Below are 207,285 nucleotides of genomic sequence, written 5' to 3'. Positions count from 1 at the left end.
GCTGCCCTGGAACATCGAGCTCGTCGAACCGTAGACCTCTGCGCGCGCATCGATTCCGGCGCCGCGCGCAAGGGCGTGGTTTATTGAGCGCTTACGAACGTTCGGCCGGTTTGGAGTATGCAGAGAAGAGCGACCATGCGATTTCAGCCTCATCGCGCAAGCGCCATCCGCCGCGGAACGCATTCGGAAAAAAGAAGCGGCTGTAGCAAATGCCGCTTCCGTGGGGAAACTGATGACGTTTGGGGTTGTCATACGCTTCGAATGAGTCCCTTAGTTCATCGAGATTAGACAGGCCTCTAAACGCATGGCGAGAGATGAGATAGCGACCGGTCAAATCAGATCGATTGCGCCGCAGAAATCCGACCTTTACACGATTCTCGAGATTGGGATGCGCGAAGACGATCGTCACGCACACGACATTTCGTTTGCGCCAGTCGTTGGTCAGGTCTCGCATCCACTCATACTCGCACTCGCCCCAGTTTTGACCTTCATCGACAAAGAGGATTGCGCGGTCGCTGAGCACCGTCCGGCAGTTCGCTATGACGTGGTTGAGCAACTGGTTGCGTCGCTCGGCCATCCTGACATTTGGACCCGGTGTTTGATCGAGATCCGTCAGGAGATCGCCGTAGAAAATTTTCTCGTTCTGACGTTGGTGTGTCTTAGCAATGAGATCGAAGACGGGAACACCGGGGAAAGTTTGAGGCATCACCGACTCGATCATCTCTATGGTCGTGGTCTTCCCCATCCGCGGCTCCCCGAGAAAATAGGTTCCGGGATCGCGGTGCAATACGGCGGCTCTCACAGCGCGTTCCGCCTCGACAACAGGCGCGGTGGCAATCTGAACGGCATTGCAGACCACGGGGTGTGCTGCGTACATCGAGTCTCGCTCGGGCCCCGGAAGTAGGAGGTTTTCGTGCATTTGATCTCCTCGGTGGTAGGTCGTCTCGAATTACTCGATTTCCCATGTCGGCGCTGGCATGCTGGGAGGTAGCGTTCTCACCGCCGGGCGAATCGACGATCGCCGGGACGTGGCAACTTGAGGATCCGCTAACTGCGCATCAGTCCGGTGCAGCGCGTCTGCTAGCTTCGTGGCGTCGCGAGAGATCTTCTTCGAGGATTTTTTCCTGCCACGGGTCGCCGCCTCGCGCAGACCGTCAACGTGCGCGTCCAAGGGGTTGAACAGGTTCTCGGCATCTCGAATGTTGGCGTTGATTGCCTTCACCAGATCGCGAGGAACCTTGTTCTGTCTGCGCCATTCGGAGTCTATGGGGCGAAGGGTTCCAAGCGGGAGGCCAGTTTCCAGGTACGCCTCGACGCTGCTCATATCCGTTTCGTTGATATGAACAATTACGCTGCCCCCCACTAAATCGAACTTGCCGGAGAGCGAGTCCCCGGTGTATCTGGCCTGATCTATCTCGATGTATGGCCGCCTTCCGAGCTTCAAATCTCCTCGTACGATTCGCGATTCGACTGTGACACCGAGTTGCGGAGTGAACGCAGTGATTGGGACGCTAGGACGCTCTACGAATGTTCGGCTCGCAGGGGAAAGGTGCTTGGCGAGCACGTCCAGTGGTTTCTGTCCGCCGAGAGCTGTGTGCGGCGTGGCGTTGTAGTTCGCGATACACACATCGATACGCTGCAGCACTTCTTCCCAGACGATGCATTTAGCAATCGCGTTTTCAGAGGCATTGCCTCGCAGTGGATCATGGATATTCGATCCAGTCGATGACGGAAGGCTTTGGATGCCACCTCCCTCAAATGTCTTAAGAAGCGTTCCACTTCCGAATTTCGCCACCATGCCCCCACTTGCCCCCAGCGGATCGTGCACCCCATCGCGCGACGCATACTGTCAACGATGCGGTTGGCGAAGTGTTGCGCGGCGTTGTCCATCGTGAGGCAAGCGAACCGACATGCGCTGAGCCCGGGGACGGTGCCGACAGGCAGTCCAGCGCCCACTTTGTAAGAGACGTCTTGTACTGTCAGCTTGAGAGGTGCCCATTCAGTGAGGCAGTTCTTGATGGCCAACTCCACATGCGCCGCGTTGATCTCGGTACAGATCCCGATTGAATAACCCACGACTGCCTTCGAGCACCCCGAATCCACTGCGACGCAAACCCAGATCCGCTCGATAGGAATTGTCTGCCTGCCTGCTGGCCCGGGGACGTCGATAGTCCCTACACAATGGATTTTGTGAGCATCAAAGCCGACGACGTCAAAGGGCGCCTCGCCGAGATGAAAGGACTTGTGGCCCGTCCCCAGGCGAAGTCGCTGCGCTGCATCGGCCCCGTACCATGTCTCAACACATGAAAGATGTCGTTCCCGGTACGCCTTGATGTAACGCTCAACTGAACGCCGCCCCTTGCTTCGGGAGTTCAACGGGTAGCAGTCCGGCCCCACATAGCACCGGCAGAGCTGTACGAATCCGTCAAAAATCTTGAAGGATTGCGGGTGTGCTGAGCCCCCTTTCTCTGAACCTCCGCGCTCGATACGCCGGTCGAGTTCCTGATGCAATTCAGGATGTTCCGCAAGAAACGCGTCAAATGCGCCGCTGCTCCCCGAGGCACCGATCGCGCGGCCTCGTGGCAGGGCCTTGTTCCTCACGTATTTTTTTGTTCTGAGGTGTGGAAGCAGCGCCCGAAAGCCAAAAATTCGGCCATCACCTGCGATTTTGAGGCATCTATTGAATGAATCAAGCAGTGTGGACCCAGAGCACCTAGCAATTCTGGCGGCCGATTTTAGGCTTCCATCCTCCAGATATCGGCGAATCCCTTTTGCTTTTCGATGAAAGATTTCACGTTCATTTTCTGTCAGCAGCGTGACGTCGCAAACTGGCCAGACATCTACATCTCGCGAGTGGAAAGGGCATGTGCGGAAGGTGATACGCGTTTTCATGTCTCTTCCTTCCGCTGAAAAAACAGGGAATGCGGAGATAACGGCGCTCGTTCTAAATCGCTCTCGACAGTTCCTTTTTGCACCTCCCTGAATAGCGCCGCAGCAAACAACCCCGCCCGATCTTTCTCGCCAATCGTCAACATCTCTTCAAACCGGACTTGCTTTCGCCTCCTGATTAATGCAAGCACTGCCTGTCCTTCTTTGCCCAAGCTCAACTCTCGCGCCTGCGCTATCCAGGCGACAATGCGATTCCAATTTCTTATTCTGACGGGGTTGAGATATATTTCCTTTTCTGTAAGAACTTGGAAATTGTCCGCCACCCCGTCTGCCATTTTTTTTAGGAATTGCCAAGTTTCACAAGCATATTCCCTTTCGTTTATCTCACGATGTTTTAAGTATTTGATTTCCCGCCAGGTCACAGTCCCATCGATGTCGACTACTTCCACATCCACAGCCGTCGCAATGCTCTCCCCACACAACCGTGCAACCCTCTCTGCGGGGGCGTAGTCGACCCGAGCCACGCGAGGGTCAGATTCCACTAGAAGAAAGTGTGCGTACTCGAGACTGCTCCGAAGCACAACGTCCGCGTCTGCTCGAGGGCTGTAGGTGTAAATCAGATCGTTCGCTTGATGCCTTCTGGCATGGAACTGGTCTGACAGGACACCGCGCAACTGCGTCCCAAGTCTTCCACTTGGCGCGCGAGGTCTTGGTTGTGGCATGGCAGCAAAAGAAGGCTGCTCGGCCGTTTCAAAAAGACATGAAAAAGGATCCCCACGCCTTGACTACGTGCTTTTCTGCGCGTATTGTCGAGGCTGAAATTTCTGCAAGGACTTTTCAGAGCTTCGGCTGCTAGAACAGCCGGAGCTCATTTTCTTTGAGCAACGGTGCGGGATGGCCTCCAAGAACAGTTGAACAAGCTTGCCATTCAAGCGAAGTTTGCTTGAGAAATCAACCTTTGCTCTCCTTCCGAGAGGACCTTGCCGCGTATGGCCCGGCGAAGAATCCCCTAAGATTGTCATTTAACTTGGCTTGGCAGTTGACATTAGAATTGGCAAATAAATTGCCAGTTGGGTTGTCGCTTGGGTTAAAATATCGCCGATAGTTGGGGCGTTTCGCCGCTGTTTTCATTTGTGCGATCTTTTCTTTTGAGTCTTTCGCACAGCGCAAACAAGCGAGAGATAAAACATCCGAATAGATGCGTTGCGCCTTGATTCGATCGATTCATCTGCGCTGCCGATCATTGCGGCAAAAAACAGAAATCGCGTCGCGCGCGGCAAATTTGAGACTCCTTGTCGCGATCGGAGCGACAGAACCGGCGAAGCGCGGCTCTAAGTCCTTGAATGAGCGTGTTCTTCGCTCTTGGCTGGCGGTGTGAGATGCTGTCGGCTGACTCGTTTGAATCCATGTGGTTCTAGTAATTCCTTTGACATCAACCCAACTCGCGCCCCTGCTTTCTGGGAGGTTCGCCTGCGGCGACGAAAAACTACCGACGTTTCCACAAAAACTGTGGACCGTCGGACCATAAACACAAGACGGGCACAGCTTTCACAACGGCCGTTCAGATGATAGAATTGATGCTACATTGCATCACAATGGATTCCGCCCTATCATGCGTACCACTGTCACCATCGAAGATTCTCTTTTCGAGAAAGCTCTGGAAATGGCCGATCCCGACATGGACAAAACGGAAATTTTTCGGGAAGCCTTCCGCACGTTCGTGCGTGTTCAGGCGGGCAAGCGCCTCATTGCGCTCGGAGGGGCGGCGCCCGACATCAAGGACGTGCCGCGTCGTCGGAGCGACCCTGTCTCGTCATGAGCGTGCTCGTAGACACGTCTGTTTGGGTCGACCATTTCCGCAGCGGCAACGCCGCACTCGCGCACCTGGTCGGCTCGGATCTCGCCTTGACCCATCCGCTGGTGATCGTTGAGCTGGCCTGTGGCACTCCACCTTCTCCGCGGGAGCACACCCTTGGCAGTCTGAGCCTGCTGAGGACATGCAATCAAGCAACGCTGGATGAGGTGCGGGAACTGATCGAGCGCGAAAAACTGTACGGGCTCGGGTGCGGATTCGTCGACATGGCGCTACTCGCATCGACCCTCATCACTCCTGGCGCACGGCTATGGACCCTGGATCGGCGCCTGTCGGAACTGGCGCAGCGCTTCAAGGTCGCTCATGGCATCCACTGAAGCCCCAGACATGGATCAGCTCCCTGAAAGGCTGTCGAATCGGTCCTTGATGCCTCTCAAGCGCGATCACGCGCTTCTAGACCCCGGCCAACTTTCACAGATGGCTGAGGAAGCTGCGCACGAATTAATGGCCGAAGGCGAGTCCAACAACACGCGCGCCTCGTACAAGGCGGCGATGCGCTACTGGGCTGCTAGGAGCGAACGGAACGCTTGTCCTTTGACCTATTGAGCCTTCACAACTAGCACCACGCCATCGCCGATCGATCCGTCAGGTGTTGCCCCTCATGCACGGCACCTCGGCCACGCCTAGACGTTGGAAGAATCGAGCCACAAGGGGGGCCTCTCGCGCTCAGCACTGCAGCACATCGCCGTTACTGAAGCTGAGGTGTAGCCGCCCCGACTTCTGCCGCAATGCCGTCCTTCCAGGGACCGTTGGCTTGGACAACGAGAAAACGGGGTCCCCAATGAAGCGCACGACAAGCTTCAGCTGTTTGGTACACATCACAATCGCAGGCGCATCTGCTGGTCGACAGCATGCAGAACCTGGCGCTCAGCCCGCCACCGATGCCGCCCGTCCGGGCAGCGGCAGGCGCAGCGTCAGGCCCAGCGTGCCGCCCGCGTGCGGCGCCGCATAGATGCGCCCGCCGTGGCGGCTGGCAATGCGCTCGCACACCCGCGCACTGGCATGGCCGACGGCCTGGGTCGCCTCGAGAAAGCGTGCCAGCGGCGGGCTCGGGTCGGAGGCATCGAGATCCCTCCAATGCACGACGGTCTGGCCGCTTTCCATCCGCGCCGAGACCTGCAGCGTGGCCCCGGGGGACATCACCCTTGCCGCATACCCTGCGACCTTGGAAATCAGTTCCTCCAGTTCGGCTTCGATGCCGAACACAGGCACCACCTCGTGCGGAACCCGGATGTCGAAGCGGATGGGCCAGCCGGACGCGCCTTCGGAGCCTTCGAGACTCCGCAGCGACGCAAGAAGCGGCCGGAGGTCCTGCATGCTGCTCTCGCGCATCTTCTGCTGCGCTTCGCGCCGGGCCTGCGCGGCCATTTCGCGCGCTTGCGCGCCGGCCTTGAGGTTGGAAACGAGCAGGGAGGCGATGAAGGCCAGTACCGCGGCCAGGCCGAGTGCAACGACGATGGCAATGGCCAGGCCCAGATGGCTTGAATACATGGCTCGTGCGCCTTCAACGCCCCTGCGACGGCCGGAACTCCAGCGCACCGCCGGGACCGCGTTCGCAAGTCCCCGACAAGCTGTCGGCGCGAGGACCCGGAAGCACCGGGCGCGCGCCTTCGGCCTGGCCGGCGCACACATCCCATGCGGCCATTGGCGGCCTTGGCGGCGCTTCGCCGCGAAAACCCGGATGCCCGCTCCAGCCAGGCGGCGGGCCATGGGGCGGCGGTGGCGCAAGCATGATGCAGCCGGACAGGCCGACAGCGGCGAGCAAGCCCGCCAGGTGATGGATTCTGGTCATTTGAAACTCATGAACAAGGTCACGGGCGCATGCAGCGGGGCTGCGCACTGCGCTGCCCCGCCGCACACGGCCTGTCGTCAGAACGCGTGCCGGATGCCGAAGTCGTAGCCCGTGGACGAGCGCGGCAGGCCCGTGTAGCTGACGCCGGCACTGCCGTAGCCCGTGGTGCTCGCGGCGCTCAGGCTGCCGGTGTAGGCCGCATCGTTGCGGTTGTTCACGCGCGCCACCGTCGCGTACAGGGCTGTGCGCTTCGACAGGTTGTGCACATAGCCGATGGCCAGCTTCTGCGCGCGCGGATCTTCGCCCGAGATGCCGACGGCGCCTTCGTTGTAGCGCACGGTGGAGTACGACGCGCGGATCAGGCCCGCGCCCACCGGCATGCTCGCGCCGATCAGGTAGCCGTTGTAGCTGTCGTGGCTGTTGCCGGCGGCGAGATCGAACTTGTTCTTCACGTTCGAGAGTTCGCCGAACAGCTTGACGGGACCGAAGTCGTACGACGCGCCGAGGTTGATGGTCTGCACCTTGCGGGTCAGCGAAGTGGTGTCCACGGCGACGTTCTCGCCCATCGACAGCGCCACGTCGAGCGGCCCGTTCGCATAGCCGAAGCGGCCGCCGACATAGCGGCCCGCGCTGCTGCTGGTTGCGGCCGTGGTGTCGGTGGCGCTGGTCTTGGTGTTCTCGTTCAGGCTGTACTGCAGCTGGCCGTAGAAGCCGCCGAGGTTCGGCGGCAGGAAATAGCCGACCATGTTGCTGGCACGCGCGTAATTGGCGTTGTTCAGGCCGGTGCTGCCGCTCACGGTGTTGATCACGCTGGAGCCCGAGCCGTTGGTGCCGAACGGATCGAAGACCGTGTCGTTCCAGAAGGTGGCGGTGTAGTCGCGGCCCAGCCGCAACTCGCCGAAGCCGCCCGAAAGGCTCACGGTGGAACGGCGGTTGAAGGTGGAGATGCCGGTGGCGCCGTCGTCGTTGGTGATCGGCGCTTCGAGCCAGAAGCTGGCGGCCAGCCCCCCGCCCAGGTCTTCCGTGCCACGGAAGCCGATGCGGCTGGAGTTGTAGCCGGAGTTGGCGAGGCTCCACTTGCTTTGCTTCGAGCTCAGGCCCGTGGCCGCGTCGCGCGAGGTGGCCGACTGGTAGGTCACGCCGGCATCGATGACGCCGAACAACGTGACGGACGATTGGGCAGAGGCCAGGCCGGCAACGGCCAGCGCGGCGAGTGCCGTGAGGGGTTTCTTCATTCAGGTTTCTCCGGTTTTCAGCAGCTCTTCATCGAGCAGCTGAACGGATGGTCCCGTTCAAATTTGGAGGAATCTGGTCGACGCGGCCTGCTTTGCATCGACTGTTGTTTGTGCGCACGCCCAAACCCCTCGGCCGTGCATGGCCTCGTACCAGAAATCTCCCAAATGGCACGCAATGCTCGGCACCCGAAGGAGCCCGACATGACCATTGCATTGCAGAACACCATCGCAGCCTCGCTGGGTGTGCAGCAGCTCGCCAGCGCATTCAGCCCGGCCTTTTCCCATTTGCGCATTCTTCGCAACCTGATCATCCCGATGCCTGAGGGGAGTGCGGTGCGCACTGCCCAGATCGATGCGGTGCTGGTGTGCGAAACCGGCGTCTACCTGTTCGAGATCAAGGCCTGGCGCAATGCCTTCGTCTACCGCAAGAAGTCGGAACAGGCACCGCCGCGCTGGTTCCTGCGCCTGCAGGGCTGCAGCCGGGCACGCGAAGTGAAGGACCCCGCATGGCAGGGCGGCCGCAAGACCACGCAGCTGCGAAGCCTGCTGAGCGACGACCTGCGGCTGCAGTATTTCGTGCTGCTGCCCTGCGAGGGCGTCGAGCTCGAAGGCGTGATGCCCGCCGCCGTGATCACGCAGCAGGACCTGCCCTACATTGCGCGCCTGGTACGCAACAACGGCCGCACCGCGCGCACCTATCCGCTGCTGGATGCCGACGCCATCGACCGCACCGCACAGCGGCTGCTCGACATCCAGGGCCGCCTCTCGCTCGACGACCACATGCAGAACTGCCGCGAGAGAAGCGCGCAGATCTCCACGCGCTGGAACGGCACGGGGGCCGCCGGCATCGGACTGCAGTAGCGGCGCTCGGGCACGCCCCCTCAGGACGCAGGGCGTCCCAGATTTCTCCGACTTTGGCAAGGACCATGCGGCGATGAGTCCTTCCAAGTCCGCCTCCGCCCTTGCCGCAATGTTCATCTCGATTGCATGCGCTCCCGCCTGGGCCACCGATCCGTTCACCGTCAGGGACATCCGGCTCGAGGGCCTGCAGCGCGTGGAGCCCGGGACGGTCTTTGCCACGCTCGGCATCAAGGCGGGCGACACCTACAGCGACGACCGCGGCAGCGCGGCCATCCGATCGCTGTTCGAGCTCGGCCTCTTCAAGGACGTGCGCATCGACGTTAACGCCAGCGTGCTGGTGGTGATCGTCGAGGAGCGCCCCTCGATTGCCGACGTGGACTTCGTCGGCACCAAGGAGTTCGACAAGGCCGCGCTGCAGAAGGCGCTGCGCGGCGTGGGCCTGGCCGAGGGCCAGCCCTACGACAAGGCACTGGCCGACCGCGCGGAGCAGGAGCTCAAGCGGCAGTACATCGGCCGCAGCCTCTACAGCGCCCAGGTCGTCACCACCGTGACGCCGCTGGAGCGCAACCGCGTCAACCTGACCTTCACCGTGACCGAGGGCGAGTCCGCGCGCATCAAGGAAGTGCGCGTGGACGGCAACCAGGCCTTCGGCGAAAGCACCCTGCTCGACCTGTTCGACCAGGACAGCGGCGGCTGGCTGAGCTGGTACACCAAGTCGAACCAGTATTCGCGCAGCAAGCTCGACGGCGACCTGGAGACGCTGCGCTCCTTCTACATCACGCGCGGCTATCTCGAGTTCCGCATCGATTCCACGCAGGTCGCCATTTCGCCGGACCGGGAGGCGCTCACGCTCACGGTCAACATCACCGAAGGGCAGAAGTTCGTGGTGGCCGGCGTCAAGCTCTCGGGCAATTACCTGGGCCGCGAAGACGAGTTCAAGTCGCTCGTGGCGATCCGCCCGGGCCAGCCCTACAACGGCGAAGACGTGAGCGCCACCACCAAGGCCTTCACCGACTATTTCGGCACCTTCGGCTATGCCTTCGCACGCGTCAAGGCAGAGCCCGAGATCGACCGCGACAACAACCGCGTCACGCTGGTGCTGCGGGCGGAGCCATCGCGGCGCGCCTACGTGCGGCGCCTGAACATCGGAGGCAACGCAAGAACGCGCGACGAAGTCATCCGCCGCGAGTTCCGGCAGTACGAGGGCGCCTGGTACGACGGCAACAAGATCAAGCTCTCGCGCGACCGCGTGGACCGCCTCGGCTTCTTCACCGACGTGAATGTCGAAACCACCGAGGTGCCGGGGTCCCCCGACCTGGTCGACCTGGCGGTCAACGTGACCGAGAAGCCCACTGGTTCGCTGCAGCTCGGTGCAGGGTACTCGTCGACCGACAAGGTCTCGCTGAGCTTCGGCATCACGCAGGAGAACGTATTCGGCACGGGCAACTACCTGGGCCTGCAGGTCAACACGAGCTCGTACAACCGCACCATCTCCCTCACCGCCACCGACCCGTACTTCACGCCAAGCGGCATCTCCCGCACCTTCAACGTGTTCCACAACACCACCCGTCCCTACTACGAGGCGGACGGCAACTACAAGCTCGCGAGCGACGGCGCCTCGGTGCGCTTCGGGTTGCCGCTCGGGGAGCTGGACACGGTCTACCTCGGCATCGGCGTGGAGCGCTACAGCTTCACGCCGGGCACCAACGGCGCCTACACGCTGGTCGACGGCTCCTACGTCTACACCGGCACGCCGCAGGCCTACCTCGACTACTTCCAGTGCACGGGCACTGCGCCGAGCGTGGTGTGCGCATCGAAGAACATGGTGGGCATTCCCGCGACCATCGGCTGGGCGCGCGACGACCGCGACAGCGCGCTGGTGCCCACCAAGGGACGGCTGCAGAGCGCCAACCTCGAGGTGGGCGTGGGCAGCGAGCTGCGCTACCTGAAGAGCACCTACCAGTACCAGCAGTACTTCGCGCTTTCCAAGCAGTACACGCTGGCGATCAACGGCCAGCTCGGGTATGCCAAGGCGCTGGGCGGCACCGCGTATCCCATCTTCAAGAACTTCTATGCGGGCGGGCTCGGTTCGATCCGCGGCTTCGAGCAGAACTCGCTCGGGCCGACCGATGCGGTCACGGGCGGTGCGCTCGGCGGCACGCGCAAGGCGATCTTCAACATGGAGTTCAGCACGCCCTTCCCGGGCGCGGGCAATGACCGGTCGCTGCGGCTCTACACCTTCCTGGATGCCGGCAACGTGTTCGCGGAGCGCGCCGCAAGCATGACCGATGCCCAGTGGAAGGCGCAGAACCGCCTGCGCGCCTCGGCAGGGGTGGGCATCAGCTGGATTTCTCCGCTCGGCCCGCTGCGCCTGGCCTATGCGGTGCCGCTCGTCTACCAGAAGCTCGACGAAGCCAACGGCATTGCGGCCGACCGGACGCAGCGCTTCCAGTTCCAGATCGGCACCTCGTTCTGAAGCGGGCATCGATCCATGAGCCGCATCCTGCTGGCCGAAAAAGGCCGCGAGATGGCCGCCGCGCTGCTCGAGGGGCTGCAGCGCGCCGGCCACCAGGTGGAGCACATCGCCGACGGTGCGGCTGCGCTCGACCGCATCCTCACGTCACCGCCGGCCCTCACGCTGCTCGACACCGCGCTGCCGCGCCTCGGCGGCCTCCGGGTGCTGGAGAAGGTGCGCTTGCACAGCGACCATCCGATCATCGTGCTGACGGCCCGCGCGCGCGAGGCCGACTGCCTGCGCGGCCTCGACCTGGGCGCCGACGACTACGTGTGCAAGCCCTTCTCGCCGCGCGAAGTGGTGGCGCGCGTGAACACGGTGCTGCGCCGGCATGCGCAGCGCCAGCGCAGCGCCATGCCCTCGCCCTCCGTGGCGTTCGGCGGCAGCGCCCACAGCGTGAGGATCGAGGGGCGGCCGCTCGCGCTCACGGGCCGCGAGCTGCACCTGCTGCAGGCGCTCTCGCGCGAGCCGGGCCGGGTGTTTTCACGCTCCGCGCTGCTCGAGGCCGCGTTCGCCGACGCGCTCGACGTCAACGAGCGCGCGGTCGACGGGCACATCAAGAACCTGCGCAGGAAGCTCGCCGCCGCATCCCCGTCGCACGGCTGGATCCGCTCGATCTACGGTGTCGGTTTCGCCTTCGAGGAACGGCCGGTCTGAGACGGCACACAGGCGGTGCGCGGCGGCCGGGCGGCCCGGCTGTCGGTGGCCATGATCGGCGCCAGCGTGGAAAGAGTCGAACTGCCTGCGCGGACCCGGGCGGCTGCGACGCATCCGCCGCTCGCCGCCACCACGACGCCGATCACCAGGCCGCAGCAAGCCAGCAAACCCAGGAGGCGCTGCGACAGCATGAGCCCGCCGTCTTCCGCAGCTTCGGCGCGGGCGTGCCAGACGGCGCTCAATTGCGCCGGGGCCCGAGGGCCCTTGTGCGTGCCTCGCTCCTGAGCGAGAGACCTTAGCATCCGGTGGCCTCGGCTTTGCTGCCCTGTGCCGTCATGGTTTCTCTTTTCCCGCCGCGACGCCGGTCGCGGCCGACCGCGTGGCGCGTGCCTCTGCCCACACGACCAGCAGCGCCCAGACATGCGCCACCGCCCAGAAAAGCGCGGCCAGCAGCAGCAACAGCGTGTCGATGCCGGGGTCGGACCAGAGCTCGGCCCAGGACCACGGCGAGGGGGGCACCGGCGCGCAGTACCCCGGACCCGCCCATGCGAGTGCGGGGACAACAAGGGCCTGCCAGGCCTTCTTCCTCAGGGAGCGTCGATGCGTGAGCGGATTCATGGCACGCATCGTGCGGGTCGATTCGGGAGAAATGTGGGAGAGGCGGCTCTCCCAATTTCCTCCTCGATTCACGGCCATGATCGGCCGCTTCCCATGACGCCTCCCCGCCCCGAACGCATGCCGCAGAATGCGGCCATGCATTTCCCGAGCCCATGCCGCGCCTGACACTGTCCAGGAAGATCTTCCTGGCGCTGGCCGCCTTGCTGATCGTGCTCCTGCTCAGCTTCGCCGGGCTTTCCATCGTGGCGCTGCAGCGCGGCCTCGGCTCCTACGTGGCCGAGATCGAGATCCGGCGCATGGACTGGCTCTCGCAGCTGCTGCTCAAGCACTATGCGGCCAACGGCGACTGGAAGAAGCTGCAGGGCAACGACGATGCCTGGCAGCGGCTGCAGATGGGCCGGCTCGCCGCGGTGCTCGACGGCGCCAGCAATGCCGACGAAAGAAGGCTCCCGCCCTGGTACGAGAACCGCGGGCCGGGCGGAGCCGGCAACGGCCCCGAAAGCGGCGCCGAGAATGGATCTCGGCCGCCTCCTCCGCCTTCTCCCCAGCTCGAGCTGCTGCCCAGGCGCTTTCCACCGCCGCCGCCGCTGGGCTTCTTTCCCGATCCGCGCGAAGCCGCCGATTCGATCTTCCAGCGCCTGGGCGTGGTCGATGCGCACGGCGCGCACGTGGTCGGCGCCAAGGTCGACCCGGAGAATGCCGCGCGCCTGCCGATCCGCCACGGCCGCTCGGTCGTCGGCTACCTGGTGCTCGCGCCGATGCAGGGCCTGGAGAGCGAGGCCGACCGCGCCTTTCTCGCACGCCAGTCCGGCGTGATCGCCCTCACCGGCCTGTGCGGGCTGGCCTTTGCGCTGATGCTGTCGTGGCTGCTGGCGCGCCGCTGGTTCCGGCCGATCGACGAACTCACGCAGGCAGCGCAGGACGTGGCGCGCGGGCGGCTGTCCACGCGCGTGGCCGTGCATGGCTCAGACGAACTCGCCCTGCTCGGCAAGACCTTCAACGACATGGCGCAGCGCCTGGACACGGTGGAGGCCTCGCGCCGCGCCTGGCTGGCCGATGCGGCGCACGAACTGCGCACGCCGCTGGCCGCCATGCGCGCGGAGATCGAGGCCCTGCAGGACGGCGTGCGCAGCTTCGACGAGCGCACCGCGCTGCGGCTGCACCGGCAAGTGATCCGGCTCGGCCAGCTGGTGGACGATCTGCGCAGCAGCATGCGCGAGCCGCAGAGCGACCTGCTCGCGACCACCGTGTTCCCGCTCTCGCTGCTGAAGGAAGCGCTCGACCATACGCGCGACCGCTTCGCCGCGCGCGGCATCACGGTGGACCGCAGCGCCATCGACCGTGTCTCGGCGCGCGCCCAGCCGATGATCGACGGCGACGCGCACCGGCTGCACCAGGTCTTCATGAACCTGCTGGAGAACACGCTCACCTACACCGATGCCGGCGGCCGGCTGTGCATCGGCGTCACGGTCGACGGGGCCTGGACGGGCAACAGCCTGACCCTGCAATTCGACGACAGCGCGCCGGGCGTTCCCGATGCGGAATTGCCGCGCCTGTTCGACCGGCTGTTCCGCGGCGAATCCTCGCGCAGCCGCGAACTCGGCGGCTCGGGGCTCGGCCTGTCGATCTGCCGCGCGGCCATCGAGGTCCATGGCGGCACCATCGATGCCCAGTCCTCCGAGCTCGGCGGGCTGCGCGTGACCATCACCCTTCCGCTTTCCCGGAGCGCAGCGCCATGACCCGCATCGTCATCGTCGAAGACGAGCTCGACATCGCATCGGTGGTGCAGGACTACCTGCGCCACGCCGGCTACGAGACCACGCATTTCGCCGATGGCCAGAGCGCGCTCGACCATCTCATCGCCTCGCCGCCCGAGCTCACGCTGCTCGACATCATGCTGCCGCGCCTCGACGGCATCGAGGTGCTGCGCCGCGCGCGCGCACACACCAGCCATCCGATCATCATGCTCACCGCGCGCATCGAGGAGGTCGACCGCCTGCTCGGGCTGGAGCTGGGTGCCGACGACTACGTCTGCAAGCCTTTTTCCCCGCGCGAACTGGTGGCGCGCGTGCGCGCCGTGCTGCGGCGCACCGAGCCGCCCGCGGCGCGCGGCCAGGCGCGCCAGGGCATGTCCGGCCTGGTACTGGACGACGTGCACTGGCGCGCGTCGCTCGAAGGCACGCCGCTCAATCTCACGCGCCGCGAGTTCGGGCTGCTGCAGGTGCTGTCGCGGCATCCGGGCCGCATCTTCTCGCGCGCCCGCCTGCTCGAGCTGGCCTACGACGACACCATGGACGTGACGGAGCGCGCCATCGACAGCCACGTCAAGAACCTGCGGCGCAAGCTCGGCGCCGTCACGCCCTCGCACGACTGGATCCGCTCGGTCTACGGCGTGGGGTTTGCGTGGGAGGCGCCGGGGCAGGGCTGAGCCTACATCGGGGTTCTGGCCTTAGCGCGGCCCTCTCGCATCTTCGCCATGTCGCTGGGTCGGCCCGCAATGTGCCATTGCACATCTCGCTTCACCCGGCTCTGCACTTCCCGATAGCCCGAATCTGCCCACACCGCGTCCTCTTTGCCGTGCAGCAGATCTCTCACCTGTTCCACGTCCGCCTCGTTGGCCGCCGTGGTCGTCACCGTGTGCACCAGCCCCGAGTCCGTATCCACACCGATGTGCGCCTTCATCCCGACGTGCCACTGGTTGCCTTTCTTCGTCTGGTGCATCTCCGGGTCTCGTTCGCCGCTCTCGTTCTTGGTCGAACTGGGCGCCGCGATGATCGTGGCGTCCACGATGGAGCCTCTCTTCAGAAGCAGCCCCTTCTTGGCCAAGTGGGCGTTGACCTGCTTGAAGATTTCCCCGGCCAGATCGCTGGCCTCCAGCGGGTGGCGGAAGTTCAGGATTGTCGTCTCGTCGGGTCGGGTTAGAAGTCGGTGGAACTCAACACCCGCTCATACCGAAACCAGCGGTAGTTCGATCGCAATGCAAAGCCCCCAGCTGCGATGCCGAGGCCGTGATGTGCCCTTCATGGGCCTCCACGATATTGCGGCAGATCGCCAGTCCCAGCCCACTGCCGCCCGTCGCCTGATTGCGTGAAGCCTCGACGCGACAGAAGCGTTCGAACAGTTTCTCCATCTTGTCGTCGGGAACACCGGGCGCACTGTCCTCGACGACAACGAGTGCATTCGTGCCGCGCTGGATGCAACGCACTTGAACAACGCCGCCACCGTCCGTGTAGCACAGCGAGTTCTCGAGCAGGTTACCGAACAGCTGGTGCAGGCGCGGCTCGTCGCCGCTGATCATCAGCGGCGCCTGCGTGGTCTCCAGTACCAGATGCAGCGACGCCTCTCCAAGCCGCTGCTGCATGCTGCTGGCCGCCGCCTGCAATACGGTTGCCGCGTCGATGGGGACCCGGCGGTACGCCATCGCACCGACATCGCTCAGCGACAGATCATGCAAGTCATTCACTAGCCTGCCTAGGCGATCGACCTGCACAGGTGCATGGTGTTGGTCGATTGGGCCGTTGGCGAGCGGATCCCGTCCTGGATGGCTTCGAGTTGCACGCGCAACACTGCGAGCGGCGTGCGCAGTTCATGGGAGATGTCCGCCATGAAGCCACGCCGTGCGCGCTCGGTATGTTTCAGCGTCTGCGCCATGCGGTTGAAATCCCTCGCCAGCGCGCCGAGTTCGTCGTTGGCGCCAACCGCGATGCGGGAGGCGTAGTCCCCCGCCGCGACCTGTTGTGTGGCCCGGGCCATCTCGCGAACGCGCCGCAGCAGCGTGCGGGCCAGCACGAAGGTGAGCAAAGCGGCCACCAAGAGCGAGCCCAGGCCGACCAGCGTCAAGGCGGTGAATTGGTGCTCGAGAAAGCACTTGTCATTCTTCGGAAGCACGGCTTCGAACGGCACCGCCGCGACCCAGCCCACAACTCGCCCGCCGACCATGATGGGAACGCGGATCGAATCCGCGTTGACGTCCAGATTGCCGACCACGCGGTGCATCTGCGCATCCAGCAGGCCCACGCGTGCAAGGGCGCCAGCCTGATCGGGAGCCACCACCCGGGACGCCGCATCACCCCCAGTTTCTGGGAGAAAGGGCAGCACCAGGTTCATCCACTCCCGGAGGTCGGAGCGCAGGAAGCCCCAGGTGCCGCGAGTGGCGTCGGCCTGCTCCATGCGAGGAACGATCTCTTCCATCCGCGTCCTGCTCTGCTGGTTGAGGTAGCCCAGGAAGCCACGCTCCATCACGAGCCGCATGGCGATGGCCTGCACCACGACCACGGCAGCGCAGGCCAGCAGAACGAACAGGAAGAGCTTGGCCCGGACGCCGACTTTCATGGGAGCGGGCCTGCTGATCGAGGTGCGCGCACGAGGAGCCTCGCCCCACTTTCATCCTGCCGTCGTGCTGGCCGATGCGTAGCCGCCCAGGAACACCTGCACCGCGCGGCGCGTCGCCTCTCGCAGTTCTCTGCGGGTCAGCGGCCCCTGCATGCCGAGAAGACTCGGCCTGACGGTTTCCGAGTCCAGCAGCGCCGTCAGATGGGCAGCCGCCACGCTGGGGTCGGCCTTGCGCAGCCGGCCCTTGCGCATCTGCTGTCCTCCGGGACGAAGCGCACGCCGATGAAGTTGTCGGCATAGGCACCGCTCGCGATCGCGCCTGTGCGTCGCCAGCCACTTCGCACAAGACCCCGCGGGCCCCCTCCCCTACGCTGGAACCTGTCCACCGCACGCAGGGTGCGGCGCAGGAAACCAGAGCAATGCCGCAGATCGAATCCACCATATCCGCCAGCAACGCGCCCTTCGCGGCGAACCGCGATCACATGCTGGGCCTGCTGAAACGCGTACGCGACTTCGAGCAGCGAACCCGAGCCAGGTCAGCCGCCTCGCGCGAGCGCTTCGAGAAGCGGCAGCAGTTGCTGCCGCGCGAGCGCCTGTCGCTTTTGCTTGATCCCGGCGCGCCGTTCCTCGAGCTGGCCTCCCTCGCAGGGCTCGGCCTGGACACCGCCGATCTCGAAAGGAGCGTGCCCGGCGGCGGCCTGATTGCCGGCATTGGTTTCGTGAGCGGCATCCGCTGCATGGTGCTCGCCTCCGACTCGGGTATCGATGCCGGCGCGTTGCAGCCGATGGGCCTGGACAAGCAACTGCGCATACAGGAGATCGCTCTGGAGAACAGGCTGCCCTACGTGCAGCTGGTGGAAAGTGCCGGCGCCAACCTGATGCAGTACCGTGTCGAGGATTTCGTACGCGGCGGCAACCTGTTCCGCAACCTGGCGCGCATGTCCGCCGACGGCCTTCCGGTGATCACGGTGACCCACGGCTCGTCCACCGCGGGTGGTGCCTACCAGACCGGGCTGTCGGACTACATCATCCTGGTGCGCGGGCGCTCCCGCGCCTTCCTGGCAGGACCGCCGCTGCTGAAGGCCGCCACCGGCGAGATCGCCACCGAGGAGGAGCTCGGCGGCGCCGTGATGCACACCTCGATCTCGGGACTGGGCGACTACCTGGCCGAGGACGACCGCGATGGCCTGCGCATCGCGCGCGACATCCTGGCTCAGATCGACTGGAACCGGGGCATGCCGGCCGAGCGGCCGCGCGCCTTCAAGCCGCCCCGCCATGACACCGAGGAACTGCTGGGCATCATGCCCGCCGACCACAAGCGGCCCGTCGACATGAAGCAGATCATCGCCCGGATCGCCGACGACTCCGACTTCCTCGAGTTCGGAGAGAACTACGGCAGCGCCACCGTCTGCGGGCACTTCAAGCTGGAAGGCTGGCCCGTCGGCGTGATCACCAACAATGGTCCGATCGACCCGGCCGGTGCCTCCAAGGCAACGCATTTCATCCAGGCCTGCTGCCAGTCGCGCACGCCGATCCTGTACCTGAACAACACCACCGGCTTCATGGTGGGCCGCTCCTACGAGGAAGCCGGGATCATCAAGCACGGGTCCAAGATGATCCAGGCGGTCACGAATGCCACCGTGCCGCAGGTCACGATCTACTGCGGTTCTTCCTACGGCGCCGGCAACTACGCGATGTGCGGACGCGGCTTCCACCCGCGGTTCTGCTTCAGCTGGCCCAACGCCAAGACCGCGGTGATGGGAGGCGAACAGGCGGCGCAGACCATGCGCATCGTCGCGGAAGCCGGCATGCGCCGCAAGGGCCAGGTGGACGAGGCCAGGCTGGACGAGATGGCGCAACGGATCGTCGACCGGTTCGACAGCCAGATGAGCGTCTTCACCACCAGCGCCCACCTGCTCGACGACGGTGTGATCGACCCGCGCGATACCCGTGCGGTCCTGGCGAAGGTTCTGGCCGTCTGCCGCGAGGCGGAGGCTCGCCGGCCGCAGAAGATGCAATTCTCGGTCGCGCGTCCCTGAAGGGAGCATCGAATCCCCATGAGCACCATGACGCCGTTCTCCAAGATCCTCGTTGCCAACCGAGGAGAGATTGCGCTGCGCGTCATGCGCAGCGCGAAGATCCTCGGATACCGCACCGTGGCCGTGTACTCTTCAGCTGACGCGCGGGCCGCCCACGTGGCTGCGGCGGACCAGGCCGTCTGCATCGGCGAGCCGCTTCCCGCGCAGTCTTATCTGCGCATCCCCGCCATCATCGATGCGGCGCGTGCGAGCGGTGCCGATGCGGTCCATCCGGGCTACGGATTCCTCGCGGAAAACGAAGACTTCGCCGCGACCTGCCGCGAGTCAGGACTGGTCTTCATCGGCCCGTCGCCGGAAGCGATCCGGGCGATGGGGGACAAGGCCGGCGCCAAGCGGTTGATGATGCAGGCCGGCGTGCCATGCATTCCCGGCTACCAGGGCGAGGACCAGAGCGAGCAGCGCCTGGCCGACGAAGCCGCGTGGCTGGGCTACCCCGTGATGATCAAGGCCACTGCCGGCGGCGGTGGTCGCGGCATGCGGCTGGTGAAGTCGCGTGGCGAATTCGTGGAGTTGCTGCGCAGCGCACAGTCGGAGGCGAAGAATGCCTTCGGCAATGCCACCGTGCTCCTGGAGCGCGCCATCGTGGAGCCGCGCCACATCGAGATCCAGGTGTTCGCCGACCGCCACGGCAACGCGCTGCACCTCGGAGAGCGCGACTGCTCGGTGCAGCGGCGCCACCAGAAGGTGATCGAGGAAGCGCCGTCGCCAGCGGTCGACGCGCAGCTGCGCGCGCGCATGGGGGCCACCGCAGTGGCTGCGGTCAAAGCGATCAGCTACGAGGGCGCGGGGACGCTGGAGTTCCTGCTGGACCGCGATGGCAACTACTATTTCATGGAGATGAACACCCGGCTGCAAGTGGAGCATCCGGTGACCGAGGCGATCACGGGGCTTGACCTCGTGGAGTGGCAACTTCGGGTGGCCGCCGGCGAGCCGCTGCCGCTGGCGCAGGAGGACATCCGATTTCAGGGCCATGCCATCGAGGTGCGCCTGTGCGCAGAGGACGTGCCCGCCGGGTTCATGCCGCAGAGTGGGACGATGCGGCGCTGGCAACCGCCGCATGGGTTGCGCGTCGAGCACGCCCTTGGCGATGGCGCCGTCATTCCGCCCTGCTACGACTCCATGATCGCGAAACTGATCGCCCACGGACGCAGCCGCGACGAAACCCGGCGCAAGCTGCTGCACGGGCTGCAGGACACCGTGGCGCTCGGCGTTCGCACCAACCAGGATTTCCTCGCCCGCTGCCTGGCACATCCCGTGTTCGCGGCCGGCGGTGCCACCACGGCCTTCATTGCGCAGCATGAAGGCGATCTCCTGCCGCCAGAGGAAGCCGCGGGCGCCAGCGCCGCACTCATCGGCGCCTGGCTGCTGTACGAAACCGCGGGCGAGGCCAGGCATGGGGCCGGCAGCCGCAGGCTTGCGCATGGGCTGCCGATCGGGATGCGCTTCTCGCTGGACGGGAGCGATTGCCAGGTCGGCGTGTCCCAGACCCGGGCGCAGGTCTTCACGCTCACGGCGAACGGAGTCGAGCACGTTCTGGAGGCCATCGCCCTCGGCGAGCATGACGCGCGATTCATCCTCGACGGCGTGATGGACAGCACCGTGTTCGACCGTGACGGCAACAGCCTCTGGCTGCGCTATGCAGGGCACCCCCACGCTTTGGAAGACCGCACTCGTTCCGCGCCGGCGCGGCGCGAAGACGGTGGCGGCGACGGCCGGGTGCGCGCATCCATGAACGGACGCGTGATCGCCTTGCATGCTGCACCGGGGGACAAGGTGACGGCGGGCCAGCCCCTGGTGACGCTCGAAGCCATGAAGATGGAGCACGTCCACAACGCCTGCGCCACGGGAACCCTGCTGGCCGTGCACGTGGCCGTTGGCGACCAGGTCGAGGCACAACGCGTCGTGGCTGAGATTCAGGCCGAGGCACAGCCTGGTGAAGGCGCAGCGAAATGAGCGAAGCACCCCATTCGCAGCCCGAGGTAATGCATGAAGTGCGCGGCCACAGCTTCTGGATCACCATCAACCGTCCCGAGAAGCGCCATGCGGCACCGGTGTCATCGCCGGTATGCGGGAAGGCATCCGCCAGGCCTGAGCCGAGGCGGGCATCCGCGCCATCGTGCTCACCGGGGCCGGCCACTTTGCCGCTGGTCGTGCGTATCAAGCCTGCTGCAAAAGGATGCCGCTGGGACAGGAGGCAAGTCGAGCCCCATCAAATCCTCAAAAGGCGCTTCATCAAGAGTGTTGGGTAATCTTGCCGATGTCCCGCTACGGCATATACGAAAGTGTCGTCGCCGATACGCCGATAGACCAGCTTGTGGTGTGAGGTAAAGACGTTTTGATATTCGAAGATGCCAACGGACGAAAGTTCTTGGACGGGCGCCCCAGTCAAGAACCCTGTGTCAACCAGCGCCAGTTTCTCGAAGATCGCGTCTTCGGCCTTGAGCCAGTCGGCTTCGCTCCACTTGTCGAGCATGTATTCCTGAAGCGAGAGCAAGTCCTCCTGGGCATCGGGAAGAATGTAAATGGCCATTACTTGCGGCGTTGGCGAGCCGCGGCCAGTTGCGCGCGGGACTCGGCAACGGAAATTCCTTTGCCCCGCATGCGCTCTTTCTCGCCCAAGGCCATGATTTTCAAGGCAGCGATCAGCGATTCCTTTTCCTGAAACTGCTTGACGCTTTCAATCACCATGCTTGCTTCTCCATTCTGGGTGATGAAGAAGGGTGTGCCATTCATCTCCAGATCTTCGGCGATTTGGGCCGCATGGCTTTTCAGGTAGGAGATGGACTTGATGTTGGAGATGGATGGCATGGCGGTCCTTGAGCGCGTATGGGACCAAATTTAGTACCGAATTTAGTTGGTGTCAAGCGGTGGCAATTCGTGAACTTGTTTGCAGAATTGGTTTTAAGTAATAAACACTGCGCGCGACAGGATGTACTTGAAGCTACATTTTGTAGACCAAGAACCGCCGGCATTTTTGGTCACCGCAAGAGCCGGCAATCGGGGAATCGAATGCCTCTCCTGTTCCTGATGAGGCTGCAGCATGTGCAGCTTCCGGTGCGAGTTGCCGATCCGGAGGAAATCCGGTGTGTCTCGGTGCTGCTGGCCACAGGCCTGATCGAAGCCGAGATCAGGGCGCTCAGGTCGAGCGCGCGATACGCCGCATCACAGGTGGCGACGGTGATCTGCATCACCGAGGACGGCCTGGCCGAGATCGCGAAGATGGGCGACGTCCCGGAACTCGTGAAGACCTCCATGCGGTTCGCCCGGGGATTGCGCCTGATGTGACCGCGGGCGCACCGGCCGCGCTGGGCGCGTCGGCGGCGGTCCGAGCCATAGACATCCCTCGTGCAGCAAGAGATGATGTACGCACAGATATTGGCGGACGTGCTGGGGATACCTCTGCGCGGGCAGGCCAAGTTCTCATAGGTCGGCACCTGCGGCAGAATTTTTCGGTCGCGCGGCACTTCGCGGCCTGCGAATCCGCTGCGCTTACTCGGTCAGTGCGCGCCGCACGTCGTCCTGCAAGCTGCGCAGGTGGCTGCGCATGGCCTCGCGGGCGCGCCCGGCATCGCGAGAGCGCAGGGCCGCGACGATCTCGCCATGCTCGTCGTGATTCTCGCGCTGGCGATGCAGCGGGCTGTGCAGGCGGAAAAGCCGGGCGTTGACCCGCAGTTCTTCCACCAGCCGCGGAAACACCACGTTGCCGCTGGCGCTTGCAATGACCAGATGGAAATGATCGTCAAAGTGAAAGTGCTCGATCTCGCTGTGCTCGCCGCTGTGCAACGCCTTGCCTTGGGCTTCCAGCTCGTCGATCTGCGCGTCGGTGATCTTGGCCACCGCGAGGGCAATGCATTCGCACTCGATCACCTCGCGGGCACGCATGCAGTCGAAGTACTCCTTGGTGCCGAGCGCCCGAACGGCATAGGAACGTGCATCGCGTCGCACCAGCAGGCCCTCGCCGGCCAGTCGTACCAGTGCCTCGCGCATCGGTGTGCGGGAGATGCGCAGTTCCTCCGCCAGGCGTGCCTCCTGCAGCGGGCTGCCCGCCGAGATCTGGCGGTCGAGGATGAGCGTGCGCAGTCGCGCGTAGGCCTGCTCGGCCAGGCTGGCGGAGCGAACCTCCAGCGGAGCGATCGTGATGGTGGCGGGTTGCGTAGGGCTGGGAAGGCTGGGCATGCGGAGAACGGCGAAGGCCACGGGCGGGCAAGCTTAGCAGGGCCTGGCGGCGCGCACCGATGGCCTCACAGCCACTTGGCGAGCGGATTGCCGTCGTTCGGCGCGCGCGGCCGCAGGCACGGCAGGAACTCGCCCGATCCGGGCTCGGCCTGGAACACGCCGTCCTGCCACACCACGCGGCCGCGCGACACCGTGAGGCCGGGCCAGGCGCGCAGCTTCATGCCCTCGTAGGGCGTGTAGTCGGCGGCGTGATGCAGCATCTCGTTGCTCAGCAGCTTCTCCTCGCCCTCGGCGAAGAGGTCCCACACGACGAAGTCGGCATCGCTGCCGACCGCGATCGTGCCCTTGCGCGGGTACAGGCCGTAGAGCCGCGCGGGATTGGTGGCCGTGAGCTCGACGAAGCGGTGGATGTCGATGCGCCCCTTCAGCACGCCCTCGCTCATGAGTAGCGGCAGGCGCGTCTCCACGCCCGGGATGCCGTTGGGGATGCGGTCGAAGGAGGCGTTGTCGCCGGCCACCCGCTTGCCGTCGGGGCCATTCATGTTGAAAGGTGCGTGGTCGGACGAGACGATCGTGAAGAGGCCGCTGGCGAGACCGTTCCAGATGAAGGGCTGGTTCGCCTTGTCGCGCGGCGGCGGGCTGCAGATGCAGCGCGCGCCGTGCATCGGGTCGTCCGGATCGATGCCGAGGTCCTCGGCGCTGAGAAACAGGTACTGCGGGCAGGTCTCGGCATGGATCGGCAGGCCGCGCCCGCGCGCCCAGTGGATCTGCTCGACCGCCTCGCGGCCCGAGACGTGGACGATCAGGATCGGCGTGTCGACCAGCTCCGCGAGCGCGATCGCGCGATGCGTCGCCTCGCGCTCCACCGCCATCGGCCGCGAGCTCGCGTGGTAGCGCGGCGCGGTCAGGCCCGCCTCGAGCAACTGCTCGGTGAGCCAGGCGATGCAGTCGCTGTTCTCGGCGTGGATCATCGTCATGGCCCCGTGGCGGCGCGCGGTGGCGAGCACCTCGAGGATCTGCCGGTCCTCGAGCTTGAGGTCGTCGTAGGTCATGTAGATCTTGAAGGAGGTGTACCCCTTCTCGATCAGCATCGGGAGCTCGCGCTGCGTCACGTCGCGCGTGGCGTCGGCGACGATCAGGTGGAAGGCGTAGTCGATCACCGCCTTGCCCTCGGCGCGGCGGTGGTAGTCGTCGACCGCCTCCTGGACGCTGCGGCCCTTCTGCTGCGCCGCGAAAGGAAGCACGGTGGTGGTGCCGCCGCAGGCCGCGGAACGCGTGCCCGAGAGGAAGTCGTCGGCGAAGCGCGAGCCGTCGCTGGTGGGCTGGTCGAAGTGGCAATGGCCGTCGACGCCGCCCGGCGTCACGAGCCGGCCGCGCGCATCGATCTCGCGCGCGGCGCCGGCCTCGAGCCCTTGGGCGATGGCGCAGATGCGCCCGTCCCGCACGCCGATGTCGGCGGTATAGCGGTCGCCGACGGTGGCGATGTCGGCGTTGCGCAGGATCAGGTCGTAGCGGGTGGTGTTCATGGCGCGGGGTGGCTTCAGCGCTGCTCGAGCGCGGGTTCGGCGGGGATCGGCGGCGCGCCGGCGTCGCCGTGGGCTCGGCCATAGTGGCGCTCGATGCGGCGCTGGATGAAGTCCCAGGCGGTGGTCATCAGCAGGTAGTAGATCGCCGCCACGATGAACAGCTCGAGCACCATGAACTTCTCCTGGATCAGCACCTGGGTGCGCCGCAGCAGCTCCTCCATCGAGATCACGGAAGTGATCGAGGTGGTCTTGAGCAGCCCGTTGATGCTGTTGCCGAGCGTCGGCACGATCAAGCGCATCGCCTGCGGCATCACGATGTAGCGCATGGTCTGCGCGCTGCTGAAGCCCACGGCGCGCGCGGCGTTGGTCTGGCCCGGGGGAACCGACTGGATGCCGCCGCGCACGATCTCCGCCAGGTAGGCAGCTTCGTTGAGGATCAGCCCGAGCAGCGCCGACTCGATGACCGAGAGCTTCAGCCCGAGCTGCGGCAGTCCCGTGTAGATGATGATCAGCTGCACCAGCAGCGGCGTACCGCGGAACACCCAGATGTAGAAGTGCGCCGGCGCGCACAGCCAGCGGCGGCTCGACAGCCGCGCCAGCGCCAGCGCGAAGCCCACGACGAGGCCGCCCGCGATGGCCGCGAGCGTGAGCCACAGCGTGGTCACCGCGCCGCTGAGGAGGTACGGATTGAACAGGTAGTCGACGAACCCCGACCAGCTCCAGCCTTGTCCCATGAGCGTTCCTTCGCGTGCCTGATGGCGTTGGCGCCGGGCCTCAGCCCGCCGGGCCCTTGACGGCCACCGCGCCGTCCACCGACTTGACGCCGTACTGGTCGAACAGCTTCTGGAAGCTGCCGTCGGCCTTCATGTCGTTCATGGCCTTCGCCATGGCGGCGGCGAGGTCCTTGTTGCGCGTGGCCAGCGCCACGGGCGTGGGGAACAGGCCGTGCAGCACGCGATCGAAATCGCCGCGCTTCTGGTATTCGGCGCCGGTCGAGTCGATCGACAGCGCCACCTCGACCTGGCCCGCGCGCAGCGCCTGGAACGCCATCGCGAAGTTCTCGAAGGTGCGGATGTTCATGCCCTTGAGCCCCTTGTCGGTGAGCTGCTTGTCGAGTTCGCGCGCCTTGCGCTCCTCGAAGCCGCCGAGTTCCACGCCGATGCTCTTGCCCGAGAGGTCGTCCACCTTGGCGATCTTCAGCGGGTTGGACTTGGCCGTGCTGATGCTGATCGCCTGGTCTTCGTAGACCAGCATCTGCATCAGCTTCGCGCGCTCGTCGGTGTAGAAGATGCCCGTGTTGATCACGTCCCAGCGCCCGGCCTGCAGGCCCGGGATCATGGCCGAGAACTCGATGCGCACGTACTCGGGCGTGAGGCACAGGCGCTTGGCGATCTGCTCGCCGAGCTCCACGCGCATGCCCTTGAGCGCGCCCGTCTGGTCGACGAACTGCATCGGCGGCAGCGTCGGGTTGACCGACATGACGAGCGTGCCCTTCTTGACCAGCGCGGAGTCCGGCACCGGCGACTTGCAGGCCTGGGCCTGCGCGGTGCCTGCGGCAAGCAGGGCCAGAAGCGACGCGGACACGAGTGTGGGGAGCAGTTTCATGGTGGATTCCTCCTGGAAGTGGACGGGTCGGCGAAAAGGTGTCTGGAGCCGGCGTTCAGGCCCGGATCGAATCGATCAGCGCCAGCCGCTCGAGCTCGCGGCGCAGGTCGGCCGCATCGGCGTCGGGCAGCGGCAACCGCGGCGCGCGGGGCTTGCCCACGGGCAGTCCCATCATCGCCAGGCCCTCCTTGGAGGCCGCGACGTAGCGGTGGCCGCCGACCCAGCGCACGATCGGCAGCATCTCCTTGTAGAGCGCGAGCGCCGCGGGCATGTCGCGCTCGTCGGCCACGAGCTCGAACAGGCGAGCCGACATCTTCGGGATCAGGTTCGAACACACGGCCACCCAGCCCTGCGCGCCGAGCCAGAACGACTCGTAGCCCAGGATGCCGGCGAACACCGTCATGCGGTCGCCGCAGAGCTCGATGATGTCGCGCACGCGGGTGACCTCCAGCGTCGACTCCTTGATGTAGCGGCAGTTGTCGATGCGCGAAAGCCGCGCCACCAGTTCGGGCCGGAGGTCGACGTTGGCCGTGGCCGGGTTGTTGTAGACCATGATCGGAATGCCGATCGACTCGCCCACCTTGCGGTAGTGCGCGAACAGCTCGTCATCGGTGGGCGTGCTGTAGAAGGGCGGAATGATCATCACGCCGTCGGCGCCCATGCTCTCGGCCTCGCGGCTCAGCCGCACGCACTCGTCCGTCCACTCGGCCCCAGTGCCGATCAGCACCGGCACGCGTTTTGCTGCGGTGCTCACACAGGTTTCGATCACCAATTGCCGCTCCTCGGGCGTGAGCGACAGAAATTCCCCGGTGCTTCCCAGAGGGATCAGCCCGTGGATGCCCTGCTCGATCTGCCAGTCGACCAGCCTGCGAAGCGCCGGCACGTCGACGTGCTTGCCGTCTGCGGTCATGGGGGTGATGAGCACTGTGTAGGTGCCGCGAAACGCTGTCATTGGTGCGGGTCCTGGCTGAAGAATGGGGATAGCGGGCGATTCGGTATACGTGTAGTATACGTATACATCCGATGTCGTCAACGAACTTTTTCGCCGTTTCGCCCTCGCCCATGAGCGCCGCCAGACTCACCCATCACTCGATCGCCGTCGCCGGGCGCCCCGTGCGCTTCTGGTACGACGGCCAACCGGTGGACGGCCTGGACGGCGAAACCATCGCCGCTTCGCTGGCCGCGGCGGGCATCAACAAGATGCGGCACACGCGCGGCGGCGGGCGCCGCGGGCTGTATTGCGGAATGGGCGCCTGCTTCGACTGCCTGGTCACGGTGGATGGCAGGGCCAGCCAGCGCGCCTGCCTGACCAAGGTGGCCGAGGGGCAGCAGGTGCGCTCGGCAATGCCAGCAGGCACCCCGGCCGATCCTCTTCAGCCGCTGACCCGCGAACCGGAGCAGGCGCCCGCGCGCCGCGAGGTGGATGTCCTGGTGGTTGGCGCAGGCCCGGCTGGCCTGTCGGCGGCACTGGCCGCGCAACGTGCCGGCGCGCAGGTATTGGTGCTGGACGAGCGGCTTCAGGCCGGCGGCCAGTTCTACAAACCCCTGGCACCTTCGCACCAGACGCCGGGCGCGGTCGACCGCCAGTTCGCCGACGGGCTGGCGTTGGAGCGCGAGGTGCGACGGGCCGGCGTGGCCATCGAGCAAGGCGCGCAGGTCTGGTCGGCGTTCTCGCCGCGCGAGATCGGCGCGCTCATCGATGGCCAGGCCCACGTGATCACCTGCCGCCAGCTGGTCATTGCGCCGGGCGCCTACGAACGCCCCGTGCCCTTCCCAGGCTGGACCCTGCCCGGCGTGATGACCACCGGCGCGGGCCAGACATTGGCGCGCGCCTACCGCGTATCGCCCGGCCGGCGTGTGCTGGTGGCCGGCAACGGTCCGCTCAACCTGCAGCTCGCCGCCGAACTGCTGGCCGGGGGCGCCCATGTCGCCGCCGTTCTGGAATCCGCGCCGCACCCTTCGCCCACGCAGTGGCGCCCGGTGTTGACGGCAGCCCGCACGGCGCCCGACCTGCTGCGCGACGGCTGGCGCTACCTGCGCCGCCTGCGTGCCCACAAGGTGCCCGTGCTCTGGGGCTGGACGGTGGCCGCTGCCGAGGGCCAAGGCTCGCTCGAACAGGTCCAGGCCTGCGAGCTTGCGCATCCAGGCAACACGCGCGCATTCGATGTCGACACCCTGTGCCTCGGCTACGGCTTCATCCCCTCCACCGAATTGGCACGCATGCTCGGCTGCGAGCACCGGTTGACGCCGCGCCATCTTGGCTACCTGGCCACCGTGACCGCCGAAGACGGCGCCACCAGCCTGCCGGGCGTCTATGTCGTGGGCGACGGCGCCGACATGGGCGGATCGCGCGTGGCCCTGGCCCGCGGCACGCTCGCCGGCACGGCGGCGGCACGCAACCTGGGCCGAGCGCCCTTGGAGCCGACCGAAGCAATCGCCCGGTTGCGCAAGGCCATGCGGTTCCAGCAGGCGCTGTGGACGATCTACCAGGCGCCGCCCGTCTCGCTCGCCGCGGTGCCCGACGACACGCTGCTGTGCCGCTGCGAGGAGATCAGCTTCGGCACGGTTCGCGAGCAGATCCGCGCCGGCCGCGACACGCTCGCCGCGCTCAAGCGCAACACCCGCCTGGGCATGGGCCGCTGCCAGGGCCGCTACTGCGCGGTGACCGCTGCACGGCTGGTCACCGAAATGACGGGGCAGGCGCCCGGCGTCGAGCAGTACCTCGCGCCGCGTCCGCCGGCCAAGCCGGTTCCCGCCGGCGCCTTGGGCTTCGAGAAACCCGAATGGGGCGGCCACAAGCCGGCCATCACGCCCAATCTCGCGCGGCCCGTTGCGGTCGAGCCCCTGCAGCCGCAGCCTCTGCAGACCGATGTGCTGGTGATCGGCGCGGGCGTGCTGGGCTCGTGCCTCGGCTACTACCTGGCGCAGGAAGGCGTTGACGTGACCGTGGTCGACCGCGACGACCTCAACCTCCAGGCTTCGGGTGCCAATGCCGGCAGCCTGCACGTACAGTTGCTCTCCTTCGACTTCGGCGACCGTGCGCAGGCCGGCGGCGGCCCGGCCGCGGCCACGCTGCCGTTGGGGCCGATGTCGGTGCGCCTGTGGCAGCAGATCGAGGCCGACTGCGGCGAGGACCTGGAAATCAAGATCACCGGCGGCCTGATGGTGGCCGACAGCGAAGCCGGGCTGCGCTTCCTCGAAGCCAAGGCTGCGCTCGAGCGCAGCCATGGCATCGACGCGCAGCTGATCGACGGCACCGAGCTGCGGCGCCTCTCGCCCCCCCTGTCCGGCACGCTGCTGGGCGCCGAGCTGTGCCCGATGGAAGGCAAGATCAATCCGCTACGCGCCACCTACGCAGTCGCCCGGCGCGCGCAGCAGCGTGGCGCGCGCTTCCTGCGCGGCTGCGACGTGCAGCACATGGAGCGGCTGCCCGGCGACAGCGCCGGCTTCGAGGTCCGCACCTCGCGCGGCACCATCCGCGCCGGCCGCGTGGTGAACGCAAGCGGTGCCTGGTCCAGTGCCATCGGCAACATGCTGGGCGTGCGCATTCCGGTGACGGGCGCGCCGCTGCAGATGATCGTGACCGAGCCCGCCCCGCCGTTGGTCGACCACCTCATCGCGCATGCCAACCGGCACCTCAGCCTGAAGCAGGCGGCCAGCGGCGCGCTGCTGGTCGGCGGCGGCTGGACTGCGGCCTTCGACGAAGACATGCGCCTGAACCGCGCCGAGCGCACCAGCATCGAGGGCAACCTCTGGGTGGCCCGGCATGTGCTGCCGGCCATCGCGGGACTGCACGTGCTGCGCTGCTGGGCCGGCATGAACGTGAACATCGACGGCGCGCCGATCATGGGCGAAGTGCCTGGCGTGCCAGGCTTCTTCAACGCCGTCACCTCCAACGGCTACACGCTCGCGCCGGTCACCGCGCGGGTGGTGGCCGATCTCATCACGCGCGCCCGCGCAGACATCGACATCACTCCCTTCCGCATTGAACGATTCCTCTGAGCTCCATGAACGACCACGCCGACACCCGGGCGCTGCTGCGCCAATTCATCGACACGCACTTCGACGAGCAGGTGCAGATGCTGGCCCGCCTCGTGCAGTGCCCCTCGGACAACCCGCCGGGCGACTGCGCGCCGCATGCCGAACTCACCGCCACCCTGCTCGAGGCAATTGACTTCGAGGTCGAGCGCCATCCGGTGCCCGCCGAGTTCGCCGCCGCCCATGGCATGCAGAGCGTGGTCAACCTCATCGTGCGCGAACGCTTCGGCGAGGGCGGGCCGGTGATCGCGCTCAACGCCCATGGCGACGTGGTGCCCCCCGGCGAAGGCTGGAGCAGCGACCCCTACGGCGGCGAGGTGCGCGACGGCTGGATGTACGGCCGCGGCGCGGCCGTCTCCAAATCGGACTTCACCACCTATGCCTTTGCCATGCGCGCGCTCAAGCAGGCCGCAGCATCGGGCGCGCCGCTGAACGGCAGCATCGAACTGCACCTGACCTACGACGAGGAAACCGGCGGCATGGCCGGACCGGGCTGGATCCTCTCGCAGGGGCTCAGCCGTCCGGACTACGTGCTGTCCGCCGCCTTCTCGCACCACGTGGTGGTGGCCCACAACGGCTGCCTCCACCTGGAGGTGACGCTGCGCGGCAAGTCCGCGCACGCCGCGCGGCCCGACACCGGCCACGATGCCATCGAGGCCGCGGCCACGCTGCTGCCCGCCCTCTACCGCTACCGCGACGGACTCGCGGACCGTCCCTCGCAGACGCCCGGCATCAGCCATCCCACGCTGGTGGTGGGCCTGATCGAAGGCGGCATCAACACCAATGTGGTGGCCGACCGGCTCAGCCTGCGCATCGACCGCCGCATCGTGCCCGAGGAATCGCCCGAGGCGGTCGAGGCCGAGCTGCACAGCGTGATCAAGGGCGCCTGCCGCGCGCTGCCTGGCATCACGGTGGAGATCCGCCGCATCCTCCTCGCGCGGCCGTTCGTGCCGGCACCGGGCGCGAAGGCGCTGTCCGAGCTGCTGTGCCGCGAGGCCGGCGAGGTGATGGGCAAGCCGGTCACGCCGATCGGCGTGCCGCTCTACACCGATGCGCGCCTGTACAGCGAGGCCGGCATTGCCACTGTGATGTACGGGGCCGGCCCCGAGTCCCTGCTCGAAGCCAACGGCCACCGTGCCGACGAGCGCGTGCCGCTCGCCGAGCTGCGCCAGGCGACCCAGGTCATCGCGAACACCCTCCTCCAACTCCTGCAACGCTGAAGGTGGAAAGCAAATGATCGAGATCCAGCAAGTCAGCAAGTGGTATGGCGCGTTCCAGGTGCTCACCGACTGCAGCACGAACGTGCGCAAGGGCGAGGTCGTGGTCGTCTGCGGGCCCTCGGGCTCGGGCAAGTCCACGCTCATCAAGTGCGTCAACGCGCTGGAACCCTTTCAGCAGGGTCGCATCCTGGTCGACGGCGTGTCGGTGGGCGATCCGAAGATCAACATCAACCAGCTGCGCGCACGGGTGGGCATGGTGTTCCAGCATTTCGACCTGTTCCCGCACCTGTCGATCGAGGAGAACCTCGCGATCGCGCAGCGCAAGGTGCTCAAGCGCTCGGCCGACGAGGCGCACGACACCGCCATGCGCCTGCTGCAGCGCGCGGGAATGCGCACCCATGCGCACAAGTTTCCCAGTCAGCTGTCGGGCGGTCAGCAGCAGCGCGTGGCCATCGCGCGTGCGCTGGCGATGAACCCCATCGCGATGCTGTTCGACGAGCCCACTTCGGCGCTCGACCCGGAGATGGTCAACGAGGTGCTGGACGTGATGGTGGAACTGGCCCGCGAAGGCATGACGATGATGTGCGTCACGCACGAGATGGGCTTCGCGCGCAAGGTCGCCCATCGCGTCATCTTCATGGACCAGGGCCGCATCGTGGAGGACTGCAGCAAGGACGAGTTCTTCGGCAACCCGTCCGCACGCTCCGACCGGGCGCAGCAGTTTCTTTCCAAGATTCTTCAGCACTGACGGCCGGCCTCGACGCCGGTGTGGCGCAGCCCGCAGTCGCATTGCGCATGCCACCGCTTCGGCTGACGTATGCCGAGTGCGTTCGCGGACGCGGTGCTCGACCTCGAAGCTGCGCTTGATTCGGCAGGTCGCTGGCTCTATACTTTCCAAAACAGGAAAGTATTGATTCCCTCATGAATGCCCGCACGCTGCACTACCACCCGCTCTCGTCGTACTGCCACAAGGTGCTGATCGCGATCGATGTGTTGGGCATCGAGGTGGAGAAGCGGCTGCTCGACCTGGGAGATCCCGAAGAGCGGGCGTCGCACCTCGCGCTGTGGCCCACGGGCAAGATGCCGCTGCTGGTGGACCGGCTCCGGCCCGTGCCCGAATCGAGCATCATCATCGAGTATCTCCAGCGGCACCATGCACGCCCGGGCTGCGCGCTCATCCCGGAGGATCCGGACGCCGCGCTCGACGTGCGCATGTGGGACCGGCTTTTCGACCTGCACGTGATGACGCCGATGCAGGCGCTGACCGCCGACCTTCTGCGGCCGACAGATGAACACGACGCGCGCGGGACGGCCAAGGCGCGAGAAGGCTTGTCATCGGCCTACGCTTTCATCGATCGTCATCTCGAAGGGCGGACCTGGGTTGCCGGCGATGCATTCAGCATGGCCGACTGCGCGGCGGCGCCAGCCTTGTTCTATGCCGTGACCTACGTGCCGCTGCCACCGCAGCACGATCACCTGGCCGCCTACTTCGAGCGCTTGATGGACCATCCCGCGGTGGCAGCCACCATTGACCAGGCGCGCCCCTGCTTCAAGTTCTATCCCGGGCGCGCCGGCCTGTCCCGGCGCTTCTTCGATCCGGCGAGCGCCTGAGATGCGGGCGATCGCCGATCCCGCCCACCTTGACCGCATGTTCTTTGCGCTGGCCGACGCGTACCGCCGCGGCATGCTCGACCGTCTGAGCCGCGGACCGGCCTCGGTGTCCGAACTGGCCGAATCGCTTGGCATTGCGCTGCCTTCGGCCGTCAAGCACCTGGCCGTATTGGTGGAGGGCGGGTTCGTTGCCTCCCGCAAGAGCGGCCGCGTGCGCACCTACACCGCCGAGCCCAAGGCGCTCGATGCCATGGAAGCATGGGTCGCGAAGCGCAAGACGCTGCTCAACGCGCAGTTCGACCAGCTCGGCGCCTACCTGGCCGAGCAGAAAGGCAAGGCCACCTCATGAAGCACATCCCCAGCACGCAAACCGACTTCGTCATCGAACGCGAGTTCGACGCCGCGCCCGAGGCGGTATTCCACGCCTGGTCCGACCCAGAGGCAAAGCGCCGCTGGTCCGACTGCCACACCGAGCACACCACCGAATACCGCCTGGATTTCCGGCCGTTCGGGCATGAAACGCATCGGGTCGCCTACCCTGACGGGCGCATCCAGCAGATCGAGAAGGTGTTCTTCGACATCGAGCCCGCACGGCGCATCGTCTTCGCCTACGACATCCAGCTCGATGCACGCCGCCTGTCGGTTTCGCTCGTGACCGTCGAGTTCTTTGCCCACAAGCGCGGCACCCGCATGGTCTACGCGGAGCAGCTCACCTACCTGGACGGGCATGAAGACCGTGCCGAGCGCATCCGCGGAACGCAAGAAGGCCTGGACCGGCTCGGGCGGGAAATAGCGCGGGGCTAGAACTTCCCGCAGGACATTCCGCAGCTCGGTCCGATGTCCGCCGGAGAAGGAAGCTGTGCCTGGCGAGAGCCAGCCGATGGCGCAATCGACGCGATGCAATCTGGTGCCACGCTGGAGAAGCGCGTAGCATGCGGCCGGCTTTGCGGGCTCGCGTTCTCCAACGCTTCTTCCATCGTTTTCATGGAGTGAGTCGTGGCACAAGAAAAAATCGACTCGATAGTGAACAGTTCGGCACTACGCCGCAAGCTTCTTCGCGGCGTGGGCGCCGTGGTAGGCGCCTCCATCGTCCTGCCGCGATGGGCGCATGCGCAGGCCGCCGCCGGCGGACCGGCTGCGCCGCCGAGCACCATCACCCGGCCGCCGCGATGCAGCCCGACGTCGACCTGCGGTCGTAGCAGACCTCGAGCCGGGCCGCCGCCCCTTTACTTTGCCGCAACGCTCTCGGGCATGGCCGACGAGTGATGGTGCGCAATCAGCCACTGCCCATTGAGCCATTTATACACGTAGGTGTAGCGGGCGTGCACCAACTTGCCGTCCTTGAACTTGAAGGTGTAGGTGCCGATGTCCTGCGCGACATTGCAGCCGACACGGATCGTGCGCGAGTCGATCTTCCCTTGCGGCGCACCCTTGAGGAACTTGACGAAGTAGTCGCGGATTTCAGCCGGACTGGTGCGCGGCTGATTCGACACCGTGGCCAGCAGCACGCCGTCGGGGGCGTAGTTGGCCACGACCTTGTCGGGATCCAGCGTGGCGAGGGAGGCATTCCAGCGATCGAACAACGCCGCGATCTCGCGTTCGCCGGTGGGAGCGCAACTTGCGCTCGAGGCCGTCTGCGCGGACACGGAGGTCGACACGCACAGCGCCAGCACGGCGGCGGCGGAAAGAAGCTTGGAAAAGCGCGGGATCATCGAAGAGTCCATTCATGCAGGTGGTTAAACACAGGACTCATTGTTCGAGGAGCGAATGAACATCCAGCGCGGCGGCGATGAACCTGCGCCGAATAGAAGATGAACGCTGAATGAACGGCCTGGCTAGCCTGCCGCCTCGCTGATGCGGTATCCGAGACCGCGCACGGTCTGCAGCAACTGCACCGCGTGGTCGTCATCGATCTTCATGCGCAGACGCCGCACGTAGACATCCACGATATTGGTGAGCGGGTCCTCGTGCGTGCCCCAGACATTGGCCAGGATGCGTTCACGGCTGTATACCCGCCCGGGCGCGCTCATGAGCAGCTCGAGAAAGGCCAGTTCCTTGGCGGTCAGGGTGATCGGCTGCCCCGCGCGCTCCACGCGCATGCGCTCGCGATCCAGCACCAGGTCGGCCACCTGCAAGGTCGTGACCCGCGGCCTGAGGTCCCGGCCGCGGCGCAGCAGTGCCTCGATGCGCGCGAGCAGTTCCTCGAAGTCGAATGGCTTGGTCAGATAGTCGTCGGCGCCGAGGCGCAGGCCGTTCACCTTGTCTTCGGTTGTGCTCATGGCGGTCAGCATCAGCACCGGCGTCTGGCCGCCCTCGGCGCGGAAGGTCTGGCACAGCTCCAGGCCGTTGATGCCCGGCAGCATCAGGTCCAGGATCAGGAGCGCGAGGTCTCCCCGGCGCGCCAGCTCCAGCCCTTGCGGACCGGTGCGGGCATGCTGCACCGCGAAGCCTTCCGCCTTCAGCCCGCGGACCAGGAAATCGGCGACACGGGGATCGTCTTCGACAATCAAGATGTTTCTGTTCATGGCTGCAGGGCGCTGGCCTCGCGTTCGTGGATCGGCAGGCGGGCAAGAACAACGCGAACTTCAGTCCCTTCCTCGGGCCGGCTCTGGATGTCGATGCGCCCGCGATGGGCCTTGACGATCGCCTGCGCGATGGAGAGGCCGATGCCGCTGCCATCCGCCCGATGCGCGCGTGCCCGCTGGCCGCGGACGAAGCGCTCGAACACCCGGGGCAACTCGGCTTCGTCGATGCCGATGCCGTGGTCGCGGACCACGATGGAGACTTCGTCTGCGGCAATGCTGCAGCCCAGGTGCACCTCGCCGTTCGGGCGGGAATAACGGATGGCGTTGTCCAGGACGATCATCACCGCCTGGCGCAGCCGGTCGCCGTCTGCGCGAACCATGACCGTTTCCGCCACCGGCTCGCAGGTCAGCACGGCCCCGTGCAGCGCCGCCAGGGCCTCTCCCTGCTCCGCGACCTCGCTCAGCAGCATCGAGAGATCCAGAGGAGAGGGCTGGATCACCAGCTGGTCGGCTTCCGCCCGCGCGATCAGAAGCAGATCGCCAATCACCTTGGTCAACTGCTGAACGGTGCCGACGATGCGTTTCAGCGCATGGCGGTACTCCTCGGGTGGCTTGTCGCCGCCGCGCAGCGTGATCTCCGCCTCCCCGCGAATCGCCGTCGCTGGTGTTCGCAGCTCGTGGCTGAGGTCGACGAAGAGCTGCCGCCGCCGATGATCCAGAAGCTGAAGCGTGTCGTGGGCCGATTGCAATTTCAGTGTCCGGTCGCGGACCGCGTCTTCCAGGCGCCGGCGCGCTTCGTCGGCTTGCTGGCGATGCTGCTGCAGTTCGGCAGCCATCTGGTTGAAATGGCGCGCCACCACCTCGAATTCGTCGCCCGATGCAAGTTCGATGCGGTGCTCCAGCGAACCGGACTGCAGGGCCCGCGTGCCTTGCAGCAGGAGCTCCAGGGGCCGCTTGAGGCGCCCGCGCAGATGCAGCGCCCACAGCACGGCCGCGACCAGGGCGATGATCGCCATGGCAATCGCCTGCTGCCGCAGCCGATCCAGACCGCGTTCGGTTGCGGCACGGGCAATGGGAACCGCCTTGCGCTGTCCATCGATGGCACCGTTGAGCAGTTCGCGAAGGTCCCGGCCCTGCGTCATGTCGAAGACCTGCGCCACCTGCCGCCAGACATTCGGGAATTCCGCGCCGGGCGACAGCGGCTGCAAGTCCTGCAGTTGCGCCTGCACCTCGAGGATGTTGCCGTCCAGCAGCTTGCTGATTTCGACCAGCTGGAAAACCTCTGGCGGCACCGCGATGTCCTCACGCGAGGACACCTTCCGCCACGAGTCCAGATGCAGGCGGGACATTGCATCCAGCCGTGCGGCGCCGGTCCGCATCCGCTCGAGCAGCTGATCCCGGACCGCGGAGGTTGCCTCTGCATTCATGAGGCGCTGCGAGGCCCACACGCGCAGTCTCTGCTTGTTGGCTGAAATCTCGAGGAGCTTGGAAAGAATGTCGCTCGTCAGCCGGCTGTGCGCGGCGTACTCGTTGACGCGATTGGAGCCCCAATAGACAAAGGCAGCCTGGCAACACACCAGCGCCACAAGCACCGCAAAGGCAAACGACAACCGTAGACGAAACATTGCGGCGAAGTCTACAGACCTCGACCTGCCCTCCATGTTTCCTCAGTGCGCGTTCGCGCCCTCTTCACAACGGGTCGCCGATGAAAGGAATCCTTCTTCGATTTGGCCATGCGGGACCGGGAAAGACTCAGCTGTTGATCGTGACCCCCGTCTCTTTCACGACCGATTTCCAGCGCGCGATTTCTTCGTTCAGGTAGTTGGAAAACGCCTGCGGCCCGCGCGGCATGGGATCCACGAAAGAGCCTTCCAGCCTGGCCTTGACATCGGGCAGATCCAGCACCTTGTCGATGGCTGCGTTCAGCTGCTGCAGCAGATCTGCGGGCATCCTGGCAGGCGCCATCACGCCATACCAGGCGCTTCCGACCATGCCCGGGACGCTTTCGGAGAAGGTCTGCACGTCCGGCAACTTCGGATGCCGCGTCACGCTGGCGATGGCAAGGACCTTGAGCCGCTTCGCTTCGATGTGCGGCATGCAGGCCGGCACGGAATTGATCACCATGGCCACCTGTCCGCCCACTGCGTCGGTCAAGGCGGCGCTGCCGCCTTTGTAGGGCACGTGCACCAGCTCCATGCCCGTCTTGCGCTTGAGCGTCTCGTACAGCAGGTGCGGAACGGACCCCTGCCCCGGGGTTCCTACGCCGTATTCGCGTACTCGGGCACGCGGCAGCGCCAGCAGTTCTCGCAGGGAGTTGGCCGGAAGCGACGGATGCGCCACCAGCAGCTGCGGCGAAGAGCCCACGAGCGTGAGTGGCGAGAAGTCCCGGAGCGGATCAAAAGGCATCTTGGGCTGCACTGCGGCATTGGTGGCGTGTGCGGCGTCCGCAAGGAACAAGGTGTAGCCGTCCGCGGCGCTCTTGGCCGCGGCATCGGTGCCGATCAGCCCCGAGGCCCCGGCCTTGTTGTCCACGACGACGTTCCACCCCGCCGTCTCGGTCAGCTTCTGGGCCATCAGGCGCGCAACAAAATCGGAACCGCCTCCGGGCCCGTACGGCACGATCAGGCGAATGGGACGGCTGGGAAAACTGCCGGCGAATGCGCGGCCGCTCCCCAGGCCGGCGGCCATCAGGAAGGCAGAGGCGACGAAATCCCGGCGGCAGATGGAAGGCATGGTCAAGGCTCCTGGTAGGTACTCGATGGGTCCGAAGGGAGGCGCGTTCTTGCGAGAACGCGTTCAAGCAGGCAGCGATTGCGCTACACGCCGGAACCCGGCGGCGGCGGCATCCACGCAGGCCGCGCCGATGTGGCGGTGCGTCACGAGCCGGATCCTGCGCGGACCCCACGGGCGGACCAGGACACCGCATTCCTTGAGTGCCTCCGCCCAGGCGAGGCTGTCGGGTGCGGCCTCGGGCAGGTCGACGAAGACGATGTTGGTGGGCGGCGTGCTGATGCCGACGGCGCCAGGCAGCACAGCCCGCAATGCCTCGCTCAGGCGCGACGCCGAAGCATGGTCCTGGGCGAGCCGTCCGGGCATGGTTTCCAGGGCGTCCAGTCCCGCTGCGGCAACCACGCCGATCTGGCGCTGCGTGCCCCCGAGCATCTTGCGCAACCGTCTGGCGCTGGCCATGGTGGCGGACGGTCCGGCGAGCACCGCGCCTGCAGGCGCACTCAGGCCCTTCGAAAGACAGAGGGTCACCGTGTCGGCGTAGCACGCGATCGCGGCCGGATCGGCGTTCAGCGCCACGGCGGCGTTGAAGAGCCGGGCGCCATCGACGTGGACGCGCACGCCGGCGTCACTGGATGCCTTCCAGACCGCCCGCATGTGGTCCAGCGGCAGCACCGCTCCTCCCGCGTTGCCGTGCGTCGTTTCCATGCAAACCAGATCCGTGCGCAACTCGCGCGACGGCTTCAGCACCAGCGCCAGGCTCTCGAGGTCCATCGCGCCAGCCACGCCCGGAATGCCGGTGTAGGTCACGCCGCTGAACACGGCGCCGCCGCGCTCGGAGACGAACATGTGTGCGGACTCCTCGAGCACGACCTGCGACCGGCGTTCCGCCTGCGACAGCACGGCCAGGAGGTTGCCCATCGTGGCGGTCGGCACGTACAGGCCGGACTCCTTGCCCAGTGTCCGGGCCGCCAGCGCCTCGAGCGCGCGCACGGTCGGATCGCCGTCCAGGCCGTCGTCCCCCAGTGCGGCGGTTTGCATGCGGTCGTACATCGACGGGGTCGGCAGCGTCACGGTGTCGCTGCGCAGGTCCACCACGCGGGCCACCGCGCATGGACTGCGCGGTGGCCCGGCGTCGGCAACGTGCAGGATCTTGTCGGGCATGGACGCAAGTATTCTTCCGGGCATTCGATACTGCAAATGCGTACTCAACAGTGAGCCATACAATATTGATATGAGCAGCCGACGCATGACCTTGAAGCACATCGAGGCCTTCCGGGTGGTCGTGCAGACGGGGTCGATGACCGAAGCCTCGCGGCGGCTTCACACCTCGCAGCCCCAGGTGAGCCGTCTCGTTTCGCAGTTGGAGGCGATCATCGGGTTTGCGCTTTTCGAACGCAGCGGCACGCGTCTGGCGCCTTCACTCGAAGGAAAACGCTTCTTCCAGGAAGTCGAGAAGGCATTCGCCGGGCTGCAGGGCCTGGAGTCCGCGGCATCCAACATCCGGACGTTCGGCGGCGACCGCCTGGCGGTGGCCGCCATGGCGCGAATTGCCGGAGGCGTCCTCAGCCAGGCGGTCGTCCGGTTCAAGCGCGACCACCCCGAGACGCTCGTCACGATTCACTCCGGTGCGGCCACGACCGTCGACACATGGGTGAGCTCGGGCTTGTGCGACCTGGGCCTCGCCATCCTCTATGGCGATGATCCGCCCGGCATGCGCGTCGAAACGCTGCTGGGCATGGATTGCGTTGCCCTGCTTCCCAGGGAACATCATCTGGCGCGGGCCAGGCAGGTTCGTGCAACGGACCTGGACGGCGAGGCGTTCATCTCGTTCCCGTTGGGCAGCGGCCCGAGAGAACGCATCGACCAGGTGTTGGCCGCCGCTGGCGTCAAGACCCGAACGGTGCTGGAGTCCGACCTGGGCGCCTCCGTCTGTTCGCTGGTCGCTGCAGGTCTGGGCGTGAGCGTGATCAATCCGCTGGCGGCGCTCGATGAGCAGCGCAATCTCGATTTCGAGGTGCGAACCTTCAAGCCTGCCATCACGGTGCGCCTTGCGCTCCTGCTCGCGCCCGATGCGCCTCATTCCCGGCTGGTGTCAGCCTTCAAGGACGTCGTGCGCGGCGTCATCGAATCTGAACTGGATCACATTCGCCCGTACTGCCACTGAGGGTGGCGCCCGTACGCGGCCGCGCCGCAGGCGCCGGGTCAAGCAAACACGGGCCCGCTAGCGGGACGCATCGACCAGGTACGGCGCAAGTTTCGCCCAGTCAAAGCTCACGCCGATTCCCGGCTCGTCCGGTGCAACTGCGCGATGGTTTTCGAGAACCAGCGGGCGCATCGTGTACTCGTCGATCGGGAAGCTGTGAATCTCCAGCCAGCCCGCGTTCGGCTGCGCCGCCAGCAAGCTCACATGCAGCTCCTGCATGCCATGCGAGCACACCGGGATCCCGTAGCGGCGGGAGCGCTCGGCCACCTTCAGCCAGCCCGTGATGCCGCCGCAGTTGGAGGCGTCCGGCTGGATGAAGGACAGTCGCGCCTGCTCGAACGCATGCTCGAACTCATGGATCGTGTGCAGGTTCTCGCCCATTGCCAATGGCACGCCGGTGGCGGCGGCGATGCGCGCATAGCCCTGGTAGTCGTCCGGGATGGTCGGCTCCTCGAACCACAGGACATTGAAGGGCTTGAAGCGCTTGGCCGCAGCGATGGCCTGGTCCACGCTCATCGCGTAGTTGGCGTCCACCATCAAGGCCATGCCGTCACCGATCAGCTGCCGCACCGCGCGGATGCGCTCGATGTCTTCCTCGAGATCCTGGCGGCCGATCTTGATCTTGACGCCGCCCGCACCTTTGGCGAGATAGCCACGCACGTTGTCCAGCAGCTTCGCGAGCGGGAACGCCAGGTCGATGCCACCGCAGTAGGCATCGCAGGTGTTCGCAGCGCCGCCCGCCAGTTGCCAGAGCGGCTGGCCTGCCGCCTTGCCGCGGATGTCCCAGAGCGCGATGTCGATCGCGGAGATCGCAAACGACGCGATGCCGCCGCGGCCGACATAGTGCACATGCCATTCGCTGAAATCGTGGACGCCCTCGACATCCTCCGCATCCATGCCGATCATCGCAGGCGCCAGGTCATGGTCGATCATGGCCAGGATCGCATGCCCGCCCTTGCCACCGGTGTAGGTGTAGCCCGTGCCCCGGCTGCCATCCGAAAGCACCACGGTCGCGGTCACCAATTCGAAATGGGTGTGTGCGCCGTGCTTGGCGTCCGTCAGGACTTCAGGGAGGGGAACCTTGAAGAGCTGGCTCGTGATTTTCGCGATGGAACGCATGGACCTTTCCTTGAAGCTGCCGCTCGAGACCGCGAAGCGATGGTAGCGCCGGACAAGTGCTTACCATGGAGGCGACGGCACCGGGCATCGGTTGGCCCTCGCGGGGCCGCCGATCTGGTTCGCATCAGGAGAATGGTGTGACACCCTCTGATTTCGACGACTTCGAGACCGGCACGATCCGGACAAGTGCCACGCGCATTTTCGCGCGCTGGGCAGGATCAGGACGCCCGGTGCTGCTGCTTCATGGATTCCCCGAATCGCACTTGATGTGGCGCTCCGTGGCGCCGATTCTTGCGCAGCATTGCTTTGTCGTTTGTGCCGACCTGCGAGGCTACGGTGCCAGCCACTGTCCGGTTTCCAACGACCGGCACGAGCCGTATGCGAAGCGCGCGATGGCACAGGACATGGTCGAGCTGATGGCCTCGCTGGGCCATGCCCGATTCGCGGTGGTGGGCCATGACAGGGTTGGCGCGTCGCATATCGCATGGCGCTGGACCATCCGCAAGCCTGCGCTTCGATCGCAGTACTGGATGTCCTGCCCACCGGCGAAACCTGGGATCGCGCCGACGCGCGCTTTGCACTGGCGTACTGGCCCTGGACATTCCTTGCCCAGGACGAACCGCTGCCCGAACTCGTGCTGCAGCGGCTTGCATCGGTCCTCGTGGATGCGGCGCTTGGCGGATGGGGCTCGCCGCCGGAGGTGTTTCCTGCCGCCGTGCGCGAAGCCTACGTCCGCGTCCTGCAGGATCCGTCGCACGCACATGCGATTTGCGAAGAGTACCGCGCGGCCGCATCGCGCGACCGCGAGCACGATGCACTCGACCGCGAGGCAGGCCGCCGGATGGCCTGTCCCCTCACCGTGTTGTGGAGTGCTCGCGGCGCGCTCGGCCAGTGGTACGCCGACGCGGGAGGACCTGTGGGGATATGGAGCCAATGGGCAACGCAGGTCTTCGGTCGCGGTTTCGACGCGGGGCACTTCTTTCCCGAGGAATGCCCGCAAGAAACGGCACAGGAACTGATCCTCAGCCTCGCGCCGTCGCATTGGTGAAAGCCGATGTCTGCCGCGCGGGTTCCTCGCCCTGCGCCCTACCCCAGCGCGTCGTTCACCTGCTCGCGGAACTCCGTCAGGCTGACCGCCGTGCCGAGCTCCCGCGGCAGCGCGTCACGTATCGAGAACACGCCAAGGATCTTCGCGCCCGACGTCAACGGCAGGTGGCGGAAGCCGCGTTCGAGCATCAGCACCACGGCGTCGGACACCGGCGTTTCGGGCGGCACGCAGATCGGGTTGGGCGTCATGACCTCGCGCACCGCCGTGCGGTCGGGATCGAGCCCCCGGGCCAGCACGCGGGTCATCAGGTCGCGCTCGGTCAGGATGCCCAGCAGCATGTCGGGCAGTTCCATGACGAGCACGCTGCCGCAGTTGGCGCGCGTCATCGCGCATGCGGCGTCGCGCGCACTGGCCTGCGGACCCAGGCTGATCACGTGCTTGCGCGAGATGGATTGGAAAACGGTGCGCTCGGCCATGGTGCGCCCTCCGGAAAGGAACGTAATGGTGCCGCCGGACGCCGCTCAGCGCAAGGCCGCGTTGAGCCGCGCGAGCGCCTCGGCGCCGGGGCACAGCTCGGCCGGGCCCAGCGCGTTGAGCGGCCGGTCGCTGGTGTTGAGCGCAGTGTGAAGGTCGCTGGCCAGCGGATCGACGTAGAGCAGGCCGGTCACCACCTCGCCCCTCTCCTGGTGCCGCTGCATGTAGGCCATGGCGGCATAACGGTCTCCGGGGTTGTAGTCGGGATGCAGGCTGCGCAGGCGCAGCAGCGTGCCGTCGTGCTGGCGCACGTCCACCACTTCGCCCGGCCCCATGTCGACAGTGATCTCTTCCCGCCCGCTGATGAAGTCGATGCGGCTCACCGCCTCGTTGTGCTCGCGCACGTAGTCGTAGCTCTTGGTGCTGCCCGGGTGGTTGTTGAAGGCGACGCAGGGACTGATCACGTCGATGAAGGCGGCGCCGCCGTGGCTGATCGCTCCCTTGATCAGCGGCACCAGCTGCGCCTTGTTGCCCGAGAAGCCCCGCCCCACGTAGCTGGCACCCAGCTGCAGCGCCATGGCCACCAGGTCCACCGGGCTGTCGCTGTTGACCAGGCCCTTCTTGCTCTTGGAGCCCTGGTCGGCCGTGGCCGAGAACTGGCCCTTGGTCAGGCCGTAGACGCCGTTGTTCTCCACGATGTAGGCCATGCGCACGCCGCGCCGCATGGCGTGGGCGAACTGGCCCAGGCCGATGGAGGCCGAATCGCCGTCGCCGGACACACCCAGGTACAGCAGGTCGCGGTTGGCCAGATTGGCGCCGGTCAGCACGCTGGGCATGCGGCCGTGCACCGTGTTGAAGCCGTGCGACGCGCCCAGGAAGTAGTCCGGCGTCTTGGAGCTGCAGCCAATGCCCGAGAGCTTGGCCACGCGGTGCGGCTCGATGTCCAGCTCCCAGCAGGCCTCGATGATGGCGGCGGAGATCGAGTCGTGGCCGCAGCCGGCGCACAGCGTCGAAATCTTGCCCTCGTAGTCGCGCCGCGTGTAGCCGACCTTGTTGGTGGCCAGCGTCGGATGGTGCAGCCGGGGCTTGGCGAGGTAGGTCATGCAGCTTCCTTCGTGCCGGCGGCGCCGGCAGCTTGCGTCTTCCGCACGTGCGCGCTGATGGCCTGGACGATGAAGCGCGCCGTGATGGGCGTGCCGTCGAAGTGCAGCACCCGCACCAGCCGGGCGGGATCGATGTCCAGCTCGTTGACCAGCAGGCTGCGCATCTGCGCATCGCGGTTCTGCTCGACCACGAACACCTGCCGGTGCTGCGCCAGGAACTGCACCACGCTGTCCGAGAAGGGAAAGGCGCGCAGCCGCAGCGCGTCGAGGTGGATGCCGCGCGCTTCCAGCGCCTGCAGCGCCTCGTGCATCGACGGGCTGGTCGAACCGAAATAGATCACGCCCAGTTCGGTCTTCCCGGCGGCGGGGCGCAGCACGGGCTGCGGCACCAGCGTGGCCGCGGTCGCGAACTTCTTGAGCAGCCGCTCCATGTTGTAGATGTAGTCCGGCCCGCGCTCCGAATACCGGGCATAGGCGTCGCGCGTGGTGCCGCGGGTGAAGTAGCTGCCCTTGGTCGGGTGCGTGCCCGGCAGCGTGCGCCAGGGAATGCCGTCGCCGTCCACGTCCTTGTAGCGGCCGAAGTCGCGGCCGGCCTCGAGCTCCTCGGCGCTCATGACCTTGCCGCGGTCGTAGGCCTTGCTGTCGTCCCAGGCGAAGGGGGCGCACAGGCGCTGGTTCATGCCGATGTCCAGGTCCGTCATCAGGAACACCGGCGTCTGCAGCCGGTCGGCCAGGTCCAGCGCCGCCGCCGCATGCTCGAAGCACTCGTGCGGATCCTCGGGAAACAGCAGCACGTGCTTGGTGTCGCCGTGCGAGGCGTAGGCGCAGGCCAGGATGTCGGCCTGCTGCGTGCGCGTCGGCATGCCGGTGGAAGGGCCGCCGCGCTGCACGTCGATGATGGTGACCGGAATCTCGGCGAAGTAGGCCAGGCCGATGAACTCGGCCATCAGCGAGATGCCGGGCCCCGAGGTGGCCGTGAAGGCCCGCGCGCCGTTCCAGCCGGCGCCGACCACCATGCCGATGGAGGCGAGTTCGTCCTCCGCCTGTACGATGGCGAAGCGCTGCTGGCCGGTGGCCGGGTCGACGCGGAACTTGGTGCAGTACTTCTGGAAGGCCTCGGCCACCGAGGACGACGGCGTGATCGGATACCAGGCCGCCACCGTGGCGCCGCCATACACGCAGCCCAGCGCTGCGGCGCTGTTGCCGTCCACGAAGATGCGGTCGCCCACGCGGTCGGCGCGCCGCACCCGGAGGCCCAGCGGCTCGAGGTTCTCGCGCGCGAAGTCGCAGCCCAGGTGCAGCGCCTGCACGTTGGAAGCGAGCAGCTTTTCCTTGCCCTTGTACTGCTCGCCGAACAGCTTCTCGACCACTTCCGGCTCGATGCCCAGCAGGATCGCGAGCGCGCCCACATAGACGATGTTCTTGAACAGCTGGCGCTGCCGCGGGTCCTGGTAGACGGCGTTGCAGATCTCGGTCAGCGGCATGCCGATCACACGGATGTCGTCGCGGAACTTCGAAGGCGGCAGCGGCCGCGTGCTGTCGTAGAACAGGTAGCCGCCGGGCTCCAGCTCGGCCAGGTCGGCGTCCCAGGTCTGCGGGTTCATCGCCACCATCATGTCGGTGCCGCCGCGCCGGCCCAGGTGGCCCTCTTCGGTCACGCGCACCTCGTACCAGGTCGGCAGACCCTGGATGTTGCTCGGGAAGATGTTGCGCGGGCTCACCGGCACGCCCATGCGCAGGATGGCCTTGGCGAACAGTTCGTTGGCCGAGGCCGATCCCGAGCCGTTGACGTTGGCGAACTTGATGACGAAGTCGTTGACCGCCTCGATGGGGGCGACCCCTGCGCCCGTCGCCTCGTGCGCCTTGCCGCCTTCCGAGGGCGCCGTCGCGCCGTCGGGTGGCCGGACGGCGCTCATCGGGCCACCTCCTGCCCCGCCGTCGCCATCTTCAGCAGGAACTTCTGCATGTCCCACGCGCCCGTGGGGCAGCGCTCGGCGCACAGGCCGCAGTGCAGGCAGACGTCCTCGTCCTTGACCATCACGCGGCCCGTCTTGAGCCCGCCCGACACGTACAGGTCCTGCGCCAGGTTGAGTGCCGGCGCCTTGAGCCGCTGGCGCAGATCCGCCTCGTCGCCGTTGGTGGTGAAGCTGATGCAGTCCATCGGGCAGATGTCCACGCAGGCATCGCATTCGATGCACGCGGACTCGGTGAACACCGTCTGCACGTCGCAGTTCAGGCAGCGCTCGGCCTCCTTGAAGGCGGTGGCGGCGTCGAAGCCCAGCTCCACCTCCACCCGGATGCTGGCCAGCGCCGCCTCGGCCTTGGCCCATGGCACCTTGTAGCGCAGGTCGTTGGAGGTGTCGTTGTCGTAGCTCCACTCGTGGATGCCCATCTTCTGCGAGATCAGATTGGTCATCGGCGCCGGGCGCACGTACACCGGCTCGGCGCGCAGCAGCCGGTCGATCGACACCGCCGCCTCATGGCCGTGGGCCACGGCCGTGATGATGTTCTTGGGGCCGAAGGCCGCATCGCCGCCGAAGAACACATGGGGCACCGTCGACTGGAAGGTGTTCTTGTCGAGCGCGGGCAGGCCCGAACTGTCGAAGGCGATGCCGCAATCGCGCTCGATCCACGGGAAGGCGTTCTCCTGGCCCACCGCCACCAGCACCTCGTCGCATTCGAACCAGGCATCGGGCTCGCCGGTGGGCACCAGCTTTCGGCGGCCCTGCGCGTCGTACTCGGCGCGGACCCGCTCGAAGGTCATGCCCTGCAGCCGGCCTTCCTCGTGGACAAAGGCCTTGGGCACGTGGAAGTCGATGATCGGAATGCCTTCGTGCTGGGCGTCCTCCTTCTCCCAGGGCGAGGCCTTCATCTCGTCGAAGCCGCTGCGCACGATCACCTTCACGTCGCTGCCGCCCAGGCGCCGGGCCGAGCGGCAGCAGTCCATGGCCGTGTTGCCGCCGCCCAGCACGATCACGCGCCGGCCGATGCGGCTCACATGCCCGAAGGACACGGAATTGAGCCAGTCGATGCCGATGTGGATGCCGGCCGCCGCTTCCCGGCGCCCGGGAATGTCCAGGTCGCGCCCGCGCGGCGCGCCGCAGCCGACGAAGATCGCGTCCCACTCCTCGGCCATCAGCGCCTTCATCGATCCGATGCGCTCGCCGCCGCGGAACTCGACGCCCAGGTCCAGGATGTAGCCGGTCTCCTCGTCGATCACCGACTCAGGCAGCCGAAAACGCGGGATCTGGGTGCGGATGAAGCCGCCGGCCTTGGCGTCCTCGTCAAACACGGTCACCTCGTAGCCCAGCGGCGCGAGGTCGCGCGCGACGGTGAGCGAGGCCGGCCCTGCGCCTATACAGGCGACACGCTTGCCGTTCATCGGCGCCGGCTTGGGCATGCGCGCACGCACGTCCTCCTTCATGTCGGCCGCCACGCGCTTGAGCCGGCAGATCGCCACCGGCTCGGGATCCTTCGCATTGCTTTGTTCGACCCGACCGCGCCGGCAGGCCGGCTCGCAAGGCCGGTCGCAGGTGCGTCCCAGGATGCCGGGAAACACGTTGGACACCCAGTTGACCATGTAGGCGTCGCCGTAGCGGCGCTGCGCGATCATGCGGATGTATTCGGGGACGGGGGTGTGCGCCGGGCAGGCGTACTGGCAATCGACGACCTTGTGGAAATAGGCCGGGTTGGCAATGTCGGTTCGCTGCAAGGCGTGCCTCCTGACAGTCGCCCGGAACCCCGGAGGGGCCGGCGAGCGGCGCTGCGGCAAGTATGCGCCGCGCCGGCCGCCGGCGGGCCTTGGTGAAATCCCGCAGGTGCCCCACTACCGGCGATACGTGTAGACCTGCCCCTCGACCCCGTGCCCGAGGTGCGTCGCACCGGACGAGACCGGATCGAGCCTGCAGCACGCCTCGACCGAATCGGCATGCGATTGCGGCACGACGATCATGACTTCGGGCACGCCCGATTGCAGGGTGTAGTCGACCAGGACATCGGCGACCTGCGTCAGCAGTTCCGCGGAGGCATGCGCCTCGCTCAGCGTCACGCAGACATGCCCGATGCCCGCCACGGCATCGGAACGCGGCTCGAGGATCGCATTGGCAATGCCGATGCGCTCGTCGTCTTCGGACAGGACGTCGAAGAAGACCACGGGCGCGCCGGTGGCGGCGTAGGTCTTCTGCGACCGGGCGGCAATCTGGAACCCCTCTCCCACCATCCTGTCCGGAAGAACGATCTCTTCCTCCGGCGCCGGAGCACGAAGCAACGAACGGGCTGGACTGGTCATGATGAGACCTCCATGGGCGAGCCATTTCCTGCGCGGGGCAAAAGCATAATCCCGCGGGCCGCGCATGTCATCTGGCAAACTGTCACGCGCAAGGCAGACCTGCAACCAAGCTCAACGCACTCAAGAACCATGAAGGCGCAAGAACGGGAAGAGCTGCTCCAGGCACTGAAGACCCGCTTCGAGAAGAACATGCACCGGCACAAGGCCATCGCCTGGGCCGACGTACGCAGCCGGCTCGAAGCCAGCCCCCGCGCAGTGCGCTCGTTGCGCGAAATGGAAGCCACGGGCGGAGAGCCCGACGTCATCGGCCAGGACCCGGCAACCGGCCATTACGTCTTCTGCGACTGCGCCGCGGAGACCCCAATCGGCCGCAGGAGCGTCTGCTACGACCGCGGAGCGCTCGACGCCCGCAAGGAACACAAGCCGCAGGACAGCGCGGTCGAGATGGCCGCCGCCATGGGCATCGACCTGCTGACCGAGGAACAGTACCGGCAACTGCAGGCGCTCGGCGAGTTCGACCTCAAGACCTCGAGCTGGATCGCGACCCCTCCCGACCTCCGGGCGCTTGGCGGCGCCCTCTTCGGCGATCGGCGCTACGGCCGCGTGTTCGTCTATCACAACGGCGCGCAGTCGTACTACGCAGCCAGGGGCTTCCGCGCGGCACTCCGGGTGTGAGTCCGCTCTCCTACCAACGAGCGCGGCATGCGCATCTCTCCGCAGCTCATCACCCACCGGATCCGGCCTAGGTACCTCGTCGCCGGACGACGGAGCCACCTGCCCTGCCCGTTGCGCGCAACCGTGTCAGCCGCCTTGATAACATCCAGTTTTGTCTCTTGAGGGAGTAATGCCGATGCTGGATGAGTCAGCCCTGAAGGCCATGCGTCCGACTGTCCTGACGCCCGCATACGGCGGCAATGTGTCGATAGGGTTCACCAAGAGTTTGCTGGCACTGACAAACGCGGCCTGGCGAGCGGAAACTTTGTTCAGCATCCGAGTCGAAGTTGGATCGAGCTTGGTCACGCGAGCCCGCAACGAAATGCTCGTGGATTTCTTGCTCGATCCAACCCTGACGCATGTCATCTGGATTGACGCCGACATCAGCTTCGATCCCAGCGACATCATGCGCTTGCTTCGATTGGACCTGGACGTCGTAGCTGGCGCCTATCCGATCAAGAACTTCATGTGGCCAATTGACATCCCTCCCGGCACCACAAGAATCGGGCGTGCGGATTTCGAGCGCCTGAGCACCAGGTTCCCCGTCAACTCGGGAGCCGGCCTGCCAGGCATTCCCGACGACAACGGTGTGATGGAGGTTGCCGAAGCGCCGACTGGCTTCATGGTCATCAAGCGCTCCGTCTTCGAAGCATTGATCCAGCACTACCCCCACCTGCGCTACGTACCTGACGGATTGTGGTCACCCGAGCGTGCGGCGCTGTGCTATCGCTTTTTCGATGTGATGGTGGACGAGTCCACCCAACGCTACCTGTCCGAAGACTATGCGTTCTGCCATCGTTGGCGCGCCATCGGCGGAAAAGTCTTTATCGACACCACGGTGCAACTGGGCCATACGGGGAATTACGAATTCCGCGGCAGGTTTTCCGACGCGCTGTCACGCCCTTATGCCATCGGTGGGCGTCAGTAGCAGAAGAACAGATCCCAGGTCGACGGACGCAGCGACACGTGCGCGGGGTCAATGCGCTTGGCAGCAACTCAAGGAAGATCGATGGAAGGCACGGCCGGTGAGATCGATCGCGATTTCGATGCGATATTGCAAATTCACCAGAACGGCCTTCTGGACCAGGCGGAAGCCGGTTATCTGGAAATTCTGAACCGTGCCCCTTACCATCATCCAAGCCTTGGGATGCTTGGGATCCTGGGCATTCAGAGAAAGCGTCTCGAAGAAGCGATGCGCTACGCCGATCTCGCGATTGCCATCGAACCGCGCATCTCGAACACGCATGCAACCCGCGGCAACGCCTTGCACGGACTGAAGCGCTACGAAGAAGCCGTGCAGGCCTATCAAGTGGCGCTGGCGCTGGATCCAGGCGGGCACGACGTTCTGACCAATCTTGCGAACGCATTGAAGCGGCTTGGCCACTTCGAGCGGGCATTGGAGTGCTACGACCGCGCATTGGCAATGTGCCCGGCCTCGATCGACACGCACTACAACCGGGGCGTGGCGTTGCTCGAGAAAGGACGGCATGCCGAAGCGCTGGATGATTTTGATGCGGTACTGGCCGGAGCGAGTGATGACCTCGACGCCTTGTGCAGACGCATCTACGCACTCTGCGGCCTGCAACGCCACCCGGACGCTTTGGCCGAAAGCGAAAGGACCATCGCCCGCCACCCGTCATCGGCAGACGCCTGGAGAGCCCACGGCCATGTGCGCCTTGGAATGGGCGACTCCATGCAGGCTGCGCAGGCATTCGAGCGCGCGATCGAACTCAGCGCTCCGTCATCGGGCGGGTGCGGGGACGAGCACTTCCTGGCCGCGCGCGCACTCGTCGGAGGAAACCGACATGAAGAAGCGTTCCTTCATCTCGAACAAGCCCTGAAATCCGATCCTGTGCCAGCTTACGCAGCAGGAGACCATTTCCTTGGCATGGCCCAAACGCTGCGCTGGCACGACTTCGATCACGTCAAGGCCCGCCTGTGGAGGCCGTCATGCGGGGCGAGTCGGCCGCCACGCCGTTTGTCATGGCGGTCGGGTGCGATGACCTCGACGTGATCCGACGTGCGGGCGCGAGGTTCATCGAGGACTTTGTTCCAGAAGCCGAGCCATTGCCCCTGCCCGAGCGCGCCAGTCACGAGAAAATCCGCCTGGGCTATTTTTCTGCGGACTTCCACGCGCATGCGACCACGCTGCTGATCGCCGAGCTTCTTGAGAAGCACGATCCCGCCAAGTTCGAGGTGTTTCTCTTTTCTTTCGGTCCCTCGACTTTCGACGACATGACGGGACGCCTGTCCCGAGGGGTGGACCACTTCTTCGATGTTTCCGAGGAGTCGGACAGCACGGTCTGCGCCTTGTCCCGCAAACTGGAAATCGACATAGCGATCGACCTGAAAGGCTATACGCAGAACTGCCGCCCGCGGATCTTCGCCGGTCGCGCCGCCCCGGTGCAAGTCAACTATCTGGGCTATCCCGCCAGCATGGGGGCGGCATTCATCGACTACATCGTGGGCGATGCGATCGTGACACCGCCGGAACATGCACCCTTCTACACCGAGCAGATCGTCACCCTGCCCCACTGCTACCAACCGAATGCGCCCGGCTTGCGTTCGATCGCACCGATGCGTACCGACAGGGCGAGCGCCAGGATTGCAGCCGGCCTTCCCGCGAACGGGTTCGTCTTCTGTTGTTTCAACAACACTTACAAGATCACTCCGACGGTCTTCGCCACGTGGATGCGAATCCTGCGCACCGTCCCCGACAGCGTGCTCTGGCTGTACGAAACAGACGGCCGTGTCGCGCCCAGACTGCGCGATGAGGCCGTGAAGAACGACGTTGAACCCGGACGGCTGGTCTTCGCGCCGCGTCAGCCCTTGGGCGAGCATCTCTGTCGGCATGCGCTGGCGGATCTGTTCCTGGACACCTTTCCATGCAATGCCCACACCACGGGGAGCGATGCGCTCTGGGCGGGCCTGCCCTTGCTCACCTGCCTCGGAACCACATTCGCCGGCCGCGTTGCCGCCAGCTTGCTCCATGCCGTGGGGCTGCCGGAAATGGTGATGCCCACGCTCGACGCGTATGAGTCAAGAGCCATCGAGCTGGCGAGCGATCCCGGCGAACTCCAACGCCAAAGAGAGCATCTGCGCTTGGCAGGAACGAATGCCCCATTGTTCGATATCGACCGGTATCGATGCAGCATCGAAGAGGCATATCGGATCATGCAGGAACGCAGCATGAGATGCGAAGCCCCCATGCCCATCATTGTCCCGGCGTGATCATGCGGCAACAGCGCGGCCGGACATGAATGCGCGGGACCATGCCTGCAAGACATGGTTGCTACAGCGTCATCCCGGCTCGCGAGATGGCGCCGATGTCCCCGATATGGTCGTAGTTGCCGCCATGGGTCATTCGAAACCACGGGACGCCCCACACCCGGCCGCCCGCCCGGCGCACCTTGTTGCAAAAGGAGATGTCTTCCGAGATGTGGAAGCCATCGACCACGGTGTCTTCAAAGAACACATTCAGCTCGATGTGCTGCGATCCCATCCTGACGCGCTGAACGCCATGCGCGATCAGGTGTTCAAGGACGCAGCGGCCGATCAACATGACGCCCGTCCCAATGGCCTCGACTTCCACGGGACGATCTTCGAACACCTCGTCCATGCGCCCCGAGATCGGCTTGAACATGCCTTCGAAGGATCCGGCCAGCGTGGCCATATCCCTGCCAGTCAATTGAGGCTGCGTGCGTGCAGCCGCCGTCACACGCTCCCAGTTCAGGCGTTTGCGTGGGCTGATGGCGGCAACGACGTCATGCGGCCCCAACGACTCGCTGGCCACCAGCATGCGCATCAGATCCTCCGGCGGAAAGGACATGTCCGCATCGACGAACAACAGATGAGAGAGGCGGTCATCGCGCAAGAACTCATCGGCAAGCAAATTGCGCGCGACCGCAATCACACTCGAACTCGACGACCACAGCAGCCGGCATCCGATCCCCGCGTTCATCGCCAGCGCTTGAATCCCGAACAGCGTGTTCGCGTAGCTCATGAGCACCGTGTTGTTGTATGCCGGCGTGGCAATCCCCAGATTGGCGACTTTTCTTGCATTCGGCATCGTGCCTGCCTTGGATGAATGAGCTACGGAACTTCGCCAGAGTATGCCAACAAGCAAGGCTCAAACCCCTGGTACGCAGCCAGGGGCTTCCGCGCGGCACTCCGAGTGTGAGTCCGCGCCCTACTTGCAGGCGAAGCTGGCCGCCGACTCCAGATCGCCGCCCACATAGCTCGCCACCTTCGGATACGGGCACAGGGGCCGCGTGCGTGCGGCCGACCAGCCGGCGGGCAGTTCCGTGTTGACCACGTTGGCGCCGGCGCCGCGCGCGGTGGCCACCACGGAATCCGGCGCCTTGCCCTTTTCCACCCAGGCCACCAGCGGCGTCAGCATGTCGAACTGGTCCGTGGCCGGGCCTCGTCCGCAATGGTTCATGCCGGGCACCGGGAAGAAGCGCGCAAAGCCGGAGGCATCGCCGCCATTGGCCGCACGCAGTTCGTCATACCAGCGCGTCGTGTCGTCCGACGAGAACACCGCGTCGCTGGTGCCGTGGTAGACCATGAGCTTGCTGCCGCGGTCGCGCAGCGCCGCGAGGTTGCCCGGGTTCGGCGGCGTCATGAAGGACATGGCCGATTCCGTGTAGAGCGCGGTGGTCGCGAAGATGCCCGGCGCATCGGCGTCCATGCTGAAGCCCAGCGCGAAGTCGATGCCTGAGGGGCGGCTCGTGCCCAGCGGCGGCGAACTGAACACGAACCCGACCGCGGCCGTGTCCAGGTTCTGCGAATTGGAGAACTCCCACTGCCGCCAATCGGCGCCGTTGATGCCCGCGTCGTAGGGAAAGCCGCTGTAGAGCGCGGCGCCCGCGGTGTTGCGCGCCCCGCCGAAGACGTTGTCGAGCACGGTCTTCTGCGCGGCCGTGAGGCAGCTGCCGTCGCGGGCGCCGCTGCAGGTGGGAACGTCCGTGGCCAGCTTGAAGGCAGCCTTGCATCCCTGCACATCCGCGACGATGCCGTCGGTTGCGCCGTCCAGTGCATCGCACTTCGAGCGCACCGCGGCGGCCACCGTGTTCATCTCGGCCTGCGTGAAGGCCGTCTGCAGGTCCGGCTTGCCCGCCGGCGTGTTGGCGGTCGTCACCTGGGCGTACTGCTGCACGCCGTAGAGCTGCGCGACCGCGGCCTTCGGCAGGTTGAAGCCGGGATTGCCCGCCAGGATGCCGTCGTACTCGTTGGCGGAGCGCGCGGCCGCGACCATCGCATGCCGGCCGCCGTTGGAGCAGCCGCCGAAATAGGAGCGGTCGGCCCCGCGGCCATAAGCCTTGGCGATCAGGTTCTTGGCCATCGGCGTGAGCTGCGCGACGGCGTTGTAGCCGTAGTCCAGGCGCGCCTGCGGATCGATGCCGAAGACCGGGTTCTGCGCGCCCGAGTGGCCCGCATCGGAGCTGATCACGGCAAAGCCCATGTGCAGCGCGGTGGTCGTGGGCGCCCCTCCCCCGACCCCGCCCGAGGCCGGGACCACGCTCCCGTCGAGCCCGCCGTTGGCCTGGTAGAAGAAGCGCCCGTTCCAGTCGACCGGCAGACGCATCTCGAAGCCGATCGCATAGGTGCGGCCGTCGATGCTGCTGGTGCGTTCGTTCATCTTTCCCTGCACCAGGCAGTGCGCGGGCGTGGGCGTGCTCACGCCGGCCACCGTGAGGGTGCCGGCCGCGACGGAAGTGATGCTGGTGTAGACCGTGCCGTTGAAGGCGGCCTTGCTCGCGAGGTCGGTGCACGACTGCAGCGTGCCGGGTCGTGCCTCCGGCGAAGCCGCGGGCGGCGGCGCAGCGGGCGCAGGCGGCGGTGCCGCCGGTGCGGCCGGAACGATCGGCAGGAACGCAAAGCCGCTCCCGCCGCCGCCTCCGCCACAGGCCGCGAGCAAGGCGGCCGCACCCACCGCGGCCCATGCCGGCCGCCAGGACGATGACACGATCTGATCCATGCTGGTCTCCTCGGCCGGCGGCGCTTCGTCGGCCACAAAGGTTATTGAAGATAACCAATGTAGTTTTGATTGATAACCAAATAACGAGGACAAACCCGGATGCCGCCGGACAGCGCTAGGCGCTCCCGTCACCCAGGTAGCTGCGCAGGCCTTCAAGATCGATCACCTCGACGCCGCCGTGCTCCACCCGCAGCAGGCCTGCGCGCTCGAGCGCATGCAGTGCCCGGTTGGCGCGCTGGCGCGAGACCGCAGACAAGAGCCCGATCTCATCCTGGGTCAGGCGGATGAAGCTGCTCGCCTGCGGATAGAGGATCGGGTCGAACAGGCTGGCCAGGCAGCGTGCAACGCGCGCGTCGGGACCCAGCAAGCGGTCGAACTCCATGAGGCCGATGAACAGGCTCAGGCGCGCATTGATGTGCGACAGGAGGAAGCGGTCGAAATCGAGGTTCGTCGACACGAGGCGTTCGAAGGTGTGGCGCGGCACGCAGGCCACGCGCGTCGGACGCATGGCCACGCCGTCGTAGCGCCACGGGCCGGGCTTCAGCAGCGACCCTTCGCCGGCCCAGCCGCCCGAAGTCACGCCGGTGAAAGTGGAAACGCGGCCATCGGCCAGGGACAGCGACATCTTCACCAGACCCTCGATGACGCCGAGCCAGAGATCCGCGGGCTCGCCGCGGCGCATCACGAAACCGCCGGCCGGCACCTCGCGCTCGTACGACTCGCGCACCACGCGGTCGAGTTCCTCGGCCGCCAGGGTCTTCGCCCACAAGCTCTCGCGGAGCATGGTCTCCATGGCCTTCGACGGCATCCGTGTTTCCTCCGCTCGCTGTCCCACTCGTCCGCCCGCGCCGGCCCTGCGTGGGGAGGCCTGTGGGGCGCGTAAGGAATGTCTTCAAAAAGACATTTTTGTCGCGGCGATCATGACATATTGACCACCGTTCGCCACAACACAACCATAAGACTGGAGACAAGGATGGAACATCCGGAATCGGGTGCTGGCCCCACGCCTGCGCCATCTCATGACGAACCGCCGGGCATGCGCCGGCGCGACCTGCTGGGATACGCGGCCTCCGCGCCGCTGATTTCAGCCGCCGCGGGACTCGGCGGCCTGGCGGCCCCTTCGTCGGCGCGGGCCGCGATACTGCCGATGACTCCACCTGACACGACCGACCTGATCGACATCGGCGATGCGGTGACGGTCACGGCGCTGCCGACCATGCCGCTGGTCAAGGTGAGCAACCTGGCGAACGGCCGCGTCCGGCTGGAGCTGCCGCGCTTCGAATCGGGCCAGGGCATCGCCACCGCCGCCGCGATGATGCTGGCCGACAAGCTGGGCCTGCCGCTGAACGCGATCGAGGTCGGCTCCGCCGACGCCAGTCCGGAGCTGATGTTCAACCAGCTCACCGGAGGCTCCTCGAGCGTGCGTTCGCTGCATGCGGGCATGCCGCTGATCGGCGGGCTGGCCACGGGCTCCGCCAACGCGGTGGTCGGCCAGCGCGTGACGCGGCTCGACGCGCTGGACATCGTGACCGGACGCAAGAAGTTCACGCTCGACCAGGCCGTGCCTGACGCCAAGCCGACCATGGTGTGCCGGCCGCCCACCATCAACGGCCAGTTCGTGCGCATCAACAACACGACCGCGGTGATGGGCATGCCCGGCGTCCTGGGCATCGCGCCGATTCCCGCCACGAACGGCATCGTGCCCACGCCGCCCGGTGTGGCGGTGATGGCCGAGACCTTCGGCCAGGCCTGGGCCGCGGTGAATGCGCTCGACGTCACCTGGACCGCGGGTGCGGTCGCCGGCGAGTCCAATGCCAGCATCCAGCAGCAGCTCAAATCCGCGCTGCTGCCCTTCCTGCTGCCGCCGCTGGGTGCTCTGACCGTCGAGGGGGAATTCGAGTTCGCCGCGGTCTCGCACTGCCCGATGGAAACGGAATGTGCCATTGCCGACGTGCGCGCCGACCGCGCCGAGATCTGGTCCGGCCTGCAGAGTCCGATCGTCACGCAGCAGGCGGTGGCAGCCGATCTGGGCCTGCCGCTGGACAAGGTCAAGGTGCATGCCGTGCCCTCAGGAGGCTCCTTCGGGCGCCGGCTGTTCTGGGACGCGACGCTGCAAGCGGTACAGATCTCCAAGGCGCTGGGCCGGCCCTGCCGCCTGATGTACCACCGCACCGACGACATGCGCCACGGCCGCGTGCGCCCGCCCATGTTCCATCGGGCGCGCGCCACGATGCTGCTGGGCCAGGTCATCTCTTTCGAGCAGCGCATCGCCGGCGTGCGGCTCGACACGCGCCACGGCTTCGGCGAGATGCTGGGCGCCGCGGCCATTGCACTGCCCAACGGCTTTCCGCAGACGGTGGGCAACTTCGCCATCGAGCAGGTCATGTTCAAGACCATGGTCGCTTCGCCGTACAACTTCGGCGTCACCACCAAGCTGCTGACGCCGGTCGCGATGGACATCAACACCTGCTCCTACCGCTCGGTGCACATCCAGCCCTCGCGCCTGGTGGAGGAGATCCTGGTCGACGAGATGGCCAGGGCGCTGCGCAAGGACCCGGTCGCCTTTCGCCTCGAATACCTGCGCCTGCCGCGCGCACGCGCGGTGCTGAAGGCCGTGGCCGAGGCGGCGCAATGGGGCAAGGCCATGCCGGCGGGGTTTGCACAGGGCGTGGGCGTGCACCAGGAGTCGAAGTCCTTCACCGCCTGCATCGTCGAGATCGACGCGCGCGTGCCGACCGACCTCAAGGTGACCCGCGCCACCATCGCGATCGACGTCGGCACCCCCATCAACCCCTCGGGCATCGAGGCGCAGATGCAGGGCGGCCTGTGCGAGTCGATCTCCATCGTGCTGACGGCCGGGCTGCACATCCAGAATGGCCTGCCGCTGGAGGGCAGCTACTCGCAGTACCACTTCGCGCGCATGAAGAACTACCCGAAGGACGTGAAGGTCATCATCATGCCGCCCAGCAGCGGCGAGGCGATCGGCGGCCTGGGCGAGGTGGGCCTGTCGGCCAGCTCGGGCGCGATCGCCAACGCCTATGCGCGCGCCACCGGCAAGAAGCCGCGAAGTTTTCCGCTGAACTTCCCCGTCGATTTCACCCCCATCCCCCCGGGCAAGCTGCCCACGCCGGTCGTCGTGCCGGTACCCGCCTGAGGAGTCCGCCATGCCTGTGCAATCTTTCAAGGTGAACGGCGGCCACGTCGACGTCGAGGCGCCCGACGACATGGCCCTGCTCTGGGTGCTGCGCGACAAGCTAGGCATCACCGGCCCGAAGTACGGCTGCGGCATCAACGTGTGCAAGGCCTGCACCTGCCACGTGGACGGCAAGGCGGTCACCGCCTGCTCGACGCGGGTGATGGATGTGCGCGGCCGGCAGGTGACAACCATCGAGGGGCTGGCCAACGGCAACACGCTGCATCCGGTGCAGCAGGCCTGGATGAACCTCGACGTGCCGCAATGCGGCTTCTGCCAACCGGGCCAGATCATGGCGGCGGTCGACCTGCTGCGACGCACCCGCAATCCCACCGACGCGGACATCGACGCCATCGAGAACGTGTGCCGCTGCGGCACCTACGGCCGCGTCCGCGAAGCGATCAAGGCAGCTGCGGCCATGATGGGTTAGCAGGTCGGCACGCGTCGGCGGACACAGCTGCGAACTCCATTTCGGGGGGCCGCACGCCAGCTGCGCTTCGAAGTGGACGGGGACGGCGCGAAGGCGGACCGTCTGAATGTTTCGAATGTTTCATTCGAAAACACCCCAAATGGTGATGGACGTCCATTCAGTAACGCCTAGCCTCTGATGCGTAAGCTAATAACGACAGGAGACGGCCATGATTCCCCAGCTGCGCAACCCCTCCGTCGGCCGGCACGGGGCGTCTGGTCTCATCCAGCAGGACGATGCGCAGGCCTGGGAGCAGCTCAACGAGCGGCCTTTCGCATTCCGGCATGGCCTGGCCGGCCATCCGCTGTTGTCGATCGAGCGCCTTGCGCGCCTGTCGGAGCGCGCGTTCGACCGCGACCACTACAAGCGCTACTTCAAGGCCGCCGAGCTGAAGCTGCCGCGCGACACGCTCAAGGCGCGGTTCCGCGAAAGCATCGAGCAGATCGGCGAGAACGGCAAATGGGTGGCGCTGCACTACATCGACGAGATGGATCCCGAGTACGGCGAGCTCTTCGATCTGCTGCTGGCCGACGTCGAGGAGATCACCCGCCGCCCGGTACGCAGCCAGATGACATGGGGCAGCCTCTCGGTGTTCCTGAGCGCGCCGTGGCTGCCGGTGGCCTACCACTTCGACCACGAGACCAACTTCCTCATGCAGGTGCAGGGGGAGAAGGACCTGCACCTTTATCCGCGCGAGTTCGGCACGCTGACGGCGCCGGAGATCGAGGACTTCTACCGCCACAACCCGGTGGCCGGCATCTACCGCGACGAACTCGCGGATGCCGGCAGCGCCTGGAGGCTCGTGCCCGGCATCGGCGTCCATCATCCGCCCCTTGCGCCGCACCGCATCCAGAACGGCAAGGACGTGTCGGTGAGCCTGGCGCTCTACTACGTGATGCCGGAGATGGAGGAGCGCGGGCACGTCTACCAGGTGAACTACTGCATGCGCAAGCTGGGCTTGCGTCCGCGCGCGCCGGGCGAATCGGTGCGTTCGGACCGGGTGAAGATCAACCTCATGCGCGCGCTTTCGACCTCGAACCCGCGCACGCACGATGAGCTGCTTTATTCGGGCGTTTCGCGGCTCGCCGCGCCGTTCCGATGGGCCAAGCACCTGCGCGAGGGCCGGGCGTAGCCAGCCTCGGTGGCGGGCACGCCGCAAGCGGCGCGAGTTCCCGGCATGTGCAGCGTCATCCCTGGCGATCGGATGCCCGGCTGAACTGCACGATGCGTCGTCTTCTTTGACGCAGTGGGCCTCTCGATCTAACGAATATCGGCCATGGGCGACCTTGCGCAGGCGTATTCAGTCCGAAGTTACCGGAGACGACCAGCGGCCGGCCCGCGTCGCGGGTCAGCGATTGGCTGCGCTCGGACCGCTTGCGGACCTTGTCCTCGGGCACGGCGTGCCCTGCCTTCGTCCCCCTGTCGTCGAGCCCCACGCCCGGCCATGCCCCGGCGCCGGTGCCGGTGCCGACGGTTGCGCCAAGAATCTTCTTCCCACGACGCTGGCGGGTGCATCGCTCAGCTTCTGGATGAAACGAAGTGTGCCGGTGTCCACTCGACGGCTGGTCCGGACTCAAGGCCCGCGAGGATGGCGGTTCGATTTGCGGGCGGAGATCGCCCGCGCCGAGGCATTGGGCGCCAGCACAGGGGAATGCTCGCGCTGAGCGCACGGCCAAGGCTGCGCCCGCCAAGGGGGTCAGCGGTCACCGCCAGCGTCCTGGATCAGCTGCGCGGCCGCTTCGCCACACGTGAAAAATCAAGCAAATCGAATTTGACTTCGACGTCGTTCCAGATCTGCGATGTCTCCTTCATTCATCCCGGGTGCCCCTATCGGCGAAGAACCTGTTCGCGGCTTGTCGAAGGTGAACGCGGCACGACGTCTTACGCACCGGGTTGCCTTTCGAAAAAGAAGCAGTCAGGCAGGATGGCCGGCGCGATGTAGTCGACGTCCTTGACCGACACCCCGCAGGCGAAGAAGCCGTCGCGCCAATGCCGGACAACATCGACGAGTCGATCGATTTCCCCGCGCGCTTCTTCCGCCGACAATCCGAAACGCCCCGCCTGCGACAGTAGGTTGTAGATGCTGGCGGTGCGACCGTAGTCGCCGACAGTCAACGCCAAGTCGCGCCTCTCCAGGCTGACCACAGGTGCGGGCACGAGGTCGTAGGCCGGAGACAGCCGCCAATCCTTCTGCCTGCGCAACAGGGCGTGATTGCGAGGATGATCATCGTTGTTGGTCACGGCAGCATTGAAGACCATCCGCCTGAAGAGTTCGGCACAGTCAGCTTCCGGCTTGTCAGACCATCGACGCAAGTTGTCGGCCAGCAGCGGGTAGGACCAGCGCTCGCGGTCCAGGTGGCTGTCACCACAGTCAAGCACGGTCAAACCGCTGACAAGACCGAAGCGAAGGTAACCCTTGTCGGTGTGGTCGCGATCGAAGCGCTGCAACATCAGCACATCGCTCTCGCCAACGGACTGGAGCCGCGCCTGTGTGACGTTCAGGCCGCACCTCCGAGCCAAGTCGAGCGTCGCAAATTCGACCCGCTGCAGATTGAAGCGGTCATCTCTGGCGGGAAACTTGCCGAGCCAGAGGCTTTGCGCGTCCTCGATCGTGGCCTTCGGCCGCGCACCACCCATGCTGGTGCCAGGATCGAGCTGCTCGAGCAGATGTGCAGCCACCGGGCGCCCCTCCTCGATCGCCTGCGTGGCCGCGATCAGCTCGGCCAGCTGGTGCGTGCGGTTGTACCGGCGCTTGGGTGCGGGCGGTTCGGCCTTCAGCCCGAAACTCAGGTACCCTGCCCCGTCTTGCGGTCCATGGAGCAAATAGTCGATTTCCTGGAGGTCAGCCGCGCTGCGCTCGAGCTTGTGCTCGATCACGCGTCGTCCCCAGGCGTCGGGGCCGGCGTCTCGAACGGCACCGGGAATCCCCTTGAGCTGGGTGAACTCGAAGACTTTCTTGGCAAGAGGCAGCTGGAACGGATCGAGTGCAACCGCCTCTTGGCGCTGAAGGTAACGGTCGCCGTAGCGAAACCGCCCAACCTGCGTGCCATCGGGCAGCGTCTGCACCCTGAGCAGCGCTGCCGGCACCGTTTCCAACGTGCCGGGCAGCTGAACGTAGACATAGGCCTCGCGCTCAGAAGTCATAGTCGTCGCTCGCCTTGCGGGCCTTGCCCGCCCGCGTCGGGCGACGCGACGCTTCGAGCGCCTTGCCGTGGAGATCGGTGTCGGGATCCGCAACAGCGTCCAGAGACTTGTCCAGGCCGAGTGCCCACAGTACCGTGAAGCACACGCCGACCGCCGTACCTGGCTTACCCAGCTCAAGCGCCGTGAGGGTGTTTCGGTTGATACCTGCCTTGCTGGCGAGATCGGCGACCGACCAGCCGCGCCGAATCCGCGCCACCCGGATGCGCTGACCCAGCTGCGCAATCCGCTGGGTGGCTTGCAGGGGAATTACAAATTTGCTCACTAAGTTAGGCATTCGATGGGTTCAATGCCCATTATGTTAGGCTTTTTTCCACATACAGTACAAGACGCGCATAAATAAAATGTCGCCAAATTAGGCAAACAGCTTAATAATGCCCTGTATATTAGGCATGCGAAAGGCCTACTCTCGCGCTTCCTGTCGCCATGAAGCGGGAGCGTGCCGGGTTGCACCCTCTTCGGGCGTGGGGCTGGCCGCCGGCATGAAACGCAGCCTTGGAAAATTACTTCCCGGACGCTGCAACGGCTCTCAGCCGGAGCGGCATGCCTTTCGCGGGGTTCTGGAGGTAGCGCGGATGGGACGAGGCCTTGCTTCTTTTGACCCATGGCAGCATGCCGTTCCCCTCACTCACCTTCCAGTTCTTCATGTTGAATCATTCGATTGCAGATGATTCGATATGAAACAAAACGGTGCGTCACCAGAAAGCCGGCGAGAGGGGGACACCCCTCGTCTCGCAGAGCCCGAAAACCTCATTGAAGCGATGAGCAGGTGGCAGATGTGGCAGCGCTGAAGCGAACTGGTAGCCGCCACCGCAACGAGGACCGACCCGAACTGAGGGCCGGGTGACCGGCTTCCTCTGTCTCTCAGCTGATGGTCACCCCCTCCAGCCCAAGACTGATCGTCGGCATGGTTCGTGTCCTTCGGCTCATCGGGACAGCACGCGCCCGGCCCTGAACTTCCGTGAGCCACTCGTTGCGGAAGCTCGGCCGCCCGTTTCTAATCGAAAACTTGACCAGGTTCCGAAATGTAATCAAGATCGCAAGCATCTAATCGTTTTCTGGGCTGCTGCCTAGGTTTCTAAATGCCTGACTGGATCGGTTATCGATGGCTGGCCGAACGGTACGGCGTCGTTGCCGTCCAGGCGTTTCGCATGGACAGTGCCATCGGCAAATCGCGTGCTACCGTACGCGAAAGCGGTTACGCCCATCAACAGTATCCCCCAGCTGCTCGCCCTGCGGAGTCGCTGGCGGGCCACCTGACCTTCGCCCTCAAGCATGAGGGCGTTCACCTGGAATTCCTCGCACGGCTGTTCGAGGCCGCGCCGGCCGGCGAGCTGGAAGCCTGGGTCGCTGCGGAACCCACGGGACAGTATGCCCGTCGTGCCGGCTTCTTCTACGAGTACCTCACGGGACGGTTGCTCGATTTCCCGGGCGTCACGGCCGGGAACTATGTGACCGCGCTCGATGAAGAGACCTATCTGACCTCCTCCCAATCGACCAACAACCAGCGGTGGCGGGTGCGTGACAACCTGCCCGGCTCGCGCGACTTCTGCCCAATGGTGCTGCGCACGCCCGCAGTCCGGCAGGCCGAGCTTTACACGTGTGCGGAGCATCTGGCTGCCCTCGAGGCGGAGTTCGGCGCCGACATCCTGCAGCGCAGCGCCGTTTGGCTCACCGTCAAGGAAAGCCGTGCCAGCTTCGCGATCGAGCACGAGGAGCAGCACGTCGACCGGGTGCGGCGCTTCGCCGCCGCGATGGAGCGCTGGTGCGGCCGGCACCAGGATCCCTTGTCGGAAGCGTCGTTGGGAGAGTTGCAGGCCGAGATCCTGGGGCCGCGCGCCACGCGTTACGGTGTGAGGCGCTCACCGGTGTTCGTCGGCGAAGTGGACGGCTTCCAAGAGGTCGTCCACTACATCGCCCCCCACTGGGACGATGCGCCGCAGTTGCTGTCCGGATTGCGCGACTGCGCCGAGCGGACCGCGGGCGGCTCCGCCCTGGTCCGCGCCGCCGTGCTGTCGTTCGGCTTCGTCTACATCCATCCGATGTCCGACGGCAACGGCCGCATCTCGCGCTTCCTGGTCAACGACGTGCTGCGGCGGGACGGCGCCGTGCCGGAGCCTTTCATCCTGCCCGTGTCGGCGACCATTACCAGTTCGGTGATCAAACGCCGCGGCTATGACCAGGTGCTCGAGCTGTTCTCGCAGCCTCTCATGCGCCGCTACATCGACGCCTGGCGCTTCGGACCGGAGCAGTTGGCCGAGGACGGCGTGCGCTACAACCTGCAGTTCGACGGCTACGCGGACGCGTTGAAAGCGTGGCGTTACCCCGACCTCACGGACCACGTCGAGTACATCGCTGACATTGTGCGCGTGACCATCGAGCAGGAGATGCGTAAGGAAGCCGGCTACCTGCGCAGCCTTCGGCTGGCGCGGGAGCGCGTGAAGCAGGTGATCGAAGGACCGGACACCGACATCGACCGCATCATCCGATCGGTGCGGGACAACGGAGGCAAGGTGTCGACCAAGTTGGCGAAAGAGTTCCCCGCGCTGGCCGACGACGCCACCGCCGCCGAACTCGTTGCCGCACTGCAGTCCGTCTTCCAGGGCACGCCCGCGGAAGGGACGCCATGACCATGGCGCGCCACCACACGCAATCCAGTGGTCCAGTTGCGGACACATTGCGCGAGGCTTTCCGCCCGGGCTGCGGACAGCAGCAGTCCCGGGGCTCCGACGTCATGGGTGTGGCCGTGCGCACGAAGGCGCAGCTCGACGGCACCGTGAGCGAGGTTCTCGGCGACGAGGTGGCCAAGGCCCTGAATCGCAACAATCGCGTGCAGCTCAAGGGCATCACGATCCAGTTGCTCCGACCACAGCAATCTCATGACCACCTTCGAGGGCCACTTGGACGAGGCCGAGCGGGAGCAGTTGCTGTCGCGCATCTACGTCGTGCTGACACAACCTGACGCCGCCGCGATCCTCGAACAGCTGCGGTCCGAGCTGTACCGCGTTTCCCTGCACCATCTGGACCTGTCGGTGCAGATGCCGGAAGGCTGGTGGTTCAAGCGCGTGCTGAATGAGCTGGTCCATCCCGACGGCGGCATCCCGCGTGCCGAGATTGATGCCAGATTTCGGAGATCCAGGAGTCGCTCAAGCCGGATTCGCTGCCGATCGACGAGGAACTCGACGCCCTCATGGTGGCGCTCGACCAGCCGGAGTTTTCGAACCGCCCGTTCTACAAGCAGGTTGAACTCGTCGGTGACAGGCAACTTCGCATCCGCAACGCGGTCACCAGTTACCTGTAGGCTTTCCGGCAGCGTTCGGCGTGGACGCGCCGTGACCTGCTGCTGCTCGACGCCGATCTTCGGAAATACGACGAGCGCCTGCACGCCGAGTGGGAGTTGCAGCACGCGCAGGTCTGCGATGAACTCGGACCCGATGCCACCGAGACGGCAATGGCCCAGGCCGGACGCGCCATCCTGAAGCGGAGCGAAGAACAGCGCACCGCCCGGACCTGCACTTCCAGCACTCCTCACACCACCGGCGGCAATCGATCCAGCAACTTGTCGAGCGTGATCGGATAGCTGCGCACCCGCACGCCCGTGGCGTTGTAGACCGCGTTGGCCACCGCGGCGGCCACGCCGCATATGCCCAGTTCCCCCACCCCCTTGGCCTTCATCGGCGAGGAGATCGGGTCGGTCTCGTCCAGGAAGATCACCTCCTGGTGGGGAATGTCGGCATGCACCGGCACCTCGTAGCCCGCCAGGTCGTGGTTGACGAAGAAGCCATGCCGCTTGTCGAGCGCCAGCTCTTCCATCAGCGCCCCGCCGACACCCATCGTCATGGCACCGATCACCTGGCTGCGCGCCGACTTGGGGTTCAGGATGCGCCCCGCCGCGCACACCGCGAGCATGCGCCGCACGCGGATCTCGCCGGTGGCGGCATCGACGCCCACCTCCACGAAATGCGCGCCGAAGGTCGATTGCTGGTACTGCTTGTCGAGGTCGCCGTATTCGATGCCGTCCTCGGCCATCAAACCTTCAGCGCCCGCTGCTTCGGCCAGCGGCACCGCACGCTCGCCGAAGCGCACCATGCCGTCCGCGAATTCCACGTCGACCGCGCCGAAACCCAGCTTGGTTGCCACGGCTTCGCGCAGCTTCATGCAGGCCGCATAGACGCCCGAGGTCGAGTTGTTGGCGCCCCACTGCCCGCCCGAGCCGGCCGACACGGGATAGGCCGAGTCGCCCAGCCGCACGAGCACCCGGTCCAGCGGCACGCCCATCGTCTCGGCCGCGGTCTGCGCGATGATGGTGTACGAGCCGGTGCCGATGTCGGTCATGTCGGTTTCCACCGTGACCATGCCCCGGTTGTCCAGTCGCACGCGCGCGGCCGACTTGGTCAGGAGGTTGTTGCGGAACGCCGCGGCAACGCCCATTCCCACGAGCCAGCGACCGTCGCGCTGCTGTCCCGGCGTGGCGTTGCGCCTGCTCCAGCCGAAGCGCTCGGCGCCCGTGCGCAGGCATTCGATCAGCCGGCGCTGGGAAAACGGACGCTGCGGCTTCTCCGGATCGACCTGCGTGTCGTTGCGCACGCGGAATTCGACCGGGTCGATCGCGAGCTTCTCCGCCATCTCGTCCATCGCGATCTCCAGCGCCATCATGCCCGGCGCCTCGCCCGGCGCGCGCATGGCGTTGCCCTCGGGCAGGTCCAGCACGGCCAGCCGCGTGGTCGTCAGGCGGTTGGCGCCGGCGTACAGCAGCCGGCTCTGGTTGACCGCGGTTTCCGGCTGCCCGCCCGGCAGGTCGCCGGACCAGCCTTCGTGCGCGATGGCGGTGATCTTGCCGTCCCTCGCCGCGCCGATGCGGATGCGCTGGATGGTCGCGGGCCGGTGCGTGGTGTTGTTCATCATCAGGGGCCGCTGCAAGGCCACCTTCACGGGCCGCTTGGCGGCCCGCGCGCCCAGCGCGGCCAGCAGCGCATCGGCGCGCACGAACAGCTTGCCGCCGAAGCCGCCGCCGATGAAGGGCGAGACCAGGCGCACGTTCTCCTTCGGGATGCCGAGCGTCTTGGCGACATCGCCGACGCCCCACGCAATCATCTGGTTCGATGTCCAGATGGTGAGCTTGTCGCCCTGCCACCGCGCAATGGAGGCGTGCGGTTCCATCATCGCGTGCGACTCGTCGGGCGTGGTGTAGGTGGCATCGAGCTGCACGGGGGCCGCGGCGAACGCGCCCGCGAAGTCGCCCGCCTTTGTCAGCGGCTCGCCGGAAAACGGATCGGCCTTGGGCATCTGCGCCGCATCCTTTTCGGCGGCCAGGTCGAAGCGCCCCGGCGCACGCGTGTACCCGATGCGCACCAGCTGCGCCGCGGCACGCGCCTGCTCGAAGGTGTTGGCCACGACGAGCGCGACGGCCTGGTGGTAGTGGTCGATCTCGGGGCCGCCCAGGAGCCTGGCCGTATTGAAGTCGCCCTTGCCGAGCTTGCCGGCATTGCGCGCGGTGATGATGGCCAGCACGCCCGGCGCGGCGCGCGCGGCGCCCAGGTCCATCGAGGCGATGCGGCCTTTCGCGATGCCGGCACCCACCACCCAGCCGTAGGCGGCGTTGGGCACCTCGGTGTGGCGTTCGTAGGCGTAGCGTGCGGTGCCGGTGGTCTTCATCGGGCCGTCGATGCGGTCGGTCGGCTTGCCGATGATCTTGAGCTGGTCGATCGGATTGGTGGTGGCGGGCGTGTCGAATTTCATGCTGCTCAGCTCCTTGCTTGCGCCAGTGCCGCGGCCAGCGCGCGCTCGGCCAACGGCAACTTGAATGCGTTCTCGTGCGTCGGCTGTGCGCCGGCCAGCAGCTGCGCGGTCACCGCCTTGGCGCCTTGGGGCATCGCCGCCTCCGCGGCCTCCACGCGCCACGGCTTGTGCGCCACGCCGCCCAGTGCGACGCGGCCCGAGCCGTCGCGCTGCACGACCGCCGCAACGGACACCAGCGCAAAGGCATAGGAGGCGCGGTCGCGCACCTTGCGGTAGATCTGCGTGCCGCCGATCGGCTTGGGAAGCGTGACGCCGGTGACCAGCTCGTCCCGCTCCAGCGCCGTCTCGATGTGCGGCGTGTTGCCGGGCAGGCGGTGGAAGTCCGCGATCGGGATCACGCGCGTGCGGCCGTCGGGGCGCACCGTCTCCACCGCCGCGTCGAGCACGCGCATCGCCACCGCCATGTCGCTCGGATTCGTCGCGATGCAGGCCGTGCTCGTGCCGACCACTGCATGCTGGCGCGTGATGCCGCCGATGGCGCTGCAGCCGCTGCCCGGCTGGCGCTTGTTGCAGGGCTGGTCGGTGTCGTAGAAGTAGGGGCAGCGCGTGCGCTGCAGCAGGTTGCCCGCCGTGGTGGCTTTGTTGCGCAACTGGCCGGAGGCGCCGGCCAGCAGCGCGCGCGACAGCACGCCGTAGTCGCGGCGCACGCGTTCGTCGGCAGCCAGGTCGGTGTTGCGCACCAGCGCGCCGATGCGCAAGCCGCCTTCGGGCGTGGGCTCGATCCTGTCCAGCGCCAAGCCGTTCACGTCGACCAGGTGCGTGGGCGCCTCGATCTGCAGCTTCATCAGGTCCAGCAGATTGGTGCCGCCCGCAATGAACTTGGCGCCGGGGTTGCGTGCGACCGCGGCCGCCGCCTGCGCCGGGGATTGCGCCTTCTCGTAGGTGAAAGGCTTCATGCGCGGCTCCCGGCCACCTCGCTGATGGCATCGACGATGTTGGAGTAGGCGCCGCAGCGGCAGAGGTTGCCGCTCATGCGCTCGCGCAGTTCCTCGGCCGACAGCAGCGGGCGCGCGGTGAGATCGGCGCTCACGTGGCTCGGCACGCCGCGCTTGATTTCGTCGAGCACGGCCACCGCCGAGCAGATCTGGCCGGGCGTGCAGTAGCCGCACTGGTAGCCGTCGTGCTTGACGAAGGCGGCCTGCAGCGGATGCATGTTCTGCGGTGTGCCGAGGCCCTCGATGGTGGTGACCTGCCCGCCGTCGTGCATGACGGCCAACGTCAGGCAGGAATTGATGCGCCGGCCGTCGGCAATGACCGTGCAGGCGCCGCACTGGCCGTGGTCGCAGCCCTTCTTGGTGCCAGGCAGGTGCAGGTGCTCGCGCAGTGCATCGAGCAAGGTGGTGCGCGTGTCGAGATCGAGCGAATGCGTTTGGCCGTTGACGTTCAGCGACAGCTTCGCACGCGGTCCCGCGGCTGCCGGGGGCGCGGGCTGCGCGGCCGCGGCCGGTGCGGAAGCGGACGAAACCGCCGCGGCGGTGACCGCGCCGGCAATGAGCGCGTCGCGCCGAGAGATCAAGGGCAAGGGAATCGTGGGACTGTCCATGTCGGCTCCTGTCGTTCGAAGTTCGGATGCATCGGCCATCGCTTTTTTTGATATCACGCGCCACCGGCGGTCGCAATAGGAGAACGGATGCCATGCACCTGCGAACAGTTTCATCGTGTCTTCGGCTCTCCATTTTTCTGGCGCCGCGCGGGGACGGACAGGGGCATTCCGCTTGTTTTCTTGCCCAATCCGCTGATGCCGCAAGCTATTGCTTACGGAAGTTCCTATGCCAGGCGCGGCAGTCCTTGCCTGGGCGCCTCGGCGCCCCGCGCGGCCCCTCGCAGCACCTCGATGTCCCGCTTGGGCGGCGCACCGAACAGGCGGCTGTACTCGCGGCTGAACTGCGAGGGACTTTCATAGCCGACCCTGAACGCCGCACCGGCCGCATCGAAGTGTTCGCTCAGCATCAGCCGCTTCGCCTCGTTCAGCCGCAGCCATTTCTGGTACTGCAGCGGGCTCATCGCGGTGAGCTGGCGGAAGTGGTGGTGAAAGGTGGGTGCACTCATCTGCACGCGCGCGGCGAGTTCGTCGATGCGAAGCGGCATGGCGTAGTTCAGCTTCAGCCAGTCGATGGCCCGGGCGATCCGATAGCCCTGTCCGTCCACCGATGCGATCTGCCGCAGCTTTGCAGCCTGGTCGCTCATCAGCAGCCGGTAGTGGATCTCGCGCTGGATCAGCGGTGCGAGCACCGGGATGGCGTGCGGCTCGTCCAGCAGTTCCAGCAGACGGCAGAACGGCGCCAGGATGGCGGGCGTTGCCGCACCGATGCCCACCCCCACGCCGATCGGCCGGTCGCGCGGCGGCGGCAGGCCGCCCTGCGCGATCAGCTCGGCCAGTATGCGCACATCGAGCTTCAGCATCAGCCCCAGGCAGGGCTGCCCGGGGCTTGCCACCCTCACCTCCGAATTGGCAGGCACGTCCAACGAGGTGACGAGGAACCGCGAGGTGTCATAGGCATAGGCCTCGCCGCCGATCCACATCTGCTTCGCGCCTTGTGCAACCAGCACGATGCTCGGCTCGACCATGCACACCGCAGGCGGCGCGGGAGCATCGCGCCGGAAGAAGCCGAGGCCGGCAATGGGTGTTTCGAAGTCGCCCGCTCCGGGCGTCCGCGCGCCGATGATCTGCGCCATCGCTTCCTGTGGCGGCCTGCATTGAGCTGCCGCGTCGTCGTGTCTGGATGCCATGCTGCTTGGAGCCTTCGAAAAAGACTCTAACCCGCCGGCCCGGACTCCATCTGCCAAGGAGCGCTGCCGCCATTGGATCAGGCAAGAAATCCAGCGAAGTGCGCAACCGATGGCTTGTGCACTCCTTCGCACGGGGCCCGTCGCGCCTGAGCCACAGACGAGCAGAGCGAATACTAAATCACGCTCTTTTTGTGATTTAGTTAATAAAAAGCAAACTCAAGTTAACAATAGTCAGCTTTTGTGTAGTTCCTGTTACATATCCTCGCGCGCTCACGCTCGGCGCTCCAGCACCGCGGGTTGACCGGCCCTGCCGCCCCCGCTCCTGGCTCGGACAGCGCCGCTCCCCCCGCGGCGGCGGAACCAACCAGGAACATCATGAACAGAGTTTTTCGCATTGTGTGGAACGACAGCCTCGCGGCATGGACCGTCGTGTCGGAGCTCAGTCGCGGCCATGCGAAGGCAAGCGCCGCTGCCAGCGCGGCAGGCGCTGCGGTGGTCGCCCTTGCCTTGGCAAGCGTGTCAATGCCGGCGGCTGCGGATTGCGCGGCCGCGGGCGCGGCCATCACCTGCGCAACGGCAGGCGGAACGCAGAGCACGACCGTGGGGGCGGGGCCGGCCACGGCCGACAACACTTCGGTGGATGTACAGCCGGGTGCGCTGGTCAGCACGGGCAACAGCTCCGCGATCAGCCTTGGCAACAATGCCGCCATCACGGTGCGCGGCGGGGCCACGGTACAGAACAGCTCCACCAACGGCAACAGCCAGTATCCCGGCGGCATCGGCGCCAACACGATCGAGTTCAACAGCAACAGCACCCTCGTCATCGAGCAAGGCGCCAATGTCTTCGCCGACGGAACCGCCGGCAACTCGGAGGCCGTCAATCCCGTCGGCAGCGGCAACACCATCATCAATCACGGCACGGTGCGGTCGACCCATGCGGCGATCTGGTTCCAGGCGAACTCGGGCAACAACACCATCGTGAACACCGGCAGGATGGAAGCAGGCTATGTGGCGGGCAACACCAACCCCGGCACCTCGACGGTGTTCGGCGCGAACGGCACCTCGGCCGTCGATTTCACCAACAAGGGCAGCGTCATCGGATCGCTCAGTTTCGCCAGCGGAAATGATGCCTTGCATGCCTACACAGGCTCTTCGATCACCGGCAACATCAGTGGCGGAGGCGGCGCCAATCTGCTCACGCTCGAAAGCGACGACGGCGCCGCCGCGGCGACCTTCGCGCCCCTCTCCTTGATCGGCTTCCAGACGCTGCAGAGCAATGGCGGCATCTGGACCTTCAATGTCGCGCTGCCCGCTTCGGGCATCACCAGCACGACCGTCAATGGCGGTACCCTGATTCTGGGCGCCGACGCCAGCATCTATACGGGCAGCATGAATGTCGCGGCGCAGGGCGTCCTGCAGAGCACGGCGCAGTTCGCGCCCCTGGCGATCGGAAATGCGGGGCTCGTGCGCTTCGCCCAGCCGTCCGATGCCACGTACACCGGCCTGGTGACTGGTTCCGGCGGCATCGAGAAGACCGGCGCGGGCGTGCTCACGCTGACCGCGGACCAGGCCTTCACCGGCCTCACCACCGTTTCCGCGGGCACGCTGCAGCTTGGCAACGGCGGCACCACCGGCTCGGTGCAGGGCAACATCGTCAACAACGCGACGCTCAGCGTGAATCGCTCGAACGCGCTGACGGTGTCGGGCACCATCAGCGGCAGCGGCGCGCTCGTGCAGGCCGGCGCAGGCACCACGATCCTCACGGCCGACAACAGCTACACCGGCGGCACCGCCATCGAAGCGGGCACGCTGCAGCTGGGCAACGGCGGTGCCACCGGCAGCATCGTGGGCAACATTGCGAACAACGCGACGCTGGTCCTCAACCGCTCGGATGCGCTGACGCTGCCGGGCACCATCAGCGGCACCGGCTCGGTCGTGAAGGAAGGCGCCGGCACCACGACGCTCACCGCAGCCAACAGCTACAGCGGCGGCACCGCGCTCAAGCAGGGACGGCTGAACGTCGGCCACAGCCTGGCACTGGGCACCGGCGCGCTGGCGATGGACGACGGCACCACGCTCGGCTTCGTGGCCGACGGCCTGAACCTCGCCAACGCCATCGTGTTGACCGGCAACAACGATCCCGTCATCGACACCGGCGCGTTCAGCGAGACGCTCAGCGGCAACATCAGCGGCGGCGGCTTCATCACCAAGCTGGGCAGCGGCACCCTCACGCTCTCGGGCGCCAACACCCATACCGGGGCGACCAATGTGGCCGAAGGCACACTGAAGGCCGGCGCCACCGGCACCTTCAGCGCGGCCTCGGCGCACACCGTGGCCAGCGGTGCCACGCTCGACCTGGCGGGCTTCAGCCAGACGGTCGCCTCGCTCGCCAACAGCGGCATGGTCTCCACGGTGGGCACCGCACCAGGGACCACGCTCACCGTCAACGGCGCCTATGTGGGCAACAACGGCGTGCTGCGTCTCGGCACCTTCCTGGGCGACAGCTCCAGCGTGAGCGACCGGCTGGTGCTCAACGGCGCGGGCGCCTCGGCCAGCGGCAGGACGAGTGTGCAGATCTTGCAGCTCGGCGGCCTGGGCGCGCTGACCACGGGCAACGGCATCGAGGTGGTCTCGGCGCTCAATGGCGCCACCACCACGGCGCAGACCACCCGGGACGCGTTCACGCTCGCGGGCGGCCACGTCGATGCGGGCGCCTTCGAATACCGCCTCTATGCCGCCGATGCCAGCGGCGCCGGCGAGAACTGGTACCTGCGGTCGACCACGACCGCGCCGGCAACCCCGCCGACATCGCCGACATCGCCAACCACCCCGCCCACCACCGGCACCGGCGGATCGCCCGGCGGCGCCGGTACGGGTGCCGTGCAGGTGCCCGCCTACCGCGCCGAAGTTCCGTTGCTCTCGGCGCTGCCCAGCCAGTTGCGCCAGATGGACCTGGCCATGATCGGCAACCTGCACCAGCGCATCGGCGACGACGATGTCCAGGCAGGCGGCACCGCATCGAGCGGCACCGAGCGCCGCGCCTGGGGCCGCGTGATCGCCACCGACATCGACATCCGCCAGCAAGGCACCGTCGATCCTCACAGCAAGGGCAACGCCAAGGGCTTCCAGGCCGGCACCGACCTGTTCGCCACATCGAACTGGCGCGCCGGCGTGTACGTCGGCCAGCTCGACGGCCGCGCGAGGGTCAGCGGCTTCGCGAGCGGCATTGCCCATCTGGCCGTCGGCTCCAACGACCTGCGCAGCCAGTACCTGGGCGCCTACGGCACCTGGACCGCCGATTCGGGCTTCTATGCGGACGCCGTGCTGCAGGCCGGGCGGCACCGCTACACCGTCGAGCCCCTGTCGACGCTGCGCAGCAGCGGCAAGGGCGACGGCCTGATGGCATCCATCGAAGTGGGGCAGTCCTTTGCGCTGGGCGCGAGCGGCTGGAAGATCGAGCCGCAGCTGCAGCTGATCCACCAGCACCTCAGCCTGGACAGGCTCGCGATCTCCGGCGCGAACGTGCGGCAGGACAGCGACGACGGCTGGATTGCGCGCGTCGGCGTGCGCTTGAAGGGCGAAATGTCCACGGGCCTCGGCACGCTGCAGCCGTACGCCCGCTTCAACCTCTACAAGGCCAGCGGCGGTGCCGACGTGGCCCGCTTCATCTCACCCGCCGCCACGACCGGCATCACGGGCCGCACCGGCTTCACCGTCAGCGAACTGGCCGGCGGCCTGACCTTGGCGCTGAGCCCGACGACCAGCGTCTATGGCGAAGTCGGCAAGCTGTGGGCCTCGGGCGGTGCGACGGACGTGAAGACTTCCGTGCAAGGCTCGATCGGCTTGCGCATGAAGTGGTGAGCGCCCGCCACGCCGACGATGGGGGCGATGCCGCCGCCGCTCAATCCAGCCGCAGCTTCGCAACCCTGGCCAGCGACTGCCAGGCCGCAAGGTCGCGGCGCACCGTGGCCGCGAACTGGTCGGCGTCCTTGATCGGCGGTCGCGGCATGTTCTGCGCGGCGAACTTCTGGACGATCTCGTCCGCCGAGAGGATGCGGTTGATCTCCTGGTTCAGCCGCAGCACCACCTCGCGCGGCGTGCCGGCCGGCGCGAAGACGCCGTACCAGCCGTCCGCATCGAAGCGGTAGCCCTGCTCGGTCAGCGTGGGCACGTCGGGCAGCGCCGGCCCGCGCGCCGAGCCCGTGCAGCCCACGGCCTGCAGCTTGCCGCTGCGGATGTGGGGCACCGGCGATGCGATGTCGACGAAGCCCACGCCGATGCTGTTGCCCAGCAGGTCGCTCAGCAGCGGCGAGACGCCCTTGTAGGGCACATGCACCATGTCCATGCCGTACTGCGCCTTGAGGCCTTCCATCACCAGGTGGCCAGTCGATCCGCTGCCCCAGGAGCCATAGGCCAGCTTGCCGGGGTCGGCCTTGGCATGGCGCACCAGATCCGCCAGCGTCCTGATGCCGGTGGCCGGGTTCGCCACCAGCAGGATGCCCGCGGCACCGACCTGGGCGACGGGCAGCAGGTCCTTCTGCGCGTCATAGGGCATCTTCGGCTGGATGACCGGGTTGATGGCGATGGCCGAGGATGGCGACAGCAGGATCGTGTAGCCGTCGTGCGGCGCCTTGGCGACCGCGTCGTTGCCGATCAGGCCGTTGGCGCCCGGCTTGTTGTCCACCACCACGGGCTGCCCGAGGGCCTGCTGCAGCGGTCCGGCCAGAAGTCGCGCGAAGATGTCCGAGCCCGCACCCGCGGGGCCGGACACGACCAGGCGGATCGGGCGTGCCGGCCAGCCGCCGGCTTCGCTGGCATGCAGCGGCGCTTGCAGCGCGAGCAGGCCCGCGCCGGCCAGCAGGCGGCGGCGGGAAACGGGGGTGTCGATCATGCGGTGTCTCCTTGTTCATGTTTCAGCGTTCGGCCGCGCCGGCACCGGGCCGCAGCACCTGCCCGGTCAGGAACTGCGCGCGTGCGCCGGCCAGGTAGCCGAGCAGCGGCAGGCAGGCCTCGGGCGCGAGGCCCGGCGGCAGCTCGAGTGCGTTGATGCGCAGTCCGTGCGCACCCCATTCGGCGGCCAGCGCGGCAACCAGCATGCGGGCCGCTTCGGCGTCGCCGGCCAGCGCCCAGGGCAGCTCCGGAGCTGGCCGCGGCAGCAGCAGCGTGAGGCTGGCCAACGCCGCATGGCGTGCGCGGAAGCCGCGGGCCGCATCGAGCACGGCCTCGAGCTGCGCGCCCGGCGGCCCATCGAGGGCGCGGCCGTCGACGACGGCGGGATAGCCCTGGCTGCCGGGGTGGTCCGCATGCGAGCGCGCCCACGCGTCCAGTGCGGCCTGCCAGGCTGGCTCGCGCACCGACTCGCCATGCGGCCGAAGCGGCGCCTCGAACGCAAGAGGCGGATGCTCGCACGGCGGCAAGGGCTGGCTGCCGCCGCAGACGGAGGAGCCGCCATCGAGCACCAGCAGCTGCCCGGTGAGCACGCGCGCGCCCGCGCTGGCCAGGAAGCACAGCGCCTCCGCCATGTCCTCGGGCTCGGCCATCCGGCCCAGGGGGATCTTCGAGACCGCCTGCGCCGGGTTCAGCCGGCCGCCATCGATCAGGCGCTGCACGAGCTCGGTCCGCACGAAGCCCGGCGCGAGCGTGGTCACCGTCCAGTCGAGCCGGGCCTGCGCGAGCGCCCTGCCCTGCGCGATCAGCCCGGCCTTGCTCGGGCTGTAGAGCCCGCGCCACGGAATGGCGCGCAGCCCTGCGCCGGAGGCCACGTTGACGATGCGCGCACCCGGCCGAAGCCGCGCCGCGCAGGCCTGCACCATGCGGGCCGGCGCCGCCAGGTTGAGCGCCAGCAGGCGCGCGGCCGTGCCGTCGTCGTGGCCGGACGTGGCCTCGGCGCCGCCGGCCGACAGGCCCGCGTTGTTGACGAGGGCATCGAGCGGCGGGATCTCCTGCCCCAGGCGCTCGATGCGGGCGGCATCCGTCAGGTCGGCCACCAGGCTCAGCGGCCGCTCGGCCCCGGCGGGCCAGAGGGCTTCGAGGCGCTGCAGCGCCTCTGCATCGGCGTCGACCAGCACGCAGCGCCAGCCGGCACGCGCGAGGCCCAGCGCCGCGGCGCGGCCGATGCCGGCGCCGGCGCCGGTGAGCAGCACCGTCGCCATCAGCCGCCCCGCACTTCGCGCAGCAGCGCATACACGGTGTCGTGCGGCGCCGTGGTGCCGACCGGCTGGCGCGCGCCGAACAGGACTGCATCGTCCTGCCTCAGCTCGGGCCGCGTGCGCTCCTCGATCCAGTCGTAGATCACCGTGCGCGCGGCCACGCGCCACTCGCCGCCGCGGCGCTCGAAGCGGTCCGCATAGCGGCCGCACAGGAAGGTTTCGCGATCGGGCTGCGCGGCCGTGGCCTGCAGCGCGAAGAAGCTGCTTTCCACCGCCGCGGCATCGCCATGCAGTTCGATCAGCACATTGCTGACCTGGTGGACGCGCCGGCCGCCCTGCCGCAGCTTTTCCAGCGCCTGCGCGATGAAGCCGGCGGCGCTGCCGTTCCAGGCGCCGTGGCAGTCCGTGGCGTCCTCCCAGTAGGCCGAGCGCAGGGCCGCCTCGTCGCAGCGGTCGATGCCCCGGCAGTAGCGCAGCAGGCAGTCGCGGATCGCCTCGCGGTCCAGCAGGGCCTGAAGGGCTGCCGGACCCGACACGGGGGCACTCATGCGGCTGCGGGCGCGGCGCGCCGGAACAGCTGCACCAGGTTGCCCTCGGGATCGCGCAGCGACAGCACGGCGCCGTGGCTGCCCATGTCGCGCAGGCCCAGCACCTGTCCGCCGGCGGCAGTGATGCGTTCCGCCGCGCCCTCGAAGTCGTCCACCTCCAGCACCATCACCAGCCCGCTGGTGGCAGGCGCCGCCTCCTCGGCGCAGGCCAGCGCCACGTTGGTGTGGCCCACGCCGTACTGGATCCAGCGGTCGCCGTCGCGGAACTTCATCGGCAGGCCCAGCGCGCCTTCGTAGAAGGCATGCAGGCGGGCCGGCTGCTTCGCCACGACGAACACGTTCTGCACCCGCTTGGGCGGTCGAAGCGCGCTGCTCACAGCGAGGTCTCCGAGGCGCCGCCGTCCAGCCGCAGCACATCCGCGTTGAAGAAGCGCGAGGCGTCGCCCGCCAGGAAGCAGATGGCGTCGGCGATGTCTTCCACCGTGCCCAGGCGCCCGAGCGGCGTGCGCGCGATGCGCCGGGCATCGAGCTCCGCATTGCGGTGCTTGGCCGTGCCCTCGGTGGGCACGGCACCGGGCGCGACCGCGTTCACGCGGATGTTGCGCGCGCCCAGGTCGGCCGCCGAGGCACGCGTGATGCCCAGCACGCCGGCCTTGATGCCGCTGTAGACCACCGAGCGCATCGGCGACTTGAAGGCCGCGATGGAGGCCACGTTGATGATCGAGCCGCCGCGTTGCGCATCCATCGCCTCCGCCGCGGCCTGGATGCCCCAGATCACCGACTTGAAGCCGATCTCCACCATGCGGTCCATGACCTCCGGCGTGATCTCGGCCAGCGGCTGGTAGCGCACCCAGGCGGCGTTGTTGACCATGACGTCCAGCCGGCCGGCCTCGCGCGCGAACTGCGCGACGGCCTCGCGCATGCCGTCGCGCGTCGACACGTCGCAGGGCAGCCCGATGGCCTGGCCGCCGCGTGCGCGGATCTCGGCCACGGCCTCCTCCACGAATTCCGGCTTCAGGTCGTTGATGCCGACGGTGGCGCCCTGGCGCGCCATGGCGCGCGCGGTGGCGCGGCCGATGCCGTGGCCCGCGCCGCTGATGAAGGCCGTGCGGCCTGAGAGAGACATGTTCATGGTTGAGCTTTCTTGGTGGGTTCCCCGGGCACCAGCAGCGCGTCGAGCGCATGCGCGCCGCGGCCCTGCTCCAGCACCACCAGGGGGTTGATGTCGATCTCGGACACGCTGTCGGCATGCCGCACGGCGAATCGCGACAGCGCTGCGACGGCCTTCGCAGCCGCCGGCACGTCGGCCTTGGGCCGGCCTCGCGCGCCGTCGAGCAAGGGGAAGGCCTTGAGCGAGCGCAGCATCGCGCCGGCCTGCGCCTCGTCGACCGGCGCGGGCTGCAGCGCCACGTCCTTGAAGATCTCGGCAAAGATGCCGCCCAGGCCGACCATCACCATCGGGCCGAACACCGGGTCCTTCCTGGTGCCCAGGATCAGCTCGACACCGCCCTGCACCATCTGCGCGACCAGCACGCCGGCGATGCGGGCGCCGGGCGCCTTCAACGCCACGCGCGCCAGCAGCTGGTCGTATTCCTCGCGCAGCTGCGCTTCGGAGCGCACGCCGACGAACACGCCGCCGACCTCGGTCTTGTGCGCGATGTCGGGCGAGACGATCTTGAGCACCAGCGGAAAGCCCATCTCGCGCGCGGCAGCCAGCGCCTCGCCAAAGCTGCGCGCGACCGCCTCCCGCGGCACCGGCAGCCCCGCCTCGGCCAGCACCGCCTTGGCACTGGCCTCGGTGGCGAAGGCCGCGGCGGCCAGCGGCGCGCGCGCGATGGCCGGCGCAGCTGCCCGTTCGGCACCGCGCGCACCGAAGCGCAGCAGCGCAGCCAGCGTCGCGCAGGCCGCATCGATGCCTTCGACCACCGGAAAGCCCATCGCGTTGAGCCCTGCGCGCACGTCGTCGGGGGCCCGCGCGCACAGCAGGATCAGGCGCGCGGGATGGTCCTTGCGCACCTGCGCGAGCGCCTCCAGGAACACGCCGCGCAGCCGCGGCACGTGGAAGGCGTTGGCCGACTGCAGGATCAGCGCGTCGCAGCTGTCGTCGCGCGCCACGGCATCGAGCATCCGTGCCAGCACCTCGGGCCGGCTCGACACCTGTGCCGTCATGTCCACGGGATTGGATGGCGCGGCAAAAGGCACGGCCGAGAGGATGCGCGCCTGCGTCTGCGCCGCCAGCCTGGGCAGCGCGAGGCCCTGCGCACTGGCCGCATCGGCCAGCAGCACGCCGAAGCCGCCGGAGGCCGTGAGCACCGCCACACGATGGCCGCCGGGCACGTGCGCCGGGCCAACCACCGACAGCGCATGGCCGACCTCGAGCAGCAGCTCGATGCTGGGCACGCGCAGCGCGCCGCCCTCGCGCAGCACGGCATCGAACACGGCGTCCGAGCCGGCCAGCGCGCCGGTGTGCGAGGCCGCAGCCGCGCTGCCGGCCTCGGAGACGCCGACCTTGAGCACGACCAGCGGCTTGCCGGCCTCGCGGGCCATCGCCATGGCCTGCCTCAGCTTGGCGCCGTCGCGGCAGGTTTCCATGCAGCACAGGATCACGGAGGTGCCGGGGTCGGCCGCCAGTGAGGCAATGGCATCGGCAATGTCCACGTCGCATTCGTTGCCCGTGGTCAGCATGCGGCTCACGCCCAGGCCGCGCTCGCCGGCCAGCCGCAGGGTGAAGCTGCCGAGGTTGCCGCTCTGCGAGACGATGCCCACCGAGCCCGCCGCGGGAAAGGACGATTCCAGCGCCACCGAGAAGGTAGCGATGCTCTTGTCCGGCACGCCGATCGCGCCCAGGCAATTGGGGCCGACGATGCGCATGCCGCTGGTCCGCGCCACCTCGCCGATGCGCGCCTGCAGCCGGCTGCCCTCCTCGCCCATCTCGGAGAAGCCGGCGGACAGGATGACCGCGGCCTTCACGCCGCGCTGCGCGCAGTCCTGCACCGCCTCGAGCACGCCTGCGGGCGGCACCGCGATCACGGCCAGTTCGGGCACCTCGGGCAGTTCCGCCAGGCTCGCATAAGCCTGCAGCGACTGCACCAGGCCGCCCTTGCGGTTGACCGGATAGATGCCGCCCGCATAGCCGTACTTCTGCAGGAACTGCAGCGGCCGGCCGCCGATCTTCGTGACGTCGTCGGAGGCGCCGAAGATCGCGATCGAGCGCGGCTTGAACAGCGCGTCCAGCCCGCGCCCCACTTTCACTGCCTGCATCTCAGCGCCCCTGATAGACGGGCTTGCGCTTTTCGAGGAAGGCCTTGCGGGCCTCCTGCGCATCCTCGGTCTTGGCCAGCGCCATGGTGATGTTCTGCTCGAAACGGTACCCGTCGCGCTGCGGCATCAGGTCCATCATGTTGGCCGCCTGCTTCGCATAGGCGACGGCGAGCGGCGCCTTGGACGCGATCTCCTGCGCGATCTCCATGGCCAGCGGCATCAGCCGATCGCCCGGCACCACCTCGTCGAGCACGCCGCGGCGATACAGCTCGGCGGCGGGCACCTTCATGCCGGTGAAGAACATGCGGCGCGTGAACGAGCGGCCGAACAGGGTGCGCAGCATCGAGACGCCGCCGGCCAGGCCGACGTTGATCTCGGGCATGGCGAAGGTGGCGTCCTCGCTCGCGAGGAAGATGTCGCAGGCCGCCATGAGGCCGAAGCCCGCGCCCAACGCGGGGCCGTTGACGGCCGCGATCACGGGCTTGGCGCATTCGCGGATCGCATTGCCGGTTTCGCGCGTCCAGCGGTTGTGGTCGAGGAAGTCGCCCGCCTTCTCGGCATCGGGCCGGTCCTTGAGGTCCGCGCCGGAGCAGAAGAACTTGCCGGTGCCCGTGAGGATCGCGACGCGCACGTCGGCGCGTTCGGAGACCTCGTCGAAGATCTCGATCAGGCGGCGGCGCGTGGCGCGGTCCAGCGCATTGACCGGCGGCTTGTCGAGCCGGACGACGGCGATGTATTCGGAAACTTCCAGTTCGATGCTCATCGCACACTCCCGGTCTGGTTGGAAAGAGAAACCTGCGGCGCGGGCTCGTGCGGCGCGAGCAGCCGCGCGGCATGCAGCAGCCGGTCGCCATAGCGGAACTCGGAGGCGATCAGGCGCTGCGCCGTGCGGGTGGCCAGCACCTCTTCGCTCACGCCCATGCCGCCGTGCATCTGGATGGCCGACTCGGCACAGGCGCGCGCCGACTCGGCCAGCGACACCTTGGCCAGGCGCAGCGTGCGGCGCAGGTCGGCCGCACTCTGCTCGTATTCGTGGAAGCAATGGATCACCAGGCCCTTGGCGCCCAGGTACTTCACGTACATGTCGGCCACGCGATGGCGCAGCACCTGGAAGCTCGCGAGCGCCACGCCGAACTGGCGCCGCTCCTTCAGGTGGAGCACGGTCTGGCGGATCAAGGTGGCCAGCGCCGCGACCGTGTCGGCGGCGGTCAGCAGCAGCGCGGCATCGGTCGCCTTGGTGCGCGCCTGGCGCACGGCATCGCCACGCGCCAGGCAGGCGCCCTCGGGCAGCGCGAGCCGCTCCAGCACGAAGTCGGCACCCGTGCGGCCTTCCATCGTCCGGTAGCGGGCCTTCGGCGCGCCGAGGCGTTCGGCATCGACCAGGAAGAGGGCGTCGTCGCCATCCATCTGCGCGGGCACGAGATAGTGCGTGGCGGGCAGGGTCAGGTCGACACCCTCCACCACGCCGCTCAGTTCGTAGCCGATGTCCAGGTGCCTGGCCGAGACGGCATCGTGGTCGGGCGTGGCGGACAGCGCGACCAGCGGCGCGATCCGCATGCTGCCGTCGCCCACCGCCTCCAGCCAGCGCCGGGCCGTGTCGGCGCCGGCCGCCTGCAGCAGCAGCGGCACCACGGCGCAGGTCTCGACCACCGGCAGCTGCAGGCCGTGCGTGGCCAGCCCCTCGACGATGGAGGCCAGGTCGCTCAGGGTTCCGCCGGCGCCGCCGGCCTCCTCGGGCACGAGGGTGGCGGTCCAGCCCAGTTCGCGCACGGGGTCGCCCTGGATCTGCTGCGCGATGTGGTCCTCGGCATAGCGGCTCGCCGCATCGAGCAGCATGCCGGGAAAGAGCGATGGAAAGGAAGTGGACATGGCTCAGGCTCCCAGCAGTTCGTTGGCGACCACGTTGCGCTGCACCTCGGAGGTGCCGCCGGCGATGGTGCGGGCGCGCGTGAACATGTAGTTCTGGATCCAGGTGGCGTCGGGCACGTCCTGCACCGTGTCGGCGAGGAAGCGGTGGGCCGCGTCAGGGCCGACCGCATCGAGCGCGATAGTCGTCAGGCGCTGCGCCACGTCGGCGCAGGTCATCTTGATGACCGAAGGCTGCACGCCGAGCGGGCGCTGGTGGATCAGGTCGTCGGTGGCCTCGGCCATCATCACGCGCGCGCCCTTCACGTCGGCTTCGCACAGCAGCAGCTTGTGGTGCAGACTGCTGAAGTCGCGCCGTCCCGCGGCAGCGCGGCTCGCCTGCTCGACCAGCTGCGTGACCTGCCGCCGCATGAGCTCCAGCCGCGCCACGTTGGCCGGCGGCAGGCGCTCGCGCTCGAGCAGGAACTTGGCACAGATCCAGCCCTTGCCGACCTCGCCCAGCAGGTTGTCGGCGCGCACGCGCACCTCGTCGAAGAAGACCTCGTTCAGGTGGTGCCAGCCGTCGATGGTCTTGATCGGGCGCACCGTGATGCCCGGCGTGTCCATCGGCACCAGCAGCAGCGAGATGCCCTCCTGCTTCTTCGCTTCCTTCGAGGTGCGCACCAGCATGTAGATCATGCTGGCCTCGTGGGCATGCGAGGTCCAGATCTTCTGGCCGTTGACGACCCACTCGCCGCCCTCCAGCCGCGCGCTGGTGGACAGCGAGGCCAGGTCGGAGCCCGAGCCGGGTTCCGAATAGCCCTGGCACCACCAGTCGGAGCCGTCGAGGATGCGCGGCAGGAAGCGCGCCTTCTGCTCCGGCGTGCCGAAGCGGATGATCACCGGGCCGATGTGGCCCAGGCCGTGGTGGTAGAGCGGCGGGCAGTCGTTCTCGGCCATCACCTCCTCGAAGATCAGGCGCTGGCGGATGTCCCACCCGGTGCCGCCCGCTTCGCGCGGCCAGCTCGGCGCGCCCCAGCCGCGGGCGTTCAGGATCTGCTGCCAGGCCTGGTATTCGCGCTTGGTGATCTTCTGGCCGGCCGCGACCACGGCGCGGATCTCGGGCGGGCAGGCTTCACGCGCGAACGCTTCGAGTTCGCGCCGGAAGCCGGCGTAGTCGATGGACATCTTGTCTCCTATTGAAAGTTGGAAAAGGGCTCAGCCCTTGCGCAGCTGCGTAATCAGTTCGTCCAGCGCAGCGGCGGCGCCTTCGGGGTCGCGCCGGCGCAGCGCGTGCGCCACCTTGCGGCGCAGCGGAAAGAGATCGGGGCGCGAACGCACCGAGAGCACGTGCGTCATGCGCTCGCGCAGCACGCTGGTCATGGTCTGCGCCATCAGCGTCAGCGCCTCGTTGTGGCCGGCGGCCGCGATCGAGGCGAAGAAGGCGCTGGCGGAGGCGATGCGCTCCTTCAACGGCGCGTCGTCGGGGTGCGCCTCGATGGCGTCGGCGGCCTCGCGCACCGCGTCCAGCTCGGCCTCGGTGGCGCGTTCGCTCGCCAGGCGCAGCAAGGTGCCGTAGAGCGTGCGGTAGGCCTCGTCGATGTCGGCGTCCCCGAGCCGGCCCTCCACGACCAGCTTGCGCAGCGACTCGGCCAGCATCATGTAGGCGCCCTTGTAGAACACCAGCGCCTGGTCGGGCACGCCGGCGCTCAGGTGCCGGACCTCGCCGATGAAGATGGTGTGGTCGCCGGCCTCGTGGACGGCATGCACGCGGCATTCGAAGCTGGCCAGGCAGTCGTCGATCAGCGGCATGCCGAGCCCGCCGGCGCGCCAGGCCACGCCCTCGAACTTGTCCTCGATCCTGCTGGATGCGAAGCGGCCCGACAGCGCGTCCTGCTGCTGCGAGAGGATGTTGATGGCGAAGCCGGTCGCGGCCTGGAAGGTCGGCAGCAGGCGGCTGGCGTTGCGCAGGCTGAACAGCACCAGCGGCGGATCGAGCGACACCGAGCTGAACGAATTGCAGGTGAGGCCGGCCGGCTGGCCTTCGGGCGTGCACGTGGTGATGACGGCCACGCCGGTCGGGAAGCATCCGAGCAGCTGGCGCAGCTGCGCGGGCTCGATGGCGCGGCGGAGGTCTTCGGCGACTTCAGGCATGGCGTCTCGCAGCGCGCGGCCTCAGGCCGCGGCGAGTTCGGGCTTGGCCGCAGGCCGGTGCGGCGGATCGTTGGCGATCTCCTGCTGCACCGCCGGAATGATGACCTTGCCCCAGGTCTCGAGCTGGCGCAGCATCGCCTTATGGTCGAAGTCGCCCATCTGCGTCTGGAAGCAGTAGTGCACCGGCTTGAGCGTGCGGATCTCGTTGACCACGCGCTCGATCACCGTGTCGACGCTGCCTACCGGCAGCAGCGCGCGCATCTCGTCCAGGCTCGGCTCGCCCTCGACGATGCCTTCCTCGACCTGGTAGTCGTCGGCGATCTGCGCCGTGCGGCGCTTCAGGCTCACGGCAATGCGGCGCTGGTAGCGCGCGCACTCCAGGTAGCGCTCCACCTCGTCCTTGTCGTTGCTGGCATAGGCCGCGCGCAGCAGGCCGACCTGCACGCCGGCGGGGTCCTTGCCCTCGGCCGCGGCGACCTTGTCGATCAGCGCGCGGGTACCGGCCAGCTTCTCCAGCCCGCCGTCGCCGCCCGAGACGAACACGTGGTGGCCGGACTTCACGGCGCGCGACAGGAAGGCGGGGTCGACGCTGGTGATCCACATCGGCGGCATGGGGCGCTGCACCGCGCGCTGGCTGATGGCGCTCATGGGCTGGCGGTAGTACTCGCCCTCGTAGCTGAACTTGGGCTGCGTCAGGCCGGCCTCGAGCATGTCGAGCATCTCGAAGGTGCGGCCCTTGGCGGATTCGAGCGAGACGCCGAAGCGCTCGAATTCGAAGTGCTGGTAGCCCGAGCCGATGCCCAGGTTCAGGCGGCCGTCGGACAGCTGGTCGACCATCGCCACGTCCGCGATCAGGCGCGCCGGCGTGTACAGCGGCGCGACCACGATGCCGGTGCCCAGCCGGATCTTGCGGGTGACCGCGGCGCAGTGCGCGATCATGGTCAGCGGCGAGGCGCACAGGCCGTAGTTGCTGAAGTGGTGCTCGGCGTACCATGCAGCACCAAAACCCAGTTCGTCCGCCAGGCGAGTCTGCTCGACCGCGTCGCGCAGGATCTGGTGGGAGGTTTTGTGCTTGTTCCGCTGCTGCATCAGAATGAAGATTCCGAAATCCATCGCTGTGACTCCTGGTTGGCTGGTTTTGATCGAGGTCCATCGTAGGAACTCGAACCGCCTGCGGATCACCAGCGAACGCACACCTTCTTTGCGTCTTTCGAAATGAAGGCCCTCGATTCGCTGCGCATCTTCGTGGCCACCCAGAAGAAGGGCAGCCTCTCGGCGGCGGCCCGCAGCCTCAGCCTGTCGCCGGCCACCATCTCGCGGCGCATCAGCGCGCTGGAGGAGGAACTGGGCGTGCAGCTGGTGGACCGCACCAGCCGCAACCTCAAGGTGACCGAGGCAGGCCAGGCCTTCCTGGAGCGGGCCGAGGCGGTGCTGGAACTCATGAGCGAGGCCGAGCAGGTCGTGCACAACGCGCGCCAGCGGCCGGAGGGCCGGCTGCGCGTGCATTCGCGCACCCACATCGGCCTGCGCGTGCTGGCGCCGCTGCTGCCGCGCTTCGCGGAGCTCTACCCGGACATCCGCGTGGAGCTCGAGCTTTCCGAGCATCCGGTCAACCTGGTCGAGCACGACTTCGACGTCGACATCCGCACCGGCGAGTCCACCGATTCGGGCTTCGTCATCAAGCGGCTGCTGTCGAGCGACGAGGTGCTGGTGGCCAGCCCGGCCTTCCTGAAGACCTACTCGCGCATCCGGCATCCGAACGACCTGCCGCAGGTGCGCTGCCTCACCTACCGGCGCGAGCGCGAGGTCATCACCTGGAAGTACATCGACGAAGCGGGCGAGCAGCAGGAGCTGATGATCCAGGGCGTGCTGAGCGCCAACAACGGGGAGCTGCTGCGCCTGGCCGCGATCGGCGGCATGGGCGTGGCGCTGCTGTCCGAGGCCACCGTGCGCGACGACCTGCAGAACGGCACGCTGGTGCGGCTCTTGCCCGACTACCGCTTTGCGGTGCGGGCCTTTTCCAACGGCGTCTTCGCCGTGTTCCGGCAAAGCCGCGTGCTGCCGCTGAAGGTGCGCGCCTTCGTGGACTACGTGGCCGATGCGCTCAAGAGCGAGAAGCGCTAGTTCATGGGCGGGCCGGAAGCGCCGCCGGCAGCGGAACGGCGTCAGGCGACGGATGCGATGGGCGATGCCGTCCAGTTTTTCATTACCACAGCCAAGGCTTTTCGTGGCAGGCTTGAGCAAGTGGAACTGAACCTGTTGTACAACCGAAAATCCAAGCTACGCATACCCTGAGCGAGGAACACATATGACTGCCATCGAGACTCGCTTGATCGAGCGCCTGAAACAACTGCCACCCGCTCGGGTGGCCGAAGTGGTGGACTTCGTCGAGTTCCTGGCCGCACGCGAGGAGCGCGCGGCGGCCGCAGCGCGCCTGGGTGAATCAATGTCCAAGCTCGATGCACTGAACTTGGCGCCGCTGTCGGAGGATGAGATCGAGGAAGAAGTGCAGGCGGCCCGCCAAGCACGCCGGCAAGGCACCTGAGGCCCGGGCACCGTGCGCTTCGTCATCGACACCAATCTGCTCGTCTCAGCCATCATCTCCACCGGTCTCCCACGCCAAGTGCTGGACGCTGCGCGTGCCGGCGAGTTCGAACTGTGCACCAGCGAAATCCTGCTGGCCGAGTTGCTCGACGTGCTCGGCCGCGGCAAGTTTGCTGTTCGCCTGGCCCAGGCCGGACTGAGCCCGAAGACCCTCGTCGACGATCTGCGCGGGCTCGCCATCGTGGTCACACCCGCGAAAGTGCCGCGTGTGGTGCCCACCGACCCGACGACGACCACGTGCTGGCGGCCGCACTGGCTGGGGCAGTCGACCTGATCGCCTCCGGCGACCGGCGCGACCTCCTGCCTTTGGGCAGCTATGCGGGCATTCCCATCGTCACCGCACGTGAAGCTATGGAGCACATCGCCGGATAATGCCGGTCGGCCCTCTCCGTTGGGCCACATGGGTCTGCGACATCCACGCGAACATCGAACGATTCGTCGATAGCTTCCAGCTCGGCGCGCTAGCAGCCGCCAAACAGATGAGGCAGGCGTCCCGGCGCGGGCAGCCCCTCGATCCGGAACGGCCCGTCATCCGTGGCACCGTCGGGGGGCCGGAATCGAATGCGTGCGTCTTCCCGAACACGCGCTTGTTGCGCAGCGGGCGGCCCGGGTCGTAGTCGTAGTCGTAGGCCCAGATGGTGCGCTCCAGGCTATCGGCCAGGTACAGCACACGGCCGTCGGGGCTGAAGCAGGGTCCGTTGGCAAAGCCGGACAGACAAGACCTGTCCGTTTTTTCACCACTGTGCGGTGCCTCGTTCAGTTCCTGGGCGACGCGAGGAGGCCTCGCACCTCCGAGGCCGGGAGCGGCCGCGCGAACAGATACCCCTGCACCTCGTCAAATCCTTCCTGTCGGATGATCTGCAACTGCGCCTCGGTCTCCACGCCCTCCACCGTCGTGGCGATGCCCAGGCTTCTGCCGATGCCGGCCACGGCCCGGATGATCGCGAGCGACCTGCTGTCGGGCAGGTCGGCGATGAAGCTGCGATCCACCTTGATCTTGTCGAACGGGAAGCTGCGCAGATAGCCCAGCGACGAGTACCCGGTCCCGAAATCGTCCATCGCGATCTTCACGCCCAGCTGCCGGATCTGCTGCAGGGTGCGCAGGTTCCTGTCGTCATTGCCGAGCAGCACCGACTCGGTGATCTCGAGTTGCAGGCGCGAAGGGGAGAGCCCCGAGGCATCCAGCGCGTTCCTGATCAGGTCGACCAGGTTGTCGTCGCGGAACTGGACGGGCGAGAGGTTCACCGCCACGCCGATCCCGTCGGGCCAGGCGGTGGCCTCGCGACAGGCTCCGCGAAGCACCCACTCGCCGATGTCGACGATCAGCCCGGTCTCCTCCGCGATCGGAATGAAGTCGGCCGGCGAGATCATGCCGCGGCCCGGGTGCCGCCAGCGCAGCAGCGCCTCGAAGGTGGTGTAGCGGTTGGACGCGAGACTCACGAGCGCCTGGTAGTGGACCTCGAAATCCCCGCGGGCGAGCGCCTCGCCCATCGAGAGCTTCAGGGTTTGGCGGATCTGCAGGTCGGCGTCCATGCTCTTTTCGTACCTGAAGAAGCTTCTTCCGCCCGCGGCCTTGGCGCGGTGGAGCGCCACGGTGGAGGCACGCTTGATCTCGTCGACCGTGCCGCCGTCGGCCGGCGCCACGGCGATGCCGACGCTGGCGCCGATGCTGACCTTGCTCCCGTCCAGGTCGAAGGGGCCGAGCAGGGTGGCCATGAGGCGTCGCGCAATCTCGACCGTCGCGTCGGGACGCAGAAGCCCGAAACAGCCGATCACGAACTCGTCCGCGCCGAGTCGCGCGAGCATGTGCTCGTCACCGGAGACGACAAGCCTCAGGCGCTGCGCAACCTCCTGCAGCAGGATGTCGCCCACGGGATGACCGTAAGCGTCGTTGACGGCCTTGAAGCCGTCCAGGTCCAGCGTCAGCACAGCCACCGAGGTCCCGCGTTTGCCGGCATCGGTCAAGTGCTGCTGCAGCGCCTCGCGGAATGCCTGGCGATTGGGCAGCCCGGTGAGAGCGTCGTGGCGGGCCATGTGGGAGACCTGGCTTTGGGCCTGGAAACGCTCCTGCTCGGCCTTGCGGCGGGCGGTGGTGTCGCGAAAGAAAATAGACAGGCCCTCCTCGGTGGGCGAGGCATGGATCTCGAGCCACACCTGGGTGATGGGTACGAATTCCTCGAACGACACGGCCTTGCCCGCCATCGCCTGACGGAAGTAGTCGCCGAACAGGCTTTCGACTTCGGCGGGGTAGAGGTCCCACAGCCTTGCGTTCACGGCCTCCACGCCGAGCTTCAGGAACCGCCGGGCGTTCTCGTTCATGTACGTGATCCGCCATGCATGATCGACGACCAGCACGCAATCCATCGTGTTCTCGAGCACCGCAGAGAGCCGCGTCGCCGCACGTTCGGCCTGCTGCTGCGCCGCCACCGCATCGTTGCGCGCCGCCTTGGCCTCCGTGATGTCGCGCCAGATGCTCACCATCCGGCTCGGCACGCCCGATGCGTCCAGGACCGGCGCCGCGATGACGTCGAGCCATCGGTGCACGCCCTGCGCGTCGACGGCATCTACCTCGAGTCTCGACGTGCCGCCGGCGCGCACCACGTCGAACATGGCGCTGAGTTTCCGAAGCCGGCCTTCAGGAAAGATTCGCTCGAGCGCCTCGCGGTCTGCGAGTTGCGAGACATCCAGACCGATCATCCGCCGCGCCGACCTGTTCATCAGCAGCGTCTTGCCCGACAGGTCGAGCATGCTGATGCAATCGGGGCTGCTGTCGAAGATGCTCCGGATCGAGGCTTCGCTCTCGCGCAGCGCGGATTCGGCCGCGCGGCGCTCGGTGACGTCGAGAATGGAGCCGGCATAGCCTAGGAACCCGCCATCAGGCGACAGCCGCGGCGTGCCGGTGTCGATGACCCAGGCCCAGCTGCCATCTGTCCGACGCAGCCTGTACTCGAGCTGGACCGGCTTGCGCTCTGCGCTCGCCGTCCTGAACAGTTCGAGCACCGACGCGCGGTCCTCGGGATGGACGGCACGGCTCCACCCCTCGCCCAGCGACTCGGTCTCGGTCTGGCCCGTCGCCTCGAGCCAGCGCCGGCTGTGGTAGGTGGCCTCGCCATGCTGGTCGGTGAGCCACATCATCACGGGCACGCTGTCCGCGATCAGGCGGAACAGCGACTCGCTCTCGCGCAGCGCTTCGATGGCGATGCGACGCTGATGAACGTCCTCGAGCAGTCCGTACCAGCGCACGATGTCGTGGTTGCCGTCGCGCCGGGGAGCCGCACGGGCCCTGAACCATCGATACCTTCCGTCAGCGGCGCTGCGCACCCTGTATTCGGTGTCGATGGGAACGCCGCGGGCCACCGAGTCCGCCCACAGCGTTCGGACGCGTTCGAGATCGTCGGCGTGCAATGCGCATTCCCAGCCCGATCCCAGCGTCTTCTCGACCGAATTGCCGGTCAGCGCCGACCACCCCGGTCCGACCTCGGTAATCGCGCCGGCAGGATCTGCAGTCCAGGTGATCTGCGGGTGGAGTTCGACGAACGAGCGGTAGTGCGCTTCGCTGGCCCGGAGCCCCCGCTCCGTCGTGCGCAGCTCGGTCACGTCAGAGATCACAACCACGAGCAGCTTGCCGCCGGAATCCGTGAGATCGACCGCTTGCTTGAGCGAGAGCAGGGCCCTGGTCGATCCGTCTGCCAGGGTGATCTCCTCCTCGAAATGGCGAGGCTTTCCGCTCGCGAGTATTTCGAGATCGATGGCCCTGATCCGGTCGGCCTCGGCCCGGGGCAGGATATCGCGGTCTGTCTTTCCGCGCACGCGGTCGAGCGACACGTTGAGGACCTCGCAGGCCCGCTGGTTGAGATGCACGAAACGCAAGGCCTCGTCCTTGACGATGACAACCTGGCCGATTGCATCGAGGAGCGCGACCGCCTGGAACGAAAGATGCAGCAGATCGTCGGGCTGCTGTGCGGCGCGGGACTCATCCATGTCGATGTCTCCTGTCTGGAATGTGCACCAAGCTTGCCATCGTAGCCCGCAGCGAACGTCGGCCGGCAGGTCGGATCAGGGCAACCGGCCAGGCGAATCTGGCGTGGGACGCGGCCCCGGCCCAAGGTCGAATCAGGCGGGAGCCAATTCGCGGCGCGCCGTGTCGAGCCGGAAGACACCCACCAATTGGGACAGGCTACCCGCCTGGTCCTGCAGCGAGGCGGCCGCGGCGGCCGCTTCCTCCACCAGCGCGGCATTCTGCTGGGTGACCTGGTCCATCTGCGTGATGGCCTGATTGATCTGCTCGATGCCGGTCGTCTGCTCCTGGCTGGCGGCGGTGATCTCGCCCATGATGTCGGTCACGCGGCGCACGCTCGCGACGATTTCATCCATCGTCTGGCCCGCCTCGGCCACTTTCTGGCTGCCGGCCTCGACCTTGCCGACGGAGTCGTCGATCAGGCCCTTGACTTCCTTGGCCGCTGCGGCCGAGCGCTGCGCAAGGTTGCGCACCTCTGCCGCAACCACCGCGAAGCCCCGCCCCTGCTCGCCGGCACGGGCGGCTTCCACTGCGGCGTTCAGCGCCAGGATGTTGGTCTGGAATGCGATGCCGTCGATGACCGCGATGATGTCCACGATCTTGCGCGAGGACGAGTTGATCGATCCCATGGTTTCGACCACCTGACTCACCACGCCGCCGCCGCGCACCGCCACCTCCGAAGCCGAGGCCGCCAGCTGGTTGGCCTGGCGCGCGTTGTCCGCGTTCTGCTTGACGGTGGAGGTCAGCTCCTCCATGGAGGCCGCGGTTTCCTGGAGCGAGCTCGCTTGCTGCTCGGTGCGCGACGACAGGTCCTGGTTCCCGGAGGCGATCTGGCCCGAGGCGGTGGCGATCGTCTCCGTGCCCTGACGCACCTCCCCGACCACTTTGGAGAGGTTGTCGTTCATCGACTTGAGCGCCGCCAGCAACTGGCCGACCTCGTCGCGCGAGTTGGAGACGATCCGGGTGGTCAGGTCTCCGGACGCCACCCGCTCAGCCAGGCGGAGGGCGTCGCGCATCGGATGCACGATGCCGACGGTCAACTGCCAGGCGCACAAGGCCCCCGCCGGCAGCGCAACGGCGGACAGGGCGATCACGACCCAGCGGCCGCTGCGGTGGATCTGCTGGATCTCGCGGGCCTTCGCGTCGATCTGCACCCGCTGGTTTTCCGCGATTTGCTGCACCGCCTTGCCGTAGATCTGAAGGGCGGCCTGATAGTCGGTGTCGGCCAGCTTGCCGGCGGCTTCGCTGTCGCCGGCCGCCTTTAGCTTGTTGATCGTCGCGAGATGGGCCAACACCGCCTTGCGCGCCGCCACCACTTCGGCGAACAGCTTCTTTTCCTCCGGCGCCGTGAGCAGCCTGCCCATCTCCTCCTGGACGGGGTTGATCGATGCCACCCCCTCGGTCAGGTTCTTCTTGAAGTAGGCTTCATTCGCACTGTCGGTGGCCTTGGCCATGCCGAAGGAATGAACGATGCTCGGGCCGAGAAGATTGGCCCACCGGTTCGCGACGCGCTCCTTGACAAGGGCCTCATCGACCATCACACGGGCCGAATGGGCCACGGCGTTCAACCGAATCAGGGCGACCCCGGAAACCAGCATCAAGAGCAACAAGATGGCAGCAAAGCCTCCGCCGAGGCGGAGGCCGATTTTCATATCTCGCAGGCGCATGGAACTCTTCTTTCGCAGTGTGGGGGACGTGTCCAGTTGGAGGACCGGAACTTCGCGGGCGGCGGGGCCCCGGGGTCCTGCCACATCCGGTTATCGGCAACTTCGCCCAAAGTTGAAGGCCAGGTCGTGCACTGCGATCACAAACCGAGGCCCAGTCCGGGCGCGCTAGCAGCCGCCGAACAGGTGGGGCAGGCGCCCCGGCGCGGGCAGCCCCTCGATCCGGAACAGCCCGCCATCCTCCGCCTTGTTCCCCGCCAGGCGCGCGCTGCGCGAAATCGTGGTCAGGTACATGTGCGCGAGGTCCGGCCCGCCGAAGCAGATGCTCGTGGGATAGCTCGCTGGCAGATCGACCAGGCGTTCCAGCCGGCCGTCGGGCGCGTAACGCGCGAGCCTGGCGGCGCGGGTCAGCACGGTCCAGAAGAAGCCCTGTGCATCGACCGTGGCACCGTCGGGACCGGAATCGAATGCGTGCGTCTTTGCGAACACGCGCTTGTGGCGCAGCGGGCCGTCCGGGTCGTAGTCGTAGGCCCAGACGGTGCGCTCCAGGCTGTCGGCCAGGTACAGCACACGGCCGTCGGGGCTGAAGCAGGGTCCGTTGGCAAAACCGATGTCGTCGGCCAGCTGCTCCACGCGGCGATCGGTGCGCAGCCGGTAGAGGCCGCCCATGACCGGCTCGCCGGGCTGGCGGTCGACGTGCATGGTGCCGGCCAGGAAGTGGCCCGCCGGATCGCACTTGCCGTCGTTGAAGCGCAGCTTCGGATGGTCCACGGGGATGCGGGCCAGGTGCTCCAGCCTGCGCGTGGGGAAGTCGTAGCGCGCGAAGCCGTTGCGCAGCGCCACCACCACGGCCGCGCCACCGCGGCAGGGCGCGATCGAGCCCACGGGTGCTGGCAGCTCGTGCCGCTCGGGCGCATCGGTTCCGGCATGGAGCCGCCACAGCGTGCCGCCGAGCGCATCGATCCAGTTCAGAGCCTGCGCATCGGCATCCCAGCAAGGGCTTTCGCCCAACAGGTCTTTCGTGGTTCCGGTTCTGATGATCTGCACGGCCATCGGCGAAGTGTGCAGGGCCGGGCTGTGCCCTGGCGGCGCATCCCGCAAAGCTGCTTTTCATTTCGTGCAGCGCTGCGCCAAGGGCGGCCACCTAGACTGGCTCCAGAGCCCGATTCCGGGCCGGAACAGGAGACAAGAATGAGCTACCGCAAACTCGTGATCGGGCTGGCGCTGGGTGCCTGCGCGCTGGTCGCCCCCGCATTCGCCCAGCAGGTGACCCGCATCGTCGTGCCCTTTGCCGCCGGCGGCGGCACCGACCAGTACTGCCGCATCCTGGCCCAGGAGCTCAACAAGCAGGGCCTGAACGTCATCATCGAGAACAAGCCCGGCGCGAGCGGCATCCTCGCGGCCGACTATGTTGCCCGCGCCAAGCCCGACGGACAGACGGTGCTCGTGTCCTCGCTGGGCACGCTCGCCAACAACAGCGTGCTGTACGACAAGCTGCCCTACGATCCCGCGAAGGACTTCGCCGCCGTCACGCAGATCGCCTACCAGCCGGCCATCGTCGTCGGGCGCACCGACCTGCCCTACAGGAACATCAAGGAAATGGTGGCCTATGCCAAACAGAACCCCGGCAAGATCAACCGCGGCTCGCCGGGCGCGGCCATCCTGACCAACCTCGCGCCCATCGCCTTCGAGAAGGAGCAGGGCTTCAGCACGCTGCACATCCCCTTCAACGGCGATGCACCCGCGCTGCAGGCCCTGCTGGGCAACCAGATCGACATCCACGGCACCTCCATCACGGGATCGCTGCCTTATGTGAAGGCCGGCAAGCTGCGCGTGCTGGGCGTGATGGATTCGAAGCGCCTGCCGCAGGTGCCCGAGGCGCCCACCTTCAAGGAGCAGGGCTTCGACATGGAAGCCACGCTCTGGTATTCGCTCTCGGTGCCCGCAGGCACGCCGCGGCCCGCGATCGAGCGCCTGAACAAGGCCGTCAACCAGGTGATCGCCGACCCCGACTTCGTCGCGCGCGCCCGCGCCATCGGCATGGAGCCGCGCGGCGGCACGCCCGAGGAACTGGACAAGTTCATCAAGGCCGAGGCGGACCGCTGGCTCCCCGTGCTGCGCGGCTTGAACCTGCCGAAGCAGTCGCACTGAAGGATGCCGGCCACGGGACGCCGTGAAATCCCTCATCCGTGCAGCCAGCTCTTTCCGGCTCGGGATTTCCAGGGGCTCCCGTCGTCCGGAAAACGGGGGCAAGCGTTATTCAAGCTGCGCCGTTCACGCGACGCGTCCTTCCGCCATTTGCTTCGAAAGAACATCATGAAGATCAAGCAGCTTGTCCTCTCCAGCGTCGTTGCCTTCGCCACCCTGGCCGCCTTCGCACCGACGATCGCCTCCGCCGCGCCCCACCACCGGGCGCACAAGGCGCACAAGGTTTGCAAGTGGAATGCGCACCATCACCACCGCGTCTGCCACTGGGTGCGCTGAACAGCACGCCTCCGCGCCTGTAGAAGCGCGCGTTATTTGATGACGCTCCTGCGCGCCAGCGATTCGAACCGGCCCTCGCCCATGTCCAGCAGTTCGCGCAGCACCTCGGCCGTGTGCTCCCCGAGGTGCGGCGGAGGGTGGCGCACGCCTGCGCGCGCGCCGTCGATGACGTAGGGCGGCGCATGGACGGCCTGCGCGCCGGCTTCCGCGTCCTCGAACCGATGCCAGACGCCGGCCTGCGCCGTCCGCTCGGACTGCAGCGCCTCGTACAGGCCCAGCACCTCGCCGCACGGAATGCCGGCGCGATCCATGCGCGCGAGCAGATCGGCGCGCGGGAACTGCGCGATGCGGCCGAGCAGGATCGGCAGCAGTTCATGCCGGTGCTTCGCGCGTTCGGTGTTGGTGGCGAACTTCGGATCGGCCGGCAGCTCGGGGCGGAGGATCACCTCGTCGCAGAACTTCCTGAACTGGCCGTTGTTGCCGACCGCGATCACCAGCGGTCCGTCCGCGGCCTCGAACACGCCGTAAGGCACGATCGACGGATGCGAGTTGCCGAACTTCGCGGGATCGCCCTTGTGGAGCCACGCGGTCAGCCCGTAGTAGGACGTGATCATCATGCCGCTGTCGTAGAGCGACATCTGGATGTGGCGGCCCTCGCCGGTTCGCGTGCGCTCGTACAGCACGGCGAGGATGGCCTGGGCCGAATACATGCCGGTGAACATGTCGACCGCGGCGATGCCAAACTTGAGCGGCCCCTGGCCCTCCTCGCCGTTCATGGCCATGAGGCCGGTCTCGCCCTGGATCACCAGGTCGTAGCCCGGGCGCGCCTTCTCGGGGCTCAGCACAGAGTAGCCCGAGATCGAGCAGTAGATGATCCTGGGGTTGAGCTCGCGCAGGTCCTCGTAGCCCAGGCCCATCTTCTGCGCGCCGCCGTACTTGAAGTTCTGGATCACCACGTCGCACTGCGCCGCGAGTTCGCGCACGAGCGCCTGGCCATCCTTGTCCTGCAGGTCGACGCAGATGGAGCGCTTGTTGCGGTTGCAGCTGTTGAAGTAGGAGGTGTTGTGGCGGCCGATGCGCACGCCCCAGTCGCGCGTGTCGTCGCCGCGCTCGGGATGCTCGACCTTGATCACGTCGGCGCTCAGGTCGGCCAGCGCCATGCCGCACAGCGGGCCGGCCATCACGCGCGACAGGTCGAGCACGCGCACGCCGGCCAGGGGTTGCATGGAAAGGTGGTTCTTCATTCAGGGGTCCTCGGGGCGCCCGCCCCGGACGCCAGAACACCCAGTCTAGGAGCGCACCCCTCCCGCCATGCACCGGCGCATGAAAAGGTGCTTTGTAGTTTCAGTCGAGCCCGTCGAAGTCCGCGTCGTCCGGCCCGATGTGCGCGGGCGAGCGCCAGCTGGCATCGCGCATCGAGCGCGCGACCTGCTGCTCCACGCCCATCAGCACCGCGAAGATCGCCATGCGCACCGGGATGCCGTTGTCGGTCTGCCTGAAGATCGCCAGCCGCGGGTCGTGGTTGAGGTCCACGCTCAGGTCGTTCGCGCCCGGGCGCCCGTCGCGCGGCAAGGGATGCATCAGGATGGTGTCGGGCTTGCAGGCCGCATCCACCAGGGCCTTGCACACCTGGAACTCGGGCGTGTAGCCCTCCAGCGTTTCTCCATTCGCGAACCGTTCCTTCTGAACGCGGGTCGCATAGACCACATCGGCGCCGCGCAGCCCCTGCGCCAGCGAGGAGGTCTGCTCGACGACGTGGCCGTTGCGCGCGACCAGCTCGACCAGGTAGGCCGGCATCTCCAGCGAGGGCGGCGCGATCAGCGTGAACTTCAGCCCGCGGTACAGCGACAGCAGGCGGATCAGCGAATGCACCGTGCGGCCGTACTTGAGGTCGCCGACCATCGCCACATGCGTGCCGTCGACCAGCTTGCCCATGCGCGAGAACTCGCGCTGGATGGTGTACAGGTCGAGGATGGCCTGGCTCGGGTGTTCGCCGGGACCGTCGCCGGCATTGATGACCGGAATGTTGGTGGCGCGCGCGAACTCGGCCACCGAGCCCTGCTCGGGATGGCGCACCACCAGCGCGTCGACATAGCCGCTCATCACGCGGCTGGTGTCGTAGATCGACTCGCCCTTGGCCATCGACGAGAAGGTGAAGCCCGTGGTGTCGCACACCGTGCCGCCGAGCCGGCAGAAGGCCGCGCCGAAGCTCACGCGCGTGCGCGTGCTGGCCTCGAAGAACAGGCTGCCGAGCACGGCGCCCTCGAGGATGCGCGTGACCTTCTGCCGGCGCGCGATCGGCTGCATCACGTCGGCGACATGGAACAGGTCCTCGAGGCTGCCGCGGTCGAACTGCGCGACCGACAGCAGCTGCGGCTTGCCTTCGGCCGCGATGCGCTGCGCGAGCGGGCGCTGCTGCCCCTTGCCCGCCGGACCGGCGCCGCTGTCGAGCGCCTCGCGCTGAAGAATCTCGGCAACGAACTTGCCGACCATCTCCGGCATCGCGCGCGACTCGCTCGAGTCGGACGGCAGCAGCCAGGTGTCGAGCGCACGGCGGCGCACGCCCAGCCGTTCGGAGAATGCGTCGCGCGTGAGATTGAGGCGGCGCATCGCGTCGCGCAGGAGGTCTTGCTGTTGGCTCATGCGTCAAATATACGCTATGCGCTGTTTCTCTGGAGAAAATATACTCAGTGCGTATATTCTTCTCCAACAACTGCATCGGCGACTAAGGCGCGCCGCCTCGCGCCTTCTTCTTCGGCGCATTCCGGACCTCCGCCCGCGATGCGCCCGGAAGGCCGAAGTCCGGCAGCGGCCGGCGTGCCATGGCCTCGGCGGCAGCAAAAGACATGCCCAGCCCGCGCAGCACCATGGCCGCCACAGTCACGTCGTGGTCCGACGGCGCCGTGCCGCCGGCCACCGTGCGCATCGCCTGGGTGCAGGTGCCCATGATCATGTCGAGGGCGGCCGCCTCGCTTTTCACCTTGAAGGCCCCTTGCGCCTGTCCCAGGCGCAGATCGGCCAGCGCATAGACCGCGACGTGCGACAGCAACTGCGGTGCCGCCGCCGCCACGTCCATCAGCAGCAGTGCCCAGGCGGGGCTCTGCCGGGCCAGCCAGAGGTAGCGGCGATTACCGATCGCCATGCGTCGGGCACCTTCGGCCACGCCGACCTGGCTGTCGGCAATGCGCTCGCACATCGTTTCCGCGAGCCAGACCGCCACCGCCTGCAACACCTCTTCCTTGGTGCTGAAGTGGTTGTAGACCGTGCTCGGCGTCATGCCGGCCAGCCGCGCGATCTCCTGCATTGTGGCGGCGGCCACGCCGCTTGCGGAGAACGCCTGCACGGCGGCGGCCAGCAACTGGCGGCGCGTGCGCTCGCGCTTGCCGAGGCCCTCGGGCTGGGCCACCAGGGCCTCGGCCAAAGGCATAGGCAATCCGGCCAATGCCATTCCCTGAAAATTTATCATATCGTTCAATTTTGGACAGGTTATCCAAATTTTTCCAGACCAATCATTTTATGGGGACCCTCATGTCGGCCATCCTGAACCTGGCATACCTTGTCGTCGAAAGCTCGAAGCCCGTCGCCTGGCGCGCGTTCTGCGATCAGGTCCTCGGCCTGCCACCGCCGCGCATGCATCCCGATGGAAGCCTCGGCTGGCAGGTGGACGAGCGCTCGCAGCGGCTGCTGGTGCAAGCCGGCCACCGCGAAGACCTGGCGGCACTGGGCTTCGAATGCACCGGCGACGCGGCGCTCGACACGCTCGTGGCGCGCCTGGCCCGGGCGGGCCATGCCGTCGAGGCGGCCACCGAAGCGCTGTGCGCCACGCGCTGCGTTCGCCGGCTCATGACCGTGCGAGACCCGGACGGCAATGCGGTGGAACTCTGCACAGGCCTTGCGAAAGCGCAGCGGCCCTTCGTGTCTTCCGCGTTTCCGCAGGGTTTCCAGACCGGCGAACTCGGACTCGGCCACGCGGTCTTGGTGTCGGGCGACACGCAGAAGCTCGAAGCCTTCTATGTCGACCTGCTGGGCTTCGGCGTCACCGAACGCCTGGGCACGCGCGTGGGGCCGATCGACGTGAGGGGTGTCTTCCTGCACTGCAACCGCCGCCATCACTCGCTCGCGATCTTCGACCTGCCCCTGGCCAGGCGCCTGCACCATTTCATGCTGCAGGCCCCGTCGATCCACGACATCGGTCTGGCCCATGAACGCGCGCGCAAGTTCAAGGTGCCGGTGAGCATGGGACTGGGACAGCATCCGGCGCCGGACGGCACTTTCTCGTTCTACGGCGAGACGCCTTCGGGCTTCGACTTCGAGATCGGTGCCGGCACGCACGAGATCGACCCACATGGCTGGCAGGTCCGGCATACGCAGCACGCGAGCGCATGGGGCCACAAGCCGGGACTGCGGCTGCAGCTGCGCATGGCTTCCGGGCTGGTGCGTCAGAAGCTGCTGCGCCGCCGCAATCGCCAGGCGGAGGCCGCGCGATGAATGCATCCACAGGACGTGCAGCCCGCTGGCTGCGTCGCGGCGCAGGGGTGCTGCTGGTGCTCGTGCTGCTGGCCGCAGCCGTGGTGTGGGGCGGCCTGCAATTGGCCGAGCGGAAGATGGCGCGCCGCGTCGATGTCGACGTGCAGCCGGTGGCCCTGCGCGCGCTCACCGACACGGCGGCCATCTCGCGCGGGCAGTATCTCTATGCCTCGCGCGGCTGCGTCGACTGCCACGGCGCGAACGGCGGCGGGCGCACTTTCATCAATGACCCGAACGGCCTGCGCGTGGCCGGGCCGCAGATCGCCCCCGGCGGCGCGAGCGTGACCGCCGCCTATCGGCCGGAGGACTGGGTGCGCGCGATCCGCCACGGCGTGCATCCGCGCGGCCGGCCGCTGATGATCATGCCGAGCGAAGACTACAACCGCTTCACCGACGACGATCTGGCGGCCCTCGTTGCCTACATCCGCAGCATGCCGCCCACGCAGGGCACGCCCGCGGTGGTCGAGCTGCCCGTGCCGGTGCGCGCGCTCTACGGTTTCGGCGTGATCCGGGATGCCGCCGCGAAGATCGACCACGCACGGCCGCCTGCCGCGCCGGTGCCCGAGGGCGTGAGCGTGGCGCACGGCGCCTACGTCGCGAACATGTGCCTCGGCTGCCACGGGGCAAAGCTGGAAGGCGGCAAGATCCCCGGCGGTCCGCCGGACTGGCCCCCGGCCTCGCGGCTCGCGCCCGGCGACGGCTCGGTGATGCCGCGCTACCCCGATGCGGAATCGATGATGCGCCTCTTCAAGACCGGCCACCGCCCCGACGGCACGCCGGTGCGCGTGATGCCCTTCGAGTCGCTGCGCGAGATCAGCGAAACGGACGTGCGCGCACTCCACCTGTTCCTGCAGCAGCAGCGTCCGTCGCCCCAGGGCTGAAGAGGATTTCGGCGAGGCGCCGTCACCGGGCTTGCAACACCATCGCCGCGCCCTTCTCCGCAATCATGATCGATGCGGCATTGGTGTTGGTCGACACCATGGCCGGCATCACCGCGGCGTCGATCACGCGCAGCTGCTCGATGCCGCGCACGCGCAGCTGCGGGTCCACCACCGAGAGTGCGTCACCGCCCATGCGGCAGGTGCCCGCGGGATGGAACACGGTGCCGCCCTTGTGGCGCGCGAAGGCCTCGAGCGCGGCGTCGTCGGTGGCCTCGCGCCCGGGCAGGTATTCCTCGTCCGTGACCAGGTCGCGGAAGGCCGGCTGGCGGTAGATCTCGCGCAGCATCTTGAGGCCCGCCACCAGCACCTTGGCGTCGTGCGGATCGCTCAGGTAGTTGGAGACGATGCGCGGCGGCGCCAGCGGATCGGCCGAGCGGATCTGCACCGTGCCGCGCGACAGCGGCCGGCACTGGGTGGCCGAGGCCGAAAAGCCCGAGAAGCGGTGCAGCGGATCACCCGGCTTGTCCACCGACAGCGGCATCACGTTGAACAGCACGTCGGGGCGGCCGCCCTGCGCCAGCGGGCTGCAGACCATGCCGCCGACCTGGCCCGCGCCCACCGTGAGCGGGCCGCGCCGGCGGAACAGCCACTGCGCGCCCATGGCGGCCAGCGCGAGCGGATTGCGCACCTGGTCGTTCAGCGACATGCGCTTCCTGAGCTTGACGATCACCCGCGCTTGGTAGTGGTCCTGCAGGTTCTCGCCGACCTGCGGTGCATCGGCATGCACCGCGATGTCATGGCCGCGCAGCAGGCCGGCCGGGCCCACGCCCGACAGCTGCAGCAGCTGGGGCGACTGCAGCGCGCCGGCGGCCAGCAGCACCTCGGCATCCGCGCGCGCGCTGCGCCGCTCGCCGTCCTGCAGCCATTCCACGCCGACCGCGCGGCCCTGCTCGATCAGCACCCGCGTCACGTGCACGCCGGTCAGCACCGTGAGATTCGGCCGTGCGCGCACCGGCGCCAGGAAGGCCGTGGCCGCATCGCAGCGCCAGTGGCCGCGCAGCGTCAGCTGGTAGGCGCCCAGGCCCTCGGTGCGCGCGCCGTTGAAGTCCGGGTTGCGGCCGTGGCCGGCCTGCACGCCCGCTTCGATCCAGGCGGCGCAGTAGGGGTGCTCGTTGCGCAGGTCCGAGACGCACAGCTCGCCCGAAGCGCCGTGGTATTCGCTCTCGCCGCCCTGGTAGCGCTCGGATTTCTTGAAGTACGGCAGCACCTCGCGAAAGCTCCAGCCCGTGGCGCCCGCCACGGCGGCCCAGTCGTCGAAGTCGGCATGCTGGCCGCGTATGTACAGGAGCCCGTTGATCGCGCTGGAGCCGCCCAGCACCTTGCCGCGCGGCCAGACGATGGCGCGGTGGCCCGTGGCCTCCTGCGGCTCCACCGCAAACTGCCACGAATAGCGCGGGTCGTAGATGGTGCGGAAGTAGCCGATCGGCATGCGCAGCCAGAAGGCGCCGCCCTCGCCGCCTGCCTCGAGCACCAGCACGCGGCAGCGCGCATCGGCGCTCAGTCGGTTGGCCAGCACGCAGCCGGCCGAACCGGCGCCGACGATGATGTAGTCGTAGCCGCCGGCGCCTGCCGTCATGCCTTGACGGTCTCCAGGAAGGGCTTGGCGTCGAAGTACTGCTCGGCCTTCAGCGCGCCCTGGATGTTGGCATTGGCCACGAAGAAGTCGGTCACCTGCTGCAGCCACTTGGCGACCGTGCCGTCCTGGTAGCGCGTGCGCCACTCGGCGTTGGTGTAGTACTTGGAGGCCTTGAACTGCTCCTTGAAGTCGGCCAGCGGCACTTCCTTGTATTGGGTCTTCTGCAGCATCTCGGCCGCGGCGTCGGGCTTGCCCGTGACCACGTCGTTGACCTCGGCCCATGCGGCGATCAGCCTGGCGATGACGGCGCGGTTCTTGTCGTAGTAGTCGTTGCGCGCGGCCCAGCCGCCCATGATGGCGGCCTCGGGGAAGAAGGCCGAGGCATCGATCAGCTTGCGCGCGCCCGGCAGCTTCTGCCGGATCACCGAATCGAAGGGCACCCACAGCGCCACCGCCGGCACAGCGCCGGAGATGAACGAGGTGACGGCCTCGGTCATGCGCTGGTTGACCAGCTTCACGTCCTTGGCCGGGTCCAGCCTGGCCGAGCGCAGCGCGCGGTCGAGGAACACGTGCGCCGTGGTGCCGGTGGTGGTGGAGATCTGCTTGCCCTTGAGATCGGCCACCGTCTGGATGCCGGCGTCCTCGCGCACCCACAGCTGGGCCGTCGCGTACTCGATGTTGTTCATCAGGAACACCTTGCCCTGGCCGCGCGCCGGAAAGTTGGACACCACGGCGCCGGTGGACAGCATGTCCAGGCTGCCGCCGATCATGGCCTGGAACAGCTCCAGGCCGGTGGTGAACTGGATCATCTCGAGCTCGAGCCCCTGCTTCGCAAAGGCGCCGCTCTCCTGCCCGATCCAGATGTGGCCGTCCACGGCCGGGGTGTGCAGGTAGCCCACCTTGACCTTGGTCCGCGCCTGGGCGAAGGCCGGCATGCCGCCGGCCAGTGCGGCCGCGCCGGCGGCGGTGGCCTGGATCAGTTGTCTGCGTCGAAGGGCCATGGTGTGTCTCCTGTGGCGGGTGGTGAAAGCGGCGAAGCGGCTAGTCCGACATGCGCACGGCCTGCCTGGCCTGCGCGGCGTATTCCTGCATGACGAGCTCGCGGATGTGGGCCCGCAGTTCGGCGAAGCGCGGATCCTCGTGCAGGTTCTCCGCGCGCGGGTAGCCGAAGGGAATGTCGATCACGGTGCGGATGCGCGCCGGCCGCGCGGTGACCACGACGATGCGCGACGACAGGTAGATCGCCTCTTCCACCGAGTGCGTGATCAGCATCACGGTCTTGCCGTCGCTCTGCAGCACCTGCAGCAGCAGGTCCTGCATGGCCGAGCGGGTCTGCGCATCGAGCGCGCCGAAGGGCTCGTCCATCAGCAGGAATTCCGGCCGCACCGCGTAGGCCCGCGCGATCGCCAGCCGCTGGCGCATGCCGCCCGACAGGTGCTTGGGAAAATGCCCCGCGAAGTCCGAGAGACCCATCAGCTGCATGTAGCGCTGCACGATCTCCTCGCGCTCGGCGGCGGGCACCCGGCTCGCGGAAAGCTTCAGGCCGAATTCGATGTTCTGCCGCACCGTGAGCCACGGGAACACGCCGTACTCCTGGAAGATCACGCCGCGGTCGGGCCCGGGCGCGGCCACCGGCTTGCCATCGAGCAGCACCTGGCCGCTGGTGGGTTGGACGAAGCCGCCGACGATGTTCATCATCGTCGTCTTGCCGCAGCCCGAGGGGCCGATGATGGAGACGAACTCGCCGTTGCGGATGTCGAACGACACGTCGTCGAGCACGCGCATGGCGCCATGCTCGGTGGGAAAGTCGACCGACACGTGGTCGAAGCTGATGCGGACGGGTGGCTGTGGCGTCATGGCGAAGCGGCCCTCCTTTAGGCGATGCGGTCCTGCCAGGCCACCAGCCGGCGCGTGGCCAGCCGCAGCAGCAGGTCCATGACCAGTGCGATCACGCCGATGCAGATGATGCCGACGTAGATGATGTCGAGCTGGAAGAACGAGGAGGCGTTCTGGATCAGCGCGCCCAGGCCCTGCTGCGCCGCGATGAGCTCGGACGCGACCAGCGTGGCCCACGCCACGCCGAGCGCCACGCGCACCGCCGTGAGGATGTGCGGAATGGTGAGCGGCACGATCACCTTGCCGAAGATCTCGACGTCGCTCGCGCCCAGCGTGCGCGCCACCTTGATGTAGATCGGGCTGATCTGCGCGATGCCCTCGTACATGACGATCACGCCCGCGAAGAACGAGGCATAGAAAAGGATCGCCGTCTTGGCCGCCTCGCCGATGCCGAAGTACACGATCACCAGCGGGATCAGCGCAATCGGCGGCAGCGCGCGAAAGAAGTTGATGACCGGGTCCATGAAGCTGCGCAGGCCCCGGTACCAGCCGAGGCAGAAGCCCACCGGCACCGCGAGCGACACGCCCAGCGCCACACCGACGAAGACGCGCTGCGTCGACATGTAGATGTCTTCCCACAGCCTGCCGCGCGACAGCTCGACGAACTTGGCCAGCACCATGTGCGGCGCCGGCACCAGCGCGGGACTGACCAGGCCGCTCGCGCGGATGGCGTACCAGAGCGCGAGGATCAGCAGCCACGGCGCCACGATCAGCAGCGCGCGCGTCAGCGGGGAAGAGGAGCTTCTCATCGGCGGTTTGTCTCTCGTTGGCGGACTTGGGCCCGTGGGCTTTCGTCTCTGTCAATCTGTCATACTATAGACCATACGTTTGATTGATAAAACATGTCCGCCAGGTTTCTCGACAGTCCGATGCCGCGCTACCACCAGCTGGCGGACCTGCTGCGCCAGCGCATCGCGCGCGGCATCTGGCCGCGCGAGCACCGGCTGCCCTCGCTCGAGGAACTGACGGCCGAGTTCGGCGTGGCGCGCGTCACGGTGCGCCAGGCGATCGACCTGCTCGCGCGCGAGGGCCTGGTGTCGCCGCAGCAGGGCCGCGGCACCTTCGTCACCGGAACACCCAACCGCGACCGCTTCATCAGCGTGGTCACCAGCCTGGACGAACTGGCGCGCGTCTACGAGGACACGCAGCCGAAGATCATGAACATCGACGAGGCCGCGACCTCGCCGCCGCTCGCGCCGGGCGAAGGCCGTCCCGCCGCGCGCTATGCCTTCATGCGCCGCGTGCACTTCCGCGACGGCCGCGCCTACTGCGTCATCAACATCTACCTGGACGAACGCATCTTCCGCAAGGCACCCGAGAAGTTCCGCACCCAAACCGTGATCCCGCTGCTCATCGCGATGAAGAGCGTGAAGATCGCCCAGGCGCACCAGGTGCTGACCATCGGCACGGCCGACATGGAGGTGGCCGCCCTGCTCGAGCTGCCGATGAATGCGCCCGTGGCCGAGGTGCGCCGCATCTTCAAGGACGCGGAGGACACCGTGATCTACCTGGCCGACGTCACCTACCGCGGCGATGCCATCCGCGTCGAAATGAACCTGAAACCATGAAGCCGCTGCCCTCTTCGCCTGTCCATGCCGCGCACATCGAGGCCTTCGTGTTCCGCTGCCCGATCGCCACGCCCGTGCGCACCTCGTTCGGCACCATGCACGACCGGCCGGCCGTCTTCGTGCGCGTGGAAGACCGTGACGGCGCCACCGGCTGGGGCGAGGTCTGGTGCAACTTTCCTTCCTGCGGCGCGGAGCACCGCGCGAGGCTCGTCGACACCGTGATGGCGCCACTGCTGGCGAGCCGCGCCTTCGACGGCCCCGCCGAAGCCTTCGAATGGCTGACCGAGCGCACCGCCGTGCTCGCGATCCAGTCGGGCGAGCCGGGCCCGATGGCACAGGTGATCGCGGGCATCGACCTGGCGCTGTGGGACCTGTGCGCGCGCCGCGCCGGCCAGCCGCTGTGGCGCTACCTGGGCGGCGCGCACGATGGCGTGGGCGTCTATGCCAGCGGCCTCAATCCCGACCGTCCGCAGGACCTCGCGGCGCAGCGGCTCGCTGAAGGCTACCGCGCGTTCAAGCTCAAGATCGGCTTCGGCCGCGAGCGCGACCTTGCAAACCTGGCGGCGATGCGCGAGGTGCTGGGCCCCGGCCTGCCGCTCATGACCGATGCCAACCAGGCCTGGAACCTGGACGAGGCCCGTGCGATGGCGCCGCAGCTGGAAGCCTTCAACCTCGGGTGGCTCGAGGAGCCGCTGCGCGCCGACCGGCCCTGGAACGAGTGGCAGCAGCTGTCGCAGGCCACAGGCATTCCGCTCGCGGCCGGCGAGAACATCGCGGGCCCGGCGGCCTTCGATGCCGCCATTGCGCAGGGCGTGCTCTCCGTGCTGCAGCCCGACAGCGCCAAGTGGGGCGGCATCTCGGGCTGCTGGCCCGTGATCGCGCGCACCCAGGCGGCGGGCCTGCGCTACTGTCCGCACTACCTGGGCGGCGGCATCGGCCTGCTGCATTCGGCCCACCTGCTGGCCGCGGTGGGCGGCGGCGGCATCCTCGAGATCGACGCCAACCCCAATCCGCTGCGCACCGCGCTCGCGCCGGCGCTGTCGCGCGTGATGGAAGGCCGCTGCAGCCTGGGCGAGCAGCCGGGCATCGGGGTGGCGCCCGACCTCGGCGCAGTGGCGCAGCTGGCTGCGGCGGGCTGCTGACTCAATCGGTGCGGCTGGCCGGCAGCACGACGGTCATCAGCAGCCTGGCATCTTCCAGCGCATGCAGGCCGTGCGGCACGTCGCCCGCCAGGTACATGACCTGATCGGCCTCGAGCACCCTCGCCTCGCCGCCCAGCTGCACCTCGACCTTGCCGCGCATGCACTGCAAGGTCATCGAGGTCGAGACGGCATGCGACGGAACCCGCTTGCCGACCGGCAGCACCAGCCACATCAGTTCGATGTCGCGGGCCTTCAGCAGCGCGCAGGTTTCCGTCGCCTGCCCGTCGAGCGCGCCGAGGTTCACGACCTGGCCGGAGGATGCGTGCGTGAGTGCCATGCGGGCAGTGTGGCAAGGCCTGCGGGCGCTGTCCAGAGGGCGGTCCTCCGGCGCAGCGCCTGCCGATTTCGCCGCAGAGACTGGTTGCATTGCCCACCGCGAACGTGAAGCCCACAGCGAACTCGGCGCCCGGACTGGACATCTGCATCCGGCGCGCTAAACTGTCCATGTTAGCTACTTTGCAGGATCGGGCAATGATCACCGTCACCTCCGTCGAGGCGCAAAACAAGTTTGGGCAGCTACTGGACACAGCGCAACGCGAGCCAGTCATCATCACGCGTCATGGGCGGCCCGCTGCCTACATGATCTCGCCTCAAGACATGAAGGAGTTTCAGGAGGCGCGTGCACGCAGCGGCGAAGGCAAATCTGCGCGCGACTGGGCCACGGCAAGCGCACAGGCCTGGAATGAATTCGACACCAAGTTCGGCTCGTTCGCGGACGAGCACTCGACTCTCTGAACCAGTGGCGCAATTCGACGTTCATCGCAACAAAGGGAGTCAGAAAGAAAGCATTCCCTTTGTGGTGGTCATCCAGTCTGCGCGATTCGATGCCTACCGCCGCAGAGTGGTTGTTCCCTTGGTCTTGCGCCAGTACGCCCCTGGCTCATCGGTTTCCGGCTCCCGGATGAATCCCATCTTCCGCATGGGTGGTGTCGAAGTCGTCCTCAATCCTTTGCAGGTGGTATCCGTGGCGACCGATCAACTCGGTGCCGTGGTCGACTCTCTTGCGGAGCATGGGCAACAGATCATTGATGCGATGGACGAGTTGACGACCAGAGCCTGGGGATAGGAGAACAAAGCGCGTACGAGGAGCTTCGGTCACAAGCGACCGACATCCACGGGGTTTCAACACAACTCGATGGTCTGGCGCAGCAACCCTGATGGCTCGGCACTCGGCCCGACGAGGATCTCGACTTCGCCCGCCTCGAACAGGGGCTGCAGGTCCGGCCCGAGGTAGCGCAGCTCGGCCGCCGGCAACTCCAGAGTCACCGAGCCGGCAACGCCCGGCTCCAATCGAAGTTTCGCGCAGCCCTTGAGCTCCAGCAGCGGCCGGGTGACGCGGCCCAGCTTGTGGCGAACGAACAGGAAGACCGTCTCTTCGGCCTCGCGCGCGCCGACGTTGCGCAGGCTGACGCTGATCGCAAGCAGGTCCTGCTCGCGCACGCGCCGCGGCTCGACCTGGAGCTCGCCGTAGTCGAACCGGCCGTAGGTCAGGCCGTGGCCGAAGTCGTACAGCGGCGTGTTGGCCACGTCCAGGTACTTGCTCGTGAAGTGGTCGGCGGGATTCATCGGCCGGCCGGTGGGACGCTGGCCGAAACAGATCGGCACCTGCCCGAGCGCGCGCGGCCAGCTCATCGGCGTGCGGCCGCCGGGGGATACCCGCCCCGTGACCACGTCGGCAATCGCATGGCCGGCCTCGGTGCCGAGGAACCACGCAGCCAGCAGCGCATCGGCGTGTTCGGCCAGCCAGGGCACGACCAGCGGGCGGCCGGAGAACAGGATGGCGACGACGGGGATGCCGAGCGCGCGTGCACGCGCCACCACCGCTTCGGCCAGCGCCTGCTGCCGCCCGGGCAGCGCGGGCGTGGCGCGGCTCGCCGCCTCCCCGCTCATCGTGGCGCGCTCGCCCAGGCACAGCACGACCGCGTCGGCGCCGTCGCACATCGCGATGGCCGCTTCGATGCCGCTGTCGTCGCCGCCCTCGATGGCGACGCCGGGCGCATGGCGCATGTCGGCCTGCGGCAGCGCGGCGCGCAGGCCGGCAAGCACGCTGACGGCCGGCTCGTGTTCGCCGGCACCCCACCACGGGCCTTTCATCTCGGTGCTCGCATCGGCCAGCGGGCCGATGACACACAGTGCCTTCGGCGCAACGGGCAAGGGCAGCGTGTCGCGCTCGTTCTTCAGCATCACGATGGCCTTGCGCGCGGCGTCGCGCGCCACTGCGCGCCGCTCGGCAACAACCGCCTCGGGTTCCGGTGCCGCGCCGCGGCGGTACGGGTCGTCGAACAGGCCGAGCTGCTCCTTGAGCCGCAGCACGCGGCGCACGCTCGCGTCGATCTCATCGATCGTCACCCGTCCTTGCGCGAGCGCGATCGGCAGGCCCTTGCGGTAGGCGTCGGCCATCATGTCGATGTCGACGCCGGCTTTCAGCGCCAGCACCGCGGCATCGGCGAGATCGGCCGCGACGCCGTGCTTGATCAATTCCGCGATCGCGTTGTAGTCGCTGACGATGACGCCGTCCCAGCCCATCTCGCCGCGCAGCCAGCCGCGCAGCAAGGGGATGTGCGCCGTCATCGGCACGCCGTTGAGATCGGTGAAAGCGGGCATCAGCGTCGCGACGCCGGCGCGCACCGCTGCCGCGAAGCCCGGCAGATGCACTTCGCGCAAGCTGCGCTCGGAGATGTCCACGGCGGCATACTCCCGCCCCGCGGTGACGGCGCCGTACGCGACGAAATGCTTCGCGCAGGCGGCCAGCGATTCGGCCGACGACAGATCGGCGCCCTGGAAGCCGCGCACCTTGGCCTGCGCGATGCGTGCGTTGAGCCAGGGGTCTTCGCCGGGGCCTTCCGCCGTGCGGCCCCAGCGCGGATCGCGCGACACGTCGAGCATCGGCGCGAAAGTCATCGCCAGGCCATCGGCGGCGCCTTCGCGCGCGGCCTCGCGCGCCGTGCGCTCCCAGAGCTCTTCGTCGAAGGTGCCGGCCTCCGCCAACGGAATCGGGAAGAGCGTGCGATGGCCGTGGATGATGTCCAGGCCGATCAGCAGCGGAATGCGAAGCCGCGACTTCTCGACCGCCAGCCGCTGCATCTCGTGCGTGGGACCGGCGCCGACCATGTTCAGCACATTGCCGACGGTGCCGTCGATGATCGACTGCGTGGAGTCCCCCGCGAGCACCGGTCCGGTGACCGTGTAGCTGGAGGCAGTCATCGTCAGCTGACCCAGTTTTTCGGCCAGCGTCATCCGGGCCATGAGGGTGTCGATGCGGCTCATCAGGGATTTCGAATAGAACCCAAGGGCCTTAATGATGGCATGCTGCGGGCAGCGAGTCCCCGGCCCCGTGGCGTCGCCGACGATTCGGTGAAACCAAACGTGACACCCCGGGACCCCAACGAAAGGAGCCGTGCGTGTTGATGAAGGATGACAGGAACCCGAAGGCATTGGCAGCCCTGCCCGATGAAGCCTTGATCGACGCCGTGCAGCGGCAGACCTTCCGCTATTTCTGGGACGGTGCGGATGCCGCCAGCGGCCTGGCGCTCGACCGCCGCACGCTGGTCGCGGCCACGGGCGAGGACCTGGCCGACGACCGGGTTGCGATCGGCGGCACGGGCTTCGGCATCATGGCCTTGATCGTCGCGGTGGAGCGCGGCTGGGTCACGCGCGACGCGGCGCTGGAGCGCCTGGGGCGCATGCGGGACGCCCTCTTTCGCGCCAGGCGCTACCACGGCGCCTTCCCCCACTTCATGGACGCAGCGAGCGGCGCGACGATCCCGATGAGCCCGAAGGACGACGCGGGCGACCTGGTCGAGACCTCGTTCCTCTGCATGGGCCTGCTCTGCGCGCGCCAGTATTTCAGCGAGGACACGGCCGCGGCGCGCCGGTTGCGCAGCGACATCGACACGCTGTGGCACGAGGTCGAATGGAACTGGTTCACCCAGGGCGGGCGCGACGTGCTGTATTGGCACTGGAGCCCGAAGCACGGCTGGGCGATGAACCATGAGGTGCGCGGCTGGAACGAGTGCCTCATCACCTATTTCCTGGCGGCGGCCGCGCCGCGCCATGCGATCGATCCGAGGGTCTACCACCGCGGCTTCGCGGCGGGGTCCGGTTTCCTCAACGGCCGGTCGTACTACGGCATCGAGATACCGCTGGGCATGCCGTACGGCGGCCCGCTGTTCTTCACACACTACTCGTTCTGCGGCCTCGATCCGCGCGGCCTCAAGGACCGCTACGCCGACTACTGGGATCTCAACACCCGCCACCTGCAGATCAACCGTGCCCACTGCGTCGCCAATCCCCGGGGCTTCCGGGGCTACGGCGAATCGTGCTGGGGCCTGACCGCGAGCGACGACCCCGACGGCTACCTCGCGCACGATCCGAGCAACGACAACGGCACCATCTCGCCGACGGCCGCGCTGGCCAGCCTGCCCTACGCGCCCGCCGAGGTGATGCAGGTGCTGCGGCACTTCCTCGCCGTGCATGGCGAGCGGGTGTGGAGGGACTACGGCTTCGTCGATGCGTTCTGCGAGCAGCGAGGCTGGTTCGCGGACACCTTCCTTGCCATCGACCAGGGCCCGATCGTCGTGATGATGGAGAACCATCGGACCGGCCTTCTGTGGAAACTGTTCATGAGCGTGCCCGAAGTGCAGGCCGGGCTGCGCGCCCTGGACTTCAGCAGCCCGCATCTCGGGTCGTCGGCCGCGTGAGCTTCAGCGTGGCGAGCCTGGAAGATCCGGCGTTCGAATCATGGCTCGAAACACAGCTGCGCCATTCGGCGGCGGCCATGCTGTCCAGCATCTCGCCGGTGTCGATCGTCAAGCACCGGCCGGGCTTCGGCCAGACCGTGCGGCCGATCCCCGGCGCCATCGTCGCCTCGCCCGCCCTCGCCGACTACAACCCGGACCCGGACTACTTCTTTCATTGGTTCCGAGATTCCGCCGTCGTCATCGATGCACTGCGCCTGCTCTATGCCGAAGGGCGCGTCGGCAGCGAAGCCCTGCAGCACCTGCGCGACTTCACCCGCTTCAGCCTGGACTTGAACCGCCTCGACGGCCGCGCGGCTGCCGCGGTGGAGGACCGCAGCGCATGCGTGGCCCCCGAGCTCCTGCAGTACCTGCGCGAGGACCACGACCTGGCGAAAGCCTTCGGCGACCTGGTGGCCGCCGAGACGCGGGTGAACCCCGACGGCACGCTCGACGTCTGCCGATGGAATCGCCCCCAGCACGACGGCGCACCGCTGCGCGCGCTGGCGCTGCTGCGCTGGGCGGCCGGCGGGCACCTCGACGCGCCGCTGCTGGCGGAGGTTTCCGAGCTGATCCGTTTCGATCTCGACTTCACGCTGCGCCGCTGGCGCGAGCCGTCCTACGACATCTGGGAGGAGGAGCTCGGCCAGCACTACTACACACTGCGCGTCGCGGCGGCAGCGCTGGCCGAAGGCGCGGCCTGGCTGGAGGGCCTGGGCGACACGGCGCAGGCGCAGCGCTGCCGGGACGAGTCGCGGGCCGTGCTGCACCTGCTCGACGGCTATTGGGTGGATGAACGGGGCGAACGCCCGGACGATCACCATGCGGCGCCCGGCTACTACCGCTCACGCGCGCTGGTGGACGGCCGGCCCGGTCCGAAGGCGCTGGACATCGCGGTGATCCTGTCGGCAATCCACAGCCTCGGAACCGGGGCCGCGCATGGACCGGCCGATCCGCGCATGCAGGCCACGCTGGCGCGCCTGGACGCGCTGTTCGATGCGGCCTATCCCATCAACCACGGCCGCGCCGCAGGCCGTGGTGCGGCCATGGGCCGGTATGCCGGCGACGTGTACTACTCGGGCGGCGCGTACTACTTCTCGACGCTCGGCGCCGCCGAGTTCTGCTTCCGTGCCGCCGCGGCGGCGGGCAGCGATGCACACCATTGGTTCGAACGCGGTGATGCCTACCTCGCCACCGTGCGCGCCCACACGCCGGCCGGCGGTGAGCTGTCGGAACAGTTCGACCAGCGCAGCGGCGCGCAGACCTCGGCGAAGCAACTGGCCTGGAGCCACGCCGCGTTCATTTCGTGTGTCTCGGCGCGCCGCATCGCGGCCGCCGCCTGCGAGGCGTCGCGGCGGGGATGAGCGCGCGGGCAGAGAACCGTGTCGAGCCGGCTGCAAGGACCGGTTTCTTCCGTCAGGTCCGCGAGCTGCTCGGCGCCTTGCGCGTGTCCCCGGTCGCGAAAACGCTTGTCGCGCTCATGGGTGCGATCGTCGTGGTCGTTGCGCTCACGGCGTATGGGCAGATCGAACTCAACAGCTGGAACAAGCCGTTCTACGATGCGATCTCGCGCCGCGACCTGGGCGAATTCGTCGTGCAGGTCGGCGTCTTCGCGGTCATTGCGGGTGCGCTGCTGGTCCTGAACGTGGCGCAGCGCTGGCTCGGCGAAACCTTGCAGCTGAAGCTGCGCGAGGCCGTGGTCAATGACCTCGTGGGGCTGTGGCTGCAGCCGCGCCGGGCATTCTGGCTCCAGGCCAGCAGCCCGATCGGCGCCCACCCCGACCAGCGCATGCACGACGACACGCTGAAGCTGTGCGATCTGTCGGTCACCCTTGGCGTGGGCCTGTTGCAGGCGGCGATGCTGTTCGGCAGCTTTGCGAGCGTGCTGTGGGTCCTCTCCAAGGACTTCAGCCTCTTCTTCGGCGGCAAGGACCATGTGCTGCCGGGCTTCATGCTGTGGGCGGCCATTGCCTATGCGGTCGCCGGCTCGCTGGTCACCTACTGGGTCGGCAACGGCCTGATCTCGCGCAACGCCGAGCGCTACGCGCGCGAAGGCGAATTGCGCTTCTCGCTGACGCGCATCAACGAGCATCTCGACGGCATCTCCCTGGCGGGTGGCGAGGCGGACGAAAAGCGCCGCGTCGCCATGCATTTCGGCGACGTCTTGCGCGCCACGTCGCGCGTGGTGCTCGGGCTGACCAACCTGACCTGGGTCACAGCGGGCTTCGGCTGGATCACCATCATCGCGCCAACGCTGGTGGCCGCGCCCCTCTACTTCTCGGGAAAGGTGTCGTTCGGCGGCCTGATGATGGCCGCCGCGGCCTTCACGCAGGCGCAGTCGTCGCTGCGCTGGTTCGTCGACAACTTCAGCATCATTGCCGACTGGCGCGCCACGCTGCTGCGCGTTGCCGACCTGCGCCGGATGCTGGCGTCCGACCTGGAAGCACGCGCAGGCGGCAGCCGCATCGCCTACGAGGAGGGCGACGCCGGGTCGCTCGCGATCGAAGCGCTCGAGGTCCGCTCCTGGACCGGCCATGATCGGCTGGACGCCCCGGGCCTTGTCTTGCACCGCGGCCAGCGCGTCCTGATCCTCGGCACGCCGGGCACCGAGAAGACCTTGCTGTTCCGCGCGCTCGCGGGCCTCTGGCCCTGGGGCTCCGGCACCGTGCGCCGGCCTGCCGGCGAGACCATCCACTACATGCCGCGCGGCACGCCCTATATTCCGCGCGGCACGCTGGCCGAAGTGCTGTCGTATGCGATGGAGCCGTCGAGCTACCCGAGGGAGGCCATGGTGGCCGCGCTGGCGAGCGTGGGCCTCCAGCGCCTGGAGCCATTGCTGAACAAGACGGGCCGCTGGGAGAGCGAGCTCAGCATGGACGAGCAGTTGCGGCTGGGCTTCGCCCGCGTGGTGCTGCAGGCACCGCCCTGGCTCGTGATGGACGAAGCCTTCGGCGCGTTCGACGACGACACCCTCGAACTCATCATCGACGTGCTGGGCAGGCTCAAGCACACCGGCATTGTCCACATCGGCTCGGCCGGAGAAGCGCGCGACCGGCTGTTCACGCAGGTGGTGCATCTGGTCAAGGCGCCGAACACCGTGCGCGAGGAGCAGCGGGCATGACATACCTGGGGTCCACCGTCGGTCGTGCGCGCCGCGCCCTCATGCGGCTGATTCTTGCGCTGCCCGCCGGGGCCTGGGCGGCGGATTTCGGCTTCCGGCCGCCGCGCGATCCCGAGGATGCCGCCGCAGCGGACCTGATGCGGGATCTGGCCGAGCGCATCCTGCCGGTGTACCAGGACGCGGACACCGATGTCTTCCTGGCCAACCTGACCGCCCTGCAGATCGTCAGCGGCGCCTACCGTGCAGCCTCCGACAGCAGCCGGTCGCTGCGCACCCGCCGCCAAGGCAAGCCGTTCGACGACCTGGTGCAGCGCGCGATTCTCGACGGCATGTATGCGCGTGCGCGCGCGCTCGAAGCGAACGAGCGCCTCGGCTTCGCCGAAGCCTACGCGCGCGCGTTCCGCGAACTGGTGTCGCCGCTCGACAATGCGCAGGCCCAGGCCATCATGGCGCGGCTCGAAATCCCGGCGGCGGTATATGCAGAGCCGCTGCGCCGGGCTTTCGATCTCTGGCGCGCGAAGGGCAGCCTTCCGCAGGCCGATGCCCTGGCGCTCGTGCGGACCTGGCATTCGTACGAGTCGCGCCGCAGCTTCGGTGCGCTGCTGCCCGAACTGTTCGCGGCGGAAAACCGCAACCGCTACGTGGCGGAGGCCGACGTCAGGATTCCCGTGCGCGGCGCTGTCATCCATGCGCGCCTGGTCCGGCCCGACCGCGCCGATGACGTACCGGGCACCCTGCCGGCGCTGCTGCGCTTCACGCTCGATCCGGCCGAGGACGACGCCCAGCGCAGCGCCGCCAGAGGCTACGTCGGCATCACGGCGTACGTGCGCGGACGCACGCCCGACGGCAAGGGCGCCGTGTGGCCGTTCGTTCGCGACGGCGAAGATGCCGCCGCCGTCATCGACTGGATTGCCCGGCAGGCGTGGAGCGACGGCCGCGTCTGCATGATCGGCGACGGCTACTCCGGCTACGCCGCCTGGGCCGCCGCCCGCAGGAGGCCGGCGGCGCTCAAGGCCATTGCCACGATCGCGCCGATGGCGCCGGGCATCGACTTCCCGATGGCCGGACAGATCTTCCGCAACGCCATGGTGCGCTGGGCGCAGGAGCACGCGGATGGCGAGCCCCTGCGCGCCGGCGCCGATGCCGACCCGGACGCGATGTGGCAGGCACTCGACGCGCGCTGGTATCGCGGCCATCGCCCCTACTGGGACGTGGACCGCGTCCTGGTGGGCAGGCGCAGCCGGCTGGTCCGAACCTGGCTGACGCACCCAAGCCATGATCGCTACTGGCAGAAATTCCTGCCGTCGGCGGAGCAGTTTGCGCGCATCGACATCCCGGTGCTCAGCTTCGCCGGCTACTACGGCGCGGACGCCGGCGCGCTCTACTTCCATCAGGAACATCGCCGCAACCGGCCAGAGGCCGACACGACGCTGCTGCTCGGCCCCTACGACGCGGCCTCGATCCGGCTCGGCACGGCGGCAACGCTGCGCGGCTACACGCTGGACCCCGCCGCACGCGTCGACCTGCCCGAGCTGCGCCTGCAGTGGCTCGACCACATCCTGAAGGGCGCGAGCAAGCCTTCCCTGCTGATGGACCGCATCAACTACCAGGTGATGGGCGCGGACCAGTGGCGCCATGTGCCGGCGCTGGACGCGCCGCAGCGCACGCGGCTGCGCTTCTATCTCGACACCCGCGAGCGCAACGAGCCGCACCGCCTGTTGCCGTCACCATCCGAGGAAGGCGGTGGCGGCACGCGGCTCTCGGTCGACCTTGCCGACCGGCGTGACGTGCGCATCCCGAGGCCGGACGCGCTGCGCTCGACGCAGCTGCCGGCGGGCCACGGCATCCGCTTTGTCAGTGATCCGCTCCCGCAGGACACCGAGATCGCCGGCAGCCTGCACGGCGTGTTCGACATCACGCCCTCGCGGCAGGACGTGGACTTCAGCATCTCGCTCTACGAGCAGACGGAAAGCGGCGAGTACCGGCTGCTGTTCGATCCCTACGACTTCCGCGCCAGCTACGCAGGCCATCGCGTGCGCCGCAGGCTTCTTCGGGCCGGCGAGCGCCAGCTGCTGGCGTTCACCGCCGAGCGCGTGACGGCTTGCAGGCTTGCGGCGGGCAGCCGCATCGTGCTGCTGGTCGGCCTCAACAAGCGACCCGACCGGCAGATCAACTACGGCAGCGGCAAGGACGTGAATTCGGAAACCATCGCCGACGCGAAGTGGCCCATTCGAGTGCGCTGGCACGCGCGCAGCTACGTGGAGATCCAGACCGGCAGGCCTTGATTGCTCAGCGTGTCGCCGGAGCTTTGTCGTTCACGGCGCCCAGAACGATGCCTTCGTGAGGGGCCACGACCAGCGGCCCCTCGATGGACCCGGTGCGCGCGGGATCGGTCGATGCCAGCACGATCGGCTGGCGCGGCATCAACGCCGGCGGGATCGGCGCCGGGGTGGCGCCGAAGTTCAGGAGCACCACCAGCCGCTGTCCTTCGAAGTTGCGCGCATAGGCGAGCACCTCACCCCCTGCATCGAGCGCTTCGTAATTGCCCCGGTTCAGCGCAGGCTGCGCGCGGCGCAGCGCGATGAGGCGCCGGTAGAGCGCCAGCATCGACCCTGCGTCCTGCGATTGCGCTTCCACGTTGCGCGTGGGCCAGTCGGCTGCCAGGCGCAGCCACGGCGTGCCGGTCGTGAAGCCCGCGTGCGCTGCGGCGCTCCACTGCATGGGTGTTCGCTCCGGGTCGCGGCCCAGGCCCATGCCGGGCTTGTTCTTCTCGAACGGGTCCTGGACTTCATCGGCGGGAATGGAGACGTCCGTCATGCCGATCTCGTCGCCGTAGTAGAGCGTCGGCGTACCGCGCAGCGTGAGCAGCAGCATGGCCGCGAGCCGCGCCATCTGCGGCCCGACGCGGCTCGCAATGCGGGATCTGTCGTGGTTGCCCAGCACCCAGTTCGGCTGCGCGCCCTCGGGCAAGGCGGCTTCGTAGTCGCGCACCAGGCGGTCGACGCACGCTGCCTGCCACTCGGTCGCAATCAGCTGGAAGTTGAAGGGCAGCTGCACGCCTTCGAGCACACCGTCGGTGTTGAGCCCGTAGTAGGCGACCAGGCGCGCGAGCGGCAGGTAGAGCTCGCCGATCAGCACGCGCGACGAGCGTGCGTCGCTGAACTCGTCGACCACGCGGCGCATCTCGGCCACGATCGGCTGCACCTCCGGCAGGTCCGTGTTGTAGAGCATCAGCCAGCGAAAAAAAGGGTCTTGGCCTTCGACGAAGTCGGGGTTCGGCGGGTTGTCGCGGAACTGCGCGTCCTTGATGATCTGCGAGAGCACGTCGACGCGGAATCCGTCGACGCCGCGCCGGAGCCAGAAGCGCAGCGCCTCGTACATCGCGGCCCGCACTTCGGGGTTGCGCCAGTTGAGGTCGGGCTGCTCCTTCAGGAACGAATGGCCGTAGTACTGGCCGGTGGCCGGATCGAAGGCCCAGGCCGGGCCGCCGAAATTGCTGAGCCAGTTGTTGGGCGGCCCGCCGCCCGGCGCCGGGTCGCGCCAGATGTACCAGTCGCGCCGCGGATCGCTGCGTGTGCTGCGGCTCTGCACGAACCACGGATGACGGTCCGAGGTGTGGTTGGGCACGAAGTCCAGGATGATCTTGAGCTCTCTCGCGTGGGCCTCACGTACCAGCGCATCGAAGCCCTCCAGCGTGCCGAAGCGCGGATCGATGCCGCAAAAATCGCAGATGTCGTAGCCGAAGTCGGCCATCGGCGAGGGATAGATCGGCGAGATCCAGACCGCATCGACACCGAGCGAGACCAGATGATCCAGCCGGGCGCGGATTCCATCGAGGTCTCCGATGCCATCGCCGTTGCTGTCCTGGAACGAACGCGGATAGACCTGATAGACGATTCCGCACTTCCACCAGTCATCGGCTGACATCTTGATCCCCTCATGGTCGGTTTCGAGCGGATCCATTGTCTCCAGAAAGTGTGCAGCGCATCCGCGCGCCGTGCGCGGCCGGCCGCCTCGGGCGGGCGATGCTAGTCCTCGTCGCGCACCTGGTACTGGCTCACCAGCGTCTGCTGGACCGCCGGCGGCACGGCCTCGTAGTGCGACAGCGCAATGGTGTAGCGGCCCTGGCCGCTGGTCATCGCATTGAGCCGCGACTGGTAGCTGGCCAGCTCGGCCTCGGGCACCTGCCCGCCGATGGCCACGGTGCCGCCTCCCAGGCCCGAGGTGCCGGTGACCAGGCCGCGGCGCGCCGACAGGTCGCTCGTGACGTCGCCCACGGCATGCTCGGGCACGGCGATCTCGATCTGCACGATCGGTTCGAGCACCACCGGGCGGGCCTCGCGGATCGCGGCCATGAAGGCCTTGCGGCCGGCGGTCGCGAAGGCGATGTCCTTGCTGTCGACGCTGTGGTGCTTGCCGTCGTACACCACGACGCGCACGTCGACCACCGGATAGCCCGCGATCGCGCCGTACGCCAGCACCTCGCGCACGCCCTTCTCCACCGCGGGAATGAACTGGCCCGGGATCGCCCCGCCCCGGACTTCGTCGGCAAACTGAAAACCCGCGCCGCGCGCGAGCGGCTCGATGCGCAGGAAGACCTCGGCGAACTGGCCGGCGCCGCCGGTCTGCTTCTTGTGGCGGTGGTGGCCCTCGGCCGGTGCGGTCACGCTCTCGCGGTAGGCGATGCGCGGCGGCCGCGTCTGGACCTCGAAGCGATACACCTCGCGCAGGCGATCGAGCACGATGCGCAGGTGCAGCTCGCCCAGGCCGTAGAGCACCGTCTCGTTGGTCGCGGCCACGTGCTCGATGCGCAGGCACGGGTCCTCGGCCGCGAGCTTGCCGAGGATCTCCCAGGCGCGCTGCTCGTCGCCATGGCGCTTGGGCTCCACGGCCAGGCCATGCACCGGCACCGGGAAAGGCAGCGGCGCGAGGTGCACGTGGGCGTCTTCCGCCGCATCGTGCAGCACGGCATCGAAATGGATCTCCTCGACCTTGGCCACCGCCACGATGTCGCCCGGCACCGCATGCGACACCTCGACATGGTCCTTGCCCTGGAGCATGAACAGGTGCCCCACCTTGAAGGGCTTGCGGCCGTCGCCGATGTAGAGCTGGCTGTCGCGCGTGATCGTGCCCTGGTGCACGCGCAGGATGCCCATCTTGCCGACATAGGGGTCGACCGTGACCTTGAACACATGCGCCAGCACGTGCAGCGACGGGTCGGGGCTGGCCTCCATCGGCTTGGCCTGCGCACCCTCGCCGATGATGAAGTCCGGCGGGTTGGCCTCGGTCGGGTCGGGCAGCAGCTTGACGATCACGTCCAGCAGCTCGGCCACGCCGGCGCCGCTGCGCGACGAGACGAAGCACACCGGGATCAGGTGGCCCTCGCGCAGCGCCTGCTCGAGCGGCGCGTGCAGCTCGACCGGATCCACGTCGCCCTCCTCGAGGTAGCGCTCGACGAAGGCCGCGTCGACCTCGACCACCTGTTCCACCAGCGCGCGGTGCGCCGCTTCGACGGGGCCGAAGTCGGACTGCCCGAAGCGGTTGAAGAAGCAGTCCACCACCTGCCTGCCGACCCCGTCGGGCAGGTTCAGCGGCAGGCATTCACGGCCGAAGGTGGCCTGGATGTCCGCCAGCAGGCCCGCCAGCGAGACGCCCTGCGAGTCGATCTTGTTGACGATGATCATGCGGGCCAGGTGGCGCGAGGCCGCGTACTCCATCATGCGCACCGTCATCGGCTCGATACCGGTGGCGGCATTGATGACCACCGCCGCCGTCTCGACCGCCTCCAGCGCCGGCAGGCTCTGGCCGAGAAAGTCGGGCCCGCCGGGCGTGTCGATGAAGTGGATGCGCGCGCCGGCATGCGTGAGGTGCATCACCGATGCGTTGAGCGAGTGCAGCATGCGGCGCTCCAGCGGGTCGTGGTCGCTGACGGTGGTGCCGCGCTCGATGCTGCCGCACGCCGCGATGGCGCCCGCCTTGTGCAGCAGGCTCTCTGCCAGCGAGCTCTTGCCGGCGGCCGCGGCGCCCACCAGCGCCAGCGTTCGCACGGCCTGCATTTCGGCCGCAAGGCCGTTCGATCGGCTTGGCATGGCATGCACTCCTTTGCGCGTCCGCAAGGGCGGCCCGGCGGCCCGCAAGGCTCGGGTGTTGCGCGTGGACGCCGGGCCAGCGTACGGGATTGGCCGCGCCGATGCAAGCTGGTTGCTGCCTACTTCGAACGCCCGTCGAAATGCTGCACCGGCACCGCATCGAGGTCGATGCCCTCGAGGCAGCGGATGTTGATGGCCGCCATCCTGTTGCCCTTGGGATCTGTGCCCTCGCCAAAGGTATGAATGCCGCAGGCCGCGCAGAAGCGGTGCGAGATGACGTGCTTGTTGAACATGTAGGTGCTCATGTCCTCGGGCGGCGTCTTCAGCCTGAGCCGCTCGTGCGGCACGAACCACAACAGCGATCCCCTGCGCTGGCACATCGAGCAGTTGCATGCCATCGCCCCCTGGATGTCGCCCTCGACTTCGAAGGCGATCCGGCCACAGTGGCAGCTGCCTTGGTAGTTCATCGGTCCTCCAGCAGAAAAGTTGCGCGGGGACAAATGATAGTTGCAATGATCGTTCGACCTCGGCCCCATTGGCTGCGCATGCTTTTTGTCCGGCGCGGCTCGGTGCTGCTCGGCATCACGCCGCAACTGCTGTGGACCACCGCGTTCGCCATGCTCGTGACGGTGCTCCACGGCCGCCTGTTCCAGTGGAAGGTGCCGCTCAACTTTGTCCCCTTCTCGCTGATCGGGCTCACGCTCACGATCTTCCTGGGATATGCGGCGATGGCCCCTCCGGCCCCAGCGTACGCCACACCACAGTTGCGCATCAATTAGGGCGGCAACCCGTCAGCTAGCGCGTGTCATGGTCAAAACCGGGTGATCACGAACCCATCACGTCCAAAGGCCTCGTTTTCCGCAAGGAAACTCTCAGCCCGCCCGTTCAAAATCCCGTATATCCGTTGGTACGAGTACCGTTGGCCGCGCAAGATGGGCTTGACCTCGTGCGGAAAATTCCTGTTCGAAGGAAAGACCACCAATGTTCCAGCGCTAGGCCGCAATTCGAGGTCTTGCTTGGGGAAGTGAATTTCCCCGCCATCGAACTCTGAGTTGAGATACAGAATGGCAGTGATACCGCGTTGAACATCCCGTTTGAGAACGCGCCCGTCGGCCCCCAGCGCGTGGTCGTCGGCATGCATCTTCAAACCGACGCCCGCCGAGTACGCAAAGAATTCGGTCTGCGCGAGAACCAGGCTGTCGCAAGGCTGTGCCGAAAAATTCTCCAGAAAGTACTGGTGAACGACCTCGTAGATATAAAACGCCAATTCCTCGTCGTGGCGTGGAACGATGGCCTTGCTGTCCCGGTATCTCGTATCGACGATCGATCCGCCATCGCGGCCATAGACCTCGTGTACGCGGTATTCGTTCGCAACCAGTTGCCTCTCGATATGGGAAACGCAGAGGTCGACAGACAAGCTGCACGCCCTTTGAAAGATTGCAGCATCCGGCTTCTGGATGGACTCGGCGTAGGTGATCACAGGTCGAATCTCCAGGTCGTCTGCAACAGACTTCGGGCTCCGGAACGAATCTCGGTCACGCCGTGCTTGTACTTGAAGTGCCCTGGGAAGGCCACCAGTTTTCCGACCACGCCGTCAATCTGCAGGTTTGCATTGGGAAAGTGGAGCTTGCCGCCTTCGAAGTCAACGCCTTCGGTGGAAAGATAGAGCAGCGCCACCAGTTGGTTCGCCCAGTTGAACATGACCGTGCCCAAGCCATAGTCCTTGTCGGCCGGGTCTTGATCGTCGCAATGCACGGGGCAGCCCGCACCCTCGAAGTACAGCAGTATCTGGCTGGATGCGAGGCTGATGTTTCGGCCCGCGTAGTTGTACTCGCCGGCCAAGGTTTCGACCTGCTGGCGAACGATCTCGACAAGCGCTTCCTTGCCCGGCATGTCGACATCAAAACTCATGCGGCCGCGCTCGCGGCCATGATCGGTGTTGTATGTCTTGGAAGGCTTCGGGTTGGCTTTCCAGGCATCCTGGATGACCTGCCGATAATCATCGATCGCAAGGTGCCTGATCCGGATGCCGTCGCGGCCGTCCGGCGTGGACACCGTGAAGCAGGGGTTAAACAGCGGCCGTATCTTTGACATAGTAGTGCCGTGCAATGGCAATTCGCTTTCCCCTTGTCACCGGCGTCACCAGATGCGGGAAAAGGTAGTTCGACGGAAAGGCAACTAGCGTTCCCGTCAGCGGTTTCACTGAAACGTCGTGCGTCGGAAACACCAGCTCCCCGCCTTCCAGGTCGTCAGAGCTGATGTACAGCAACCCCGCAAACTGGTTGAGCAGGTGCATGACGTACTTGTTGCGGCCGAACTGCTGCGGCGGCTTGAACTGATCGTCGACGTGCAGCCCGGCCCCTGCGCCTTCGGTATAGATCATGAATTGCTGCCGCGATACCGATCCCGAGTAGCCTTCGCCGCGCGTGTACAGCGATTGAAGAACGAACTCGTCCAGCATCTGGTACAGCGGCGCGAACCGTTCGGGCTGGTGGCTTTTGAGTTCCTTCGACCTGCGCAGCCTCTTGTCTTCCTCGCCGATATTCGAGTAGATGTCGAAGGACAGCTCGAGCTCCTCTGTCTCGAACGCAGAAAAGCAGCTCTCGATCAGCTCCGGCGGGACGACGGTTTTCGAAACTTCGATCCCGCCGCTGACCATGTGGACCGGATTCGGGAACAATTAATCCCCGCCCGCTCCGATGCTGCCCGTGGCGCCGGCGCTGTTGCAGGCGGCAATACCGTTCTGAAGCGCCATGAAGTTCGCGCTCGTCATCGAGTTGATGATGGCCGAGGTCAATGCCGGCACGTTGATCCGCAACGGGTTTTCCGGCGTTCCGTCGCCAATGAGGTAGATGCTTCCGACCACCACGGGTGCGTGGGCGCCCGCTGCAATCTCACGAACGGACGTAGCGGTTTCCCGCTTGAGCGGCAGTACGTTGCTCTCTGCCGTTGCATCCGTCGGTTGAATCTTTTGAAGTGTCTGCACGGTAAGCTCTCCTGAAGTGTGCTTCGACGGTTGCCGAAGCGGATGGCAGGCCATCAACGGCCTGGAAAATTCGATGTTTCGGCCTGAGTTCCGAACAATGTAGAAAAAATATGAGGATAGCCGCTGGGAGGCAGTGTGGGATTCGAATTCACTTCGAGCCACCATGCGTTGCCGCTGTCGTCCAGAATGCCGTCCAGCGAATACAAGACTGGCGCCGAGAAGCGGGCCTCCAGATCTCTCGCGAGCACCTCGACGGCCAAGCTGGCCTGCTCCAAGAGTGTGCCGGGCAAATTGGGCAGTGCGTTGTCTGCCGACTCCGTGGTGGGCGGAGACTCGTAGCTTCGCCCATAGCGAAAGTCGAGCCACACGGACTTTCCGGACGGCAGCACTTCGTCACGGGTGCATCCTTGATAGGCAAGCGACACCACCACCGCCTCGGCATCGCCCCGAGGCCGAGGCATCTGCGGCGATTGGGTGCGGGCGAGTTGGTCGATCAACTCATCGATGCTGCGGGTGCCATCGCCGGTCACCATCGAGTACGGATGGACGTGCACATGGAAAATGGTCCGCCCCCAGACCCACAGCTTGAGATTGACGCCTGGCACGAACTGCTCGGCATAACGGATTTCTTTCGAGGATGCGGAACTGCCCAGTTCATCCACCGCGGTAGCACCAGCGCGAAATGGGCCGGCAATATGCAAGCCGAAGGAGCCCATTGCGCCTTTGAAGATGAAATCCTGGTCCGGCTGCACGGGCGGGATCCACCACGCCGGCGTGCGAAGCGCGTGCTTTGCCATGTAGGCCTTGAACAGAAGCTTGTCGGTCGAAAGCGCCCACCGCACCGGCTGATAGGGAAGCCACCCCAAGAACCCGGTCGTTTCGTTCGAGAACTTGCTCACGTTGGCCAACTGTCCGTTGATGCGCGCCCGGAACTGGGGGTGCAGGGTGAAGAAGCGATTCCTTGCTTTCACCTCCATCTGAAACGAGTCGACGTCGATCGTGGACTGCGCGGCATGTTTCTCGCCCCAGCTCTTGACCGCACGGATATGGTTCGTGAGCATGGTCATATACATGGGGAAAGCCGTTGAGAACGGAGTGTGCAAATGAGGAAGTTACTGGCAACGCCGAGCCAGTCTAGGCCAGCCAGCCCGAGTGGATCGAGTTCCGCATATCCAGGGGAAACCTCGATTTGTTTAGCTGTTCCCGAGTAACCTGAGTGGTCTTTCAGTTGCTCCAGAGGCTTCGTGGAATTCCACCAGAACCTCAAAAGGCTGACTCCGATGGAAGCCTGGAACGGCAGGACGTTGGCCGATGTGCAGCAGGCTCATGCCCAGGATTACTGGGTACAGACGCTGAACGGATGCCTTACGGGCTATCACCTTCGATGTTCGTGACGAAGAAGCCAGAACAAACCGGTTAAAGGAGGCGGCGTCCGTGCGGGACGGAAGGCAGTTCGGCCCGATGGCAGAAGCTGCTCTATGAACAGTCAAGTCGCCCCGTCGAGCAGGACTCGTCGGCGTTGGCCGTGAGATAGCCCAGCACGTTGCCCGCGTCGTCGTAGGTGTAGCTCACGCCGCTGAAGCTCTGGCCGCTGGGGCTCACAAAGGGCGAGACATGGGCCAGCGTGCTCTGGAAGACGAGCCGGCCGTTGTCGTCGTACTGGCTCTGGCGCACCTGGAGCGGGTCGCTGCCGGTCACGCCCTGGTATTGCGTGTGCAGCGCGGTGTACTGCGCATCCAGGCCGCTCACGCCGCTGGCGAGCACGCGGCTGGCGCCGTCATAGGTGCGCAAGTCCACCACCGTGCCGTCGCGCGTGGTGCTCGTCAGCCGGTTCATGCCGTCGTAGCCGTAGACCTCCTCGGTCTCGCCGCCGGCTTGCGCGGTCCACTGCCCCTCAACCTGCACGATGCGGATGCCTTCGTGCTTGTCGCTGGTGCGCCGGCCGTTGTGGTCATAGGCCAGGCGATGGCCGTCCGGCCCCAGGGTCGAACCGTCGGCGGTGGCCGAATCCACCAGGGTCTGGCGGTTCATGGCGTCGTACTGGAAGTAGCGGTCGCTGTCCGGGGGCAGCATGCTCACGTCGGCATCGTTCACGTGGGTGTGGATGTGCGTACGGTTGCCCACCTTGTCGTACTCGATGGTGAGCACCGCGCGCGCATCGCTCACCCAGCGCATGCGCCCGAGCGCGTCGTAGGCGATGTGGTTGTCCTGGTAGGTGACGTTGCCCTTCACGGTGATCTCGCGCACGCGGCGGCCTGACAGGTCGTAGCGGTAGCTGCTGGTCCTTCCCACGCCGGCGTCGTCGATGCGCACGAGCTGGCCGACCTGAAAAGAGGCCTTTCATCCCGTAGGAGTTGGACGCTCAAGGACGCCCGTCCGATAGGCTGGCGCAGGCGACGGGTTCATGTGGACAGGACACAATCAAGCAGCAGCTGTTCGCGCGAGGCCATACAGTCGTTCACATCTATCAAGAGGTAAGAAGACCATGAGCAAAGTGCTCATCGAAACGAGCAAATTCCTGAGCTACGTGCTGCGCCACGAGCCGCAGTCGATCGGATTGTCATTAGACACAGAAGGATGGGCAAGCGTTGACGCGTTGATCGCGGCCGCAGTGCAGCACGGGCGCACGCTCGACCGCCCGTTGATCGAGCAGGTGGTGACCACCAGTGAGAAGAAGCGGTTTGCGCTTTCTGCCGATGGATCGAGTATCCGTGCGGTGCAAGGTCACTCGGCCGACAGCGTCGCGATCAGCTTCGAGGAGAAGGCGCCGCCAGCAGTTCTTTATCACGGCACGGCCACGCGCTTTCTGGAGTCGATCCGTGCGCAGGGCCTGCTGCCTGGGTCGCGGCATCACGTTCACTTGTCGGAGGATGTGCAGACCGCGACCAATGTCGGGCGGCGCTATGGCAAGCCGGTGGTGCTCGCCATCGCGGCCGGCGCCATGCATGACCAAGGGATCAAATTTTTCCAGGCGCAGAACGGCGTGTGGCTCACTACCCACGTTCCACCGTGTTTCTTGAGCTCAGACTCCTGAACTGAGTGCCCCGCGGTATCGCGATGACTCATTGGTCGTCCGCATCCTCTTTTTCTCTTGCCATAAAGCGCTCTGACGTTTCTTTTGCATACGTCAGCCACGCATCGTAGTTAGCAAGGGTGGCACGCGTCTGAGCCGCGCCTACTTCACTCCACGGATTGATCACGACAACGCTCGGTTCGGATGATGAATCTGTGAGGAAGCAAGCGATGAGGTCGTGACCAATTGCCTGTGCGAATGGAAGCACTGGGCGTCCCGCAACCGAACTGGCGTACTTCCCAGTCGCCTCGGGGTCAGGCAAGAACCACCACGGATAAAGACCCGGAATTCCTTCATTTGCCGGAACAGCCTTGAGCATTTCCATGTATTTTTCGGGACAAGGAATGCCAAGAGTGGCTAGCGCCCGCAGCGTGTGCTGTCGTGCAATGGGATCAACTGCTTTCACTTAACGACTCCAAGGTAGTTTCGCATACGGACTCCAAATGCTTCCTGCAGGAGCGCCCGACACCTTTGGTATACCACTCATGCCGAATGGGTACGTCGTGGAGAAGGTCTTGCTTTGCTCGCCAATGCGCAACTCGGCAGCTTGCCCCCACGTCGTTGGGACAACCGGATCTCCGCCTTTGGGGTAAATGGTGAATCGATCGGCTTGGGATGCAGTTAATAGATCGTCCGCGCCTTGAAGCCGCACGCGCATTTCAGCACCCCCACCCACGTTGACGACGGTCACACGAGAGTTGTCGACGCTCGTGTAGCCACCATCACGCATTTTGACCACGTCAACTACAAGTCGATCATCAGCAGGATTTTCTGCAAAGCCGCGCGCCACATCGTCGATGGTGTAGCGGACGTTCCCTAGCTCATCACGCTTTGCATAAGAAACTGATTGTTGCGTTTGTCGAATTTGAGAAGACGGGATCCAAGCCTCGCGCTCCATTGTGGTTAGGGTTGCACGCTCAATCTGACCTGCAGCCCACCCCTCAACTGCATTGCCAGCAGTCCTGGTCAAGCTGTAGAGATCACCCGTTGCAGAGATCGCCGAACCCGCCAATTGGAAGCCCTTGCCGTAAACCATCGGGCTGACAAGTTCACCCCCGATGCCGCCGAGTTGCTGATCTCTGTTGGCGTACGGCAGCACCGTGCCATCCGTCCAACCCGCCGTCGATTGTCTGGCTGCGGCGAGTGATTGCGTCGTGTCCAAGCCCATTTCGGTGGCACCCTGATAGGCAGCTGATTGCCAGAGCAAATCGACCCCGGCCATCACCATTTTCGGCACCCCATTGACCAAGCCCTTTAGCGCGCCGACACCAACTTGCCCGATGTGTGCCATCTGATCGCCGTAGCTCATCTCCGCGCGATTGCTCCCTGGCACCATCTCGGTCATGCCCGTGGGCATGCCGGTCATCGAGTCGTAAACGGGTTGCTCAACCATCGGTCTCCCACGGCGGCTGAGCCAGCTTATATCGTCGTAGGTGCTCGAAACAGATGGCGTTGAGTAACGCCCCTCGTTACCGTAGTTCTCATTGCGATAGGTCGCAGCCTGCGCTGCCCTGACATCCGCGATCGCCTTCAGTCGCGAGTTATCGACATTGAGCGCGTCCTGCCCCAGCACCGAGTTGTCGCCAAGGGCGTTCATGGCACCTGGAATAGCGTAATCCCGCCCAGCGTAGATCGTGCTGTTTGTCATGTTGTTGGCGCGCATGAAGTCGCCAATAGCCTGCGGATTGCTGGTTCCCAGGATTTTTGAGATGCTGTCCTTAGCTTGCGCCGTGTACGTGCTGGACTGCCCCATCTCCGCCACGATCTGCGTGATGCCTCGACCCGGAACCCCGTCTGTGCTGCCTGCCTCGCTTGATGTTCGCAACCCCATCGGGTTGTTGGCGGCCTGGCGTCCGGCCATGCTGTCCGCAAAGGTGTAGCTCGACCCCGAGAAGTTGTCGTTCAGCGCGAGGAAGGCATCCAGATCGTCATTGCGACTGCTCTGCCCGTTGGCGCTCGCCAGGGAGTCCCCCAACGCATTGCCAAAGGCATCAACAGCGACCTGAGTCGCGCTGACGCGCCCCCCGCGCAACGCCGCTGTCGTCAGCCCGCCAGCGAAGCCGGACACCGCCCGGTTGGCGAACTGACCGAACGTGTCTGTGCCGAAGCTGCTGCCGATCGCGCCGCTCACCGCAGCGCTCACACCGCCTCCTACAGCAGACGCCGCCACGCTCCTCCAGCTGAACTTGTCCTGCAGACCCGTGGCAACGGCAATGCCCTGCGTCAACGCGCTGCCGATCGCCGCACGCGCCATCGTGACGCCCATGCCATTGCCCGCCAGGCTTTGCAGCGCCGGCACCGCTCCGTTGGCCACCGCGCCCAGCCCTCCGGAGATTCCGCCACCGATCGCGCCCAAGGCCACCCCCTTCCAACTGAACTGATCCTGCGCGCCGATGGCGATGCCCACGCCTTGGCTGGCGATCGATCCCACGGCTCCGCCAATGGCGCCTGCACCCACAGCGATGCCCGCTCCATAGGTTCCTCCCAAGGCAGCCATGCCTGCACTCATGGTTCCGCCCGCGGCGCCCGTGGCGGCGCCCATCGCCCCTGCCGCCGCCCCAGCGGTCCAGATCGTCACCACCACGGCCACCACCACCATGATGATCTGCCCCACCACCCCGCAACCCCCATCCTGGCTCTGCGGCGTCGCCATCATGGTCGGGTTGGTGCCCTCCATGATCTTGCTCGGGTCGTAGGGCTTGAACGTGGCGCTGTTGTTCGCGTTGGACACATGCGCCGGTATCGTCAGCACCTGCCCCACGCGCATCTCGGCGTTGCCGCCCAGCCCGTTGGCGTCGGCGATCAGGTACCACAGGTTCGCATCGCCATACGCCCCCTTGGCGATGCTCTGCAGCGTGTCGCCCGCGCCCACCGCGTAGGTGCCGGGCGTGCCCGCCGGGTAGTTGCCGTTGATGGGCTGGTAGCCCAGGCTGAAGCTGGCCTTCTGCGTGTAGGGCGTGAACCCCGGCACCGGGAAGCTGACGCCCGCGTAGAGCTGGTCTGGCACCCAGCCGTAGCGCCCCAGCACCTCGCCGTTGACCACCAGCTGCCGCTGGCCCTGCATCGGGCTGGCCGGATCGCCGTAGTAGGCGTACAGCGCCGTGCCGTTCGCGTCGTTGACGAAGAAGTGGTTCTGCGTGACGCTCTGGTTGCCGGGGTCTCCGGTGTGGGTCAGGAAGCCGTTGGCGTCGTAGTTGTAGCCCACCAGGCCCTGGGCGGTCACGGTGCCGGCCGCAGGCCCCGTGGCCGGGCGGGTCTGGCTGAAGCTGGTGAGCTGCCTGTAGCCTTCGGCGCGCTGCAGCGTGTTGGTGGTGCTGACGAAGGTCGGGTTGGCCGGGTCGGCGTTGGCCGTGAGATAGCCCAGCACGTTGCCCGCGTCGTCGTAGGTGTAGCTCACGCCGCTGAAGCTCTGGCCGCTGGGGCTCACAAAGGGCGAGACATGGGCCAGCGTGCTCTGGAAGACGAGCCGGCCGTTGTCGTCGTACTGGCTCTGGCGCACCTGGAGCGGGTCGCTGCCGGTCACGCCCTGGTATTGCGTGTGCAGCGCGGTGTACTGCGCATCCAGGCCGCTCACGCCGCTGGCGAGCACGCGGCTGGCGCCGTCATAGGTGCGCAAGTCCACCACCGTGCCGTCGCGCGTGGTGCTCGTCAGCCGGTTCATGCCGTCGTAGCCGTAGACCTCCTCGGTCTCGCCGCCGGCTTGCGCGGTCCACTGCCCCTCAACCTGCACGATGCGGATGCCTTCGTGCTTGTCGCTGGTGCGCCGGCCGTTGTGGTCATAGGCCAGGCGATGGCCGTCCGGCCCCAGGGTCGAACCGTCGGCGGTGGCCGAATCCACCAGGGTCTGGCGGTTCATGGCGTCGTACTGGAAGTAGCGGTCGCTGTCCGGGGGCAGCATGCTCACGTCGGCATCGTTCACGTGGGTGTGGATGTGCGTACGGTTGCCCACCTTGTCGTACTCGATGGTGAGCACCGCGCGCGCATCGCTCACCCAGCGCATGCGCCCGAGCGCGTCGTAGGCGATGTGGTTGTCCTGGTAGGTGACGTTGCCCTTCACGGTGATCTCGCGCACGCGGCGGCCTGACAGGTCGTAGCGGTAGCTGCTGGTCTGGCCGATGGCAATGTCCTGGATGCGGGTCTGTTGCCCGGCCGCGTCATAGTTGTAGACGCGGTTCTGGCCCCAGCCGTTGCTTTGCGCGACCAGTTGGCGCGCGTTGTCATAGCTGTAGACATAGTTGACCCCGCCGATGTCGCTGTGCCGTCGCAGCTGGCCGAAGTAATCGTACTTCCAGGTGGCCAGCGCGCCGTTGCCATCCATCTCCACGACCTTGCGGTTGAACGCGTCGTAGCCGGCCCGGGTGCTCTGGCCCAGCGGCTGCGTGGTCGCGATCAGGTTGCCGCGCAGGTCGTAGTCGTAGCGGACGGTCTCACCCGCGCCGTTGGTCTGCGAGAGCAGACGACCGGCCTGGTCCCACCGCTGGCTTTGGCTGATGCCCACCGATTCGAAGGTGGTGCGCACCTGCCGGTCGAGCTTGTCGAATACGAAGGCCGTTGCGTTGTGCTCGGCATCGACGGTGCGTACCTTGTTCCCGAACGCGTCGTAGGCGTGAGTGACCACGCCGGTGTCGACGCCGTTGCCATCCGCGTGGAGTTCGCGCACGAGGTTGCCGCCCGCATCCCACTCCTGGCCGTTGACGTTGCCATTGGCATCACGAACCGCCACCTGCCGGCCCATGGCGTCGTAGTAGACCTGGGTGACCGGCGCGTTGGCATTGCCGATGTTGCCGTTGGCATCCAGGCCCGGGTTGCCGTCCGCGTCGGTCTGCACCTGGCGGACCATCTGGTTGTTGGCGTTGTAGCTGTAGTTCGTCACCCATGCGGTCGAACGCGGGTCGTTGATGCTCAGCACGTTGCCCCAACGGTCGATGGTCTGCTTGACCAATGGACGCTGGTAGCCGTCCAGGCCGTTCAGGCCGGGGCTCTGGCCGATGACGCGTCCGCCGAGCAACGGATCCTGGCTGATCGGGTACGGGCCACTGTCCGTTGCGCCCCAGCCGTACTGCGGCGGTGTCGGAGGCGTTCCGGGGGTGCCTGGTGTCCCGGGAACGTAAGGCGGAGTGGTGTCGGTGATGGAAACGCTGCCGGCGCTGTCGAGCGCCAGGTCACCGAGCGCGTGAGCCGTGGCCGCCGCACCAATGCCGGGGAAGAATCCGTAGGAGTATTCGTAGAGGCCCGCAGGCAAGTGCGCGTTGGTGATGTTGACTTCCCAGCCAAGGTCGCTGCGCTGCCGAATCTCAAGGGGCAGGAGGCCGCTGCCACTGCCCTTGATGCGCACACCAAAGCTGCTGATAGAGCCGGGGGGCGGACCGGGCACCCGCACCACAAAGATCGTTTGATAAATGGGTCCGGTCTGCTCGTCATCGCCGATCTTCTCTTGCCGGGATTCGACGTACAGGCCGTCGATGTGAGGCAGGCCCTGAGCAGGCGTGGGCGGCGTACCGGGTGTGCCCGGCGTGCCGTCGACCTTGTTGATCTGGCCGGTGGCGTGGGCATAGGGCCCGGCTTCGCCGGGGTGGGTCCAGAGAATCTCGTACTCATACTGGCCCGCTCCCAGGCCCGAGAGATCAATGGTGCTCCAGTCGCTGCCCGCGGCACGGTTGATGCCCCAGGGTGCGCTCCAGCTGCCGCCCACCGGGCGCACCCGGATCGTCTGCAGATCTCCCGCGCCCGGGCCCTGCCAGTCGAGCGTCTGCGCCGACCCGTTGACGCCGGCCACGCCGAAGGTGGCCAGAGGCCGCGGCGTGATTTCGAAGACGCCCATGGACGTGGTGCGGTCGCTTTGACCCGGCGCATGGGTGATGGCCTGGTATTCGTAGCGCCCCAACGCGAGCCCGGAGAGGTCGCCCCGGGCCGCATCGCCGAACCTCACCGTGCTGAGTTCGCTCCACGCGCCGTTGCTGCCGGCCAGCCGGTATTGCACCTGCACCCAGGCGTTCGGATCGTCCGGGCTCGCCACCTGCAGGCTCTGGCCGGTATAGCCGACCCCGTTTTGCGAGATGAGCGTCTGCCAGTTGGCCTGGAGGTCCTTCTTGGCCACCACGACACGCGAGATGCGGCCGATGCCGCCGTAGCCTTCGCCGGCAGCGGGGTTCCAGCTGAAGCTGGCGCCGCCGCTGCCTTGCGTGGCGTTGAGAATCTGGCTCCTGACCTGTTCGGGCCCCTCGTTGCCCTGCGCATCGACGGGGATGTAGTACAGATCGACGCGCACGTCGCCGCTGCCCAGCCCCCCCAAGGCATTCCAGCCGAGGTTGACGGTGTTGCTGCCGCTCCAGCCTTCGGCCCCGTGAACAGCGCGAGCGGCAATGCCTCCCACCAGCGCATCGGTGCGCACACTGACGCCGCCCTGCACCTCTTGGCGCTCCGGCAAGGCCTGGCTCAGGATGTGGCCGATCAGGTCATAGGTGGTGTCGGTGCGTCGCACGTCCGACAGCTGAGCGACCTGCTGGGCATCGGCAGCGCTGCGCAGGTTGATGTCGCCACGCCCCGAGCCGGCGCTTCGGATGTCGGCGGTCTGGCGGCCCTGCAGGTCGTACAGCGCGATCTTGTCCACGCCGTCGCCGGCGTTGGTGCGCCACAGGCGCCCGGCACGGTCGTAGTCGAAGTATTCGCCGAGCTGGCCGTTGACGCGCTTGGCGGTCAGTTCGCCGAAGGCGTTGTATTCCAGCGCCGTGTCCACTTTCGCGCCAGACACTCCTGCTCCGGCATTGAGCGTGTCCTGCCCGGTGGCTTCGGCCGGGCTGCCTTGCCACAGGGTGACCCAGGCCGCGCCGTTCCACTGCAGTATCCGGATGGCCGTGACGCTGGCGATGGGCTCGTTGTCCGGGGAGACCGTTACGCCATCGGGCCGCAGCACCTCGCCCGGGGTCAAGAAGGTGCGGGAGTAGCTGGCGGCGTGGCCGGGCACCGTGGATGGTTCGGTGTTTTCCGTGCCGGCGACGTCGTAGCTGGGCGTGATGAAGTCGAACTGAACCTGAACCGCACCGCCAGCAGCGTTGACCAGGTTCGCCAGGTGCGACAGCGCGACGCTGCCGTAGGAGGCTATCGGCGGCGCATTGCCGTCGGGCGACGGCACCGGGTTGCCGCCCTCGCCTTCGCCGCTGCCGTACGCGCCGGGCGTCACGACGGCACGGGGCCGGGTGGTGTAGATGCCGTTGGTGGCGGCCGCACCCTGGGTGTAGTCCGTGCTGTCGGTCGACGTGGCGGGATCGTAGATGTGCGTCTGGTGTCCCAAGGCATCGTATTCATACGCCCGGTACAGCGTGCGCACGGTGCCTGCGTTGTCGGTCACGCCCTGCCACTCTTTGGCGATCAGGCCCTGGCTGTTGTAGGAGCTGTAGTGGTTGACGCCCATGGCGTCGGTGCTTTGCACCGTGTGGCCCATTGCGTCGTACTGGGCATAGCTGGTGCGGTCCGTGCGGGCGAGCGTGTCGGCGTCGCTCCAGGCATCCACGGGCTTCCTGTCGGGCAGGTACAGGTGGTCGAAGCCGGTCATGAACGACAGCGATGGCCCCACGTACCGCGTCAGCTGCGCATCGAAGGGCCCTGTTGCACTGCCCCCAAGATAGACGGGTTGCCCTTCGTCCACGACGTACGGGTATTGGGGGTTGCTGGTGAGCGCCTGGACTTCCGCCAGGCTGGTGGTGTAGACGACATCGACGAAGCCCGGCTGCGCGGAGGTCAGGCGGTACAGCCTGACGCTGCCCGGCTGCTCGGCCGTGGCGACATAACCCTGGATGCCTTCGCCGACGTTGTTCGGCATCGCCAGCCAGGACTGGTACTCCGACAGGTTGGTGGTGTAGAGGTGCTTGCCGAAGTAGGTGTTGTTGATCCTGTACAGCGCCGTTCCGCCCTCGAAAGGAGCGCTTGCGATGTAGCCCACCACACCCTCCTTGGCCCAAAGGGGATTCCCCTCGATGAAGGCGACCTCCGGATTGGGCGCCAGTGCGTAGGGCGGCAGCGGACTGGGTGCCAATGGCGCGCCATTGGCATCGGCGCCATTGACGTACTCGGTCTTCATGACCACGTTGCCGTAGGCATCGCGGCGGAACACGGTCAACGGCGTGATGGCCGCGCCGGTCACGGTGCTGGTGCGCGTGGGCTCCGCCACGGCGGTGACGCGGCCCAGCGCGTCGTAGTAGCTGTAGGTGGAGGCGCCCGCGGCGTCCGTGGTGCGCGTGAGGTTGCCCACCGCGTCGTAGCCGTAGCTGGTGGTGAGGTCGCCGCGCGTGCTGGTGCCGTTGGACGCGATGCTGTACTCGACGTTCTTGCGCGTCTCGCTGGTCTTGCGGTTGTTGCGGTCGTAGGCGCTGTCCACGCGGCGGTCGTTGTTGGCGTCCGCCGAGTGCGCCGGCGGCGTGCCGCCTGCGTTGACGGTACCGGTCCAGCCCGCAAGGCTGCTCGTACCGGCCCAGCTCACCGCCTTCGCATATTCGATGCGCATGGTGGTGTTGCCTGCGGCATCGAACGCCTGGGTTGTGAGATAGCCCATCGCATCGACGTTGGCCACCTGCTGGCCGCGGCGGTCGTAGAAGTTGGTGCTCAGGGTCCAGGTGCCCGCGCTCTTGAGCTGCGCCACCTGCGTGAGTTCGCCGAAGGTGTTGTAGGTGTTGCGGGTGGTCTTGCCCGCGAAGGTATCTTGTGCGGTGTTGCTGCCGCCCTCGTGAACATAGACCGCGGCCTCGCGCACCTCGATGCCCCGGCCCAGGCGGTCGTAGGTGGTCGACAAGGTGCGGTCGGCATCGTGAACCAGCGCATCGACCGTGGCCTGGACCTGTGCGCGGCCCAGGCTCTCCGGATGCCCCGCCGCCAGGCCCGTAGCGACGGCGTAGCGGGTGAGCACGGTCGCATCGCCGAACGTGTTGCGGGTGTAACCCGTCACGAAGCCCAGCGCATCGACCTCATGGGCCACACGGCCGACGAGATCGTAGGTCTTGTAGCTGTAGTTGCCGCCGATGTCGCGGTTGGCCACCGCGTTGCCCAGCGCGTCGTAGGTGGTCTCGGTGTAGAGGGTCTGGATGGTGTCGTGGCGGCTGTCCAGGCCGTCGACAACGAAGGCGTCGCCCGAGGGGTTGTACACGCCCACGGGCGGATAGATGACCTTGACCTGTCGGCCGACCCGGTCGTACTCGTAGCTGGTGGTGCGCTGCTCGGGCCGTCCCGCCCCTTCCGTGCGGCTGCGCAGGTTGCCGAAGCTGTCGTAGACCAGCACGGTGATGACATTGCCGACCCCGCTCGAGCCGGCATCGACCTGCAGCCGGCCATCGCCGCCAGCCGTGACGGCAGTGAGCTCGACCTGCGGGGAGATCTCCAGCAGCATGCGGCCGCTGCGGTCGTACTCGTACTGCCACACCGAACCCTTGGCATTGGTGTAGCCGGTCTTGTTGTCCAGCGCGTCGTAGGTCCACGACTCGGTGAAGCCCATCGGGTCGACGCTGGAGAGCACGCGGCCGACGGCATCGTACTGAAAGCTCTTGCTGCGGTCTTCGGCGCTGGTGACGACAGCCGCGGCGATTGCGGCGGCGGTGCTGGCGGTGCCGGCGGGGATGGACAGCGCATATTGCAAGGTGCCACGCACCTGCCCGAGGCCGTCGTAGTCGGTCTTGCTGACGAAGCCCAGGGGATCGACGCTGTAGATTTCTTGTCCGCCGGCATTGAAGACGTGGGAGGACACACGGTCGTTGGCGGTGTCGACTGCCGTGCGGGCGCGAATATCGCTCACGCTGGCGGTGGTGCTCAGCCCGGCCACATTGATGGCTTGGGCAAAGCCGCGGCTCTGAACGACCTGCCCAAGGCCGTCGTAGATGGATTCGGTGACGGCACCCTGGGCGTTGACAGCGAAGACCTGGCGGTTGGACTGGTCGTAGGCGAAGCGCTGGATGCGGTCGGCACCCGCATTGAGCGAAACGACCCCCTGCAAGGCCGTATCGGTGTAGGTCGTGGCTGTGGTGGGCGCAGCGATGGGGTTGGCGTAACCGATCTGCTGGGTGACGTTGCCGAAGGCGTCGTAGATCGTTCTTGTGACGCCACCCAGGGCATCGACTGTGAAGGTGCGGCGGCCTGCGCCGTCGTGGGCGAACACGGAGACGCGGTCAGCGCCGGCGTCGAGCTGAACAGCCGTGAGCAATGCGCTTTCGCTCAGATGCGGCAGGTCGTAGCCGTTCGCGGCACCGCTGAAGCCCAGAACATCGATGGGCCTTGCATATTGGACAGTGCGCACAATGCGGCCGGTGCCGTCATAGGTATTGCGTGTCACGGCGCCCACGCCGTCGACGCGCCAAGTCAACCGGCCCGCGGCGTCATAGGCCATGTACTGCGACTGATCGATGTCCGGCGCAACCGTGAGATTGCCGAAGACGGCGTCGATGTCGTTGGGCACGTAGCTGAACAGCGGCCACGCATGCGCGGTCTGGCGCACCAGGCGTCCCACGCCGTCGTAGTCGTAGGAGGTGACCTGGCGCATCTCGCCCACGCCGGAAGCCAAGTCCGACGTGTTGGTGTAGCGCAGCTCGTACCGCAGCCGGTTGGCACCGTCATAGAGGTAGTCGGTGGCGCGGTCTTCGTCGCTGGCGACCACGCTGTCCGGCGCGCTCGCGTAGGCGATGGTGTTGACGTACTGGCGCCGGCTGGTGACATTGCCGTTGCCGTCGTATTCGGTGTGCTGCACCGCCCCGGTACCATCGGCACGCCAGCTCTGGCGATTGGCGGCGTCGTAGACGTTGCGCACGCGCGCATCGTGCGCGTCGTCGGCGACCGGCGCGGGCGCGCTGCGGCCATCCCAGGCGGCCAGCGCGGCAGCATCCAGCAGGGTGGCGTAGGCACGGGTTTCGAGGATGTTGCCGTTGGCATCGTAGGTGGTGCGGCTGACATTGCCCAGCGCGTCGACGCTCCAGCTCGCGCGGTTGGCGTTGTCGTAGACGGTGCGCACGCGCGTGTCCCGCGCGGGGTCGGCGGTGACGACAGGTGCGCCGGCGCCGTCCCAGGCGTTGAAGGCGGCGCTGCCCATGGCGTTGGCGTAGGCGAGGGCCTCGATGACGTTGCCATTGGCATCGCGGGTGTACTGCGTCACGCCGCCGGCGCCGTCGACGCGCCAGTTGGCGCGGTTCAGGCTGTCGTAGACGGTGCGCACGCGTTCGTCGCGCGCGGCATCGGCGACCACCGGCGGGTTGCTGGCCAGGTTCCAGCCCGCGAGGCTGATGCGGTTGGCGTAGGCCCGCGTCTCGATGACGTTGTTGGCGCCGTCGTAGATGTACTGGACCACGGCGCCGGTGCCGTCGACGCTGAAGGCGAGACGCCCGTCGCGATCGTAGCGGCGGCTCTCGGTGACGTCGGAGCCGGCGGTGACCACCACCTTCGCCTGGATCTGGGCGACGGTGGGGGCGTTGCCCAGGCCAGTGGTGTCGATGGGCGCCGCATACGAAGTCAGGCGGATCACCCGGCCTTCGGCGTCGTATTCCTGCCTGGAGAGATTGCCCAGTGCGTCGAGCGTGAAGACCCGGCGGTTGTTGGCGTCGTAGGCGTAGCGCGTGGCATTGCCGTTGGCGTCGATGGAGCGCGTGAGGTTGTCGGCCGCGTCGTATTCGTAGCTGCGCGTGAGGTTCAGGCCTTCGGGGTCGACCTGCTCCTTCACGCGGCGGCCGGCGCCGTCGTAGGTGTATTGGGTGACGCTGCCGTTGGGCGTGGTCACGCGCAGCACCTGGCCGGTGGTGTCGTAGGCGTAGGTGGTGACGAGGTTCAGGCCCGTGGGGTCCACGACCTGGCGCACGAGCTGGCCGTTGAGGTCGTACTCAGTGGCGGTAACCACCCCGCGCGGATCGGTGACGCTGACCGTCTGGCCCTTGGCGTCGTAGCCGTAGGCCGTGACGAGGTTCAGGCCCGTGGGGTCGACCGCGCGGGTGAGCAGGCGGTTGGCGGCGTCGTAGGCGTAGCTGGTGACGACGCCGTTGGCATCGGTGCTGGTGAGGACCAGGCCCGTCTTGTCGTAGGCGCTGCCGGTGGTCACCGTGGCTGCACCCAGCGGCACGCTGGTCTGCAGCAGGTTGCCGCTCTTGTCGTAGCTGTAGCTGGTGGTGTTGCCGCGCCCATCCGTCACGCTCTGGGTCTGGCCCTGGCGGGTGCGCACGGTGGTCATGGTCACGCCTTCGGGCGTGGTGACGGTGGTGCTGCGGTTGGCGGTGTTATAGCTGTAGCTGGTGGTGTTGAACAACGCGTCGCGCTGGGTGAGCACGCGGTCGAAGGCGTCGTAGCTGGTGGTATGGGAGCCGTTGAGCGCGTCGATGGTGGTGACAACGCGGCCGAGACGGTCGTAGGCCACCTGGCTGCGGTTGTTGTTGCCGTCGAAGCTTTCGATGACGCGGCCGAAGGCGTCGTAGGTCTGGCGCCGGGTGATGGCGAGGGTGGCCGCATCGCCCACGCTCCGGGTCTGCAGGCCGCGGCGGTCGTAGCTGACGGTGTCGGTGACGACGTAGCCGCTCTTGAGCGCGTAGCTGCTGGCGGTGGCCTCGCGGAAGGCGTTGTAGGAATAGCTGGTGGTACTGCCGAGGGCGTCGGTGGTCCTGGCCCGGGTGCCGGTGGCGTTGTAGCTGTGCAGGACGTGGGTGTCCTTGGTGGCATCGGCCACGGCGGCGAGCTGGCTGGCCAGGGTGGCGGTGTTCAAGCCACCGGGCGTGGTGGCTCCGAGGGTGGCGACATCGACGCGGGTGCCGTAGACGACCTCTTCGGCCAATTGGCCCTGGGCGCTGTAGCGGCTCTCGGTGACTTCGCCCACGGCGTTGACGGTGTAGCGCAGGCGCCCGATGGGGTCGTAGAAGAAGAGCGTGCGATGGCCGTTGGCGTCGGTGGTGCTGGTGCGCCGGCCGGCGGCGTCGTAGGCATGGGTGAGGCCGTTGGCGGCCCACAGAGCAAACGGATCGGTCAGTGCGACGACGTCGCTGCCGCGGCCGTCCAGCTGGCCGATGAGGCGGCCCTGGAGGTCGTAGAGCGCGCGGCTGGTGCGCTCGTCCGCCGTGCCCACGGCAGTGGTGGTCTGCACGAGCTGGCCGATGCTGTCGTAGGCGAACCGGGTGACGGTGCCTTCGGGATTGGTACGGGTGAGCAGCTGGTTGGCGGCGCTCCAGGTCTGGGTAACAGTCTGGTCCTGGGCGGCATCTGCGGACGGGCGGATGCTGTCCAGCGTGGACGCGGCGTTGACGGCGCCCGCCGGGTTGGCATAGCGCTTGGTCCCAGTGACGTTGCCGCGCAAGTCGTAGATGGTTTCGGTGAGGTAGCCTTCGCCGTCGACCTGCCCGACCAGTCGGCCTTGGGCATCGTAGAAGTTGTATGCGTTGATGTCGGCGCTGCTGCTGGTGTTGGGGCGCAGGCCGCTCAGGTTGTAGCTGGCGCGCGCGATCGCGATGGCGGCGATGCGCGCGGACACGCTGGCGAAGTCGGCTGCGCGGTTGGCGTAGCGGATGGTCTGCACCAGTTCACCGGCGGCGTCGTACTTGTATTCGGTGAGGTAGCCCTCGGCGTCCAGGGTGCCCTGCAAGCGCCCGTCGCGGTTGTACAGCTCGGTGACTGTGCGGTCTTGCTGGATGTCCAGCGCCGCATAGATGGTGGTGACGGGCGTGCCCTGGACGACCTGGGTGAAGCTCACCTCGCCGTCGAGATTGTGCACATCGCCGGCATAGGCGGCCGTGAAGGTATGCGTACCCGGTGGCAAGAACACGCCGGACAGAGTGGCCACGCCATTGGCGACCCGGGCGGTACCGAGCAGGCGGATGCCATCGTAGAAGCTGACCAGGCCGCCTGGGGCAACGCCGTTGACCTGCACGGACAGGGTGCCGTCCTTGGCGACCGAGGCGGCCGTGAGGTTGGTCAAGGTGGCGGGGGCCCTGGCTATCGTGACATTGGCCGTGGTTTGCGAGGTGGCGTTGTTGGCATCGCCGGAATAGACGGCCTGGATGAAGTGCGATCCCACCTCGAGGTTGCTCATGCTCAGGGTGGCCTTGCCGTTGACCAGGGCGACCGTACCCAGCAGCGTGGCGCCGTCGTAGAAGCTGACCGTGCCGCCTTCGGGGTTGCCTTGGCCGGAAGGGGTTGCAGTGAGGATGAGGGGAGCGCCATAGACAGGTGCGGCGGGGCTGGTCGTCAAGCCAACGAAACTCTCCACGGGAGCAGCCACGATCTGCTGGGACAGCGCTCGGTAAGAGGCGACGCTGACGGCCTGGTAGCTGGCATCGCCCGCGTAGCTGGCCGTGATGCTGGCCGTGCCCAACGGCAGGCTGCTTAGCGTCAGCGTGGCTACGCCGTTGATCACATCGGCAGTCCCGATTGCCGTGCCGTTGCTATAGAACGTGACCGGGCCGGTGACGGGAGGACCGTTGAACGCTCCGTCGTAATAGACATCCATCGGCGAGACCGCGATCTTGGCCGTTAAGGTCAGCGGCGAGCCAGCCGTAGCCTGGGACCTTGACGAAGTGACCTCAATAGCGGGCGGAGCCTTCTCGATGACGATCTGCAGCGTCTGGCTCACTCCGGCAGGACTGCTTGCATCGCCCGAGTACACCGCCGTGAGATTGTGCGTCCCCAAAGACAGCGGCGGAATCTGGAAAGAGCTGCCGCTGCCGACACCAAGCAGCGTTTGCCCCTCGAAGATGCTGAAGGTGCCTCCGCTGCTGCCGGAGCTGGGATACAAACTGACATACAAACCAACCGGTACGCCGAGGACTGGCCTCGGCGTGAAGCCTTGGGACAAAGTCACCGAATCGGCCACCACCGTCGGCCCAGGCACTGTCGTGGACCCCGCAGCCACCTGGACCGAAGGCCCCGCAGCCATGACGCTGCCCTGATTGTTGGCGTCACCGCCATAGCTCGCCTGCAGCACGCTGGCGCCCAGCGGCAGGTAGTTGGTCACAAGCGTCGCTACACCATTGACCACCGAAGCCCTGCCCAGGAATGTCGCGCCCGCGAAGAAGGTCACCAGACCACTGGGAGAAGCCCCGGCCACCTGTGCCGTCAGCGTCACAGGTTGGCCCTGGGTCACGCTAGTTGCTGAGACCGTCAGCGTCGTCTCCGACGAAGCCTTGACAACAGAAATGCCAAGAAGATCGGCCGCACTTGTGGTGTTGTCCGCACCGCCGCTATATACGGCGCGTAGCGCGGGTCTGCCTACAGGAAGATGGTCGACGCTGAGACTGGCTTGGCCGTTGACCAATACAACGGTCCCCAGCAACTCCAAGCCGTTGTAGAAACTGACAGTGCCAGCGGGTGCAATGAACGATCCCGCGCCTGCAGTGACTGCCGCGGTCAAAATCAGGGGCGAGCCATAGCTCCCGGTCGCCTGGGAAATCGTCAGCGTTGTGGTGGTGGAGACTGCTTGTGTCGAGGCCACGACCTGCTGATACAGACTCCGCTCGGTGGTGGCGGTTTTGAAGTTCGCATCGCCCGCGTAGCTGGCCGTGATGCTGGCCGTGCCCAACGGCAGGCTGCTTAGCGTCAGTGTGGCTACGCCATTGATCACATCGGCAGTCCCGATCGCCGTGCCGTTGCTATAGAACGTGACCGGGCCGGTGACGGGAGGACCGTTGAACGCTCCGTCGTAATAGACATCCATCGGCGAGACCGCGATCTTGGCCGTTAAGGTCAGCGGCGAGCCAGCCGTAGCCTGGGACCTTGACGAAGTGACCTCAATAGCGGGCGGAGCCTTCTCGATGACGATCTGCAGCGTCTGGCTCACTCCGGCAGGACTGCTTGCATCGCCCGAGTACACCGCCGTGAGATTGTGCGTCCCCAGAGACAACGGTGGAATCGTGAAGTAGTAATCACTCCCGACACCCACCAGCGTTTGTCCTTCGAAGATGCTAAAAGTGCCCCCGCTACCAGTGGATGCGGTTGCCCCGATTTGAACTGGTATACCGATGATCGGTCTTCTAAAGCCTTGATACAGCGTTACCGAATCGGCCACCACCGTCGGCCCAGGCACTGTCGTGGTCCCCGCAGCCACCTGGACCGAAGGCCCCGCAGCCATGACGCTGCCCTGATTGTTGGCGTCACCGCCATAGCTCGCCTGCAGCACGCTGGCGCCCAGCGGCAGGTAGTTGGTCACAAGCGTCGCTACACCATTGACCACCGAAGCCCTGCCCAGGAATGTCGCGCCCGCGAAGAAGGTCACCAGACCACTGGGAGAAGCCCCGGCCACCTGTGCCGTCAGCGTCACAGGTTGGCCCTGGGTCACGCTTGTTGCCGAGACAGTCAGCGTCGTCTGCGAAGGAGAAGGCACCACTGCGCCGGCTTGGCCCAATGTATTGCTGGTGGCATTGATCGCGTCGCCGCTGTACACCGCCTTGAAGGCCGCGGCACTCGCCGGACCTGCGATCTGAATCGATGCAACACCATTGACTAACGCCGCGGTGCCCACCACCGTGGCGCCGTTGTAGAAGGTCACCGTGCCGCTTGGCGAGAACGGAAAAAGGGATGCCGTGCCCACGGATGCGCTCAGATTCAATGCCGAATCGCTACCCGATACAACAAGCACCGTCTTGGTGGGGTTTGGACTGATCGTGAGGCTTTGCGGGCTGGAAGTTGCCGCCGCATGCATGGCATCCCCCACATATTCCGCCCGGATGCTCAGATTGCCCACCGGCAGGCTGTCGATCTCGAGCATCGCCAGCCCGCCGATGACTGTTGCGGTCCCGATGAATACCGTTCCGTTGTAGAACTTCACCTCGCCGGCGGCTGGTGCAAGTCCGGGCGGCTGCACGGTAGTCAGCGTGACCGACAGCGTCACCGCTTCTCCGTAGCTCGGGTGAATGCCGAAAGCCCCGCCGTATGCGTCGAATCTGCTGGAAAAACTCAGCGTAGCGCCGGTGGTCGCCCCCGAGATCGTCTTTAGGGCGATTGGCGAGACGCTCGCAGGCCGCTGTACATCGCCGGAGTAGGCGGCACGGACGCTGTTAACCCCCACCGGCAGCTCGTTCGTCACGAGCGTGGCCACGCCATTGACCACCATGGCGCTGCCGATGACGGTCTCGCCGTTGAAGAAAGTCACCATGCCCCCGGGGTTGGTCCCTTCGATGGTGGCCGTCAAGGTCACCGCCGAGCCCAGCGGGGCCGGTGCCGCATCCACGTTGAGCGTGATCCCCCCCACAGTGGCCGCATCCACCAGGATCTGCACATTGGCCCCATTGCCCAGCAGCGTCACATCGATCGGATTGGCCAGCTGCGTCACTGTCAGGATGCGTGACGCGCCGTCATAGGTCGTCTGCGTCACATAGCCCAGCGCATCCACCTGCCAGGCGAGGCGGTTGGCCGTGTCGTAGAAGCGCCAGACCTTCTGGTCCTGCGCCGTGGCGGCCGGCCGCAGCGCATTCAGGCTGGTGGTCGTGTTCGTCGCACTCCACGCCGTGGTCGGTTTGCCCGCACCGTCGACCAGATTGGCTGTGCCGATGCGGCTCGTGTACGCGATCGTCTCGCGCAGCTGCCCATTGGCGTTGTACACATACTCGATCACCGCGCCCGTGGCGTCGATCTCGGCGATCTTGCGGTCCACCTCGTCGTACAGCATCCACTTGCGCACGCCCGTCGGGTCCTGCGTCATGAGCAGGTTGCCATCCTTGTCGTAGGCATAGCTGGTGGTGCCCAGCACGCCTGTTCCCGCGCTCTGCTGGGTCACGCTGACGAGGCGCCCGGCCTTGTCATAGGCCGACACGGTGACCAGCCCGTTGGCCATGGTGACGCTGGTCTTGCCGCCCGCATCATCGTAGCTGGTGACGGTGGTGTTGGGCGTGGCGCCGCCGTCGAGCGACGGCGCACTGACGGCAAGCAGCCGGCCCAGGCCGTCGTAGGTATAGGTGGTGACGGCCGTGGCGCCACCGGTTGTGGCCGCAGGCTCGATCTTCTGCAGCAGCAACCCGCGCGGGTCGTAGATGTACTGAGTGGTGGCGGCGGTGCCGGCCACGCCGCTGCCGTTGGCTGCCGTCGAGGCATAGGTCGTGCTGCTGCTGAGCTGGCCGCGGGCGTCGTAGACCAGTTCGGTGAGCTCGGTGCGGGTGAGGTCCTGGGCGGCGGCCCAGCTGCTCAGCTGTGCCTCGGTCGGCACCTCGGTCAAGGCCAGGGCGGCCGTGTTGTACGCAGCACCGGCGTATGCGATGGCGCTGGTGCGCTGGCCGTAGGCGTCGTAGCGGTATTCGGTGACGTTACCCTGCGGGGTGATGGCAAAGCGCAGCCGGTTGGCACTGCCGGCGGCATAGACGTAGCGCGTGGTCTCGGGCAGCGCGGCATCCTTGTTGAACGCGCCGCGGTCGACCACGGCGGCATCGGCATAGATCGTGTCGGTGAGCAGCTGGTTGGCACTGTTGTAGGTGCGCACGCGGGTGTCGCCGGCCGAATCGACCTCCCGGATCAGGTTGCCGTGGTCGTCGTACTGCAGCGCGACCTTGTGGCCTTCGCCATCGGTGACGAGGGTGACGTTGCCGGCGGCATCGTAGGCGTAGCTGACCTGGCTCAGACCGGCGACGTTGGCCGCGGTGACGCCGCTGCGCACCTGGAGCAGCTGGCCCTGGGCGTCGTACAGATAGACCGACTGGGCACCCAGCGGGTCGGTGACGGTGGTGGTCTTCTGGGCGGTGTCGTAGCTGAAGCTGGTGGTTGCGCCAAGAGCGTCGGTGACGGTGGCGACCTTGTAGCTGCCGCCGGCCTGGACGTAGGTGAAGCTCAGCTGGGTGCCATCGCTCTGGGTGACGCTGGCCACGCGCTTGCTGGCGCCGTCATAGGTATAGGTGGTGACGTAGACGTTGTTGTCCGACACGGCGTTGTCGCCGGGCGAGAGGTCGACAGTGACCTTGGACAGGCGGTTGCTGGCGTCGTAGGCGTAGCGGACGGTGGTGGCGGTGACGCCGCCGGAGACGGTGCGGATCTGGGTGAGGTTGGTGCCGCTGTAGTCGTAGTGGCTGACGTCGCCGTTGGCATCGGTGACGGACTGCACGGTGCCGTTGGCGTTGTAGGCGTAGCTGACGGTGTTGCCGTCGGTGTCGGTGGCGGAGACCAGGCGGCCGGCGCCGTTCGATTGGTAGCGTTCGATGCGGCCGGTGTCGCCATCGGTCCAGATGAGCTGGGAGGCGCCGCTGTCGTAGGCGATGGTGTCGAAGGCGCCGGCGCCGGTGGGGCTGACGTAGCGGCTCTGGGCGGCGTCCCAGGTATAGACAGCCTGGGCGCCGTCGCGGTCGGTGCGCGTCAGGGTGCTGCCCGCAGCGCCCAGGGTGCCGGAGGTCAGCACGACCTTCTGGCCGAAGGCACCGACGTTCCAGTTGTCGCCGTTGTCGTCGCTGAGCAGGCCCTGGCTGTTGTAGGTGCGCACGGCCTGGACGTCGAGCCCCCGGCCCATGAGCACGTCGTCGCGGCCTTGCAGCACGAGGTTGCCGTTGGCGATGTTGACGAAGGACTGCTCGCCGCTGCGGCCTTGGCCGGCTGTTCCCAACTGGCCTCGCTGGCCCAGAGTGCTCAACGAGCTCAGGCTCAGACCCAGACTATTTCCGCTGACGATTGCAACCATTGACGGCCTCACCCATTGTTCCTGGAACCGCCGATCGGCAGCCGTGACAGGTGACGCTCCTGCGGCTGGGCCGACCCACTGCGGGCCGGCCTACGGTTCGGGACAACTCATCCGGGTGAGCGGCGATTTGTTTAGAAAATGGCACAAAGCCCTTCATCCTTGATGGGGCTTTAACTAAATTTCTTTGAATCGCAATGGACGAATTTGCTACCGACGCAACCGCGTTGATCCGGTGTGAGCGCTTGGGCATTTGGTCCGCAAATCCACTCGGTACGACAATGCGCTACAGCGTGCTCGTCCAGCGAGCATTGGCGCCGCCACCACCCAGTACAAAACCTATGAAACAACCCGAGCCGACCTCCTTCGATGCCCTGATGTCCCAAGGCATGGCCGCAAGCCTGGCCAACGATGGCGTTCAAGCCATCGAGTGGTTCCAGAGAGCCAGCGCCGCGGAGCCTGGTGCGGGGTTGCCTCAGTTCCTGCTGGGCGCCGAATTCGCCGCGCTCGGCGACATGGCGCAAGCCGAAGCCGCGTTTGCCAACGCGACACGGCTCTCACCTGGATTCCCGATGGCACGCTATCAACTGGGGCTGCTGCAATTCAGTTCGGGCCGCGCCGCAATCGCCCTGCTGACCTGGCAGCCGCTGCTCAGCCTGCCCGATACAGATCCGCTGCCGCATTTCGTGAACGGATTCGCGGCGCTGGCGCAAGACCACTTCGACGAGGCCCTGCACCACTACCAGCAGGGCTTGACGCTCAACACCACGAACGAAGCACTGTCTGGCGACATTGAAAAGGTCATCGCGGGCATCAAGGCGCTGCATCCGGATGCCTCGGCGGCTGACAACGAACGCTCATCCTCCGGAGACACCGCGGACAACCACGTGCTGCTGGCCAACTACCAGCAGCAGGGACGCGCTCATTGATTCTCGGACGGCGCCAGCGCGGCGCCTGCACGACCGGCACACCGTCTCATGATTGATCCATCCATACAACTGGCAGCGCTGATCCGTGCCCAGTTCGCCGCGCAGTTCAGGGCGCAGAACCGGAGTCGCTCAGAACATAACGCTGCGCCGCGCGAAGTTCAGGCACCGCCCGGTGAAAGCGAAGGCAAGGGCTCGACGCCTGCCGGTGGTCAGCGCCCAGTCCATGCGGACAGCAGCGAAGCAGCGCAGATCCGGCAGACGGTGGCGCTGCGCGTTCGTGCCCTGTCGCCGGACGACCCGCAGCGGCAAAGAAAGGCCTTCCGGCTTTTTCTGGAATCCGTTCTGATGCAGGAGTTCGGCCGCGAGCGGCTGGACGTCAAGGGTTTCGACCAGATGGTCGATGCGGTGCTTCAGCGCATGGAGAGCGACACCGAATTGAATGCGGCGTTGCAAGAAGCAGGAAATCTTCTGCTGGCCGAGGCGATGCCGGCCGAGCCACCTGCCAAGACTGACAGGACGAGCCGCTGACTGACTGGGGGCGTGCACACCCGCCCCTTTCTTCAACGCTCTTCGTCGGCTGGTGGCTTGGGGGCCGGCATGGCAGACGGCTGAAAAAGCTCGGCCATATCCTCCCCCAACGGCCCTGCCCTCCCCCCGAACAACCGCCGCGCGAAGCGCTGCAAGTCGTTGGCATCCTTCACTTCGCCGCTCAGCAGGGCTTGCGCATACCTGCCCGACAGATTGCTCTTGTCGAGCCGCAATGCAAGCTCGGCATGCTCCGCAGCTTCCTGCCGCAATGACTGTCCGGCCAGAACAACGGCCAGGCCTCCGTGGCTCTCTGCAAAGTTTCGATCCAGTGCAAGGGCCGTTTCGAAGCTCGCACGTGCGCCGGCCAGGTCGCCCTGCAAGATCTGGGTCCACCCTAGGCCATGCCAGGTCCCGATATGGCTCGCCATGGCCCACACCGCCTTGTCGAAGGCGGCACGGGCGGCAACCAAATCTCCCCCCAGCAGCGCCGCAAAGCCGCGCGTCGACCAAGCCCTCCCATCACCGGGCTGGCGTTGCAATGCCACATCCGCCAATTGGGCGGCAAGCTTGGCATCGCGGGCGGCCAGCGCCAGCGACGCCTGTGCCACCAGCGCCTCGACCGGATGATCGAAGGGGGAGTCGCTCGAAAGACTGGCGCTGGACCAGCGCTGCGCCGCGGCGAGGTCCGATGCATCGATGGCAATCAGGCTGGCTACGCCGGCCGCCTGCGCATCCAGCGCGCGGCGCTGCTCTGCTGCGCGCGTCCAGGCCATCGCGCGATCAAGCTGGCCGTCGTGATGCATCGCGCGCAACCAGAGTTGCTGCAGGGCACGCGTCGTGGCCAGCGGATGCGTCGCAGCGTCGGATGGAGCCTCGGCCAATGCTTCGAGCGTTGGCGCCAACCGGTCGATACATTCCGAAAAATGGCCTTGCCGAAACTCGATGAAGGCCAGGTTGTGAAGCAGCACTTGAGCGAACCCGGCAGGCGGCTGAGGCGTCTTCGCCAGGACATCGAGAACAGCGAGCGCCTCGTCGTATCGCTGCTGCGCGAGCCAGAAATCGCCCTCGCGCAGCCGCCACGCAAGCGGTTCGGCATCAAGCGCCTGGCCGTGCTGCAAATGAAGGCGAGCCCGCTCCCACTCGCCGCACGACAGCGCCGTCTCGAACGCATCGATCAACAGGGCGCCGTTCGACGGGTCGTCCCGGAGAAAACCCTCGAGCCGGCCCAGCCGCTGTCGCAGCGCAACAAGGCGAGCGTCCTCGGACGCTGCCGCTGCGGAATTGAAAGGTGCGTTCGAATCAGTCATGGGAAGAATATGGATTGATTTGCCTGACGAAAAAACATGTCACCACGACACGTCGCAGCGCGCATCCTTGCGGAGCAGTTCGCGCAACCGCAAAAGCGCTTCCCGATGCAATTGGGACACGCGCCCTCGCGTGAGATTCATGGAACTCGCGATCTCGTTGAACGGAGTGTCCTGCAGATAGTGGTAGCGGATCACGGCTCTCTGCCGGTCGTTCAACTGGTCCACCAGCCCGCGCAGCACCGTGCGCAGTTGATGAATTTCGGATTTACGGAAATAGCTGACTTCAGGAGAAGGGGATTGGCCATCGCTGCCGAAGGCCTCGGCATCTACCATGCCGGTGTCTTCGAGCAAGACCCCCAGCGCGATCCCGATGCCGACGTCCGCCAGGTACCGGAACAACTTGTCAGCATCGCGTGATGGCACAGGATCGCTGGCAGCGCTCTCGCTGTCATTGGCGACATCCGCGGAGGCGGCCTCCTTGACAGCCTCGAGCCGCTCCTGGCGCAGGCGCATCATGGTGCTGATCTGCTGGTTCTTTTCAGTGAGCCGCGGCAAGCCGTTGAGGATCGAACCCTGCACGCGCTTGGCCGCGAAGGTCTTGAACTGAGCCCCTTGCGCGGGATCGAAGCGATCCACTGCCTCGATCAGTCCGAGACGCGCCAGTTGAAGGTAGTCCGCAAACTCGACGTCGTTGTGGGTACGCCTTCGATAGGCCGTGGCTGCCATCATCTTTGCATAAGGCAGATGATGATCGATCAGCTGTGCGCGTGCGCTCTCGTCCCCTTCCTTGCGCCAACGGTGCCAAAGCAGGCTCGTGAATTCCGAGGCGTCCGGTGCCGCTCCATCGGCCTCGCCCTTCTCGGACTTCTCGATCTTCGGATCGAAGAACGGTTGGGGGGTCGGCGGCAGGGTGGAACTCAAGCGCTGCATGACTATGGGTGCTTCAGTGGAAGCTGCCGACCAGCGCCTTGAGCACCAGGCTCCAGCCGTCGACCAGGATGAACATCAGTATCTTGAGAGGCAACGCGATGGTGGTCGGCGGCATCATCATCATGCCGAGTGCCATGAGAATGCTCGACACGATCAGGTCGATCAGCAGGAACGGCAGAAAGATCACGAAGCCGATCTGGAACGCCGCGCGCAGCTCCGACAGCATGAACGAAGGGATGAGCTGCACGTTGCCGATGTCGTCCATCGACTTGGGCGTAGGCGCCTTCGACAGCTCCACCATCAGTGCGAGATCGGCCTCGCGCGTCTGACGAACCATGAAGTCGCGCAATGGAGCAATGCCCTTGCCGTAGCCCTCCTCCATCGACAGCTTGCCGGCCATGAAAGGTTCGAACGCGTCGTGGTTGACCTTTTGCAGCACCGGCGACATGGTGAACAGCGTCAGGAAAAGCGCCAACCCGATCAACACGGTATTGGGCGGCGTCTCGTTCATGCCGATGGCGTGGCGAAGCATGGAGAGCACCACGATGATCCGCAGGAAACTGGTGAGGCAGACCAGCAGCGCCGGAAGAATGGCCAGCACCGTGAGGCCGAGCACAACGCGCAGAGCCTGCGCGGTTTCGGTCGCGGGGGTGCCCTGTCGGGCCGGTGTCGCGGCTGCGACGGTCGATGCGGCTTTGGGGCGAACCGGGCTGGCGGCGGTCGCCACCGGCGCCTGCAGGACAGCGACCAGGGGTGTTGTCGCAGCCGGCGGAGCGACCACCTCCGGCACAACGGCGCCCGGCGTTGCGGAAGGCGTCGCGGCTGGCAACGCAGGTGGTGCTTCCAGCGTTGGGCTGCGGGGCATCTCCTCCGATGCAGCGTCCTCCTGCGACTGCGCCATCGCGTCGTTCATCGGCACGACGAACAACGCGATGGCCAGCAGCATGAGCGCGAGGGCCATGTGCCCGGGCCGCTTCATGCATGCCTCGAACGCGTTCACGCCACGCATCATCGCGGCTCCCCTGGCGCGCCCGGAGCCGGCTCCGCCCCCTCGGTGGCAGACGAGGTCTCGGCCAGCAGCTGGATGGACTGTTCCGTGCACCCCAGCAACAACCGCCGACCGTTCCACACCACGACGTGCAAGCTGTGGCGCTGCGACAGCGGCATGCTCGAAACCCTCTGGATCTCGTGCGAGGGGATCGTGTCCAGCAAGCCGCCAAATCGCGTCCGCCACGCGCCCGGGGGCTTGGCCACGCCCGCCCGCCGGCGGGCGATGACGACCACGAGCGCCAGCAGGCCGCCCGCCATGGCGATGGCCATCCACCAGCGATCGCTCGCGGGCCCGGTCATTTCATTTGGCTGTTCGCGTTTGACCGGAATGCTGTCGGGCAGGCTGCTGGCCGGCCGCGATTCGGCGCCGCCGGCCGGCGCCTCTTGCGCGGCACCCGGCGACGCCAGCAGCAGGCCCGCCACCATGGCAACGCCCATCACACCTCTTCGAACGACGGCTCCTGTCCGCATCCACCGCAACACTGCATGCATTCGTCAGGATCCCGATGCCAGGCCCAAGGCAACGGGTAGCTCGGTGATGCGAACCGCAAAGTGTCCGTCGACCGCCACCAGCTGACCGCGCGCCACGACCTTGCCTTCGATGGTGAGGTCGACCGGTTGATCGAACGTGCGGTCGAGTCGCAGCACCTGGTGCTCCTTGGCGCTCAGCAGTTCTCCGACCGAAATGGTGGCTTCGCCGACGCACACCTGCAGCTTGGCCTTGATCTGGTGCAACGGATTCCAGTCTTTCAGGATCGGCGCTTCAGCCGCATGGTTCGCGGCTCCTTCGGAGTCGGCATGAAGGTCGGGCAAGGCAATGATCTGCGCCGTGGGGAGGCCGCTGGCCTGCTGGGGGCGTGTTCGGAGTTCACCGCGTCCCTCGGCCGCGGTGTTGGCTGCGCCGGTACGGTTGTCGGCAACGATTCCTTCCAGGGCTTTCGTCATGGAGTTTTTTCCTTCGATGGGTGAGTGTTGGGGTTGAGGGCAACCGGCACGGCCAGTTCGACCGCGATGCGGCCGTCGCTTTGCCCCAGCCAGCCGTGGCACACGGGCGTGCCATCCGTGCCGATGACCAGCGCCGGCGAATCGAGCAAATGCTCCAGCGGAACCACGTCGTCGAGACGCAACTCCTGGAGCTGGCCCAGGTTCAGCTCCACGCCGTCAAGCATGACGCGCAAGGCCACGCGTTCCTCGGCCAGGGCCTGGTCCAGACGCGCCTTCGGCAGCATCGGCGCCAAGGCGGTTGGAGCGGATTTCGTCGGGGGCTGATTGCTCAGCAGTGCCGCCACCACGGCATGCGGCAAGCCAAGGCTCCAGACGCCGCCGCACCAAGTCCAGCGCACGCAGAGAACGCCGGACCAGCGGTCTGAAGGAGCGTTCGTTCCGTGCGCGACCCTTGACTGCTGGGGTTCGAGCGCGAAGCCCGCCAGCAGCACACCGAGGCGCTGCAGCCAGTCGGCCCACGCAGCGCGCACCACGGCAGGCGCAATCACCGGTGCGACAGGCGCCGTGCCAGAGGCGGCCAGGTCGAATGCAAACATGTGGTCTGCTAACGCCTGAAGGGCCGCCTGCGAGGCATCGCGGGCGCTGCTGCGCGACAGTGCATCCGGACCTCGCGCGCGGATCGCACCGGCATGCCGCGGTGCTTCGGCGAAGGACCAGCAGGCACGGCCGTCCGCCGCCAGCACCAGGGTGCCGTCAGGCTCGGTGACCTCGACATCGGCCTGCACCGACGCCGCTTCGCGCACGGGACTCCATTCGGCGCTCCAGTCGCGATGCAAGGCGACGAAAAGCGTGCGCAGGGCCTCTTTCTGCGCGGCTTTCCAGCTGCGCAAGGGACGGGCCTTGAGCATCGATTCAGCGGGATCGAGCAGCGCGGAGGCCGCCGCACTGCGAGAAGACACGGCGTTCATTTGCTCTTCATCGAGAACAGCTCCTGCAGCATGTCGTTGGCAGTGGAGATCACCTGCGAGCTGGCCTGATAGCCGCGCTGCATGATCACCAAGTCGCTGAACTCTTGCGAAAGATCGACGTTCGAGATTTCAATCTTGCCCGAGGCCAGCGAACCGAACGCGCCTTGGCCGGCAACGCCGATGTGCCAAGCCTCCTTGTTCAAGACCTCGAACTGGTTGTTGCCCCGTGCGGCCACTGCATCGGGCGAATCGAAGCGCGCCAGCGCCAGACGCGTTCCGTCGAGCGTTCGTCCGTTTGCATACGTCTTCTTCAGCGTGCCGGTGTCGTCGAACACCATGCCGCTCAATGCGCCGGCTCCCACCCCATCCTGCGACCGCATCTCGACCTGGTATTCGCCGGCCCAGTAGGCGACTTCCGTCAAGTCCAACGTCAAGGCCATCGGCGCCTGGCCCGCGGGCGTGTAGGTCATGGAAACCATGGCCGTCTCGGCTGTTGGCCTTCCATTGAGAAAAAGCAACTGCCCCGTGCTGACGACTGTGGTGCCGTCCAGAAGTTCGACCTTCACCGGAATGTTCCCGGAGGTGGTGTCGCCTTTCGTGAACCTGGGGGTCAACGTATGAGTGGCGCCCGCCGCATCGATCACCTGAAGGGTGTACTTGGTGTCCACGGGAATCTTCGGTTGTTGCTGGGTCGTCGTGTTCGGCAGGTTGCCGGCCAGCTTGAAACGAGAACTCGCCCTGCCCAGGTCCATCATCTGTCCTGCGAGCGTGATTGCCACGAAGTTGCCGCCTTCGTCCAGCCCCATGACCTTCTCGCCATTGAGCCGGCTCACCAGCACTCCGTCGGCGTCGAACTTGAACTGCCCGGCACGGGTATAGCTGATCTTGCCGTCTGCGTCCTGCAGGACGAACAGGCCCTGACCGTCGACCGCCATGTCGAGGTCATTGCCCGTCTGGCGCAGTTCACCTTGCTTGAATGACAGTGTCGTTCCGGCGGTATCAAGCCCAAAACCGGCCCGGCTGTAGTTCTGGCTCGCATAGCCGCCGCTCAGGTTGCCGCCTGAATAGAACATGTCGGCGAACTGCAAGCTCGAACTCTTGAAGCCCGGCGTGTTCATGTTGGCCGTATTGTTGGCGATCACACGCAAGCCGCGCGAATAGCCCAGCAAGCCGGTCATTCCAACGTAGATTGATTCAAGCATGAGAGATCTTTCGTAGATTCAAAACATCGGCTCCGCACCGTGAAGTTGCGCATATGCTCACCGCACTGCAACCAGTTGGCTGAGTGAGACATCGGTCAGAACGGCGCCGCTGGCCAACTTGACCGACAGCAACGGCGAATCACCGGATAGCGAAAGCGCGCTCACGGTGCCGGTGACAGACCCCGTCGATGTGGTCACATCGACGGTCTTTCCAATCAATCCGACCGACTGCAGCGCCGCCTGGTTGCTGATCAGCGTCGCGATCTTGGTATTGAGCTGCTGGGTCTGTTCCAGGCTGGTGAACTGGGCCATCTGCGCCATGAACTGTTGGTTGTCCATGGGCTTCAGGGGGTCCTGGTAGGTCAGCTGGGTCAAGAGAATCTTGAGGAAGTCCTCCATGCCCAGGCTGTTCGCCTGCAGGTTGGTAGTGCCTGTACTGCCTATTGCATCAATTGCCATCACGCCCCCTTGTTTGAATGAAATGAATCGACCACGACGGACGGGCTACAGCCGTCCGATATGGATGTGTTGCCGGCCAGGGATGCCTCGGGCTCGGCACGCCAGACCAGGCGTCCGTTGCACACGACCTGATAGAGGCGCTGACCGCGGTCCTGCAGCATCCCGCGTTGAAGATCGCCCACGATGCGGGGCAGCATCGCTGCCAGCGCCGCATCGTCCGCACGCATGGCGATCCACACGGCCTGGCCTTCAGGCATGGACTCTTCATGCAGGCGCAGCGGCGCCTCGGCATCAGGCGGCGGCGGCTGTTGCTCCCGCGATTCGGCAGTCGCCTCGACCTCTGCGTTCGGGTCGCTGCCGGCCGCGAATTCGTCGTTCAGCCGAAACAGGTTTCCGAGGCGGCGCATCTGCACATCCACCGATGCCCTGGCTTCCGGCAGCGCCTCGGTGATACCTGCAGGGCGCGCCTCCGTGAAAAACCGAACGGCTGCGCACCGTGTTTGCGCAGCGCCTTCGAACACATCGGCCTCGCCCATCCGCGGGCTTGCAGCGACGGGCTCCAGGGCCAAGGCCGGTTGTGATCCAACAGCCGGCGAATTGCCGCCCATGATCGCACCCGGACTTTGTGCCGCGGCGATCATCCCGTTGCGAGTCGGGGCTTCGGGCGGCTTCACTGACGGCGCCGCAGCGTTGCCGTTGGCAGCCACAACAGGCGGCTTGAACCAGGTCGCCATCTGTGCCCGCTCCATCTCCTTCTGCCAGGCGGCCTGCTGCTGCGCTGTATCGCCCTGGCCTGCAAGCGAGCCCTGCCGTGCAGGCAAGGCCGAGGTATTGAGCGCGGCCGCCGCTGCATGGCTGGTGCTCATTGCGATGGCTCCGCAGTACGGCCGCGCGCGGCAGCCGAACGCGCGAGCCAGTCGCGATCCTGCTCGTTGCTGTTGCGCTGGCGGACTTCATCGGCGTATTGGCTCAAGGCATCCTCCTTGTGCTGGGTCATTCCATCGAGACGCAGTTGCAGTGCCATGCATTCCTTGCGCAGCCGATCTCTTTCGGCCAGCTGTTCTTTCCGCTGCACGTCCAGTTCGCGCCATTGGTTGCGCAGATGGCTGAGAAAACCCAAGGCGACCCTGTGAGCGCCGGGATCCATGCGCTGCACCAGCGCCTGGCCGGCCTTGCGGGCTTGCTCGTCGTGCATGCCCAGCACTTCGCTCATGCGGGCTTCCGTTTCGACGAGCGCTTGTTGCGCGCGCGCCAGCGACGCCATGAGCTTGTCCATGCGCCACTGCTGCCGCTGGTGCACCGGCTCGAGCGCATAGACGAAGCCCCGTACATCGACGTCTCGCACGGGCGCAGGGGCCTTGAGGGACGCGGAGTTCATGGCTTGCGTCCGGTGGATGCGACCGCGACTGCGGATGCCGGTGCGAGAACGTCGCGCAGTCCCCGGATCGCCTCGGCGCGAGAGACACCGCCGGTGCTCTGCCGAAGCCAGGATTGCAGCCCGGGCTCGAGCTCGATCGCCCGGTCCAGTTCAGGGCTGGAACCTTTTTCATAGGCACCGATGTCGATCATCTGCCGATTGCGCCCCAGCACGGCCAACTGCTGCACCGCCGCTACCGCGAGCGCGCGCTCCTCCTTGTCGGCCAGTTCGGGCATCAGCCGGCTCACGCTCTTAAGCACGTCGATGGCCGGGTAGTGCCCCCGGTGCGCGAGATGCCGCGACAGCACGACGTGGCCGTCGAGGATGGCGCGCAATGCGTCAGACACGGGCTCGTTGAGGTCGTCGCCTTCCACCAGCACCGTGAGCAGCGCGGTGATCGAGCCGCCGCCCGGCGCCGTGCCGCAGCGCTCGCACAGCTCCGGCAGTTCCGCAAAGACCGACGGCGTATAGCCCCGCGCCGTCGGCGGCTCCCCCGCGGAGAGACCGACCTCGCGCCGGGCCATCGCAAAACGGGTGATCGAGTCCATGGTGAGCAGGACGTTGTGGCCGCCGTCGCGAAAGAACTCCGCGATGGCAAGCGCGGCATAGGCCGCACGCAACCGGGCCAGCGCGGGCTGGTCGGAGGTGGCAACCACCACGACGGAGCGCGCCAACCCCTCGGGCCCGAGCTGCTTCTCGATGAACTCGCGCACCTCGCGGCCTCGCTCGCCGATGAGCGCGATCACATTGATGTTGGCTTGCGTGCCGGTATCGGCATGCGTCTTGACATGCCGTGCCAGCAGGCCCAGCAAGGTGCTCTTCCCGACGCCGCTGCCCGCGAAAATGCCGATGCGCTGGCCCTGCCCGAGCGTGAGCAGGCCGTCGATCGCGCGGATGCCGGTTTCCAGAACACGCTCGATAGGCGGGCGCTGCATCGGATTGATGGGCGCGGCCTTCAGGGGCCTGCGCATCTGTGTCAGCGGCCTGGGTTGGCCATCCAGCGGATCGCCAAACCCGTCGACCACCCGGCCGAGCAGGCTGCTGCCCACGCCGATCTGCGACTCCGCACCGAGCGCCCGCACCTCGCAGCCGACGGCGATGCCATCGACCGATCCGTAGGGCATCAGGGTGACGCGGCCAGGCTTGAGGCCTACCACCTCGGCAAGCACGCCGGGCTGGGTTTTCATGTCGCCGTTCATCGCCGCGCCATCGGAGCGGCCATGTGCCCTGACCATGATGCGGCAGAGTTCGCCCACGGCGGCATCGGGGCCGAGCGCGTCGATCGCGAGGCCCTGCATTTCCTTCACCCAGCCGATGCGGCGGTGCAGTTCGGCGCCTTTCACAGCCTCGCGGTAGACGTCGAGCGCGCTCAACTCATGCCTCCGCGACGCGGGCCGCGGCCCGGGTTTGCAGCAACAGCTCGCGCAGCGCGGCCAGTTGGGATTCGAAACGGGCGTCGAGCCCGCCTTCGGGCGATTGCAGAATGCAGCCGCCCAGAGCCACGTCGGCGCTGGCGACCCATTGCACGTCGGCCCCACCCGGGAGTCCTTGCGACAAGTTCTGGCCCTGCTGGAGCATGGCCAAGTCGTCGGGGTGCATGTGAATCGCCACCAGCTTCCGGCTGCGCAGCCGGTCCATCGCCTGCATCAGTTGCGCTCGCACCGCCTCGGGTTGAGCGACGCTTCCGCCCAGCGTGCGGCAGACGACCTCGAAACACAACGCGAGCATGTCGTCTTCACTCGCCGCAAGCCGCGCTTCGATCTTCGGGGGCAATGCCGCTATCAGGCCATCCAATACCTGCACTTGCGCTTGGTAAGCGGCCTGGGCCTGCTGCCGCAACTCCCGCGTGATGCGCTCGGCGTGATCTTGCAGGTCGCGCGAAGCCTTCTCGGCAGCCTCCGCGGCGAGCAGCCTGGACTCTTCACCGCCTCGTTCGCGCCCTTCCGTGGCACCTTTGGCAAAGCCCTCTTCGTATCCTCGCTGACGGGCTTCTTCTTCCGCCCGGACAAGGTCGGCCCAAGCATCAGGCGCACTTCCCGGCGAGCCGGTCGGAACAGATTTTTCCGTACCTGCCGCCGAAACGCCGGTCTTCGGGGTCCGACCGGATTGCACCGACACCAGGCCCAGGGAGGAAGGCTGCGTCAGTGCCTGGCCGTTGCCGCCGCGCCGACGAGTCAACGCCACCTGCCCCAGCATGACGACATCACGCAGCACAACCACCTGCGCGTGCGATCCGGTCTCCGGCGCCGCGGCATCGCCCGGGTGCGGCAGTCCGGGATTCATCGGCTCCACCCCCGGCGCAACGATGCGCCACGGAACACCTGGTTGAAAGAGCGCTTCAGCTTGGCCCAAGGTGCCACCGCAGTTGCCTGGGCGACTGGCCGCTCCAGCAGCCGGGCCGCCACCGCTGCGATCAGGGCGGCGCGCATTCCGGGTGGCGTCTGGAATCCGGGCACCGTGGCAGTCAAGCCGGCTTCGATCCGCCGCCGCTGAGCGGGCTCCAGCGCAGCGAGCAGATCTTCGCGCCATGGCCAATCGGCCAGGCGCAGCCACTCGACAATGAAGCCCGCCGGCTCGGTCCGCAGGCATGCCACGAGCTCGCGCACCTGCTCGTCATCGAGCGCATGAAGCATGGCTTCGTCGGACACGGGAAACGGCTGCGGGGCCAAGGCCGCGAAATCCTGTTCCGGCAGTGCGGCATAGGGCACGCCAGCAGTCGCATCGCCGATCAGCGCAGGATCTCTTTCGATGCCGAGGGCTTCCAGCTCCTCCAGAAGCGGCACCAAATCCGCACGCTCCGACGCGGGCAGCGCCTCGAGCATCCATGACCGGTCTTCCGAGGACATCGCATGCAGCAACAGCGCCGCATGGCGGGCGCCGTGCGATTCGGGCCGGCTGGTGCCGGCGTTCGGGGCCAGCGCAGAACGAGGCGCAGAGGTCATCCGTTGTATCCCTTCGTGCCCGCGGCACCGGTAGCAGAGGCACCCGCGCCGGGTTCGCGCATCCAGTCGCGGACCCTTCGCAAGGCGGCCGCGCGCTCCGCCTCTGACAGCGGCGCCCGGCGGGGCTCATTGCCATTCAGGGCTGTGCCGCGACGACCCACCCTCGCGAGCAGCACGGCAAGGACAGCCACCAGGAGCCCACCGATCAGAAGCTGCAAGTAGGCGGGCTTGCCTTTGTCGGACAGCGCTACGCCGACAGGGCTGGCAGCAACGCCCTCCTCCGCCGTGCCCTCGGTATTGGCCGCAATGGCCGCCGGTGCGTCGGGCGCCTGGATGACGCCCCCTACCAGCGACTGGATGACCACCGCATCGCCGCGATCGGTCGAAGCTCCCACCGCGGCGGCGATGACCTTTCGCAATTGCTCCTCTTGCGCCGCGTCCAGCGCCCTGCGCACCACGGCCACCACCTGAATGCGCCGGATCGAACCAGGTTGGCTCACCACCTGCTCGACCCGGCGGCCCACGGCGTATTCGACGTCGCGCTGCGCACTTCCATTGCGCGAGCCGCCGGCCTCGCTCACCTTGGTGTCGAGCGAGGCGCCGCTGTCGCGAAGAACTTCGCGTTCGCGCACCACCACACCCGTGGCCTGCAGGCCCGAGCGCGTTGCGGCGGGCAGCACATCCTCCGTCGTGGTGCGGATCTGGTCCATGTTCAGCGTCACGTCGACGCTGGCCAAGGCCTGCCCGACGCCGAAGCTGCGGTCGAGCACAGCCGCCACCTTGCGCGACAGATACGCCTCGGTGTCGCGCTTGAGTTCGAGCCTTGCACCGTTGACCTCGGCCTCGCCGTTGGCGCCCTCAGCGCGGGTCAGCGCCACGCCGTGGCCATCGACGATCGTGACATCCTGCGTTGCCATGCCCGGCACGGCAGCGGCCACCAGGCGCTGAACGCCCACCACCTGCTCCGGGCGGAGGGCCTGGCCCTGCCGCATCATCAGGGTGATCGATGCCTTCGCCTTCGAGGTCGCCTGCTTGAACAGCCCCTGTTCGGGCAGCGCCAACAGCACGCGGACTTCACGCACTTCGGACAATGACTGGATCGTGCGGGTGAGCTCGCCTTGCAGCGCGCGCTGGTAGTTGATCTTCTGGGCGAACTCCGTCATGCCGAAGTCGGTGTTGTTGAACAGCTCGAGCCCGACCGCGCCCTGCAGGGGCAGTTCCTTGCCCATCAGCTTGATGCGGGTGGCGTGCACCGTTGCCTTGTCGACCAGGATCGAGGTGCCGCTGTCACCGAGACGGTAGGGAATCTTGAGGCGCTCCAGTTCCGTCGTCATCGCCTGCGCGTCCTGCGGCTTCAGGTCGGTGAACAGCGCCTGGTACTCCGTGTGGAATATCCACCAGGCCAGCCCGGCGGTCATCAACAGGATGGCGACTGCACCGCCGATGAGACCGATGCGCGCGCGCTGCGTGAGTCCTTGCCAGAAATTCATATCGGCATCTTCATGATGTCTTGGTAGGCCTCAAGCAGACGGCTGCGCACCTGCAGCATCAGCTGGAAGGAGACGCGGCTCTCCTCTAGGTTGATCATGACCTGGTGCAGGTTTTGCGCGTCGCCCATCGCGAGCTTCTGCAGATCGACCTGGCTGCCGATCAACTGGCTGTTGACCTGCGAAAGGCCATCAGCCACCAACTGGCCGAACGAGCCCGCGACCGGTGCGGCCGAAACATCCGAAGCCATGGGTGATGCGGGGGCCTGGAGCGACTGCGCGTTGGCCGCGGTCACCATCGACTGCGCCTGCTGGGAGAGCGCGGACAGCGCCTCGACCGCAAGGAAGGCCGTCATGCGCCACCCCCGATATCCAGCGCCCTGAGCGCCAGCGTGCGAGCCGTGTTCATGGCCGACACATTCGCCTCGTAGGCGCGGGTGGCGCTCATCATGCTGACCATCTCGGTCGCGGTGTCGACGGCCGCGTAGGCCACGAAGCCGCGTTCGTTGGCCAGAGGATGTCCCGGCTCGTAAACCAGCCGGGGGCCGACATTGGCGGGAACGATGCGCACCGTGGGCGCGGCCTGCGACGCGATATCGCCGCCCTCCAATCCCTGGTTCACCAGTGCGCCGAAGCCTCCGGTATCCGCACCCGACAAGGTGCCCGCCGACGACTGCGCTTCCGCCAGCACGCGGAGCGGCTGGTAGCTGCTGCCGCCCACGCCTTGCACCGTGTTGGCATTGGCCAGATTGAGCGCCGCGACGTCGACGCGCATGCGTTCGACGTTCATGCCGGCCGCACTGATGGCAAAAGACTGCATGTAGTCCATGGCTATTTCCTGCCGTCGCCGGCTGCCATTGAAAGAATTGCGAAATGACGCGAGAGGCCTTTGACAAGCGCCTGGTACTGCACTGCGTTGCGTGCCATGTCCGCGGCTTCCACGTCCAGCTGTACCTGCGCGGGAACACCTTGGCTGTCCACGACAGCCTCCATGCGGGGGCGAACATCGCTCAAAGCAAATGCATCGACGCGTCCCATCTGCGCCATGCTGCGGCGAGCGTCGGCGAGCTGATCTTCAAAGCTCACGCGCTGCGGCACGTAGCCGGTCGCATTGGCGTTCGCGATGTTGGCCGAGATGGCCTGCTGCCGCAGGCTGGCTGCGTCGAGTGCCAATGCCAGCACCGATCGGGTCACGGTTTCTATTCCGTCAGTCATGTCTTCTCCGGAGGCTTTCTTGGGTTGGAGGGTGTTGAAATCGCGTGCTGCGGCAAGGTCACTGGATGACCAGTTCCCCGTGCAGCGCGCCCGCGGCCTTGACGGCCCGCAGGATTGAAATCACATCACGGGTGCTTGTCTTGAGCCGCGCGAGCGACTGCACGAGATCAGACACGGTGTTCGACCCGGTCACGAAGCCGGTGCCGCCTTGCTCCTCGACGTCGACGCGCGTATTGGTCACGATCGCGGTGCGCACGTCCGGGCCACCGTTCCAGACGTTGAACGGCTGCGAGGCGGTGTTCTGGCTGGAGATCGCGATCTTGATGTCTCCGTGCGAGATGGCGACCTTCGATATGCGCACATCGCCGCCCGAGACCACCGTGCCGGTGCGCTCGTTGATGACCACCTTGGCACGGCGGTCGGGTTCGACCATCACGTTCTCGATGCGCGTGAAGAGACTCACCAGGTCGCCGCGCTGCGCCGGGGGCACGGCAATCTCGATGCCGGAGGCATCCTTTGCCTTCGCCAGGCCGCCGCCCAGTTGTCCGTTGATGGCCGCGGCAACCCGGCTGGCCGTGGTGTAGTCGGGCTCGGAGAGCACGAACGTCACGCTCTGCTGCTCATCCAGCATGGCCGCGTTGACGCCCACTTCGACCGTCGCGCCGTTCGGCACCGACCCGGACGTGGGATGGTTCTTCTGGACCACGTTGCCGTTGGCGTCGTAGCGATAGCCTCCGACCGACAGGCCGCCCTGGGCGAGCGCATAGACCCTGCCGTTCGCCCCCTTCAGCGGCGTGATCAGCAGCGTCCCGCCCACCAGGCTGCGCGCATCACCGGCCGAGCTTACGGTGACGTCGAGCGTGTCGCCTTCGCGCGCAAAGGTCGGCAGGCTCGCACTGACCATCACGACGGCGACGTTGCGGCTTTGCACAGCTTCCGGCGCGATCGTCAGGTTGAATTGCGACAGCACGTTGGCGAGCGACTGCCGCGTGGTGCGGTTCGCCGGCGAATCCCCGGTGCCGGCAAGGCCGGTGACGATGCCCGTGCCGAACAACGCGTTATCGCGCCAGCCCTTGAGCTTGCCGAGGTCCTTGACGCGTATGGCGTCGGCCGCATGTGCAACCGAGAGGCAGCCGACGCACAGCAGGGCGACGGACAGGGCGCAGCGCAGCGAAAAGGTTGAAATCATGCGGCGCATCAGAACCCCAGCCAATCAAGAACTTTTCGCCATCCGCCGCGGCGCGAGCGATCGGTCACGTCGCCTTCACCCACGTAGGTGATGCGGGCGTCAGCCAGGCGGGTCGAGAGAACAACGTTGCCGTCGGAGATGTCTTGGGGACGCACCCGCCCTTCCAGGTTGACCTTCTGCAGCTCCTCGTTGACGGTGAGCAGCTGCTCGCCGGCCACGCGCAATTCGCCGCTGGCGAGCACCTCCTGAACCGTCACGGTCAGCGTGGCGAGCAACTTGTTGGCGCGCTGGGTGCGGCCTCCGCCGTCGAACCCTCCGGCCACGCCGATGCCGAGCTGCCCCACCACCTTGTTGCCGGTGTGGGTGACCGAGCCGCTGATGTCGTTGTTGCGCCGCGTGCCGGTGTCGGCACTCGTCGATGCCGACGAGTTTTCGAAGACCTGGACGGTGAGCGAATCCCCGACGCGGAATGCCTTGTTGTCAGCGGTGAGCGGGCGGAAACTGCCTTCCTGGTAAAGGCTTTCGGCAGCCGCAGGCAGGGAGGCAGAAAGCAACAGGACGAGCACCAGGCTCAGGCCGGTGCACTTCTTCTTCAGCAGGGAAGCGATCATGGCTGCGCCTCGACCTGTCCCGGCCCTGTTACCCGGGCCAGCACTTCACCGCTCGAACCCGGCACCTTGACGCGCACGACCTGGCCTTCGCGGCCGTCCTGGAGCACCTCGACACGGCTCTCCACCGATACAACGCCGCTGCGCGCCTGCAGCTGCGCCCAGTTGCCGCGCATGACCGCGGGCGTGGCCTCGAGGTGCGAACTGGTGAGCACCTCTCCCGGCCGCAACGGACGCCGCAGGCGCTGGCGGCCGTCCGCCGATTCACCGCCGGCCTTGGCGGCCATGGCTGTTCCTTGCCTGACCGTGGTGAGGTCGACTTCTCGCGTTTGCATGGCACCGCGAAGCATGACGGGATCGACGGTTGCGCCACGACCGACATCGGTGGTTGCCACGGTAACCGGTGCCCATGCGCCGACTTCGAAGGTGACAGCCGTCGTGCGCACGAAACGGCCATCGACCCAGGCGTCGACCCATACCAACATGCGCCGCGTGGGCTGCGCCTGGCTCGGCAGGGGGCGCACTCGCAGTGTTGGCACCCCCGGCGGCAAAAACAGATCGCGTGCGGTGGACACGGGCTCGACCTCGGCGCGCACGCTGCGCTGGGAAAGCCAGCCCAGAAGCGCCGAACGGGCCGCCCCCACAACCGTTTCGCCAGGCAGCTGCTGTGCGGCACTTTCGATCTCGGTTTCGCTGGCGCCGGACCATCGGATGGCAGGCGACTGCACGCGCATGGCGCTGTCCACGGTCTGCAGGCCGCTGCGCGCCTCGACCCATCGCACGACGGTGTCGCGATCCAGCAAGGCCGGCGATCCGGGCCGGGGCGCCTGGCCGAGCGGAAGCGCCATCAATCGGCGCAGCGTCGGCAGATCGCGCGTGGTCAGGAACGCAATGTCGCCCAGGCGAACATTGGTCTGGTCGAGCTTGACATGAGAGCGCAGTTCGATCGAGACCAGCGGTTCAACCGGAGACTGCCCCGCCGCAAGAGCCGGCAGCGCCAACGCAGCCGCCATCAGGACGGCTGCGCACACGGTCCGCACGTCTGGCGCGCGATTATTTGCGTAGGCCATTGATCATGCCCAGCATTTCGTCCGACGCCTGCATGACCTTCACGTTGGCTTCATACACGCGCTGGGCCACCATGAGGCTCACCATCTCTTCGGTCAGCTTGACGTTCGAGCCTTCCAGAAAGCCCTGGGCCATGCTGCCCATGCCGTCCTCGGCAGCCTTGCCGGAAATTGCCTCGCCTGAACCAGGGCTGGATCGATAGAGGTTGTCGCCCTGTGACATCAGGCCGGAAGGGCTCGTGAACCGGACCAGTTCCAGCTGGCCCAGTTCGACTGGCGTCGCTTGTCCCGCAACCTGGATGCGCACGCGCCCGTCGCTGTCGATCTGCATGTTCTGGGCGTTGTCGGGGATGGCAAGGTTGGGCTTGAGCGGAAAGCCGCCCGAGGTCGCCAGCAGGCCATCGCGATTGATCTTGAAGGTTCCACCTCGCGTGTAGGCGCTCGAACCGTCGGGCATCGTCACTTCGAGGAAGCCCTCGCCCTGGATGGCAATATCGAAGGCCGACTCGGTTTTCTTGAAATCGCCCATGTCGAACAGCTTGGAGGTGGAAGTGACGCCGACGCCGGCACCCAGACGGTTTCCTCCCCCAACGATGCCCGCTTCTTCCTGCGAAGGCACAAGGCGATCGGCCTCGCGAACCATGAGGTCGGTAAAGCTGATCTTGCTTTTCTTGAACCCGGTGGTGTTGACGTTGGCGAGGTTGTTGGCAATGGTGTCGACATTGAGCTGTTGCGCTTGCATGCCGGTCGCGCTGATGTAAAGGGCATCGAACATGGTTTGTTTCCCTGTTGAAAAATAGGCGTGAGGAGGCAATCCGGACTACGACAGGTCGCCAAGCTTGCGCACCGCGCCACCGATCATTTCGTCGTAGCCGAACGCGACCCGCTGCATCGATTCAAAATGACGCATCGATTGGATGAGTTGCACCATCTCCTGCATCGAGCTCACGTTGGAGTTCTCGAGGAAACCTTGGCGCAGTTGCACATCGCCATCCGCAAGTTGCGCGGGAGTCTGTTCGGTACTCAGGAGACCGTCGCCCATGCGTCTGAAACCCATGGCGTTGTCGAACTGCACCACCTTCAGTTGGGCAACGGGCATTGCTTCGGCACCACCGCCGGGCTTGGACTCGAAGACCCGCCCCACGGCATCGATCACGGGGTTGGAACGCGTGAGCACAATCTCGCCGCCCTGCCCCATGACCGGATGCCCCTGCGCGGTGACCAGGCGACCGCGTGCGTCCAACTGCCAGCTGCCCTGGCGCGTATAGGCCGGGCCCGCCTCGGTGGAAATCTCGAAGAAGCCCGGCGTGGTCAACGCGACATCCAGGGTCTGGCCAGTCGACCTGAGGGTGCCGGGCCTGACATCGGTCTGAATGAGCAGCATCCCGGTAGCCGCGGCGCTACCCGGCACACCGGGCTGTGCACCAAGCCGCGACGCATCAACGTTGCGCATCGCGTCGGAGAAAGCATCGGCATGCATCGGCAGCGACGAGGCGACCTCCCGCTTGTAGCCTGGCGTGGTGGCGTTCGCCATGTTCATGCTGATGCGCTCGAGGCGCGCCATGTCCTGCTGCATGCTCTGCAGGCTGATGGCAAGTACGTCGGTCATGAAGGGGTTTCCTGGTATCTCAGAGCTGGACGACGCTAAAGGACTTCAGCTCGATGGTGTGCGGCACTTCGGACATGGACAGCACGCGCAGGTGAGGCATGACGCGCTCGGACAACGCGCGCACATGACGCCGCAATTCGGGCGCGCAGAGCAGCACCGGCAGCAGATTGCTTTTCATCATGCGTTCGGCCTGCTGCACGAGGCGCTTCATCAACTGCTCGGTCAGACGCGGATCGAGCACGAACGGCTGCGCTCCTCCGGCTTCGGTGGTCGCGTGAACGCTTTGCAGGAACTGGCTTTCGATCGCCGGATCGAGCGTCAGGACCTGCAACGAGGCCGCTTCGCCAAGAAGTCCCTGGCAGATGGCGTGTCCCAGCCGCTGGCGAACAATCTCGGTCAGCTGGCTGGCGTCGCGGGTCGTTCGCCCCGCATCGGCCAGAGTTTCGAGGATCGCTTCGACATGGCGGATCGACACCTTCTCTCTCAGTAGGTTCTGCAACACCTTCTGCACGTCGCTGGATGAAAGAACGGTCGGTATCAGTTCTTCGACCAGCCCGGGCTGGCTCTGCCGGACACGGGCGAGCAACCGGTCGACCTCGGCGCGCGTGAGCAGCGTCGCGGACTCCCGCCGGAGCATCTCGGTCAGGTGCGTCATGAAGACAGTGGGAGCGTCAACCAGCGTGTACTTTGCCTGGCTGGCCGCTTCACGCTGGCTCTCCTCGATCCAGAGGGCCGGCAAGCCATAGGTCGGGTCCCGCGTTGGCTCGCCCGGAACGGACTTGGTGTCGCCAGCGGGATGAATCGCGAGCAACCTGTCGGCCCGCGCCTCGCCCTTGCCGACCAGCACGCCGTCCAGATGAATCTCGTAGCGGTCCGCCGACAAGCGCGGCGAGTCCTTGAAGCGGACGCGCGGCAGCACAAGGCCGAACTCCTGCGCATGCTGCTTGCGGAAGGTGGCGATCCGCTCCATGAAAACACTGCCCGGGTGGTTGATTACCGTGACCCAGTTGCTCCCTAGGTGCACTTCGATGGGCTCGACCTGCAGCAGCGCGTAAGGATCGTCGTTGGCTGTCAGCGCAGCGCCGTCGCCCCCGGTCGTTGGCGTGTCGCCTGCGGTGTTGCTGACCGCTTGCTGGCCGGCTGCACCTTCCGCGGTCTTGCTCCTGGTGGCCCGGTACAGCATCGTTGCAGCCAGCAAGAAGCACAGCGTCAGTGCCAAGGTCGGCAATGCGGGAATGCCCGGCAGCAGCAGAAGGCCGCCGAGAGCCATTGCGACCAGGAGGAGCGTTTTAGGAAAGGAACTGATCTGCCGCAGCGCCTCGCGGCTCAGGTTGGCGTCGGAAGACGAGCGCGTCACGATGATGCCGGTACCAACGGCGATGACAAGTGCAGGCACCTGGGTGACGATGCCGTCGCCGATCGTCAGCAGCGTGTACGTTTGCAGCGCCTGACCCCATGGAAGGCCATGCTGCATCACGCCAATCACCAAGCCACCGACGATGTTGATCAGCAGGATGATGATGCCCGCGATCGCGTCGCCCTTGACGAACTTGCTGGCGCCGTCCATGGCGCCATAGAAGCCGGCTTCTTTCTCGAGATTCTTGCGTCGGCGCTGGGCTTCCGCCTGATCGATGAAACCCATGTTGAGATCGGCATCGATGCTCATCTGCTGGCCGGGCATGCTGTCGAGCGTGAAACGCGCCGCCACCTCGGACACCCGCTGCGCACCGCTGGTCACCACTACGTACTGCACGACGATGAGAATCAGGAAGACGATCAACCCGATCACGTAGTTGCCCCCAACGACGAAGGCGCCGATGGCCCCGATGACGCGCCCGGCATCGCCGTCCGAGAGAATCAGCCGGGTGGCTGCCACGTTGAGCGACAAACGGAACAGCGTTGCGATCAGGAGCAGCGACGGAAAGGTAGAAAACTCCACCGGCCGGGCCATATAGAAGGTCAACAGCAGCACGAGGAACGCGAAGCTGAAGTTGCTCAGGATCAGGAAATCGAGCAGCCCGCTGGGGATTGGCGCAAAAAGCACCACCAGCACGCCGAGCACGAGCAGCACCAACGCGATATCGCTGTGCTTGCCGACGACGCGTGCCAATGCGTTCATGAGCCCGCTCCGGCAGCCATGCGGCCTTGACGTTGCTCGCGCATGGCGAACACCCAGACGATGATGCGAGCGACCTGCGCATAAAGATGCGGAGGCACCGGATGATCGACCGGCAGTTCTCGATAAAGGCGCCGTGCCAGCGCGGGGTTCTGCACGACGGGAATGCGGTGGCGTGCGGCGATCTCGCGCATCGCGGCCGCCATGTGGCCTGCGCCTTTGGCCAACAGTTGCGGGGACGCCATTCGGCCGTGCTCGTACTTCAAGGCAATTGCAAGGTGGGTTGGATTGGTGATGATCACGTCCGCATTGCGGGTCTGGCGCAGTGCCAGGCTTCGCTTGAGCATTTCGCGGCGCAGCTCCCGCAATCTCGCTCTGATGCGCGGATCGCCCTCGCGGTGCTTGGCCTCGTCCTTGAGCTCACGCTGGCTCATGCGCATCTTCTTGGCGAATTCGCGCCGCGTGTACATGAGGTCGAGCAAGGCGATCAAACCGAGCACCAGCGCCAGCTTGAGGCCTACGCTCGCGAGGTCATCCAGAAGGGTTCCGAGATATCCGATGGCAGACAAAGATGCCAGCGCGTAGAACTGACTCGCCAGGGCCTTCAGGCTCAGGAAGGCAACCAGCGTCAACAGGGCAAGCTTCACGAGGGCACGCCCCGTATCGAACAGAACCCGCATCGAGAACAGTTTCTTGAGACCGTTGACGGGATTGATGCGATCGAAGTCGACCTTGACCGGCTCGAAGGAAAGGATCGGACCCGTCTGTATCATGTTGCCGACGATTGCCGCCAGCATGATCGTTGCAAAGAACGGCGCCGACAACGCCAGCGCAGAGCGCAGCGCTCTTTCAACCATGGGCCAGAGGCTCACTCCCGATGGCTCCATGCGGCCCGCGTGAATCAGCAGCGCGAGATCGAAGCGAAATTGGCTGGACACCGCTTCGAGCCCCCGCCACGTCAGATAGACCACCGCGACGGCAAACACGAGCGCCGCAACGACATCTGCGCTCTTGGCTGTTTGCCCGCGTTCGCGTGCGCGCTGCAGCTTGTAGGGCGTTGCAGCGGCGTTTCTGTCGAGATCCTGCTCAGCCATCAGCGAACCTGCTCACGCCGAAGCTGGTTAGCAGGCAGCGGGGTCGCCGCGATGAAGATGGCATCCCAGGTTGTGGCAATGCTTGCGTACACCCTCGTCATGACGCCGCCGATACCCGAAAACCAAAGTGACAGCGCCACCAGGCCCACCACGATCTTGACGGGAATGCCCATGGTGAACATGTTCATCTGAGGAAGATTCCGTCCCACCACCCCGAGGACGAATTCCACGAGCAAGATGCAGAACACAACCGGCGCGGCCAAAGCAAAACCCAGGCTCAATAAGCCTGTCGCTTGTTTCAGCAGCGGTTCCATCGCTTGCATCAGGGACCACGGCGCGCCTACGGGGAAGCGATCTACGCTATAGCGAATGCCGCGCAGCAACGCGTGGTGCCCATTGAGCAGGAAAAAAACAAGAACCGCGAGATACTGAAAGGCCGAGGTCAGGATCGGAGCAGGACGCGCCGTGACGGGATCGATGATTTGTGCGATGCCAAAGCCCAATTGGACGTCGAGCAACTGTCCCGCCACCGAAAAAGCTCCGAACGCGAGCAGAATGCCCAGGCCCAGCGTAGCGCCGAGTGCAAATTCCGCGACGGCGGCAAATATGAAGGAATCCCAGCCCGTCCAGATGCTCGCGGGAGCGGACAGCCCGGATGCCAAGGCGACCGACAGACACACAACGAGCAGCATGCGGACCGAAACTGGCAATGGCACCGCATAAAACACCGGTGTCAATGCAAAGGTTGCCGCGATCCGCAAGGCCAGGAGGCCGACGAAGGCCAGCCAAGCCGTTCCGATTTCCGGCACGCTGGCTCCCAGCAAGGTAGGCACAGAAGAAGGAAAGGCATTCAATTGAACTCTCGATTCAGAACATCGAGGGAATGCCGCTCCAGAGCTGAACGGTGAACTGCGTCAACTTACGCAACATCCAGGGGCCCGCCAGAATCATGACCGCACCGGCGGTGAAAAGCTTTGGAACGAATGTCAGAGACATTTCCTGCACCTGGGTCACGACCTGAAGCACGCTGATGACAACGCCCACGAGCATGGTGAGACCCAGGAGCGGCATGCACACCAGGAGTCCGGTCCAAAATAAATCGGACATCATCTTCAATGCCAAGTCCGGATGCATGCCAGCCAGCGGTAATTAGTTTGTATTAATCTGAAGAATCAGAGATAGATACATTTTAGTTGTTTAAAGTACCAAACTAGTAAACAAAGGATTCAATAAAACCGAAATCAATGATTTCCGTGAAATATGTCCAACATCAGCAATGAAGCTCAATCGTTTCTAATACTTAGATATTAAATAAAAAGGCCTAATTGTTTTGCAAAACTGCGCCGCATAGTGGTTGTTCACGAATTCCAGCCGCGTCTCTCGAAACCGAGCAGTGAGTTCGTTTAGGGCAATCGGGGGTTTCGATGAAGCAGCCCCCCGTTTTTCCGCGTCGAGCGGGCTGCACGTACAGCAGGCCAGGGCTCAAGCGCCGTTGTGCAGACCGACCACGTGGTAACCCAGACAGTCATGACGGACACGATCATGACAACACTTCCTGAATCCATCCTGCTGCACGCACAGTCCTTACCGGAGGGAGGCGTGCTGTCGCCCAAGAAATTCCTGCACCTCGGAAGCCGCGCCGCCATCGATCAGGCACTGTCTCGGCTCACCAAGGACGGCAAGCTGCTCGCGTTGCGCGCGGCACCTATGTCACGCCGGTGTCGAGACGGTTCGGGACGCGTGCGCCAGCACCTGAAAAAGTGGTCCATGCGCTGGCCGCCCAAAGTGGCGAGATCGTGACACTCATAGCGCGAACGCTGCCAATTCGCAGGGCCTGACTCAGCAGGTGCCGATTCGCGAGGTCTACCTGGCCTCGGGGCGCATGCGCAAGCTCAAGCTCGGGCGCGCCGAGGTCATGGTCAAGCACGCTCTGCGCTGGATGCTTACGTTGGGATCTGGGCCGGCCGGTGCGGCCGTGCGCACTCTGGCCTGGATGAGCCGGCGCATGCCGGCGAATCGCTGGCAGCTTTGCACCGCACGCTGCCACCCTCCGAGCGGCGCACCCTGACATCGGCGCGTGCTGCCTTGCCGTCCTGGACGGCCAGGGCCATCGGCGAGGAAGCAGTTCGTGACTGAATACTACTTCGCCCTCAGGCAGGGGCGCGCAGTACGCGGATGTAGGACGCAGGGCTACAAGTCCAGCGATCAATCCCGCGACCTGTATGCCGCCAGGAACGCGTCGGAAGACACCTGATCGGCCAGGGCCCGGAGGCTCGCCGCCGAGGCAGGGCCCAGCACGGCCTCCACGCGGTCGTTCGCAGCGGCCCAGCGCACCACCGCTTCCGACAGCCGAGCCTTGCCAAGCGGAGTGAGCACGCCGTGCTTGGTGCGCCGGTCCTTGGCGTCCGCACGCAACTCGACGAAGCCGTCGCGCACCAGCGGCCTGAGCGCGTGGGTCAGCGCCGACAGCTGGATGGCGAGCCGCGCCGCCAGGTCCTGCAGCGTCGGTCCTTGCGGGGCGGTCGCCGTGAGCTTGTCTATTTCCGCGATGAGCGCGAGCTGCGTGGCCTTGAGGTCCAACGGCGCCAACGCTTCGTCATACAGCTGGCCGAGCCGGCGGGCGGCAAGGCGCAGTGCCGTGTTCGTGCAGACACGCCCGCCCAGCACGCCCGGCTCGTCCGCGGGCGGCTTGGCCAAGCTGTTCTTTGCGTCGACGGCTTTGGTGTTTATTCCCATGTTCACAAAATGGTTGAGTGCTGCACCAACGGCAGCCGGGGTCGGACCGCTTCTACATTTGAGCCCTCAACTTTTTTGGTTGAGCCCTCAATTTTATTGGAAAGCCATCCATGACACATCCCAGCTCCAGGAAAGTCGCTCTTGTCACCGGGGCTTCCTCCGGCATCGGCGCCGTCTATGCGGACCGCCTCGCTGCGCGCGGCTACGACCTCATTCTTGTCGCCCGCCGCGCCGACCGCCTCGAAGCCCTCTGCGCACAGGTTTCGAAGGCGCACGGCATCCAGGCCGAGCCGGTCACCGCCGACCTGACCCGGGACGAGGACCTGGCGCGCATCGAGACGATCCTGTCCACCCGCGCCGACCTGCGCGTCCTGGTGAACAACGCCGGCATTGCGCGGCTGGGGCCGGTGGCCCAGAGGTCCGCAGGCGACGCACTGTCGCAGATCGCCCTCAACGTCACGGCGCTGACGCGCCTGACCCAGGCGGTGGTGCCGGCCTTCATCGCCAGAAACGACGGGGTGATCATCAACATCGCTTCGGTGCTGGGCATCCATGCGCTGCCCGTCAGCGCCGTCTACAGCGGCACCAAGGCCTTCGTACTGCAATACAGCCGGGGCCTGCAGGAAGAGCTGGCCGGCACCGGCGTGAAGGTCCAGCTGGTCCTGCCGGCCTCGACGGCCACCGAGATCTGGGACCTGTCGGGCATTCCGCTGGCGGCCCTCAACAAGGACGCCTTGATGACCACCGAGCACATGGTCGATGCGGCGCTCGCGGGATGGGACCAGGGCGAAGCGGTCACGTGGCCGTCGGTCGCCGATGCAACGCTGTGGGAGAAGTACGAAGCGGCGCGCTCCGCATTGTTCGCCGCCACCCAGGTGGGAACGCCGGCCCCGCGCTACCGGGTCGCCTGAGCCCCTGCGGGCCGAGGCCATTCCCTCTTCTTTTTTTCTCGTTCCCTTTTTCTTCTTCAGGACAGTCCATGCTTTTCGACGCCTTCTCCCTGCGCGCCACCCCGCTCAAGAACCGTGCCGTGATGTCGCCGCTCACCCGCAGCCGCGCGGCCGAGAACAACACGCCCAACAGCCTGATGGCCACGTACTACGCCCAGCGCGCGGGCGCCGGACTCATCATCACCGAAGGCACTTCGCCCTCGCCCAACGGCCTGGGCTACGCCCGGATCCCCGGCCTGTTCAATGACGCGCAGGTGCAAGGCTGGAAGCTCGTGACCGACGCAGTGCATGCCAAGGGCGGCAGGATCGTCGTGCAGCTCATGCACACCGGCCGCGTGGCCCACACGGACAACCTGCCGGCCGGTGCCGAAGTGCTGAGCTCGTCGTCGGAGACGTGCCCCGGCCAGATGTGGACGGATACACAAGGCAACCAGCCGCACACGCCGGCGCGCGCCATGACCGAGGCCGACATCCAGGCCGCGATCGGCGAATACGCCACAGCCGCGCGCCTTGCCATCGAGGCCGGCTTCGACGGCATCGAACTGCACGCGGCCAACGGCTACCTCCTCGAGCAGTTCCTGAACGCCAACGTCAACCGCCGCACCGACGGCTACGGCGGCACGGCCGAAGGGCGCAACCGGCTGGTGCTCGAGGTCGCGCGTGCGGCCGTGAAGGAGATCGGCGCCGAGCGCGTGGGCATCCGCCTGTCGCCGCACGGCGTGCTCAATGGCACCGGCGCGTTCGAAGGCGTGGACGAACAGTACCTGGCGCTGGTGAAGCAGCTCTCCGCACTCGGCCTTATGTACGTCCATGTGCTGGACCATTCGGCCATGGGCACCCCGCCCGTCCCCGCCCAGCTGAAGACCGATCTCAGGGCTGCGTTCGACGGCCCCTTCATCCTTGCCGGCGGACTCGACAAGGCCAGCGCACTGCAGGCCCTGAGCGAAGGCCGCGCGGACCTGACGGCCATGGGCAGGGCTTTCATCGCCAATCCCGACCTGGTCGACCGCATGCGCCAGGACGCGCCGCTGAACGCGCCTGCGCCGGATACCTTCTACACGCCCGGTGCCAAGGGCTACACGGACTATCCGACGCTCGCGGGCTAGGCACCGCCGGTTGCAAGCAAACACGCCGCCGGCGCGGCCGACGGCTCAGGCGCTCCGGCTGAACAGCCGGAACGGCGAGCTCAACAGACAGCCCAGCCAGAGAGGCACTCGATCCAATGGCGGGCGCCCTTGTGCATGGCCAAGGGCTTGTTGTCGGGCAGGGCCGTCGCGCCCGAGAACACCTCTGCGCCGGTCAGCCGCGATGTCTCGTAGCGCGTGAAGCTCTCCCAGTTGAGGCCCTTGCCCGTGTGCGCGTAGCGCTCGACGTCGGCGATGACGTCGAAGGATTGCACGATTGCATCGATGCGCTGCGACTCGACGGGGGTCAGTGGCGTGTCCCGCTTCGCGGTGTAGTAGATGCTGAAGCCCATGGGGCGATGCCTGCGTGCCGGGTGGGTCCGCGGCGAAGAGCGTTGGTCGGTGGATTCTGCCGCAGGGCCATGGCACGACTTCTACGGTGATCGAGCTCGGGCGCCGGATCCGCCCGACTTGTCGGGTGCCGGGCACGATGCAGACCAGTCAGGCCTCATACCCACCTGCGTACCCTGCTTTTGTAAGCCTCGTACTCTGCCCCAAACAGAGACGCCAACACACGTTCTTCCGGAATGATCTGGAACCGAGTGATGTAGAGCACGTACACGACAACCCACAGGACAGCGAGCGGATTCGCCAGAAACACTGCCCACGCCAACTGGGTCAGCAAGAGCCCGACATACATGGGGTTGCGCGTGTAGCGGTACACGCCTCGGATGACCAACGAGGACGCCAAGCTTGCCTTGACCGGGTTCACGGTGGTCTTGGCGCGCCGAAACGCAAGCATTCCGGCGATGCTGATGCCTTGGCCGACGCACACCAAAACGACGGCGCAGAGCACGCGGGCCGGATAGGGAATCTGCACAAGGCCCGCGAGGGCTGGTGTCAGCCACATAAGAAGCGCCAGGACAAGCGCCACGATCGGGGGAGGAACCTTCAGTTCAAGCACGCTCATATCACTCCATGAGGTCTAGCACCCGGCCGTGAACACAGCTGTGATTTCAGCCCAGTCCGAACGTCTTGCGCAGGCCCTTTTCGACCGGGCCAGCGGGTATGAAACGGCGCAACTTGGCCAGGAGGGACGCTTCGCCCTTGGGCGTGTGGCGCATCTTCCACGGACCAAGTGCCGCGCTGACCATCGTCGCCACAACGCCTTCAGGCGTGGGCGCCTTTTGCACGTTGTTCTGGAAGGCTTTGGTGACGATGGCAAGCTCTTTGCTGTAGTCCGGGATTCTGGCAGCAGTCTGAGGCGCGTTGAGATCAAGGTTGGTTTTGGTGAAGGAGGGTTCGACCAGCGACACGCGGATGCCGAATTGGCGTACTTCATGATCCAGTGACTCGGACAGCCCTTCAACAGCGTATTTGGAGGCCGCATACAAGGCCATGTACGGCGAACATAGAAAGCCCACCACCGAGCTGACATTGACGATACGACCGGAACGCTGCTGACGCATGTGCGGCAGCACGGCCTTGATCACGCGCAAGAGGCCGAAAAGGTTGGTTTCGAACAGCGTCTGGGCTTCGGCAATCGAGGTTTCTTCAGTCGCGCCCAGCAGGGTCACACCCGCATTGTTGACCAGCACATCGATGCGCTTGGCCTGCGCGATGATGGCCTGAATGCCTCGATCAACGGAAACATCGTCGCGGATGTCCATCTCAATGAGCGTGACGCCAGGTATGGCTTGGGCCTTTGCCGTGTTGCGCACGGTGCCGAAGACCCGGCAGCCTTGTTCGGCAAACTTTGTGGCGGCGGCGCACCCGATGCCTGACGACACGCCGGTGACGAGGACAACTTTGGAATTCGACATGGCAGTTCCGTTGTGTAGAGGCAGTGGAGTGAGGAGGATCAGTTGTGTAAGGAGGCAGGTCTGATCGGATTGCGTGCCATGACGATCCACGCTGCGCCGTCGATCATCACCGAACGCTCGCCGGGGAGGCCTGCGAAGACGGCACGAACCGCGGCCGAGGCGCGGGCGCGGATGTCGTCGGGCTGATCAGCGAGCGCGCGCGAAAGCGGGCCGACCTCGAGCGCCATCTTCACCGCGTCGTCGATCGCAGCGTCCCGCGTCCCGCCCTCGCCGAACGGGACGGAAGCATCGAAGGGCGCGATAGCGATATCGGTGAAGCCGGCTGCCGTCAGGATGCGCGCCACTCGTCCCTGGTCGCCGAACGAAAATGGGCCGGGCGCTTCGGGATCGGGCAGCGCGGTCAACGGGACGATGCTCTTGAGCGCGCCAATCGGCAGGCGCACCCAATCGTTCTCGGCCACGCCGCGCCAGCAGACGAAAGCGACCCGCCCGCCCGGCCGGAGCGCGCGTCGCAAGTGGGCGAACGCCCCTGTCGGATCGTCGAAGAACATCACCCCGAAACGCGAAAACAGGATGTCGAACGCGCCCTCGGGCAGCTCGGCGCTGCTGGCGTCGGCCACCCGGAACAGGGCCGGCGTATCCTGTGGCGCAAGCGCGCGCGCTCGGTCGATCAGCGCTTCGGATATGTCCACTCCCAGCACTTGGCCCCCCGGGCCAACGCGGGCGGCCAGAGCCAGACTCGACGCGCCCGCGCCGCAGCCGACGTCCAGCACGCGCTCGCCCGTCGCAGGCGCGACGGCTTCGATCGCGGCCTGGCCGAACACCGCCACCATGGCGTCGAGCCGGGCCTGGTTGGCGACCCAGCGCTCTCCGCTTTGGCCATTCCAGTCGGCGACCTGATAGGCATTTTTCTCTGTCATGCTATCTCCTAGTTCTGATTCGTTCTTAACTAGCTACCCTTTTATCGAGGCAGGGGGAAATGACGCTACTCGGCCCATGCCGCGATCCGTTTCGCGATCGCCTCGGGGGCCTCGATGTGCAGGAAGTGACCGACCCCGGGGATGACTTCCAGCGCGTGCGGAGCGGCGAACCGATGTCGGTCGTCGACCTGCTGGGGGAGGATGCAGCCGTCGTCGGCACCGTGAAGCTGCAACAGGGGCACCGCGATAGGCCGAGACAGGCGGCGCGTCGCTCCAAGCATGCCAGGGCGCAGCATCGCCCGGTAGTACTTGAGAGGCGCGGGCATGCTCGCCCGCAGGTGCTCGTGCAGCTCTGCCTGGAGAGCAGGAGCTAGCGAGAGGCCGGGCGACCACTGACGCCAGAGGTGGTCGATGAGGGCGAGATCGCGGGCGGCGGCCATCCAGCCGCTTCCCGGCAGTTGAAAGAGTCCCATGTACCAGCTCCGGCGTAGCTGAGCGGGGCGCGCAAGCTGGCGCATGAACGTGAGTGGATGAGGGATTGCGAGCGTGACCGCGCGTTCGATCCGCTCCGGCGCGGTGACGCAGGTATCGTAGGTGACCAGGGCGCCCCAGTCATGGCCAATCAACTCCACGGGCCGCCCCGGAGACCAGCGGTCGATCAGGGCGATCACGTCGCCGGTGAGGGCAGCGAAGTCGAACGGCCCCGCAGTCGGGGACGGGGCGTAACCGCGAAGCCAGGGGGAGACGACGTGACGCCCACGGCGACCGAGCTCGGCAAGGAAGGGCTTCGCCGTCGGCGGATGGTCCGGGAAGCCGTGCAAGACGATGGTCGGTTGGCCATCGGGATCACCCCCCTGCAACGCATGAAAGGTGCCGTGTGGCAGGTCGAAAGTGACGTGTTCGAACTCCATGTGTGGGGCTTCTCCAAGAGCGGTCGGACGAGAGATGCTGATGCTGGCTTCGGCGTTCCTGGTTTGGACAGGCGCGTGTCCTCAGGCGCCGGGTGTAATGCGGGGTCAGCCGGCCAGCCGGCTCTCCGTGACACCGGCCCGCAAGCTTTCAGAATCAAGCCCGCGGCAACCGGAGCAGGGAATCCATGCCCTCAAACCACCATCGATTGCTGGGCGAAGATTCCCGCCATCGCGCCCTGCGACGATGCCTGGGTGACCGAGGGCAAGAAGGGCGTGGTCAGGTCGCCGGCGGCGTAGATGCCGGGCATGCTGGTCTGGCGGCGCTCGTCGACCTTGAGGACGATACCGGTGGGCGTATCCACCGTGGCGAGGCCCAGTGATTCATGCAGGCTTGCGGACGGCTTGTTGCGCGGATGGGCGAACAGGACGTCGACCGCGACGTTGCGGCCGGTATCGAGATTGACTGTGGAGATATGGCCCTTGTGATGGGCGATCTCGACGATCCGGCCATCGATGACAGGCATGTTGCGGCGCGCCAGATCGGCCTGGATATCGGGCGGGATGTCGTGACCATCGGCGAAGACAGTCAACTTGTCGGTCCAATCGCGGAACAGCCTGGCCTGATTGTGCGATTGCGGGCCGGACCAGACGAGGCCCCAATGCCGGTCGGCGACTTCAAAGCCGTCGCAATAGGGGCAGGGCACGATGGACGTGCCCCAGCTTTCGGCAAAGCCTGGAACCTCAGGCATCTGGTCAGCAACGCCGTAGCTCAGGATCACGCGGCGCGCCCCGAGGCTTTCGTGATCGTCAGTGACGATGCAGAAATCGTCGATGGCGCCAGACACGCTCTCGGCCCGGGCATTGACCAGCCTGACCGTTGGATAGCGCGCCAGCTGCTGCCGCGCCTCGGCCAGGATGTTCAGCGGTGGCTTGTGATCGTGGCCGAGCAGGCCATGCGAGTGGCCGGCAAAGCGGTTGCGCGGCCGGCCGGTATCGAGAACGGTGACCTTGCGGCGGGCACGGCCGAGCTGCAGGGCGGCGGCGAGGCCGGCAAAGCTGCCGCCGATGATGATGACGTCATTCATGGTGATGGGCTCCGTGTGGGCTGGTTGATTATTGGACTATCTAGTACAGTAATGTAGATTCGATATAGTAAACTGTCAAGTCCACTAAATATGCCCATGGCCCGCTCCCCAGTTCCTGCTCCCAAGCCCCAACGCGGCCGGCCGCGCGATCCCGAGCGCGTGCGGCGTATCCTGGAAGCGGCGCAAAGGCACTTCAACGAGCATGGGCTGGAGCGTGCCAGCGTGGATGCCATTGCCGCGGAAGCCGGTGTGTCCAAGATGACCGTGTACAGCAACTTCGGCTCCAAGGAGGGGCTGTTCCAGGCGGTCGTGCGCGACAGGACGGCGCCGGTGGTGGATGGCGTCCCGGGCGCCGGGGCGCTGGACCCGAACCACCCTGAGGAGGCGCTGCTGGCGGTCGGCACCCGGTTTCTCGCACTGGCGCGCGGGGACGCCCTCGGCGCGTTGCGCGCTGTCTACGGCGTCGCGGGGGCGCAGCCGGAAGCCTGCCGTGCGTTCTACAAGGAAGGTCCGGAGCGTGCGAACGGCGAGCTGGCTGCATACCTGCGCCGTGCCGACGCGGCGGGCACGCTGAAGGTGCGGAACCCGCTTCAGGCAGCGGACCTGTTCCTGTCGATGTTCCTGGGCTCCGGGCACATCCGCGGGCTGCTGAAGCTCGATCTGCCGGATTCCCGGGAAAACAGGGCACTTCTACGCGAGGCCGTGCGGGTCTTCATGGCGGCCTACGGCGCGTAGGTACCCGATCTCTCGTGCGGCGCTTGGTTGGCTCGCACAACATGCCGATCCCGAATGTCGAGCCTGGTGTCATGACCTTCATCGTGTAGAAGCCGCCGAGGCAGATGCAGACAAAGGCGCCAGCCAGGCACAAGGCGAACGCGAGAACGATCAGTTAGTGGTTTGGCATCCGGAACCGAGTGGCGTCAATCGTCACGGTCCAGGGTATCGGCCGACGGCAAGTGGGAGACATGCAACTCTTCCCAGTGGCCTGTCGAATTTTCGATCAGCACGACCGAGGCGCAATCCGCCCGGATGCCGCCGAATGCATCCAGCCGCTTTTGCAACTCAGCAGCGGCTGCATCGGCCTCGGATGGGTTTCCATGGGCAACGGTCAGGTGCGGAACCACTCCTTGGTGCTCCCCGCCGTACGGCTGGAAATCTGGAAAGACATCCACGAGCGCCCTGGTCATCGCGATGAACGGCCCGGGCGGTTCCGGCGCGAGATACGCGGTCGCCGGGAAGCGCGCGACCCTGTCCAGCGAAAAGGAGAACGCAGCCACGCGATCCAACGCGCGTTGCGCCCGATCCAGTACGGCAGGCGTGATGTGCTGAGGGTCCATGAACGGCACAAGCACAGTGATGTGCGCTGGCACGCCCAGCTCCGTCGTCGCGTCGAAGCGCTGCCGAAGGTCGCCGACCCACGGCTCGGCCGAGGGCACTTTGACAGCAAACGCGGATATCGCCATGGGCCGCATGATATTCAACAGGCGGTGAGCCGAAAGGTCCGAGCGCGATGCGAATCAGCGCGGGATAGGCGGACCAGTACTGACGGCGGATGCCATGCATCGAGCAGCTCACTGTCGATTCGCAGGAGCCGCTTTCGATGATGAGTCATGAGCGCCACCAACTGGCCTCGTGTCCTGATGTTGAATCTTGCGAGTTCAGGCAAGAGTTCTTCAAATGAGGCCTCTGCATGGTCGTTTTTCCGCAAGCCAGTTCAGCTCCCCGCCCTCGACGCAAGGTCCTGGCCAATCATGAGTCGGTGTCCGTCAGGCGTCGCAACCGAGAACTCGCGCATGCCATGCGGCTTGTCTGCGGGCGCCTGCTTTATCAACGCGCCGCGCCGGACGAATTCTTCATGGAGCGCATCGACGTCATCCACATGCAGATAGCCGAAGTAGCTGTGGTCGCCCGTTGCAGACGGCAGCAGGGCGTCCGGACAATGGCCCATCATGATGCGCACATCTCCTCGCGAAAGAAGCTGCCATCCGGTCCCTTCCGGCCACTGCGTCTCGAAGCCCAGGGCGTCCCTGAAATAGGCGGTGTTTCGCTCGAGGTCCGGAACAGCGAGCACGAACGAAAACGGGCGCAGTTGGTTGGCATGTGACATCGGATTTCCTTTTGTGTAGCGGTCGACTCAGCAAATTGTGACGGGCTCGGAGCCCTCGGGGCACAATCGTCCCTGCCATGAGCACCATTGCCGAGCCGTCATCCTCTTCTTCGCATGCCGCGCAGAAAATCCGCGTGCTGATTGCCGACGACCAGGCACTGATCCGTCGCGGCATGGCCATGCTTTTGGACGCCGCGCCGGACATCGAGGTGCTCGGCCAGGCGGCCGATGGCGTGGAAGCCGTGGAGCTGGCACGCCGCCTGCTGCCAGACGTGGTGCTGATGGATCTGCACATGCCGCGCAAGGGCGGCGTGCTCGCGACGCGCGAGATCTCGGCTGCCTTACCGCACACGCGCGTGATGGTGCTGACCACCTTCGACCGCGACGACCTCGTCTTCGACGCGGTGCGCGCAGGCGCACAGGCCTACCTGCTCAAGGACGCTTCGGAAGAAGAGGTGCTGGACACCGTGCGGGCCGTGCATCGCGGCGAGTCGCGGCTGACACCGCAGATCGCGCGCAAGGTGATGGACCAGTTCCGGCTGCTGGCCGATCGCGTCGCGCAAGAGCCGCCCTCCCCGCCCGCGCCGGATCCGCGCGCCGCGGCACAGGCCGCCGCACCCGGCGATCCATCGCCGCCCGATTCGGCGACCGCGACCAAACCCCTGACCGAGCGCGAGGCCGCCGTGCTCGAACTGATTGCCAAGGGCTATGGCAATCGCCAGATCGCCACCGCGCTCAACCTGGCCGAGGGAACGGCAAAGAACCACGTGAGCCGGATCATGCAGAAGCTTCACGCGAACACCCGCACCGAACTGGCGGTGCTGGTGTTGAAGAAGTAAGCACCCGAAGCGCCTTCGGCGCCTCCCCCCAAGGGGGCACTGGAATGGGCAGCGGGGTGTCAGGCCGTGCGGCCTGCAGGCGACAGGCCGCCGGGCATCGCGAGATCAGGTGCTGCCGGCGAAGGCGCATGCGATGCGGCGGCATTGCTGGCGGTGTGCCGGGCCAGCATCGGCCGCAGCGCGACGATGGCCAGGAAGGCGGCGAACAGGTCGAGCGCTGCGACGGTGTAGAGCACGGTCGACCAGGTGCCGGTGGCTTCCATCATCAGGTTGCCGAGCGGCACGAACAGCGCGCCGACGCCCTTGGCGCAGTACAGCACGCCATAGATCTTGCCGATGTGCTTGGTGCCGAAAGCGTCGCCCGCGAGCGCCGAGAACAGCGAGTACACCTCGCCCCAGGCCAGGAAGACCACGCCCGACAGGATCAGGAAGGCCCACGGGTTGTGGCCGAAGTAGCCCAGCGCGATGATGCCGATGCCCTCCAGCGTGAAGGCGATCACCATCGTCTTCTCGCGGCCGATGTGGTCGGAGATCCAGCCGAACAGCGGGCGCGAGATGCCGTTCATCACACGGTCGAGCATCAGCGCGAGCGGCAGCGCGGCCATGGTGACGAAGTACAGGTCCACCTTGAAGTTCTTCACGCCCAGGTCCTGCGCGATCACACCCAGTTGCGCCACGGCCATCATGCCGCCGGTGACCACGCAGGAGAACATCAGGATCATCAGCCAGAACAGCGGCGTGCGAAGCGCCTCGCCCAGCGTGTAGTCGCGCCGGCTCTGCACGAGCTTGGTCGAGCCCCGCACTTCGTTGCCCTTGGGCGCGCGCAGGAACCAGGCCGCAATGAAAGCCAGCGAGCCCTGCAGCAGGCCGAAGAACAGGAAGGCCTGCTGAAAGCCGGAGCTCTCGATCATCGCGGCGATCGGCAGGATGGTGGCGGCCGAGCCGGCGCCGTAGCCGCCCGCCGTCAGGCCCACCGCCAGGCCGCGGCGGTCGGGGAACCACTTGAGCGCGTTGTTGATGCAGGTGGCGTAGATCGAACCCACGCCGATGCCGCCGATGGCCGCGCCGATGTAGAAGCCCATCAGCGTCGTGGCCTGCGAGTTGACGACCCAGGCCGCGCCGATGAACAGCGCACCGAAAGCCACGATCAGGCGCGGACCGAACTTGTCGATGAAATAGCCCTCGATCGGCGCGAGCCAGGTCTGCACCAGCACGAAGATGGTGAAGGCAATCTGGATCGATGCGCGCTCCCAGCCGAACTTGCCCTGGATCTCCGGCACGAACAAGGTCCATGCGTACTGGATGTTGGCCGTGGCAATCATGCAGACGATGCCGACGGCCAGTTGCAGCCAGCGGTTGTCGAACAGGCGCGGCGGCGCGCCGGATGCGGCCTGCGTCAGGGAAGCGGGGTTCATTCGTTGGGTCTCCATTCGTTGTCGCGCCGATCGCGTCGCGGCACGTTGAGGTTGGGATTCAGTCGCGCTGCGGGCACGGATCGCGATGGGTGCAACTGTTGCCGCAAACCGCCGCCGGCGCGCCTGCCGGAAGTCACGCGGCGGATCGAGACAAACCCCGAGGACTCCGGGGAAGTACCCATGCCGAAAGTCACGGCCACCGGCTGCGAGAATCCGCAGCCAATGAACCTCGCACGCCGCATCGACCCACGGCGCTCCATGGCTGCCGCGATCGGCTGGCTGCTGATTGCGCTCACCCTGTGCCTGGCGCTCGTGGCCAACCTGTGGCTGCGCAGCTTCGTGCGGGCGACGCTGCTCGAACAGCACGGCCAGCGCCTGGAAGCCGCGGCCGAGCACGTCAATGCCGAACTCGACACCGCGCTGCTGCTGCGGCTGCAGGCCGTCAGCGTGGTGGCGGCCATGCTGTCGGAGGATGTGCAGCACAGCGAGGGCGCGCGCCTGAAGCGCTCGCTCGAGGCGGTGCGCCGCGGCGTGCCCGACCTGATCTGGCTGGCGGTGACGGATGCCGACGGCTTCATCGTCGCCGCCACCGACGAGCAGGTGGTCGGCCAGAACGTCAATCAGCACGCGTGGATCTCGCAGGGCCTGGACGCCGCATGGATCGAGGAAGGCCGCTCGCCGCAGGAGCGCTTCCTGAAGCTCACTGCGCCGGTGCGCAACGCGGACGGCGCAATCATCGGTGTCGTCGCCGCGAACCTGCGCTGGAACTGGGTGCAGAAGATGATGGGCGAGATCCGCGCCTCGCCGGGCGAATGGCTGCTGATCGACCGCGACGGCATCGTGCGCCACGGGCCGGGCGCGCTTCTGGGGCAGCGCTGGCAGGATGCCGGCGATCCGATCACGCCCTTCGATCCCGTGGTCGCAGGCCTGGGGAACGACGGATCCGATCTGCCCACGCGCATCCGCACAAGGCGGCTGCTGGACAACCGGCCCTACCTGATCGCGACCCCGCCCAATGCGCGTGACGGCACGCTGCGCCGCCTCGGCTGGCAAGCCGTGGTGATCCAGCCGGTCGAATCGGTCGCGGCGTTTGCGACTGCCATCGAATGGCGCATCTCGATCGTGCTGAGCCTGCTGGGCCTGGCCGCCGCGGTGGCGGGCATCGTCATGGCGCGCCGCCTCACGCGCCGTGTGAGCGTGATCGCCCATTCCGCGGACGCGGTGCTGGCCGGCAGCGCCACGCGCATCGAGGTGCCGCAAGGCGTCGACGAAGCCGCGCGGCTGGGCAGCGCGCTCGACCGCCTGCTGGACACGCTGCGGCGCGAACGCGACGAGTTGCGCCGGCTCAATGCCGAGCTGGACGAACGCGTGCGCCAGCGCACCGAGGAGATCAATCGGCTCGCGCAGGAATCGCGCGATGCCGCGGTGGTGCGCGAGCGCCTTCGGCTGGCGCGCGGGCTGCACGACACGCTGGCGCATTCCATGATGGCGATGCTCACCGAGATCCGCGTGCTCAAGCACCTGGCATCGAACCGGCCCGATGCGCTGCCGGACGAGCTGGTCCGGGCCGAACGGGCGGCGCGCGACGGGCTGGACGAAGCGCGCCGCGCGATCGACCAGCTGCGCAGCAACCCGGTGCGCGACATCGGGCTGGGGGCCGCGCTGGCCGAGCTGGCCAAGAACCTGAGCGAACGCTCCGGCATCGAGCTCGACTGCCGGATCGACCCTGCGTTGTCCGCGCTCGCAGCCGAGCCGGCGGAAACCGTGTTCCACATGTGCGAGGAAGTGCTGCGCAACGTCGAACGGCACGCGGGCGCGGCACGGCTGCTGATCCGCCTGCAGCGCATGGCTGCGAGCGACAGCATCGAACTGGAGATCGCGGACGACGGCATCGGCTTCGAGCCGAGTGCAGGTGCCGCGGGGCACTACGGGCTCGTGGGACTGCGGGAGCAGGCTGAAGCGATCGGCGCCCATCTGCGCATCGACAGCCGCGGCGGCGAAGGCACCCGCGTGTCGCTGCGATGGACGCAGGCGGGCTCAGCGTAAGACCGCGATCCGCAACCGCTGCGCCGGGCACCGTCCACGCCCGCATCCAGATTCAATGCAGGCAACGCCTGGCAAGCGATTGCTGCTTCTTCATTTCTTTCAAGTGCCGCAGGCATCGAAGCGTGTTGCATGCACATTGAAGACTCGCGCTTCAATGGCAATGGAAAGATCGGCGCGATTCTTAATTGCCTATCAAGGTGCCATCGCGCGACGGCATCCGCATTCGCGCATCAATCCCGAGTGCTATAAACGTACGGCACCATGAAAGTGCCGCATGCGAATCGGTATATTTACATGTTGAAATTCATATCACTCCCGGACCTGACATGACCTCAAAAAGCAAACTGCTGCTCGGCGCCGCATTCCTGGCGGGTTGGATGAGCACGGCCTCGGCCCAGGACGCCGATCCGACGAACATGGTTCGCGGCGGCCTGCAAGCGATCCAATTGGTGGACCAGGGCAAGATCGGCGAACTCTGGGACGGCTCGGGCCCCGCCACCAAAAAGCGGGTCGCACGTCCCGAGTTCGTTCGCCAGGTCGAGGCATCGCGGTCGCCACTCGGCGCGGCGCAGCAGCGCACCTGGGTCTCGGTCAATCGCCAGTTGGTTGCAAACGACGATCCCGATGTGGCCGGCCAATACATCAACGTCGAATACGAAACCCGCTTTGCCAACGCGAGCAACCGGGTGGTGCGCGAGATGACGAGTTTTCGCCTCGACGCCAGCGGCACGTGGCGCCTGAGCGGCTACGTGCTGCGTTAAGCCGCTCCCGCCAAGCCGTTCCCTTCGATGCGCCGCGGTTCTCGCGGCGCATCTGCCTCGCGAACACCCCATGGCGGCAGGTGTTCGCAACAGCAATTTCCCCCTCCCCGCTCGACGGGCTGCGCACCGTCTCCTGAGCACGCGCCGCAGCCATCCGCAGCAGCTCGCGCCGCCGCGCCAATTCGGTGCCGGCCAATTTGGGGCACTCCAATTCGGTGCACTACCGTCGCAAAGCAATTGATATAAATTTTCAATTCGCCACTACGGAAATCCGTGGCAGTAAATCTAATTCTTAAGAACTTAGTGTTACTATTTTCATCGAAAAGGCAATAGAAATTTCTATCGATATCCACCGGAGATGCATGCTAGGTATTTTCAGAAATAATCAATTTACATTACTAATCATAGGTCAGGCTCGATAAAGATCCTTTATTGCTGCGGTGCCGCAATGACGTTAATGCACCACACGCCAGTTGCATTCCTCTGCAATCTCTTAAGATCCGCCCAAAAAATGTTTCCGTTTAATTGCAATTGAACAAAAAGTTTTGCAATTATTTCTAAAGGCTATGGCACCTGCCATCCGTGGATCTCGCTTGCCGTGGAGCAAGGCTTCTGGCGTCTTGAACAATCGAGGAGAAATGCATGAATAAGTCGTACCGCAGCATCTGGAATGAGGCATTGGGCGCCTGGGTGGCGGCCTCCGAGCTCGCATCGGCACGGGGCAAAAAGGGTTCTTCGCGGGCACTGGCGAGCGGCCCGGATGCCGAGCCGTCGCGGCCGGCGGGCACCTCGAAGGTCTACGGCAAGTTCGCCAGGATCGTGGCGGCGCTGGCGGCGATGGGCGGGATGGGGTGGGCCTCGTCGGTCCAGGCGCAGGCGCTCTGTACCGCGGCTCCGTACTACTCCTACAACCTCAGCTCGACCTGTGCAGGTCAGCAGTCCCAAGCGACTTTCGGCGGAGCCACTGCAATAGGCTTCAACGCGTTCAGCGGAGGCACAAATGCCACGAGTCTCGGCATCAACGCCATTGCCTCTGCGACCAATGCCATTTACGTGGGCGCGCGCACAGCCGCTGGGACAGGTGCATTGGCCGAGAGCGCCATTGCAATCGGCACAGACGTGAATTCCAGCGGGCTCCGGGCCACTGCGGTTGGATTCCAAGCCTTGGCCACCGGCGCATCAGCCACCGCCCTTGGGGCAACCGCTCAGGCGGTCGGGGACAGCACCGTTGCGATCGGCCAGGGGGCCGGCGCGGCCTCGTCGAGCGCCAATACGGGTTCGGTCGCAGTGGGTATTGCCTCGGGACAATTTGTCTCCGGCGCGCAGAACACCGCCATGGGCGGGGGCATTGCGAGCGTGATGCGGGGCGCGGGCTCGGGCGTCACGGGGACGCGCAACGTCGCCTTCGGTTCGGGCGATGGCACGGTCGCCTACGATGGCACCTTGAAGGCTTCGGCAGGCAGTCTGGTCAGCGGCAACGACAATATCGCCATCGGCACCAACGCAGGCATCGGCGTCGCGGCCAGCGCGACGACGTCAATCGGCTTGGACGCGAATGCGACTGCGACATCTGCAGTCGCGGTAGGTACCGGCACGGTCGCTAGCAACATCAATGCAGTCGCGCTGGGAGCTGCCGCCACTGCCACCGGAGCTGGCGCCAGCGCGTTGGGCACCTTCGCCAATGCCTCGGGAGGGAACTCCACAGCGGTCGGTGTCAGTTCCACGGCCGGCGCCGCTTTTGCGTTTGCCGGAGGATGGGGGAGCAAGGCGCTTGGACTGCGCACCGTCGCGCTAGGCAATGAGGCACAGGCGACCAGCGACGCAGCCACAGCCCTCGGGAACACCGCCCGGGCGGTAGGGAACAGTTCGCTTGCGCTCGGAGCGGAAGCGCTCGCTGCCGGTACCAGCACGGTTGCTGTCGGCCAGGGTGCCGGTGCGGGCTCGACGGTCGCCAATACGGGTTCGGTCGCAGTGGGCATTGCCGCCGGAACGCTGGTCAGCGGCGCGCAGAACACCGCCATGGGCGGGGGCATTGCGAGCGTGATGCGGGGCGCGGGTTCGGGCGTCACGGGAGCGCGCAACGTCGCCTTCGGTTCGGGCGACGGCACGGTTGCCTACGACGCCACCTTGGACGCCTCGGCAGGCAATCTGGTCAGCGGCAACGACAATGTCGCCATCGGCACCAACGCAGGTATCGGCGTCGCGGGCAATGCGACCACGTCGATCGGCTTGAGCGCGAATGCGGGCGCGGACAACGCAATCGCCCTCGGTTCGCGGGCAACGGCATCGGCAGCAAATACCCTTGCTCAGGGCACCGGCACCAGTGCTGGCGGTCCGAACGCCATCGCGATCGGCTTCCAGGCGATTGCATCCAAGATCAACTCCATCAATCTTGGCGCGCGCACGGCTCCAGGAGCGGGCGCGCTGGGAGAGAGTGCCATCGCGATTGGCACGGACGTGACGGCCTCACAGGATCGGGCTGTCGCACTGGGAATCGGAAGCCGGGCAACCGGCCTGGATGCGCTGGCGGCAGGTACCCGCACCAATGCGGCTGCCGACTACGCGACGGCGCTCGGTTCGGGCGGGACCACGGCAGCGACGGCCGTGCGCGCCACCGGCATCGGCGCGGTGGCGATGGGCGGCAATGCCACCGCGGGCGCCCTTGCGTCGGGCGCCAATGCCATCGCCATGGGCGGTGAATCCGTCGCTGATGCCGATGACGCGGTCGCGATCGGCCACGGCGCCAGGGCCACGGGCGGTCGCGCGGTTTCGATCGGCTCGGGCAACGTCGCCAACGGCAACGGCGCGGTCGCCATCGGCGACCCCAACACCGCCACCGGCAACGGTGCGATCGCCTCGGGCCTGGACAACACCGCCACCGGCGACGGTTCCGTGGCCATGGGCAATACCAACATGGTGGGCGGCGGCGGGCAGGCGGTCAGCACGCCGGGCACGGCAGCACAGGGCGCGGTCGGCATCGGCTACCGCAACACGGTGGTGGGCCAGGGCAGTGTCGCGATCGGCAGCACCAGCAGCGCGCTGGCGGCGGGTGCGGTGGCCTTCGGCGACACGGCAGTGGCCAACAATGCAGACGACGTGGCGCTGGGCTCGGGTTCGGTGACGGCGGCTGCGGTCGGCACGGCCAGCACCACCATCGGTGGCACGACCTACAACTTCCAGGGCACCACGCCGACGAGCACCGTGAGCGTGGGCAGCGTCGGCAACGAGCGCACCATCACCAACGTGGCCGCGGGGCGGATCTCGGCGACATCGACGGATGCCATCAACGGCTCGCAACTCTATGCCACCAACCAGGCGGTGCAAGCCATCGCGGCCAGCACGCCCACCCACTACTACAGCGTGAACGACGGCGGTGTGCAGCAGGCGAACTACACCAACAACGGTGCGACCGGCGCCAATTCGCTGGCGAGCGGCGTGGCAGCCTCTGCCTCGGGCGATCAGTCCGTTGCGCAGGGCTTCGGGGCGAGCGCGTCGGCCGGCGATGCGATTGCGATCGGCACCGGCACCAAGGCTTCGGCCGTCAGCAGCACCGCGATCGGCGTCAACGCCACGGCATCGGGGGCCAGCGGCTCCACGGCGCTGGGCGCCTTCTCCACCGCCAGCGCCACCAACAGCCTGGCAGTCGGCGAGTTCGCCAACGCGTCCGGCGAGGCTGCGGCGGCCATCGGCCCGGGCGCGACCGCCGCCGCGGTGCGCGCCACGGCGGTCGGCAACGGCGCGCAGGCGCTCGCAGCTTCGGCCCTGGCGCTCGGCGACACGGCCGTGGCCAACAATGCAGGCGACGTGGCACTGGGCTCGGGCTCGGTGACGGCCGCTGCCGTCGGCACGGCCAGCACCGTGATCAACGGCACGACCTACAACTTCCAGGGCACCACGCCGGCCTCGACGGTGAGCGTGGGCGCTCCAGGCGCCGAGCGCACCATCACCAACGTCGCGGCCGGCCGGATCTCCGGCACCTCGACCGATGCGATCAACGGCAGCCAGCTGTTCGCCACCAACTCGGCGATCGATGCCGTGGCCGTCACCGCCGGCAAGGGCTGGAACGTGACCACGGCCCAGACCGGCACCGGCACCGCGACCGGCACCAGCGTGCAGAACATCGCACCGGGCGCCACCGCCACCTACACGGCCGGCAACAACATCGCCATCACGCAGAACGGCGCCGAGGTGCAGATCGCCACCAGCGCAACGCCCAGCTTCACCAGCGTGACCACCGGCGGCACGGTGATGAACAACAACGGCCTCACGATCACGGGCGGCCCGAGCGTGACGATCACCGGCATCAATGCCGGCAACACGGTCATCACCAACGTGGCGACCGGCGTGGCACCCACCGATGCGGTCAACGTGGACCAGCTGAACGACACGGTGGCGGCCAACAAGACCAAGTACTACAGCGTGAACGACAACGGGGTGGCCGGCGGCAACGTCAACAACGACGGGGCGCAGGGCATCAACTCCATTGCCGCGGGCGTGGGCGCCAGCACCACCGCGGCGGCCACCGGCAGCGTGGCCATGGGCACCAACGCCGCGGTCAGCACGGTCAACGGGGTGGCACTGGGCTCTGGCGCGAACGCGAGCGCCAACGCGGGCGACGTGGCGCTGGGCGCGGGTTCCACCACGAGCAAGGTGGCCGGCACGGCCAGCACCGTGATCAACGGCACGACCTACAACTTCCAGGGCACCACGCCGGCCTCGACGGTGAGCGTGGGCGCTCCGGGTGCCGAGCGCACCATCACCAACGTGGCGGCGGGACGGATCTCCCAGACCTCGACCGACGCCATCAACGGCAGCCAGCTGTTCGCCACCAACTCGGCGATCGATGCCGTGGCCGTCACCGCCGGCAAGGGCTGGAACGTGACCACGGCGCAAACCGGCACCGGCACCGTGACCGGCACCAGCGTGCAGAACATCGCCCCGGGCGCCACCGCCACCTACACGGCGGGCAACAACATCGCCATCACGCAGAATGGCGCCGAGGTGCAGATCGCCACCAGCGCAACGCCCACCTTCACCAGCGTGACCACCGGCGGCACGGTGCTGAACAACAACGGCCTCACGATCACGGGCGGCCCGAGCGTGACGATCACCGGCATCAATGCCGGCAACACGGTCATCACCAACGTGGCCCCCGGCGTGGCACCCACCGACGCGGTGAACGTGAGCCAGCTGAACACCCAGATAGACGGAGCCAAGATCCGCTACTACAGCGTGAACGACGGCGGCACGAAGCAGGGGAACTATGCGAACGACGGCGCCACGGGCCTCAATGCCCTGGCGGCCGGCGTGAACGCTTCGGCGGCCGGTGCCAGCGGCGTGGCAATGGGCAACGGCTCGCGCGCCAGCGCCGCGGATACCGTGGCGATCGGCAGCGGCGCGACGGCCGATTCGGCAGAGGCGGTGGCCATCGGCAAGGGAGCGACGGCCACGGGCGGCAAGGCCATCTCGATCGGTTCGGGCAACACGGCCTACGGCAACGGCGCCGTGGTGATCGGCGATCCGAGCTACGCGAGCGGCACCGGTGCCTTTACCGGCGGTGCCAACAACACCGCCAACAGCGACGGTACGGCCTCGGCCACCGCAGCCAACCAGGCCAACGGTGCGGTCGCGATCGGCAATGCCAACAAGGCGATCGGCCAGGGCTCGGTGGCACTGGGCAATGGCTCCACCGCCGGTGCGGTGGGCAAGGCGGGCAGCGTGGCCATCGGCGATGCTGCTGCGGCGACGGCCAATGCGGGCGACGTGGCGCTGGGCTCCGGCTCGACCACGGCCACGGCCGTCGGCACGGCCAGCGCCGTGATCAACGGTACGACCTACAACTTCCAGGGCACCACGCCCGCGAGCACCGTGAGCGTGGGCAGCGTGGGCGCCGAGCGCACGATCACCAACGTCGCGGCCGGCCGGATCTCCGGCACCTCGACCGATGCGATCAACGGCTCGCAGCTGTTCGCCACCAACCAGTCGATCGAGGACCTCAGCAGCACGGTCACGACCAACAAGACCAAGTACTACAGCGTCAACTCCACCGGCGGCACCAACGAGGACAACACTGGCGCCAGCGGGGCCGACGCCATCGCGTCGGGCAAGAACGCGGCGGCGAGCGGCACGTCGGCCGTGGCCATCGGCCTCGGCGCCACGGCGTCGGACGCCAACAGCGTGGCGCTGGGTTCCGGCTCGACGACGGCCGCGGCCGTGGGCACGGCCAGCGCGGTGATCGGCGGCACCACCTACAACTTCGCGGGCACCACGCCGGCGAGCACGGTGAGCGTGGGCAGCGTGGGTGCGGAGCGCACCATCACCAACGTGGCGGCGGGCCGGCTTTCCAACACCTCGACCGATGCCATCAACGGTTCGCAGCTCTTTGCCACCAACCAGCAGGTGACGGCGAACACCACGCAGATCACCAACCTCGGCAACACGATCGGCGACATCAACAACGGCGGAGGCATCAAGTACTTCCACGCCACCTCGACGCTGCCCGACTCGCAGGCGCTGGGCACGGACTCGGTCGCGATCGGCCCGAATGCGGTCGCCAACAACGCGAACGACGTGGCGCTGGGCGCCGGCTCCACCACGGTGGCCGCGGTGGGCACGGCCAGCACGGTGATCAACGGCACGACCTACGGCTTCGCGGGCACCACGCCGGCAAGCACAGTCAGCGTCGGTGCGGTGGGCGCGGAGCGCACCATCACCAACGTGGCGGCGGGCCGGATCTCGGGCAGCTCGACCGATGCGATCAACGGCTCGCAGCTGTTCGCCACCAACCAGTCGATCGAGAACCTCAGCACCACGGTCACGGCCAACAAGACCCGGTACTACAGCGTCAACTCGACCGGTGGCGGCAACGAGGACAACCTGGGTGCCACGGGGGCCGATGCGATCGCATCGGGCAAGGATGCGAGCGCCACGGTCGCGGGCTCGGTGGCCATCGGCGCGGGCGCGGTCTCTGACCGCTTCGTGGCGCCCTCCACCGGCAGCATCCCGGCGGGCAGCTCGCTGATCAGCTACAACACCACCGACCGCACGCTGCTGGGCGCCCTGTCGGTCGGCAGCGCCACCAGCTACCGCCAGATCACCAACGTGGCCGACGGCACGCAGGCGCAGGACGCGGTCACGGTGCGCCAGCTCTCGGGTGCGCTGATGTCGTTCGCGGTCACGCCGACGCTGTACTTCCACGCCAACTCGAGCGCGGCGGACTCGCTGGCCATCGGCGCGGAGTCGGTGGCGGTGGGCCCGCAGACGGTGGTCAACGGCAACAACGGCATCGGCATCGGCAACGGCGCGGTGGTGCAGCAGACCGCGCCGGGCGGCGTGGCGATCGGCCAGGGCGCGACCTCGCACATGGCCGACTCCATCGCGCTGGGTACGCAGTCGTCGGCCGCGGCTGTGCAAGGCGTGGCGCTGGGCGCGGGCAGCAGCGTGACGCAGGCCGGCGGCGTGGCGCTGGGCGCGGGCTCGGTGGCCTCCACCGCCGCGGGCGTGGCCGGCTACGTGCCGCCCACGGCCACCGAGGCGCAGCGCATCGCCATCGGCGCCACCACCAGCACGCTGGCGGCGGTGTCGGTGGGCGATGCGGCCAACGGCCAGTTCCGCCAGATCACCGGCGTGGCCGCGGGCTCGGCCGACAGCGATGCGGTCAACGTCTCGCAGCTGCGCGGCGTGCAAGGCCAGGTGGCGGTGATCGACCAGTCGACGGTCAAGTACGACATCAACCCGGATGGCTCGATCAACTACAACAGCGTGTCGATGGGCGGCAGCAACGCGACCGGTCCGGTCACGGTGCACAACGTGGCGCCCGGCGTCGCGGGCACCGATGCGGTCAACGTGAACCAGCTCAACAGCGGCATCGCAGGGGCCAACGCCTACACCGATGCGCGCGTCAACGCGCTGGGCGGCGAGATCCGCAGCATCGCCAAGGATGCCAGCGCGGGCGCGGCCGGCGCGATGGCGATGGCCAACATGCCGCAGGCCTACATCCCGGGCAAGAGCATGGTGTCCGCGGGCGTGGCGGGCTTCGATGGCCAGGCCGCCCTCGCCATCGGCGTGTCGAAGCTCTCGGACAACGGCCGCTGGGTCGTGAAGTTCAGCGGCTCGGCCAACTCGCGCGGCAAGGTCGGCGTGGCAGCCGGTGCGGGCTTCCACTGGTAAGCCGGCCGCATCAAAAGAGGAACACAACATCATGACAACGCAATTCCATCGCTTCACGGCCATTGCAGCAAGCGCCGCGGCACTGCTGGTGCTGCAGGGCTGCAGCTCCTACGTGAGCCGGGGCATCACCGACGACGGCAAGGCCACGGAGGTGATCTTCCCGAACATCGACAACGATGCATGGCTCAAGGAAGGCACCTTCCCCAACCTGGACAACCTGCGCGCCGTGGCGCCCGGCGTCACGAAGGACCAGCTGTACGACCTGCTCGGCCGTCCGCACTTCAGCGAAGGCATGGCGGGCCCGCGCGAGTGGGACTACATCTTCCACTTCCGCAAGGCCGGCGGCGGCGTGACCACCTGCCAGTACAAGGCGATCTTCGACAAGGACTACAAGGCGCAGACCTTCCACTGGCTGCCGGCCGGCTGCGGCGACGTGCTGGCCGTGCGTGCGCTGCCGACGGCCGAACGCCCAGCCGCCGCGAGCCCGGCGGCACCGCGCCGGACCACGCTGGGTGCCGATGGCCTGTTCCGCTTCGACGGGAGCTCGCTGGCCGACCTGATGCCGGAGGGGCGCCGCAAGCTCGACGTCCTGGCCGCCGACATCAAGGCGACGGATGCCGTCAAGGTCATCGGCCACACCGACCGGCTCGGCAGCCAAGCCTACAACAATGCGCTCTCGCTGGCGCGCGCCAACACCGTGCGCAGCTACCTCGCACAGGCCGGCGTGCCGGCGCAGAGGATCCAGGTCGAGGGCCGGGGCGAATCGGAGCCGAAGGTGCAATGCGCCCAGGCCCGGCGTGCGGACCTGATCGCCTGCCTGGCGCCGAACCGCCGCGTCGAGATCGAGGTGTCGGGCGAGCGTTGAGCCCGGCAGCGCTGCGCCAGGCGCGCCCGCCCCTGTTGCCACAGGGGCCTTCCGTTTGATGAGCATCAACCTGCCCGGGTCTTGCCGCGCCTAGATTCTTGAAACCCAGGGACGGCCGGATCCGGGCAACAAGCAAAAACCGGCGATGGAGACTCGGATGCCCCTGCGGTTTTTGCTAAGGCTGCAATCCGCCCCTCTTCCCCCTTGCGTTCCACGGTGACGGCGGGCCTGCGCAGCGGCCGGGCGCCTGTGCCCGCGCGGACCGAAGCCATTTCGCCCCGGCGACGGTAGCCGCCGCCGGTGTCGCACGCGGGCCACTCACCACTTTGTGGGAGGACTGCGCAGGGCCCCTCGCCGCACAATCGCTCCGGCATCAATTGTGTCCAATTGTGATTCGGAACACATCCACGGCTCGAAACCCGGTGTCAAACGGCATGTGGCTCCGTAGCATTCCCTGAAGACCGCTTGCGAAGCGGCTCACAACAATGGTCCAACGATTCAGGGTTTTGCCAAATGCAGAGAACGTGGTGTCACGCAGGCGATGGAACGGTCGCACTGCCACGCATGGAAAACAGGCGCTTCGGGCCGCGATGGCGCGCAGCGCTCGCGCATTTCCTGCCTGCGCGGCCTCGCGATGCCGCGCCGGTGGCACCGGAGAGCCACCGCGGCGCCCTGCCCGACCGGGTCTGCGCGCTCTTCTTCATCGCCAACTTCGCGCAGCTGGTCGAGGCCGACGGGCCGGAGGTCGCCGCCAGCGTGAGCCGCGAGATCCAGCGCCGGATCCGCGCGAGCTCGCCGGCTTCGGCCGCGGCCGATCTGAGCTGCCTGCGCGACGACTGCTTCCTGCTGCGGACCCCGGGCATGCGCACCGGCGGCTCCGCAGCCGCCGAACCGTCCGATGCCGCACAGCTCGAGGCATTGCTGGCAAGGCTCGGCACCGAGCCGCTGAAGGTGCAGGGCATGACGGCGCTGCCGCGCCTGCATGCGGACTGGATCGCGATGCGCGCATCGAGGCGCATGGACGCCGCGGAGATCGAGCTCGCGCTGTGGGCCGCGCAGGAGCGGCTCGCGCCGGATGTGGTGGTCGATTGCGTCGATCGCGTGTACGACGTGCATGTCGAGAGAAAGGCCGGAAGGCTCTGGCTGCGGGGCCAGGCCCTGCACGAGACCGAAGAACGAAACCGCATCGAGGCGCTGTTCCGGCTGCTCCAGGCGGACTGCAAATGAGGTGACCGACATCACTTTCGCCATGTACCTCCACCCCCTCATCGCCAGCGTGCCGCCCGCCGACCGGGCCGCCTTGATCCGCAGCAGCGAACTGCGCTCCTACCGGCGCAACGAGACCGTGCTTCCGGCGGACACATGGACCGATCGCATCTACTGCGTGGCCACGGGCCTGCTGCGGGCCGTCGACCGGGACGTGACGACCGACTTCATCCGCCGGGGCGACTTCTTCCTCGGCCCCTCGCTGAGCGAGAACAGCTACCAGGCCACCTCGACGCTGGTCGCGGCACTGCCCTCCTCGGTCTACCTGATGCCGATCACCGCGATCCGCGGGTTGTGTTCGATCTATCCGGAAGTGACCATCGGCCTGCTCGAGATCGCGATGAAGCGCGTCACCATGATCCGCGGCCAGCTGCGCCGGATCTCGTCGCTGTCGGCCGAGAATCTCGTCGGCCGCGTGCTCCACGAGCTGACCCAGCTGGCGCCTGCGGGCAGCGGCGGCTACGACAAGCGCATCACCCAGGCGGTCATCGCATCGTATTCGGGGCTCTCGCGCGAGGTGGTCAACAAGACCATGCGCGACCTGGAAAGCCGCGGCCTGGTCCGCCGCGACGAGAACGGCATTCACATCCCGCCGAACTTCGCCTCGACGGACTTCGGCAGCCTGCTGCCGGATGCGCCGGCCACCGTGGGCCACGAGGCCCATCCGATGTTCGAGCCCGAACTGTTCACCACGCCGGAAGGCATGGGGGACGCCGAGCCGAAGGCGCCCTGACTCCGGCGGTCCGATCAAGGCGCGGGCACCTGGTCGCCCTCGCCTCCTGCGCTCCTGTGCGCCGTGATCGCGAAGCTGACCGCCCGCTTCGAAGCCAGTTGCGCCCGGCCGCACCGGCTACAGCGATAGAACCGCAGCCAGGGCAGCAACTTCATCCACCCGCGCCGATGGATGCGCTCCAGGTGCGCAAGCCCGCATCCGCAATTCAAGAGGAGCCCGCGGGCGGCATGCCCCGGATCGCCGTGTTGCAGTTGGCACTTGTCGTTCATGCGGGCCATCGTGCCGAGACGGCTGCATCTCGCGCGGCCGGCTGTGATCTCCCTCACCTGCCGCAGCAAAAAAAGAAGGCTCGCCGGCCTCCAGCGCACACCTCAGGTCTCGTCGCCACGCACGCCGAGCTGCTTCGCGAGCCGGGAAAGATAGGGCTGCGTCACGCGCAGCCGCTCCGCCGCCCGGGTCTGGTGGCCGCCGGATCTTTCAAGGGCGCGCTGGACGATCAGCCGCCTGGCCGCGGTGACCGCATCGCTGTAAGGCAGGGCGAACAGGTCCTCGATCTCCGTCACCGCCATGGCTGCCGGCGCCACCGGGCCGCCCATGAACTCCTCGGGCAAGTCGCACAGGTCCACCGTCTCGCCGGCCAGCAGCGCGCAGCGCTCCATCACGTTCGACAGCTCGCGCACGTTGCCGGGCCAGGGATAGCGCTCCAGGGCCTGCATGACGTCGTGTGCGAGCCGGGGCGGCGGGCGCGCCGACTCGGCGGCATGCTTGGCCAGCAGCCACTCGGCCAGCGGCAGCACGTCGCCCTGGCGCTCTCGCAACGGAGGAATCCTGATGCTGATCACCTTGAGCCGGTAGTAGAGGTCTTCGCGGAAGGCGCCGGCGCGGATGGCCGCGGCCAAGTCGATGTGCGTGGCGGCAATCACGCGGATGTCCGCGCGATGCGTCCGGTCGCTGCCCAGCCGCTCGTACTCCTTTTCCTGCAGCAGCCGCAGCAGCTTGGCCTGCAGCGCCGTCGGCAGCTCGCCGATTTCATCCAGGAACAGGGTGCCGCCGCGCGCGGCTTCGACGCGGCCCGGGCGCGACCGGTCGGCCCCGGTGAACGCGCCTTTCTCGTGTCCGAACAGCTCGCTCTCGAGCAGCTCGCCCTTCAGCACCGCGCAGTTCACCGCCACGAAAGGCTGTTCGCTGCGCGTGCTGCGAAGATGCAGGGCCCGCGCCACGACCTCCTTGCCGGTGCCGGTTTCCCCCAGCAGCAGCACCGTGGCATGGCTGGGCGCCACGCGGTCGACGGTATCCGCGACGCGGGCCATGCCGGGATCCGTGCCGCGTACCCACAGGTGCTTGTTGCCGAGCTCCCTGCGCAAGGTGTGGACGTGGCTCTTCAGCCGGCTGGTCTCGAGCGCGCGCCGCACGACGAGCTGGATGGTCGCCGCATCGAAGGGCTTGGCGATGAAGTCGTAGGCGCCGGCGCGCATGGCCCGCACCGCGTTCGTCAGTTCGCCATGCGCCGTGATCACGACGACCGGCGGCGGGGCCGCCAGCGACTGGAGGCTCTCGAGCACCGAGAAGCCGTCCATGCGCGGCATCTCCAGGTCCAGCAGCATCAGGTCCGCCCTGTCGGCGGCCCGCAGTGCTTCGGCCCCGTCCAGCACGTGCTCCACCTCGTGCCCGAGTTCGCGCAGCCGATCGCACAGGATGCGGCCGATGCCGGGGTCGTCGTCCGCGATGAGGATGTGGCTCGCCGGCGAACCCTTGGCGCCGCCGCTCATGCCGCACCCGCGAGCGGCAAGGTCAGGGCGAAGGTACTGCCCTGGCCCAGGGATGTCTGCAGCGCGATGTCCCCGCCGTGCAGCCGCGCGAGGTTCTTGGCGATCGCGAGCCCGAGGCCGGTGCCGGGCGCGCCGCCGCCCGACTGCCCGCGGTAGAAGCGCTCGAACAGGTGCGGCACGTCTTCCGCCGGCACGCCGGGCCCGTGGTCCTCGACCAGGACACGCCATCCGTCGGGCACGGATTCGGCATGCACGCGCACGCTGGAGTCCGGCCGGCTGAACTTGATGGCGTTGTCCAGCAGGTTGATCAGGATCTGCTTGAGCTTGTCGGGGTCGGCCGGCACGCACAGCGACGGCTCGGCACTCGCCATCTCGAGCCTGACGCCCTTCTGCTGCGCGGCCGGACGCAGCAGCATGAACACCTCGTCCAGCAGCGGGTACAGCGCGACCGGCGTGCGCTGCAACTGGATGTGGCCGGACTGCAGGCGCCCCCATTCGAGCAGCTCGTTCACCACCCGGATGAGCCGGCGGCTGTCGCCTTCGATCATCTGCACGTACTCCTGCTGCGCCTGCGTCAGGCCGCCCGCGAGCCCGTCGCGCAGGTTCTGCGCCGAGCCCAGGATGCCGGTCAGCGGCGTGCGCAGCTCGTGCGACACGTTGGACAGCACGGCCGAGCGCAGCTTGTCGAGTTCGAGCAGCTCGAGATTGGCCGCGGCCAGCCGGACGTTGGCGTCGCGCAGCTCCGCGGTGCGCGCATCGACCTGCGCCGCCAGGCTGTCGTTCTGCTGTTCGATCAGCAACTGCTTGCCGCGCAGTTCCTGGGTCAGGACCATCAGCCGGTGCTGCCCGTGGATCAGGTCGTCGGTGCGCTTGTGGTTGGCCAGGCCCTGCCAGACGACCACCCCCAGCACCATCGCCGCCAGCAGCTTCTGCGGCCAGCCGGAGGGCACCAGCACCAGCGACAGGACCAGCACCACCAGCGCGAAGCTCCAGCCGTTGGACTGCCACGCGTGGCACTGCCTCAGCTGCAGCGTGCACACGCTGCAGCGCCCGTAGGGCTGCGTCTGCACGTTGCGCCTAAGGACGCAGTTCTCGTTGATGGCTGGGGCTTTCGCCGTCGATGGTGAAGTCGGTGAACCCATTGGAGCCTCCCTTCAGCCAGCCCCGGCGGACCAGCCAGTCGCGTCCCAGCACATAGAACCAGCAGCCCGCACAGAAGCCCAGCGTCGGCGCGATCAGGAACGAGGCGGTGGGCACGGCCAGCACGGCGAACCCGACGGTCGGCCAGCCCGCTCCTGCAAGTCCGATCCCGGCGGCCTGCACCACGACCGAGAGCGCGCAGGCGCCGCGCGTCCCGCCCAGGTCGAAGTAGAGATCGCCGATGCGGTGCTCGCCACGGAAACGCACGAGCTGTGCCACCAGGCGCGCCACGGGCACCCAGCGCGGAGACAGCATCTGCAGGAAGGTCAGCACGAAGGTGACGCAGGCGAAGCGCAGGTCCTGCGTGAAGATGGCCGCCACCATGAAACCGGCCTCGGTCAGACGCTGCACCCGCATGCCGGGGCCGAACTGCAGTTCGCGGTCTGTGTCCATGGGGAACCTCCGGCAAAAGTCTAGCCACTACGGCGGGGCGGCGCCAGCGGGTTCGCCATATCCGAAAGGACATGCGCCATGCCTTCCCGTGCATGGGCCTCGCCGCCGCCGCGGCGGCGCGCCGCCCTGTTTCCCTGGGAAAACCGCGCGCGTTCGCGCTGGCATGGCTTTCGCGATAGCAGAAGGCCCCATACCAACCCAAGGAGAACGAAATGGCTGAAGAAAGCAGAGAACTGGTCGTGGTCATCACCCATGGCATCGACCACGAGTTGTCGTCGGTGGGCTTCACCATCGCCAACGGCGGCATCACGGCCGGGCTGAAGGTGGCCATCTTCCTCACCAGCGCCGGCGTCGACGTGGTGCGCAAAAAGGCCGCCGACACGACGCACGTTCGGCCGCTGGATCCGCTGGCGGAGCTGATGCGCGACTTCGTGGCCCGCGGCGGTGCGCTCTACGCCTGCACGCCGTGCGTCAAGTCCCGCGGCTATGAGCAGGCGGACTTCGTCGAGGGCGTGACCATCGCCGGCTCCAGCGTGATCCACGAGCGGCTGCTGCGCGGCGCGGCCACCCTGAGCTTCTGACCCGAGGAGCGGCGCCATGTCTGCCCCAGTCGATCGGGCCGAACTGGAAGGCAAGGTCCAGGCGATGTACCGCGAGGTTGCGGACAACCCCCACGGCGAATTCCATTTCGAGATGGGACGCGCCCTGGCCGAGCGGCTGGGCTACCGGCCGCGCGACCTGGACCGCATCCCGGCCGAAGCCATCCAGTCCTTCGCCGGCGTCGGCTACTACTTCCACCTGCTGGGCGACATGGAAGGGGCGCGCGTGCTCGACCTCGGCAGCGGCTCGGGCATGGACACCTTCATCGCCAGCCTGATCACGGGCCCGACCGGCACCGTGGTCGGCCTGGACATGACCGATTCGCAGCGCGCCAAGGCGGAGTCGCTGCGCCAGCGCGACGGCTTTCGCAATGTCACCTATGTCAAGGGCTACATCGACGCCGCACCGTTCGAGGACGGCAGCTTCGACGTGGTCATCAGCAACGGCGTGATCAATCTCGCCGTCGACAAGCCCCAGGTCTTCCGCGAGATCGCCCGCCTGCTGCGCCCGGGCGGCCGGCTGGCGATCGCCGACATCGTCACGGAGGTGCTGCTGCCCGAGAGCATCAGCTGCAACACCACGCTGTGGGCGGCCTGCATCGGCGGCGCGTGGCAGATCGGGCGCTACCGGCAGGCGATCGAGGACGCCGGCCTGCGCATCGCCGAGGAGCAGGTCAACGACCGATACCGCTTCCTCTCCGACAACGCCCAGGGCGCGACGAAGAAGTTCGGCGTCCGGAGCGTGTCGATCCGGGCCGACAAGGCGTAGCGGGGCCTTCGGGAAGCCCGCGGCCGCCGCAGGCTGCCTCGACCCATCCTTGCGCCATGTCAAGCCCGTGCACCCGCACGGGCTTGACACTGGCGTCGACATGAAAACCTCGACGTCCGTTGAACGAACCTGGCCGGTGCAGCGCACGCTGCACCGTCGATGATGGACGAATCGGCCGCCCTCACGCTGGCCTGGCGCGAAGCGTACCGGTTCGCCGTCGATTTCGGGCCGCCCGGCAGCGCCGCGCTCCTGACCGACGTGAAGCCGCCGCTCGGAACCGGCGCCGGCCCCGATTCGGAGCAGCTGCTGGTGGCGGCGGTGGCCAACTGCCTGTCGTCCAGCCTGCAGTTCTCGCTGCGGAAATTCAGCAACGATGCGGTCCCCATGCGAACGCAGGCCGATGCCACGCTGGCGCGCAATCCCCAGGGCCGCCTGCGCGTGGCGGGCATCCAGGTCGCCATCCACCTGGGCGTGACGGCATCCACGCTCAGGCAGCTCGACCGGGCGCTGGCCCAGTTCGAGGACTTCTGCGTCGTCACGCAAAGCGTGCGCACCGCCATTCCGGTCGAGGTGCGCGTGCTCGACGGCAGCGGCGCCCTGCTGACAGCCTGACGAGAGCGAACCCAGTTGCGGGAGTGCGCCATGACCCACGACAGCCTGAACATCATCCGCCATGAGCACCGCGCCCTCTCGGCCATGCTGCGCTCGATCATGCTGCTCCTGCACGGGCACCGGCGCTACGGCACCCTGCCCGACTTCGACGCCCTGCAGGCCATGCTGTTCTACGTCGACGAATTCCCGGAGAAGCTGCACCATCCCAAGGAGAGCCGGCTGCTGTTTCCGAAGCTGCGCGGACGCAGCGTGCAGACCGATGCGGTGCTCGACCAGCTCGACCGCGACCACGCGCACGGCGAGCGCGCCATCCGCGAACTCGAACACGCGCTGCTGGGATTCCGCACGATGAGCGGGACCGTCCAGTGCGAGATGCGGCGCGACAAATTCGAACAGCTGATGCGGCACTACGCCGACTTCTACCTGGCCCACATGCGCGTCGAGGAAACCGAGATCCTGCCGCTCGCCGAGTCGGTGCTCGACGCCGGCGAATGGGCCGAACTCGATGCCGCATTCCTTACGAACCGCGATCCGCTCGCGGGCCACGAAGCCGACGAAGCCTACAAGCCGCTGTTCCGCATGATCGTCGGCGCGCTGCAGGACCACGGCAACGTCGGCTCGGTGCTCGAGGCCTTCGCAGGCGCCGCGCTGCCGGTGTACCCGCCGAATCGCTGAGCGCCCCCTTCTCATCTTCACAGGAAACTCATGCCGCAAGATCTTGACGCACTCATCGTCGGTGCAGGACCGGCCGGGCTGGCCCTGGGCATTGCCCTGGCCGACGCCGGCTTCACCGCCACCGTGCTGGACGCGCAGCCGCGCGAGGCGCTGGCGGCCCCGGACGAGGACGGCCGGGACATCGCGCTGACCCACGCCAGCGTGGCCACCTTGCGCGCCCTGGGCCTGTGGCAGCGCCTGCGGCCCGAGGAAATCGGATGCATCCGCGAAGCGCGCGTCATCGACGGCGACCGGCAGGACTGCGCACTCAGCTTCTCGCCGCGCGGCCACGACACCGAAGTGCTGGGCTGGATCGTGCCGAACCATGCGCTGCGCCGTGTCAGCTTTGCAGCCGCCATGGAACGCCCGGCGCTGCGGCTGCTCGATCGTGCGCAGGTGCTTCGCGTCGCCACCGAGCCCGGCCACGTGCAGCTGGATGTCCAGGCCTCGCCGGGCCTGCCGCAGCAGCTGCAGGGCCGCCTGTTCGTCGCGGCCGACAGCCGCTTCTCCTGGTCGCGCAAGCAGCTCGGCATCGCGGCCGACATCCACGATTTCGGCCGCGTCATGATCGTCTGCCGGATGCAGCACGAGCTGCCGCATCACGACGTGGCCTACGAGTGCTTCGGCTACGAGCGCACGCTCGCGGTGCTGCCCGCCGTGGGCAATGTCTCGTCGGTCGTGGTGACCGCCGACACCGCGGCCGCCGAGCGGCTGATGCAATTGTCCGAAGCGAATTCGCGGCGCTCGTCGAACGCCAGTTCCGCAGCCGCCTGGGACGGATGCAGCTGCTCGGAAAGCGCTTCCCCTACCCCCTCGTTGCCGCCTATGCCCGGCGCTTCGTGGGCCAACGCAGCGCGCTGGTCGGCGATGCCGCCGTCGGCATGCATCCCGTCACGGCCCATGGCTACAACCTCGGTCTGCAGAGCATTGCCTCGCTCGTCCACGCGCTCTGCGAAGCCCGCGCGGCCCAGCGGGACATCGGTGCCGCCGAGGTGCTGGCGGGCTACGAGCGCGCACACCGCCGGGATGCGGCGCCGATCTACCACGGCACGAATGCGGTCGCGAGACTCTATGCCAGCACCGGGGCACCGCAGCGCCTCGTGCGGCAACTGCTGCTTCGGGGCGCGCAGCATCTGCCGCCGCTGAAGGCGGCGATCACCGCGCGGCTCACGGGCCGCGGCGGCCTGCAACTGCCTGGGGCCGCGGCCTAGGGTTCAGCGCGGCAAAGCGTGCTGTCCGGCGCGGCGCAGCGGTGGCCGCGCCGCAAAGTCATCGCGCGGCTGGGCACCAGCGCTCCTGCGGCCGGACCGCTGCGTGCGCAGATGGCGCGCCAGCGGTGCATCCATGGTGCGGACATGCCGTTCGTACCAGTCCCGCAACTGGCACGCCATTTCCCGAACCTGTGCAAGCCGCCCCTCGGTGGCGTGCACCGCGCCTTCGCGCATCACCTCCACCACCACGCGATGCTGGGCCGCGTGGTCCTTGCGCGACGCGAAGCCGGAGGCCCGCATCCAGATGTCTTCGCACGCGAAGTGCTCCGCCGCATACGCGAGCAGCTCGCGCCAGGCGCCCGGCAGCGCGGCGTCTGCCGCCTCGTCCACCTGCGCCAGGCGCCAGGCGAATCGCTCGCGTGCCCGGTCCATGAAAGGCAGGCCCAGCGGCATTCCATCGGATCGGTCCAGCATAGCCATGCGATTTCCTCTGAAGAAAGAGCCGGGTCGCGAGCCTATCGGGGGCCGGCGTCAGGTTCCTTGATCTCGCGCAACGATGGGGCACCCGGCCGGTGGTTCCACATCAGGACCAGGTTCACCATCACGGCCGAAACGATCGACCAGCCCACCCGGCTCGGTTCGACGAGGGCGAAGGCCGATGCAACGATTGCCGCGTCGCATGCCATCTGCACGGCGCCTGCGCTCCAGCCGTAGCGGCGCTGCAGGAACAGCGCGAGCACGCCGAAGCCGCCCAGGCTGGCGCCGTGGCGGAACAGCACGAGCAGGCCGACGCCGATCAGCAGGCCGCCGGCGACCGCCGCGAACAGCGGATGTGCCGGGTGCACGCCGAGCGCCTCTCCGATGCCCTCGACGCTGAGCGACAGCCCGGCAACGACAAGCAGGGTCTTCCAGGTGAACTGCAGCCCGAAGGCGCGCCAGCCGAGCGCGATGAAAGGCAGGTTCACGATGAGCAGGGTCCACCCCAGTGACCACCCCGAGGCGTAGTTCAGCAGGAACGCCAGGCCGGGAAGGCCGCCCGTCAGCAGATGAGCGCTGCGAAGCATGGCCAACCCGAGCCCGACCAGCAGGATGGCCGTGCCGAATCCCTGCGCATCGTCCAGCAGCGGATATCGCCGTGCGGCCTGGATGTGCGGGCTTTGATCCATATGGTTCTCAGTGTGGGCCCGCGCGGCGCTGCCGGCCTTGCGCCAGAACAAGGTTCTGCACGCCGCCGTGGCGCTTGATGTGGATCAAGCCGCCCGGAAAGCCCGCTTCTAAGCTCCGGGCAACCTTCCAGGAGTCCCATCGTGCAGCAGCGCGCCACCGCATCCAGCCAAGATTTTTCGCCCCCGTCGGTACGCCAGGCCGTGCCTGCGAAAGCCTGGCGCGTGCTGGCAGTGAGCACGCTGGCGTTCACCGTCTGCTTCATGGTCTGGATGATGTTCGGCGTGATCGGCATCCCGATCCGCAAGGCGCTCAACCTCAACGCGACCGAGTTCGGCCTGCTGACCGCGATGCCGGTGCTCACGGGCTCGCTGGTGCGCGTGCCGCTCGGCATCTGGACCGACCGCTTCGGCGGACGCATCGTCATGACGCTGCTGATGGCCGCCACCGTGCCGGCCATCTGGCTGATGTCCTACGCCACGCAGTACTGGCACTTCATCGTGCTGGGCATGTTCGTCGGACTCGCGGGCGGCTCGTTCTCGGTCGGCACGCCGTACGTGGCGCGCTGGTTTCCGCGCAGCCGGCAAGGCTTTGCGATGGGCATCTACGGCGCCGGCAACTCGGGCGCGGCGGTCAACAAGTTTGTGGCGCCGGCCATCGTGGTGGCCTTCGGCTGGGCCGTGGTGCCGCAGGTCTATGCGGCGATCATGCTGGGCACCACCGTCCTGTTCTGGATGCTGAGCGCCAGCGACCCCGCGCATCTGGTGGGCAAGAGCGTCGGTTTTTCCGAGCAGCTCAAGGCGCTGAAGGACCCGCGGGTGCTGCGCTACTGCCAGTACTACAGCATCGTGTTCGGCGGCTATGTCGCCATCTCGCTGTGGATGGTGCAGTACTACGTCGGCGAATACGGGCTGGACATCCGCATCGCCGCGCTGTTGGCCGCCTGCTTCTCGCTGCCGGGCGGCGTGCTGCGGGCCGTCGGCGGCTGGCTGTCCGACAAATATGGCGCGCACAGCGTCACTTGGTGGGTGATGTGGGTGTGCTGGATCTGCCTGTTCCTTCTGAGCTATCCGCAGACCGATCTCACCCTGAGCACGGTGAACGGCCCGCGCACCTTCCACATCGGGCTGAACGTCTACAGCTTCACCGCGCTGATGTTCGTGCTGGGCATCGCGATGGCCTTCGGCAAGGCCAGTGTCTTCAAGTACATCAGCGACGACTATCCCGCCAACATCGGCGCCATCAGCGGCGTCGTCGGACTCGCCGGCGGCCTGGGCGGCTTCGTGCTGCCCGTCATGTTCGGCGCGCTGATGGACCTCACCGGCATCCGCTCCAGCGCCTTCATGCTGATGTACGGCGTCGTGTGGGTCTCCCTCATCTGGATGTACTGGACCG

At 66.7% G+C, this 207,285-nt stretch carries 178 protein-coding genes and 3 pseudogenes (1 of these 181 only partly in view); 67 read left to right on the top strand and 114 right to left on the bottom strand.

Annotated features, from left to right (window positions below):
* Positions 1-91: 91 nt before the first annotated feature.
* The 3 genes from FB547_RS18060 to FB547_RS18050 all read right to left on the bottom strand — a co-directional run bounded on the left by FB547_RS18060 (position 92) and on the right by FB547_RS18050 (position 3,338).
* Entirely contained in the window at positions 92-919 is an 828-nt protein-coding gene (locus FB547_RS18060) for an ATP-binding protein (protein ID WP_145744541.1), read from the bottom strand.
* A gap of 30 nt (positions 920-949) precedes the next feature.
* Entirely contained in the window at positions 950-1,798 is an 849-nt protein-coding gene (locus FB547_RS18055) for a hypothetical protein (RefSeq protein WP_145744539.1), read from the bottom strand.
* Positions 1,799-2,888: 1,090 nt separating this feature from the next.
* The gene (locus FB547_RS18050; RefSeq protein ID WP_145744537.1) at positions 2,889-3,338 is read right to left on the bottom strand and encodes a hypothetical protein; all 450 of its coding nucleotides are present in this window, start codon (positions 3,336-3,338) and stop codon (positions 2,889-2,891) included.
* 1,163 nt (positions 3,339-4,501) lie between these two features.
* Between FB547_RS18050 and FB547_RS18045 the strand changes: the two genes are divergently transcribed.
* From FB547_RS18045 to FB547_RS18035, 3 genes are read left to right on the top strand one after another with little or no spacing between them, the layout of a single operon-like run.
* The gene (locus tag FB547_RS18045; protein ID WP_145744535.1) at positions 4,502-4,708 is read left to right on the top strand and encodes a type II toxin-antitoxin system VapB family antitoxin; all 207 of its coding nucleotides are present in this window, start codon (positions 4,502-4,504) and stop codon (positions 4,706-4,708) included.
* On the top strand, positions 4,705-5,079 hold the full coding sequence (locus FB547_RS18040; RefSeq protein WP_145744533.1) for a type II toxin-antitoxin system VapC family toxin: 375 nt from the start codon (positions 4,705-4,707) through the stop codon (positions 5,077-5,079). The genes FB547_RS18045 and FB547_RS18040 overlap by 4 nt, the downstream gene beginning before the upstream one ends.
* Before the next feature lie 10 nt (positions 5,080-5,089).
* Positions 5,090-5,308 (top strand): hypothetical protein, encoded by a 219-nt coding sequence (locus tag FB547_RS18035; protein ID WP_145744531.1) that lies wholly within the window; start codon positions 5,090-5,092, stop codon positions 5,306-5,308.
* Positions 5,309-5,629: 321 nt separating this feature from the next.
* Here FB547_RS18035 and FB547_RS18030 read toward each other — a convergent pair whose 3' ends face one another.
* Positions 5,630-6,253 carry an ATP-binding protein gene (locus FB547_RS18030; protein ID WP_145744529.1) on the bottom strand — a complete coding sequence of 208 codons (624 nt, stop codon included), beginning with the start codon at positions 6,251-6,253 and terminating at the stop codon, positions 5,630-5,632.
* Positions 6,254-6,631: 378 nt separating this feature from the next.
* A complete protein-coding gene (locus tag FB547_RS18020; RefSeq protein ID WP_145744526.1) occupies positions 6,632-7,789 on the bottom strand; it encodes a porin in 1,158 nt (385 codons plus the stop codon).
* 201 nt (positions 7,790-7,990) lie between these two features.
* Between FB547_RS18020 and FB547_RS18015 the strand changes: the two genes are divergently transcribed.
* The 3 genes from FB547_RS18015 to FB547_RS18005 all read left to right on the top strand — a co-directional run bounded on the left by FB547_RS18015 (position 7,991) and on the right by FB547_RS18005 (position 11,822).
* On the top strand, positions 7,991-8,650 hold the full coding sequence (locus FB547_RS18015; RefSeq protein ID WP_145744524.1) for a nuclease-related domain-containing protein: 660 nt from the start codon (positions 7,991-7,993) through the stop codon (positions 8,648-8,650).
* Positions 8,651-8,723: 73 nt separating this feature from the next.
* A complete protein-coding gene (bamA, locus tag FB547_RS18010; protein ID WP_145744522.1) occupies positions 8,724-11,126 on the top strand; it encodes an outer membrane protein assembly factor BamA in 2,403 nt (800 codons plus the stop codon).
* Positions 11,127-11,141: 15 nt separating this feature from the next.
* Positions 11,142-11,822 carry a response regulator gene (locus FB547_RS18005; RefSeq protein ID WP_145744520.1) on the top strand — a complete coding sequence of 227 codons (681 nt, stop codon included), beginning with the start codon at positions 11,142-11,144 and terminating at the stop codon, positions 11,820-11,822.
* A gap of 333 nt (positions 11,823-12,155) precedes the next feature.
* Here the strand turns inward: FB547_RS18005 and FB547_RS17995 are convergent, their stop codons facing one another.
* A complete protein-coding gene (locus FB547_RS17995) occupies positions 12,156-12,440 on the bottom strand; it encodes a hypothetical protein (RefSeq protein WP_261380329.1) in 285 nt (94 codons plus the stop codon).
* A gap of 152 nt (positions 12,441-12,592) precedes the next feature.
* Between FB547_RS17995 and FB547_RS17990 the strand changes: the two genes are divergently transcribed.
* On the top strand, positions 12,593-14,179 hold the full coding sequence (locus tag FB547_RS17990; protein WP_145744514.1) for an ATP-binding protein: 1,587 nt from the start codon (positions 12,593-12,595) through the stop codon (positions 14,177-14,179).
* Positions 14,176-14,868, top strand: a complete 693-nt coding sequence (locus tag FB547_RS17985) for a response regulator (RefSeq protein ID WP_145744511.1) — start codon at positions 14,176-14,178, stop codon at positions 14,866-14,868. The genes FB547_RS17990 and FB547_RS17985 overlap by 4 nt, the downstream gene beginning before the upstream one ends.
* Before the next feature lie 29 nt (positions 14,869-14,897).
* On the opposite strand, the pseudogene FB547_RS17980 reads toward FB547_RS17985, so the two are convergent.
* The 4 genes and pseudogenes from FB547_RS17980 to FB547_RS17970 all read right to left on the bottom strand — a co-directional run.
* Positions 14,898-15,353: pseudogene (locus FB547_RS17980) on the bottom strand (IS5 family transposase); the annotation flags it as partial.
* A 22-nt stretch (positions 15,354-15,375) separates the two neighbouring features.
* Positions 15,376-15,903 (bottom strand): ATP-binding protein, encoded by a 528-nt coding sequence (locus tag FB547_RS33485; protein WP_222431244.1) that lies wholly within the window; start codon positions 15,901-15,903, stop codon positions 15,376-15,378.
* Between the two features lie 8 nt (positions 15,904-15,911).
* The gene (locus tag FB547_RS33480; RefSeq protein ID WP_222431243.1) at positions 15,912-16,772 is read right to left on the bottom strand and encodes a HAMP domain-containing protein; all 861 of its coding nucleotides are present in this window, start codon (positions 16,770-16,772) and stop codon (positions 15,912-15,914) included.
* Positions 16,773-16,823: 51 nt separating this feature from the next.
* Positions 16,824-17,024: a TetR/AcrR family transcriptional regulator C-terminal domain-containing protein gene (locus FB547_RS17970; RefSeq protein ID WP_261380328.1), complete on the bottom strand. Its 201-nt coding sequence runs from the start codon at positions 17,022-17,024 to the stop codon at positions 16,824-16,826.
* 167 nt (positions 17,025-17,191) lie between these two features.
* Here FB547_RS17970 and FB547_RS17965 point away from each other — a divergent pair, with 167 nt between their 5' ends.
* Positions 17,192-18,811: an acyl-CoA carboxylase subunit beta gene (locus FB547_RS17965; protein ID WP_145744509.1), complete on the top strand. Its 1,620-nt coding sequence runs from the start codon at positions 17,192-17,194 to the stop codon at positions 18,809-18,811.
* Positions 18,812-18,829: 18 nt separating this feature from the next.
* Positions 18,830-20,824, top strand: coding sequence for an acetyl/propionyl/methylcrotonyl-CoA carboxylase subunit alpha (locus FB547_RS17960; RefSeq protein ID WP_145744507.1), 1,995 nt, complete (start codon positions 18,830-18,832; stop codon positions 20,822-20,824).
* A gap of 256 nt (positions 20,825-21,080) precedes the next feature.
* On the opposite strand, the gene FB547_RS17955 is transcribed toward FB547_RS17960, so the two are convergent.
* On the bottom strand, positions 21,081-21,401 hold the full coding sequence (locus tag FB547_RS17955) for a type II toxin-antitoxin system RelE/ParE family toxin (protein WP_145744505.1): 321 nt from the start codon (positions 21,399-21,401) through the stop codon (positions 21,081-21,083).
* Positions 21,401-21,679: a type II toxin-antitoxin system Phd/YefM family antitoxin gene (locus FB547_RS17950; RefSeq protein ID WP_145744503.1), complete on the bottom strand. Its 279-nt coding sequence runs from the start codon at positions 21,677-21,679 to the stop codon at positions 21,401-21,403. Before FB547_RS17950 ends, FB547_RS17955 begins: the two co-directional genes overlap by 1 nt.
* A 201-nt stretch (positions 21,680-21,880) precedes the next feature.
* On the opposite strand from FB547_RS17950, the gene FB547_RS17945 reads away from it, so the two are divergent.
* A complete protein-coding gene (locus tag FB547_RS17945; RefSeq protein WP_145744501.1) occupies positions 21,881-22,156 on the top strand; it encodes a hypothetical protein in 276 nt (91 codons plus the stop codon).
* 204 nt (positions 22,157-22,360) lie between these two features.
* Here FB547_RS17945 and FB547_RS17940 read toward each other — a convergent pair whose 3' ends face one another.
* Genes FB547_RS17940 through FB547_RS17920 form a run of 5 tightly spaced genes read right to left on the bottom strand, consistent with a single transcriptional unit; the run spans position 22,361 to position 27,130 of the window.
* Positions 22,361-23,068 (bottom strand): GntR family transcriptional regulator, encoded by a 708-nt coding sequence (locus FB547_RS17940; RefSeq protein ID WP_261380327.1) that lies wholly within the window; start codon positions 23,066-23,068, stop codon positions 22,361-22,363.
* 44 nt (positions 23,069-23,112) lie between these two features.
* Positions 23,113-24,573, bottom strand: a complete 1,461-nt coding sequence (hydA, locus tag FB547_RS17935) for a dihydropyrimidinase (RefSeq protein ID WP_145744499.1) — start codon at positions 24,571-24,573, stop codon at positions 23,113-23,115.
* 14 nt (positions 24,574-24,587) lie between these two features.
* The gene (locus FB547_RS17930) at positions 24,588-25,307 is read right to left on the bottom strand and encodes an amino acid ABC transporter permease (protein ID WP_145744497.1); all 720 of its coding nucleotides are present in this window, start codon (positions 25,305-25,307) and stop codon (positions 24,588-24,590) included.
* Positions 25,308-25,347: 40 nt separating this feature from the next.
* Positions 25,348-26,178, bottom strand: coding sequence for an ABC transporter substrate-binding protein (locus tag FB547_RS17925; protein ID WP_145744495.1), 831 nt, complete (start codon positions 26,176-26,178; stop codon positions 25,348-25,350).
* Between the two features lie 55 nt (positions 26,179-26,233).
* A complete protein-coding gene (locus FB547_RS17920; protein ID WP_145744493.1) occupies positions 26,234-27,130 on the bottom strand; it encodes a dihydrodipicolinate synthase family protein in 897 nt (298 codons plus the stop codon).
* Positions 27,131-27,240: 110 nt separating this feature from the next.
* On the opposite strand from FB547_RS17920, the gene FB547_RS17915 reads away from it, so the two are divergent.
* From FB547_RS17915 to FB547_RS17890, 6 genes are all read left to right on the top strand, one after another.
* Positions 27,241-30,180: an FAD-dependent oxidoreductase gene (locus tag FB547_RS17915; protein WP_145744491.1), complete on the top strand. Its 2,940-nt coding sequence runs from the start codon at positions 27,241-27,243 to the stop codon at positions 30,178-30,180.
* 5 nt (positions 30,181-30,185) lie between these two features.
* Positions 30,186-31,436: a M20/M25/M40 family metallo-hydrolase gene (locus tag FB547_RS17910; RefSeq protein ID WP_145744490.1), complete on the top strand. Its 1,251-nt coding sequence runs from the start codon at positions 30,186-30,188 to the stop codon at positions 31,434-31,436.
* Between the two features lie 13 nt (positions 31,437-31,449).
* Positions 31,450-32,184 carry an amino acid ABC transporter ATP-binding protein gene (locus tag FB547_RS17905; protein WP_145744487.1) on the top strand — a complete coding sequence of 245 codons (735 nt, stop codon included), beginning with the start codon at positions 31,450-31,452 and terminating at the stop codon, positions 32,182-32,184.
* A 173-nt stretch (positions 32,185-32,357) separates the two neighbouring features.
* Positions 32,358-33,047 (top strand): glutathione S-transferase family protein, encoded by a 690-nt coding sequence (locus tag FB547_RS17900; RefSeq protein ID WP_145744485.1) that lies wholly within the window; start codon positions 32,358-32,360, stop codon positions 33,045-33,047.
* Between the two features lies 1 nt (position 33,048).
* Positions 33,049-33,396 (top strand): ArsR/SmtB family transcription factor, encoded by a 348-nt coding sequence (locus FB547_RS17895; protein WP_145744483.1) that lies wholly within the window; start codon positions 33,049-33,051, stop codon positions 33,394-33,396.
* Entirely contained in the window at positions 33,393-33,851 is a 459-nt protein-coding gene (locus FB547_RS17890; protein ID WP_186454195.1) for an SRPBCC family protein, read from the top strand. The genes FB547_RS17895 and FB547_RS17890 overlap by 4 nt, the downstream gene beginning before the upstream one ends.
* 422 nt (positions 33,852-34,273) lie before the next feature.
* Here FB547_RS17890 and FB547_RS17880 read toward each other — a convergent pair whose 3' ends face one another.
* The 5 genes from FB547_RS17880 to FB547_RS17860 all read right to left on the bottom strand — a co-directional run bounded on the left by FB547_RS17880 (position 34,274) and on the right by FB547_RS17860 (position 39,463).
* On the bottom strand, positions 34,274-34,771 hold the full coding sequence (locus FB547_RS17880; RefSeq protein ID WP_261380326.1) for an SgcJ/EcaC family oxidoreductase: 498 nt from the start codon (positions 34,769-34,771) through the stop codon (positions 34,274-34,276).
* 111 nt (positions 34,772-34,882) lie between these two features.
* Complete coding sequence (locus tag FB547_RS17875; protein WP_145744477.1) at positions 34,883-35,572, bottom strand: response regulator transcription factor; 690 nt, start codon at positions 35,570-35,572, stop codon at positions 34,883-34,885.
* Positions 35,569-37,197, bottom strand: coding sequence for a sensor histidine kinase (locus tag FB547_RS17870; RefSeq protein WP_145744474.1), 1,629 nt, complete (start codon positions 37,195-37,197; stop codon positions 35,569-35,571). The genes FB547_RS17875 and FB547_RS17870 overlap by 4 nt, the downstream gene beginning before the upstream one ends.
* Before the next feature lie 127 nt (positions 37,198-37,324).
* Positions 37,325-38,305, bottom strand: a complete 981-nt coding sequence (locus FB547_RS17865) for a tripartite tricarboxylate transporter substrate binding protein (RefSeq protein ID WP_145744472.1) — start codon at positions 38,303-38,305, stop codon at positions 37,325-37,327.
* A gap of 63 nt (positions 38,306-38,368) precedes the next feature.
* Positions 38,369-39,463, bottom strand: a complete 1,095-nt coding sequence (locus FB547_RS17860; RefSeq protein WP_145744470.1) for a threonine aldolase family protein — start codon at positions 39,461-39,463, stop codon at positions 38,369-38,371.
* A gap of 85 nt (positions 39,464-39,548) precedes the next feature.
* On the opposite strand from FB547_RS17860, the gene FB547_RS17855 reads away from it, so the two are divergent.
* Positions 39,549-40,466, top strand: coding sequence for a LysR substrate-binding domain-containing protein (locus FB547_RS17855; protein ID WP_145744468.1), 918 nt, complete (start codon positions 39,549-39,551; stop codon positions 40,464-40,466).
* A gap of 57 nt (positions 40,467-40,523) precedes the next feature.
* On the opposite strand, the gene FB547_RS17850 is transcribed toward FB547_RS17855, so the two are convergent.
* Positions 40,524-41,624, bottom strand: coding sequence for a mandelate racemase/muconate lactonizing enzyme family protein (locus tag FB547_RS17850; RefSeq protein WP_145744466.1), 1,101 nt, complete (start codon positions 41,622-41,624; stop codon positions 40,524-40,526).
* Between the two features lie 65 nt (positions 41,625-41,689).
* Here FB547_RS17850 and FB547_RS33870 point away from each other — a divergent pair, with 65 nt between their 5' ends.
* On the top strand, positions 41,690-42,643 hold the full coding sequence (locus FB547_RS33870; RefSeq protein ID WP_410000805.1) for an alpha/beta fold hydrolase: 954 nt from the start codon (positions 41,690-41,692) through the stop codon (positions 42,641-42,643).
* A 67-nt stretch (positions 42,644-42,710) separates the two neighbouring features.
* Here the strand turns inward: FB547_RS33870 and FB547_RS17840 are convergent, their stop codons facing one another.
* From FB547_RS17840 to FB547_RS17820, 5 genes are all read right to left on the bottom strand, one after another.
* Entirely contained in the window at positions 42,711-43,148 is a 438-nt protein-coding gene (locus tag FB547_RS17840) for a CBS domain-containing protein (protein ID WP_145744464.1), read from the bottom strand.
* A 45-nt stretch (positions 43,149-43,193) separates the two neighbouring features.
* Entirely contained in the window at positions 43,194-44,249 is a 1,056-nt protein-coding gene (locus FB547_RS17835) for a 2-oxoacid:ferredoxin oxidoreductase subunit beta (protein WP_145744463.1), read from the bottom strand.
* On the bottom strand, positions 44,246-46,165 hold the full coding sequence (locus tag FB547_RS17830) for a 2-oxoacid:acceptor oxidoreductase subunit alpha (RefSeq protein WP_261380324.1): 1,920 nt from the start codon (positions 46,163-46,165) through the stop codon (positions 44,246-44,248). Before FB547_RS17830 ends, FB547_RS17835 begins: the two co-directional genes overlap by 4 nt.
* A complete protein-coding gene (locus FB547_RS17825) occupies positions 46,162-47,961 on the bottom strand; it encodes an FAD-dependent oxidoreductase (RefSeq protein ID WP_145744461.1) in 1,800 nt (599 codons plus the stop codon). Before FB547_RS17825 ends, FB547_RS17830 begins: the two co-directional genes overlap by 4 nt.
* Positions 47,962-48,075: 114 nt before the next feature.
* Positions 48,076-48,537 (bottom strand): hypothetical protein, encoded by a 462-nt coding sequence (locus FB547_RS17820; protein WP_145744459.1) that lies wholly within the window; start codon positions 48,535-48,537, stop codon positions 48,076-48,078.
* Between the two features lie 129 nt (positions 48,538-48,666).
* Between FB547_RS17820 and FB547_RS17815 the strand changes: the two genes are divergently transcribed.
* The 4 genes from FB547_RS17815 to FB547_RS17800 all read left to right on the top strand — a co-directional run bounded on the left by FB547_RS17815 (position 48,667) and on the right by FB547_RS17800 (position 52,482).
* Entirely contained in the window at positions 48,667-49,212 is a 546-nt protein-coding gene (locus FB547_RS17815; RefSeq protein WP_145744457.1) for a DUF4256 domain-containing protein, read from the top strand.
* Between the two features lie 169 nt (positions 49,213-49,381).
* Entirely contained in the window at positions 49,382-50,179 is a 798-nt protein-coding gene (locus FB547_RS17810) for a hypothetical protein (protein WP_261380323.1), read from the top strand.
* Positions 50,180-50,260: 81 nt separating this feature from the next.
* Positions 50,261-51,265 (top strand): tetratricopeptide repeat protein, encoded by a 1,005-nt coding sequence (locus FB547_RS17805; RefSeq protein ID WP_186454194.1) that lies wholly within the window; start codon positions 50,261-50,263, stop codon positions 51,263-51,265.
* The gene (locus FB547_RS17800) at positions 51,202-52,482 is read left to right on the top strand and encodes a hypothetical protein (RefSeq protein WP_145744454.1); all 1,281 of its coding nucleotides are present in this window, start codon (positions 51,202-51,204) and stop codon (positions 52,480-52,482) included. Before FB547_RS17805 ends, FB547_RS17800 begins: the two co-directional genes overlap by 64 nt.
* A gap of 61 nt (positions 52,483-52,543) precedes the next feature.
* On the opposite strand, the gene FB547_RS17795 is transcribed toward FB547_RS17800, so the two are convergent.
* The 3 genes from FB547_RS17795 to FB547_RS17785 form a co-directional block, all read right to left on the bottom strand.
* Complete coding sequence (locus FB547_RS17795) at positions 52,544-53,320, bottom strand: hypothetical protein (protein ID WP_145744452.1); 777 nt, start codon at positions 53,318-53,320, stop codon at positions 52,544-52,546.
* A 120-nt stretch (positions 53,321-53,440) separates the two neighbouring features.
* Positions 53,441-55,231: a tannase/feruloyl esterase family alpha/beta hydrolase gene (locus FB547_RS17790; protein ID WP_145744451.1), complete on the bottom strand. Its 1,791-nt coding sequence runs from the start codon at positions 55,229-55,231 to the stop codon at positions 53,441-53,443.
* 115 nt (positions 55,232-55,346) lie between these two features.
* Positions 55,347-56,039, bottom strand: a complete 693-nt coding sequence (locus FB547_RS17785; RefSeq protein WP_145744449.1) for a Crp/Fnr family transcriptional regulator — start codon at positions 56,037-56,039, stop codon at positions 55,347-55,349.
* A gap of 165 nt (positions 56,040-56,204) precedes the next feature.
* On the opposite strand from FB547_RS17785, the gene FB547_RS17780 reads away from it, so the two are divergent.
* From FB547_RS17780 to FB547_RS17770, 3 genes are all read left to right on the top strand, one after another.
* Positions 56,205-58,385 (top strand): xanthine dehydrogenase family protein molybdopterin-binding subunit, encoded by a 2,181-nt coding sequence (locus FB547_RS17780; RefSeq protein WP_145744447.1) that lies wholly within the window; start codon positions 56,205-56,207, stop codon positions 58,383-58,385.
* 10 nt (positions 58,386-58,395) lie between these two features.
* A complete protein-coding gene (locus FB547_RS17775) occupies positions 58,396-58,854 on the top strand; it encodes a (2Fe-2S)-binding protein (protein ID WP_145744445.1) in 459 nt (152 codons plus the stop codon).
* A gap of 208 nt (positions 58,855-59,062) precedes the next feature.
* The gene (locus tag FB547_RS17770; protein ID WP_145744443.1) at positions 59,063-60,025 is read left to right on the top strand and encodes a hypothetical protein; all 963 of its coding nucleotides are present in this window, start codon (positions 59,063-59,065) and stop codon (positions 60,023-60,025) included.
* Positions 60,026-60,774: 749 nt separating this feature from the next.
* On the opposite strand, the gene FB547_RS17765 is transcribed toward FB547_RS17770, so the two are convergent.
* Entirely contained in the window at positions 60,775-62,037 is a 1,263-nt protein-coding gene (locus FB547_RS17765) for a type II toxin-antitoxin system HipA family toxin (RefSeq protein ID WP_145744441.1), read from the bottom strand.
* Positions 62,027-62,359 carry a helix-turn-helix transcriptional regulator gene (locus FB547_RS17760; protein WP_261380322.1) on the bottom strand — a complete coding sequence of 111 codons (333 nt, stop codon included), beginning with the start codon at positions 62,357-62,359 and terminating at the stop codon, positions 62,027-62,029. Before FB547_RS17760 ends, FB547_RS17765 begins: the two co-directional genes overlap by 11 nt.
* A gap of 817 nt (positions 62,360-63,176) precedes the next feature.
* Between FB547_RS17760 and FB547_RS17755 the strand changes: the two genes are divergently transcribed.
* Both FB547_RS17755 and FB547_RS17750 read left to right on the top strand, forming a co-directional pair.
* Positions 63,177-64,724: a Fic family protein gene (locus FB547_RS17755; RefSeq protein WP_145744439.1), complete on the top strand. Its 1,548-nt coding sequence runs from the start codon at positions 63,177-63,179 to the stop codon at positions 64,722-64,724.
* Positions 64,721-65,056, top strand: a complete 336-nt coding sequence (locus FB547_RS17750) for a hypothetical protein (protein WP_145744437.1) — start codon at positions 64,721-64,723, stop codon at positions 65,054-65,056. The genes FB547_RS17755 and FB547_RS17750 overlap by 4 nt, the downstream gene beginning before the upstream one ends.
* Here FB547_RS17750 and FB547_RS17745 read toward each other — a convergent pair.
* Complete coding sequence (locus FB547_RS17745; protein ID WP_145744435.1) at positions 65,033-65,500, bottom strand: hypothetical protein; 468 nt, start codon at positions 65,498-65,500, stop codon at positions 65,033-65,035. The genes FB547_RS17750 and FB547_RS17745 overlap by 24 nt on opposite strands.
* Between FB547_RS17745 and FB547_RS33865 the strand changes: the two genes are divergently transcribed.
* Positions 65,432-65,674: an ABC-three component system protein gene (locus FB547_RS33865; protein WP_410000806.1), complete on the top strand. Its 243-nt coding sequence runs from the start codon at positions 65,432-65,434 to the stop codon at positions 65,672-65,674. The genes FB547_RS17745 and FB547_RS33865 overlap by 69 nt on opposite strands.
* On the opposite strand, the gene paoC is transcribed toward FB547_RS33865, so the two are convergent.
* The 4 genes from paoC to FB547_RS17725 form a co-directional block, all read right to left on the bottom strand.
* Complete coding sequence (paoC, locus tag FB547_RS17740; RefSeq protein WP_145744433.1) at positions 65,623-67,833, bottom strand: aldehyde oxidoreductase molybdenum-binding subunit PaoC; 2,211 nt, start codon at positions 67,831-67,833, stop codon at positions 65,623-65,625. The two genes, FB547_RS33865 and paoC, sit on opposite strands and share 52 nt — an antisense overlap.
* A 5-nt stretch (positions 67,834-67,838) precedes the next feature.
* Positions 67,839-68,789, bottom strand: a complete 951-nt coding sequence (locus FB547_RS17735; protein WP_145744431.1) for an FAD binding domain-containing protein — start codon at positions 68,787-68,789, stop codon at positions 67,839-67,841.
* Positions 68,786-69,436, bottom strand: a complete 651-nt coding sequence (paoA, locus tag FB547_RS17730) for an aldehyde dehydrogenase iron-sulfur subunit PaoA (protein WP_145744429.1) — start codon at positions 69,434-69,436, stop codon at positions 68,786-68,788. Before paoA ends, FB547_RS17735 begins: the two co-directional genes overlap by 4 nt.
* Before the next feature lie 224 nt (positions 69,437-69,660).
* Positions 69,661-70,623 (bottom strand): AraC family transcriptional regulator, encoded by a 963-nt coding sequence (locus FB547_RS17725; protein ID WP_145744428.1) that lies wholly within the window; start codon positions 70,621-70,623, stop codon positions 69,661-69,663.
* 375 nt (positions 70,624-70,998) lie between these two features.
* Between FB547_RS17725 and FB547_RS17720 the strand changes: the two genes are divergently transcribed.
* Positions 70,999-74,484, top strand: a complete 3,486-nt coding sequence (locus FB547_RS17720) for an autotransporter outer membrane beta-barrel domain-containing protein (RefSeq protein ID WP_145744426.1) — start codon at positions 70,999-71,001, stop codon at positions 74,482-74,484.
* A gap of 40 nt (positions 74,485-74,524) precedes the next feature.
* On the opposite strand, the gene FB547_RS17715 is transcribed toward FB547_RS17720, so the two are convergent.
* From FB547_RS17715 to FB547_RS17665, 11 genes are read right to left on the bottom strand one after another with little or no spacing between them, the layout of a single operon-like run.
* Positions 74,525-75,514: a Bug family tripartite tricarboxylate transporter substrate binding protein gene (locus FB547_RS17715; protein ID WP_145744424.1), complete on the bottom strand. Its 990-nt coding sequence runs from the start codon at positions 75,512-75,514 to the stop codon at positions 74,525-74,527.
* 22 nt (positions 75,515-75,536) lie between these two features.
* Positions 75,537-76,775, bottom strand: a complete 1,239-nt coding sequence (locus FB547_RS17710) for an SDR family oxidoreductase (RefSeq protein WP_145744422.1) — start codon at positions 76,773-76,775, stop codon at positions 75,537-75,539.
* A complete protein-coding gene (locus FB547_RS17705) occupies positions 76,775-77,320 on the bottom strand; it encodes a nuclear transport factor 2 family protein (protein WP_145744420.1) in 546 nt (181 codons plus the stop codon). The genes FB547_RS17710 and FB547_RS17705 overlap by 1 nt, the downstream gene beginning before the upstream one ends.
* Positions 77,317-77,697 carry a VOC family protein gene (locus tag FB547_RS17700; protein WP_145744418.1) on the bottom strand — a complete coding sequence of 127 codons (381 nt, stop codon included), beginning with the start codon at positions 77,695-77,697 and terminating at the stop codon, positions 77,317-77,319. The genes FB547_RS17705 and FB547_RS17700 overlap by 4 nt, the downstream gene beginning before the upstream one ends.
* The gene (locus FB547_RS17695; RefSeq protein ID WP_145744416.1) at positions 77,694-78,452 is read right to left on the bottom strand and encodes an SDR family NAD(P)-dependent oxidoreductase; all 759 of its coding nucleotides are present in this window, start codon (positions 78,450-78,452) and stop codon (positions 77,694-77,696) included. The genes FB547_RS17700 and FB547_RS17695 overlap by 4 nt, the downstream gene beginning before the upstream one ends.
* On the bottom strand, positions 78,449-80,581 hold the full coding sequence (locus FB547_RS17690; protein ID WP_145744414.1) for an acetate--CoA ligase family protein: 2,133 nt from the start codon (positions 80,579-80,581) through the stop codon (positions 78,449-78,451). Before FB547_RS17690 ends, FB547_RS17695 begins: the two co-directional genes overlap by 4 nt.
* A 1-nt stretch (position 80,582) precedes the next feature.
* Positions 80,583-81,344, bottom strand: coding sequence for an enoyl-CoA hydratase/isomerase family protein (locus FB547_RS17685; RefSeq protein ID WP_145744412.1), 762 nt, complete (start codon positions 81,342-81,344; stop codon positions 80,583-80,585).
* Complete coding sequence (locus FB547_RS17680; protein WP_145744410.1) at positions 81,341-82,450, bottom strand: acyl-CoA dehydrogenase family protein; 1,110 nt, start codon at positions 82,448-82,450, stop codon at positions 81,341-81,343. The genes FB547_RS17685 and FB547_RS17680 overlap by 4 nt, the downstream gene beginning before the upstream one ends.
* Positions 82,451-82,453: 3 nt before the next feature.
* On the bottom strand, positions 82,454-83,614 hold the full coding sequence (locus FB547_RS17675; RefSeq protein WP_145744407.1) for an acyl-CoA dehydrogenase family protein: 1,161 nt from the start codon (positions 83,612-83,614) through the stop codon (positions 82,454-82,456).
* A gap of 30 nt (positions 83,615-83,644) precedes the next feature.
* Positions 83,645-84,580, bottom strand: coding sequence for a flavin reductase (locus tag FB547_RS17670; RefSeq protein ID WP_145744405.1), 936 nt, complete (start codon positions 84,578-84,580; stop codon positions 83,645-83,647).
* A 21-nt stretch (positions 84,581-84,601) separates the two neighbouring features.
* The gene (locus FB547_RS17665; protein ID WP_145744403.1) at positions 84,602-85,693 is read right to left on the bottom strand and encodes an LLM class flavin-dependent oxidoreductase; all 1,092 of its coding nucleotides are present in this window, start codon (positions 85,691-85,693) and stop codon (positions 84,602-84,604) included.
* Positions 85,694-85,795: 102 nt separating this feature from the next.
* On the opposite strand from FB547_RS17665, the gene FB547_RS17660 reads away from it, so the two are divergent.
* From FB547_RS17660 to FB547_RS17650, 4 genes are read left to right on the top strand one after another with little or no spacing between them, the layout of a single operon-like run.
* Entirely contained in the window at positions 85,796-86,704 is a 909-nt protein-coding gene (locus FB547_RS17660) for a LysR family transcriptional regulator (protein WP_145744401.1), read from the top strand.
* 3 nt (positions 86,705-86,707) lie between these two features.
* The gene (locus tag FB547_RS33355) at positions 86,708-86,875 is read left to right on the top strand and encodes a hypothetical protein (RefSeq protein WP_186454193.1); all 168 of its coding nucleotides are present in this window, start codon (positions 86,708-86,710) and stop codon (positions 86,873-86,875) included.
* Positions 86,876-86,888: 13 nt separating this feature from the next.
* On the top strand, positions 86,889-87,125 hold the full coding sequence (locus tag FB547_RS17655) for a DUF2281 domain-containing protein (protein ID WP_145744399.1): 237 nt from the start codon (positions 86,889-86,891) through the stop codon (positions 87,123-87,125).
* A 12-nt stretch (positions 87,126-87,137) separates the two neighbouring features.
* A complete protein-coding gene (locus FB547_RS17650; RefSeq protein WP_145744397.1) occupies positions 87,138-87,458 on the top strand; it encodes a putative toxin-antitoxin system toxin component, PIN family in 321 nt (106 codons plus the stop codon).
* A gap of 75 nt (positions 87,459-87,533) precedes the next feature.
* Here the strand turns inward: FB547_RS17650 and FB547_RS17645 are convergent, their stop codons facing one another.
* From FB547_RS17645 to FB547_RS17630, 4 genes are all read right to left on the bottom strand, one after another.
* Positions 87,534-87,854, bottom strand: coding sequence for a hypothetical protein (locus FB547_RS17645; protein ID WP_410000804.1), 321 nt, complete (start codon positions 87,852-87,854; stop codon positions 87,534-87,536).
* Positions 87,855-87,940: 86 nt separating this feature from the next.
* Entirely contained in the window at positions 87,941-91,165 is a 3,225-nt protein-coding gene (locus tag FB547_RS17640; RefSeq protein ID WP_145744395.1) for a PAS domain S-box protein, read from the bottom strand.
* A gap of 132 nt (positions 91,166-91,297) precedes the next feature.
* Entirely contained in the window at positions 91,298-92,869 is a 1,572-nt protein-coding gene (locus tag FB547_RS17635) for a methyl-accepting chemotaxis protein (RefSeq protein ID WP_145744393.1), read from the bottom strand.
* 165 nt (positions 92,870-93,034) lie between these two features.
* On the bottom strand, positions 93,035-93,919 hold the full coding sequence (locus tag FB547_RS17630) for an SMP-30/gluconolactonase/LRE family protein (protein ID WP_145744391.1): 885 nt from the start codon (positions 93,917-93,919) through the stop codon (positions 93,035-93,037).
* Positions 93,920-94,057: 138 nt separating this feature from the next.
* Between FB547_RS17630 and FB547_RS17625 the strand changes: the two genes are divergently transcribed.
* A complete protein-coding gene (locus FB547_RS17625; RefSeq protein ID WP_145744390.1) occupies positions 94,058-95,017 on the top strand; it encodes a Bug family tripartite tricarboxylate transporter substrate binding protein in 960 nt (319 codons plus the stop codon).
* A 165-nt stretch (positions 95,018-95,182) separates the two neighbouring features.
* The gene (locus FB547_RS33350) at positions 95,183-95,350 is read left to right on the top strand and encodes an HHHH-motif protein (RefSeq protein WP_186454192.1); all 168 of its coding nucleotides are present in this window, start codon (positions 95,183-95,185) and stop codon (positions 95,348-95,350) included.
* 32 nt (positions 95,351-95,382) lie between these two features.
* Here the strand turns inward: FB547_RS33350 and FB547_RS17620 are convergent, their stop codons facing one another.
* The 3 genes from FB547_RS17620 to FB547_RS17610 form a co-directional block, all read right to left on the bottom strand.
* Positions 95,383-96,594: a CaiB/BaiF CoA transferase family protein gene (locus tag FB547_RS17620; protein WP_145744388.1), complete on the bottom strand. Its 1,212-nt coding sequence runs from the start codon at positions 96,592-96,594 to the stop codon at positions 95,383-95,385.
* A gap of 100 nt (positions 96,595-96,694) precedes the next feature.
* Positions 96,695-97,993, bottom strand: coding sequence for an aspartate carbamoyltransferase (locus tag FB547_RS17615; RefSeq protein WP_145744386.1), 1,299 nt, complete (start codon positions 97,991-97,993; stop codon positions 96,695-96,697).
* An 82-nt stretch (positions 97,994-98,075) separates the two neighbouring features.
* A complete protein-coding gene (locus FB547_RS17610; protein ID WP_186454191.1) occupies positions 98,076-98,777 on the bottom strand; it encodes a TetR/AcrR family transcriptional regulator in 702 nt (233 codons plus the stop codon).
* Between the two features lie 101 nt (positions 98,778-98,878).
* Here FB547_RS17610 and FB547_RS17605 point away from each other — a divergent pair, with 101 nt between their 5' ends.
* Both FB547_RS17605 and FB547_RS17600 read left to right on the top strand, forming a co-directional pair.
* Complete coding sequence (locus tag FB547_RS17605) at positions 98,879-99,838, top strand: VOC family protein (protein WP_145744381.1); 960 nt, start codon at positions 98,879-98,881, stop codon at positions 99,836-99,838.
* Positions 99,835-100,758, top strand: coding sequence for a c-type cytochrome (locus FB547_RS17600; RefSeq protein ID WP_145744379.1), 924 nt, complete (start codon positions 99,835-99,837; stop codon positions 100,756-100,758). Before FB547_RS17605 ends, FB547_RS17600 begins: the two co-directional genes overlap by 4 nt.
* A 22-nt stretch (positions 100,759-100,780) precedes the next feature.
* Here the strand turns inward: FB547_RS17600 and FB547_RS17595 are convergent, their stop codons facing one another.
* The 4 genes from FB547_RS17595 to FB547_RS17580 are packed head-to-tail and all read right to left on the bottom strand — an operon-like array spanning position 100,781 to position 105,039.
* Positions 100,781-102,394, bottom strand: a complete 1,614-nt coding sequence (locus tag FB547_RS17595; protein ID WP_145744377.1) for a GMC family oxidoreductase — start codon at positions 102,392-102,394, stop codon at positions 100,781-100,783.
* A complete protein-coding gene (locus FB547_RS17590) occupies positions 102,391-103,395 on the bottom strand; it encodes an ABC transporter substrate-binding protein (protein ID WP_145744375.1) in 1,005 nt (334 codons plus the stop codon). Before FB547_RS17590 ends, FB547_RS17595 begins: the two co-directional genes overlap by 4 nt.
* A 40-nt stretch (positions 103,396-103,435) precedes the next feature.
* Positions 103,436-104,251, bottom strand: coding sequence for an ABC transporter ATP-binding protein (locus tag FB547_RS17585; RefSeq protein WP_145744373.1), 816 nt, complete (start codon positions 104,249-104,251; stop codon positions 103,436-103,438).
* Positions 104,252-104,268: 17 nt separating this feature from the next.
* Positions 104,269-105,039, bottom strand: coding sequence for an ABC transporter permease (locus FB547_RS17580; RefSeq protein ID WP_145744371.1), 771 nt, complete (start codon positions 105,037-105,039; stop codon positions 104,269-104,271).
* Positions 105,040-105,132: 93 nt separating this feature from the next.
* On the opposite strand from FB547_RS17580, the gene FB547_RS17575 reads away from it, so the two are divergent.
* Both FB547_RS17575 and FB547_RS17570 read left to right on the top strand, forming a co-directional pair.
* Positions 105,133-105,858, top strand: a complete 726-nt coding sequence (locus FB547_RS17575) for a GntR family transcriptional regulator (protein ID WP_145744370.1) — start codon at positions 105,133-105,135, stop codon at positions 105,856-105,858.
* Complete coding sequence (locus FB547_RS17570) at positions 105,855-107,000, top strand: mandelate racemase/muconate lactonizing enzyme family protein (RefSeq protein WP_145744368.1); 1,146 nt, start codon at positions 105,855-105,857, stop codon at positions 106,998-107,000. The genes FB547_RS17575 and FB547_RS17570 overlap by 4 nt, the downstream gene beginning before the upstream one ends.
* A gap of 1 nt (position 107,001) precedes the next feature.
* Here the strand turns inward: FB547_RS17570 and FB547_RS17565 are convergent, their stop codons facing one another.
* Positions 107,002-107,337, bottom strand: coding sequence for a cupin domain-containing protein (locus FB547_RS17565; RefSeq protein ID WP_145744367.1), 336 nt, complete (start codon positions 107,335-107,337; stop codon positions 107,002-107,004).
* 194 nt (positions 107,338-107,531) lie between these two features.
* Here FB547_RS17565 and FB547_RS17560 point away from each other — a divergent pair, with 194 nt between their 5' ends.
* Positions 107,532-107,795: a type II toxin-antitoxin system Phd/YefM family antitoxin gene (locus tag FB547_RS17560; RefSeq protein WP_145744365.1), complete on the top strand. Its 264-nt coding sequence runs from the start codon at positions 107,532-107,534 to the stop codon at positions 107,793-107,795.
* Between the two features lie 4 nt (positions 107,796-107,799).
* Positions 107,800-108,126, top strand: coding sequence for a CcdB family protein (locus FB547_RS17555; protein ID WP_145744364.1), 327 nt, complete (start codon positions 107,800-107,802; stop codon positions 108,124-108,126).
* 56 nt (positions 108,127-108,182) lie between these two features.
* Here the strand turns inward: FB547_RS17555 and FB547_RS17550 are convergent, their stop codons facing one another.
* A complete protein-coding gene (locus FB547_RS17550; RefSeq protein ID WP_145744362.1) occupies positions 108,183-110,327 on the bottom strand; it encodes a glycoside hydrolase family 3 N-terminal domain-containing protein in 2,145 nt (714 codons plus the stop codon).
* Between the two features lie 140 nt (positions 110,328-110,467).
* Between FB547_RS17550 and FB547_RS17545 the strand changes: the two genes are divergently transcribed.
* From FB547_RS17545 to FB547_RS17530, 4 genes are read left to right on the top strand one after another with little or no spacing between them, the layout of a single operon-like run.
* A complete protein-coding gene (locus tag FB547_RS17545) occupies positions 110,468-111,760 on the top strand; it encodes a glucoamylase family protein (RefSeq protein ID WP_145744577.1) in 1,293 nt (430 codons plus the stop codon).
* A complete protein-coding gene (locus tag FB547_RS17540; protein WP_145744360.1) occupies positions 111,757-113,160 on the top strand; it encodes a glycoside hydrolase family 15 protein in 1,404 nt (467 codons plus the stop codon). Before FB547_RS17545 ends, FB547_RS17540 begins: the two co-directional genes overlap by 4 nt.
* Entirely contained in the window at positions 113,157-114,917 is a 1,761-nt protein-coding gene (locus FB547_RS17535) for an ABC transporter ATP-binding protein/permease (RefSeq protein WP_145744358.1), read from the top strand. Before FB547_RS17540 ends, FB547_RS17535 begins: the two co-directional genes overlap by 4 nt.
* Positions 114,914-117,202 (top strand): CocE/NonD family hydrolase, encoded by a 2,289-nt coding sequence (locus FB547_RS17530; protein ID WP_145744356.1) that lies wholly within the window; start codon positions 114,914-114,916, stop codon positions 117,200-117,202. The genes FB547_RS17535 and FB547_RS17530 overlap by 4 nt, the downstream gene beginning before the upstream one ends.
* Before the next feature lie 4 nt (positions 117,203-117,206).
* Here FB547_RS17530 and FB547_RS17525 read toward each other — a convergent pair whose 3' ends face one another.
* The 3 genes from FB547_RS17525 to FB547_RS17515 all read right to left on the bottom strand — a co-directional run bounded on the left by FB547_RS17525 (position 117,207) and on the right by FB547_RS17515 (position 121,473).
* The gene (locus FB547_RS17525; RefSeq protein WP_145744355.1) at positions 117,207-118,844 is read right to left on the bottom strand and encodes an alpha-amylase family glycosyl hydrolase; all 1,638 of its coding nucleotides are present in this window, start codon (positions 118,842-118,844) and stop codon (positions 117,207-117,209) included.
* A 101-nt stretch (positions 118,845-118,945) separates the two neighbouring features.
* On the bottom strand, positions 118,946-121,006 hold the full coding sequence (gene fusA, locus FB547_RS17520) for an elongation factor G (protein WP_145744353.1): 2,061 nt from the start codon (positions 121,004-121,006) through the stop codon (positions 118,946-118,948).
* A 119-nt stretch (positions 121,007-121,125) separates the two neighbouring features.
* Positions 121,126-121,473 carry a GFA family protein gene (locus FB547_RS17515; RefSeq protein WP_145744352.1) on the bottom strand — a complete coding sequence of 116 codons (348 nt, stop codon included), beginning with the start codon at positions 121,471-121,473 and terminating at the stop codon, positions 121,126-121,128.
* A gap of 45 nt (positions 121,474-121,518) precedes the next feature.
* Between FB547_RS17515 and FB547_RS17510 the strand changes: the two genes are divergently transcribed.
* On the top strand, positions 121,519-121,785 hold the full coding sequence (locus FB547_RS17510; RefSeq protein WP_261380321.1) for a bestrophin family ion channel: 267 nt from the start codon (positions 121,519-121,521) through the stop codon (positions 121,783-121,785).
* A 32-nt stretch (positions 121,786-121,817) separates the two neighbouring features.
* On the opposite strand, the gene FB547_RS17505 is transcribed toward FB547_RS17510, so the two are convergent.
* From FB547_RS17505 to FB547_RS17480, 6 genes are all read right to left on the bottom strand, one after another.
* Positions 121,818-122,486 carry a 2OG-Fe(II) oxygenase gene (locus tag FB547_RS17505; RefSeq protein ID WP_145744350.1) on the bottom strand — a complete coding sequence of 223 codons (669 nt, stop codon included), beginning with the start codon at positions 122,484-122,486 and terminating at the stop codon, positions 121,818-121,820.
* The gene (locus tag FB547_RS17500) at positions 122,483-123,061 is read right to left on the bottom strand and encodes a hypothetical protein (RefSeq protein WP_145744348.1); all 579 of its coding nucleotides are present in this window, start codon (positions 123,059-123,061) and stop codon (positions 122,483-122,485) included. The genes FB547_RS17505 and FB547_RS17500 overlap by 4 nt, the downstream gene beginning before the upstream one ends.
* A gap of 13 nt (positions 123,062-123,074) precedes the next feature.
* Entirely contained in the window at positions 123,075-123,686 is a 612-nt protein-coding gene (locus FB547_RS17495; RefSeq protein WP_145744346.1) for a 2OG-Fe(II) oxygenase, read from the bottom strand.
* Entirely contained in the window at positions 123,687-123,992 is a 306-nt protein-coding gene (locus FB547_RS17490; protein ID WP_145744344.1) for a hypothetical protein, read from the bottom strand. It lies immediately after the preceding gene.
* A gap of 53 nt (positions 123,993-124,045) precedes the next feature.
* Positions 124,046-125,053 (bottom strand): hypothetical protein, encoded by a 1,008-nt coding sequence (locus tag FB547_RS17485; RefSeq protein WP_145744343.1) that lies wholly within the window; start codon positions 125,051-125,053, stop codon positions 124,046-124,048.
* A gap of 415 nt (positions 125,054-125,468) precedes the next feature.
* A complete protein-coding gene (locus FB547_RS17480) occupies positions 125,469-126,305 on the bottom strand; it encodes a hypothetical protein (protein ID WP_145744341.1) in 837 nt (278 codons plus the stop codon).
* Positions 126,306-126,477: 172 nt separating this feature from the next.
* Here FB547_RS17480 and FB547_RS17475 point away from each other — a divergent pair, with 172 nt between their 5' ends.
* Positions 126,478-127,026 (top strand): RNA 2'-phosphotransferase, encoded by a 549-nt coding sequence (locus FB547_RS17475; RefSeq protein ID WP_145744339.1) that lies wholly within the window; start codon positions 126,478-126,480, stop codon positions 127,024-127,026.
* Positions 127,027-127,054: 28 nt separating this feature from the next.
* Here the strand turns inward: FB547_RS17475 and FB547_RS17470 are convergent, their stop codons facing one another.
* Both FB547_RS17470 and FB547_RS17465 read right to left on the bottom strand, forming a co-directional pair.
* Positions 127,055-127,471, bottom strand: a complete 417-nt coding sequence (locus tag FB547_RS17470) for a hypothetical protein (protein WP_145744337.1) — start codon at positions 127,469-127,471, stop codon at positions 127,055-127,057.
* The gene (locus FB547_RS17465) at positions 127,472-146,650 is read right to left on the bottom strand and encodes an Ig-like domain repeat protein (RefSeq protein ID WP_145744335.1); all 19,179 of its coding nucleotides are present in this window, start codon (positions 146,648-146,650) and stop codon (positions 127,472-127,474) included.
* Positions 146,651-146,928: 278 nt separating this feature from the next.
* On the opposite strand from FB547_RS17465, the gene FB547_RS17460 reads away from it, so the two are divergent.
* Together FB547_RS17460 and FB547_RS17455 are read left to right on the top strand one after the other, a co-directional pair.
* On the top strand, positions 146,929-147,576 hold the full coding sequence (locus tag FB547_RS17460) for a tetratricopeptide repeat protein (RefSeq protein WP_261380320.1): 648 nt from the start codon (positions 146,929-146,931) through the stop codon (positions 147,574-147,576).
* 48 nt (positions 147,577-147,624) lie between these two features.
* Positions 147,625-148,104 (top strand): hypothetical protein, encoded by a 480-nt coding sequence (locus tag FB547_RS17455; RefSeq protein WP_145744333.1) that lies wholly within the window; start codon positions 147,625-147,627, stop codon positions 148,102-148,104.
* 32 nt (positions 148,105-148,136) lie between these two features.
* On the opposite strand, the gene FB547_RS17450 is transcribed toward FB547_RS17455, so the two are convergent.
* The 26 genes from FB547_RS17450 to FB547_RS17330 form a co-directional block, all read right to left on the bottom strand.
* Positions 148,137-149,411, bottom strand: coding sequence for a tetratricopeptide repeat protein (locus FB547_RS17450; protein WP_145744332.1), 1,275 nt, complete (start codon positions 149,409-149,411; stop codon positions 148,137-148,139).
* Between the two features lie 39 nt (positions 149,412-149,450).
* Positions 149,451-150,341 (bottom strand): sigma-70 family RNA polymerase sigma factor, encoded by an 891-nt coding sequence (locus tag FB547_RS17445; RefSeq protein WP_145744330.1) that lies wholly within the window; start codon positions 150,339-150,341, stop codon positions 149,451-149,453.
* Positions 150,342-150,354: 13 nt separating this feature from the next.
* Entirely contained in the window at positions 150,355-151,287 is a 933-nt protein-coding gene (gene fliP / locus FB547_RS17440) for a flagellar type III secretion system pore protein FliP (RefSeq protein WP_261380319.1), read from the bottom strand.
* 62 nt (positions 151,288-151,349) lie between these two features.
* Entirely contained in the window at positions 151,350-151,829 is a 480-nt protein-coding gene (locus tag FB547_RS17435; RefSeq protein WP_186454190.1) for a flagellar biosynthetic protein FliO, read from the bottom strand.
* A gap of 57 nt (positions 151,830-151,886) precedes the next feature.
* Positions 151,887-152,336, bottom strand: coding sequence for a FliM/FliN family flagellar motor switch protein (locus tag FB547_RS17430; protein ID WP_145744326.1), 450 nt, complete (start codon positions 152,334-152,336; stop codon positions 151,887-151,889).
* Positions 152,333-153,295 (bottom strand): FliM/FliN family flagellar motor C-terminal domain-containing protein, encoded by a 963-nt coding sequence (locus tag FB547_RS17425; protein ID WP_186454189.1) that lies wholly within the window; start codon positions 153,293-153,295, stop codon positions 152,333-152,335. The genes FB547_RS17430 and FB547_RS17425 overlap by 4 nt, the downstream gene beginning before the upstream one ends.
* A 5-nt stretch (positions 153,296-153,300) precedes the next feature.
* Positions 153,301-154,506, bottom strand: coding sequence for a flagellar hook protein FlgE (locus FB547_RS17420; protein WP_145744323.1), 1,206 nt, complete (start codon positions 154,504-154,506; stop codon positions 153,301-153,303).
* Positions 154,507-154,563: 57 nt separating this feature from the next.
* Positions 154,564-154,965: a flagellar hook assembly protein FlgD gene (locus FB547_RS17415; RefSeq protein WP_145744321.1), complete on the bottom strand. Its 402-nt coding sequence runs from the start codon at positions 154,963-154,965 to the stop codon at positions 154,564-154,566.
* Positions 154,965-155,831: a hypothetical protein gene (locus FB547_RS17410; RefSeq protein ID WP_145744319.1), complete on the bottom strand. Its 867-nt coding sequence runs from the start codon at positions 155,829-155,831 to the stop codon at positions 154,965-154,967. Before FB547_RS17410 ends, FB547_RS17415 begins: the two co-directional genes overlap by 1 nt.
* Positions 155,828-156,310, bottom strand: coding sequence for a hypothetical protein (locus tag FB547_RS17405; protein WP_145744317.1), 483 nt, complete (start codon positions 156,308-156,310; stop codon positions 155,828-155,830). The genes FB547_RS17410 and FB547_RS17405 overlap by 4 nt, the downstream gene beginning before the upstream one ends.
* A 29-nt stretch (positions 156,311-156,339) precedes the next feature.
* The gene (locus FB547_RS17400) at positions 156,340-157,755 is read right to left on the bottom strand and encodes a FliI/YscN family ATPase (RefSeq protein ID WP_145744316.1); all 1,416 of its coding nucleotides are present in this window, start codon (positions 157,753-157,755) and stop codon (positions 156,340-156,342) included.
* 1 nt (position 157,756) lies between these two features.
* Positions 157,757-158,665, bottom strand: coding sequence for a FliH/SctL family protein (locus FB547_RS17395; RefSeq protein WP_186454188.1), 909 nt, complete (start codon positions 158,663-158,665; stop codon positions 157,757-157,759).
* A complete protein-coding gene (locus FB547_RS33345; protein ID WP_186454187.1) occupies positions 158,662-159,324 on the bottom strand; it encodes a hypothetical protein in 663 nt (220 codons plus the stop codon). Before FB547_RS33345 ends, FB547_RS17395 begins: the two co-directional genes overlap by 4 nt.
* Positions 159,321-160,814 carry a flagellar basal-body MS-ring/collar protein FliF gene (gene fliF, locus FB547_RS17390; protein WP_145744312.1) on the bottom strand — a complete coding sequence of 498 codons (1,494 nt, stop codon included), beginning with the start codon at positions 160,812-160,814 and terminating at the stop codon, positions 159,321-159,323. The genes FB547_RS33345 and fliF overlap by 4 nt, the downstream gene beginning before the upstream one ends.
* Positions 160,811-161,167, bottom strand: a complete 357-nt coding sequence (gene fliE, locus FB547_RS17385) for a flagellar hook-basal body complex protein FliE (protein WP_145744310.1) — start codon at positions 161,165-161,167, stop codon at positions 160,811-160,813. The genes fliF and fliE overlap by 4 nt, the downstream gene beginning before the upstream one ends.
* The gene (gene flgC, locus FB547_RS17380; RefSeq protein WP_145744308.1) at positions 161,164-161,640 is read right to left on the bottom strand and encodes a flagellar basal body rod protein FlgC; all 477 of its coding nucleotides are present in this window, start codon (positions 161,638-161,640) and stop codon (positions 161,164-161,166) included. Before flgC ends, fliE begins: the two co-directional genes overlap by 4 nt.
* Positions 161,641-161,642: 2 nt before the next feature.
* Entirely contained in the window at positions 161,643-162,026 is a 384-nt protein-coding gene (locus FB547_RS17375) for a flagellar basal body rod protein FlgB (RefSeq protein ID WP_145744307.1), read from the bottom strand.
* Positions 162,027-162,084: 58 nt separating this feature from the next.
* A complete protein-coding gene (locus tag FB547_RS17370; protein WP_261380318.1) occupies positions 162,085-163,224 on the bottom strand; it encodes a flagellar basal body P-ring protein FlgI in 1,140 nt (379 codons plus the stop codon).
* A complete protein-coding gene (locus FB547_RS17365) occupies positions 163,224-163,826 on the bottom strand; it encodes a flagellar basal body L-ring protein FlgH (protein WP_145744305.1) in 603 nt (200 codons plus the stop codon). Before FB547_RS17365 ends, FB547_RS17370 begins: the two co-directional genes overlap by 1 nt.
* Positions 163,823-164,893: a flagellar basal body P-ring formation chaperone FlgA gene (gene flgA / locus FB547_RS17360; protein WP_145744303.1), complete on the bottom strand. Its 1,071-nt coding sequence runs from the start codon at positions 164,891-164,893 to the stop codon at positions 163,823-163,825. Before flgA ends, FB547_RS17365 begins: the two co-directional genes overlap by 4 nt.
* The gene (flgG, locus tag FB547_RS17355) at positions 164,877-165,665 is read right to left on the bottom strand and encodes a flagellar basal-body rod protein FlgG (protein ID WP_145744301.1); all 789 of its coding nucleotides are present in this window, start codon (positions 165,663-165,665) and stop codon (positions 164,877-164,879) included. Before flgG ends, flgA begins: the two co-directional genes overlap by 17 nt.
* A 45-nt stretch (positions 165,666-165,710) precedes the next feature.
* A complete protein-coding gene (locus FB547_RS17350) occupies positions 165,711-166,499 on the bottom strand; it encodes a flagellar hook-basal body protein (protein WP_145744299.1) in 789 nt (262 codons plus the stop codon).
* 19 nt (positions 166,500-166,518) lie between these two features.
* Positions 166,519-168,618, bottom strand: a complete 2,100-nt coding sequence (flhA, locus tag FB547_RS17345) for a flagellar biosynthesis protein FlhA (protein ID WP_145744297.1) — start codon at positions 168,616-168,618, stop codon at positions 166,519-166,521.
* Complete coding sequence (locus tag FB547_RS17340; RefSeq protein WP_145744295.1) at positions 168,615-169,709, bottom strand: flagellar biosynthesis protein FlhB; 1,095 nt, start codon at positions 169,707-169,709, stop codon at positions 168,615-168,617. The genes flhA and FB547_RS17340 overlap by 4 nt, the downstream gene beginning before the upstream one ends.
* Positions 169,709-170,563 (bottom strand): flagellar biosynthetic protein FliR, encoded by an 855-nt coding sequence (locus FB547_RS17335; protein ID WP_261380317.1) that lies wholly within the window; start codon positions 170,561-170,563, stop codon positions 169,709-169,711. Before FB547_RS17335 ends, FB547_RS17340 begins: the two co-directional genes overlap by 1 nt.
* 13 nt (positions 170,564-170,576) lie before the next feature.
* Entirely contained in the window at positions 170,577-170,843 is a 267-nt protein-coding gene (locus FB547_RS17330; RefSeq protein ID WP_145744294.1) for a flagellar biosynthetic protein FliQ, read from the bottom strand.
* Between the two features lie 408 nt (positions 170,844-171,251).
* Here FB547_RS17330 and FB547_RS17325 point away from each other — a divergent pair.
* Positions 171,252-171,845 (top strand): annotated as a pseudogene (locus FB547_RS17325) (DUF6088 family protein).
* A gap of 69 nt (positions 171,846-171,914) precedes the next feature.
* Here the strand turns inward: FB547_RS17325 and FB547_RS17320 are convergent.
* The gene (locus FB547_RS17320; RefSeq protein ID WP_145744292.1) at positions 171,915-172,445 is read right to left on the bottom strand and encodes a MarR family winged helix-turn-helix transcriptional regulator; all 531 of its coding nucleotides are present in this window, start codon (positions 172,443-172,445) and stop codon (positions 171,915-171,917) included.
* Between the two features lie 110 nt (positions 172,446-172,555).
* Between FB547_RS17320 and FB547_RS17315 the strand changes: the two genes are divergently transcribed.
* Positions 172,556-173,356: an SDR family NAD(P)-dependent oxidoreductase gene (locus FB547_RS17315; protein ID WP_145744290.1), complete on the top strand. Its 801-nt coding sequence runs from the start codon at positions 172,556-172,558 to the stop codon at positions 173,354-173,356.
* Positions 173,357-173,424: 68 nt separating this feature from the next.
* A complete protein-coding gene (locus tag FB547_RS17310) occupies positions 173,425-174,501 on the top strand; it encodes an alkene reductase (RefSeq protein WP_145744288.1) in 1,077 nt (358 codons plus the stop codon).
* Positions 174,502-174,581: 80 nt separating this feature from the next.
* Here FB547_RS17310 and FB547_RS17305 read toward each other — a convergent pair whose 3' ends face one another.
* From FB547_RS17305 to FB547_RS17280, 6 genes are all read right to left on the bottom strand, one after another.
* Entirely contained in the window at positions 174,582-174,872 is a 291-nt protein-coding gene (locus tag FB547_RS17305) for a hypothetical protein (RefSeq protein ID WP_145744286.1), read from the bottom strand.
* Positions 174,873-175,027: 155 nt separating this feature from the next.
* Positions 175,028-175,489 carry a methyltransferase family protein gene (locus FB547_RS17300; protein ID WP_145744284.1) on the bottom strand — a complete coding sequence of 154 codons (462 nt, stop codon included), beginning with the start codon at positions 175,487-175,489 and terminating at the stop codon, positions 175,028-175,030.
* A gap of 46 nt (positions 175,490-175,535) precedes the next feature.
* The gene (locus FB547_RS17295; protein WP_145744282.1) at positions 175,536-176,342 is read right to left on the bottom strand and encodes an oxidoreductase; all 807 of its coding nucleotides are present in this window, start codon (positions 176,340-176,342) and stop codon (positions 175,536-175,538) included.
* Between the two features lie 38 nt (positions 176,343-176,380).
* A complete protein-coding gene (locus FB547_RS17290) occupies positions 176,381-177,262 on the bottom strand; it encodes a class I SAM-dependent methyltransferase (protein ID WP_007830951.1) in 882 nt (293 codons plus the stop codon).
* 65 nt (positions 177,263-177,327) lie between these two features.
* Positions 177,328-178,173: an alpha/beta fold hydrolase gene (locus FB547_RS17285; protein WP_145744280.1), complete on the bottom strand. Its 846-nt coding sequence runs from the start codon at positions 178,171-178,173 to the stop codon at positions 177,328-177,330.
* A 191-nt stretch (positions 178,174-178,364) separates the two neighbouring features.
* Entirely contained in the window at positions 178,365-179,258 is an 894-nt protein-coding gene (locus tag FB547_RS17280; protein WP_145744278.1) for an NAD(P)/FAD-dependent oxidoreductase, read from the bottom strand.
* 96 nt (positions 179,259-179,354) lie between these two features.
* Here FB547_RS17280 and FB547_RS17275 point away from each other — a divergent pair, with 96 nt between their 5' ends.
* Positions 179,355-179,993 carry a TetR/AcrR family transcriptional regulator gene (locus FB547_RS17275; RefSeq protein WP_145744276.1) on the top strand — a complete coding sequence of 213 codons (639 nt, stop codon included), beginning with the start codon at positions 179,355-179,357 and terminating at the stop codon, positions 179,991-179,993.
* Positions 179,994-180,178: 185 nt separating this feature from the next.
* Here FB547_RS17275 and FB547_RS17270 read toward each other — a convergent pair whose 3' ends face one another.
* Positions 180,179-180,721, bottom strand: coding sequence for a 2'-5' RNA ligase family protein (locus tag FB547_RS17270; RefSeq protein ID WP_145744273.1), 543 nt, complete (start codon positions 180,719-180,721; stop codon positions 180,179-180,181).
* Positions 180,722-180,972: 251 nt separating this feature from the next.
* On the bottom strand, positions 180,973-181,365 hold the full coding sequence (locus FB547_RS17265) for a VOC family protein (protein ID WP_145744271.1): 393 nt from the start codon (positions 181,363-181,365) through the stop codon (positions 180,973-180,975).
* Between the two features lie 77 nt (positions 181,366-181,442).
* On the opposite strand from FB547_RS17265, the gene FB547_RS17260 reads away from it, so the two are divergent.
* On the top strand, positions 181,443-182,204 hold the full coding sequence (locus tag FB547_RS17260) for a response regulator transcription factor (protein WP_145744269.1): 762 nt from the start codon (positions 181,443-181,445) through the stop codon (positions 182,202-182,204).
* Between the two features lie 59 nt (positions 182,205-182,263).
* Here the strand turns inward: FB547_RS17260 and oxlT are convergent, their stop codons facing one another.
* Positions 182,264-183,619, bottom strand: a complete 1,356-nt coding sequence (oxlT, locus tag FB547_RS17255; protein WP_145744266.1) for an oxalate/formate MFS antiporter — start codon at positions 183,617-183,619, stop codon at positions 182,264-182,266.
* Between the two features lie 180 nt (positions 183,620-183,799).
* Between oxlT and FB547_RS17250 the strand changes: the two genes are divergently transcribed.
* From FB547_RS17250 to FB547_RS17225, 6 genes are all read left to right on the top strand, one after another.
* Positions 183,800-185,665 carry a histidine kinase gene (locus FB547_RS17250; protein WP_145744264.1) on the top strand — a complete coding sequence of 622 codons (1,866 nt, stop codon included), beginning with the start codon at positions 183,800-183,802 and terminating at the stop codon, positions 185,663-185,665.
* A gap of 326 nt (positions 185,666-185,991) precedes the next feature.
* Entirely contained in the window at positions 185,992-186,426 is a 435-nt protein-coding gene (locus FB547_RS17245; RefSeq protein WP_145744262.1) for a DUF4019 domain-containing protein, read from the top strand.
* 642 nt (positions 186,427-187,068) lie between these two features.
* Positions 187,069-194,595, top strand: coding sequence for an ESPR-type extended signal peptide-containing protein (locus tag FB547_RS17240; RefSeq protein ID WP_145744260.1), 7,527 nt, complete (start codon positions 187,069-187,071; stop codon positions 194,593-194,595).
* Between the two features lie 31 nt (positions 194,596-194,626).
* Entirely contained in the window at positions 194,627-195,460 is an 834-nt protein-coding gene (locus FB547_RS17235; protein WP_145744258.1) for an OmpA family protein, read from the top strand.
* A 564-nt stretch (positions 195,461-196,024) separates the two neighbouring features.
* Positions 196,025-196,687, top strand: coding sequence for a hypothetical protein (locus tag FB547_RS17230; protein ID WP_145744256.1), 663 nt, complete (start codon positions 196,025-196,027; stop codon positions 196,685-196,687).
* Positions 196,688-196,709: 22 nt separating this feature from the next.
* Positions 196,710-197,459, top strand: coding sequence for a Crp/Fnr family transcriptional regulator (locus FB547_RS17225; RefSeq protein ID WP_145744569.1), 750 nt, complete (start codon positions 196,710-196,712; stop codon positions 197,457-197,459).
* Positions 197,460-197,830: 371 nt separating this feature from the next.
* Here the strand turns inward: FB547_RS17225 and FB547_RS17220 are convergent, their stop codons facing one another.
* Genes FB547_RS17220 through FB547_RS17210 form a run of 3 tightly spaced genes read right to left on the bottom strand, consistent with a single transcriptional unit; the run spans position 197,831 to position 200,821 of the window.
* Positions 197,831-199,228, bottom strand: coding sequence for a sigma-54-dependent transcriptional regulator (locus tag FB547_RS17220; protein ID WP_145744254.1), 1,398 nt, complete (start codon positions 199,226-199,228; stop codon positions 197,831-197,833).
* Positions 199,225-200,298 carry a sensor histidine kinase gene (locus tag FB547_RS17215; RefSeq protein WP_145744252.1) on the bottom strand — a complete coding sequence of 358 codons (1,074 nt, stop codon included), beginning with the start codon at positions 200,296-200,298 and terminating at the stop codon, positions 199,225-199,227. The genes FB547_RS17220 and FB547_RS17215 overlap by 4 nt, the downstream gene beginning before the upstream one ends.
* A 7-nt stretch (positions 200,299-200,305) precedes the next feature.
* Positions 200,306-200,821 (bottom strand): DUF4395 family protein, encoded by a 516-nt coding sequence (locus FB547_RS17210; RefSeq protein WP_145744249.1) that lies wholly within the window; start codon positions 200,819-200,821, stop codon positions 200,306-200,308.
* 212 nt (positions 200,822-201,033) lie between these two features.
* Between FB547_RS17210 and FB547_RS17205 the strand changes: the two genes are divergently transcribed.
* The 5 genes and pseudogenes from FB547_RS17205 (at position 201,034) to ubiM (ending at position 204,726) form a co-directional block, all read left to right on the top strand.
* The gene (locus FB547_RS17205; protein WP_145744247.1) at positions 201,034-201,402 is read left to right on the top strand and encodes a DsrE family protein; all 369 of its coding nucleotides are present in this window, start codon (positions 201,034-201,036) and stop codon (positions 201,400-201,402) included.
* 16 nt (positions 201,403-201,418) lie between these two features.
* Positions 201,419-202,189 carry a methyltransferase domain-containing protein gene (locus FB547_RS17200; protein WP_145744245.1) on the top strand — a complete coding sequence of 257 codons (771 nt, stop codon included), beginning with the start codon at positions 201,419-201,421 and terminating at the stop codon, positions 202,187-202,189.
* 159 nt (positions 202,190-202,348) lie between these two features.
* Positions 202,349-202,801, top strand: a complete 453-nt coding sequence (locus FB547_RS17195) for an OsmC family protein (RefSeq protein WP_145744243.1) — start codon at positions 202,349-202,351, stop codon at positions 202,799-202,801.
* 30 nt (positions 202,802-202,831) lie between these two features.
* Positions 202,832-203,476, top strand: coding sequence for a hemerythrin domain-containing protein (locus FB547_RS17190; protein WP_145744241.1), 645 nt, complete (start codon positions 202,832-202,834; stop codon positions 203,474-203,476).
* A 30-nt stretch (positions 203,477-203,506) separates the two neighbouring features.
* Positions 203,507-204,726, top strand: a pseudogene (gene ubiM / locus FB547_RS33860) (5-demethoxyubiquinol-8 5-hydroxylase UbiM).
* Positions 204,727-204,729: 3 nt separating this feature from the next.
* Here ubiM and FB547_RS17180 read toward each other — a convergent pair.
* Both FB547_RS17180 and FB547_RS17175 read right to left on the bottom strand, forming a co-directional pair.
* The gene (locus FB547_RS17180; RefSeq protein ID WP_145744239.1) at positions 204,730-205,206 is read right to left on the bottom strand and encodes a bacteriohemerythrin; all 477 of its coding nucleotides are present in this window, start codon (positions 205,204-205,206) and stop codon (positions 204,730-204,732) included.
* Positions 205,207-205,241: 35 nt separating this feature from the next.
* Positions 205,242-205,892: a YitT family protein gene (locus FB547_RS17175; RefSeq protein ID WP_261380316.1), complete on the bottom strand. Its 651-nt coding sequence runs from the start codon at positions 205,890-205,892 to the stop codon at positions 205,242-205,244.
* Between the two features lie 201 nt (positions 205,893-206,093).
* Between FB547_RS17175 and FB547_RS17170 the strand changes: the two genes are divergently transcribed.
* Positions 206,094-207,285 carry the 5' portion of an MFS transporter gene (locus tag FB547_RS17170; protein WP_145744565.1) on the top strand. It continues 74 nt past the right edge of the window, so only the first 1,192 of its 1,266 coding nucleotides appear in the window; it begins with the start codon at positions 206,094-206,096; the stop codon falls past the right edge of the window.

The sequence above is a fragment of the Variovorax beijingensis genome, assembly GCF_007828835.1.
Classification (GTDB): Bacteria; Pseudomonadota; Gammaproteobacteria; order Burkholderiales; family Burkholderiaceae_C; genus Variovorax; species Variovorax beijingensis_A.
The sequence above is the reverse complement of the archived record's forward strand: the minus strand, read 5'-3'. Positions and strand labels throughout refer to the sequence as shown.

Excerpts from the sequence above, each read along its gene's own strand:
- FB547_RS18060 (WP_145744541.1), bottom strand. The coding sequence starts at position 919 with ATGCACGAAAACCTCCTACTTCCGGGGCCCGAGCGAGACTCGATGTAC.
- FB547_RS18055 (WP_145744539.1), bottom strand. The coding sequence starts at position 1,798 with ATGGTGGCGAAATTCGGAAGTGGAACGCTTCTTAAGACATTTGAGGGA.
- FB547_RS18045 (WP_145744535.1), top strand. The coding sequence starts at position 4,502 with ATGCGTACCACTGTCACCATCGAAGATTCTCTTTTCGAGAAAGCTCTG.
- FB547_RS18040 (WP_145744533.1), top strand. The coding sequence starts at position 4,705 with ATGAGCGTGCTCGTAGACACGTCTGTTTGGGTCGACCATTTCCGCAGC.
- FB547_RS18035 (WP_145744531.1), top strand. The coding sequence starts at position 5,090 with ATGGATCAGCTCCCTGAAAGGCTGTCGAATCGGTCCTTGATGCCTCTC.
- FB547_RS18030 (WP_145744529.1), bottom strand. The coding sequence starts at position 6,253 with ATGTATTCAAGCCATCTGGGCCTGGCCATTGCCATCGTCGTTGCACTC.
- FB547_RS18020 (WP_145744526.1), bottom strand. The coding sequence starts at position 7,789 with ATGAAGAAACCCCTCACGGCACTCGCCGCGCTGGCCGTTGCCGGCCTG.
- FB547_RS18015 (WP_145744524.1), top strand. The coding sequence starts at position 7,991 with ATGACCATTGCATTGCAGAACACCATCGCAGCCTCGCTGGGTGTGCAG.
- bamA (WP_145744522.1), top strand. The coding sequence starts at position 8,724 with ATGAGTCCTTCCAAGTCCGCCTCCGCCCTTGCCGCAATGTTCATCTCG.
- FB547_RS18005 (WP_145744520.1), top strand. The coding sequence starts at position 11,142 with ATGAGCCGCATCCTGCTGGCCGAAAAAGGCCGCGAGATGGCCGCCGCG.
- FB547_RS17995 (WP_261380329.1), bottom strand. The coding sequence starts at position 12,440 with ATGAATCCGCTCACGCATCGACGCTCCCTGAGGAAGAAGGCCTGGCAG.
- FB547_RS17990 (WP_145744514.1), top strand. The coding sequence starts at position 12,593 with ATGCCGCGCCTGACACTGTCCAGGAAGATCTTCCTGGCGCTGGCCGCC.
- FB547_RS17985 (WP_145744511.1), top strand. The coding sequence starts at position 14,176 with ATGACCCGCATCGTCATCGTCGAAGACGAGCTCGACATCGCATCGGTG.
- FB547_RS33480 (WP_222431243.1), bottom strand. The coding sequence starts at position 16,772 with ATGAAAGTCGGCGTCCGGGCCAAGCTCTTCCTGTTCGTTCTGCTGGCC.
- FB547_RS17970 (WP_261380328.1), bottom strand. The coding sequence starts at position 17,024 with ATGCGCAAGGGCCGGCTGCGCAAGGCCGACCCCAGCGTGGCGGCTGCC.
- FB547_RS17965 (WP_145744509.1), top strand. The coding sequence starts at position 17,192 with ATGCCGCAGATCGAATCCACCATATCCGCCAGCAACGCGCCCTTCGCG.
- FB547_RS17960 (WP_145744507.1), top strand. The coding sequence starts at position 18,830 with ATGAGCACCATGACGCCGTTCTCCAAGATCCTCGTTGCCAACCGAGGA.
- FB547_RS17955 (WP_145744505.1), bottom strand. The coding sequence starts at position 21,401 with ATGGCCATTTACATTCTTCCCGATGCCCAGGAGGACTTGCTCTCGCTT.
- FB547_RS17950 (WP_145744503.1), bottom strand. The coding sequence starts at position 21,679 with ATGCCATCCATCTCCAACATCAAGTCCATCTCCTACCTGAAAAGCCAT.
- FB547_RS17945 (WP_145744501.1), top strand. The coding sequence starts at position 21,881 with ATGCCTCTCCTGTTCCTGATGAGGCTGCAGCATGTGCAGCTTCCGGTG.
- hydA (WP_145744499.1), bottom strand. The coding sequence starts at position 24,573 with ATGAACACCACCCGCTACGACCTGATCCTGCGCAACGCCGACATCGCC.
- FB547_RS17930 (WP_145744497.1), bottom strand. The coding sequence starts at position 25,307 with ATGGGACAAGGCTGGAGCTGGTCGGGGTTCGTCGACTACCTGTTCAAT.
- FB547_RS17925 (WP_145744495.1), bottom strand. The coding sequence starts at position 26,178 with ATGAAACTGCTCCCCACACTCGTGTCCGCGTCGCTTCTGGCCCTGCTT.
- FB547_RS17920 (WP_145744493.1), bottom strand. The coding sequence starts at position 27,130 with ATGACAGCGTTTCGCGGCACCTACACAGTGCTCATCACCCCCATGACC.
- FB547_RS17915 (WP_145744491.1), top strand. The coding sequence starts at position 27,241 with ATGAGCGCCGCCAGACTCACCCATCACTCGATCGCCGTCGCCGGGCGC.
- FB547_RS17910 (WP_145744490.1), top strand. The coding sequence starts at position 30,186 with ATGAACGACCACGCCGACACCCGGGCGCTGCTGCGCCAATTCATCGAC.
- FB547_RS17905 (WP_145744487.1), top strand. The coding sequence starts at position 31,450 with ATGATCGAGATCCAGCAAGTCAGCAAGTGGTATGGCGCGTTCCAGGTG.
- FB547_RS17900 (WP_145744485.1), top strand. The coding sequence starts at position 32,358 with ATGAATGCCCGCACGCTGCACTACCACCCGCTCTCGTCGTACTGCCAC.
- FB547_RS17895 (WP_145744483.1), top strand. The coding sequence starts at position 33,049 with ATGCGGGCGATCGCCGATCCCGCCCACCTTGACCGCATGTTCTTTGCG.
- FB547_RS17890 (WP_186454195.1), top strand. The coding sequence starts at position 33,393 with ATGAAGCACATCCCCAGCACGCAAACCGACTTCGTCATCGAACGCGAG.
- FB547_RS17880 (WP_261380326.1), bottom strand. The coding sequence starts at position 34,771 with ATGGACTCTTCGATGATCCCGCGCTTTTCCAAGCTTCTTTCCGCCGCC.
- FB547_RS17875 (WP_145744477.1), bottom strand. The coding sequence starts at position 35,572 with ATGAACAGAAACATCTTGATTGTCGAAGACGATCCCCGTGTCGCCGAT.
- FB547_RS17870 (WP_145744474.1), bottom strand. The coding sequence starts at position 37,197 with ATGTTTCGTCTACGGTTGTCGTTTGCCTTTGCGGTGCTTGTGGCGCTG.
- FB547_RS17865 (WP_145744472.1), bottom strand. The coding sequence starts at position 38,305 with ATGCCTTCCATCTGCCGCCGGGATTTCGTCGCCTCTGCCTTCCTGATG.
- FB547_RS17860 (WP_145744470.1), bottom strand. The coding sequence starts at position 39,463 with ATGCCCGACAAGATCCTGCACGTTGCCGACGCCGGGCCACCGCGCAGT.
- FB547_RS17855 (WP_145744468.1), top strand. The coding sequence starts at position 39,549 with ATGACCTTGAAGCACATCGAGGCCTTCCGGGTGGTCGTGCAGACGGGG.
- FB547_RS17850 (WP_145744466.1), bottom strand. The coding sequence starts at position 41,624 with ATGCGTTCCATCGCGAAAATCACGAGCCAGCTCTTCAAGGTTCCCCTC.
- FB547_RS33870 (WP_410000805.1), top strand. The coding sequence starts at position 41,690 with ATGGAGGCGACGGCACCGGGCATCGGTTGGCCCTCGCGGGGCCGCCGA.
- FB547_RS17840 (WP_145744464.1), bottom strand. The coding sequence starts at position 43,148 with ATGGCCGAGCGCACCGTTTTCCAATCCATCTCGCGCAAGCACGTGATC.
- FB547_RS17835 (WP_145744463.1), bottom strand. The coding sequence starts at position 44,249 with ATGACCTACCTCGCCAAGCCCCGGCTGCACCATCCGACGCTGGCCACC.
- FB547_RS17830 (WP_261380324.1), bottom strand. The coding sequence starts at position 46,165 with ATGAGCGCCGTCCGGCCACCCGACGGCGCGACGGCGCCCTCGGAAGGC.
- FB547_RS17820 (WP_145744459.1), bottom strand. The coding sequence starts at position 48,537 with ATGACCAGTCCAGCCCGTTCGTTGCTTCGTGCTCCGGCGCCGGAGGAA.
- FB547_RS17815 (WP_145744457.1), top strand. The coding sequence starts at position 48,667 with ATGAAGGCGCAAGAACGGGAAGAGCTGCTCCAGGCACTGAAGACCCGC.
- FB547_RS17810 (WP_261380323.1), top strand. The coding sequence starts at position 49,382 with ATGCCGATGCTGGATGAGTCAGCCCTGAAGGCCATGCGTCCGACTGTC.
- FB547_RS17805 (WP_186454194.1), top strand. The coding sequence starts at position 50,261 with ATGGAAGGCACGGCCGGTGAGATCGATCGCGATTTCGATGCGATATTG.
- FB547_RS17800 (WP_145744454.1), top strand. The coding sequence starts at position 51,202 with ATGCGGGGCGAGTCGGCCGCCACGCCGTTTGTCATGGCGGTCGGGTGC.
- FB547_RS17795 (WP_145744452.1), bottom strand. The coding sequence starts at position 53,320 with ATGCCGAATGCAAGAAAAGTCGCCAATCTGGGGATTGCCACGCCGGCA.
- FB547_RS17790 (WP_145744451.1), bottom strand. The coding sequence starts at position 55,231 with ATGGATCAGATCGTGTCATCGTCCTGGCGGCCGGCATGGGCCGCGGTG.
- FB547_RS17785 (WP_145744449.1), bottom strand. The coding sequence starts at position 56,039 with ATGCCGTCGAAGGCCATGGAGACCATGCTCCGCGAGAGCTTGTGGGCG.
- FB547_RS17780 (WP_145744447.1), top strand. The coding sequence starts at position 56,205 with ATGGAACATCCGGAATCGGGTGCTGGCCCCACGCCTGCGCCATCTCAT.
- FB547_RS17775 (WP_145744445.1), top strand. The coding sequence starts at position 58,396 with ATGCCTGTGCAATCTTTCAAGGTGAACGGCGGCCACGTCGACGTCGAG.
- FB547_RS17770 (WP_145744443.1), top strand. The coding sequence starts at position 59,063 with ATGATTCCCCAGCTGCGCAACCCCTCCGTCGGCCGGCACGGGGCGTCT.
- FB547_RS17765 (WP_145744441.1), bottom strand. The coding sequence starts at position 62,037 with ATGACTTCTGAGCGCGAGGCCTATGTCTACGTTCAGCTGCCCGGCACG.
- FB547_RS17755 (WP_145744439.1), top strand. The coding sequence starts at position 63,177 with ATGCCTGACTGGATCGGTTATCGATGGCTGGCCGAACGGTACGGCGTC.
- FB547_RS17750 (WP_145744437.1), top strand. The coding sequence starts at position 64,721 with ATGACCATGGCGCGCCACCACACGCAATCCAGTGGTCCAGTTGCGGAC.
- paoC (WP_145744433.1), bottom strand. The coding sequence starts at position 67,833 with ATGAAATTCGACACGCCCGCCACCACCAATCCGATCGACCAGCTCAAG.
- FB547_RS17735 (WP_145744431.1), bottom strand. The coding sequence starts at position 68,789 with ATGAAGCCTTTCACCTACGAGAAGGCGCAATCCCCGGCGCAGGCGGCG.
- paoA (WP_145744429.1), bottom strand. The coding sequence starts at position 69,436 with ATGGACAGTCCCACGATTCCCTTGCCCTTGATCTCTCGGCGCGACGCG.
- FB547_RS17725 (WP_145744428.1), bottom strand. The coding sequence starts at position 70,623 with ATGGCATCCAGACACGACGACGCGGCAGCTCAATGCAGGCCGCCACAG.
- FB547_RS17720 (WP_145744426.1), top strand. The coding sequence starts at position 70,999 with ATGAACAGAGTTTTTCGCATTGTGTGGAACGACAGCCTCGCGGCATGG.
- FB547_RS17715 (WP_145744424.1), bottom strand. The coding sequence starts at position 75,514 with ATGATCGACACCCCCGTTTCCCGCCGCCGCCTGCTGGCCGGCGCGGGC.
- FB547_RS17710 (WP_145744422.1), bottom strand. The coding sequence starts at position 76,775 with ATGGCGACGGTGCTGCTCACCGGCGCCGGCGCCGGCATCGGCCGCGCC.
- FB547_RS17705 (WP_145744420.1), bottom strand. The coding sequence starts at position 77,320 with ATGAGTGCCCCCGTGTCGGGTCCGGCAGCCCTTCAGGCCCTGCTGGAC.
- FB547_RS17695 (WP_145744416.1), bottom strand. The coding sequence starts at position 78,452 with ATGAACATGTCTCTCTCAGGCCGCACGGCCTTCATCAGCGGCGCGGGC.
- FB547_RS17690 (WP_145744414.1), bottom strand. The coding sequence starts at position 80,581 with ATGCAGGCAGTGAAAGTGGGGCGCGGGCTGGACGCGCTGTTCAAGCCG.
- FB547_RS17685 (WP_145744412.1), bottom strand. The coding sequence starts at position 81,344 with ATGAGCATCGAACTGGAAGTTTCCGAATACATCGCCGTCGTCCGGCTC.
- FB547_RS17680 (WP_145744410.1), bottom strand. The coding sequence starts at position 82,450 with ATGTCCACTTCCTTTCCATCGCTCTTTCCCGGCATGCTGCTCGATGCG.
- FB547_RS17675 (WP_145744407.1), bottom strand. The coding sequence starts at position 83,614 with ATGTCCATCGACTACGCCGGCTTCCGGCGCGAACTCGAAGCGTTCGCG.
- FB547_RS17670 (WP_145744405.1), bottom strand. The coding sequence starts at position 84,580 with ATGCCTGAAGTCGCCGAAGACCTCCGCCGCGCCATCGAGCCCGCGCAG.
- FB547_RS17665 (WP_145744403.1), bottom strand. The coding sequence starts at position 85,693 with ATGGATTTCGGAATCTTCATTCTGATGCAGCAGCGGAACAAGCACAAA.
- FB547_RS17660 (WP_145744401.1), top strand. The coding sequence starts at position 85,796 with ATGAAGGCCCTCGATTCGCTGCGCATCTTCGTGGCCACCCAGAAGAAG.
- FB547_RS33355 (WP_186454193.1), top strand. The coding sequence starts at position 86,708 with ATGGGCGGGCCGGAAGCGCCGCCGGCAGCGGAACGGCGTCAGGCGACG.
- FB547_RS17655 (WP_145744399.1), top strand. The coding sequence starts at position 86,889 with ATGACTGCCATCGAGACTCGCTTGATCGAGCGCCTGAAACAACTGCCA.
- FB547_RS17640 (WP_145744395.1), bottom strand. The coding sequence starts at position 91,165 with ATGGATGAGTCCCGCGCCGCACAGCAGCCCGACGATCTGCTGCATCTT.
- FB547_RS17635 (WP_145744393.1), bottom strand. The coding sequence starts at position 92,869 with ATGCGCCTGCGAGATATGAAAATCGGCCTCCGCCTCGGCGGAGGCTTT.
- FB547_RS17630 (WP_145744391.1), bottom strand. The coding sequence starts at position 93,919 with ATGGCCGTGCAGATCATCAGAACCGGAACCACGAAAGACCTGTTGGGC.
- FB547_RS17625 (WP_145744390.1), top strand. The coding sequence starts at position 94,058 with ATGAGCTACCGCAAACTCGTGATCGGGCTGGCGCTGGGTGCCTGCGCG.
- FB547_RS33350 (WP_186454192.1), top strand. The coding sequence starts at position 95,183 with ATGAAGATCAAGCAGCTTGTCCTCTCCAGCGTCGTTGCCTTCGCCACC.
- FB547_RS17620 (WP_145744388.1), bottom strand. The coding sequence starts at position 96,594 with ATGAAGAACCACCTTTCCATGCAACCCCTGGCCGGCGTGCGCGTGCTC.
- FB547_RS17615 (WP_145744386.1), bottom strand. The coding sequence starts at position 97,993 with ATGAGCCAACAGCAAGACCTCCTGCGCGACGCGATGCGCCGCCTCAAT.
- FB547_RS17610 (WP_186454191.1), bottom strand. The coding sequence starts at position 98,777 with ATGCCTTTGGCCGAGGCCCTGGTGGCCCAGCCCGAGGGCCTCGGCAAG.
- FB547_RS17605 (WP_145744381.1), top strand. The coding sequence starts at position 98,879 with ATGTCGGCCATCCTGAACCTGGCATACCTTGTCGTCGAAAGCTCGAAG.
- FB547_RS17600 (WP_145744379.1), top strand. The coding sequence starts at position 99,835 with ATGAATGCATCCACAGGACGTGCAGCCCGCTGGCTGCGTCGCGGCGCA.
- FB547_RS17595 (WP_145744377.1), bottom strand. The coding sequence starts at position 102,394 with ATGACGGCAGGCGCCGGCGGCTACGACTACATCATCGTCGGCGCCGGT.
- FB547_RS17590 (WP_145744375.1), bottom strand. The coding sequence starts at position 103,395 with ATGGCCCTTCGACGCAGACAACTGATCCAGGCCACCGCCGCCGGCGCG.
- FB547_RS17585 (WP_145744373.1), bottom strand. The coding sequence starts at position 104,251 with ATGACGCCACAGCCACCCGTCCGCATCAGCTTCGACCACGTGTCGGTC.
- FB547_RS17580 (WP_145744371.1), bottom strand. The coding sequence starts at position 105,039 with ATGAGAAGCTCCTCTTCCCCGCTGACGCGCGCGCTGCTGATCGTGGCG.
- FB547_RS17575 (WP_145744370.1), top strand. The coding sequence starts at position 105,133 with ATGTCCGCCAGGTTTCTCGACAGTCCGATGCCGCGCTACCACCAGCTG.
- FB547_RS17570 (WP_145744368.1), top strand. The coding sequence starts at position 105,855 with ATGAAGCCGCTGCCCTCTTCGCCTGTCCATGCCGCGCACATCGAGGCC.
- FB547_RS17565 (WP_145744367.1), bottom strand. The coding sequence starts at position 107,337 with ATGGCACTCACGCACGCATCCTCCGGCCAGGTCGTGAACCTCGGCGCG.
- FB547_RS17560 (WP_145744365.1), top strand. The coding sequence starts at position 107,532 with ATGATCACCGTCACCTCCGTCGAGGCGCAAAACAAGTTTGGGCAGCTA.
- FB547_RS17550 (WP_145744362.1), bottom strand. The coding sequence starts at position 110,327 with ATGAGCCGCATCGACACCCTCATGGCCCGGATGACGCTGGCCGAAAAA.
- FB547_RS17545 (WP_145744577.1), top strand. The coding sequence starts at position 110,468 with ATGAAGGATGACAGGAACCCGAAGGCATTGGCAGCCCTGCCCGATGAA.
- FB547_RS17535 (WP_145744358.1), top strand. The coding sequence starts at position 113,157 with ATGAGCGCGCGGGCAGAGAACCGTGTCGAGCCGGCTGCAAGGACCGGT.
- FB547_RS17530 (WP_145744356.1), top strand. The coding sequence starts at position 114,914 with ATGACATACCTGGGGTCCACCGTCGGTCGTGCGCGCCGCGCCCTCATG.
- FB547_RS17525 (WP_145744355.1), bottom strand. The coding sequence starts at position 118,844 with ATGTCAGCCGATGACTGGTGGAAGTGCGGAATCGTCTATCAGGTCTAT.
- fusA (WP_145744353.1), bottom strand. The coding sequence starts at position 121,006 with ATGCCAAGCCGATCGAACGGCCTTGCGGCCGAAATGCAGGCCGTGCGA.
- FB547_RS17515 (WP_145744352.1), bottom strand. The coding sequence starts at position 121,473 with ATGAACTACCAAGGCAGCTGCCACTGTGGCCGGATCGCCTTCGAAGTC.
- FB547_RS17510 (WP_261380321.1), top strand. The coding sequence starts at position 121,519 with ATGATCGTTCGACCTCGGCCCCATTGGCTGCGCATGCTTTTTGTCCGG.
- FB547_RS17485 (WP_145744343.1), bottom strand. The coding sequence starts at position 125,053 with ATGCTCACGAACCATATCCGTGCGGTCAAGAGCTGGGGCGAGAAACAT.
- FB547_RS17475 (WP_145744339.1), top strand. The coding sequence starts at position 126,478 with ATGAGCAAAGTGCTCATCGAAACGAGCAAATTCCTGAGCTACGTGCTG.
- FB547_RS17465 (WP_145744335.1), bottom strand. The coding sequence starts at position 146,650 with ATGGTTGCAATCGTCAGCGGAAATAGTCTGGGTCTGAGCCTGAGCTCG.
- FB547_RS17460 (WP_261380320.1), top strand. The coding sequence starts at position 146,929 with ATGCGCTACAGCGTGCTCGTCCAGCGAGCATTGGCGCCGCCACCACCC.
- FB547_RS17455 (WP_145744333.1), top strand. The coding sequence starts at position 147,625 with ATGATTGATCCATCCATACAACTGGCAGCGCTGATCCGTGCCCAGTTC.
- FB547_RS17450 (WP_145744332.1), bottom strand. The coding sequence starts at position 149,411 with ATGACTGATTCGAACGCACCTTTCAATTCCGCAGCGGCAGCGTCCGAG.
- FB547_RS17445 (WP_145744330.1), bottom strand. The coding sequence starts at position 150,341 with ATGCAGCGCTTGAGTTCCACCCTGCCGCCGACCCCCCAACCGTTCTTC.
- fliP (WP_261380319.1), bottom strand. The coding sequence starts at position 151,287 with ATGCTGCTGGCCATCGCGTTGTTCGTCGTGCCGATGAACGACGCGATG.
- FB547_RS17435 (WP_186454190.1), bottom strand. The coding sequence starts at position 151,829 with ATGGGCGTTGCCATGGTGGCGGGCCTGCTGCTGGCGTCGCCGGGTGCC.
- FB547_RS17430 (WP_145744326.1), bottom strand. The coding sequence starts at position 152,336 with ATGACGAAAGCCCTGGAAGGAATCGTTGCCGACAACCGTACCGGCGCA.
- FB547_RS17420 (WP_145744323.1), bottom strand. The coding sequence starts at position 154,506 with ATGCTTGAATCAATCTACGTTGGAATGACCGGCTTGCTGGGCTATTCG.
- FB547_RS17415 (WP_145744321.1), bottom strand. The coding sequence starts at position 154,965 with ATGGCAATTGATGCAATAGGCAGTACAGGCACTACCAACCTGCAGGCG.
- FB547_RS17410 (WP_145744319.1), bottom strand. The coding sequence starts at position 155,831 with ATGAGCACCAGCCATGCAGCGGCGGCCGCGCTCAATACCTCGGCCTTG.
- FB547_RS17395 (WP_186454188.1), bottom strand. The coding sequence starts at position 158,665 with ATGAATCCCGGACTGCCGCACCCGGGCGATGCCGCGGCGCCGGAGACC.
- FB547_RS33345 (WP_186454187.1), bottom strand. The coding sequence starts at position 159,324 with ATGACCTCTGCGCCTCGTTCTGCGCTGGCCCCGAACGCCGGCACCAGC.
- fliF (WP_145744312.1), bottom strand. The coding sequence starts at position 160,814 with ATGAATTTCTGGCAAGGACTCACGCAGCGCGCGCGCATCGGTCTCATC.
- fliE (WP_145744310.1), bottom strand. The coding sequence starts at position 161,167 with ATGACGGCCTTCCTTGCGGTCGAGGCGCTGTCCGCGCTCTCCCAGCAG.
- flgC (WP_145744308.1), bottom strand. The coding sequence starts at position 161,640 with ATGGACTACATGCAGTCTTTTGCCATCAGTGCGGCCGGCATGAACGTC.
- FB547_RS17375 (WP_145744307.1), bottom strand. The coding sequence starts at position 162,026 with ATGACTGACGGAATAGAAACCGTGACCCGATCGGTGCTGGCATTGGCA.
- FB547_RS17370 (WP_261380318.1), bottom strand. The coding sequence starts at position 163,224 with ATGCGCCGCATGATTTCAACCTTTTCGCTGCGCTGCGCCCTGTCCGTC.
- FB547_RS17365 (WP_145744305.1), bottom strand. The coding sequence starts at position 163,826 with ATGATCGCTTCCCTGCTGAAGAAGAAGTGCACCGGCCTGAGCCTGGTG.
- flgA (WP_145744303.1), bottom strand. The coding sequence starts at position 164,893 with ATGGCCTACGCAAATAATCGCGCGCCAGACGTGCGGACCGTGTGCGCA.
- flgG (WP_145744301.1), bottom strand. The coding sequence starts at position 165,665 with ATGTTCGATGCCCTTTACATCAGCGCGACCGGCATGCAAGCGCAACAG.
- FB547_RS17350 (WP_145744299.1), bottom strand. The coding sequence starts at position 166,499 with ATGACCGACGTACTTGCCATCAGCCTGCAGAGCATGCAGCAGGACATG.
- flhA (WP_145744297.1), bottom strand. The coding sequence starts at position 168,618 with ATGAACGCATTGGCACGCGTCGTCGGCAAGCACAGCGATATCGCGTTG.
- FB547_RS17340 (WP_145744295.1), bottom strand. The coding sequence starts at position 169,709 with ATGGCTGAGCAGGATCTCGACAGAAACGCCGCTGCAACGCCCTACAAG.
- FB547_RS17330 (WP_145744294.1), bottom strand. The coding sequence starts at position 170,843 with ATGCATCCGGACTTGGCATTGAAGATGATGTCCGATTTATTTTGGACC.
- FB547_RS17320 (WP_145744292.1), bottom strand. The coding sequence starts at position 172,445 with ATGGGAATAAACACCAAAGCCGTCGACGCAAAGAACAGCTTGGCCAAG.
- FB547_RS17315 (WP_145744290.1), top strand. The coding sequence starts at position 172,556 with ATGACACATCCCAGCTCCAGGAAAGTCGCTCTTGTCACCGGGGCTTCC.
- FB547_RS17310 (WP_145744288.1), top strand. The coding sequence starts at position 173,425 with ATGCTTTTCGACGCCTTCTCCCTGCGCGCCACCCCGCTCAAGAACCGT.
- FB547_RS17305 (WP_145744286.1), bottom strand. The coding sequence starts at position 174,872 with ATGGGCTTCAGCATCTACTACACCGCGAAGCGGGACACGCCACTGACC.
- FB547_RS17300 (WP_145744284.1), bottom strand. The coding sequence starts at position 175,489 with ATGAGCGTGCTTGAACTGAAGGTTCCTCCCCCGATCGTGGCGCTTGTC.
- FB547_RS17295 (WP_145744282.1), bottom strand. The coding sequence starts at position 176,342 with ATGTCGAATTCCAAAGTTGTCCTCGTCACCGGCGTGTCGTCAGGCATC.
- FB547_RS17290 (WP_007830951.1), bottom strand. The coding sequence starts at position 177,262 with ATGACAGAGAAAAATGCCTATCAGGTCGCCGACTGGAATGGCCAAAGC.
- FB547_RS17285 (WP_145744280.1), bottom strand. The coding sequence starts at position 178,173 with ATGGAGTTCGAACACGTCACTTTCGACCTGCCACACGGCACCTTTCAT.
- FB547_RS17280 (WP_145744278.1), bottom strand. The coding sequence starts at position 179,258 with ATGAATGACGTCATCATCATCGGCGGCAGCTTTGCCGGCCTCGCCGCC.
- FB547_RS17275 (WP_145744276.1), top strand. The coding sequence starts at position 179,355 with ATGGCCCGCTCCCCAGTTCCTGCTCCCAAGCCCCAACGCGGCCGGCCG.
- FB547_RS17270 (WP_145744273.1), bottom strand. The coding sequence starts at position 180,721 with ATGGCGATATCCGCGTTTGCTGTCAAAGTGCCCTCGGCCGAGCCGTGG.
- FB547_RS17265 (WP_145744271.1), bottom strand. The coding sequence starts at position 181,365 with ATGTCACATGCCAACCAACTGCGCCCGTTTTCGTTCGTGCTCGCTGTT.
- FB547_RS17260 (WP_145744269.1), top strand. The coding sequence starts at position 181,443 with ATGAGCACCATTGCCGAGCCGTCATCCTCTTCTTCGCATGCCGCGCAG.
- oxlT (WP_145744266.1), bottom strand. The coding sequence starts at position 183,619 with ATGAACCCCGCTTCCCTGACGCAGGCCGCATCCGGCGCGCCGCCGCGC.
- FB547_RS17250 (WP_145744264.1), top strand. The coding sequence starts at position 183,800 with ATGCCGAAAGTCACGGCCACCGGCTGCGAGAATCCGCAGCCAATGAAC.
- FB547_RS17245 (WP_145744262.1), top strand. The coding sequence starts at position 185,992 with ATGACCTCAAAAAGCAAACTGCTGCTCGGCGCCGCATTCCTGGCGGGT.
- FB547_RS17240 (WP_145744260.1), top strand. The coding sequence starts at position 187,069 with ATGAATAAGTCGTACCGCAGCATCTGGAATGAGGCATTGGGCGCCTGG.
- FB547_RS17235 (WP_145744258.1), top strand. The coding sequence starts at position 194,627 with ATGACAACGCAATTCCATCGCTTCACGGCCATTGCAGCAAGCGCCGCG.
- FB547_RS17230 (WP_145744256.1), top strand. The coding sequence starts at position 196,025 with ATGGAAAACAGGCGCTTCGGGCCGCGATGGCGCGCAGCGCTCGCGCAT.
- FB547_RS17225 (WP_145744569.1), top strand. The coding sequence starts at position 196,710 with ATGTACCTCCACCCCCTCATCGCCAGCGTGCCGCCCGCCGACCGGGCC.
- FB547_RS17220 (WP_145744254.1), bottom strand. The coding sequence starts at position 199,228 with ATGAGCGGCGGCGCCAAGGGTTCGCCGGCGAGCCACATCCTCATCGCG.
- FB547_RS17210 (WP_145744249.1), bottom strand. The coding sequence starts at position 200,821 with ATGGACACAGACCGCGAACTGCAGTTCGGCCCCGGCATGCGGGTGCAG.
- FB547_RS17205 (WP_145744247.1), top strand. The coding sequence starts at position 201,034 with ATGGCTGAAGAAAGCAGAGAACTGGTCGTGGTCATCACCCATGGCATC.
- FB547_RS17200 (WP_145744245.1), top strand. The coding sequence starts at position 201,419 with ATGTCTGCCCCAGTCGATCGGGCCGAACTGGAAGGCAAGGTCCAGGCG.
- FB547_RS17195 (WP_145744243.1), top strand. The coding sequence starts at position 202,349 with ATGATGGACGAATCGGCCGCCCTCACGCTGGCCTGGCGCGAAGCGTAC.
- FB547_RS17190 (WP_145744241.1), top strand. The coding sequence starts at position 202,832 with ATGACCCACGACAGCCTGAACATCATCCGCCATGAGCACCGCGCCCTC.
- FB547_RS17180 (WP_145744239.1), bottom strand. The coding sequence starts at position 205,206 with ATGGCTATGCTGGACCGATCCGATGGAATGCCGCTGGGCCTGCCTTTC.
- FB547_RS17175 (WP_261380316.1), bottom strand. The coding sequence starts at position 205,892 with ATGGATCAAAGCCCGCACATCCAGGCCGCACGGCGATATCCGCTGCTG.